The organism is Escherichia sp. MAL-1 (assembly GCF_052948035.1).
Map to the genome: position 1 here is coordinate 4,698,576 of NZ_CM129609.1, position 230,686 is coordinate 4,929,261.

The following is a 230,686-nucleotide window of genomic DNA, read 5'->3' on the forward strand; positions in this document are numbered from 1 at the left end:
CTGCACCGACCATCGCCACCAGCGCCAGCCCCTGACGCAGGCGCAGTTCGCCAGGTAATCCCGCTTCGTCGAGGATTTTCAGCGCACTGTCGGCCACTTCTGAGGTGTAGCAAAATTGCAGCAACTGGCGATCGTTATGTACGCCAACCGCCAGCGGGCGTACCTGCGCGCGTTTCAGGATTTGGTCGATCTCTTTATGCGCCAGTTTGAAATCCTGACTGGCGGGCACCTGAAACTCAATCAAACAGACATCATCGTGGCTGGTGACAATACGCGCACCAGTACCGGAGGCCAGCACGCGTTCAATGCGCGTGGAACCTTGATCCGGCGTGTAGCTACAGCGCAGTTGCAGGTCGATTTCGCTGCCAGAAACCGGCTGTAAAGTACGGGCGTGAAGAACGGGAGCCGCCAGGCGCGCCAGTTCGCTGGCCTCATCCAGACGCAGCAACGGCAGCAGGCAGGCATCTTTCACTTTACGCGGGTCGGCACTGTATACCCCGGCGACGTCGCTCCAGATGGTTACGCGAGAAACACCCGCCAGCGCACCGATTTGTGTCGCGGAATAGTCGGAACCGTTACGCCCCAGCAGCACCGTTTCACCGGCGTTGTTGCGGCTGATAAATCCGGTCACCACCAGACGTTTGCCCGGATGTTGCACCAGCAGCTGTTGCAGCAACGGGTAAGAAAGCCCTTCATCAACCTGCGGTTGTGCGGCGCGTTCAGCGCGTAAAAACTCGCGGGCATCAAGCCAGGCCGCTGGCAGCCCTTGTTGATTAAGTACCGCAGACATCAGGCGTGCCGACCATACTTCCCCGTGGCCCACCACTTCCGCATACACTGCGTCGTTAATACCGCTGTCGAGCAGCGCCGCCAGGCGCTCAAGGTCGCTGACAAAAGCGCTAATGAGGCTATCGGCTTCTTCAGCGGGTAGCAGACCGCTAATCAGATCACACTGATAGCGACGCAGCGTTTGTTGAACCTGATGCGCAGAGAGACGATCGGTCTGGCTTAGTTTCAACCAGTTAATCAACTGGTTAGTGGTGCTACCGGCAGCGGAAACCACCATCATATCGTCAGGCTGAGAGTACTCCGCCATAATGCCCGCGACACGCAAATAACACTTCACATCAGCCAGACTACTGCCACCAAATTTATGCAGCTGACGACCTTTCGCCCCTGCCTGCGCAATCACACTCATTTTTACCCCTTGTTTGCAGCCCGGAAGCCATTTTCCAGGTCGGCAATTAAATCTTCGCCATCTTCAATACCGGTGGAGATACGCAGCAGCGTCTCGGAGATCCCGGCGGCAGCACGCGCTTCTGGTGCCATGCCTGCATGTGTCATGGTTGCGGCGTGAGAGATTAAACTTTCCACTCCCCCTAATGATTCCGCCAGCGTAAACAACGACAGCCCGCCCAGGAAACGACGCAGCGTCTGCTCATCGCCATCCAGTTCAAAACTCAACATTGCGCCAAAGCCTTTTTGCTGGCGCGCGGCAATTTCATGCCCCTGATTTTCCGGCAGCGACGGGTGATACAGTTTTTTCACCAACGGCTGGGTTTGCAGATATTTCACAATCGCCTGCGCGTTGCGCTGGGCCAACTCCATGCGCGGCACCAGCGTTCGCAACCCGCGTAGCAGCAGATAGCTGTCAAACGCGCCGCCCGTCACGCCAATATTGTTTGCCCACCAGGCAAGTTCAGTGACAACGTCCGGGTCTTTAGCAATCACCACGCCAGCCACCACGTCAGAGTGACCGTTCAGATATTTCGTGCATGAATGCAACACCAGATCGGCACCTAATGCCAGCGGATTTTGTAATGCCGGGCTTAAGAAGGTGTTATCCACCACGCTCACCGCCCCGACTTCCCTAGCCAGATGGCAGATTTTCGCAATATCCACGACGCGTAACAATGGATTACTTGGGCTTTCTACCAGTACCAGTTTGGGTTTTTCTGCCAGCGCTGCCCGTAATGCCTGTTCATCGCCTTGATCAACAAACAACACGCGATAGCAACCGCGTTTCGCCAGGCTGTCGAACAGGCGATAGCTACCGCCGTAGCAGTCGTGCGGCGCAACCAGCAGATCGCCTGGTTTCAAAAAGACGGTCGTTACCAGGTGAATCGCGGACATGCCGGTATTAGTAAGTACTGCACCAGCACCGCCTTCCAGTTCTGCCAGCGCACGCTGAACCACATCGCGCGTTGGGTTGCCGCGACGCGAGTAATCATGCGCGCGCGGTTCATTAAATCCGGTAAAGTTATAGGTACTGGAAAGATGGATCGGTGGGACAACGCAACCATACTGTTCGTCGTCATTTAACCCGCTACGCACTGCGATGGTGGCCTGTTTACGCGTCATGTGATGAAGTTCCCTGGGCTTGGTCGGTGAAATGTCAGGCACCAGAGTAAACATTGTGTTAATGGACGTCAATACATCTGGACATCTAAACTTCTTTGCGTATAGATTGAGCAAATCCCAAATAGCCGTTAAAATTATATGCATTATCACGCCGACAGGTGCATTACACGATGTCACGGTAACGCCTGTACGGTAAACTATGCGGGTTTACGGTCAGTACCCACATAAATTGTGTGGTCTGGTCTCAATTTATTGACGAAGAGGATTAAGTATCTCATGGCTGAATGGAGCGGCGAATATATCAGCCCATACGCTGAGCACGGCAAGAAGAGTGAACAAGTCAAAAAGATTACGGTTTCCATTCCTCTTAAGGTGTTAAAAATCCTCACCGATGAACGCACGCGTCGTCAGGTGAACAACCTGCGTCACGCTACCAACAGCGAGCTGCTGTGCGAAGCGTTTCTGCATGCCTTTACCGGGCAACCTTTGCCGGATGATGCCGATCTGCGTAAAGAGCGCAGCGACGAAATCCCGGAAGCGGCAAAAGAGATCATGCGTGAGATGGGGATTAACCCGGAGACGTGGGAATACTAAAGCAAAAAAGAGCGGCGCGGAGTGGAATCGCCTGATGCGCTACGCTTATCAGGCCTACGTCATATTGCAATTTATTGAATTTGCACGAACTTGTAGGCCGGATAAGGCGTTCACGCCGCATCCGGCATAAACAACGAGCACGTTGTCTGCGACCCACCGCTTTTTATACATGGACGTTTAACTATGAAAAACAGGCTGCTGATCCTCAGCCTGCTGGTTTCTGTACCTGCCTTTGCCTGGCAGCCACAAACCGGCGACATCATCTTTCAGATCTCTCGCTCATCGCAAAGTAAAGCGATCCAACTGGCGACCCATTCCGATTATAGCCACACCGGTATGCTGGTGATACGCAACAAAAAGCCCTACGTTTTTGAAGCGGTCGGCCCGGTGAAATACACCCCGCTCAAGCAGTGGATCGCCCATGGTGAAAAGGGCAAATACGTTGTTCGCCGCGTTGAAGGCGGACTGAGTGTTGAACAACAGCAAAAACTGGCGCAAACGGCAAAACGTTATCTCGGTAAACCGTATGATTTCAGCTTCTCATGGAGCGACGATCGCCAGTACTGTTCGGAAGTGGTGTGGAAGGTTTACCAGAACGCGCTGGGAATGCGCGTGGGCGAGCAGCAGAAGTTGAAAGAGTTCGATCTCAGCAACCCGCTGGTCCAGGCTAAGCTCAAAGAACGCTACGGCAAAAATATTCCGCTTGAGGAAACGGTAGTTTCACCACAAGCCGTTTTCGACGCGCCACAACTCACCACAGTCGCCAAAGAGTGGCCGCTGTTTTCGTGGTAATGGATGATGAAAAAAATAATTCCCGCCGTAGTCTGTTTGTTGCTTTGTAGTTGCTCGACCTTTCCGCAAGCTGTCGCTCCGGTAAACAATGACTTTGCAGGTCAGCATAATATTTATATTGTCAGTCACGGCTGGCATACCGGAATTGTGGTGCCCGCCGCAATCGTTAATCGTGTTTTACCGCAACTCGACGCGAGATTTGCGCAACCAAAATGGTATGAAATCGGCTGGGGCGATAAAGGCTTTTATCAGGCACAGGAAATTACCAGTCGCCTGACATTGCAGGCGATGTTCTGGTCTACTGGCGCAGTAATGCATGTGGTGGCGTTCTCTGCCCCACCTGAACGCTATTTTCCTGGCAGTGAAGTTAAGCCACTGACAATTAACAACGGTCAACTTGCGACCTTAATGCTATTTATTGGCCGCAGTTTTTCCCGTAGCGAGGCGGGAAATGTTATTCCACTCAAAAAAGGCATTTATGGTGACAGCCAGTTTTATGCCGCCAATGGTCGCTATGGGATTTTAAATACCTGTAATAAATGGACGGCAAAAGGGTTACAAAGCGCGGGGATAGAGATTGAACCGGCTTTAAAATTGACGGCGGGGAGTGTGATAAGCGCAATGCCTTAACGATTGTCAGGCACAAAAAAAGCGCCGTGCGGCGCTTTTTTCGGAAATCCGGTCTTATTTGCTGCCCGGGATGTTGAAACGCTTGTTGAAGCGGTCAACACGGCCACCGGTAGCAACATCACGCTGTTTGCCAGTGAAGAATGGGTGGCACTTGCTGCACACGTCGAGGTTCAGGTCATGACCAACGGTGGAGCGGATTTTCATTACGTTACCGCAAGAGCAGCTAGCAGTAATTTCTTCGTATTTCGGGTGAATATCTTTTTTCATGGGAAAACCTCGGTTTAAGGCCGCGTCGCTCTTCCAGCCCTAACGCCAGACACCACGCGATGTTAAAAGTATAGCTTCAATACGATCATTTCGTACGAAGGCGCGAAATCATACAGAAATTAACCAGCGTATGCAAACTGATCCGCACTCTTCTACGGCAATGTGTATACTAACCCACCGAATTTCAAGTCAGGATGATGCTATGCCCGTTGCCCACGTTGCCTTGCCCGTTCCGCTTCCTCGTACCTTTGACTATCTGCTGCCAGAAGGCATGACGGTTAAAGCTGGGTGTCGCGTGCGCGTGCCGTTTGGCAAACAGCAGGAGCGCATCGGGATTGTGGTATCAGTTAGCGATGCCAGCGAACTGCCGCTCAATGAGCTAAAAGCGGTAGTCGAAGTGCTGGATAGTGAGCCGGTGTTTACTCACTCCGTCTGGCGATTGCTGCTATGGGCGGCAGATTACTATCATCATCCGATTGGCGATGTGCTGTTTCATGCCTTGCCGATTTTACTACGCCAGGGGCGGCCTGCGGCGAACGCGCCGATGTGGTACTGGTTTGCCACTGAACAAGGTCAGGCGGTGGATCTGAACAGCCTGAAACGCTCACCCAAGCAACAACAGGCGCTGGCAGCGTTACGGCAAGGCAAAATCTGGCGCGACCAGGTTGCCACGCTCGAATTTAATGATGCCGCGTTGCAGGCGCTGCGCAAAAAAGGTCTGTGTGATTTAGCAAGTGAAACACCAGAGTTTAGCGACTGGCGAACGAACTATGCCGTTTCTGGTGAGCGGTTGCGATTGAATACCGAACAGGCCACCGCCGTTGGCGCAATTCATAGTGCGGCGGATACCTTCTCTGCCTGGCTGCTGGCGGGCGTTACCGGTTCCGGTAAAACGGAGGTTTATCTCAGTGTACTGGAAAACGTGCTCGCTCAGGGCAAACAGGCGCTGGTGATGGTGCCGGAAATCGGCCTGACACCGCAAACTATCGCCCGTTTTCGTGAACGTTTTAATGCCCCCGTGGAAGTTCTGCATTCCGGCCTGAACGACAGCGAGCGTCTTTCGGCGTGGTTGAAAGCGAAAAATGGCGAGGCGGCGATTGTCATCGGCACCCGCTCCGCGCTGTTTACGCCGTTTAAAAATCTCGGGGTGATTGTCATTGATGAAGAGCACGACAGCTCCTACAAGCAGCAGGAAGGCTGGCGCTATCATGCCCGCGACCTGGCGGTTTATCGTGCGCACAGCGAGCAAATCCCGATTATTCTTGGCTCTGCAACACCCGCACTGGAAACGTTATGCAACGTCCAGCAGAAAAAATACCGCCTGCTGCGCCTGACGCGTCGGGCGGGGAATGCGCGTCCGGCAATTCAACACGTGCTGGATTTAAAAGGTCAGAAGGTGCAGGCGGGGCTGGCTCCGGCGTTAATCACCCGTATGCGCCAGCATTTACAGGCCGACAACCAGGTTATCCTCTTTCTTAACCGCCGTGGCTTTGCGCCTGCCTTGCTGTGCCACGACTGCGGCTGGATTGCCGAATGTCCACGTTGCGATCACTACTACACGCTGCATCAGGCGCAGCAACATCTGCGCTGCCACCACTGTGACAGTCAGCGTCCGGTGCCGCGCCAGTGCCCTTCCTGCGGTTCCACGCACCTGGTACCCGTAGGGCTGGGCACCGAACAGCTTGAGCAAACGCTCGCGCCGCTGTTCCCTGGTGTGCCCATTTCTCGTATCGACCGCGATACCACCAGCCGCAAAGGGGCGCTGGAACAGCAACTGGCGGAAGTGCATCGCGGCGGCGCGAGGATCTTGATTGGCACGCAAATGCTGGCGAAAGGTCACCACTTTCCGGATGTGACGCTGGTGGCGTTACTGGATGTGGACGGCGCGCTGTTTTCTGCCGATTTTCGCTCGGCAGAACGTTTCGCCCAGCTTTACACCCAGGTCGCCGGTCGTGCCGGGCGTGCGGGTAAACAGGGCGAAGTGGTGCTGCAAACGCACCATCCGGAACATCCTCTGTTGCAAACGTTGCTCTATAAAGGCTACGACGCCTTTGCCGAACAGGCGCTGGCTGAGCGACGCATGATGCAGCTGCCGCCGTGGACCAGCCATGTGATTGTGCGTGCGGAAGATCATAACAATCAGCACGCGCCGCTGTTCCTGCAACAACTGCGTAATCTGATCCTTTCCAGCCCGCTGGCAGACGACAAACTGTGGGTTCTCGGCCCGGTTCCGGCTCTGGCACCTAAGCGTGGTGGCCGCTGGCGCTGGCAGATCTTGTTGCAGCACCCTTCCCGCATGCGCTTGCAACACATCATTAGTGGTACGCTGGCGCTTATTAATACAATACCGGATTCCCGCAAGGTGAAATGGGTGTTGGATGTCGATCCCATCGAAGGCTAATGCGCAAACGTTGCGAGGCGGATCGAAAAATTCAATATTCATCACACTTTTCATGAAAATTCTGTAACCGTTTTCACGCGCTATCTGCTAAAAATGTTGCCGATGTGAAGTAAACATGGATGTAGTACGCCTGACGTGCCAGGCGAGGAGTGAGTGTGAAAGCGAAGAAGCAGGAAACTGCCGCGACCATGAAAGACGTTGCCCTCAAGGCAAAAGTCTCTACAGCGACTGTCTCCCGAGCATTAATGAATCCCGATAAAGTCTCCCAGGCCACCCGTAATCGGGTTGAAAAAGCGGCCCGGGAAGTGGGTTATTTACCGCAGCCTATGGGGCGCAACGTCAAGCGTAATGAATCCCGCACCATTCTGGTGATTGTCCCGGATATCTGCGATCCCTTCTTTAGCGAAATTATTCGCGGTATCGAAGTTACGGCGGCAAATCACGGATATCTGGTGCTGATTGGCGACTGTGCGCATCAAAATCAGCAGGAAAAAACCTTTATCGATTTGATCATCACCAAGCAAATTGATGGCATGTTGTTGCTGGGTTCAAGGCTGCCGTTTGATGCCAGCATTGAGGAACAGCGTAATCTGCCGCCGATGGTGATGGCGAACGAATTTGCACCGGAACTGGAGCTGCCTACCGTTCATATCGACAATCTGACCGCCGCATTTGATGCAGTAAATTATTTATATGAGCAAGGGCATAAACGGATTGGCTGTATAGCCGGTCCCGAAGAGATGCCGCTGTGTCACTACCGCCTGCAAGGTTACGTTCAGGCGCTGCGTCGCTGCGGCATTATGGTTGATCCGCAATACATCGCCCGTGGCGACTTCACCTTCGAAGCCGGAAGCAAAGCGATGCAGCAGCTGCTTGATCTTCCACAACCGCCTACTGCAGTCTTCTGCCATAGCGATGTGATGGCGCTCGGCGCACTTTCTCAGGCAAAACGTCAGGGGCTGAAAGTCCCGGAAGACCTTTCCATAATCGGTTTTGATAACATCGACCTGACGCAATTTTGTGATCCGCCGCTGACAACCATCGCGCAGCCGCGTTACGAAATCGGTCGGGAAGCTATGCTGTTATTGCTTGATCAAATGCAGGGGCAACACGTTGGCAGTGGCTCTCGTTTAATGGACTGCGAACTTATCATCCGGGGATCAACACGCGCGTTACCTTAAAGTAAACCTTTAAGACTGCCGTGACTGGTCAAAGGCCCGCCGCTTAAGTAACATGGCGGGCTGACGAACGAATAAATACAGCGAAACGATAGTGGCACAACGAGATTATGTACGCCGCAGCCAACCGGCACCTTCGCGGCGAAAAAAGAGCACCTCACGGAAAAAGCAACGAAATCTGCCTGCGGTTTCTCCCGCTATGGTCGCTATTGCTGCCGCCGTTCTTGTGACCTTTATCGGTGGTCTGTACTTCATTACGCATCACAAGAAAGAAGAGTCCGAGACGCTGCAAAGCCAGAAAGTGACCGGAAACGGACTACCACCAAAACCAGAAGAACGCTGGCGCTACATTAAAGAGCTGGAAAGTCGCCAGCCGGGAGTGCGTGCGCCCACAGAACCTTCTGCCGGTGGTGAAGTGAAAACGCCGGAGCAACTGACACCTGAACAACGTCAGCTTCTTGAACAAATGCAGGCTGATATGCGCCAGCAGCCAACGCAGCTGGTTGAAGTTCCTTGGAATGAACAGACGCCGGAACAGCGTCAGCAAACGCTACAGCGCCAACGTCAGGCGCAGCAATTAGCGGAACAGCAACGCCTGGCTCAGCAGTCGCGTACGGCTGAACAAAGCTGGCAGCAGCAGACGCGTACGTCGCAAGCCGCGCCGGTACAGGCGCAACCGCGCCAGTCTAAACCGGCTTCTACTCAGCAGCCGTACCAGGATCTGCTGCAAACTCCTGCGCACACGACTGCGCAGTCGAAGCCGCAGCAAGCTGCGCCAGTTGCTCGTGCCGCTGACGCGCCAAAACCGACGGCGGAGAAAAAAGACGAACGCCGCTGGATGGTGCAGTGCGGTTCGTTCAGAGGCGCGGAACAGGCAGAGACGGTACGTGCTCAGCTGGCGTTCGAAGGCTTTGACTCGAAAATCACCACCAACAATGGCTGGAATCGTGTGGTCATTGGCCCGGTGAAAGGCAAAGAGAACGCAGACAGCACCCTCAATCGGTTGAAGATGGCGGGTCATACAAACTGCATTCGGCTCGCCGCCGGGGGTTGAAACCCTCAAAATCCCCCCCATCTATAATTGCATTATGCCCCGTACTTTTGTACGGGGTTTGTACTCTGTATTCGTAACCAAGGGGTCAGCTCGTGACAACTATAGTAAGCGTACGCCGTAACGGCCATGTGGTCATCGCTGGTGATGGTCAGGCCACGTTGGGCAATACCGTAATGAAAGGCAACGTGAAAAAGGTCCGCCGTCTGTACAACGACAAAGTCATCGCGGGCTTTGCGGGCGGTACTGCGGATGCTTTTACGCTGTTCGAACTGTTTGAACGTAAACTGGAAATGCATCAGGGCCATCTGGTCAAAGCCGCCGTTGAGCTGGCAAAAGACTGGCGTACCGATCGCATGCTGCGCAAACTTGAAGCACTGCTGGCAGTCGCGGATGAAACTGCATCGCTTATCATCACCGGTAACGGTGACGTGGTGCAGCCAGAAAACGATCTTATTGCTATCGGCTCCGGCGGCCCTTACGCCCAGGCTGCGGCGCGCGCGCTGTTAGAAAACACTGAACTTAGCGCCCGTGAAATTGCTGAAAAGGCGTTGGATATTGCAGGCGACATTTGCATCTATACCAACCATTTCCACACCATCGAAGAATTAAGCTACAAAGCGTAAGGATCTCCCATGTCTGAAATGACCCCACGCGAAATCGTCAGCGAACTGGATAAGCACATCATCGGCCAGGACAACGCCAAGCGTTCTGTGGCGATTGCTCTGCGTAACCGCTGGCGTCGCATGCAGCTCAACGAAGAGCTGCGCCATGAAGTGACCCCGAAAAATATCCTGATGATCGGCCCGACCGGTGTCGGTAAAACTGAAATCGCCCGTCGTCTGGCTAAGCTGGCGAATGCGCCGTTCATCAAAGTTGAAGCGACCAAATTCACCGAAGTGGGCTACGTCGGTAAGGAAGTGGATTCTATTATTCGCGATCTGACCGATGCCGCCGTGAAAATGGTACGCGTCCAGGCTATCGAGAAAAACCGTTATCGCGCTGAAGAACTGGCAGAAGAACGTATTCTCGACGTGCTGATCCCACCTGCTAAAAACAACTGGGGACAGACCGAACAGCAGCAGGAACCGTCCGCTGCTCGTCAGGCATTCCGCAAAAAACTGCGTGAAGGCCAGCTTGATGACAAAGAAATCGAGATCGATCTTGCCGCAGCACCGATGGGCGTTGAAATTATGGCTCCTCCGGGCATGGAAGAGATGACCAGCCAGCTGCAGTCCATGTTCCAGAACCTGGGCGGCCAGAAGCAAAAAGCGCGTAAGCTGAAAATCAAAGACGCCATGAAGCTGCTGATTGAAGAAGAAGCGGCGAAACTGGTGAACCCGGAAGAGCTGAAGCAAGACGCTATCGACGCTGTTGAGCAGCACGGGATCGTGTTTATCGACGAAATCGACAAAATCTGTAAGCGCGGCGAGTCTTCCGGTCCGGATGTTTCTCGTGAAGGCGTTCAGCGTGACCTGCTGCCGCTGGTAGAAGGTTGCACCGTTTCCACCAAACACGGGATGGTCAAAACTGACCACATTCTGTTTATCGCTTCTGGCGCGTTCCAGATTGCGAAACCGTCTGACCTGATCCCGGAACTGCAAGGTCGTCTGCCAATCCGCGTTGAACTGCAGGCGCTGACCACCAGCGACTTCGAGCGTATTCTGACCGAGCCGAATGCCTCTATCACCGTGCAGTACAAAGCACTGATGGCGACTGAAGGCGTAAATATCGAGTTTACCGACTCCGGTATTAAACGCATCGCGGAAGCGGCATGGCAGGTGAACGAATCTACCGAAAACATCGGTGCTCGTCGTTTACACACTGTTCTGGAGCGTTTAATGGAAGAGATTTCCTACGACGCCAGCGATTTAAGCGGTCAAAATATCACTATTGACGCAGATTATGTGAGCAAACATCTGGATGCGTTGGTGGCAGATGAAGATCTGAGCCGTTTTATCCTATAATCGCGTTCAATCATTTTCATCATTGTTTGATGGGGCTGAAAGGCCCCATTTTTATTGGCGCGTATTATGACTGAACAACAAATTAGCCGAACTCAGGCGTGGCTGGAAAGTTTACGACCTAAAACCCTCCCCCTCGCCTTTGCTGCAATTATCGTCGGGACAGCGCTGGCATGGTGGCAAGGTCACTTCGATCCGCTGGTCGCCCTGCTGGCACTAATTACCGCCGGGCTATTACAGATCCTTTCTAACCTCGCCAATGATTACGGCGATGCGGTAAAAGGCAGCGATAAACCTGACCGCATTGGGCCGCTACGCGGCATGCAAAAAGGGGTCATTACCCAGCAAGAGATGAAACGGGCGCTCATTATTACCGTCGTGCTCATCTGTCTCTCCGGGCTGGCACTGGTTGCAGTGGCATGCCATACGCTGGCCGATTTTGTCGGTTTCCTGATTCTTGGCGGGTTGTCGATCATTGCCGCTATCACCTACACCGTGGGCAATCGTCCTTATGGTTATATCGGTCTGGGTGATATTTCCGTACTGGTTTTCTTTGGCTGGTTGAGTGTCATGGGGAGCTGGTATTTACAGGCTCATACATTGATTCCGGCACTGATCCTTCCGGCGACCGCATGCGGCCTGCTGGCAACGGCAGTACTGAATATTAATAACCTGCGTGATATCAATAGCGACCGCGAAAATGGCAAAAACACGCTGGTGGTGCGCTTAGGTGAAGTGAACGCGCGTCGTTATCATGCCTGCCTGCTGATGGGCTCGCTGGTGTGTCTGGCGCTGTTTAATCTCTTTTCGCTGCATAGCCTGTGGGGCTGGCTGTTCCTGCTGGCGGCACCATTACTGGTGAAGCAAGCCCGTTATGTGATGCGGGAAATGGACCCGGTGGCGATGCGACCAATGCTGGAACGTACTGTCAAGGGAGCGTTACTGACTAACCTGCTGTTTGTTTTAGGGATATTCCTAAGCCAGTGGGCAGCATAACTGACAAATATCAATTAACAATTGATGATTTTGCCAACAGCCCACATAGCGCGATATACTGAAAATTCTCGCAGCAACTGAATGTTAAGCCTATGAAATATGATACTTCCGAGCTTTGTGACATCTATCAAGAAGATGTTAACGTCGTGGAACCGCTGTTCTCCAACTTTGGCGGACGGGCGTCGTTTGGCGGACAAATAATCACGGTAAAATGTTTCGAGGACAACGGGTTGCTGTACGATCTGCTCGAACAGAATGGCCGTGGTCGTGTTCTTGTCGTCGATGGCGGTGGTTCTGTTCGTCGCGCACTGGTCGATGCTGAACTGGCGCGTCTGGCAGTACAAAATGAATGGGAAGGTCTGGTCATTTACGGCGCGGTGCGTCAGGTAGATGACCTGGAAGAGTTGGATATCGGCATCCAGGCGATGGCGGCAATTCCGGTTGGTGCCGCTGGCGAAGGCATTGGCGAAAGCGATGTCCGCGTCAATTTTGGCGGTGTCACCTTCTTCTCCGGCGACCATCTTTATGCCGACAATACCGGGATTATTCTTTCAGAAGATCCGCTGGATATTGAATGATAAGAAAGGCACCGCAAGGTGCCTTTTTTCTGCGTTACCTGTTGGCCTACACAGTAAAGAAATTACGCGGAAGATGAAGCGTAATCAGACCTCTTCCATGCGACCCAGCAGGGCCTGCAGACGTTCCTGCCAGCCGTTCTGCTGTTCTTTCAGATGGTTGTTCTCACGCTCCAGCTCTTCGCGCTGATGCTGGGCATTTTGAACTTCCTGCGACAGTGAGTTGTTTTTTTCTTTCAGCTCTTCGATTTCCATCTGCAACAGAGTGATGGTATCAATCGCCTGCTGTACTTTTGCTTCCAGTTTCTCAAACACTTCTAATGACATTGTCATACCTCTCCTGAATTGCAAGGCGTTGATGGATAAAAATCCTCGTCCCGATTACCGGTGACGCCTTAATAAATACGAGCGCACTTTAGTTAGCTCCGATTGTATGAAGCCGCGCCATCGCTGTCCAGCGGCACGCCTTGCAGATTACGGTTTGCCACACTTTTCATCCTTCTCCTGGTGACATAATCCACATCAATCGAAAATGTTAATAAATTTGTTGCGCGAATGATCTAACAAACATGCATCATGTACAATCAGATGGAATAAATGGCGCGATAACGCTCATTTTATGACGAGGCACACACATTTTAAGTTCGATATTTCTCGTTTTTGCTCGTTAACGATAAGTTTACAGCATGCCTACAAGCATCGTGGAGGTCCGTGACTTTCACGCATACAACAAACATTAACTCTTCAGGATCCGATTATGAGTCAAACATCAACCTTGAAAGGCCAGTGCATTGCTGAATTCCTCGGTACCGGGTTGTTGATTTTCTTCGGTGTGGGTTGCGTTGCAGCACTAAAAGTCGCTGGTGCGTCTTTTGGTCAGTGGGAAATCAGTGTCATTTGGGGACTGGGGGTGGCAATGGCCATCTACCTGACCGCAGGGGTTTCCGGCGCGCATCTTAATCCCGCTGTTACCATTGCATTGTGGCTGTTTGCCTGTTTCGACAAGCGCAAAGTTATTCCTTTTATCGTTTCACAAGTTGCCGGCGCTTTCTGTGCTGCGGCTTTAGTTTACGGGCTTTACTACAATTTATTTTTCGACTTCGAGCAGACTCATCACATTGTTCGCGGCAGCGTTGAAAGTGTTGATCTGGCTGGCACTTTCTCTACTTACCCTAATCCTCATATCAATTTTGTGCAGGCTTTCGCAGTTGAGATGGTGATTACCGCTATTCTGATGGGGTTGATCCTGGCGTTAACGGACGATGGCAACGGTGTACCACGCGGCCCTTTGGCTCCCTTGCTGATTGGTCTACTGATTGCGGTCATTGGCGCATCTATGGGCCCATTGACAGGTTTTGCCATGAACCCAGCGCGTGACTTCGGTCCGAAAGTCTTTGCCTGGCTGGCGGGCTGGGGCAATGTCGCCTTTACCGGCGGCAGAGACATTCCTTACTTCCTGGTGCCGCTTTTCGGCCCTATCGTTGGCGCGATTGTAGGTGCATTTGCCTACCGCAAACTGATTGGTCGCCATTTGCCTTGCGATATCTGTGTTGTGGAAGAAAAGGAAACCACAACTCCTTCAGAACAAAAAGCTTCGCTGTAATATGACTACGGGACAATTAAACATGACTGAAAAAAAATATATCGTTGCGCTCGACCAGGGCACCACCAGCTCCCGCGCGGTCGTAATGGATCACGATGCCAATATCATTAGCGTGTCGCAGCGCGAATTTGAGCAAATCTACCCAAAACCAGGTTGGGTAGAACACGACCCAATGGAAATCTGGGCCACCCAAAGCTCCACGCTGGTAGAAGTGCTGGCGAAAGCCGATATCAGTTCCGATCAAATTGCAGCTATCGGTATTACGAACCAGCGTGAAACCACTATTGTCTGGGAAAAAGAAACCGGCAAGCCTATCTATAACGCCATTGTCTGGCAGTGCCGTCGTACCGCAGAAATCTGCGAGCATTTAAAACGTGACGGTTTAGAAGATTATATCCGCAGCAATACCGGTCTGGTGATTGACCCGTACTTTTCTGGCACCAAAGTGAAGTGGATCCTCGACCATGTGGAAGGCTCTCGCGAGCGTGCACGTCGTGGTGAATTGCTGTTTGGTACGGTTGATACGTGGCTTATCTGGAAAATGACTCAGGGCCGTGTCCATGTGACCGATTACACCAACGCCTCTCGTACCATGTTGTTCAACATCCATACCCTGGACTGGGACAACAAAATGCTGGAAGTGCTGGATATTCCGCGCGAGATGCTGCCAGAAGTGCGTCGTTCTTCCGAAGTATACGGTCAGACTAACATTGGCGGCAAAGGCGGCACGCGTATTCCAATCTCCGGGATCGCCGGTGACCAGCAGGCCGCGCTGTTTGGTCAGTTGTGCGTGAAAGAAGGGATGGCGAAGAACACCTATGGCACTGGCTGCTTTATGCTGATGAACACTGGCGAGAAAGCGGTGAAATCAGAAAACGGCCTGCTGACCACCATCGCCTGCGGCCCGACTGGCGAAGTGAACTATGCGTTGGAAGGTGCGGTGTTTATGGCAGGCGCATCCATTCAGTGGCTGCGCGATGAAATGAAGTTGATTAACGACGCCTACGATTCCGAATATTTCGCCACCAAAGTGCAAAACACCAATGGTGTGTATGTGGTTCCGGCATTTACCGGGCTGGGTGCGCCGTACTGGGACCCGTATGCGCGCGGGGCGATTTTCGGTCTGACTCGTGGGGTGAACGCTAACCACATTATACGCGCGACGCTGGAGTCTATTGCTTATCAGACGCGTGACGTGCTGGAAGCGATGCAGGCCGACTCTGGTATCCGTCTGCACGCCCTGCGCGTGGATGGTGGCGCAGTAGCAAACAATTTCCTGATGCAGTTCCAGTCCGATATTCTCGGCACCCGCGTTGAGCGCCCGGAAGTGCGCGAAGTCACCGCATTGGGTGCGGCCTATCTCGCAGGCCTGGCGGTTGGCTTCTGGCAGAACCTCGACGAGCTGCAAGAGAAAGCGGTGATTGAGCGCGAGTTCCGTCCAGGCATCGAAACCACTGAGCGTAATTACCGTTACGCAGGCTGGAAAAAAGCGGTTAAACGCGCGATGGCGTGGGAAGAACACGACGAATAATGTAAATGCCGAATGAAGCGTTTATGCCGCATCCGGTAGTCCCGAAACGTGCGGGGGCAACCCCGCACACATCAATAATCCCTCCCTTCCCCTGTGCTACACTTCGCGCCATTCCTTACTGCTTAGAGTTTGCTATGAGACGAGAACTTGCCATCGAATTTTCCCGCGTCACCGAATCAGCGGCGCTGGCTGGCTACAAATGGTTAGGACGCGGCGATAAAAACACCGCGGACGGCGCGGCGGTAAACGCCATGCGTATTATGCTCAACCAGGTCAACATTGACGGCACCATCGTCATTGGTGAAGGTGAAATCGACGAAGCACCGATGCTCTACATTGGTGAAAAAGTCGGTACTGGTCGCGGCGACGCGGTAGATATTGCTGTTGATCCGATTGAAGGCACGCGCATGACGGCGATGGGCCAGGCTAACGCGCTGGCGGTGCTGGCAGTAGGCGATAAAGGCTGCTTCCTCAATGCGCCGGATATGTATATGGAGAAGCTGATTGTCGGGCCGGGAGCCAAAGGCACCATTGATCTGAACCTGCCGCTGGCGGATAACCTGCGCAATGTAGCGGCGGCGCTCGGCAAACCGTTGAGCGAACTGACGGTAACGATTCTGGCTAAACCACGCCACGATGCCGTTATCGCTGAAATGCAGCAACTCGGCGTACGCGTATTTGCTATTCCGGACGGCGACGTTGCGGCCTCAATTCTCACCTGTATGCCAGACAGCGAAGTTGACGTGCTGTACGGTATTGGTGGCGCGCCGGAAGGCGTAGTTTCTGCGGCGGTGATCCGCGCATTAGATGGCGACATGAACGGTCGTCTGCTGGCGCGTCATGACGTCAAAGGCGACAACGAAGAGAATCGTCGCATTGGCGAGCAGGAGCTGGCACGCTGCAAAGCGATGGGCATCGAAGCCGGTAAAGTATTGCGCCTGGGCGATATGGCGCGCAGCGATAACGTCATCTTCTCTGCCACCGGTATTACCAAAGGCGATCTGCTGGAAGGCATTAGCCGCAAAGGCAATATCGCGACTACCGAAACGCTGCTGATCCGCGGCAAGTCACGCACCATTCGCCGCATTCAGTCCATCCACTATCTGGATCGCAAAGACCCGGAAATGCAGGTGCACATCCTCTGATTGATTTGATCGATTGAGCCTTCCAGTCCTTCGGGACTGGAATTTTTTTGTTCGGAGAACGAAGATAAGGCAAGTCAATCAAAACAGGAGAAAAACATGGCTGATTGGGTAACAGGCAAAGTCACTAAAGTGCAGAACTGGACCGACGCCCTGTTTAGTCTCACCGTTCACGCCCCCGTGCTTCCGTTTACCGCCGGGCAATTTACCAAGCTTGGCCTTGAAATCGACGGCGAACGCGTCCAGCGCGCCTACTCCTATGTAAACTCGCCCGATAATCCCGATCTGGAGTTTTACCTGGTCACCGTCCCCGATGGCAAATTAAGCCCACGACTGGCGGCACTGAAACCAGGCGATGAAGTGCAGGTGGTTAGCGAAGCGGCAGGATTCTTTGTGCTCGATGAAGTGCCGCACTGCGAAACGCTATGGATGCTGGCAACCGGTACAGCGATTGGCCCTTATTTATCGATTCTGCAACTAGGTAAAGATTTAGATCGCTTCAAAAATCTGGTCCTGGTGCACGCCGCACGTTATGCCGCCGACTTAAGCTATTTGCCACTGATGCAGGAACTGGAAAAACGCTACGAAGGAAAACTGCGCATTCAGACGGTGGTCAGTCGGGAAACGGCAGCGGGGTCGCTCACCGGACGGATACCGGCATTAATTGAAAGTGGGGAACTGGAAAGCACGATTGGCCTGCCGATGAATAAAGAAACCAGCCATGTGATGCTGTGCGGCAATCCACAGATGGTGCGCGATACACAACAGTTGCTGAAAGAGACCCGGCAGATGACGAAACATTTACGTCGCCGACCGGGCCATATGACAGCGGAGCATTACTGGTAAGCGGTTACTTATCGATAAACGGCACGATGAGCAAATCCGCACTCATCTTATTGATCATCCCGCGATATGCCGGCATCAAACGGTTGATAAATGAGTGATGATGACCACAGACAAGGAGGTCGCACTGCTCTTTTTGCATAATTTCCAGCAGTGTTTCCGGCATTTCTCCGCGTTCAATACGCAGTTTTGTCTTCGGCCATTGAATATTTTTCGTCAGTTTATACAGCTTGTTATCCGACTTATTCTTCAACAATTGAAGAATATCTTCTGTTGCAGGGAAGTAGATACCCGGATACAACTCGCTTAAGCCATCATCAATATGAATTAACGTCAGGTGAGCGTCATTATGTCTGGCGAGCTCCAGGGCTTTATTCACCAGTAAGGCATCTTCTTCATTCCCGGAAATTGCCACGCCAATGTGTTTATAAGCCATGTTTAACTCCTTCTAAAGCAACTCCATCAAGCTAACGAACGCAGTGATAACTCAAAAATAATCATCTCGGCCTGGCATGAGAAAGTGAAGGCCGCATCAAGCTCAACTTGCCCCTCCAGATCCTTAATCTTATAGGCCACGCTGGCCCCTTCATCTGCAGAGGATGCAGCGGCGGCAAGCTCTTTCAGTTTGGTCATAAAAGACTCTGCTTCTTCGCGGGTGGCAAAAAAGCGCGAAAACTTACTGGTACAGTTGTCGTTATCAATCACCGTACCGATATCAATCGCACATCCTTTAGTACTGCATTTATCTACGACATCTTTCATAGGGCACCTCTGTATATTCGCCTCTCTGTCGATTACGACTTAAGAATAATGCGCCGTTAAGGGAAGAACAAACAAGTAATGATCTTATGGATTACCATTTTTTTTGATATTGCTTAAGGTGAAGAGTTCAGAAGGATTTTCCGGGTATTGTCATTTGCATCGTGGAAATAACAATCCCGGAAAAAAATAGCAGTAAGAGATATATTAAAGGTTAATTACTTGATTTATTGTCGGCTTTATACTTCACATCCTGGGTATCTTTACCATATTTATTTTCGCCTTGTGTGCCAACAAACGCACCAAGATCGATAAGCATCATCACCAAAATCAACGTCGGGACAAAACGCCCCACCGCCCATTGCCAGACACCCGGTAAAATCGCCCAGTTACCCGCCAGCAGCATCCACGCCACAATCATCAAAAATGCCCATGCGCCGGAACGCCCGCGATCATGCAAGCGCTTAACGGTTACTGCCGCTGTTGGCCAAAGCAAGCACACCAGGCAAAACGCCGCGGTCTGAATATCGAGTAAATTTTTACCCGCCAGTGAGAAAAGCACCAGCATGCCTGCTAACCACAGGCCTATCCAAATCCAGAAATCACGGCGTCCAATACGCCCTTTAAATGAGAATAACCATTGCTGTATGGTCATGTAAGTTCCTTGATGGTTGTCTTTTCCAGGATTCTACCCTTTTGACAAGGGCGACAGATATCGTTTTAATCGGAGCCAGTCATAACAAAAGGTACTGTCAATGAAGCCAGGGTGTACGCTGTTTTTTCTCTTATGTTCTGCATTAACCGTTACAACAACGGCGCATGCACAAACACCAGATACGGCAACGACCGCGCCTTATCTGCTGGCTGGAGCCCCTACTTTCGATCTCTCCATCAGCCAGTTTCGAGAAGACTTTAACAGCCAGAATCCCAGCCTGCCACTGAACGAATTTCGTGCCATCGACAGCAGTCCCGACAAAGCCAATCTCACTCGTGCTGCAAGTAAAATTAACGAGAACTTGTATGCTTCTACAGCGCTGGAGCGCGGTACCTTAAAAATCAAAAGCATTCAAATGACCTGGCTACCCATCCAGGGGCCAGAGCAAAAAGCAGCGAAAGCGAAAGCTCAGGAATACATGGCAGCAGTGATCCGCACACTCACCCCATTAATGACCAAAACACAAAGCCAGAAAAAACTGCAGTCGCTACTAACGGCGGGGAAAAACAAACGTTATTACACCGAGACAGAAGGTGCACTGCGTTATGTTGTCGCGGACAACGGCGAAAAGGGGCTGACCTTCGCTGTTGAACCGATTAAGCTGGCGCTATCTGAATCGCTTGAAGGTTTGAATAAATGACAAAAAGCAAAGCCTTTGTGCCGATGAATCTCTATACTGTTTCACAGACCTGCTGCCCTGCGGGGCGGCCATCTTCCTTTATTCGCTTATAAGCGTGGAGAATTAAAATGCGACATCCTTTAGTGATGGGTAACTGGAAACTGAACGGCAGCCGCCACATGGTTCACGAGCTGGTTTCTAACCTGCGTAAAGAGCTGGCAGGTGTTGCTGGCTGTGCGGTTGCAATCGCACCACCGGAAATGTACATCGATATGGCGAAGCGCGAAGCTGAAGGCAGCCACATCATGCTGGGTGCGCAAAACGTGGACCTGAACCTGTCCGGCGCATTCACCGGTGAAACTTCTGCCGCTATGCTGAAAGACATCGGCGCACAGTACATCATCATCGGTCACTCTGAACGTCGTACTTACCACAAAGAATCTGACGAACTGATCGCGAAAAAATTCGCGGTGCTGAAAGAGCAGGGCCTGACTCCGGTTCTGTGCATCGGTGAAACCGAAGCTGAAAACGAAGCGGGCAAAACTGAAGAAGTTTGCGCACGTCAGATCGACGCGGTACTGAAAACTCAGGGTGCTGCGGCATTCGAAGGTGCGGTTATCGCTTACGAACCCGTATGGGCAATCGGTACTGGCAAATCTGCAACTCCGGCTCAGGCACAGGCTGTTCACAAATTCATCCGTGACCACATCGCTAAAGTTGACGCTAACATCGCTGAACAAGTGATCATTCAGTACGGCGGCTCTGTAAACGCGTCTAACGCTGCAGAACTGTTTGCTCAGCCAGACATCGACGGCGCGCTGGTTGGCGGTGCGTCTCTGAAAGCTGACGCTTTCGCAGTAATCGTTAAAGCTGCAGAAGCGGCTAAACAGGCTTAAGTCTGACAGGTGCCGGATTTCATATCCGGCACTTACTTTCCTTAACTCTTCGCCTTAACGCAAAATCTCACACTGATGATCCTGAATTTCCTCGGCTGAAGCATGGTTAAGCGTCAGTAGATTTCGTTGTGTCGCCAGCAATACAAATGAGTTATCACTCTGCCGTACCATCGCCAGCCCGTAGCTTCCCATATGTTCCCGCGCCTCAGGCACTTCTTCCGCCAGCATCATAAATGGGCTGCGTTGTACCAGTTCGCTTTCCGTTACCCGACGCGCCAGGTATTCATGCCCGCGCAAACCACCTGGCAGTGGCAACCAGCGGCTGCTGATGTTCGCCAGATTGTTATCCAGCTGTTCGCGCACATCAGGACGAATACAAGAGATATGAATATGAAAATGGTTTTGCGTACGCCCGGTGCGGGAGTTGATCGCCAAAGAAACCGCGCGATCGGGAACCGGCTGGCCGTATTTTTTGCTCATAAAATCACGCGCCTGCCAAGCCAACCAAAAGAAGTTCGGCGTTGAAGGATCGGTCAACAAAGGACTTTCAGTACCGTTAATACGATACGTTGGCATCAACAGATATTGCAGTGGGCCATTAAGATCTTTTAAAACCACGTATCCGGCATTGGGTTTGACTTCCGCACATGGCGAAGGATTTTGATTTTGCTGCTGATTGGGCAAACATTCCTCAAGGACAATCTTACGTAATGTATCCGACTCTTCACCGGTTAATTTCCAGTAACCAATACCGGCAGCCACAACGGCGATAACTATCATCACCAAAAAAAGAAGACCCGCTTTTTTCATCTTTTTTTCCCTGTACCTCAAAGAGATGCAAGGGTAACGCAAAATCGTGACAAATAAAAAACCCGGTCGCGAGAAACCACCGGGTTTGATAATTATCCTGGGGAAATCAGCGTTTGCTGATCTGATCGAACGTACCGCCGTTAGCAAAATGCTCTTTTTGCGCTTTCGTCCAGCCGCCGAACTCTTCATCAATGGTGAATAACTTCAGCTTTGGAAACGCATTTTCGTACTTTTTCGCCACCTCAGCGTCGCGCGGACGGTAGTAGTTTTTCGCGGCAATTTCCTGACCTTCTGGCGAGTAGAGATATTTCAGGTAGGCTTCCGCCACCTCTTTAGTACCTTTTTTCTCGACCACTTTATCGACCACCGACACGGTTGGCTCTGCGAGGATAGACTCACTCGGCGTGACGATTTCGAATTTATCTTTCCCCAGTTCATTCGCTGCCAGCAGAGCTTCGTTTTCCCAGGCAATCAGTACATCGCCAATTCCGCGCTCGACAAAAGTGTTAGTGGAGCCACGCGCGCCAGAATCCAGAACTTCGACGTTTTTATACAGTGCCCGAACAAAATCCTGTGCTTTTGCCTGATCGTTGTTGTTGTGATGCAGCGCGTAGCCCCAGGCTGCCAGGTAGTTCCAGCGCGCGCCACCAGAGCTTTTCGGATTAGGCGTGATCACCGAAACACCCGGTTTAATCAGATCGTTCCAGTCATGGATCTGCTTCGGATTTCCCTTACGTACCAGGAAAACAATGGTGGAAGTGTACGGTGCGGAGTTATCCGGCAGACGTTTGATCCACTCTTTATCAATCCGCCCGCGTTCCGCAATTGCGTCTACGTCATAGGCCAGAGCCAGCGTGACAACATCAGCTTCAATACCGTTGATTACCGACGTCGCTTGTTTACCTGAGCCACCGTGTGACTGACGAATCACCACGTTATCACCAGTTTGCTGTTTCCAGTGGGCGCTGAATGCCTTGTTGTACTGTTCGTACAATTCGCGCGTTGGATCATATGAAACGTTAAGAAGCTGAATATCCTTTGCCATAACGCTGGTTGCCGCCAGCAAAAATGTTAACCCTACGCCCCACTTGTTCATCGCCCGACTCTCTTATGTTGTGTTGTGATGAGCAAAGCGTGCCAGAAGGTTAACCAAACATTAAAGAATAAAAAAAGACTGGCTATAACTTGCGGGTATATGTTGGGGGATTAAAAAGGCGGAAGAAATCCGCCTCATATTGCTGACAAAGTGCGCTTTGTCCATGCCGGATGCGGCGCGAACGCCTTATCCGGCCTACAAAAGTTTGCAAATTCAATAGATTACAGAATTCATGTAGACCTGATAAGCGAAGCGCATCAGGCCTTTTTGCTTCTGTCATCGGTTTCAGGCTAAAGGAATCTGCCTTTTTCCGAAATCATTAATACAGTTTTTTCGCGCAGTCCAGCCAGTCGCCTTTGAACGGACGCTTCATGTTTTCGATAGCGTCGATGATGTCGTGGTGAACCAACTGTTCGTTCTGGATACCTACGCAACGACCGCCGTAACCTGCCAGCAGCAGATCGATAGCGTAAGCGCCCATACGGGAAGCCAGAATACGGTCGTAAGGCACCGGAGAACCACCGCGCTGGATGTGGCCCAGCACAGTTGCGCGGGTTTCACGACCGGTTTCTTTCTCGATGAAATGCGCCAGTTCGTCAACATCACACATATGTTCGGTAATCGCCACGATCGCGTGTTTTTTACCTTTCGCGATACCCGCTTTGATTTCGTTTACCAGGTCTTCACGGCTGAATTCAACTTCCGGAACCACAACGAATTCACAGCCACCGGCAATGGCCGCAGCCAACGTCAGATCTCCACAATAACGGCCCATCACTTCCACCACGGAAATACGCTGGTGAGAAGAAGAGGTGTCACGCAGACGGTCGATCGCTTCTACAACGGTGCTCAGCGCAGTGAAGAAACCGATAGTGTAGTCAGTGCCTTTGATGTCGTTGTCGATAGTGCCCGGCAGACCGATGCACGGGAAGCCCATTTCGGTCAGACGCATTGCACCCATGTAGGAACCGTCACCGCCGATAACCACCAGCGCGTCGATACCACGTTTTTTCAGGTTTTCGATAGCCACGGCGCGGATGTTCTCGTCGCGGAATTCCGGGAAACGCGCAGAACCGAGGAACGTACCGCCACGGTTGATCATGTCAGACACGCTGTAACGGTCTAGCTGTACCATACGGTCTTCATACAGACCCAGATAGCCGTCATAAATACCCATTACTTCCAGACCTTCTGTCAGCGCAGAACGAACAACCCCGCGAATTGCGGCGTTCATGCCTGGCGCATCACCGCCGCTTGTCAACACACCGATTTTCTTAATCATGACTACCTCTGAACTTTGGAATGCAAAATGAAATCTGTTGCCGGAAGTCTTCTTGCACATCGAAGTGATCCAACGAATGTGCAAATAGTATAACAATCACTTCCTGCTGAATTGATTCAGGTCAGGCCAAATGGCGGTATTTTATACACAAAATGCGGGTCTGGCTCTCTTTTATACTGATTATGAAAGCATAGACCGTTTACCCTCCCTGGGTACGACGGAACAGGGGTCCTGATGGATAATTACATCCGATCCCGGAAAACGCCGTAAAATAGCCTGCTCTACCTGATCCGCCACCATATGTGCCTGAACCAAAGGCAGAGAGTCTTCCATTTCCAAATGAATCTGAATAAAGCGGGTCGGCCCTGACTGCCGCGTGCGAAGATCGTGAGCGCCGCTAACACCCGGCCAGGAAGTCACGATATCAATAATTTCTTGCCGTTCCTCATCAGGCAATGCGCGATCCAGTAATGACTGTACCGCCTCATATCCCATGCGTAACGCGCTATATAAAATATAGATGCCGATTCCCAATGCAAACAGAGCATCGGCGCGATGCCAGCCGTACCAGGACAACCCCAGCGCCAGCAGAATTGCGCCGTTCATCATAACATCAGACTGGTAATGTAGCATATCAGCCCGCACCGCCTGGCTTTGCGTCCGCCGCACCACCCAACGCTGAAACGAGACAAGGATAATCGTACAAATTAGCGCCACAATTGTCACGATAACCCCGACGCCTGGATCTGTCATCGGTGTTGGAGATATCAGATGTTGAATACCCGTCAAAAACAGGAATAGTGCCGAACCGGAGATAAACATACTTTGCGCCAGCGCCGCGAGGGACTCAGCTTTACCGTGACCAAACGAGTGATTATCGTCGGCAGGTTGCAGGGAATATCGCACCACCAATAAATTCGTCAACGACGCGCCGATATCCACCAGCGAATCCACCAGCGCGGCGAGAATACTCACCGACCCGGTATACCACCATGCAAAAATTTTAATCAGCAATAGCAGCGAAGCCATCGCCGTCGCAGCAATCGCCGCCCGACTGACCAGCCGTCCATAAGATTGATTCATAAATACTCCCGCTATCAACTGACGCTAGTATAATGGAAGCAAATCATCTGCAATGCATTAAGCAGCAGGCAAATTGAGGATAAAAAAAACCCCCACATCATGTGGGGGAAGACAGGGATGGTGTCTATGGCAAGGAAAACAGGGTTTACTACTGGGAACGTGAGTTGCTACTACTCAATAGCTTCAACGATGAACTTTTTTGCCATTGCGTCACGTCACGCAACTGCTCCATTCGTTGTTGATGTTTCTCGTTTAAAACCGCTTGCTGCTCCGGCGTTAACAGGCGATACATTTGGTTGCGGACTTTTGCCATCTCAACCTGACGAGCAATTTGCTCATTCGCCATTTTTTCTGCCTGTGCGCGCACAGCGTTTTCATCAAAATTTTCTGCGGTGACAAGGCGATGCATTGTCTCCAGTTCGCTAACATTAACAGGAGGCTGTTCGTGCCGGGCCTGTTGCATAAGATCTCGCATCTGCTGACGCTGATGTTCGGTTAAACTTATGCCGTCGAACATATGGCTCTGCGTACTGCGCTGCGTAAGTTCTTCACCCGGATGCCAGTTATCGCCTGAACCGACTTCAGCAGCGTGGCTTAATGAACTGACTGCCAGCGTTGAGGCCATGACGGCAGCGGTAACTATGCGCATCATTTGCTCCCAAAATCTTTCTGTCGCGATTCAACGATAGAGAGTTTACGATTCAGGCTGCAAACATGCGTCAGGGGGTGTAAAACAACGTAAAGTCATGGATTAGCGACGTCTGATGACGTAATTTCTGCCTCGGAGGTATTTAAACAATGAATAAAATCCTGTTAGTTGATGATGACCGAGAGCTGACTTCCCTATTAAAGGAGCTGCTCGAGATGGAAGGCTTCAACGTGATTGTTGCCCACGATGGGGAACAGGCGCTTGATCTTCTGGACGACAGCATTGATTTACTTTTGCTTGACGTAATGATGCCGAAGAAAAATGGTATCGACACATTAAAAGCACTTCGCCAGACACACCAGACGCCTGTCATTATGTTGACGGCGCGCGGCAGTGAACTTGATCGCGTTCTCGGCCTTGAGCTGGGCGCAGATGACTATCTCCCGAAACCGTTTAATGATCGTGAGCTGGTGGCACGTATTCGCGCGATCCTGCGCCGTTCGCACTGGAGCGAGCAACAGCAAAACAACGACAACGGTTCACCGACACTGGAAGTTGATGCCTTAGTGCTGAATCCAGGCCGTCAGGAAGCCAGCTTCGACGGGCAAACGCTGGAGTTAACCGGTACTGAGTTTACCCTGCTCTATTTGCTGGCACAGCATCTGGGTCAGGTGGTTTCCCGTGAACATTTAAGCCAGGAAGTGTTGGGCAAACGCCTGACGCCTTTCGACCGCGCTATTGATATGCACATTTCCAACCTGCGTCGTAAACTGCCGGATCGTAAAGATGGTCACCCGTGGTTTAAAACCTTGCGTGGTCGCGGCTATCTGATGGTTTCTGCTTCATGATAGGCAGCTTAACCGCGCGCATCTTCGCCATCTTCTGGCTGACGCTGGCGCTGGTGTTGATGTTGGTTTTGATGTTACCCAAGCTCGATTCACGCCAGATGACCGAGCTTCTGGATAGCGAACAGCGTCAGGGGCTGATGATTGAGCAGCATGTCGAAGCGGAGCTGGCGAACGATCCGCCCAACGATTTAATGTGGTGGCGGCGTCTGTTCCGGGCGATTGATAAGTGGGCACCGCCAGGACAGCGTTTGTTATTGGTGACCACCGAAGGCCGCGTGATCGGCGCTGAACGCAGCGAAATGCAGATCATTCGTAACTTTATTGGTCAGGCCGATAACGCCGATCATCCGCAGAAGAAAAAGTATGGCCGCGTGGAACTGGTCGGTCCGTTCTCCGTGCGTGATGGCGAAGATAATTACCAACTTTATCTGATTCGTCCGGCCAGCAGTTCTCAATCCGATTTCATTAACTTACTGTTTGACCGCCCGCTATTACTGCTGATTGTCACCATGTTGGTCAGTACGCCGCTGCTGTTGTGGTTGGCCTGGAGTCTGGCAAAACCGGCGCGTAAGCTGAAAAACGCTGCCGATGAAGTTGCCCAGGGAAACTTACGCCAGCACCCGGAACTGGAAGCGGGGCCACAGGAATTCCTTGCCGCAGGTGCCAGTTTTAACCAGATGGTCACCGCGCTGGAGCGCATGATGACCTCTCAGCAGCGTCTGCTTTCTGATATCTCTCACGAGCTGCGCACCCCGCTGACGCGTCTGCAACTGGGTACGGCGTTACTGCGCCGTCGTAGCGGTGAAAGCAAGGAACTGGAGCGTATTGAAACCGAAGCGCAACGTCTGGACAGCATGATCAACGATCTGTTGGTGATGTCACGTAATCAGCAAAAAAACGCGCTGGTTAGCGAAACCATCAAAGCCAACCAGTTGTGGAGTGAAGTGCTGGATAACGCGGCGTTCGAAGCCGAGCAAATGGGCAAGTCGTTGACAGTTAACTTCCCGCCTGGGCCGTGGCCGCTGTACGGCAATCCGAACGCCCTGGAAAGTGCGCTGGAAAACATTGTTCGTAATGCTCTGCGTTATTCCCATACGAAGATTGAAGTGGGCTTTGCGGTAGATAAAGACGGTATCACCATTACGGTGGACGACGATGGTCCTGGCGTTAGCCCGGAAGATCGCGAACAGATTTTCCGTCCGTTCTATCGGACCGATGAAGCACGCGATCGTGAATCTGGCGGTACAGGATTGGGGCTGGCGATTGTTGAAACCGCCATTCAGCAGCATCGTGGCTGGGTGAAGGCAGAAGACAGCCCGCTGGGCGGTTTACGGCTGGTGATTTGGTTGCCGCTGTATAAGCGGAGTTAAACTCCGCATTTGTAGGCAGGATAAGGCGTTTACGCCGCATCCGGCATTTGAGCAGGATGCCTGATGCGACGCTGATAGCGTCTTATCAGGCCTACACTCCGGGGGTTATTTTCCCCACAACCGCCGTGAAAAATCTTCGATCTTGCCGCTCAGTCGGCGCTTTTGCATCGTTCGCGTCCAGCTTTTCGATAACCCGGCGGCGGAGAGTAAACGGTGATACTGATCGTCATCAAACGGCATATGCCATGCGATGGCGGCAGCCTCCTGCACGGTCACATCGCTGACACGGGAAACCAACTCCAGCGTCGCGTCCGCAGACACTTTCCCTGGCGCTATCACGCTATACAACCACCCCACTTTACCCGTGTTTTGCATCAACTGCGCTATGTCACTGATATCAAAATGGTAATTGAGTTTATAGCAAGGCGAGCGCGGCTGGCTGACCTGAATTAATGCCTCTCCCCAGCGGAAAATATCGCCCATATAAACATTACTTTCCGTGAGACCGTCGGTTGAGAGGTTTTCACCAAACGCAGGCGCAACAAACAACTCCGCCTGTTCCGGGAATTCCCGCGCCCAGTAGAGATAATGCTCACGAGGATAATGACACAGCGCTCTGTCTGGCCCGCCGTGAACCTTTTTCTCCGCCTGCTCGTCACCTTCCAGCCCCAGCTCCGTCAGCATCAACTCACCATCAACCTGGATTTTGGCAATTGCGCTGGGTTTGCCTTCGGGATAAGCCTGAATCTTGCCTGTGTATACATCAACCGGATATCGCATCTGTTCCCTCTCCACGAGAAATTTCCCCATTAGACCATATTTATTTTATGTCAGGCGTGCTGTTTTCGCGGTAAGTATCCAGGCAGGAACTCAATAGCAAACCGGACGAACGTTAGTTCATCCGGCTGTGGGGATTAAGGAAGCAGGTTTATTTCACCGTACCTAAAATTTCGATTTTCGCTGCTCTGGCTTTGACTTTACGTGACCAGATAGAGGTAAGAATTGGCACCAGAATCGAAGTCACAATGACCGCCGTCGCTACCAGCGAAGTTGCTGCCGGAGCCATCGGTTTAAACGCAGGCACCATTTCTGCAATCAGCACAGGTGTCGCTACCGCGGCCCCTGCGGAACTGGAAGCGGCAATTCCGGCAGTGCCATCGCCACCGCCAATCAATTTATCGGCGATAATCAACGGAATACCGGTCACGATAATTACTGCCACACCCAACAGGATCCCCAGCAAACCTGTCTGGGCAATTACAGTCAAATCAATGGTATTGCCCAGCGCGAAGGCAAAAAATGGAATCAGCGTCTGCACCGCTTTGCTGAAAAATTCTCGTAATTCAGGGTCAAGGTTCCCAAGGGCAAAGCCCACCAGGAACGGTAATACTGCGCCGACGAAAACATGCGGTTCAAACGAGGCAATCCCGGCAGTGCCCAGAATAATCATCGTCATGAGCGGCCCGGACTCCAATGACATCAACACAAATGCCCCAGCTTCTTCTTTTGTGCCGTACTGCTGCATGATGGAAGCGTAAAGTCCGCCGTTGGTCATATCCATCGCCGCCACCAGCGCCAGCGTTGAAAGTCCGGCAAAGAATCCAACTTCAACACCATGTTCCGGAATAATGCGCGAGGCAATTGCCGCAACCACCCACGCGACGGCAATTTTTGTTACCACCAGCGTACCGGATTTACGCAGTACCGTTCCCGTCGCGCTTAATTTTATTGACGCCCCCATGCAAAAAAACCACACCGCCAGAATGGGCACCGTACCGGTAATCATCCCGTTGGTGAATGATCCAAAATATTTCCCCGCCCCCGGCGAGAAGGTGTGGCACAGTGCGCCAAGGAATAGCGGGACGAGCATCATCCCCCCCGGGATTTTCTCAATCGAGCGTTTTATCTGCATTTCCATCACCTGTCGGCATATTTTTAAGGGCTGATGCGTAATTCCTCAATGGAGCATCAGTGTTGATGGAAACGAAGATAGACATTCATTTAATCAATAAAAGTGATCAAAACCACATCAATTGAAACACTGTTTTATTTTTATCGGATCATTGTTTTTATTTTGAAATTGATCACAAAAAAACCACCGCCGTTGGCGATGGTTCATTTTTTAAGCTGATATGCGGCGTAAACGCCTCATTGCAGCAGGCGGCAAATGATTATTTTTTCGCCGCGAAACGTGCCGCTGCTTCATCCCAGTTCACCACGTTCCAGAACTCTTTGATGTAGTCCGGACGGCGGTTCTGGAATTTCAGGTAGTAAGCATGTTCCCACACATCCAGGCCCAGAATCGGGAAGCCGGATGCGCCAGAAATGGCTTCACCCATCAGCGGGGAGTCCTGGTTAGCAGTAGAAACCACCGCCAGTTTATCGCCTTTCAGCACCAGCCATGCCCAGCCGGAACCAAAGCGGGAAGCTGCCGCTTTCTCAAATTCTGCTTTGAAGTTATCAACGGAGCCGAAGTCACGTTCGATAGCCGCTTTCAGGTCACCCTGCAGGGTGGTGCCTTTTTTCAGACCTTTCCAGAACAGGCTGTGGTTAGCGTGACCGCCAGCGTTGTTGCGCAGTACGGTTTTCTTGTCTGCTGGCAGCTGGTCCAGTTTGGTGATCAGCTCTTCAACCGGCAGGTTGGCAAATTCTGGCAGGCTTTCCAGCGCCGCGTTGGCGTTGTTTACGTAGGTCTGATGGTGTTTGGTGTGGTGGATTTCCATGGTCTGCTTATCGAAGTGCGGTTCCAGGGCATCGTAAGCATACGGCAGGGATGGCAGGGTATAGCTCATATTCATCTCCAGTATTGTCGGGCGGCCGATTGTTAATGCCGCGTAAGCAGTTAGTTCATTATAGTTAATTAAATGATATTGAAAATGATTATCAATGCCGTACTTTTCGTAAGGGTATGGTTTTGCAGGAAAATGCCCGAGATGTGAAGCAAATCACCCACTTAATGCCGTGATTGCCAGTAAATCGACAACGGCGGCAACAGGCGAAAGGTTAATCGACAGCACGATTTTTACACTCATCTCGTCGGAGATGTGACGCGACGAAAAATGATGAGGATAAGAAGATGAGTAACGCGATTACGATGGGGATATTTTGGCATTTGATCGGCGCGGCCAGTGCAGCCTGTTTTTACGCTCCGTTCAAAAAAGTAAAAAAATGGTCATGGGAAACCATGTGGTCAGTCGGTGGGATTGTTTCGTGGATTATTCTGCCGTGGGCCATCAGCGCCCTGTTACTACCGAATTTCTGGGCGTATTACAGCTCGTTTAGTCTCTCTACGCTACTGCCTGTTTTTCTGTTCGGCGCTATGTGGGGGATCGGTAATATCAACTACGGCCTGACCATGCGTTATCTCGGCATGTCGATGGGAATTGGCATCGCCATTGGCATTACGTTGATTGTCGGTACGCTGATGACGCCAATTATCAACGGCAATTTCGATGTGTTGATTAGCACCGAAGGCGGACGCATGACGTTGCTCGGCGTTCTGGTGGCGCTGATTGGCGTAGGGATTGTAACTCGCGCCGGGCAGTTGAAAGAGCGCAAGATGGGCATTAAAGCCGAAGAGTTCAATCTGAAAAAAGGGCTGGTGCTGGCGGTGATGTGCGGCATTTTCTCTGCCGGGATGTCCTTTGCGATGAACGCCGCAAAACCGATGCATGAAGCCGCTGCCGCACTTGGCGTCGATCCACTGTATGTCGCTCTGCCAAGCTATGTTGTCATCATGGGCGGCGGCGCGATCATTAACCTCGGTTTCTGTTTTATTCGTCTGGCAAAAGTGAAGGATTTGTCGCTAAAAGCCGACTTCTCGCTGGCAAAATCGCTGATCATTCACAATGTGTTACTCTCGACACTGGGCGGGTTGATGTGGTATCTGCAATTCTTTTTCTATGCCTGGGGCCACGCCCGCATTCCGGCGCAGTATGACTACATCAGTTGGATGCTGCATATGAGTTTCTATGTATTGTGCGGCGGTATCGTCGGGCTGGTGCTGAAAGAGTGGAACAATGCAGGACGCCGTCCGGTAACGGTGTTGAGCCTCGGTTGTGTGGTGATTATTGTCGCCGCTAACATCGTCGGCATCGGCATGGCGAATTAATCTTTCTGCGAATTGAGATGACGCCACTGGCTGGGCGTCATCCCGGTTTCCCGGGTAAACACCACCGAAAAATAGTTACTATCTTCAAAGCCACATTCGGTCGAAATATCACTGATTAACAGGCGGCTATGCTGGAGAAGATATTGCGCATGACACACTCTGACCTGTCGCAGATATTGATTGATGGTCATTCCAGTCTGCTGGCGAAATTGCTGACGCAAAACGCGCTCACTGCACGATGCCTCATCACAAAATTTATCCAGCGCAAAGGGACTTTTCAGGCTGGCCGCCAGCCGGGTAATCAGCTTATCCAGCAACGTTTCGCTGGATGTTGGCGGCAACGAATCACTGGTGTAACGATGGCGATTCAGCAACATCACCAACTGCCCGAACAGCAACTCTGCCATTTCGTTAGCAAACGGCACATGCTGACTACTTTCATGCTCAAGCTGACCGATAACCTGCCGCGCCTGTGCCATCCCCATGCTACCTAAGCGCCAGTGTGGTTGCCCTGCGCTGGCGCTAAATCCCGGAATCGCCCCCTGCCAGTCAAGATTCAGCTTCAGCCGCTCCGGGCAATAAATAATATTCTGCAAAACCAGATCGTTAACGGAAGCGTAGGAGTGTTTATCGTCAGCATGAATGTAAAAGAGATCGCCACGGGTAATGCGATAAGGGCGATCGTTGAGTACATGCAGACCATTACCGCGCCAGACAATCACCAGCTCACAAAAATCATGTGTATGTTCAGCAAAGACATCTTGCGGATAACGGTCAGCCACAGCGACTGCCTGCTGGTCGCTGGCAAAAAAATCATCTTTGAGAAGTTTTAACTGATGCGCCACCGTGGCTACCTCGGCCAGAGAACGAAGTTGATTATTCGCAATATGGCGTACAAATACGTTGAGAAGATTCGCGTTATTGCAGAAAACCATCCCGTCCCTGACGAATATCACGCGGTGACCAGTTAAACTCTCGGCGAAAAAGCGTCGAAAAGTGGTTGCTGTCGCTGAATCCACAGCGATAGGCGATATCAGTAACGCTGGCCTCGCTGTGGCGTAGTAGATGTCGGGCTTTCATCAGTCGCAGGCGGTTCAGGTAACGCTGAGGCGTCAGTCCCGTTTGCTGCTTAAGCTGCCGATGTAGCGTACGCAGCGAAAGAGAAAATTGCTCCGCCACGGCATCCCAATTCACCTCATCGGCAAAATGGTCCTCCAGCCAGGCCAGAAGCAAGTTGAGACGTGATGCGCTGTTTTCCAGGTTCTCCTGCAAACTGCTTTTACGCAGCAAGAGCAGTAATTGCATAAACAAGATCTCGCGACTGGCGGTCGAGGGTAAATCATTTTCCCCTTCCTGCTGTTCCATCTGTGCAACCAGCTGTCGCACCTGCTGCAATACGCTGTGGTTAACGCGCCAGTGGGAAGGATACTGCCCATCCAGCTCTTGTGGCAGCAACTGATTCAGCCCGGCGAGAAACTGAAATCGATCCGGCGAGCGATACAGCACATTAGTCAGACACAGATTATCGGTATGTTCATACAGATGCCGATCATGGTCGCGCACAAAACAGACCGTGCCACCGGTGATGGTATAGGGCTGCCCATTAAACACATGAATACCCGTGCCATGTTCGACAATCACAATTTCATGAAAATCATGATGATGTTCAGGAAAATCCGCCTGCGGGAGCCGGGGTTCTATCGCCACGGACGCGTTACCAGACGGAAAAAAATCCACACTATGTAATACGGTCATACTGGCCTCCTGATGTCGTCAACACGGCGAAATAGTAATCACGAGGTCAGGTTCTTACCTTAAATTTTCGACGGAAAACCACGTAAAAAACGTCGATTTTTCAAGATACAGCGTGAATTTTCAGGAAATGCGGTGAGCATCACATCACCACAATTCAGCAAATTGTGAACATCATCACGTTCATCTTTCCCTGGTTGCCAATGGCCCATTTTCCTGTCAGTAACGAGAAGGTCGCGAATTCAGGCGCTTTTTAGACTGGTCGTAATGAAATTCAGCAGGATCACATTATGACCTTTCGCAATTGTGTCGCCGTCGATCTCGGCGCATCCAGTGGGCGCGTGATGCTGGCGCGTTACGAGCGTGAATGCCGCAGCCTGACGCTGCGCGAAATCCATCGTTTTAACAATGGGCTGCATAGTCAGAACGGCTATGTCACCTGGGATGTGGATAGCCTGGAAAGTGCCATTCGCCTTGGATTAAACAAGGTGTGCGAGGAAGGGATTCGTATCGATAGCATTGGGATTGATACCTGGGGCGTGGACTTTGTGCTGCTCGACCAACAGGGTCAGCGTGTGGGCCTGCCCGTTGCTTATCGCGATAGCCGCACCAATGGCCTAATGGCGCAGGCACAACAACAACTCGGCAAACGCGATATTTATCAACGTAGCGGCATCCAGTTTCTGCCCTTCAATACGCTTTATCAGTTGCGTGCGCTGACGGAGCAACAACCTGAACTTATTCCACACATTGCTCACGCTCTGCTGATGCCGGATTACTTCAGTTATCGCCTGACCGGCAAGATGAACTGGGAATATACCAACGCCACGACCACGCAACTGGTCAATATCAATAGCGACGACTGGGACGAGTCGCTACTGGCGTGGAGCGGGGCCAACAAAGCCTGGTTTGGTCGCCCGACGCATCCGGGTAATGTCATAGGTCACTGGATTTGCCCGCAGGGTAATGAGATTCCGGTGGTCGCCGTTGCCAGCCATGATACCGCCAGCGCGGTTATCGCCTCGCCGTTAAACGGTTCCCGCGCCGCTTATCTCTCCTCTGGCACCTGGTCATTGATGGGTTTTGAAAGCAAAACGCCATTTACCAATGACACGGCGCTGGCCACCAACATCACCAATGAAGGCGGGGCGGAAGGTCGCTATCGGGTGCTGAAAAATATTATGGGCTTATGGCTGCTTCAGCGAGTGCTTCAGGAGCGGCAAATCAACGATCTCCCGGCGCTTATCGCCGCGACACAGGCACTTCCGGCCTGCCGCTTCATCATCAATCCCAATGACGATCGCTTTATTAATCCTGACGAGATGTGCAGCGAAATTCAGGTTGCGTGTCGGGAAATGGCGCAACCGATCCCGGAAAGTGATGCTGAACTGGCGCGCTGCATTTTCGACAGTCTGGCGCTGCTGTATGCCGATGTGTTGCATGAGCTGGCGCAGCTGCGTGGTGAAGATTTCTCGCAACTGCATATTGTCGGCGGCGGCTGCCAGAACACGCTGCTCAACCAGCTGTGTGCCGATGCCTGCGGTATTCGGGTGATCGCCGGGCCTGTTGAAGCCTCGACGCTCGGCAATATCGGCATCCAGTTAATGACGCTGGATGAACTCAACAATGTGGATGATTTCCGTCAGGTCGTCAGCACCACCGCGAATCTGACCACCTTTACCCCTAATCCTGACAGTGAAATTGCCCACTATGTGGCGCAGCTTCACTCTACACGACAGACAAAGGAGCTTTGCGCATGACCACTCAACTGGAACAGGCCTGGGAGCTGGCGAAACAGCGTTTCGCAGCGGTGGGGATTGATGTCGAGGAGGCGCTGCGCCAACTTGATCGTTTACCCGTTTCAATGCACTGCTGGCAGGGCGATGATGTTTCCGGTTTTGAAAACCCGGAAGGCTCGCTGACCGGAGGGATTCAGGCCACAGGCAATTATCCGGGCAAAGCGCGTAATGCCAGTGAGCTACGTGCCGATCTGGAACAGGCTATGCGGCTGATTCCGGGGCCGAAACGGCTTAATTTACATGCCATCTATCTGGAATCAGACACGCCAGTCTCGCGCGACCAGATCAAACCAGAGCACTTCAAAAACTGGGTTGAATGGGCGAAAGCCAATCAGCTCGGTCTGGATTTTAACCCCTCCTGTTTTTCGCATCCGCTAAGCGCCGATGGCTTTACGCTTTCCCATGCCGACGACAGCATTCGCCAGTTCTGGATTGATCACTGCAAAGCCAGCCGTCGCGTTTCGGCCTATTTTGGCGAGCAACTCGGCACACCATCGGTGATGAACATCTGGATCCCGGATGGTATGAAAGATATCACCGTTGACCGTCTCGCCCCGCGTCAGCGTCTGCTGGCAGCACTGGATGAGGTGATCAGCGAGAAGCTAAACCCTGCGCACCATATCGACGCCGTTGAGAGCAAATTGTTTGGCATTGGCGCAGAGAGCTACACGGTTGGCTCCAATGAGTTTTACATGGGGTATGCCTCCAGCCGCCAGACTGCGCTGTGCCTGGACGCCGGGCACTTCCACCCGACTGAAGTGATTTCCGACAAGATTTCCGCCGCCATGCTGTATGTGCCGCAGTTGCTGCTGCACGTCAGCCGTCCGGTTCGCTGGGACAGCGATCACGTAGTGCTGCTGGATGATGAAACCCAGGCAATTGCCAGTGAGATTGTGCGTCACGATCTGTTTGACCGGGTGCATATCGGCCTTGACTTCTTCGATGCCTCTATCAACCGCATTGCCGCGTGGGTCATTGGTACACGCAATATGAAAAAAGCCCTGCTGCGTGCGTTGCTGGAACCTACCGCTGAGCTGCGCAAGCTGGAAGCGGCGGGCGATTACACTGCGCGTCTGGCACTGCTGGAAGAGCAGAAATCGTTGCCGTGGCAGGCGGTCTGGGAAATGTATTGCCAACGTCACGATACGCCAGCAGGTAGCGAATGGCTGGAGAGCGTGCGGGCTTATGAGAAAGAAATTTTGAGTCGCCGCGGGTAAACACTGCCGGATGCGGCGCGAGCGCCTTATCCGGCCTACGGGTCGGCAACAGTTGTAGGCCTGATAAGACGCGACAGCGTCGCATCAGGCATTGATTGCCGGATGCGGCACAAGTGCCTTATCCGGCCTACAGGTCGGCAATAGTTGTAGGCCTGATAAGACGCGACAGCGTCGCATCAGGCATTGATTGCCGGATGCGGCACAAGTGCCTTATCCGGCCTACAGGTCGGCAACAGTTGTAGGCCTGATAAGACGCGACAGCGTCGCATCAGGCATTGATTGCCGGATGCGGCACAAGTGCCTTATCAGGCCTACAGGTCGGCAATAGTTGTAGGCCTGATAAGACGCGACAGCGTCGCATCAGGCATTGATTGCCGGATGCGGCGCGAGCGCCTTATCCGGCCTACGGGTCGTGCATCCGACAACACCGAATTTACAGGAACACAGAACATGCAAAACATTACTCAGTCCTGGTTTGTCCAGGGAATGATCAAAGCCACCACCGACGCCTGGCTGAAAGGCTGGGATGAGCGCAACGGCGGCAACCTGACGCTACGCCTGGATGACGCCGATATCGCACCATATCACGACAATTTCCACCAACAACCGCGCTATATCCCGCTCAGCCAGCCCATGCCTTTACTGGCAAATACACCGTTTATTGTCACCGGCTCGGGCAAATTCTTCCGTAACGTCCAGCTTGATCCTGCGGCTAACTTAGGCATCGTAAAAGTCGACAGCGACGGCGCGGGCTACCACATTCTTTGGGGGTTAACCAACGAAGCCGTCCCCACTTCCGAACTTCCGGCTCACTTCCTTTCCCACTGCGAGCGCATTAAAGCCACCAACGGCAAAGATCGGGTGATCATGCACTGCCACGCCACCAACCTGATCGCCCTCACCTATGTACTTGAAAACGACACCGCGGTCTTCACTCGCCAACTGTGGGAAGGCAGCACCGAGTGTCTGGTGGTATTCCCGGATGGCGTTGGCATTTTGCCGTGGATGGTGCCCGGCACGGACGAAATCGGCCAGGCGACCGCACAAGAGATGCAAAAACATTCGCTGGTGTTGTGGCCCTTCCACGGCGTCTTCGGCAGCGGACCGACGCTGGATGAAACCTTCGGTTTAATCGACACCGCAGAAAAATCAGCACAAGTATTAGTGAAGGTTTATTCGATGGGCGGCATGAAACAGACCATCAGCCGTGAAGAGTTGATAGCGCTCGGCAAGCGTTTCGGCGTTACGCCACTCGCCAGTGCGCTGGCGCTGTAAGGAGCAAACATGATCCGCAAAGCCTTTGTCATGCAGGTAAACCCCGACGCCCACGAAGAGTATCAGCGTCGGCATAATCCCATCTGGCCAGAACTGGAAGCAGTGCTGAAATCTCACGGTGCGCATAACTACGCCATCTATCTCGACAAAGCGCGTAATCTGCTGTTTGCCATGGTAGAGATTGAATCTGAAGAACGCTGGAATGCGGTTGCCAGCACTGATGTTTGCCAACGTTGGTGGAAATATATGACCGATGTTATGCCCGCTAACCCGGATAACAGCCCGGTGAGTAGCGAGCTGCAAGAAGTGTTTTACCTGCCGTAATTGCCCAATGTGCCAGAGATGCCTCCGGCACAATATTTTAAATTTCGATTTGAAAAATTAAACATATTACATCTCCCGGTAAGTTATATTTCCCTGATACATTGTGAGTAAATCACAAAAATAATGAATAACCCATTAATGATTCATGTGGTTTATTTAAATAACCATTATGTGCATTACTCCGCAAATCTGACCTTTCACTCTGTCTCAAATTGTCATTGTTTACCGACATATCGCCTCTCATCACTTAATCGCTCCACCATTACAATTGATTAAAATATATTTTATGGAGTCCGATTAATGGCAGCTCTTACTGCAAGCTGTATTGACCTGAATATTCAGGGCAATGGCGCTTATTCCGTTCTGAAGCAGTTGGCGACAATAGCGTTACAAAACGGTTTTATCACCGACTCACACCAGTTCCTGCAAACCCTGCTGCTGCGCGAAAAAATGCACTCTACTGGATTTGGTTCCGGTGTCGCCGTGCCGCACGGTAAAAGCGCCTGCGTTAAACAACCGTTCGTATTATTCGCCCGCAAAGCGCAGGCTATTGACTGGAAAGCCAGCGATGGCGAAGACGTCAATTGCTGGATCTGCCTCGGCGTGCCGCAAAGCGGCGAAGAGGATCAGGTCAAAATCATCGGCACACTGTGTCGCAAAATTATTCACAAGGAATTTATTCATCAACTGCAACAGGGCGATACCGACCAGGTGCTTGCCTTGTTAAATCAAACCCTCAGCTCATAAGGAAGTGGCGATGGAGTCATCCTTACGTATTGTCGCGATCACCAACTGCCCCGCCGGGATCGCTCACACCTACATGGTGGCGGAAGCCCTGGAACAGAAAGCCCGTTCTCTCGGTCATACCATAAAAGTGGAAACTCAAGGGTCCAGTGGCGTTGAAAACCGCTTATCCAGCGAAGAGATTGCCGCTGCCGATTACGTCATTCTCGCTACCGGGCGTGGCCTGAGCGGTGATGATCGCGCGCGGTTTGCCGGGAAGAAAGTTTATGAGATTGCCATCTCCCAGGCGTTGAAAAATATCGACCAGATTTTCAGCGAATTACCGACAAACTCGCAGCTTTTTGCCGCAGATAGCGGCGTGAAGCTTGGCAAACAGGAAGTGCAAAGCGGTAGCGTGATGAGCCACCTGATGGCGGGCGTCTCTGCGGCGCTGCCGTTTGTCATCGGCGGTGGTATCCTGGTGGCGCTTGCCAACATGCTGGTGCAGTTCGGTTTGCCGTATACCGATATGTCGAAAGGCGCGCCGTCGTTTACCTGGGTAGTTGAATCCATCGGTTACCTTGGCTTCACCTTTATGATCCCCATCATGGGCGCTTATATTGCCTCGTCGATTGCCGATAAACCGGCTTTCGCTCCGGCGTTTCTGGTTTGCTATCTGGCGAACGACAAAGCGCTGCTCGGCACCCAGTCGGGTGCGGGATTCCTCGGCGCGGTGGTGCTGGGGCTGGCGATTGGCTATTTCGTCTTCTGGTTCCGCAAAGTGCGCCTTGGCAAAGCATTACAACCGCTGCTCGGTTCAATGCTGATCCCGTTCGTTACTCTGCTGGTTTTCGGCGTGCTCACTTACTACGTTATCGGGCCGGTGATGTCCGACCTCATGGGCGGGCTGCTCCACTTCCTGAATACCATTCCTCCATCAATGAAGTTTGCGGCAGCGTTTCTGGTCGGTGCGATGCTGGCGTTCGATATGGGCGGCCCCATCAATAAAACCGCCTGGTTCTTCTGCTTCTCACTGCTGGAAAAACACATTTATGACTGGTACGCCATCGTCGGCGTTGTCGCGCTGATGCCGCCCGTCGCGGCGGGTCTTGCGACGTTCATTGCGCCCAAACTGTTTACCCGACAGGAAAAAGAGGCTGCCAGTAGTGCCATTGTGGTCGGTGCCACAGTCGCAACCGAACCGGCTATTCCTTACGCTCTGGCAGCTCCGTTGCCGATGATTACCGCCAATACGCTGGCGGGCGGCATTACCGGCGTGCTGGTGATCGCTTTCGGAATCAAACGTCTGGCACCTGGTTTGGGTATCTTTGACCCGCTGATCGGCCTGATGTCGCCGGTGGGTTCGTTTTATCTGGTGCTGGCGATTGGCCTCGCGCTGAACATTTCATTCATTATCGTCCTGAAAGGATTGTGGTTACGCCGCAAAGCGAAAGCCGCGCAACAGGAGCTTGTCCATGAACATTGAGTTACTGCAACAGTTGTGCGAAGCCAGCGCCGTCAGCGGCGATGAACAGGAAGTTCGCGACATTCTGATAAACACGCTGGAACCTTGCGTGAATGAAATCACCTTCGATGGTCTGGGCAGCTTTGTTGCCCGTAAGGGGAATAAAGGTCCAAAAGTTGCCGTTGTCGGACATATGGATGAAGTCGGCTTTATGGTCACCCACATCGACGAGAGCGGTTTTCTGCGTTTTACCACCATTGGCGGCTGGTGGAATCAGTCGATGCTCAACCACCGGGTAACCATACGCACACACAAGGGAGTGAAAATCCCTGGTGTGATTGGTTCCGTCGCGCCTCATGCGTTAACGGAAAAGCAAAAGCAACAACCGCTGTCATTTGATGAGATGTTCATTGATATTGGCGCGAACAGTCGCGAAGAGGTGGAAAAGCGCGGCGTGGAAATTGGTAATTTTATTAGCCCGGAAGCCAATTTTGCCTGCTGGGGCGAAGATAAAGTGGTCGGCAAGGCGTTGGATAACCGCATCGGCTGCGCAATGATGGCTGAACTATTGCAGACGGTGAATAATCCCGAAATTACGCTGTATGGCGTTGGCAGTGTGGAAGAAGAAGTTGGGCTACGCGGGGCGCAAACCTCGGCGGAACACATTAAACCGGACGTCGTGATCGTGTTGGATACCGCCGTAGCGGGCGATGTTCCGGGCATTGATAACATTAAATACCCGCTGAAACTGGGCCAGGGGCCGGGGCTGATGCTGTTTGACAAGCGCTACTTCCCCAACCAGAAACTGGTAGCAGCGTTAAAAAGCTGTGCCGCACATAACGATTTACCGCTGCAATTTTCCACCATGAAAACCGGTGCGACGGATGGCGGGCGCTACAACGTGATGGGCGGCGGGCGTCCGGTTGTCGCGCTGTGTCTGCCAACTCGTTATCTGCACGCCAACAGCGGTATGATTTCAAAAGCCGATTACGAAGCTCTGCTCACGCTGATACGGGGTTTTCTGACGACCTTAACTGCGGAGAAAGTCAACGCGTTTAGCCAGTTCCGTCAGGTGGATTAATGCTAAACGAACGCCAGTTAAAGATTGTCGATCTGCTGGAGCAACAGCCGCGCACGCCTGGCGAGCTGGCACAACAGACTGGCGTTTCAGGCAGGACCATCCTGCGTGATATTGACTATCTCAACTTCACCCTTAACGGCAAAGCCCGCATTTTCGCCAGTGGCAGTGCGGGCTATCAGCTGGAAATCTTCGAGCGCCGCAGCTTTTTTCAGTTGCTGCAAAAGCACGATAACGACGATCGGCTGCTGGCGCTGTTATTACTGAATACTTTCACTCCCCGTGCGCAACTCGCCTCGGCGCTTAATTTGCCAGAAACGTGGGTAGCAGAGCGTCTGCCCCGGTTAAAACAGCGTTATGAACGCACTTGTTGCCTGGCCAGCCGCCCTGGTTTGGGCCATTTCATTGATGAGACAGAAGAGAAACGCGTTATCTTGCTGGCGAACTTGCTGCGCAAAGATCCGTTTTTAATTCCGCTGGCGGGCATAACACGAGACAACCTTCAGCATTTATCCACGGCCTGCGACAACCAACACCGCTGGCCGCTCATGCAGGGTGATTATCTCTCCAGCCTGATTCTGGCGATTTACGCCCTGCGTAATCAACTGACCGATGAGTGGCCGCAATATCCCGGTGACGAGATAAAACAAATCGTTGAACATAGCGGTCTGTTTCTTGGTGATAACGCTGTAAGAACCCTGACGGGTTTGATAGAGAAACAGCATCAGCAAGCGCAGGTAATTTCAGCCGATAATGTGCAGGGGTTGCTGCAAAGGGTGCCGGGCATCGCGTCATTGAATATTATTGATGCGCAGCTGGTTGAGAATATTACCGGGCATTTATTACGTTGCCTTGCCGCACCAGTGTGGATTGCTGAGCACCGCCAGAGCAGCATGAATAACCTGAAAGCCGCCTGGCCTGCGGCCTTTGATATGAGTCTGCACTTTATTACGCTACTGCGTGAACAGCTCGATATTCCCCTTTTCGACAGCGATCTGATCGGTTTGTATTTTGCCTGTGCGCTGGAGCGGCATCAAAACGAACGCCAGCCGATCATTTTGCTCTCGGACCAGAACGCGATTGCCACTATTAATCAGCTCGCCATTGAGCGCGATGTTTTAAATTGTCGGGTAATTATTGCCCGTAGCTTAAGCGAACTTGTTGCCATTCGCGAAGAGATTGAGCCGTTATTGATCATTAACAACAGCCATTATTTACTGGATGACGCGGTAAATAATTACATCACCGTAAAAAATATCATTACGGCTGCCGGTATCGAACAAATAAAACATTTTCTGGCGACGGCATTTATTCGCCAACAGCCGGAGCGTTTTTTCTCTGCCCCCGGAAGTTTTCATTATTCGAATGTACGCGGTGAAAGCTGGCAACATATTACCCGGCAAATTTGTGCGCAATTAGTCGCACAACACCATATTACCGCCGATGAAGCACAACGCATCATCGCCCGCGAAGGCGAAGGTGAAAACCTGATTGTTAATCGCCTCGCCATCCCACATTGCTGGAGCGAACAGGAGCGACGTTTTCGTGGATTTTTTATTACCCTCGCCCAACCAGTTGAGGTGAATAACGAAGTCATTAACCATGTCTTGATCGCCTGCGCCGCCGCCGATGCGCGTCATGAGCTAAAAATATTTAGCTATCTGGCAAGCATATTGTGTCAGCATCCGGCGGAGATTATTGCCGGGTTAACAGGATATGAGGCATTTATGGAGTTACTTCACAAGGGGTGAACTGTGTCGGATGCGCCGCATCCGACACTGCATTTATCATCAAAAACGTTTAACGCAGGCTATTATAGTCATCAACCATTTCGTTGTACTCGCGTAATGCTCTCGGGAAAGAGTCTTCGACCATCCAGCTTGAGTTTGCGTCCTGAAGTTGCTCTTTATCCCAGTCAGAGTACGGGACTTTATCTCTGATGCGGCGAACGTATTTTTTAGCCTCGAGTTGATACTGGCCTGCCGAATTAATAAACGAGAAATTCATGCCGCCTTTATCCGCTTCTTTGGCCTGCGCCACTAGCGTTTCCAGTTCAGACACTTTCTTCATTGCCGCTTCTGCATCAAACTTATCTTGCGATATCAGGTTATTAATTTGTTTCGCTGAAATCATGACTGCCAGAGAGTAGTAGTGGAATGTTTTCCCTTCTCTTTCTTCAATATTTTTCAGTTCCGCAAGCTGACGCTTATCATTAATTTCCTGAATCGCCGCATGATAAGATTCGGCTACAGGTTCAAAGGCTTCCAGATTTTTTAAGAATGTCTGGTGCAGCGTTTTCCCTTTCGCAAACGCATCGTCTTTATAATTTTCCTGGGTGTAATATTTATCCATTTCGTTAATGGTATTACCCAACGCCACGGCAGCATCGATATAACTCACCGCCACGCCATCAATTGGTTGCAGCGCAGGCGTTAACGCCACAGCACTTTTTACGCCTTTTTCACACTCAGCGAGGTTGGATTCACTAATGCCGTAGATGCCATAAACAGTACGCTCTTCACCGGTAGGCCCCTGTTTAAAATCTTTCAGCCAGTCAGCATAACGCGCCAGACTGCGCTGTACCGGGATCTGTAACTTGTTGTAGCACTTGATATAGACATCCATTTTTTCGTCGAAAACCGCTTGTTCATCGACCACCGGTTGCGCAGGTGTTTCAGGTTTAGCTTCTGCTTTTGCAACGGGAGCTTCAGTAGGTTTCGCTTCAGGAGCTGGTGCGGCAGGTTGACTATTGGCAGGCGGGAGCGTTTCTGTTTCGGCTTTTTTATCATCACAACCCGTCAGACCGAGGGACATGATGGCGACTATAATAGCGGAAGATAATAAATTCCTTTTCATTTAATTGCCTTATAAATATATAGATAAGAGAGTGAACATAATAAATGAAAAAAGAAAACGCCACTACACGCATTTTGTTTATAAATAAAATAATAAAATTCACGAAATGAATAAGTCCTGCAATTTAATATATTTCGCAGGACTTATTTTAATTAATTGCTCAAACGCTGCGGATGGGTATAAACCGTTGCCCGACCCGGTTTACAAAAACCTACCAGTGTCAGATTACAGCGCTCAGCCACTTCTACAGCAAGCGTGGTCGCGGCAGACACCGCAAACAAAATCTCTACGCCGCACATCGCCGACTTTTGCACCATTTCATAACTGGCACGACTGGAAACCAGTACCGCACCTTGCTGCCAGCTTTCCCCTTCTTGTGACCGGCGGCCTAACAGTTTGTCCAGCGCCACATGGCGACCCACGTCTTCATGCCCGCCGACCAGTTCGCCAGATGGCAACATCCAGGCAGCGGCGTGAGTACAACCAGTCAGTTGCCCCACTGGCTGAAAATCGTTGAGATGACGTAATGCATCATCCAGTTTGTTGAGATCAAACGTCTGGGTGAACGGTAGCGGCTGCACCGGTTTTCCGATGTCATTAAGTTGCTCCACGCCGCATACGCCACAGCCCGTACGTCCCGCCAGCGCCCGGCGGCGCTCCTTCAACCCCATAAAGCGGCGGCTGGAAAGCTCAATTTGTACTTCAAGACCATTACAGGAAGGAACGACATCCATGCCGAAGATATCGCGCGGACTTTCGATAATCCCCTCGGAAAGCGAAAAACCGAGCGCAAAGTACTCAAGGTCTTTGGGCGACGCCATCATCACCACATGCGAAATGCCGTTGTAGACCAGCGCAACGGGAACTTCTTCCGCGACCTCATCTAACCGTGGGTGTTGTAAATCATCACGCCGCCATAACTCAATTTGACGAACACCTGTGATATTTGTCACATTTTCGATTTCTTTTCGCTGTGTTTTTTTCACTTTCTCTTAACCAGATAAGAACACACACACCAACATTATGGTATTCTGTTACAAACCCTTCCTGGATGGAGGGAAATTGAGCCAATTCTGGACCTTTGCGGCCCCTTCCGCAAAGAAAAATAACTCCCACTCCCTGCACACGCAGCAAGCGAATGTAAATGGGACGTGACAATGTCGAAACAAGGAGCAATCCATGCAGGTCAGCAGAAGGCAGTTCTTTAAGATCTGCGCTGGCGGTATGGCAGGCACCACGGCAGCGGCACTGGGTTTTGCACCCAGCGTAGCACTCGCGGAAACCCGGCAGTATAAACTGCTGCGCACCCGCGAAACCCGTAATACCTGCACCTATTGTTCCGTAGGCTGTGGGCTGTTGATGTACAGCCTCGGTGACGGAGCAAAAAACGCCAAAGCATCTATCTTCCATATCGAAGGCGATCCGGATCACCCGGTCAACCGCGGTGCACTTTGTCCGAAAGGCGCTGGCCTGGTGGATTTCATCCACTCCGAAAGCCGTCTGAAGTTTCCGGAATACCGTGCGCCAGGTTCTGATAAATGGCAGCAAATCAGTTGGGAAGAGGCGTTTGATCGCATCGCCAAACTGATGAAAGAAGACCGCGATGCTAACTACATTGCGCAAAACGCCGAAGGCGTGACTGTTAACCGCTGGCTCTCCACCGGGATGCTGTGTGCTTCCGCGTCGAGTAACGAAACCGGCTATTTAACGCAAAAATTCTCCCGCGCGCTGGGTATGCTCGCGGTCGACAACCAGGCGCGTGTCTGACACGGACCAACGGTAGCAAGTCTTGCTCCAACATTTGGTCGCGGTGCGATGACCAACCACTGGGTCGACATCAAGAACGCCAACCTCGTCGTGGTGATGGGCGGTAACGCCGCTGAAGCTCACCCGGTCGGGTTCCGCTGGGCGATGGAAGCCAAAATTCACAACGGCGCGAAGCTGATTGTGATCGATCCTCGCTTTACGCGTACGGCGGCGGTAGCTGACTACTATGCCCCTATTCGTTCCGGTACTGACATTGCTTTCCTGTCAGGCGTATTGCTGTACCTGCTGAACAATGAAAAATTCAACCGCGAATACACCGAAGCCTATACCAACGCCAGCCTGATCGTGCGTGAGGATTACGGCTTTGAAGATGGCCTGTTCACCGGCTACGACGCGGAAAAACGCAAGTACGATAAATCCTCCTGGACTTATGAACTGGACGAAAACGGCTTCGCCAAACGCGATACCACGCTGCAACATCCGCGCTGCGTGTGGAACTTGCTGAAACAGCACGTTTCCCGCTACACGCCAGATGTGGTTGAAAACATCTGTGGTACGCCAAAAGACGCGTTCCTGAAAGTCTGCGAATACATCGCAGAAACCAGTGCTCACGATAAAACTGCCTCGTTCCTGTATGCCCTCGGCTGGACGCAACACTCCGTTGGTGCGCAAAACATTCGTACGATGGCGATGATCCAGCTGCTGCTCGGCAATATGGGGATGGCAGGCGGCGGCGTTAACGCCCTGCGCGGTCACTCCAATATTCAGGGGCTGACGGACCTGGGGCTGCTGTCGCAGAGCCTGCCAGGTTACATGACGCTGCCAAGCGAGAAGCAGACCGATCTGCAAACCTACCTTACCGCCAACACGCCAAAACCGCTGCTGGAAGGCCAGGTAAACTACTGGGGCAACTACCCGAAATTCTTCGTCTCTATGATGAAGGCCTTCTTTGGTGATAAAGCGACGGCGGAAAATAGCTGGGGCTTTGACTGGTTGCCGAAGTGGGATAAAGGCTACGACGTCCTGCAATACTTCGAGATGATGAAAGAGGGCAAGGTCAATGGCTATATCTGCCAGGGCTTTAACCCTGTTGCCTCATTCCCGAACAAAAACAAAGTGATCGGTTGTCTGTCGAAACTGAAGTTCCTCGTCACCATCGACCCACTGAACACTGAAACCTCTAACTTCTGGCAGAACCACGGTGAGCTGAACGAAGTTGACTCGTCGAAGATCCAGACCGAAGTGTTCCGTCTGCCATCGACCTGCTTCGCGGAAGAGAACGGTTCTATCGTTAACTCAGGTCGCTGGTTACAGTGGCACTGGAAAGGTGCGGACGCCCCGGGGATTGCGCTGACTGACGGCGAGATCCTCTCCGGTATCTTCCTGCGCTTGCGCAAGATGTATGCCGAACAGGGTGGCGCGAACCCGGACCAGGTGCTGAACATGACATGGAACTACGCCATTCCGCATGAGCCATCTTCAGAAGAAGTAGCGATGGAGAGCAACGGTAAGGCGCTGGCCGATATTACCGATCCGGCAACCGGTGCGGTTATCGTCAAGAAAGGCCAACAACTTAGTTCGTTCGCCCAATTGCGCGATGACGGTACAACCTCCTGTGGCTGCTGGATTTTCGCCGGTAGCTGGACGCCGGAAGGCAACCAGATGGCACGCCGTGATAACGCCGATCCGTCTGGCCTCGGTAACACGCTGGGCTGGGCATGGGCATGGCCGCTTAACCGCCGCATTCTGTATAACCGCGCCTCCGCAGATCCGCAGGGTAACCCGTGGGATCCGAAGCGTCAGTTGCTGAAATGGGACGGCACTAAGTGGACCGGCTGGGATATTCCGGACTACAGCGCAGCGCCTCCGGGTAGCGGCGTCGGGCCGTTTATCATGCAGCAGGAAGGCATGGGGCGTCTGTTTGCCCTCGATAAGATGGCGGAAGGTCCGTTCCCGGAACACTACGAGCCGTTTGAAACGCCGCTGGGAACTAACCCGCTGCATCCAAACGTTATCTCGAACCCGGCTGCACGTATCTTTAAAGACGACGCCGAAGCATTGGGTAAAGCCGATAAGTTCCCGTATGTCGGAACCACCTATCGTCTGACCGAGCACTTCCACTACTGGACCAAACACGCGCTGTTGAACGCGATTTTGCAGCCAGAGCAGTTTGTGGAAATCGGGGAGTCGCTGGCGAATAAACTTGGCATTGCCCAGGGCGATACCGTGAAAGTCTCCTCCAACCGTGGCTATATCAAAGCCAAAGCGGTGGTGACCAAACGTATTCGCACGCTGAAAGCGAACGGCAAAGATATCGATACCATCGGTATTCCGATTCACTGGGGCTATGAAGGCGTAGCTAAAAAAGGCTTTATTGCCAATACTTTAACGCCATTCGTTGGTGATGCGAACACGCAGACGCCGGAGTTTAAGTCCTTCCTTGTGAATGTGGAAAAGGTGTAACGGAGACGACATATGGCTTATCAATCTCAAGATATCATTCGTCGTTCCGCGACTAACGGTCTGACCCCCGCGCCTCAGGCGCGGGACTTCCAGGAAGAAGTGGCGAAACTCATCGATGTTACCACCTGTATCGGCTGTAAAGCCTGTCAGGTGGCGTGTTCAGAGTGGAACGACATTCGCGATACCGTCGGCAATAACATTGGGGTGTACGACAACCCCAATGATTTAAGCGCCAAATCGTGGACGGTAATGCGCTTCTCGGAAGTGGAGCAGAACGACAAACTGGAATGGCTGATCCGCAAAGACGGCTGTATGCACTGTTCCGATCCAGGCTGCCTGAAAGCGTGCCCGGCGGAAGGTGCAATTATTCAGTATGCCAACGGTATCGTCGACTTCCAGTCCGAGCAGTGCATTGGCTGCGGTTATTGCATTGCGGGCTGTCCGTTCGACATTCCGCGCCTCAACCCGGAAGACAACCGCGTCTACAAATGTACGCTGTGCGTTGACCGCGTGGTGGTTGGGCAAGAACCAGCCTGCGTGAAGACCTGCCCAACGGGCGCGATTCACTTCGGTACGAAAGAGTCGATGAAAACGCTGGCGAGCGAGCGCGTTGCTGAGCTGAAAACCCGCGGTTACGACAATGCGGGTCTGTACGATCCGGCAGGCGTCGGTGGTACACACGTCATGTACGTGCTGCACCATGCTGACAAGCCAAATCTGTATCATGGCTTGCCGGAGAACCCGGAAATCAGCGAAACCGTGAAATTCTGGAAAGGCATCTGGAAACCGCTCGCGGCTGTTGGCTTTGCGGCTACCTTTGCGGCCAGTATCTTCCACTACGTGGGTGTCGGTCCGAACCGTGCGGATGAGGAAGAGAATAATCTGCACGAAGAGAAAGACGAGGAGCGCAAATGAAACGACGTGACACCATCGTGCGCTACACCGCGCCGGAACGTATCAACCACTGGATCACCGCCTTCTGCTTCATCCTGGCGGCGGTGAGCGGGCTGGGCTTTTTGTTCCCGTCCTTCAACTGGTTGATGCAAATCATGGGCACACCGCAGCTGGCGCGAATTCTGCACCCGTTTGTCGGCGTGGTTATGTTTGCCTCGTTCATCATCATGTTTTTCCGTTACTGGCATCACAACCTAATCAATCGGGATGATATCTTTTGGGCGAAGAATATTCGTAAGATCGTCGTCAACGAGGAAGTAGGTGACACCGGGCGTTATAACTTCGGTCAGAAATGCGTTTTCTGGGCGGCGATTATTTTCCTGGTTCTGCTGCTGGTGAGCGGCGTGATTATCTGGCGTCCTTATTTTGCGCCTGCTTTCTCAATCCCGGTGATCCGATTCGCGTTAATGCTGCATTCATTTGCCGCAGTGGCGTTAATTGTGGTTATCATGGTGCATATCTACGCCGCCCTTTGGGTGAAAGGCACGATTACCGCCATGGTGGAAGGATGGGTTACCAGCGCCTGGGCGAAGAAACATCACCCGCGCTGGTACCGTGAGGTCCGCAAGACAACGGAAAAGAAAGCTGAATGAGTATTCGCATAATCCCGCAAGATGAGCTGGGTTCAAGCGAGAAACGTACGGCGGATATGATTCCGCCGTTATTGTTCCCTCGGCTCAAGAATTTATACAACCGCCGCGCCGAGCGTCTGCGCGAGCTGGCAGAAAATAATCCTCTGGGTGATTACCTGCGCTTTGCTGCGCTTATCGCCCACGCCCAGGAAGTGGTGCTGTACGACCATCCGCTGGAGATGGATCTGACTGCGCGCATTAAAGAAGCCAGCGCACAAGGCAAGCCCCCGCTGGATATTCACGTTCTGCCGCGTGATAAGCACTGGCAAAAGCTGCTGATGGCGCTGATTGCTGAGCTGAAACCTGAAATGAGCGGCCCGGCGCTGGCAGTGATTGAGAATCTGGAGAAGGCATCGACTCAGGAGCTGGAAGATATGGCCAGCGCGCTGTTTGCCTCTGATTTCTCGTCCGTCAGCAGCGATAAAGCGCCGTTTATCTGGGCTGCACTGTCGCTCTACTGGGCGCAGATGGCCAATCTGATCCCCGGCAAAGCCCGCGCTGAATACGGCGAGCAACGTCAATATTGCCCGGTTTGTGGTTCTATGCCGGTGTCCAGCATGGTGCAAATTGGCACCACTCAGGGGCTACGTTACCTGCACTGCAACCTGTGTGAAACTGAATGGCACGTAGTGCGCGTAAAATGCAGCAACTGCGAGCAGAGCGGCAAACTGCATTACTGGTCGCTGGATGACGAACAGGCCGCGATTAAAGCCGAAAGCTGCGATGACTGCGGCACTTACCTGAAAATTCTCTATCAGGAAAAAGATCCAAAAATCGAAGCCGTAGCAGATGACCTCGCCTCTCTGGTACTGGACGCACGAATGGAGCAAGAAGGCTATGCCCGCAGTTCCATCAACCCGTTCCTGTTTCCGGGTGAAGGAGAGTAATCTCTGACGTTTTCCGGGTGGCGCAGGTCGCCCGGATTACAGCTCATAGGGTGTGACGACACCATCTCTCGTATTCCGCGTTACCACCTCAAGCTATGCCGCCAGTGCCGGTTTGGCCTCAATTTACCCACCACCACATCAATAAGGTTATGGGCATGAGACTGATGACAAGCGTAAGATTGCCTGATGCGCTGCGCTTATCAGGCCTACCAATAAACTGCAATACATTGAATTTATACGACTTTGTAGGCCGGATAAGGCGTTCACGCCGCATCCGGCATGAACAACGCGCACGTTGTCAGCAATCTGATTGACATCATTTTTTCCCATTACCATTCCTCGCGCAGCTTACGCTGATATTCGACACCATCTTCCTCACACCCTTGCCAGATGCCAGGAACACTGGTTCTTGCTGTTTGCGATTGATTTATCAGGTATTGATCTACCGCTTCCCTTAATAGGTCCGCACGAGGAAGATTACGCTGCACCTCGAGATCATCAAGTTGCTTAATCACCTCATTCGATAAATCGAGTAAAATTCTGTCCATATCTATACCTGCCAGAGAGTTCATAAATATCTCGCCAATATCATTTTTGAATCTATGGAGAGAAAAGTACCCTTGCCGAATCTTTAAAGAAAGCTCATTTACGCATCATTTTTTATTTTTGCGAGGCGTTTTCCAGATATGATGTAACAGTTGCAGTTATTATAAGTTCAAGTAAAACAGCCTTGTATTAATACCAGAATAAGGGCATCTGTTTTTTATATTCAAGAATGAAAAATTTTTGTCATTCCTTATGCTCCTTACACTGATCATCAACACCAACTACCTCCCCCTTTTGCCTGCCTCCCTTTGCTTTACGCACCGGGAATTGCTGACGTTCCAGATATTGCTCTACCGCTTCGCGTAAAATTGCAGATCGTGAAACCTTACGCCAGCCCCGAAGCTTGTTCAGCCGTTTAATTGCCTCTTCTGATAAATGAAGAAAAACCGTATTCATCGCCATTACCACCACCTTACCTATATTACTCATTAATGTATGTGCGAAAATTACGCCGGAAAATCATTTAAAAAAAGCGGATTTTTGCATGTTGTTTTGTTTTTGCGAGGCGTTTTCCAGAAATAATAAGAGTGTTGCAGTTGTTTCATTTATTACTCAAAAATGGTTTAGTTATCGCCCAGGATGAATTATGGGTGCTATGAATATATTATATTCAGAGATATTTATTTGCATAATCTGAATGGTGTAGCCGAAAAACGTCAGCATCCTAACAGCACCAGGATTTAAGGTGAAATTAATCTTTCATCACAGACCGGTCAGTACTGCCACCAACCGGTCTTTACTTGCTCATCGTTATAATTTTGTTGGTAACAGTTCGGGAAAGTTGTTTTTCTAAATTAACAACAGAATAACTTTCTTATTTAATGAGATTAATATTGGCAACCATTATAGCCTCCTTCCCACGGTTTAAGAGCAAACATACAACATAATTATTCATAACATACAGAGCAGTAAATGAATGATACTGACAATGATGCTAGTCCATTATCTTTGCATAATATTTGTTAGCTATAGATTTTAAAAATATTTATGAGAAAAGTATGGCACCAGAGGGGGTTTTGACTATCAAAAATCGCTCAAACCTGAACTAAGATGATGAGTTAAGCATTATCTGCGATAATTGCCACTCAGCTCTACAAATAATATTTAAATGCTCCTGAACAGTGATGTAGCAAGACACGTATGGAGCCAACGAAGAATAAAAATTTATAGAGTTCTTATTCAATATAACCGGAATAGTCAGGGGCTGATGTAAATGACCGGAATGAGTAAGAGAGGCAGCACCGCCCCTCTCCATCAGCTACTCTTCTTCGTTCCCGCCCTCTTCATACGGGCCAAATGGCTTCGCGGGCAGAACGATATACGTGCCTTCAAACACTGCACCCGGCGTCTCGTCGCCAAAGATTTCGACCTGCATCTGCACCCGTGCTTTTCGTCCGCGCGCCAGACGGTCGAGATCGCCGCTTAAGGCACCAAGGTCGGCTACCGCATGGGGTTTACCGCTAATCGGTTTGCTGTAGCGGATATGCGCATCCGCCAGAATAATCGTTCCGCCGAGGTGGCGTTCACGCAGCATCAGCCAGATAAGCCCCCAACCGGTGAGCGTCGCCAGTGAGAATAAACTCCCGGCAAACAGCGTATGGTGCGGATTCTGATTGCCGGTTTCTGGCATGGTGGTGATAAATTTTTGCCCGGTATATTGCTGAATGCGCACGCCCATTTTTTCACTAAGCGGGATATGCTCGTACCACGCCTGTTGCAGCTGCGCGCACCAGTCGCCGCGATGCAAAATATCATCCAGAGTGGCAACGGGCTTAATCATCAAAAAATGGCGAATCGGCGTGGTGGTTGGGGTGGTGATCTCCCCCTGATTAATGAATCCCAGCTTGGCGAAAAACTCCACCGCGTCTTCACGGGCGCTACAGGTCACGCGCTTAACGCCTTCCTGACGCGCCACCGACTCCAGGGTCATAGCCATCAGCGTGCCTAACCCTTTGTCCTGCACGTCCGGGTGAACGGCCATAAAGCGAATGGACGCTTCATTGTCGGCATTAATATACAGTCGGCCTACCGCCACCAGATTACCCTGCTCATCGACGACCATCTGATGATGCGCCATCGCATCCCACGCGTCGCGTTCCGAACCTTTTGGTTGATGCAGGGGCTTACGCAACATTTCCCAGCGAAACTGATAGTAACGCTCTAATTCTTCTTCTGTTTGTGGAACCCGAAGGTGATACATAGCGATACTCTCTCTTGTTTCCCGTGACAACCCTGGAAGCTGGCTCATACCTGCAACCAGAATGTCACGGGGCCATCATTGACCAGCGATACCTGCATATCCGCAGCGAAGCGTCCTGTTTGCGTGTTCATCTCTTGTTGACGGCAGCGTTCGACGAAATAGTCATATAACGCCTCTGCGCGATCCGGTGATGCACCTTTGGAGAAACTTGGGCGCATCCCCCGTTCGGTATCTGCGGCGAGGGTAAACTGGGAAACCACCAGCACACTGCCGCCCGCCTGTTGCACGTTGAGATTCATCTTGCCTTCGGCATCGCTAAAGATGCGGTAGCCGAGCACACGCTCGCACAGACGGTTTGCTTTCTGTTCGTCGTCATCCTTTTCGACACCCAATAACACCAAAAGTCCCGCGCCAATTTCGCCCGTCACTTCTCCCTCCACGGTGACGCTGGCACGGGTTACGCGTTGAATTAATGCAATCATGGTTCGTCGTCTTCTTCTTGTTCAGCAGCTTGTTTTAGTTTGCGGTATTCCCCGAGAGTGACAGTAATTTCCGCGCCAAGCAAGACGATACACCATGTCCAGTAGACCCAGACAAAGAGAATGGGGATCACCGCCAGCACACCGTAAATGAGCTGATATGACGGGAACATGGTGATATAAAGCGCGAAACCTTTCTTTCCTGCTTCGAACAGGAGTGCAGCAACAAACGCGCCGACAATCGCGTCGCGGTTAGGTACGCGGATGGTAGGAACAATGCTGTACAGCAACCAGAAGGAGATCCACGACAACAGCAGCGGAAAAATACGCAGCACGTTGTCGATGACAGTATTGAGATCGCTCGCCCAGCGCAGGGAGAGCAAATAGGAACTGATCGCCAGACTAGCCCCTGCCAGCAGCGGCCCCAGCGTTAAAATCATCCAGTACACGGCAAACGAGTAAATTTTTGGTCGCGCTCGTTTACTGCGCCAGATGGTATTCAACGCGCTATCGATGGAGTACATCAACAATAACGCGGTGACGATCAGCCCGCACGCGCCAACGGCGGTCATCTTGTTGGAATTGGCAACAAATTGTTCGATATACCGCTGAATAACATCGCCAGTAGCAGGCAGAAAGTTGGCAAAAATAAAGTGACGCAACTGAATGCTGACGTCGGAAAACATGGGAAAAGCGGCGAAAAGCGTAAAAACAACGGCAACCAGCGGCACTAATGAGAGCAACGACACATAGGCAAGGTTACCTGCCAGGGTTGTCATGTTGTCCTCATCAATACGTTGCCAGAGTAGTTTTAGCCAGGCCCATAGTGGACGGGTACGGTGCCTGGCTTTGTCCTGAATGGTTTTTAGCATAACACCTTCGCGAAATAGTCCGGGATGGTGGTTTTATCTTTCACCAGAATACTGGTAATGCCTAGCTGATTAGCTCCTTCTATATTATCGGCGTTATCGTCGAAAAAGACCGTATCGCTGGGTGAAAAACCTTCCGCCTGCAAAACATGCTGGTAAATTCGAGCTTCAGGTTTGCGCATCCCCAGATCTTGCGACAGATAGATATGGTCAGCAGCATCACGAATTTCCGGGTATTCTTCCGGCCAGAAGGTGGTATGCAGGCGGTTGGTATTGGAAAGCACCACCACGCGATGCCCCTGCTCACGCAGTTTATGCATGATGGCGATCACTTCCGGGCGCAGCGCAACAAACACCGCCTGCCAGCCGTGAGAGAACTGCTCGTAGCTTAGCGGTAGAGCCATCTCATGACACAGCGCCTCTGCGAACGCTTCGTCGCTAATTTCCCCACGCTCATGCTGATGAAACGCCTCCCCCATATGAAAACTCTTCTTAAGCGATGCCAGCGGAATACGCGTTAAATCGCTCCAGGCTCCCAGCACACGGTTAAAGTCGATATCGACAATCACATTACCTAAATCAAAGATATAGAGCATTTTTGCCTCCTTTCGCGCCACAAGAAATTAACTGTAGCGGGAAAGGATGGGTTTGGCTATGTGGCAATAAGGGTAATCTTGTGATGCTGATTGCGAAAAAGCAGAGTAATTTCACTGGCTTTTTCGCAATAGATGAATGGTTAAGATTCAGGTGTAAATTGCCAACGAGTTTCGATGACCAGCGGCCTATCTGGTGTCACCAATTCCGGCGTTAGATTTATTGCGTTAGGTGCCTGAGTCAGCGGGTTAATACAGGTGGCATCGGGCTGTTTATCAAATACCACCAGACTGTTTGCAGAAGAGATCATGGTCATCGCGAGTTTACCAGGCCACAGTAACTTAACCTTCACCCCGTCATAAAAACCAAAACAGTCATCCCAGGGACCGGCTTGAGGAGAGATACGATTTCCAGTTGGCAGTTCATCACTACCCGCTTCTTCTTGCCAGTCCGCATCAAAAAGCACCTGCAACGATTCTGTATTTTGCGGAGTCAGCTTTTTCGCAAACCACGGATGCCAGCCTGCGGAGGCCGGGAATGTATCGGCATATGAATGGACTTCCAGTTGCAAAACCAGCGCATCGTTCTCCAGCAAAAAAGTCTGAATCACTTCCCCTTGCCAGGGCCACGGTGAAGCCAGGGGCATACGTAAAGTCAGGGAATCTGCTGTTTTGTCGATGATTTCCCACGTTGAGTAACAAGCCATACCATGCAACGCATGTGGTGGTTTATTGGCGGGTAAAGAATAACATTGCCCACCAGCATTCAGCGTCGCATTCCCCAGTCGCCCTGCCCACGGCACCATTGGGAAACAGCCATACTGAAAAGCTCTGCGCTGCGGCTGCCATTGGCGTAATACTTCAGAACCAAATGCCTTTAACGAGGTTATCCTGGCACCATCATGCGGATAAATCTGCAGGTGAATATTGCCTTTTTCCAGCGTCACTAACTCTCCTACAGGCCCAGGCCATGGCGCGTCAAACGCCTGTTGTAGCGCCAGGTAATGCTCGTTTTTTCGTTCAGTTTTCATGAGATTGTTCCCTGATGTAGCGGTAAGAAGCGGTTTCTTGTTCATCGGTCGGCTCAATCAGCCAGACGCAAACAAAGGAAAGAACTGAGACAGCAAATAAAAACAGAGCGACATACCACGGTTTTCCTCCCCCTAGCGCCAGCAAACTTGAGGCGATAAGGGGGCTTAGTCCGCCAAGAATCGCGGAAAATTGATAAGCAAAAGAAAGGCCGGTATATCGTACTTTGGTACCGAACATGCGGGTGAAAAGTGTTGGCTGCACGGCAAACATCATCGTCGGACCTAAGTTGTAGCCGAGGATCATACTGCACCAGATGATGAGCGTACTTTTGCTATCCAGTAATAAGAAGAAAGGAAACGCGAACAGGACACAAAATCCTGCTCCCGACAAATACAGACTTTTTTGACCTATACGATCTGATAACCATCCAACCAATGGACAACTGAAAATACCGATCGCCGAGGCAATCAACATACCCGTCAGGGGAATATCTCGCGACAATGCTAATTGGCTGGAAATATAGACAATACCAAAGGCGTGGTAATGACTCCAACTTATTGATAGTGTTTTATGTTCAGATAATGCCCGATGACTTTGTCATGCAGCTCCACCGATTTTGAGAACGACAGCGACTTCCGTCCCAGCCGTGCCAGGTGCTGCCTCAGATTCAGGTTATGCCGCTCAATTCGCTGCGTATATCGCTTGCTGATTACGTGCAGCTTTCCCTTCAGGCGGGATTCATACAGCGGCCAGCCATCCGTCATCCATATCACCACGTCAAAGGGTGACAGCAGGCTCATAAGACGCCCCAGCGTCGCCATAGTGCGTTCACCGAATACGTGCGCAACAACCGTCTTCCGGAGCCTGTCATACGCGTAAAACAGCCAGCGCTGGCGCGATTTAGCCCCGACATAGCCCCACTGTTCGTCCATTTCCGCGCAGACGATGACGTCACTGCCCGGCTGTATGCGCGAGGTTACCGACTGCGGCCTGAGTTTTTTAAGTGACGTAAAATCGTGTTGAGGCCAACGCCCATAATGCGGGCTGTTGCCCGGCATCCAACGCCATTCATGGCCATATCAATGATTTTCTGGTGCGTACCGGGTTGAGAAGCGGTGTAAGTGAACTGCAGTTGCCATGTTTTACGGCAGTGAGAGCAGAGATAGCGCTGATGTCCGGCGGTGCTTTTGCCGTTACGCACCACCCCGTCAGTAGCTGAACAGGAGGGACAGCTGATAGAAACAGAAGCCACTGGAGCACCTCAAAAACACCATCATACACTAAATCAGTAAGTTGGCAGCATCACCGTAAATCAGCAGGCAATACTCTTTCCAGCCGCATATTTAAATGAAAGGCATAGGCATGTAAATAAAGAGGAAGAGTATCGACACGTTGTAGAATCTTTCTTGCGTTATTTATTGTCACCATAAAACACCTACAGATTAATGATGAGGTCTACGGCCTCAAATCGCCAATATTCAATATCTATCTGGACAATATTGCCTTGCTGGTCGGCGCGATGCTTTTCAATTAAGATCGCTGGCATACCCGCAGAACCGCCAAGATACTTGCTGATATCGCCCGGCATTCTGACGGGTTTGAAAATCAATTTTTTTACTACCGTCTCTTTTTGGTAGCACTTTTCCCAGACTGCAGAAAATGAGTGGTTTTCAAGTTGTTCAATAAAACCCGGAGCAACTTCAGGATTAATATATGTTTCGTGATAGAAAACTTTATGTCCTTCCAACGCCCCCCAGCCGGTGATGCGATAGAGTTCAGTTGATGGCGTCACTGCAATCAGTGGCGCGAGCGTCTCGGGAATATCGCTGGTACGGCTTTTCTCGGTAAACCCCCAGGAAGGTTCCCGCCCTTGCTCAATTGCGGCCCGCTGAAAGCTCGCCGACAGCTCCGGGCTGTAATTAAATCGCGGCTGAGTCACGAACCACCCTTTACGATCCTTACGGAAGATTTTGGATTCTGCCTCGAGGTTCAGCAACGCCTGGCGCAGCGTCATACGTTTAATGCCCAGCAGCTCTCCCAGCTCTCTTTCTGAAGGGAGTTTTCCACCCGGCGTAGTGATGCCATCTTTTAACCACCGATCCAGTTTCTCTTTTGCATTTTCTACGGTGGATTGATTTCCCGTCATTGTTTAATCCTTTTGGTTTAAACCAGATGAGGCATCTTACGCTTACGCCAAAAAAGAAAGCAATTAACGGCGTATGACTTTGCAGATAATTGTGACAAAGCTCTCTATTGACGTAACCACAGACTTATAAGGGAGATACTCGCATTGCTGAGTGCTCACGACAGGCAAAAAAAAACCTGCCATCGCTGGCAGGTTTTTTATGACTAAAAAACGAAATTAATCGTCTTTCGGTGCGCGGTTGGCGCGACGACGATCGTTTTCCGTCAGGTGACGTTTACGAATACGGATAGAGGTCGGGGTCACTTCTACCAGTTCGTCATCATCGATGAACTCCAGAGCTTGTTCCAGAGTCATGCGGATAGGCGGAACCAGAACAACGGCTTCGTCAGTACCGGAAGCACGCATGTTGGTCAGTTTCTTACCGGTCAGGCAGTTTACAGTCAGGTCGTTAGAGCGGCTATGAATACCGATAATCTGACCTTCGTAAACTTCTGCACCGTGACCGAGGAACAGCTTACCGCGATCCTGCAGACCGAACAGCGCGAACGCGACCGCTTTACCCTGACCGTTAGAGATCAGTACGCCGTTCTGACGCTGACCCACTTCACCCGGACGTACGTCGTCGTAGTGGCTGAAGGTGGAGTACAGCAGACCAGTACCGGAAGTCATGGTCATGAACTCAGAACGGAAGCCAATCAGACCACGGCTTGGGATCACGTAGTCGAGACGTACGCGGCCTTTACCGTCTGGATTCATGTTTTTCAGGTCGCCTTTACGTTCGCCCAGCGCCTGCATTACAGAACCCTGATGCTGTTCTTCAACGTCCAGAGTCACGTTTTCATACGGCTCTTGTTTACGACCGTCGATTTCACGGAAGATAACTTTCGGACGGGATACCGCCAGTTCGAAACCTTCACGACGCATGTTTTCGATCAGAACAGACAGGTGCAGTTCGCCACGACCAGAAACGCGGAACGCATCGGCGTCTTCGGTTTCTTCTACGCGCAGCGCAACGTTGTGTACCAGTTCTTTGTTCAGACGATCCAGGATCTGACGAGACGTTACGAACTTACCTTCTTTACCGCAGAACGGCGAGGTGTTAACGCAGAAGAACATAGAAACGGTCGGCTCATCAACGGAGAGTGCCGGCAGCGCTTCAACGTTTTGCGTGTCGCAAACGGTGTCAGAAATGTTCAGTTCGCCAAGGCCCGTGATCGCAACGATATCGCCAGCTTCCGCCAGATCGGTTTCGATACGTTCCAGACCGAGGTGGCCCAGCACTTTACCGACTTTCGCGTTGCGGGTTTTGCCTTCGCTATCGATGATAGTGACCTGCTGGTTCGGCTTCACTTTACCGCGCTTGATGCGGCCAATGCCGATAACGCCAACATAGCTGTTGTAATCGAGCTGAGAAATCTGCATCTGGAACGGACCGTCAAGGTCAACGTCCGGCGCAGGAACGTGATCAACAATCGCCTGATACAGCGGGGTCATGTCTTCCGCCATATCTTCGTGGTCCAGACCCGCGATACCGTTCAGCGCAGAAGCGTAAACGATCGGGAAGTCCAGCTGCTCGTCGGTCGCGTCGAGGTTAACGAACAGATCGAATACCTGATCCACAACCCAATCAGGACGCGCGCCAGGGCGGTCAACTTTGTTGATAACAACAATCGGCTTCAGGCCGTAAGCAAACGCTTTTTTGGTTACGAAGCGCGTTTGCGGCATCGGGCCGTCAAATGCGTCAACCACCAGCAGCACTGAGTCTACCATGGACATTACACGTTCAACTTCACCACCGAAGTCGGCGTGCCCCGGGGTATCAACGATGTTGATACGGTAATCATTCCATTTGATAGCGGTGTTTTTCGCGAGGATGGTAATCCCACGCTCTTTCTCCAAATCGTTGGAGTCCATCACGCGCTCTTGGGTTTCGGCACGAGAGTCGAACGTACCGGATTGTTGGAGCAGCTTGTCTACCAGGGTGGTTTTACCATGGTCTACGTGCGCGATGATGGCGATATTACGCAATTTTTCGATCACAACTTTGCCTCAGGCATTAGAAATAGCGCGTTATTGTACACGGATTAATCGCACTACAAAACAGGATCACAAACATCCTCCGCAAACAAGTATTGCAGAGTCCCTTTGTGATCGCTTTCACGGAGCATAAAAAGGGTTATCCAAAGGTCATTGCACCAACATGGTGCTTAATGTTTCCATTGAAGCACTATATTGGTGCAACATTCACATCGTGGTGCAGCCCTTTTGCACGATGGTGCGCATGATAACGCCTTTTAGGGGCAATTTAAAAGTTGGCACAGATTTCGCTTTATCTTTTTTACGGCGACACGGCCAAAATAATTGCAGATTTCGTTACCACGACGACCATGACCAATCCAGGAGAGTTAAAGTATGTCCGCTGAACACGTACTGACGATGCTGAACGAGCACGAAGTGAAGTTTGTTGATTTGCGCTTCACCGATACTAAAGGTAAAGAACAGCACGTCACTATCCCTGCTCATCAGGTGAATGCTGAATTCTTCGAAGAAGGCAAAATGTTTGACGGCTCCTCGATTGGCGGCTGGAAAGGCATTAACGAGTCCGACATGGTGCTGATGCCAGACGCATCCACCGCAGTGATTGACCCGTTCTTCGCCGACTCCACCCTGATTATCCGTTGCGACATCCTTGAACCTGGCACCCTGCAAGGCTATGACCGTGACCCGCGCTCCATTGCGAAGCGCGCCGAAGATTACCTGCGTTCCACTGGCATTGCCGACACCGTACTGTTCGGGCCAGAACCTGAATTCTTCCTGTTCGATGACATCCGTTTCGGATCATCTATCTCCGGTTCTCACGTTGCTATCGACGATATCGAAGGCGCATGGAACTCCTCCACCCAATATGAAGGTGGTAACAAAGGTCACCGTCCGGCAGTGAAAGGCGGTTACTTCCCGGTTCCGCCGGTAGACTCTGCTCAGGATATTCGTTCTGAAATGTGTCTGGTGATGGAACAGATGGGCCTGGTGGTTGAAGCCCATCACCACGAAGTAGCGACTGCTGGTCAGAACGAAGTGGCTACCCGCTTCAATACCATGACCAAAAAAGCTGACGAAATTCAGATCTACAAATATGTTGTGCACAACGTAGCGCACCGCTTCGGTAAAACCGCGACCTTTATGCCAAAACCGATGTTCGGTGATAACGGCTCCGGTATGCACTGCCACATGTCTCTGTCTAAAAACGGCGTTAACCTGTTCGCAGGCGACAAATACGCAGGTCTGTCTGAGCAGGCGCTGTACTACATTGGCGGCGTAATCAAACACGCTAAAGCGATTAACGCCCTGGCAAACCCGACCACCAACTCTTATAAGCGTCTGGTCCCGGGCTATGAAGCACCGGTAATGCTGGCTTACTCTGCGCGTAACCGTTCTGCGTCTATCCGTATTCCGGTGGTTTCTTCTCCGAAAGCACGTCGTATCGAAGTACGTTTCCCGGATCCGGCAGCTAACCCGTACCTGTGCTTTGCTGCCCTGCTGATGGCCGGTCTTGATGGTATCAAGAACAAGATCCATCCGGGCGAAGCCATGGACAAAAACCTGTATGACCTGCCGCCAGAAGAAGCGAAAGAGATCCCACAGGTTGCAGGCTCTCTGGAAGAAGCACTGAACGAACTGGATCTGGACCGCGAGTTCCTGAAAGCCGGTGGCGTGTTCACTGACGAAGCAATTGATGCGTACATCGCACTGCGTCGCGAAGAAGATGACCGCGTGCGTATGACTCCGCATCCGGTAGAGTTTGAGCTGTACTACAGCGTCTAAGTGTTTTAGTTGCCGTGGAAACTTTTCGCCTGTCTCTGGCAGGCCTGGGATCGGTGGCAAGCACATCACGCCGGATGCGACGCAAATGCGTCTTATCCGGCCTACACGGTGATGATGTGGTAGGCCGGAGCAGGTGAGTCGCTCTCCAACGTGAAGTTTGTCAGCTATCTGTAGCCCATCTCTGCATGGGCTTTTTTCTCCGTCAATTCTCTGATGCTTCGCGCTTTTTATCCGTAAAAAGCTATAATGCACTAAAATGGTGCAACCTGTTCAGGAGACTGCTTTATGGCAACAGGCACGCAGCCCGATGCTGGGCAGATCCTCAACTCGCTGATTAACAGTATTTTGTTAATCGATGACAACCTGGCGATCCATTACGCCAACCCCGCCGCGCAACAACTGCTCGCCCAAAGCTCCCGCAAATTGTTTGGTACACCGTTACCGGAACTGTTGAGCTACTTCTCATTAAATATCGAGCTGATGCAAGAAAGTCTGGAGGCGGGGCAAGGTTTTACCGATAACGAAGTGACGCTGGTCATCGACGGGCGCTCGCATATCCTTTCTGTGACGGCCCAGCGTATGCCGGACGGCATGATCCTGCTGGAGATGGCTCCGATGGATAACCAGCGCCGCTTAAGTCAGGAACAGCTACAGCACGCCCAGCAGGTTGCTGCCCGTGATTTAGTGCGCGGCCTGGCACATGAGATTAAAAATCCGCTTGGCGGTTTACGTGGCGCGGCGCAGCTGCTCAGCAAAGCGTTACCTGACCCATCACTACTCGAATATACCAAAGTGATTATCGAACAGGCGGACCGGCTGCGAAATCTGGTCGACCGTCTGTTGGGGCCGCAGCTGCCCGGTACGCGCGTTACCGAAAGTATTCACAAAGTGGCTGAACGCGTGGTAACGCTGGTGTCGATGGAACTGCCGGACAACGTGCGGTTGATTCGTGATTACGATCCCAGCCTGCCGGAACTGGCGCACGACCCGGATCAAATTGAACAGGTCTTGCTGAATATTGTGCGCAATGCGCTACAGGCGCTGGGGCCGGAAGGCGGTGAAATCATTCTGCGTACCCGCACCGCGTTTCAACTGACCTTACACGGCGAGCGCTACCGGCTGGCGGCGCGGATTGATGTGGAAGATAACGGGCCGGGCATTCCGCCTCATTTGCAGGATACGCTGTTTTACCCGATGGTCAGCGGCCGCGAAGGTGGCACCGGGCTTGGCTTATCCATCGCTCGTAATTTGATTGATCAGCATTCAGGCAAAATTGAATTTACCAGTTGGCCAGGGCATACCGAGTTCTCGGTTTACCTGCCTATCAGGAAATAAAGGTGACGTTTATGCAACGAGGGATAGTCTGGGTAGTCGATGACGATAGTTCCATCCGTTGGGTGCTTGAACGTGCGCTCGCTGGAGCGGGTTTAACCTGTACGACATTTGAGAACGGCGCGGAAGTACTGGAGGCGCTGGCGAGCAAAACGCCGGATGTGCTGCTTTCAGATATCCGTATGCCGGGAATGGACGGGCTGGCGCTGCTCAAGCAGATTAAACAGCGCCATCCAATGCTTCCGGTCATCATTATGACCGCACATTCCGATCTGGATGCTGCCGTCAGCGCCTATCAACAAGGGGCGTTTGATTATCTGCCCAAACCGTTTGATATCGACGAAGCAGTGGCGCTGGTTGAGCGCGCTATCAGTCATTACCAGGAACAGCAGCAGCCGCGTAATATTCAGCTTAACGGCCCAACGACCGATATCATCGGCGAAGCGCCAGCCATGCAGGACGTGTTCCGTATTATCGGTCGGCTTTCGCGTTCTTCTATTAGCGTGCTGATTAACGGCGAATCCGGCACCGGTAAAGAACTGGTCGCTCATGCCCTGCATCGCCACAGTCCGCGCGCCAAAGCGCCGTTTATCGCGCTGAATATGGCAGCTATCCCAAAAGATTTGATCGAATCAGAACTGTTTGGCCACGAGAAAGGCGCGTTTACTGGCGCGAATACCATTCGTCAGGGGCGTTTTGAACAGGCCGATGGCGGTACATTATTCCTCGACGAAATTGGTGATATGCCGCTGGATGTGCAGACGCGTTTGCTGCGCGTGCTGGCAGACGGTCAGTTTTACCGCGTTGGCGGCTATGCGCCGGTGAAAGTGGATGTGCGGATTATCGCTGCCACTCACCAGAATCTCGAACAGCGAGTGCAGGAAGGTAAGTTCCGTGAGGATCTGTTCCACCGCCTGAACGTTATCCGCGTTCATCTGCCGCCGCTGCGCGAACGTCGGGAAGATATTCCCCGTCTGGCGCGCCATTTTTTACAGGTTGCCGCGCACGAACTGGGCGTAGAAGCGAAGTTACTGCATCCGGAAACCGAAGCTGCTCTGACGCGTCTGGCGTGGCCAGGCAACGTGCGCCAGCTGGAAAACACCTGCCGCTGGCTAACGGTGATGGCCGCCGGGCAGGAAGTGTTGATTCAGGATTTGCCCGGCGAACTGTTTGAATCAACGGTTGCGGAGAGTACTTCGCAAATGCAACCGGACAGTTGGGCGACGCTTCTTGCGCAGTGGGCAGACAGAGCGCTGCGTTCCGGTCATCAAAATCTGCTTTCCGAAGCGCAGCCAGAGCTGGAGCGGACGTTACTGACGACCGCGTTGCGACATACGCAGGGGCATAAACAGGAAGCGGCGCGGCTACTCGGCTGGGGCCGCAACACCCTGACGCGTAAGTTAAAAGAGCTGGGGATGGAGTGATTCACAGCTTGTGTGTAAAGATTGATTATTGAGCGCAAATTGCTGGTATTTTACGCTTTACTGTTCCGATAAGTTCAGTATGATCTTGCCCGGAAAACGGGGAGAGTCATTATGCTGGAATCAATAATTAATCTGGTATCGAGTGGCGCAGTTGACAGCCACACACCGCAAACTGCCGTTGCTGCCGTGCTGTGTGCCGCAATGATTGGGCTGTTTAGTTGAGTTTCAGATTGCTGATGAAGTGCTCTTTGTTCATGCCGGATGCGGCGTGAACGCCTTATCCGGCCTACAAAAGCAATATTTTCAACAGGTTTTGTAGGCCTGATAAGCGTAGCGCATCAGGCAATCTTGTTCTCAGCACATTGATGGCGCTTTCGTTTTCTACTTTGTAAACGAAGCGCCATTCACTATTTAAATCACCCGTGAGAACTGCTGCATCCGCGCTTTCTGGCGCAGATAGGTATCAAAGCACATGCAAATGTTGCGGATCAGCAAGCGACCTTTCGCCGTCACCTGTATTCCCTTCTCATCCACATCCACCAGCCCATCTTTTGCTAACGGGGCGAGCAGCTTGAGATCTTCCGCAAAGTAATCAGCGAAGTGCAAATCCCACTGTTTCTCAATAGGGGCGTAATCCAGACGGAAGTTGCAGATGAGCGACTTAATCACATCGCGGCGAATACAGTCATCACGCGTTAGCGCAATACCACGCCACAGCGCATTGCCTTGTTCATCCACTTGCTGATAGTACTGCTTCAACTCTTTCTGGTTCTGCGCGTAGCAGTCGCCAATCATGCTGATGGCGGAAACGCCCATCCCCAGCAGATCGGTATCGCCCTGAGTGGTGTAGCCCTGGAAGTTACGATGCAGCACGCCTTCACGCTGGGCCACCGCCAGCTCGTCATCCGGACGGGCAAAGTGATCCATACCGATAAACTGATAGCCCGATTGCGTCAGGAAGGCGATGGTTTCCTGCAGGATATCGAGTTTTTGCTGCGGACTCGGCAGGTCAGCATCTTTGATTTTGCGCTGAGCAGCAAAAATGGTCGGCAGATGCGCGTAGTTAAAGACACTCAGACGATCGGGGTTCAGCTCCGCCACACGTTTCAGGGTAAAGGCGAAACTCTCCGGCGTCTGTTTCGGCAGGCCGTAAATCAGGTCGATGTTGGTGGAGGTAAAACCAATCTCACGCGCATGGTTAAGCAGTGCAAAGATGAACTCTTCATCCTGCTCGCGGTTAACCAGACGTTGCACTTCTTTGTTGAAGTCCTGCACGCCCATGCTCAGGCGATTAAAGCCTTCGGCGCGTAAATGATCGAGTACATCCAGTTCGATTTCCCGCGGATCGACTTCGATCGAAATCTCCGCATCGGCATTGAACTGGAAGTTTTCGCGCAGCAGCTTCATCAGGCGGCTGATTTGCGCTTTATTCAGATACGTCGGCGTTCCGCCGCCCCAGTGCAATTGGCTGACGTGACGCCCGGCGAACAGCGGTGCACGATGGACGATTTCTTGCTCCAGCGCGTCCAGATACTGATCGGCCTTGTGCTGCTGGCGAGTAACAATCTTATTGCAACCGCAGAAGTAACAAAGTTTATGGCAGAACGGGATATGTACGTAGAGAGATAATGGACGCTCAGGATAGCGCGCCACGGCTTGTAAAAACGCCTGTTCGCCGAAGTCTTCTGAAAACTCCAGCGCGGTCGGGTACGAGGTGTATCGTGGCCCGGAATAGTTATATTTCTGGATCAGGGCCAGATCCCAGTCGATTTGCTGTACAGACATGCTCACTCCTTCCGATGGCGTCTCTGGCGGCTACGGCGTACCGGCGGATGCCCGTTTCGGGTCATCAGCCGGTTGCGCAGCCACTTTTGTCGCCGCGACAACCGCTGTAGTTTAACGAATAACCACACCAGATAACATATAACCGGAAGGGTTATCAGCAGAACGGGAAGGCCCATGGCGGCAATCCGTTAGTTGCCCCGCAGCAGACGCATCATGTCTTCTTGCTTCTCGTCTTCTTCCTCTTCTTCGTCATCGTCATAAGAGAGGCCGAGTTTCTGCATCAACTCATCAATACGATCCAGTTTAGCATCCACCCAGGATTGCTCTTCGGCACTCAGGGTTTCGCCTGCTTCCAGACGTTCCAGCAGCGCATCCAGACGCTCATCCGTTTCCAGTAATTCCAACTCCGCCTGCGGTGAAAGCATAGGTTTCTCACTCTTCGGTTTGTGCTGTTTGGTGACTTTTTCAGTCACGCCCAATGGAATAGGGGTTTTACTGCCAATACGTGGATCTTTTGGTGCGTTCTGGCCTTTGCTGCCTGACGTGGTGTTACCGCCCGCTGCGCGGCTGCCCGGCGCATGACCACGACGTTTTTTCTGACGCTTGCGGTCACGAGCTTCCTGATTCAGCTCTTCGCGCGTTTTGCGACGCGCTTTTGCATGACCTTTGCTGCGTGATGGTGAAGATGGTTTCATAATGGTTCGTCTTTTAGCCGTTTTATTCAGTATAGATTTGCGGCGGAATCTAACAGAAAGCAAGCAAAGAAAAAAGGCGACAGATTACTCTGTCGCCTTTTTTCCTGACTCATAACCCTTAACGGGTCTTACAATCCTTGCAGGCCGCCAACACACCCTGTTTTTCCATTAGCCAGAACAATCCGTGTTGATTCCATTTCCGTTTAATTACGTCTCCGGACGTTTGTCTTCCTGACAATCCTCTGTCTTCGCCTCCTGGCGCTCCTGACCCTCATCCTGAGTCATTGTTCCTGTTAGCGTCCTCGCTCTATGGGTGCTACTTTACGCCTTTGCTTTAAACAAACAATCAACCGCCATCAGTATTTGCACATTTTCAGAGTTTTATATAAAAGCAATTCACTGATTTATATAGCTTATTTGACATGCATCGCAGAATTTTCTCTGCTATTTCGCATAAAGACTATCGGCAATGTCTCACAAAGCGTATGGCTTTTACTTACAACGCTCACGCCGAAAAATCCGCCTTTTATTATGGTTCAGGTATAATCGCCACAAAGCTTTGACTGACGGAGACGACCGCTTTGACTAATTTGAATTATCAACAGACGCATTTTGTGATGAGTGCGCCTGATATTCGCCACCTACCTTCCGATACCGGAATTGAAGTGGCTTTTGCAGGCCGTTCCAACGCAGGTAAATCCAGCGCGCTGAACACGCTGACTAACCAGAAAAGCCTGGCTCGTACCTCAAAAACCCCAGGGCGCACCCAGCTTATCAACCTGTTTGAAGTGGCTGACGGCAAGCGTCTGGTTGACTTGCCTGGGTACGGTTATGCGGAAGTCCCGGAAGAGATGAAGCGCAAATGGCAGCGTGCGCTCGGCGAATACCTCGAAAAACGTCAGAGCCTGCAAGGTCTGGTGGTGCTAATGGATATTCGCCATCCGCTGAAAGATTTGGATCAGCAGATGATTGAGTGGGCGGTAGACAGCAATATCGCCGTTCTGGTGCTGCTGACCAAAGCGGACAAACTGGCAAGCGGCGCACGTAAAGCGCAATTGAATATGGTGCGTGAAGCTGTACTGGCGTTTAACGGTGATGTGCAGGTTGAAACGTTTTCTTCGTTGAAGAAACAAGGCGTGGACAAGCTGCGGCAGAAACTGGATACCTGGTTTAGCGAGATGCAGCCTGTAGAAGAAACGCAGGACGGCGAATAATTTTCTTGCCTTAATGCTTGTGCCGGATGTGGCGTATCCGGCCCGTAAATTCAATAGATTACAATTCTACCGTTGGCCTGATAAACATAGCGCATCAGGCATTACGGATCTTTTCTTTCGCCCAATAAAAAACGCCCCAGTCATTACTGACTGGGGCGGCTAAAATATTCAGCCAAATCCGATTACGTGAAGTAAAAGGTCTGAAAGATAGAACATCTTACCTCTGTACCCTACGCGACTAACTTTACTCTTTTTTGTTCAGTTCAGAAAGCACTTTTTGTAATTTTTTTTCAGTTGTTGCATAGGAATTTCTAATAGCCATCACAAAACGTGACAGCTTATGTTGCTTACTTACGAAAAAAGGGCATGTTCAGGCGAATCTTAGTGCGCCTGATCCCAGTTTTCGCCACTCCCCACTTCCACCAGCAACGGCACATCCAGACGGGTACAGTTTTCCATCAGTTGATGAATCTGCTTCGCGACGGCATCAACATCATCTTTATGAACTTCAAATACCAGTTCATCGTGTACCTGCATGATCATACGTACACGCGGTTGCTCAGCCTGTAACCACGCATCAACGGCAATCATCGCCCGTTTGATAATGTCGGCGGCGGTTCCCTGCATTGGCGCGTTAATGGCTGCACGTTCAGCCGCTGCACGACGAGCACCATTGCTGGATTTGATATCCGGCAGATACAGACGGCGTCCGTCCAGCGTTTCAACGTAGCCCTGCTCTTTCGCCTGAGCACGGGTGCGTTCCATATACTCCAGCACGCCAGGGTAGCGTTCGAAGTAAAGGTCCATGTACTTCTGCGCTTCTTTACGTGGAATGTTCAATTGCCGCGCCAGACCGAAAGCACTCATGCCATAAATCAGACCAAAGTTGATCGCTTTCGCGCTACGGCGTTGCTCGCTGGTGACGGTTTCCAGTGGCAAACCAAACACTTCTGCCGCCGTTGCCCGGTGGATATCTTTTCCTTCCGCGAATGCGGTCAGCAAGCCTTTGTCACGCGAAAGATGCGCCATAATGCGCAGTTCAATCTGCGAGTAGTCCGCTGAGACAATCACATAATCCTCTGGCGCAATAAACGCCTGGCGGATACGACGACCTTCTTCGTTACGCACCGGAATGTTTTGCAGGTTAGGATCGGTTGACGATAAACGTCCCGTTGCAGTTACTGCCTGGTGATAAGAGGTATGCACACGCCCGGTTTTCGGGTTGATCATCAGCGGCAGCTTGTCGGTGTAGGTCGATTTCAGCTTCGCCAGACCACGATACTCCAGAATCACTTTTGGCAACGGATAGTCCAGCGCCAGTTCTTCCAGTACCTCTTCCGACGTTGACGGCGCGCCACCCGGCGTTTTCTTCAGCGGTTTAATACCCTGTTTTTCAAAGAGAATGGTTTGTAACTGCTTGGTGGAAGAAAGGTTAAATTCCTCACCTGCAATTTCATGCGCTTTCTTTTCCAGCTCAGCCAGACGAAGGGTGAGCTCTTCAGAATGATTGTGCAGCACTTTCGGATCGATCTTCACACCGTTACGTTCAATGCGTGAAAGCACCGGCACCAGCGGCATTTCGATATTCTCGAAGACGTTCAACGGCCCTTTGTGTTTTTGCAGATCCGGCCACATTTTCAGATGCAACTGCAAGGTGACATCTGCATCTTCGGCGGCGTAACGTCCGGCTTCTTCGAGGGCAATCTGGTTAAAGGTCAGTTGATTTTTGCCTTTACCAGCAATCTCTTCAAAAGTGATGGTTTTGTGCTTCAACCAACGTTCCGCGAGGCTGTCCATATCGTGACGCCCGGCAACGCTATTGAGAATGTAGGACTCCAGCATGGTATCAAACGCAATCCCACGCAGTTCAATGCCGTAGTTCGCCAGAATACCGCGATCGTATTTCAGGTTTTGCCCGACCTTCAGCGCCTTTTCATCTTCCAGCAGCGGTTTTAGCAACTCGAGTGCACGCTCGCGAGAGATTTGATCGGGCGCATCAAGATAATCATGAGCAACCGGAATATATGCCGCTACGCCTGGCTCGATAGCAAAAGAAAGCCCGACCAGGTTAGCAGAGATGTTATCAAGGCTGTCGGTTTCGGTATCAAATGCAAATACCGGCGCTTTTTCCAGCTTCGCAATCCACGCTTTCAGTGTTTCTTCATCAAGGATGGTGACGTAGTTGTCATAAGAAATCACCGTTGCCGTCACTTCTGGTGCTTCGTCTGCAACACTGGTTTCCTGTGGCTTCGCGGCTGGTTTTGCCCCTTTGGCCTGTAACCATTTGCCCGCTTCGACATCAGCAGTCCAGCGTTTGAACTCATACTTTTTGAACAGCCCCAACAACTCTTCCGCTGCCGGTTGCTGCACTTCCAGTTGTTCACAGGTCAGCTCCAGTTCAACGTCGGTTTTAATCGTCGCCAGCTGGTATGAGAGATAAGCAACTTCTTTGTTTTGCTCGAGCTTCGCTGCCATTGTTTTCGCGCCACGGAAGCTCAACCCAGCAATTTTTTCTGGCTCGGCATACAGCGTATCCAGTCCGCCAAGACCTTGCAGCAATGCCTGCGCGGTTTTTTCACCGACGCCCGGTACGCCAGGAATGTTATCAGAGGAGTCACCCATCAGCGCCAGGAAATCGATGATCAGTTCTGGCGGCACGCCGTACTTATTCACCACCTCTTCCGGTCCGAGGATGGTATTCGTCATGGTATTGATAAGCGTAATATTTGGCGTCACCAGCTGCGCCATATCTTTATCGCCAGTGCTGATCAGCACCGGACGCCCGGCTTTTTCGGCTTCGCGCGCCAGAGTACCGATAACGTCGTCCGCTTCTACGCCAGAAACCGCCAGCAGCGGCAGTCCCATCGCTTTAACCATCGCGTGCAAGGGTTCGATTTGTGCACGCAGATCGTCCGGCATTGGCGGGCGATGTGATTTGTAATGTTCAAACAGTTCATCACGAAAGGTTTTTCCCTTGGCGTCAAAGACCACCGCTGCATGCGTCGGTTTATATTGCATGATCAGACTGCGCAGCATGTTGAGGACACCATACATCGCACCGGTCGGCTCGCCTGCGCTGTTAGTCAGCGGGGGAAACGCGTGATATGCGCGATAAAGATAAGATGAACCATCTACAAGGATAAGTGGATTTTGGGGGATCTGAACCATAATGTCCGTGCCTGTTTATCAGATTATGGGTAAAGGATGCCACAGACAGGATAAAAACATGAGTTTTTCACCGCTTTTCGTGAAAATCTTTTGTAGATCTTCTGGATCGCTCGCAAATCGTCATGTGGATAACTTTGTGCATAAATTATTTACATCGCTTTTAATTTATTATCATGCTTTTTACAGCATGATGTTTGTCTTTGTTTTTCATGCAGTTAAAAATAAAGCCATCCCTAATAATTGAGATAATGGGATTTTTTCTAATGTGGATAGATATGAATTATTTTTCTCCTTAAGGATCATCCGTTATTTGGGTCGTTTTCTGCTAAAATCTGCGCCTTGCGCTTCTTTAGCGCACTGTCTATGGCTAACCTTTTGAATAAATTCATTATGACGAGAATACTCGCTGCGATAACCCTTTTGCTGAGTATCGTATTGACCATTTTGGTCACTATTTTTTGCTCCGTCCCGATCATCATTGCCGGGATTGTAAAACTATTGCTACCTGTGCCAGTCATTTGGCGAAAGGTTTCGCGTTTTTGTGATTTTATGATGTATTGCTGGTGTGAAGGTCTGGCGGTATTACTGCATCTGAACCCACACCTGCAATGGGAAGTTCACGGGCTGGAAGGGTTAAGTAAGAAGAACTGGTATCTGCTTATTTGTAACCACCGTAGTTGGGCAGATATTGTCGTACTGTGCGTGCTGTTTCGTAAGCACATTCCGATGAATAAATATTTCCTCAAGCAACAGCTGGCCTGGGTGCCATTTCTTGGCCTGGCGTGCTGGGCGCTGGATATGCCGTTTATGAAGCGTTATTCCCGCGCTTATTTATTACGTCATCCGGAGCGACGTGGTAAAGATGTTGAAACCACTCGGCGTTCTTGTGAAAAGTTTCGCCTGCATCCCACCACCATTGTCAATTTCGTTGAAGGCTCCCGTTTCACGCAAGAAAAACATCAGCAAACCCACTCCACTTTTCAAAACTTGTTGCCACCAAAGGCGGCAGGCATTGCGATGGCGCTAAATGTACTGGGTAAACAATTCGATAAACTGCTTAATGTTACGCTGTGTTATCCGGACAATAACCGTCAGCCGTTCTTCGATATGTTAAGCGGTAAACTGACGCGGATTGTCGTACATGTGGATTTACAGCCTATTGCCGATGAGTTACATGGCGACTACATCAATGACAAAAGCTTTAAGCGCCATTTTCAGCAATGGCTGAACTCACTGTGGCAGGAAAAAGACCGACTTCTGACGTCGTTGATGTCATCACAGCGGCAGGACAAGTAAATTTTGCTCGCCTCTGAATGAGCAGAGGCGAGTGAGTATTTTAATGAACAAAACGTCCGGCACGAGACATAAATTCTTCTTCGCTCATCTCCTGTCCGTTAAAAACAACTTTACCCGGTGTATAACGCAGTTGCAGCGAGGCGGTATTGTTGTCAATCGTGATTAACTGAAACATCTGACCTAAGGTCATCATCCCGCTGATTTGTTTATCAGCCCGCTTTTGCGCTTTTTCCGCATCCATTCCTTCAGATAAATTAAGCTGTTTTGCGGTTTCTGTGGCGACATTAAGCGGTAACTTCACATCAAAATTGAGCGATTTAATATCTTTGTTTGTGGATGATGAAGATTTGGCTGGGTCGGCAATACTGATATCCAGATTGGCATTTAGTTCGCCGAGTGCGTTCTTCCATTTTACCGGTTGTTTAATGGTCGGCTCACTTTTTTGTAATAACGGTAAATACTCTTTGAACAATGCAGCATTCACTTCTTGCAGAGCAACTTCATCGTTTGCTAACTCAGGGTGTGCAGCAAGCTGCTTCTGCATTGCAATGTTATACTGGATGATAAATTGGCGCACCGCTGAGGGATCAATAGATTCAGCAATCAATGACCACTCACCACTACCGAGTTGCTGATTCCCTTTTGTTAACTTATCAAGTTCGTAGGTCAGATTGACATTGATATAATCTTTGTCTTTAACGCGATCCAGCATGGTTTTTGCAACGAAAGCATCGATTTGGGCAACGTCTTCCCCGTGATTGATAATGTTAATCTGATTAAATTTCGACTCGCTTTCACCAACCGGAAATTTCTTTTCTTCTAATCGCGCCAGAGAATCAATGGTAAAACTTTTTGCCGTTACTTTGTTCATTGGTGATAATTGCAGAACAATATCTTCGACTTTGCCTTCAATATCCAGGTTAGACAATGAACTACCATCACCATTAAAAGTAAACTGGCCCTCACCAAAAGAAAACTTTCCATACTCTGCAGGGGCAACATCTAATGTCGTAGAGAATGAGCCACCAAACGCGAATCGCAATGTCGCTTCCACGGGCGATTTATTTTTCGCGGCGATAAATAGCGGTTGTGTCAGTTCATTATTCACTAAGTTCACTTTTGCCGCTGCCAGTGCTGGGATGACATTACCATGCATTAACATTGTGATGGGCAACGGACCGTGCTCAACATCCACATCAAATACAACTTTCTGGCCTGGCTTGATATTGAGATCGGGTGCACCGTTATCGAATGTCATTTGCATTTGAAAACGGGAATTAAAAAAGCCTTTGTCAAAATTTTGATAACTTAACGTCATATCGTAGGCATGTTCACCTTTCTTTTTAGCATCGTTAAAATCTTTAATAAATTTTTCGACACCAGGCTGAATTTGCGTACCTGTGTACCATGTGCCACCACCCCAGATTACGGCTAACGCAACAATAACACCTGTAGCTGACTTACGTATCATATAAATATTCCCTGATAAAACAGCAAAACTTTGAATATCCACTTATGCTGAAATAATGTCCAGCGGCAGGATGCATTATCAGAATGTATTTATATTTATTAAATAATAAAAAAAGCCCGTGAATATTCACGGGCTTTATGTAATTTACATTGAATTATTTTTTCTCGGACAGATATTTCACTGTATCAGCATACTGCTGAACAAAAACATCCATATTGCTGGTATCCATACCCTGCGGATTCAGCTGATATTTACCGTTAACAAACATCGCCGGAACGCCACGCAATTGCACGTCAGCTGCAGCTTTTTCCTGCTGAGCGACCAGAGATTTCACCACGAAGCTGTTCCACGCCGCGTCGTACTCTTCACCTTTAATACCTGCGTTGATAAATACATCGCGGATATCAGAAGCAGAACGAATGGTCTGGGTTTTCTGTACGCCTTCAAACAGCGGAACAGTCACTTTGTCTTCCACGCCCAGCGCCATCGCCACAGCCCATGCCTGAGTCAGATCTTTGCCCAGGTCACCACCCATGAAGTTGACGTGGTATTTAGTCATCTTCACGCCTTCCGGCAGTTTTTTCTTCACATTATCAGAAATATGCAGAACTTCTTCAAACTGATAGCAGTGCGGGCAGAAGAAAGAGAAAAACTCCAGCACTTGCGGCGCGCCAGCTACCGGTTTTTCCAGGGTAGTGTACTGTTTACCATCTTCATACTGCGCCGCCGATGCGCTAAACGCTAAAACTAAACCAGCCAGCGCCAGCCAAATCTTTTTCATGATCTACTCTCTCCGATTAATACATAGGTGTTAATTGCAAAGGGGGTTCTTGTAGAACTTTTGCCTGTTCTATAAAAGTCGCCGTCTGTCGCAGCCAGTAATCTTCCCCGGTTAACCACGGGAAATTTTTCGGGAACGCGGGATCAGCCCAACGCCGCATTAGCCAGGCAAGATAATAAACCAAACGCATGGCGCGTAAAGGTTCAATCAGTCCGATTTCAGCGGTGTCGAACTCGCTAAATTCTTCATAAGCTTCAATAATAGTTTCCAGTTGCATCCGCTGCTCGGCTTTATCGCCATTGAGCAACATCCACAAATCCTGAACGGCTGGACCATTACGTGCATCATCCAGATCAACAAACATTGGACCATCGCGCCAGAGAATATTCCCGGCGTGGCAGTCTCCATGTAGCCGCAGAACGGTGAAATCTTCCCGCCAGTGTGCTGTAACGGCGGCAATCAGCTCATCTGTCGCTTTCAGGAATGCCGCTTTCAACCCGGAAGGTATCAGTGTAGCGTCCTCAAACAGCTTGCGTGGCTCAATGAGATATTCGTTCAAACCGATGGTCGGGCGATGGATAAAAAGCTGTTTGCGCCCCGTCTGGTGCATACGCCCTAAATAACGCCCAACCGCTTCCATCTGATCGATATTATCAGCTTCGAACTGGCGACCACCGACGCTTGGAAAAACAGCGAAATAAAATCCCTGATGATTCAATAAAGTCTGACCGTTAAAGGCCACAGGTGCTGCGACCGGAACTTCATCATTTACCAGCTGCAACGCAAATTGATGTTCTTCGAGGATTTGATCGGCTGTCCAACGTTCAGGGCGATAAAATTTGACGACAAAACGTCGACGATCTTCGTCCTGAAATTGATAGACACGGTTTTCATAGCTGTTAAGCGGGGTAAGACCGGAATCCACCCGGATCCCATGCTCAAACAGAGCGTCCATGATGGTATCCGGGTGTAGTGTCTGGAAAGTAAAAGCGCTGTTATTCATCCCATCATCCGGAAAACATTACGAATGACGAAGGATATCATTTCACGATGATTTTGGTGGCGCCGCTTACAAGCTTTTACTCTTTAATTACGCCGCGAGCGCGTAACAGCGCCGTTTTGAAGTCTTCTTCATAATCTTTCTGCAAACCCGGGATCACCGCATCTTTCGCGGAATCACGCATTTTCAGGTGATAGATCAGAATGTCATCCGTCAAATCCGCCAGTTCGCCGTCAAAACCTGACTCTTTCGCCAGTTTCTGCAAAAATTGCAACAGGTTAAGGTCTGGCTCTTTTTGCCAGGCTGGCTGGAGGAGTTCAATAACTTCATTCAGACGTTTACATTTCATAGTAATGCTCCTTACTCTTGAGACAGACACGTTAGCAGGGTCAATCCCACAATAAAAGAGGCGATATCGGTGAATCTGATGACGACGATAACAGGCGTTGTGCTGGCAGGCGGTAAAGCCAGACGAATGGGCGGCGTAGATAAAGGATTGCTTGAATTAAACGGCAAACCATTATGGCAACATGTCGCTGACGCGCTTATGACGCAGCTCTCTCACGTCGTGGTTAATGCTAATCGTCATCAGGAAATCTATCAGGCAGGCGGTCTGAAAGTGATTGAAGATTCACTGGCGGATTACCCAGGCCCTCTGGCAGGGATGCTTTCAGTAATGCAGCAGGAAGCTGGTGAGTGGTTTTTGTTTTGTCCGTGCGATACGCCTTACATTCCCCATGATTTAGCCGCCCGGCTTAATCATCAGCGCAAAGATGCGCCTGTCGTGTGGGTCCATGACGGTGAACGCGATCACCCGACTATTGCTCTGGTAAACCGCGCTATTGAGCCTTTATTACTAGAATATCTGCAAGCAGGAGAACGCCGGGTAATGGCATTTATGCGTCTGGCTGGCGGTCATGCGGTTGATTTCAGCGATCATAAAGATGCATTTGTTAACGTGAATACGCCAGAGGAGCTTGCCCGATGGCAGGAAAAACGATGATACCGTTACTCGCCTTTGCCGCGTGGAGTGGTACCGGAAAAACTACGCTTTTGAAACAACTGATCCCGGCATTATGCGCCAGAGGGATCCGTCCAGGGCTGATTAAGCATACGCACCATGATATGGATGTTGATAAGCCAGGCAAAGATAGCTATGAGCTGCGCAAGGCTGGCGCGGCACAAACCATCGTTGCCAGCCAGCAACGATGGGCCTTGATGACGGAAACACCAGACGAAGAAGAGCTGGATCTACATTTTCTCGCAAGTCGAATGGATACCTCAAAGCTGGATTTGATTCTGGTCGAAGGGTTTAAGCATGAAGAGATCGCAAAGATTGTGCTGTTTCGCGATAGAGCCGGACATCGACCGGAAGAATTAGTGATAGACAGACATGTTATTGCTGTAGCCAGTGATGTGCCGCTTAATCTTGATGTCGCATTACTGGATATTAATGATGTTGAGGGGCTGGCTGATTTTGTGGTGGAGTGGATGCAAAAGCAGGACGGATAAGCAAGAGCAGGCTGGATAAGACGCGCCAGCGTCGCATCCGGCATTTTTTTGCACCAACGCAAAAAGGCCATCCGTCAGGATGGCCTTTCGCTTTATTTGATGCCTGGCAGTTCCCTACTCTCGCATGGGGAGACCCCACACTACCATCGGCGCTACGGCGTTTCACTTCTGAGTTCGGCATGGGGTCAGGTGGGACCACCGCGCTACTGCCGCCAGGCAAATTCCTGTGCTCTGTCCTGTGTCTTTTGTGCTGATACTGCGTCGGCTGCATTCGCGAAAGTCAGTCACATACTTCAGTATGCTCCTTCCTTCGCTTCATTTGCCGCCTTGTCTCAGCGCAAAATCCTTCGGACTCTGAATCAAAGCTGAAATTCTCTCAATCCGCCAAAACATCTTCGGCGTTGTAAGGTTAAGCCTCACGGTTCATTAGTACCGGTTAGCTCAACGCATCGCTGCGCTTACACACCCGGCCTATCAACGTCGTCGTCTTCAACGTTCCTTCAGGACTCTCAAGGAGTCAGGGAGAACTCATCTCGGGGCAAGTTTCGTGCTTAGATGCTTTCAGCACTTATCTCTTCCGCATTTAGCTACCGGGCAGTGCCATTGGCATGACAACCCGAACACCAGTGATGCGTCCACTCCGGTCCTCTCGTACTAGGAGCAGCCCCCCTCAGTTCTCCAGCGCCCACGGCAGATAGGGACCGAACTGTCTCACGACGTTCTAAACCCAGCTCGCGTACCACTTTAAATGGCGAACAGCCATACCCTTGGGACCTACTTCAGCCCCAGGATGTGATGAGCCGACATCGAGGTGCCAAACACCGCCGTCGATATGAACTCTTGGGCGGTATCAGCCTGTTATCCCCGGAGTACCTTTTATCCGTTGAGCGATGGCCCTTCCATTCAGAACCACCGGATCACTATGACCTGCTTTCGCACCTGCTCGCGCCGTCACGCTCGCAGTCAAGCTGGCTTATGCCATTGCACTAACCTCCTGATGTCCGACCAGGATTAGCCAACCTTCGTGCTCCTCCGTTACTCTTTAGGAGGAGACCGCCCCAGTCAAACTACCCACCAGACACTGTCCGCAACCCGGATTACGGGTCAACGTTAGAACATCAAACATTAAAGGGTGGTATTTCAAGGTCGGCTCCATGCAGACTGGCGTCCACACTTCAAAGCCTCCCACCTATCCTACACATCAAGGCTCAATGTTCAGTGTCAAGCTATAGTAAAGGTTCACGGGGTCTTTCCGTCTTGCCGCGGGTACACTGCATCTTCACAGCGAGTTCAATTTCACTGAGTCTCGGGTGGAGACAGCCTGGCCATCATTACGCCATTCGTGCAGGTCGGAACTTACCCGACAAGGAATTTCGCTACCTTAGGACCGTTATAGTTACGGCCGCCGTTTACCGGGGCTTCGATCAAGAGCTTCGCTTGCGCTGACCCCATCAATTAACCTTCCGGCACCGGGCAGGCGTCACACCGTATACGTCCACTTTCGTGTTTGCACAGTGCTGTGTTTTTAATAAACAGTTGCAGCCAGCTGGTATCTTCGACTGATTTCAGCTCCACGAGCAAGTCGCTTCACCTACATATCAGCGTGCCTTCTCCCGAAGTTACGGCACCATTTTGCCTAGTTCCTTCACCCGAGTTCTCTCAAGCGCCTTGGTATTCTCTACCTGACCACCTGTGTCGGTTTGGGGTACGATTTGATGTTACCTGATGCTTAGAGGCTTTTCCTGGAAGCAGGGCATTTGTTGCTTCAGCACCGTAGTGCCTCGTCATCACGCCTCAGCCTTGATTTTCCGGATTTGCCTGGAAAACCAGCCTACACGCTTAAACCGGGACAACCGTCGCCCGGCCAACATAGCCTTCTCCGTCCCCCCTTCGCAGTAACACCAAGTACAGGAATATTAACCTGTTTCCCATCGACTACGCCTTTCGGCCTCGCCTTAGGGGTCGACTCACCCTGCCCCGATTAACGTTGGACAGGAACCCTTGGTCTTCCGGCGAGCGGGCTTTTCACCCGCTTTATCGTTACTTATGTCAGCATTCGCACTTCTGATACCTCCAGCATGCCTCACAGCACACCTTCACAGGCTTACAGAACGCTCCCCTACCCAACAACGCATAAGCGTCGCTGCCGCAGCTTCGGTGCATGGTTTAGCCCCGTTACATCTTCCGCGCAGGCCGACTCGACCAGTGAGCTATTACGCTTTCTTTAAATGATGGCTGCTTCTAAGCCAACATCCTGGCTGTCTGGGCCTTCCCACATCGTTTCCCACTTAACCATGACTTTGGGACCTTAGCTGGCGGTCTGGGTTGTTTCCCTCTTCACGACGGACGTTAGCACCCGCCGTGTGTCTCCCGTGATAACATTCTCCGGTATTCGCAGTTTGCATCGGGTTGGTAAGTCGGGATGACCCCCTTGCCGAAACAGTGCTCTACCCCCGGAGATGAGTTCACGAGGCGCTACCTAAATAGCTTTCGGGGAGAACCAGCTATCTCCCGGTTTGATTGGCCTTTCACCCCCAGCCACAAGTCATCCGCTAATTTTTCAACATTAGTCGGTTCGGTCCTCCAGTTAGTGTTACCCAACCTTCAACCTGCCCATGGCTAGATCACCGGGTTTCGGGTCTATACCCTGCAACTTAACGCCCAGTTAAGACTCGGTTTCCCTTCGGCTCCCCTATTCGGTTAACCTTGCTACAGAATATAAGTCGCTGACCCATTATACAAAAGGTACGCAGTCACACGCCTAAGCATGCTCCCACTGCTTGTACGTACACGGTTTCAGGTTCTTTTTCACTCCCCTCGCCGGGGTTCTTTTCGCCTTTCCCTCACGGTACTGGTTCACTATCGGTCAGTCAGGAGTATTTAGCCTTGGAGGATGGTCCCCCCATATTCAGACAGGATACCACGTGTCCCGCCCTACTCATCGAGCTCACAGCATGTGCATTTTTGTGTACGGGGCTGTCACCCTGTATCGCGCGCCTTTCCAGACGCTTCCACTAACACACACACTGATTCAGGCTCTGGGCTCCTCCCCGTTCGCTCGCCGCTACTGGGGGAATCTCGGTTGATTTCTTTTCCTCGGGGTACTTAGATGTTTCAGTTCCCCCGGTTCGCCTCATTAACCTATGGATTCAGTTAATGATAGTGTGTCGAAACACACTGGGTTTCCCCATTCGGAAATCGCCGGTTATAACGGTTCATATCACCTTACCGACGCTTATCGCAGATTAGCACGTCCTTCATCGCCTCTGACTGCCAGGGCATCCACCGTGTACGCTTAGTCGCTTAACCTCACAACCCGAAGATGTTTCTTTCGATTCATCATCGTGTTGCGAAAATTTGAGAGACTCACGAACAACTTTCGTTGTTCAGTGTTTCAATTTTCAGCTTGATCCAGATTTTTAAAGAGCAAAACTTCGCAGTGAACCTTTTCAGGTACACTCTGAAGTATTTTTTATTTAATCACTACAGAGATGGTGGAGCTATGCGGGATCGAACCGCAGACCTCCTGCGTGCAAAGCAGGCGCTCTCCCAGCTGAGCTATAGCCCCATAACATGTAGTTAAAACCTCTTCAAATTTGCGATGCAAATTTGGTAGGCCTGAGTGGACTTGAACCACCGACCTCACCCTTATCAGGGGTGCGCTCTAACCACCTGAGCTACAAGCCTGTAGAGGTTTTACTGCTCATTTTCATCAGACAATCTGTGTGAGCACTGCAAAGTACGCTTCTTTAAGGTAAGGAGGTGATCCAACCGCAGGTTCCCCTACGGTTACCTTGTTACGACTTCACCCCAGTCATGAATCACAAAGTGGTAAGCGCCCTCCCGAAGGTTAAGCTACCTACTTCTTTTGCAACCCACTCCCATGGTGTGACGGGCGGTGTGTACAAGGCCCGGGAACGTATTCACCGTGGCATTCTGATCCACGATTACTAGCGATTCCGACTTCATGGAGTCGAGTTGCAGACTCCAATCCGGACTACGACGCACTTTATGAGGTCCGCTTGCTCTCGCGAGGTCGCTTCTCTTTGTATGCGCCATTGTAGCACGTGTGTAGCCCTGGTCGTAAGGGCCATGATGACTTGACGTCATCCCCACCTTCCTCCAGTTTATCACTGGCAGTCTCCTTTGAGTTCCCGGCCGGACCGCTGGCAACAAAGGATAAGGGTTGCGCTCGTTGCGGGACTTAACCCAACATTTCACAACACGAGCTGACGACAGCCATGCAGCACCTGTCTCACGGTTCCCGAAGGCACATTCTCATCTCTGAAAACTTCCGTGGATGTCAAGACCAGGTAAGGTTCTTCGCGTTGCATCGAATTAAACCACATGCTCCACCGCTTGTGCGGGCCCCCGTCAATTCATTTGAGTTTTAACCTTGCGGCCGTACTCCCCAGGCGGTCGACTTAACGCGTTAGCTCCGGAAGCCACGCCTCAAGGGCACAACCTCCAAGTCGACATCGTTTACGGCGTGGACTACCAGGGTATCTAATCCTGTTTGCTCCCCACGCTTTCGCACCTGAGCGTCAGTCTTCGTCCAGGGGGCCGCCTTCGCCACCGGTATTCCTCCAGATCTCTACGCATTTCACCGCTACACCTGGAATTCTACCCCCCTCTACGAGACTCAAGCTTGCCAGTATCAGATGCAGTTCCCAGGTTGAGCCCGGGGATTTCACATCTGACTTAACAAACCGCCTGCGTGCGCTTTACGCCCAGTAATTCCGATTAACGCTTGCACCCTCCGTATTACCGCGGCTGCTGGCACGGAGTTAGCCGGTGCTTCTTCTGCGGGTAACGTCAATGAGCAAAGGTATTAACTTTACTCCCTTCCTCCCCGCTGAAAGTACTTTACAACCCGAAGGCCTTCTTCATACACGCGGCATGGCTGCATCAGGCTTGCGCCCATTGTGCAATATTCCCCACTGCTGCCTCCCGTAGGAGTCTGGACCGTGTCTCAGTTCCAGTGTGGCTGGTCATCCTCTCAGACCAGCTAGGGATCGTCGCCTAGGTGAGCCGTTACCCCACCTACTAGCTAATCCCATCTGGGCACATCCGATGGCAAGAGGCCCGAAGGTCCCCCTCTTTGGTCTTGCGACGTTATGCGGTATTAGCTACCGTTTCCAGTAGTTATCCCCCTCCATCAGGCAGTTTCCCAGACATTACTCACCCGTCCGCCACTCGTCAGCAAAGAAGCAAGCTTCTTCCTGTTACCGTTCGACTTGCATGTGTTAGGCCTGCCGCCAGCGTTCAATCTGAGCCATGATCAAACTCTTCAATTTAAAAGTTTGATGCTCAAAGAATTAAACTTCGTAATGAATTACGTGTTCACTCCTGAGACTTGGTATTCATTTTTCGTCTTGCGACGTTAAGAATCCGTATCTTCGAGTGCCCACACAGATTGTCTGATAAATTGTTAAAGAGCAGTGCCGCTTCGCTTTTTCTCATCGGCGCGGGGTGTGCATAATACACTTTCCCGCTACAGAGTCAAGCATTTATTTTTGCTTTCTCTGCCGGAGTTCTCAGGAGAACCCCGCTGACCCGGCGGCGTGTTTGCCGTTGTTCCGTGTCAGTGGTGGCGCATTATAGGGAGTTATTCCGGCCTGACAAGAGGAAATTTAAAATAATTTTCCGACCGCGCATTTTTTATTCTTTATGCTTATTTCAGCGTCGGTTTGTCGGTTAAATGGGCGATTTCTCGGGCGAAATTCGCCACCTGCTCCCAATCGGTATAGACAACTTCTTTGCGCGTATCCGTTTCACCGCCTGACATCTTCATAATTAGCTTGATCATAAAACGGTCGTACCAGCGATAACGTGGGTAACGCAGCGCCCCGGCAATGACCGCGCAGCGATCGGGACGCCATTGCGAGTTCATCAGAAACTTCCGCGCGTAGCTGTTGGTCTGTGGAGTGCGCTTCTCCGGTTTACGCGCCACCAGGTTTACGGAGTAAAAGGCGCTCGGCATCGAATTCAGCCGCGTCGCATGCTTTTTGACAAATTCCTGGAACGCAGAGTGGTAGTGACCATAGCGAATAGAAGCACCAATGACCACACGGTCGTAGTTTTCCCACTGTGGTTCTTCAATGCGGTGCACATTGGCGACATCCGCCTGGATCCCCAGTTCTTTCAGTTCCGAAGCCAAGTAGGAGGCAATCTCGCGCGTTTGTCCGTCCCTTGTTGAGAAAAGAATTAATGTTTTCACGTATTACTCCATCATTCACGCCAGAAAGTCGGGGTAAAGAGCACCAGCAATGTAAAGACCTCGAGACGACCAAACAGCATGTTGGCAATCAGGATCCATTTAGCCACCGGGTTCATACTGGTAAAGTTATCAGCAACCACGCCAAGCCCCGGCCCCAGGTTATTCAATGTCGCAACAACCGAGGCAAAAGCAGAAAAGTCATCCACGCCCGTGGCGATAATCGCCAGCATACTGACAATAAACACCAATGCATAGGCGGAGAAAAATCCCCAAACGGCTTCGAGGATACGTTCCGGCAGTGCGCGATTCCCCAGCTTAATGCTATAGACGGCGTTCGGATGCACCAGTCGTTTCAGCTCACGGTTCCCCTGCTTAAACAGCAGCAGGATGCGGATCACTTTCAGGCCACCGCCCGTTGACCCGGCACAACCGCCGATAAAAGCTGAACATAAAAGCAGTACCGGCAAAAAGAGCGGCCAGCGGGCAATGCTGTCAGTCGTAAACCCGGCGGTTGTCGCCATCGATACCACCTGGAAAAACGCCTGGTTAATTGTCATCAGCGCCGAACTGTAGACATTATGAAACCACAGTACGAGTGTACAAATAACCACCAGCGTAAACTGTACGCCGATAAACATGCGAAATTCCGGATCGCGCCAATAAACCTTCAGACTACGCCCACTTAACAGTGAAAAGTGCAGACCGTAGTTACAGCCGGAGATCAGCAGGAAGATAGCAATGATAGTGTTAATAGTCGGGCTGTCGAAATAACCGATACTGGCATCATGTGTCGAGAAGCCGCCAATAGCGATAGTCGCAAAGCTATGGCCGATGGCATCAAAGGCATCCATTCCGGCAAACCACAACGCCAGCGCACAGGCGACGGTCAGCAAGACATAAATCAACCACAGGGTTTTCGCCGTTTCCGCAATTCGCGGGCGCATTTTGTTATCTTTCAGCGGGCCGGGCATTTCTGCGCGATAGAGCTGCATCCCACCCACGCCGAGGATAGGCAGTATCGCAACCGCTAACACGATGATCCCCATCCCGCCAAACCATTGCAGCATCTGGCGATAAAAGAGGATGGCATGAGGGAGCGAATCCAGCCCCACCAGCGTAGTGGCCCCGGTGGTGGTCAGGCCAGAGAAAGATTCAAAAAACGCATCGGTAATCGTGAGGTTCGGGCTTTCCGAGAAGATAAAAGGGAGCGCACCGACACTACCCAGCACGGTCCAAAACAGCACCACTATCAGAAACCCCTCACGGGATTTCAGTTCGCCCTTCTCTTTGCGGTTCGGCCACCACAGCATAGAGCCAATGGCGAGGGCGACAAAAAAGGTCTGGGTAAAAGCGCGGCCCGCTCCATCCCGGTAGATGAGTGCTACCAGCCCAGGGATAATCATGGTCCCTGAAAATAAGATGACCAGTAGTCCAACGATTCGGGTAATGGCGCGAAAATGCATCTCTGCCGCTTCCTTAGTTCTGCAAAACGAAGTGGGGATTATTCTTCAATCGCTAACAATTGCAATGAACCACGGCTAAAATCCGCCAGCTTTGCGGAAAATTCAGCCACTTTCGCCGCCGGAAGCGCCACCCGCAGCAGAACGAATGCCTGATAATCACTGTTGATAATTTTGCCGTCACACTGCCCCAGCAACGCTTCAATGCCGGTTAACTGACTATATTCACATTGCAAAGTATATTCGGTTAATGGCGTCTTGCGTTGGGTCGTTAGCTGGCGCAGCGCCTGATTCACGCCGCCGCCATACGCTTTCACTAACCCACCGGTGCCAAGCAATATGCCACCGTAGTAGCGCACTACCACAGCGGTAATTTCCCCGACGCCGCTGCCCATTAGCTGGGCGAGCATCGGTTTACCTGCCGTTCCTGCCGGCTCCCCGTCGTCAGAGAAACCCAGCCGTTGAGAATCATCCGGCGCACCCGCCACCCACGCCACGCAATGGTGGCGGGCATCGGGGTGTTCTGCCCGCACCGATTCAACAAACGCTTTCGCCGCCTCAACGCCATCGGTATGCGCCAACAGTGTTATGAAGCGGCTCTTTTTGATCTCTTCAACGACCGTGACCGGTGCCGCAGGAATTAACCAGCTTTCCATCACGCCAGTTTCAGATCCCGGGTCATGTTTTCCACGTTGTTTTCGTGGATCACCACGTTGTCTTCGATACGAATGCCGCCGAACGGTTTCAGTGCTTCAATTTTCTGCCAGTTGAAGTGCTTGCTGAACTGCCCTTCACGCCACGGTGCCAGTAGCGATTCAATGAAGTAGATACCCGGTTCGATGGTTAACACCATGCCCGGCTGGAGAATACGGGTGCAGCGCAGGTACGGATATTTTGCCGGTGCCGCGAGGTGCGTACCGCTATCATCCTGCATAAAACCGGCGACGTCATGCACCTGCAGGCCCAGCGGATGGCCGATACCGTGCGGCATAAACGGTCCGGTGAGATCGTTTTCGACCATCGCTTCTTCACTCATATCGGTGATGATTTGATGTTTACGCAGCAGTTTGGCGATGCGCTGATGGAACTGGATGTGGTAATCCACATAGCTAACGCCAGCTTTCATGGTCGCGATCAGCGCCAGTTGTTCATCATTTACGTCTTTCACCAGCTGTGCGTAATCGTTGTCACTTTTTGCCGACCAGGTACGGGTCAGGTCAGCCGCATAGCCGTTATATTCGGCCCCGGCATCCAGCAGGAAGCTGCGCATCTCTTCCGGCGCCTGATGATCCAGTTTGGTGTAATGCAGCACCGCAGCGTGTTCGTTAAGCGCCACAATGTTGCTGTAAGGTACGTCGGTATCACGATGACCGGTCGCGGTCAGATAGGCAATGTTGATATCGAACTCGCTCATGCCAGAACGGAACGCTTCTTCTGCCGCACGATGACCGTTGACCGCCATTTTCTGCGCTTCACGCATACAGGCCAGTTCGTACTCGGTTTTGAAGGAGCGATAGTAATGCAGGTAGTCGATAACCCCTTTCGGGTTGATGTTGCTGGCCTCAATACCCAGTTGCAGCGCACGCTCCGGCACCGGACCGATATAACCGATATTGCCGCGCGCAGCGGGCAGCAGGCTACCAATGCCATCGGCTTTCGGCAGTGCGATCACTTCCACATCTTCAGTCCAGAAGGAGGTCGGCAGCGGTTCGACGTTGTGCCAGTAATCAACCGGCAGATAGAACCACAGTTTCGGCTTGTTCACGCCATCCACCAGCAACCAGCAGTTTGGCACCTGAGTTACCGGCACCCACGCTTTGAATTGCGGGTTCACTTTAAACGGATAGGGATGATCGTCGAGAAAAACATTGAACAGCTCGCCGGAGTGAATAAGTAACGCATCCAGCTTGAAGCGCGCCAGCGCATCGCGAGTCCGTTCCTGTAAGGTAGCTATATGATTTTTATAGAGCGAGGCCAGTGATTCCATTTTTTACCCTTCTGTTTTTTTGACCTTAAGTCTCCGCATCTTAGCACATCGTTCATCCAGAGCGTGATTTCTGCCGAGCGTGATCAGATCGGCATTTCTTTAATCTTTTGTTTGCATATTTTTAACACAAAATACACACTTCGACTCATCTGGTACGACCAGATCACCTTGCGGATTCAGGAGACTGACATGCTTTACAAAGGCGACACCCTGTACCTTGACTGGCTGGAAGATGGCATTGCCGAACTGGTATTTGATGCCCCAGGTTCAGTTAATAAACTCGACACTGCGACCGTCGCCAGCCTCGGCGAGGCCATCGGCGTGCTGGAACAGCAATCAGATCTAAAAGGGCTGCTGCTACGTTCGAACAAAGCAGCCTTTATCGTCGGTGCTGATATCACCGAATTTTTGTCCCTGTTCCTCGTTCCTGAAGAACAGTTAAGTCAGTGGCTGCACTTTGCCAATAGCGTGTTTAATCGCCTGGAAGATCTGCCGGTGCCGACCATTGCTGCCGTCAATGGCTATGCGCTGGGCGGTGGCTGCGAATGCGTGCTGGCGACCGATTATCGTCTGGCGACGCCGGATCTGCGCATCGGTCTGCCGGAAACCAAACTGGGCATCATGCCGGGCTTTGGCGGTTCTGTACGTATGCCACGTATGCTGGGCGCTGACAGTGCGCTGGAAATCATTGCCGCCGGTAAAGATGTCGGCGCGGATCAGGCGCTGAAAATCGGTCTGGTGGATGGCGTAGTCAAAGCAGAAAAACTGATTGAAGGGGCGATGGCGATTTTACGCCAGGCCATTAACGGCGACCTCGACTGGAAAGCGAAACGTCAGCCGAAGCTGGAACCGCTAAAACTGAGCAAGATTGAAGCCACCATGAGCTTCACCATCGCTAAAGGGATGGTCGCACAAACGGCGGGGAAACATTATCCGGCCCCCATCACCGCAGTAAAAACCATTGAAGCTGCGGCCCGTTTTGGTCGTGAAGAAGCCCTAAACCTGGAAAACAAAAGTTTTGTCCCGCTGGCGCATACCAACGAAGCTCGCGCACTGGTCGGCATATTCCTTAACGATCAATATGTAAAAGGCAAAGCGAAGAAACTCACCAAAGACGTTGAAACCCCGAAACAGGCCGCTGTGCTGGGCGCAGGCATTATGGGCGGCGGCATCGCTTACCAGTCTGCGTGGAAAGGCGTGCCGGTTGTCATGAAAGATATCAACGACAAGTCGTTAACCCTCGGCATGACCGAAGCCGCGAAACTGCTGAACAAGCAGCTTGAGCGCGGCAAGATCGATGGTCTGAAACTGGCTGGCGTGATCTCCACAATCCACCCAACGCTCGACTACGCCGGGTTTGACCGCGTGGATGTTGTGGTAGAAGCGGTTGTTGAAAACCCGAAAGTGAAAAAAGCCGTACTGGCAGAAACCGAACAAAAAGTACGCCAGGATACCGTGCTGGCGTCTAACACTTCAACCATTCCTATCAGCGAACTGGCCAACGCGCTGGAACGTCCGGAAAACTTCTGCGGGATGCACTTCTTTAACCCGGTGCACCGGATGCCGTTGGTAGAAATTATTCGCGGCGAGAAAAGCTCCGACGAAACCATCGCGAAAGTCGTCGCATGGGCGAGCAAGATGGGCAAGACGCCGATTGTGGTCAACGACTGCCCCGGCTTCTTCGTTAACCGTGTACTGTTCCCCTACTTCGCCGGATTCAGCCAGTTGCTGCGCGACGGCGCAGACTTCCGCAAGATCGACAAAGTGATGGAAAAACAGTTTGGCTGGCCGATGGGTCCGGCATACCTGCTGGACGTTGTGGGGATTGATACCGCGCATCACGCTCAGGCTGTCATGGCAGCAGGCTTCCCGCAGCGGATGCAGAAAGATTACCGCGATGCCATCGACGCGCTGTTTGATGCCAACCGCTTTGGTCAGAAGAACGGCCTCGGTTTCTGGCGTTATAAAGAAGACAGCAAAGGTAAGCCGAAGAAAGAAGAAGACGCCGCCGTTGAAGACCTGCTGGCAGAAGTGAGCCAGCCGAAGCGCGATTTCAGCGAAGAGGAGATTATCGCCCGCATGATGATCCCGATGGTCAACGAAGTGGTGCGCTGTCTGGAGGAAGGCATTATCACCACTCCGGCGGAAGCGGATATGGCGCTGGTCTACGGCCTGGGCTTCCCTCCGTTCCACGGCGGCGCGTTCCGCTGGCTGGACACCCTCGGTAGCGCAAAATACCTCGATATGGCACAGCAATATCAGCACCTCGGCCCGCTGTATGAAGTGCCGGAAGGTCTGCGTAATAAAGCGCGTCATAACGAACCGTACTATCCTCCGGTTGAGCCAGCCCGTCCGGTTGGCGACCTGAAAACGGCTTAAGGAGTCACAATGGAACAGGTTGTCATTGTCGATGCAATTCGCACCCCGATGGGCCGTTCGAAGGGCGGTGCTTTTCGTAACGTGCGTGCAGAAGATCTCTCCGCTCATTTAATGCGTAGCCTGCTGGCGCGTAACCCGGCGCTGGAAGCGGCGGCCCTCGACGATATTTACTGGGGTTGTGTGCAGCAGACGCTGGAGCAGGGTTTTAACATCGCCCGTAACGCGGCGCTGCTGGCAGAAGTACCACACTCTGTCCCGGCGGTTACCGTCAATCGCTTGTGTGGTTCATCCATGCAGGCACTGCATGACGCAGCACGGATGATTATGACCGGCGATGCGCAGGCATGTCTGGTTGGCGGCGTGGAGCATATGGGCCATGTGCCGATGAGTCACGGCGTCGATTTTCACCCCGGCCTGAGCCGCAATGTCGCCAAAGCGGCGGGCATGATGGGCTTAACAGCAGAAATGCTGGCGCGTATGCACGGTATCAGCCGTGAAATGCAGGATGCCTTTGCCGCGCGATCGCACGCTCGTGCCTGGGCCGCCACGCAGTCGGCCGCATTTAAAAATGAAATCATCCCGACCGGTGGTCACGATGCCGACGGCGTCCTGAAGCAGTTTAATTACGACGAAGTGATTCGCCCGGAAACCACCGTGGAAGCCCTCGCCACGCTGCGTCCGGCGTTTGATCCAGTAAACGGTACGGTAACGGCGGGCACATCTTCTGCACTTTCCGATGGCGCAGCTGCCATGCTGGTGATGAGTGAAAGCCGCGCCCATGAATTAGGTCTTAAGCCGCGCGCTCGTGTGCGTTCGATGGCGGTCGTTGGTTGTGACCCATCGATTATGGGTTACGGCCCGGTTCCGGCCTCAAAGCTGGCGCTGAAAAAAGCGGGGCTTTCTGCCAGCGATATCGGCGTGTTTGAGATGAACGAAGCCTTTGCCGCGCAGATCCTGCCGTGCATTAAAGATCTCGGGCTAATGGAGCAGATTGACGAGAAGATCAACCTCAATGGTGGCGCGATCGCGCTGGGTCATCCGCTGGGTTGTTCCGGTGCGCGTATCAGCACCACGCTGCTGAATCTGATGGAGCGCAAAGACGTTCAGTTTGGTCTGGCGACGATGTGTATCGGTCTGGGTCAGGGTATTGCGACGGTGTTTGAGCGGGTTTAACCACTTGCCGGATGCGGCGTGAACGCCTTATCCGGTCTACAGATCCGGCACCAATGTAGGCCTGATAAGACGCGCCAGCGTCGCATCAGGCATCGTGCACCAATTGCCGGATGCGGCGTAAACGCCTTATCCGGCCTACGGTTCGGACTATTTGTAGGCACGATAAGACGCGACAGCGTCGCATCGGGCATGGTTTGCCAGATACGTCATAGATCTAAATGCCACTGAATAAAGTTTTAGTTGCCGTTCTTCCCGCCTGTCAGGGGCGGGTTTTTTTATATCTCAGATAAATGCAAACGCATCGCCAAACAGGCGATCTTCCCGCGCATTACGCTCACTGCAAAACAGGTCACGGGCAATTTTCGCCATCTCAAAACGTCCGGCAATATAGATATCATGCTCTGCCAGCGTACCATGATCCTGCAATACCGCCGTTAACACGGTACCAGTACGCCCACGCCAGCCTGCTTCCGGTTGTTCAACCACCGGCACCACTTGCAGACCAGGGTGCTTTAACGAAAGCGCCTCAAGCTCGCAGAGATCATACAGATGCTGCTCTTCACGCCCGCCCCAGTAAATGGTGATATCACGGTTTGGGTTACGCGCCAACGCTGTCAGCAAAATCGAGCGGGCATAAGAGAACCCGGTGCCGCCCGCAATCAAAATCATCGGACGCTCTTCATCATCGCGCAGCCACGCTTCTCCGTGGGGAATATCGACCACGATTTGATGATCTTTGAGGATGCGGTCCATGACTGCTTTCGCGTAAAGGTTGATTTCAGAAGCGCCAATATGCAGCTCGATAAACCCTTTTTCATCCGGCGTCGAGGCCATTGAGAACGGACGTTTGTCGCGCTCATCCATCACTACCATCAAATACTGACCAGCACGAAAAGAAAAGGCCGCGTCTGGCACGATGCGGACACGATATACGGTATCCGTGATAGCTTCTACCGAGGTCACTTTACAGCTTAAGGTTGTCATGCGCTTTCTCTGTCGGATCGATAAATAGGGCAAAACAAACGCGCATCAGGCGCTTTTACCGTTGTTAAAAATAGCCAGTTCATCCCAGATGGCGTCAATATGCGCGACAACATCTGGATCTTTTTTGATGGGACGTCCCCATTCACGCTGGGTTTCCCCCGGCCATTTATTCGTGGCATCCAGCCCCATTTTTGAACCCAGCCCGGAGACAGGCGAGGCAAAATCCAGATAATCAATAGGCGTATTTTCTACCAGAACAGTATCCCGCGCCGGGTCCATACGGGTGGTAATCGCCCAAATCACATCGTTCCAGTCGCGTGCGTTGACGTCATCATCGCAAACGATCACAAATTTAGTGTACATAAACTGGCGTAAGAACGACCAGACGCCCATCATGACGCGCTTCGCGTGTCCGGCGTACTGTTTTTTGATCGTCACTACCGCCAGACGATAAGAACAGCCTTCCGGCGGCAGGTAAAAATCGACAATTTCCGGGAACTGTTTTTGCAGAATCGGTACAAACACTTCGTTCAACGCCACGCCCAGTACCGCGGGCTCATCTGGCGGACGCCCGGTATAGGTGGAATGGTAAATCGCATCTTCACGCTGGGTAATATGCGTCACGGTAAACACCGGGAAACTATCGACTTCATTATAGTAACCTGTGTGGTCACCATACGGCCCTTCCGGCGCCATCTCACCAGGATCGATATACCCTTCCAGGACGATTTCGGCACTGGCTGGCACTTCGAGGTCATTGGAAATACACTTTACTACTTCGGTTTTGGTGCCGCGTAGCAATCCGGCAAACGCATACTCTGAAAGCGTATCCGGAACGGGGGTGACTGCACCGAGAATCGTGGCAGGATCGGCACCCAGCGCCACAGAAACCGGGAAACGTTCGCCCGGATGCGCCGCACACCACTCCTGATAATCCAGCGCGCCGCCGCGATGCGACAGCCAGCGCATAATCAGTTTGTTTTTACCAATCAGCTGCTGGCGATAAATGCCCAGATTCTGCCGCTCTTTATGCGGGCCGCGCGTCACTGTCAGCCCCCAGGTAATCAGCGGTGCGGCATCTTCCGGCCAGCAGGTCATAATGGGAATGCGATTGAGATCGACGTCATCGCCAGAGACGATTTTTTGTTGGCAGGGCGCACCACGCAGCCGCTTTGTCGGCATGTTCAATACTTGCTTAAACTGCGGCAGTTTATCAAACAGGTCGCGGAAACCTTTTGGCGGCTCCGGCTCTTTCAGAAACGCCAATAATTTACCAACTTCACGCAGCGCCGAAACATCTTCCTGCCCCATGCCCATCGCCACGCGCTTTGGCGTACCGAACAGGTTGCACAGCACCGGCATTGAGTAGCCTTTAGGGTTTTCGAACAACAGCGCAGGCCCACCGGCACGCAAAGTGCGGTCAGCAATTTCAGTGATTTCCAGATGCGGATCCACCGGGAGCGTGATACGTTTTAGCTCACCCTGCTGTTCAAGCAGCGTCAGGAAGTCGCGTAAATCGTTATATTTCATGGCGTCCATTGTAGCCTCTTAATCTACGCCCATTATACGGCGTTCATCTTTGCGATGCTGTAAATTTGTTAAATTAGCGTGAACTCTGACGGTATAACGCAAACCGGGGAATATAATTAACTTAGCGTAAAGCTTTTGCTATCCTTGCGCCCCGATTAAACGGATAAGAGTCATTATGCAATCCTGGTATTTACTGTACTGCAAGCGCGGGCAACTTCAACGTGCCCAGGAACACCTCGAAAGACAGGCTGTGAATTGCCTGGCACCGATGATCACCCTGGAAAAAATCGTGCGTGGAAAACGTACTGCAGTCAGTGAGCCATTGTTCCCCAACTACCTGTTTGTGGAATTTGACCCAGAAGTGATTCATACCACGACTATCAACGCGACCCGCGGTGTCAGCCACTTCGTGCGCTTTGGCGCGTCGCCAGCGATAGTCCCATCGGCGGTTATTCATCAGCTATCGGTATATAAACCGAAAGACATTGTCGATCCGGCAACCCCTTATCCGGGTGATAAGGTGATTATTACCGAAGGCGCGTTCGAAGGCTTTCAGGCCATTTTCACCGAACCCGATGGTGAGGCTCGCTCCATGCTATTGCTTAATCTTATTAATAAAGAGATTAAGCACAGTGTGAAGAATACCGAGTTCCGCAAACTCTAAAACGCAATCCCAAACAGTGTTTTGACATTAGCATCCGTGGTGGCAGCCAGCCATGCGGCATCTTCTCCACGCCAGTGCGCAATACGTTGCAAAATATGGGGCAGATGGGCTGGCTCGTTGCGCCGGGATGATGGCTTTGGCGTGAGATCGCGAGGGAGCAGATACGGCGCATCAGTTTCGATCAGTAATTTTTCCGCCGGAATCAACGGCAAAAGTTCCCGCAGCTCCAGTCCGCGTCGTTCATCGCAAACCCAACCGGTAATGCCGATATAAATTCCATGCGCCACGCACGCCTGCATCTCTTCGCGTGTGCCGGTAAAGCAATGAAGAACCGCACCAGGCAGTTTATCCAGCCACGGCTCCAGCAATGTCATAAACCGCTCGTGGGCATCGCGACAGTGCATAAATACCGGCATGTTTAAATCTGCGGCAATGCGTAGCTGGGCAACAAAAGCGCGTTCCTGCTCTTCCGGCGTCGAAAAGTTGCGGTTAAAGTCGAGACCACATTCACCAATCGCCACCACTTCTGGCTGCGCGGCCAGCTCAATAATCGCTTCTTCAGTCGCAGCTTGCCACTGGCTGCTGTCGTGAGGATGTACGCCCGCCGTTGACCAACAGGACGAATACTGACGCGCCAGCTTTTGCGCCTGCTGGCTTTCACGCAGGTTAGTGCCGGTGATGAGTAGCCCATTAACTCCCGCGTCAAAAGCGCACGCTACAACATCATCACGGTCTTTCGCAAATTGCGAACTGGTCAAATTAACGCCGATATCAAACATCCTGTACTCCATATGACAACCGCCCTGACGGGCGGTTGAATTTATTCTTCAGTTTTTTCGCTTTCTGCTTCAGCGTCGTTTTCCTCTTCCCGATTTCGCCCTTTACCAACGTAAAAGCGTGAGAAGAAGACACCGATTTCAAACAGACAGTACATCGGGATCGCCAACAGCGTTTGCGAGAAGACATCCGGCGGCGTCAGCAACATCCCGACAACGAATGCACCAACCAGCACATACGGGCGTTTTTTGCGTAAGTCTTCTGGCGAGGTAATCCCCATCCAGCACAGCAGCACAATTGCTACCGGCACTTCAAAGGAGACACCAAACGCCATAAACAGCGCCATAACGAAGCTTAAATAGCTGGCGATGTCGGTGGATACCTGCACCCCTTCCGGCGCGGTATTGGCAAGGAAGCCAAATGCCAGCGGAAAGACCACAAAGTAGGCGAATGCCATGCCGATATAAAACAGCAGAGAGCTGGAAACCAGCAGCGGCACCACCAGGCGACGTTCATGCTTATACAGCGCTGGGGCGATAAATGCCCACACCTGATAGAGAATCACCGGCGCTGACAGAATCAGCGACACCATAAAGGTCAGCTTGATCGGCGTAAAGAACGGCGAGGCCACGTCGGTGGCGATCATCGTTGAACCTTGCGGCAACTGCTTGATCAATGGCGCGGATACCAGGTGATAGATGTCATTGGCGAAATAGACCAGACACAGGAATATCACGATCACCGCGATAATGCAGTTCAGCAGACGCTTACGCAGCTCAATCAGATGCGTGATAAGCGGTTGAGTATCTTCTACAGACATGTTTACGGTTTATCACTCGACGAAGGGGAAGGTGCAGCGGTTTTCGGTTCAGCGTCCGCAGCAGGTTTTACCACCGGCTCTGGCGTGGTTTCTGGCTTCTGTTCCGGCGAACTGGCCTGCGTTTGTGCAGCGGCAGGCGTTACGCCCTCATGCGCAGCTTCATTATCTTTCACCACCGGGTTATGGATGGTGTGCGCTTCATCGCTCGCCTTTTCAGGATCGTTTGCAACGTAGGAACGCTTCATCGACTCCGCGGCCTGGCGTAGTTCATCCATCGACGCTTTCAGTTCGGGCGTCAGGTTAGTGAGGCTCGCCTTTTCAACCTTTTTCAGACTGTCCTGAAACTCCTGGAGTTTTAACTCCTGGGTCAGTTCGTTCTGCACCGTTGTCGCCAGTGAACGCAACGCGCGAATCCAGCCCGCTACCGTTTTTACCGCCACAGGCAGTCGTTGCGGCCCCAGAACGACGAGGCCGATGATGAACACCAATAGCAGTTCGCTAAAACCGATATCAAACACGGATTACACCTGCTCTTTATCGTGGCGCTTCGCGTCTTCTGTTTTAGCCTGTTCCTGATTCGTATCCGCCTGCTTATCGGCGATAGTTTTCGCAGTAAAATCAGCATCCTGACTGGTTTTATCCTGCTTTGGTTCATCATCGCTCATTGCTTTTTTAAAGCCTTTGATCGACGCACCAAGATCGGAACCGATGGAGCCGAGCTTTTTGGTGCCAAAAAGCAGTACAACGATGACGGCAATAATCAATAACTGCCAAATACTGATACCACCCATACATGTTCCTCTGTGGTAGATGATGATTAAACAAAGCCGCATTATACGTTACACGGCCCGCCTTGAGCGATGAAAAAATCAGCGTGTTTTGCGCCAACCGACAAACCAGGCGATCAGACCACCTGCCATTAACCAGCCGGGCATCAGCCCCCATTCAGGTCGGCTGACCAACAAGAATGTGCCACTTAATACTAACGTAGCGCCAATTCCGAGAAAATAACGCGATTGTCCCTGACGTACATGATTTGACTGAAGCTCGCGGGCAATCTTATCAACACTGTGCTGTAAATACTTGCCCTGGCGCAAACTGTCGTAAACCAATTCAGGCAGTTCTGGCATTTTTTCGACCCAGAACGGCGCTTTTTCTTTAAATGCTCTCACCAGCGCAGGAATACCGACCTGATCTTTAATCCACGACTCCAGGAAAGGCTTCGCCGTTTTCCATAAATCGAGTTGCGGATAAAGCTGGCGTCCTACCCCTTCGACGTAGAGCAGGGTTTTCTGGAGTAACACCAGTTGCGGCTGCACTTCCATATTGAAGCGACGCGCCGTATTAAACAGATTTAACAGTACATGTCCAAACGAAATTTCGGCCAGCGGTTTCTCAAAGATAGGTTCACAGACCGTACGAATGGCAAATTCGAACTCTTCAACGTTGGTATCTGGTGGCACCCAGCCAGAATCGACGTGTAGCTCTGCCACTTTGCGATAGTCGCGATTAAAGAAGGCGATAAAGTTTTCTGCCAGATAGCGTTTATCTTCTTTGTTTAGCGAGCCAACAATCCCGCAATCAATGCCGATATATTTCGGGTTTTCCGGGTGTTCATAGCTTACGAAGATGTTGCCAGGGTGCATATCGGCATGGAAAAAGCTGTCGCGAAAGACCTGAGTGAAGAACACCTGCACGCCGCGTTCCGCCAGCAATTTCATGTTAGTGCCGTTTTTCTCCAGCGCCGCAACATCAGACACCGGAATGCCGTAAATGCGCTCCATCACCATCATCCCTTCACTACAATAGTCAGGGTAAACTTCCGGGATGTAGAGCATCGGGCTGTCTTCAAAATTGCGCCGAAGCTGAATGGCGTTGGCAGATTCCCGCAGCAAATTCAGTTCATCAATCAATGTCTTTTCGTACTCGCGCACCACTTCGGTTGGGCGCAGACGGCGACCATCCGGCAGCAAACGCGGCACCCAGCGAGCCAGACGGTAGATAAGTTTCAGATCCGCTTTAATAACCGGCAAAATATCCGGGCGGATGACTTTAATCACCACCTCTTTACCATTCGATTTCAATCGCGCGGTATGAACCTGGGCGATAGAAGCAGAAGCCAGCGGCTTGATTTCAAAATCGTCAAACCACGCTTCTACCGGCAAGCCGCCCATTGCAGCTTCAATCTGCTGCTTCGCCAGCTTGCCATCAAACGGAGCAACTTTGTCCTGCAATAACGCCAGCTGATCGGCAATATGCGGTGGAAAAAGATCGCGGCGGGTTGATAACATTTGCCCGAACTTGATCCAAACCGGCCCCAGTTCTTGCAGGGCCAGTCGTAGTCGCTCACCTAAAAGTTTGTCTTTATGCCGATTTGGCATCCAGAATAATGAGTATCGCCATAGCCGTAGCGGCAGGGTGATACGCATTTTGGGGATCAGTTCATCAAGTCCGTAGCTTAAAAAAGTGCGAATGATGAAATATAGGCGCCGTACTTCACCTGGCGTCATTTAGCCTCCAGTTTTTCCAGCCGTTTGGTCAGGGCATCAACAGCACGCTCGACGGCAGCCGTCTCTTCCGCAAACCAGGCCACTTCAAGCGGACCGGGTGCCATACGCCACTCTTCAGTAATGGCTTCCGCCACATAACGTTGCTGGCGCTTAATGCCGTGATGCAGGAACTTTGCGCCTCCGCGCATGGCTTTGCTGATTCCTTCAGCGGCGATATCACCGGTATAAGGGGCCAGCAGTTCCGCAGGGTCGAACTCTGCCAGATCTGCCAGCGCAACGAAGTTTTGCACCACCTGAATATCGCCCTGCACTTCCAGCTCACCACTGCGAATCAGTGCGGTAAGCTGCTGGCGATCGCGAAGTTTCGGCAACACACTGGCGTAGGCGATAACGGTGCAGTCAGCATCGCCTGCCCATTCGCCCAGTACATCAACCTGGCGTTCGCTGAACACCAGAATCAATGACGTCGAAAAGCCTTTTACCTCCACGCGCAATACTTTACCCAGCAGACGCGAGCGGGCCGTTTTCAGCGCGGGTGAGCGATACAGGAAGGTGTTGAGCAGACTTTCAATTCCTGCCGTCACTAAAGGTTTAAAAGGCATTTCCGGTCTCCTGTCAGAACTTATAACCACGATGCAGCGCCACAACCCCTGCCGTCAGATTGTAGTAGTCGACACTTTCGAATCCGGCATCCTGCATCATGGCTTTCAGGGTATCCTGATCGGGATGCATACGGATGGATTCTGCCAGATAACGGTAGCTGTCGGCGTCGTTCGCGACCAGTGAGCCAATACGCGGCAGCACATGGAAGGAGTATGCATCATAGGCTTTGCTCAGCGGCTCGATAATTGGCTTCGAGAACTCAAGCACCAGCAGGCGGCCGCCGGGTTTCAGCACGCGATACATTGAACGCAGTGCTTTATCTTTGTCGGTGACGTTACGCAGACCAAACGAAATGGTGATGCAATCAAAGGTGTTATCCGGGAACGGCAGCGCCTCAGCGTTCGCCTGAACATACTCAACGTTGCCAATCACACCGATATTACGCAGCTTCTCGCGGCCCATTTTGAGCATGGATTCATTGATATCAGCAAGGACCACTTTGCCAGTTTCTCCGACCAGGCGGGAGAATTTCGCTGTCAGGTCGCCGGTGCCACCAGCCAGATCCAGCACGGTCTGCCCACGGCGTACGCCGCTGCAATCAATCGTGAATCGCTTCCACAAACGATGAATACCAAATGACATCAAATCATTCATGACATCGTATTTTGATGCCACGGAATGGAAAACGTGGGCGACCATATCCGCTTTTTGTTCCTTCGCGACGGTCTGAAAACCAAAGTGCGTCGTTTCTTGTGACTTATCCACCATCTCAATGCCTGCTCATCAAAAAATTGTTCCAGAAGTGTAACAGATTGGGCGTCGATGCCCTAGATTTCTACCCGGCTTAACTACTCCCAATGGGCTAGCGCGACTGCTGATTATATTCATCATCGCGTTGATAAGCTTCATCATTCGGCTGCTCCGGAACCGACCGAAGTCGATACTCTTCATCCTGGCTCACCGCCTGTTCAGCCAAATCCGGATTAATCTCGCGTTTAATTTCTACTCCTAAACCGCGAAACGCTTCTGCCTGCGCCAGCACATTTCCGCGCCCTGAAGAGAGTTTTTTCATTGCCTGGCGATAGTTATCCTGCGCTTTGTCGAGACTTTGACCAATCGCTGACATGTCATCGACGAACAAACGCATCTTGTCGTACAGCTTGCTGGCACGATCGGCGATTTGCTGGGCGTTGCGGCTTTGATGCTCATAACGCCACAGGTTGGCGATAGTGCGCAGCGCCACCAGCAGCGTAGTCGGGCTAACCAGCATGATATTGTTTTTCAACGCTTCGGTGATCAGCTCCGGCTGGCGGTCAAGCGCCAGTAAAAAAGCGGGTTCAACGGGAATAAACATCAGCACGTAATCCAGGGTTCGCAGCCCCGGCAGCTGTTGATAATCTTTGCGTCCCAGCAAACGGATATGGTTACGCACCGACGCGATATGTTCCTGTAGCGCGCTTTCGCGGGTGTAGTCGTCTTCGGCGTTAAAATAGCGTTCATAGGCGACCAGCGTCATTTTGGCGTCGATCACCACATCTTTTCCCTGCGGCAGGCGCACGATGACATCCGGCTGCATCCGCGAGCGGGCGTCATTTTCGATGCTGACCTGGGTTTCATATTCATACCCTTCACGCAGACCGGAAGCCTCCAGCACCCGCGTCAATACTACCTCGCCCCAGTTGCCCTGGGTTTTATTGTCGCCTTTCAGCGCGCGCGTCAGGTTGATCGCTTCCTGGGCCATTTGCGCGTTGAGTTGCTGGAGATTGCGAATTTCGTGGGTCAGGGTATGGCGTTCTTGTGCTTCTTTACCGAAGCTGTCCTGAACCTGACGGCGGAAACCGTCCAGTTGTTCACGTAGCGGCGACAACAGGCTGTTCAGACTCTGACGGTTTTGCTCATCAACCCGGCGATTGCTGTGCTCAAAAATACGGTTGGCGAGGTTTTCAAACTGCTCACTGAGGCGCTGCTCGCTGTTAATCATCTGGCGAATTTTATCGTCAGCATGTTGCTGTGCGGCTTCCATCCGCGTGGTTACTTCACGCAGATCGGCCTCCAGAGAGGTGTTAATACTTTGCAGGCTGCGCACTTCGTTATTGAGTAACTCGCACTCTGCACGCCAGTGCTCGCTTTGGGTAATTTGTTGTTTTGCCGCGCTTAACTCCGCGACCATCTCTTCACGTTCAGCTAATTGCTCGGCTTTTTGCTGCGCATGTTGATAACTGGCAAACAGCCAGCCAATTGCCACACCCACCAACGCAATAACTGCGTAAACCATGATTGAGAAATCCACAACGCCTCCTGACGCAACAACTTACCCGCACAAAATAGAATTGTGCTGTACAAACGTCCAGTTGGAAAGGCATTTCCTGCGAGGCGCTACGCAAAAATACAAAAGGCCGAACGCGTCGGCCTTCAGACAGGAGAAGAGAATTACAGCAGACGACGCGCCGCTTCCACCACGATTTTCACCGCTTGGCTTTCAGTTTGTTTCATCGTCTCAGCATTCGGGATCTCTTGCTGGGTGCGGTTAACGATAACACCCGCTACCATACCGGCACGCAGGCCCTGACTTGCACACATGGTCAGCAGGGTTGCAGATTCCATTTCATAGTTCATTACGCCCATCGCCTGCCACTCTTCCATAGAACCTTTAAAGTGACGAACTACGCGACCAGAGTAAGTATCGTAACGTTCCTGACCTGGGTAGAAGGTATCAGAAGAAGCTGTCACGCCAACGTGAGTTGTCGCGCCAATGGATTTCGCAGCTTCAACCAGCGCAGTCGTACATTCGAAATCAGCGACAGCCGGGAATTCCAGCGGTGCGAAGTGCAGGCTCGCGCCATCCAGACGGACAGACGCCGTGGTAACCAGGACATCACCCACATTAATATGCGGCTGAATAGCGCCCGTTGTACCGATACGCAGGAAGGTGCGAATGCCCAGCTGTGCCAGCTCTTCAACAGCAATAGAGGTAGACGGGCCGCCGATACCGGTAGAGCAGACGATAACAGGTTTACCATCCAGCTCTGCACGCCAGGTGGTGAATTCGCGGTGAGATGCCAGCTTAACCGGCTTATCCATCAGCGCGGCGATCTTTTCCACACGATCCGGGTCGCCAGGGACGATGGCAAGCGTAGCCCCTTGTAAATCGTTTTTAGTGAGGCCGAGATGAAAAACATCAGACTTGGACATATACAACTCCTCTGTGAATCGGTTTAGTCAGAAGAAGCAAAAAGACACTTTACCGAAGGGTTTAACATTTTTTCGTGATACTCATCACCATGACGCAAATGCGTTGCATAAATTTACCCACCAAAAGTGATTCAAATCACATAAATCACTCTTCATTCTGCAGGACTGCATAAAAGATGAGCCGATTCAGGCAATGTGATTTGTTGCATGCTGACTATAGTTAACATTGCGCAACATTTTTATAAGGGTACGGAGAATACCATGGCAACAACACAACAATCTGGATTTGCACCTGCTGCATCGCCTCTCGCTTCGACCATCGTTCAGACCCCGGACGACGCGATTGTGGCGGGCTTCACCTCTATCCCTTCACAAGGGGATAACATGCCTGCTTACCATGCCAGACCAAAGCAAAGCGATGGCCCACTGCCAGTGGTCATTGTAGTGCAGGAAATTTTTGGCGTGCATGAACATATCCGCGACATTTGTCGCCGTCTGGCGCTGGAGGGGTATCTGGCTATCGCACCTGAACTTTACTTCCGCGAAGGCGATCCGAATGATTTTGCCGATATCCCCACGTTGCTTAGCGGTCTGGTAGCAAAAGTGCCTGACTCGCAGGTGCTGGCCGATCTCGATCATGTCGCCAGTTGGGCTTCCCGCAACGGCGGCGATGTTCATCGTTTAATGATCACCGGATTCTGCTGGGGTGGACGTATCACCTGGCTGTATGCCGCGCATAATCCACAGCTAAAAGCCGCAGTGGCGTGGTACGGCAAACTGACGGGCGACAAGTCGCTGAATTCACCGAAACAACCTGTTGATATCGCAACCGATCTTAACGCGCCGGTTCTCGGCTTATATGGCGGTCTGGATAACAGTATTCCGCAGGAGAGCGTTGAAACCATGCGCCAGGCGCTGCGGGCTGCTAATGCGAAAGCAGAGATTATCGTGTACCCGGATGCCGGGCATGCATTCAATGCTGATTATCGCCCGAGCTATCATGCCGAATCTGCGAAAGATGGCTGGCAGCGTATGCTGGAATGGTTTAAGCAGTATGGTGGGAAGAAGTCGCTGTAATGAGAAAAGACCGGGTGGTATTACCACCCGGTTTGGATTTTACCCCCGACGCAAATTCTGCGCCGCCTGCACCATGTTCGCCAGTGCCGCGCGGGTTTCTGGCCAGCCGCGCGTTTTCAGGCCACAGTCCGGGTTAACCCACAGGCGCTCTGCCGGAATGCGTTTTGCCGCTTTCTTCAGCAAGGCTTCAATCCATTCCACGCTCGGTACGTTTGGCGAGTGAATGTCATAGACGCCTGGACCGATTTCATTCGGATAATCAAACTCTTCGAACGACTCCAGCAACTCCATGTCAGAACGCGAGGTTTCGATGGTGATGACGTCTGCGTCCAGTGCCGCAATCGAATCCATGATGTCGTTGAACTCGCAATAACACATGTGAGTGTGGATTTGTGTGTCATCTTTCGCCACGGCGGCGTTGATACGGAAGGCCTCCACGCCCCACTGGAGATATGCATCCCAGTCGCTACGACGCAGCGGTAAACCTTCGCGCAGCGCCGGTTCGTCAATCTGGATGATGCCAATTCCAGCGGCTTCCAGATCGGCCACTTCATCACGCAGCGCCAGCGCAATCTGTTTGGCGATGGTTTCACGGCTGACATCTTCACGCGGGAACGACCAGCAGAGAATGGTCACCGGGCCAGTCAGCATCCCTTTTACCGGTTTATCAGTCAGCGATTGCGCATACTTCGCCCACTCCACGGTGATCGGTGCCGGGCGGCTAACGTCACCAATAACAATCGGTGGCTTCACGCAGCGTGAACCGTAGCTCTGTACCCAACCGTTTTGCGTAAAGACAAACCCGTCGAGGTGCTCGCCAAAGTATTCCACCATGTCATTACGCTCAGCCTCGCCATGTACCAGCACATCCAGTCCCAAACGTTCCTGCTCAACAATGGCCTGCCTGATATGTTCCGCAATGCCCGTGCGGTAGTTATTGGCGTCGAGATTACCCTTTTTGAAATCCAGACGCAGGGTACGAATTTCCGTGGTTTGCGGGAAAGAACCAATCGTGGTGGTCGGCCACGCTGGCAGTTTAAAACGCGCACGCTGGGCTTCGGCACGCACTTCATAGACATTCGCACGCTGGCTGTCCTGGGCGGTGATCGCCGCCAGACGCTTTTCTACCGCCGGATTATGTACACGAGTAGAGTTACGACGCGCCTGAATTGGGGCGCTCCACTCTGCCAGAGCTGCCGTGTCACCACTGTTCAGCGCATCGCGCAGCAGTGCCAGTTCATGGCATTTTTGTAGGGCGAAGGCAAACCAGCTTTTCACTTCTGCATCAAGACGCGTTTCCACGCTCAGGTCGATGGGGCTGTGCAGCAACGAGCAGGAAGATGCCACCCACAAATCACGTTTGCCGACAATGTCCTTAATTTGCGCATATTTCTCAGTAAGATCGGCGCGCCAGACGTTACGACCATTGATCAGACCCGCAGACAGCAGCCAGTCAGAAGGCAGGCGCTTGTGCAGTTCAACAACGTCATCTTTACCATGTACAAGGTCCACATGCAGCCCCTGAACAGGCAGCGCAGTAATCGTGTCGAGATTTGGCGTTACGCCTTCAAAATAGGTGGTCAGCAGCAGTTTCACCTGTCCCTGGAGCGCGTCGTAAGCGGGTTTGTATGCGTCCAGCCACGCCTGTGGTAGTTCCAGTACCAGCGCGGGTTCATCAATCTGTACCCACTCGATGCCGCGTTTCGCCAGTTCTGCCAGCACTTGCTGATAAACCGGCAGAATGTCGTTCAGCAGGCTAAGGCGGTCAAACTGTTCACCTTTCACTTTCCCCAGCCACAGGTAAGTAACCGGCCCCAGCAGCACAGGCTTAACGTTGTGGCCCAGCGCCAGCGCCTCGTCCACTTCCTCCAGCAGCTGCGTCCAGGTCAGTTTGAACTGTTGGCCTTTAACGAACTCCGGCACCATGTAGTGATAGTTGGTGTTAAACCATTTGGTCATTTCCGCTGCCGCCGCAGGTTCGCCAGTCGGCGCACGTCCACGACCAATACGGAACAGGGTGTCGATATCTACCGAACCGTCTTTGTTCTGATGACGTGGCGGAACATTACCCAGCAGCAAACTGGTGGTCAGTACATGATCGTACCAGGCAAAATCGCCCACCGGCAGCAGGTCGATACCCGCTTGCTTTTGTTGATCCCAGTGACGAGCACGCAGTTCACGCCCTACTGTCAGCAGTTCTTCACGCGTGGAGTTCCCCGCCCAATAACTTTCTTGCGCTTTTTTCAGCTCGCGACGCAGGCCAACGCGAGGGAAACCGAGGGTGTGATTAAGAATTGTCATTATATGCCCCTTATGGAATTTTTAGTATTTAGCCGTCCAGATGTTTACACATCCATAATTGGCGGTTACTGTATATTCCTCAAGCGCAAATTATTCATGCCGAAGTGAAGGACTTTCATGATCGAAGTAAAACACCTGAAAACGCTACAAGCGTTGCGGAACTGCGGCTCGCTCGCAGCCGCTGCGGCGACGTTGCATCAGACGCAATCCGCCCTGTCTCACCAGTTTAGCGATCTGGAACAACGCCTTGGCTTCCGGCTATTTGTGCGTAAGAGCCAGCCGCTACGCTTTACACCGCAGGGAGAAATCCTGTTGCAACTGGCAAACCAGGTACTGCCGCAAATTAGCCAGGCCCTGCAAGCCTGCAATGAACCGCAGCAGACGCGTCTGCGCATTGCCATTGAGTGCCATAGCTGTATTCAGTGGCTGACACCCGCGTTAGAAAATTTCCATAAGAACTGGCCGCAGGTAGAGATGGATTTTAAATCGGGCGTGACGTTTGACCCGCAGCCCGCCTTGCAACAGGGAGAGCTGGATCTGGTAATGACGTCCGATATTCTGCCGCGCAGTGGCCTGCATTATTCGCCGATGTTCGACTATGAAGTGCGTCTGGTGTTAGCACCTGACCATCCACTGGCGGCGAAAACGCGAATTACACCGGAAGATCTCGCCAGCGAGACGCTATTAATTTATCCGGTGCAGCGTAGTCGACTGGATGTCTGGCGGCATTTTCTTCAGCCGGCAGGCGTCAGCCCGTCACTGAAAAGCGTCGATAACACCTTATTGTTGATTCAGATGGTTGCCGCGCGGATGGGTATTGCCGCGCTACCGCATTGGGTAGTAGAGAGTTTTGAGCGCCAGGGTCTGGTGGTGACCAAAACCCTGGGCGAAGGCTTGTGGAGCCGACTGTACGCCGCCGTGCGCGATGGCGAGCAGCGTCAGCCAGTTACGGAAGCGTTTATTCGCTCAGCGCGCAATCACGCCTGCGATCATCTGCCGTTTGTGAAGAGCGCGGAGCGACCCACTTACGATGCACCCACAGTGAGGCCAGGATCACCAGCGCGCCTGTAATAAACGTTGGCCAGTGCGGCTGTTGGTGCCAGATAGCCAGGTTTACCAGCAGCCCTGCCGGAACGTGCATATTATTCATAATGCCCAGCGTTCCGGCGTCCACCTGCGTCGCGCCGTAGTTCCACATAAAGTAGCCAATCCCGGAAGCCACCACGCCAAGAAACACCAGAATGCCCCATTGCAGCGTGGTTTGCGGCATTTTCTGCGCATTTCCCAGCAAGAACCATGCAATCACTGCCACCAGAAACGCGCCAAGATAGAACCACGCAAAGGCGTTATGCTGTGGCATCGGGCGAGTTTCCATCAGGCGTTTGTAACCCACCATGCCAATGGCAAAAGTGATATTGGAGAGTTGCACCAGCAGCAAGCCAGTCCAGAAATGGTCGGTGACCTGATCATAGCGAATAATCCCGGCACCAATCACCGCCAGCAAGGCGCTAAAGGCATAGCCCCAGCGCAGACGGCGCTTACTCATGATGTCATAAATCAGCGTGATGTAGAGCGGCGTCAGCACGGTGAACAGCAGCAGCTCGGAAACCGTCAGGTAGAGATAAGCGCGGAAACTCAGCATATACATCACGCCAAGCTGCATCGCGCCCACCAGCATATACAGGCCGACCGTTTTCAGGCTATTGCCACGGGTACGCAGAAACGGCAGAAAAACGAGTGCCGCCAGGCCAACACGCACCAGCGCCGCAAAATAGCTATCGACGTGCCCCGCAAGGTACTCGCCATAAAAGCTAAAGGAGAAGGCCCACAGAATCGTGGTGATGATAAGTAGCGCCACAATGGAAAACTCTTTGATTAACGAGGATCCATTGTAGCGAAGTATCTGGTTGACAACTGACCAAATAAAGAACGATTACGATAAATAGAGTTTACGCAGATAATGCGGCACCGCGTCTTCGGCGTTAGTACCAATCACTTCCAGCTCCGGATGCAGATCTTTCAGCCGTTGATGCGCGCTGCCCATAATGCAGCCTTTCCCCGCCATCGACAGCATTTCGGCATCGTTCATCCCGTCACCAAACGCAATACAATCCTTCAGGCTGTAGCCCAGTTTCTTCGCCACCGCTTCCAGCGCATGGCCTTTTGAAACGCCGCCCGCCATCACTTCCAGACAGGTTAAGGTAGAGAAACTGACGTTGACGCGATCGCCCCAACGAGCGTTAATCGCCTGCTCCAGCGGCAGCAGTTGTTCATGGGAATCGCAGGTGAAGAACACTTTGCTGACGCCTTCCGGCTCCAGTAATCCAGGCTCATACAGCGCATATTTGAACACCGCTTCTTTAAAAAAGCGCATCTCTTCCGGGCGATGGCGATTCATAAACCATTCGTCGTCGCGATAAACGTTAGTAATGATGTCCGGATTGTCGTTGACTACGCCAAACAGATCGCTGGCAATGTCGCGATCCAGGTTATGAGCAAAAATCAGATTGCCATCCAGATCGTGAACGCGCGCGCCATTGGAGGTAATCATGTAAGACTTAATCTCCAGATTATCGCGAATTTGCCCCACATCAACGTGGTGACGACCGGTCGCAAACACAAAGTTGATGCCGCGCGCGGTGAGCAGCTTCAGAGTTTCTTTGGCGTAAGGGGATAACGTATGGTCGGGAGAAAGTAACGTGCCATCTAAATCAGACGCAACAACCTGGTACATAAGAAATTTAAACCTCTGTAGAGCGGTTTCCGCTGGGTGAGTTATGCCTGTTGAAAAAATCAACGATGGCGTGGAGCGCGACTGAGCGCATTGCGTCCTTTTCAAAAAGGATCTCATGGTACGCACCTTTAATTACCAACGGCCGTCCTCCTTCGACAGGATGGCCCGCGGCGGTGCGGAGTTCACAAAAACGGTCGTGCATGCGGTTATCCACCACGCGTTCCTCTTCAGCCTGCAAGAGAAGCGTTGGCGTGGCGTCATCACCCGCACCGGCTAACACCTGTTCGCCAGCCAGAATACTTTCGCGTACCCAATGGTAGGTCGGCCCACCGACGCGAATCGTTGGGTCATCAGCATAGAAGCGTAAGTTACGTCGATAGCGCTGTCTGCTGTGGGTCAGTACGTTGATAGCAAACGGCAACGCGCGCCAGCGCCCGGTGCCTATTGCATAGCCATCACGGAAACGTGGATGCGCTTCGGCCCAGTTGAGGATCTGCCGTGCCATAAATGACGGCATACGAATCACGATCCCAAACATTGGCGCAGTTAGCGCAATGGCGTCACATACACCTGGATGGCGTTGCAGAAATAATGTGGAGATCGCTCCGCCCATCGAATGTGCCAGTATATAGCGTTTACGCCACGGACCGGGCTGGACCTCCTGTTGCCAGAATGCCGCCAGATCATCAACATAATCATTAAAGCGATTAACATGCCCGAGATGCGGATCGGCTAACAGGCGACCGGAACGTCCCTGCCCGCGATGGTCGATGATTAAGACATCAAACCCCAAATGGAACAGGTCGTAGGCCAGTTCCGCATATTTTACGTAGCTCTCAATACGCCCCGGACAGATGACTACCACCCTGTCATGGTGCTGTGCGCGAAAACGGACAAAGCGCACCGGAATGTCATCCACACCAGTAAACTCTGCTTCATCACGCTGACGCCAGAAATCAGTCAGCGGTCCCATGGTAAAAGCAGCAAACGCGTTTTCTCTTGTTTCCCAGTCTTTTTGCTGCTGAAACATCGGGTAATCTGCCTCTTAAACCACGTAAAATCGTTTTTTTAAGCGTGCCTGACACAACGCTGCGACAGTAGCGTATTGTGGCACAAAAATAGACACACCGGGAGTTCATCATGACCTTAGAATGGTGGTTTGCCTACCTGCTGACATCGATCATTTTAAGCCTGTCGCCAGGCTCTGGTGCAATCAACACTATGACCACCTCGCTCAACCACGGTTATCGCGGCGCGGTGGCGTCTATTGCTGGGCTTCAGACCGGACTGGCGGTTCATATTGTGCTGGTTGGCGTGGGGTTGGGGACGCTATTTTCCCGCTCAGTGATTGCGTTTGAAGTGTTGAAGTGGGCAGGCGCGGCTTACTTGATTTGGCTGGGAATCCAGCAGTGGCGCGCCGCTGGTGCAATTGACCTTAAATCGCTGGCCTCTACTCAATCGCGTCGACATTTGTTCCAGCGCGCAGTTTTTGTGAATCTCACCAATCCCAAAAGTATTGTGTTTCTGGCGGCGCTATTTCCGCAATTCATCATGCCACAGCAGCCACAACTGATGCAGTATATCGTGCTCGGCGTCACCACTATTGTAGTCGATATTATTGTGATGATCGGTTACGCCACCCTTGCTCAACGGATTGCTCTATGGATTAAAGGACCAAAGCAGATGAAGGCGCTGAATAAGATTTTCGGCTCGTTGTTTATGCTGGTGGGAGCGCTGTTAGCATCGGCGAGGCATGCGTGAAAAATAATGTCGGATGCGGCGTAAACGCCTTATCCGACTTACTCTGATGACGCGTCTGGCATCAACGCGAAATAATCAAATGAATGCCAAATCCGGCAAATAACGCCCCGGCAAAACCATCAATCCACTTCGCCAGACGTTGATAACCACGGCGCATTTGCGGCAGGGCAAACAGGCTGGCAACGACGGTAAACCACGCCAGTGTTTCGACAATAATCAACGCGAAAATGCCCCAGCGCTCGGTAGTGCCAACGTTATCGCCGACAAACAATGAGAATACCGAACCAAAATAGATAATCGCTTTCGGATTGGCGAGATTGGTCAGTAAGCCTTTCAGGAAACTGCGCCCGCTTTTCGCCAGCTCAACCTGTGGTGCAGGCGCAGATACAGCCTCTTTTTTCAGTGCACCGCGTAGCATCTGGTAACCCATCCAGCAGAGATACAGGCCACCGCCAACCATAATCAGCGTATGCAGCCAGGCCATTTTTTCGATAATCAAATGCAGGCCAAGCAACGCAATCCCTGCCCAAACCATTACACCGCAGGTAATGCCCAGCACGCCCATCATCGCTTCTTTACGGGAACGACTGACAGCGGTCTGAGAGACAAAAAAGAAATCGGGACCGGGGCTCATAAGCGCCACAATATGCACCATGGCGACGGTGAGAAATAACATCAACATACATTTGACTCGCGGGGGAAACGTTTACGGAGTCTTCATCCTGGCACTTTTTTATGCCGCTGACTACTCTTCGTCGTCGCCGTCAACATGCGCGCGGATAAGCGCCATAAACGGTTTACCAAAGCGTTCCAGCTTGCGCATCCCAACGCCGTTAACGCTGAGCATTTCGCTGGCGGTGATCGGCATCTGTTCAGCCATCTCAATCAAGGTTGCGTCGTTAAACACCACGTACGGCGGGACATTGCTTTCATCGGCAATCGATTTACGCAGTTTGCGTAATTTGGCGAACAGTTTGCGATCATAGTTGCCGCCGAACGATTTCTGCATCGCTTTCGGTTTGAGCGCCACGATACGCGGCACGGCAAGTTGCAAAGAGGATTCGCCGCGCAGCACCGGGCGCGCGGCCTCTGTCAGTTGTAGGGCAGAATGCTGGGCAATATTTTGCGTCACCAGGCCGAGGTGAATCAGCTGGCGGATCACGCTCACCCAATGTTCATGGCTTTTATCACGGCCCATGCCATAGACTTTCAGTTTGTCATGACCATAGTCGCGGATACGCTGGTTATTAGCACCACGAATCACTTCCACCACATAACCCATCCCAAACCGCTGATTCACACGACCAATGGTGGAAAGGGCAATCTGAGCATCGGTTGAACCGTCGTACTGTTTCGGCGGATCGAGGCAGATATCGCAGTTCCCGCACGGCTCCTGACGCCCTTCGCCAAAATAGTTCAGCAATACCAGACGACGGCAAGTTTGCGCTTCGGCAAACGCGCCCATCGCATTGAGTTTGTGGCGCTCGATATCCTGCAACTGCCCCTGCGGCTTCTCTTCCAGACAACGGCGCAGCCACGCCATATCAGCCGGATCGTAAAACAGCATCGCTTCCGCAGGCAGGCCATCACGCCCGGCGCGACCGGTTTCCTGATAATAGGATTCGATATTGCGCGGAATATCAAAGTGGACCACGAAGCGAACGTTTGGTTTATTGATGCCCATGCCGAACGCCACCGTCGCCACCACAATTTGCAGGTCATCGCGCTGGAATTTCTCCTGCACGTCGGCGCGGACATTATTTTCCAGCCCGGCATGATAGGCCGCCGCGCTAATACCCTTGCTTTGCAGGCGCGCAGCGGTGTCTTCTACTTTCGCCCGGCTGTTGCAGTAGATAATGCCGGGCTTACCGCGCTGTTCCTGCACGTAGCGCATCAACTGATCGAGCGGTTTGAATTTCTCCATCAGCATGTAGCGAATATTCGGACGGTCAAAACTGCTGATTTGAATCAGCGGATCGTTCAGCCCCAGCAGGCGCACGATATCCTGGCGCGTGGTGTCGTCGGCTGTGGCGGTCAGCGCCATAAACGGCAGCGTCGGGAACCGCTGGCGCAACTGACCGAGCGCGGCATATTCCGGGCGGAAATCGTGGCCCCATTGGGAGATACAGTGCGCTTCATCAACGGCTAATAACACCGGATTCCAGTGCGCCAGATGCTCAAGAAAGTTATCCAGCATCAGGCGTTCCGGCGCGATATAAAGCAGGCGGATTTGCCCGGTGCGACAGCCTGTCATCACTTCAAGTTGCTGCTCGCGGGTTTGCGTCGAGTTAAGGCACGCCGCCGCCACGCCGTTGGCTTGCAGTTGATCCACCTGATCTTTCATCAACGAAATCAGCGGTGAAACAACCACGGTAAGGCCGTTTAGCAATAAGGCAGGAATTTGATAGCAAAGGGATTTTCCGCCACCGGTGGGCATGACGACCAGGCAATCGCGACCGGAAAGCACAGTGTCGATAATTTCTTCCTGGCCGGGGCGAAACTGTTGGTAGCCAAAGGTTTCTTGTAAAACCTGTTTAGCTCCGGACTCCAGATTCAACACTTCCGCCTGCGCCACATTCACCCCGATTGCCTGAAATAAAAACAGGCGCTATTTTCAGCGCCTGCGCGAGAAACTGCAATGCTTTTAGTCTCTGAGAGGGTAATCCTGGATGCTGGATTCCAGATTTGCCAACCACTCAACCGTTCATCAAAACAAATCGTTTAGCATAACCCCCACACCGACACGGGTCTGGTTGAAGTTATAGTCGATGAGCGATTCGCCATAGCCGCTGTAAACCTGAGTATAAAGGCGCACATGTTTGGTGATCGGGTAACTTAAGCCTAACTCCGCGCCGCCGTAGCCGGTGTTCCAGTTGTACTGTCCTTTCGCACTGAGCACCGCATCACCGAGGTGATAGCCGATTTTAAGCTGGTAGTAACCCATATATTTGGTGATATCCGGGTTATCGTCAGTATTACCCACCACATACCACGGCTTCACTTCTACCAGCCAGTTACCGTTTTCTGCCATCAGGCGAGTATAAAGGCGGTTCCAGCTGCGGGTGGTCGGGTCTGAACGCCCGTTAGAGTCGTGGTTATACCCCATCTCCACATCGCGCAGCGTCCAACCTGCAAAACGGTAATCGGTGGCAAAACCGAGGAACAATTGCGGTTCGTAGTTGGTTTCACGAAACGGTGAAGACTCTTCGCTATTGGACAGTTGCCACCAGGATTTTTGCGTATAAGACGCACCCAACACCGAGTTCGGGCCTAAAATCCCACGCCACAGTGGAAATGCCAGGCTCAACTGAAACTTTACTTCATCCTTACGCGCATTTTCCGCCCAGTCGTAACTGGCAATCGCTTCTTTGTTCAGATCGCTGGTTTGGGTGTAGATGAGGTAGTTGGTGTCATAAGGATAGAGCGTGAACGGATTGTCATGCTCCTGCAGCATATTGGCGATAATACTGCCACGCACCGCTGGCGCGTCATGCACCTCTTTCACCGTTGCCTCTTGTGCATATACTGCCATAGGCAACATAAACACCGGCAACAACCAGCCCTGCAGAGTCCGCATCGGTCGTGTTCTCCGTAACGAATTATTGATAAGGTGAATGTTTTTCTGCGGGCTATTTTACATACTTAACTCCATTGCCGTTAGTTATCCCTTCCTAAAGTAGAAACCAACAACAAAGAAGCATAAAATCAACATTTCATTAACCAATGAAGTGTAAGGATGATATGTCTGCCGTACTGACCGCTGAACAAGCCCTGAAATTAGTGGGTGAGATGTTTGTTTATCACATGCCATTTAACCGCGCATTGGGGATGGAACTGGAGCGTTACGAAAAAGAGTTCGCACAGCTGGCCTTTAAAAATCAGCCGATGATGGTGGGTAACTGGGCGCAAAGCATTTTGCACGGCGGGGTCATTGCGTCGGCGCTGGATGTCGCCGCAGGTCTGGTGTGCGTGGGAAGTACCTTAACCCGCCACGAAACCATCAGTGAAGATGAACTACGCCAGCGGCTATCACGGATGGGGACCATTGATCTTCGCGTTGATTATCTGCGCCCAGGCAGGGGCGAGCGTTTTACTGCAACCAGTAGCCTGTTGCGTGCAGGCAATAAAGTCGCCGTCGCCCGCGTTGAATTACACAATGAAGAACAGCTTTATATTGCCAGTGCCACCGCCACCTATATGGTAGGTTGAAGACATAAAAGCAGGTAAACTGCTGTTACCAATTAAAAATGAGTATTCCCGATGGATGCAAAACAAACGCGGCAGGGCGTATTACTCGCTCTTGCCGCTTATTTTATTTGGGGTATAGCGCCAGCGTACTTCAAGTTGATTTACTACGTGCCCGCCGATGAAATCCTGACGCATCGCGTGATCTGGTCGTTTTTCTTTATGGTGGTGCTGATGAGCATTTGCCGCCAGTGGTCCTATTTAAAAACGCTGATTCAGACGCCACAGAAAATTTTTATGCTGGCAGTCTCTGCCGTGCTGATTGGTGGCAACTGGCTACTGTTTATCTGGGCGGTGAACAATCACCATATGCTGGAAGCGAGCCTTGGTTACTTTATTAACCCGCTGGTGAACATTGTGCTGGGGATGATTTTCCTCGGCGAGCGATTCCGCCGGATGCAATGGCTGGCGGTGATTCTGGCGATATGTGGCGTGTTAGTCCAGCTGTGGACTTTTGGTTCTCTACCTATTATCGCGCTGGGACTGGCATTTAGTTTTGCCTTCTACGGTCTGGTACGCAAGAAGATTGCCGTTGAAGCGCAAACCGGCATGTTAATTGAAACCATGTGGCTGCTGCCCGTGGCGGCAATTTACCTGTTTGCTATTGCCGACAGCTCAACCAGCCATATGGGGCAAAACCCGATGTCGCTGAATTTACTACTGATCGCCGCCGGTATTGTCACTACCGTACCGCTGTTGTGTTTTACCGCCGCTGCCACGCGCTTGCGTCTCTCAACGTTAGGCTTTTTCCAGTACATTGGCCCGACGCTGATGTTCCTGCTGGCTGTGACGTTTTATGGTGAAAAACCGGGTGCCGATAAGATGGTGACTTTCGCCTTTATTTGGGTGGCGCTGGCAATTTTTGTGATGGATGCGATTTATACGCAGCGTAGAACGTCCAAATAAAAAATAAATATATTCTGAAAAAATATGCCGACTCTTGCATGAGAGTGGGCATATTGCCATGCTGACCGGAGACTCATACAAGGATGTAAAATTTATGTTACGTATATTTATCCCAACATCTAACGGTAAGATTTCCAGACGTCGTTATATATTTTCATTTATTTTAATAAATTTCATTTTTGCCTTTCTTATTATCTCTTTTAACGATGGAGAAGCAGGCTTTCTTGTTATAGTCTCTACCATCGTACTCCATTATCTCGTCATCAACATGAATTGCCAGCGACTCCGTGATAGTGGTTTCATCTATATAAAAACTTATGTTTTTGGTACATTAGCAGTATATATCATCTCTATCATCACAATGATAGCCGAAGATTTTGCCTGTTCAGGCAATGGTTCGATGATTTTTTTGATTTGTTATTTTTCCACTTTCAGTATGCTAATGCTTGCACCTACTGATTCATCAAAACAATAGTTATGGAGTATTTATGAGTAAGGAATATATGAACGATGGTTCATTAAGTGAAAAATGGAAATACCGATTTAATTTTTATGATCAACATGGTTTTCCTGGATTCTGGGGGGCAACACCAGAATATAAAGCAGCATTTAAAGCATTAAAAGTAAGACAACGCTTAACTATTCAAATGAATTTCATTGCTTTCTTCTGTTCCTGGATATATTTATTTGTCCTGGGGTTATGGAAAAAAGCAATTATAGTTCTATTACTTGGTATTCTATCTCTATTTGTTGGTGCACTAATTGGCGTTAACATTCTGGGCATTGCCGTAGCAGCCTATGTTGCTATTAACACGAACAAATGGTTTTATGAGAAAGAGGTAAAAGGGTTAAATACCTGGAGCCTTTGAATAACAGGTGGCTTAGCCAAGCTAAGCCACCGCCTTCTTTTTACAGCCAGTTCTTGCGCTTAAAGTACAGATACGGTGCCAGGCCCGCGAGGATCATAAAGATAATCGCGCCAGGGTAGCCGAAGCCCCACTTCAGTTCTGGCATAAACTCAAAGTTCATGCCATAGCTGGAGGCAATCCGCGTAGGAAAAAGTTTCCTAATCGGTAAATTCAACATTTTGTTATTAACAATGGGCAAAACCAATCAATAACGAGATTCCCTTCAGAATGTAATAAAAATGTGAAGTGTACTTCTTTTTTAAAATTTTTTTACCCTAGCATTTGTTCTCGAATTGATATTGAGCTTAAATATAACTAAGGAAAATGTAAATGAATAACACATTACTTCCATCAATTAATATTCCCTGTACACTTTTCGAAACTATTAGTTTATTTGATGATTATTCTGCTGATGATATGCAATATGGTGATATGGTAGAACAAGATTTTCTCTCACTCGGCCTAAGCGATATCTCAGCAAAAGTTGATCCTTACAGACTTATTAAATACCATTTCCCTGGCCCAGGTTCTATTAATGTTGCTTTTAGTGCCTCAAGTTCCGGAACAAAAATATCACAACGTGAATGCACTGATATTTTATTTGCAGAAATGAAATAACTAGCAAAAATGTTTTCCTTTTTTGGACAATATAAAACACTTATCGAAGATCTGATTGAACATTTTAGATATGGAAATGGCAGCAATTTACATAGCCAACAATTAAATTTATCTTTTCATGAAAAAACAAATAAATATAGTTATAATAGTCCAATACGAATAATCAAAGAATGTATCGAAAATGGAATTATTTCAACTCCCTCGACAGGATACCAACCTCTTATCCTGCAAAGCATTAAAACCAAATTACTTTCATCAAGACTAAATAAATTTAATGACTTCGAGGACAGTTTTAATGGCTTAGGAATCAGTGTTCATGATATTTCAGCTCAAAAAATATCTCTTTTAAGCTTTCAAAAATACGCTATAGGATGGAGTGCGACAATTCATTTTGTAGCACAGGACCACTTCGGTCTTGATGTAACTGATATCAAAAACAAGACTTACAGCAAATATAGATTTTTCGCATATGGTTCTTTTTACAACGGCATAAAGACTTTGCTTTCAAACCTTTTTTCACCAATTTTAACACTATCGAAAGAATCGAAAATTATCTATGAAAAGCAAACTCCAGAAAATTATATTATGTTTATTTATTCTATGCTGCATCTATAATTTATGGACATTGCGTCCTGTACAGGTTTTGTATACATACTCTGATGCTGGCAATTCAGTCTTTCTGGTCGTTGATCATCTGCCATGGACTGACAGCGATAAAATAAATTGGTACCTGAAGCATCAGAATGAAATTAAAAATCAACATCCCCTACCAGAAGGTAATTTGCATACCTGGTATGTCATTGATATCGGTAATGGCTTCACTGACTATAAAAAATATATCGAAGGGCCGTATGAAGATCTTTACTGTTTCCCGACGATTAAGAGCAATGATAATTGCATCGTGAAAAATTACTTAATGGTTATTAATGAATATCCTTATCGTAACACTCATATTGGTATTAACGATTTTACTGAGTATCAATTAACACAAGAAAATAAAATAGAGAGAGTTTTCAATCCGCATGACTTTAAAAAAGACAATTTTTAGAAATAAGCCGGATAAAAAAATAGCTTTATCCGGCACTCATATTACAACCAGTTCTTCCGCTTAAAGTACAGATACGGTGCCAGGCCCGCGAGGATCATAAAGATAATCGCGGCAGGGTAGCCGAAGCTCCACTTCAGTTCTGGCATAAACTCAAAGTTCATGCCATAGCTGGAAGCAACGAGCGTCGGCGGCAGGAATACCACGGATACCACCGAGAAGATTTTGATGATGCGGTTCTGCTCGATGTTGATAAAACCCATTGCCGCCTGCATCAGGAAGTTCACCTTCTGGAACAGGGATTCGTTATGCGGCAGCAGGGATTCGATATCTCGCAGGATTTCACGCGCCTGCTCCAGTTGCCCACCCGGTAAACGCGCTTTACGCACCAGGAAGTTGAGCGCGCGCTGGGTATCCATCAGACACAGGCGAACTTTCCAGCCGATATCTTCCAGTTCCGCCAGAGTGGAGAGCGCCTCGTCGTACTCATCGCCCTGATGCCCTTCCATAATCACCCGGCTCAACTGCTCCAGGTCGCTATAGATATTTTCAATTTCATCTGCCAACTGTTCGATTTTGGTTTCGAACAGATCCAGCAGCAACTCGTAGGCGTTACCGTCTACCATCGACTGGCTACGGGCACGCATACGATACAGACGAAAAGCGGGCAGTTCACGCTCACGCAGAGTAAACAGACGACCATCACGGATGGTAAATGCCACAGTGGAGTTACCGGCGTGATCTTCCGCATCTTCAAAGAAGAAGAAGGAGTGAATATGCAGGCCGTCGTCGTCTTCAAAGAAACGTGCCGATGCTTCGATGTCTTCCAGTTCCGGGCGGGTTGCCAGGCTCTGGCCAAGTTCAGATTGTACGCGCAGTCGCTCGTCGTCGTCCGGTTCGACAAGATCAATCCATACTGCATTTACAAGGGGTTGTGACTCTTCGACTTCCAGCCGGGTCAGTCGGTTATTTTCCAGTTGAAATGCGCTCAGCATGACCGGGACTCCCAATGCTTAAAATATCGGACAGTTCGGTGGGCACACAGAAACAAATTGGGTTTCAGACCATTAAACAGCCTGACTCAGCGCGACGGGAAAAATTGAGGTCGCTGACAACCGCTAAGGCTATCAGCAAAAAGGGATAGCCTTAGGAGTTGATCCTGGATGACAGGATAGTGAGCCAGTATCTACTGGGTGTGTCCAAGGCGAATGTCCTCTTAGAGTGATCGTGCGCGCATGTTACGCCAGCAAAATTTTGCCGTCAACACGCAACAGAACACCACAGAACAATAGTTGAACTTCGCGCTTTTTGGTACTCGTCAAGGTCGCTAACAGGATAAAAAAATCCCACATCCAGGACCTATAATGGCGCATCAGCTACTCATTGGTAAAGGAATGATCACCTTGAATCTCAAACGGATTTTTCTCGCCCTCACCTTACTTCCCTTGTTTGCTGTTGCCGCTGATGATTGCGCACTCTCAGATCCGACGCTGACCGTACAGGCGTATACCGTTAATCCTCAAACAGAGCGGGTGAAAATGTACTGGCAAAAAGCCAATGGCGAAGCGTGGGGAACGTTACATGCTCTGCTGGCGGATATTAATAGTCAGGGTCAGGTGCAGATGGCGATGAACGGCGGCATCTATGATGAAAGCTATGCGCCGCTCGGTTTGTACATCGAAAACGGTCAGCAGAAGGTGGCGTTAAATCTCGCTTCAGGTGAAGGGAATTTCTTTATCCGTCCTGGCGGCGTGTTTTATGTCGCGGGAGATAAAGTCGGCATCGTTCGTCTAGATGCTTTTAAAGCCAGTAAAGATATTCAGTTTGCGGTGCAGTCAGGGCCAATGTTGATGGAAAACGGTGTAATTAATCCGCGTATTCATCCCAACGTCGCCTCACGTAAAATTCGTAACGGTGTTGGGATTAATAAACATGGGAATGCCGTGTTTTTGTTGAGCCAGCAGGCGACAAATTTTTATGATTTTGCCTGTTATGCCAAAGCGAAACTGAACGTTGAGCAGCTGCTTTATCTTGATGGTACGATTTCACATATGTATATGAAAGGCGGGGCAATCCCGTGGCAACGCTATCCTTTTGTCACCATGATTTCCGTCGAGCGGAAAGGTTAAAACGATAGTTTTGTGTCAGATACTGAAGATGGCGCAGATGCCGGATGCGGCGTAAACGCCCTATCCGGCATACATGACGTTGCAATTTATTGAATATGAATGATTTTTTAGGCCAAATAAGGTGCGCAGCACCGCATCCGGCAACGTTACACCGACTCCAGCCGGGCGTATGCCGCCACCAGCCATTTAATACCCTGGCCCTGAAATGCCACCTGCAAACGGCTATGCTCACCGCTGCCTTCCATATTGACAATGGTGCCTTCACCAAACTTAGCGTGGCGTACGCGCTGGCCGAGCTTGTAGCCGCTGTCGTTCTCGACCATCGGCGTACCCATCCGCTGATGGCTGACCGGGCGGCTTACCGTGGCGCGCAGGCGCACCTCTTCCACACACTCTTCCGGCAGCTCGCCGATAAAGCGCGACGGGCGATGGTAAACCTCTTTACCATACAGACGGCGGGTTTCCGCGTAGGTCAGCGTCAGTTTCTGCATCGCGCGGGTTACGCCAACGTAGGCCAGACGGCGTTCTTCTTCCAGACGCCCGCCTTCATCCAGCGACATCTGGCTTGGGAACATGCCCTCTTCCATACCAACGATAAACACCTGCGGGAACTCCAGGCCTTTCGCCGAGTGTAGCGTCATCAACTGCACCGCATCCTGCCAGGTATCCGCCTGCCCTTCACCTGCTTCCAGTGCCGCATGGGAGAGGAACGCCTGCAGCGGCATTAAATCTTCGTCTTCTTCGTTGTAGCTGAACTGGCGCGTTGCCGTCACCAGTTCCTCTAAGTTTTCGATACGCGTCTGACCTTTTTCGCCCTTCTCCTGCTCATACATGGTACGCAGGCCGGAGTCTTTAATTACCCGGTCAGTCTGTACATGCAGCGGCATATCGGCAGTTTCCTGCGCTAAGGCGTCGATTAATTCCATAAATCGCTGCAAGGCGCTGGCAGCTCGCCCGGCGAGGGCTTTTTCCTGCAACAGCTCACGACATGCCTGCCAGAGTGTTAACTGGCGATCGCGCGATGTCTGACGTACCACGTCCAGCGTCCGGTCACCAATACCCCGCGTTGGCGTATTCACCACACGCTCAAAGGCCGCGTCGTCGTTGCGGTTGGCAATCAGGCGCAGATACGAGAGCGCATCTTTGATTTCCTGGCGTTCGAAGAAGCGCATCCCGCCGTAAATACGGTACGGCATACTGGCCTGCAATAACGCCTCTTCGAGCACCCGCGACTGGGCGTTGCTGCGGTAGAGAATGGCGCACTCGGCAAGCGCTCCGCCGTTGTCCTGCCAGGTTTTGATGCGGTTAACCACAAAACGCGCTTCATCGAGTTCGTTAAAAGCGCAATAGAGGGAAATAGGCTCACCGTCCGCGCCATCGGTCCACAGTTTTTTACCCAGACGCCCGTTATTGTTTTCAATCAGGGCGTTAGCGGCGCTCAGAATATTGCTGGTAGAGCGGTAGTTTTGCTCCAGACGAATAGTTTCGGCACCGGGGAAATCATTAAGGAAACGCTGAATATTCTCCACCTGCGCCCCGCGCCAGCCGTAGATTGACTGGTCGTCATCACCGACGATCATCACTTTGCCGGTGTCGCCCGCCAGCAGGCGGATCCACGCGTACTGAATGTTGTTGGTATCCTGGAATTCGTCCACCAGGATATTGGTAAAACGTTCGCGGTAGTGTTGCAGGATATGCGGCTTGTTAAGCCACAACTCGTGAGCGCGCAGCAGCAGCTCGGCGAAGTCCACCAGACCCGCACGATCGCACGCTTCCTGATACGCCTGATACACCTTCTGCCAGGTCTGCTCCACCGGATTACCGTAGCTTTGAATATGATGCGGACGCAGGCCTTCATCTTTCTGGCTGTTGATGTACCACATTGCCTGGCGCGGCGGCCACTGCTTCTCGTCGAGGTTCATCGCCTTGATCAAACGCTTAAGCAGGCGTAGCTGGTCTTCACTGTCGAGGATCTGGAAATCCTGCGGCAGATTGGCGTCCATATGGTGCGCACGCAGCAGGCGGTGCGCCAGCCCGTGGAAGGTGCCGACCCACATACCGCCCTGGCTGGTGCCCATCAGTTGCCCGATACGATGACGCATCTCCGCCGCCGCTTTGTTGGTAAACGTCACCGCCATAATCGAGTATGGCGAGCAGTTTTCCACGCTCATCAGCCAGGCGATACGATGCACCAGTACGCGCGTCTTACCACTGCCCGCGCCCGCCAGCACCAGAAGGTTGCTGCGTGGCGCGGCCACCGCTTCGCGCTGTTTGTCATTAAGGCTGTCGAGCAGGTAAGAAACGTCCATTGGCACCGCCGCGTAAAAATAGGTTGGGCGGAGAAGCGCAACGCCCTCCGCCAAAAAGCTGGGTATATATACAGATTTGCTGATTATATCAGCGAGGTCAGAGATGCCAACCGGGAAATTTCCAGATGTGGCAGTAAACGGCTGTCCCAGGTTTGCATCAGATCGCCATTTTCCGGTCTGATCCAACAAGCCTGCATTCCGCTGCGAATTGCCCCACCCACGTCAGTGGTGAGATCGTCCCCAACATGTAAGATCTCGCCGATCGGCACGTTGAGTTTTTCCGCCGCCAGAAAGTACATATCGCTGAACGGTTTTGAGCGCCCGTGCGGGCCAGCGCGCAGCACAAACTCAAAATAATCCCCCAAACCAAACAGCTCCGGCTGGGCGTTACCGTTGGTGATCGCCACCAGCGGCCATTTCTTCGCCAGCTGTTTTAAGGTGTCGTGGGTTTGCTGCGGGACGTCGATCCGGCTGCGCCATTTGGCAAAGTTGATCATTGCTGCGTGTGCGCCGGCACTGGCTTCTTCGGCACTCAGCCCGGCGTCGAGCATCGCTTGTTCAATCGAACGAAAACGCCAGCGCGTCACGTCGTGATAAATCTCGGGTTCCGCTTCCCGTACCGCCTGGCGCAGGCGTTGCAGATCTTCATTCTGGAAGCTGCGCAGCGCCGGATGATAATTTTGCACAAAGGTAAGCGCCTCTCGCTCGGTGCGCAAAATCACCGGACGGTTATCGTAAAGGGTATCATCCAGGTCAAAGGTGAGCGCCGAGATGCGCCCCAAAGGCCGGTAAAAACGCATTATTTCCCCCGTTTGGCGCGTGGATGCGCCGCATCGTACACCGAGGCAAGGTGTTGAAAATCAAGATGAGTATAGATTTGCGTGGTGGAGAGGTTGGCATGACCCAGCAGCTCCTGCACACCACGAAGATCGCCGCTCGACTCCAGCATATGCGTAGCGAACGAGTGACGTAATTTATGCGGGTGAACGTGATTATTCAGCCCTTGTTTTATGCCCCATTCGGCAAAGCGTTTCTGCACATTACGCGCGGAGATACGCTTGCCCAGTTTCGACAGAAAAAGCGCGTCGTCTTCGCTACCAAACAGGTCGCGCAAATCAAGCCAGTGCTCAATCCACGCCACAGCGTTGCGACCAATCGGCAGGCGGCGCTCTTTGCTGCCTTTCCCCATCACCCACACTTCGCCGGACTCCAGGTCGAGGTGTTTGATATCCAGCCCCACCAGTTCGGAAAGACGCAGGCCCGCGCCGTACATCACTTCCAGCATTGCCCGGTCGCGCACGGCGAGGGGATCGTTGATATCAATATCCAGCAGCCGATTCATATCGTCGACGTCGATATTTTTCGGCAGATGACGCGGCGCTTTCGGTGCCGAAACACCTTTCGCCGGGTTAGCTTTGAGTTCGTTCTGGCTGACCAGCCAGTCAAAAAAGCTACGTAGCGCAGAAAGCCGTAACGCCAGACTTGCTGCTCCCAGCCCTTTACGGCGACTGCGTACAGCAAAATTGCGTACCATCGCTGCATCGCATTGTTGCCAGCTTTGCAGGCCGTTTTCGCTGGCAAAATTGATGATCGCCTCAAGCTGACGCTGGTAGTTAAGCAGGGTTATCGGGCTAAGCTGGCGCTCCACGCTCAGATAACGTAGGTAGCGTTCTACATCGGTGTGTAAATCGGTCATACGCGTTCAATCCAACGCTCCAGAAGCTCCGGCAACATCAGCGCAATTTCATGAAGTAACTGCGTTCCCTGCCCTTGTTGATAGTGACTGACATCGCGACTGGTAAACAGCACGACACCCAAATCAGCATCGCTTCCCAGCATCGACATAGCCACCGATCCCACCGCTTTCGCTTCCGGTAGCACCACCAGCAGCTCTGGTCCGTTAAGCGGCCCAAGATAGTGCTGTTCCTGCCCCAAACGCTGAATACGCAGCGGTTCGAAAGACTGACGGCTTAATGCCAGATGAGTGTGGTTCGACGGCGCACCTAAGCGCCAGCGATCCGGAAACAGGCGCAGACTCGCACCTGCCAGGCCGAGATCGCGCGCCCAGCGGTGAAAGCGCATCAGCATATCGTCGAGACTGCTGGCGGCGGTGAGACTGCGCTGCAGGTAGAGTAGGCGATAAAACAGGCCTTCGTTGGCGATAGCCTGTTCCATCAACAGCGCCATGTTCTCTTCCAGAACATGAATATGATTACGTGCGCGGGCCATGTGCCACTCGACCAACGAAACGGTGCCGCGTACCGGATGCGGCACACGTATCGCTTCTACTGCGCGCGCATTACGGATAAAAAACTCAGGATTTTTAATCAGATAATCGACAACCGCCCGGTCATCAAGCTCCGTGAGTGTTTCCTGCAGTTCTTCCCCTGGTTGCTTCATAGATGAATAAATCCGTCGTAGACATGTACCGCCGGGCCAGTCATATATAACGGGTGACCCGGACCTTTCCAGGCGATATCAAGACGACCGCCGGGGAGTTCCACGCGTACTTCTTCGGCCAGCAAACCTTGCTGAATCCCTACTGCAACCGCCGCACACGCGCCGCTGCCGCAGGCCTGGGTTTCTCCTGCCCCACGCTCATAAACGCGTAAACGAATATGCTCGCGCTTAACCACTTGCATAAAACCGATATTGGCGCGCTCCGGAAAACGCTCGTGGCTTTCCAGAACAGGACCAAGCGTTTCTACCGCCGCGGTATCGACATCATCGACCTGAATCACGCAATGTGGATTTCCCATCGACACTACGCCGCATAAGATTGTCTGCTCGGCGGCGCGCATAATATAGGTCTTTTCCGCTTTGTTAGCGCGAAATGGCACCGCGGAAGGTTCGAAGTTGGGTTCGCCCATATTTACGCGGACCAGATCATCATCGGTGACGGTAAGAACCATCCGCCCGTTGGCGGTGCTGACGCGGATATCACGCTTATTGGTCAGTCCTTTCAGACGCACAAAACGGGCAAAGCAGCGCGCACCGTTGCCGCACTGCGCCACTTCACTGCCATCAGCATTGAAAATGCGATAGTGAAAATCCAGTTCAGGATCATACGGCGGCTCAACCACCAGCAGTTGGTCAAACCCTACCCCCAGGTGCCGATCAGCCAGGCGACGAATCAGCTCCGGTGAAAAAAAGACATTCTGCGTTACCGCGTCGACGACCATAAAATCGTTGCCAAGGCCATGCATTTTCGAGAACTGCATCATTTACTCCAATCACGCGGGTACAGAAACTGACTTTTAGTAATTCACCTGGGATGGACCATCGCCAGTGGCGCGATCGTTTTTATCCGGCACCGTGGATTGCGTTTGCGTCTCTACCGGTTTGGTCGGCGGCGGTGCGTTTTTATCTGCTGGCGGGAAATAGAGCGGACCTTTCAGACCGCAGCCCGTCAGGCTGAAGAGAGTAAGTAATACAGTGAGTGCCTTAAACACGTTTTTCATTATGGATTGCCTGTAAAGTTCATCGCTTTCTGCTTTCTATCATCGCAGGAGAAGGCGTAAAAGCAAGCGTTTAGCGACTCTTTATGAAGTCTGAAAAGTGAGGAAATGCTGCGAGTATAACGCTTACTCGTGAGGATTTATGTTCTGCTGGCAGTTTCGTGATCAACACCTCGCGCCAGGATGGCTTTATGCACTATCGCAATGTGGTTTGTTTGTTGGCTTGTTCGTTGTTCTTATCGTCGGCATGGAGCTTTTAAAAGAGTGGCGCACCATGCAATTTTGTTGTCTGACCTTAGTCGCCAGTGACATACAACTTTGCCAACCTGGTGATAAGAGGGAATAAAATCTGATGGGGCTATTTACCCAACTGGAAAAATTTGACCAAAAGCTTACGCGCGGTTATGCCCGGTGGGGGCGCTGGGTATGGCGGACGTTAATTGTCGTTCCGGTACTGGTCGTGTTGTGGAATATAGGACAGGCAGTATGGGGAGGACCAAGAGGTGGAGTGATTCTGGAAATCCACAGTGAAATTGACCGCCCGATACTGGGATTCAGTGTTAACGGCGTGGCGGGCGCGAATGCTTTTGCAAATGGTGGCGGTTCAACAACCTGTTGTGGTGATGTTAGTGGGGATACGGCAGAGGTTATCTGGACATTAAGTACTACTCGTACACAGTATAATGCTGGAATGCGTCTGGAGAAACGGAATATGACGTTACCTCTCCCCAAAAGAGAATGGGGAGAAGATTTTCTGCATGTGCATTTTATGCCTGGCGATAAAGTGCTGCTGGGGTGGAGTAAAGATTCTTTTTCTCCGTATGAAGATCTTCACAATGGGGGGTACAAGACCCGCGTTCGGCAGGATGTGAAAGATAAACTTTATGCCACAGGAAAAATGAATTGATAGATTTCTATAAAAATCACGTTCGGCAGAAAGCGTAATAATGTGGGGAATGTTAGATACCGATGGTGGGACCTGGGTACAACTCGCGAAAGACAATAAAGTAGGCAACGGGGGCAGAGCCGCATGTTGAAACCCTTCCCGGCGTCAATCCGGAATATTTTAACGTGATCAGTCACACCATGGCGCAGTACCTCGTATTTATATCGCGAATGGAAACATCACGTTTACCCAGCAACTATCAGAAAATAGCAATGACCTTTATGGATTCTGAAAAGTGACGATTTGCCGCAAAAGTTACGCTTACGTGCGGGGAATTATGTTCTGCTGGTAGTTTCGTGATCGGCACCTCGCGCCAGGATGGCTTTATGCACTATCGCAATGTGGTTTGTTTGTTGTCTTGTTCATTGTTCTTATCATCGGCATGGGGATGTCGGCTTGATGAGCCGGAACATAATATTTACCAGAAACAAGGAAAAGGCGTGGTGTACCTGCGCCCTTATGAAAAGACCAATCTTTCGCTACCGCAGATTAACTACAAGCGTCTGCGTCTGTTACCGAATTTGTTAATTGACCCAACAAAACTGAAGGATTGGGAAACGGTGCCCCCGGCTACTGATCTCACGACAGACGTTGTCTACAGCGGCGCAAACGCAACTCTTCCCCATTACTCTTACTATAGCGATGGTCGCGCTATTCTCTACGCTGGCGAGATTGTGCAAAACCCTCCAGGCACACCGCCAGTCGATATCTCGTCATTTCAGGCATGGGGTGATTTTGCCGCAGATAAGTACAGCCTCTATTACGAAGGCAAACGCACCGATAGCAACCAGCAACTAAACCGCCGAACGTTGCGTCAGGTAGAATTTAACCCGCAATGGAAACCAGACTGGCTAGGTTTGATTCTCCGTGACAAGCATTATCTTTACGCAAATGGTCAGCGCCTTGATGATCCTGACACCTTTACGGTACTGGCACAAAAATCATGGGATCAGCGCGGTAAATTCTCTACAGCATTCAATCCCTGCCTTCCTGCCCCATTTGGCCCCTGGGATACCCTGGCTCGTACACGGACCAAAATCCTGATCAACAGCGAACAGCTTGATGCCGACCCGAACACCTTTTCCGTCGTACGCTGGATGCCCGGCTCACTCTTGACCTGGCGTGATAAAAACGGGCTACAGCGTAAAGTCCTCGACAAGGAAAATCTGGCGTGGGATGAAGATTTAACAAAGCACTGTCTGGATTTTTCTCTGCTGGAAAAGAAAGTGTTCTGGCGTAAAGGGCCTGCTTGTAAACAGGAAGAATTACCCGGACTCGATCCGGAACAGTTTCACCCCATCAGTGATGCTGTCGCCCAGTATCAGGACTCGCTTTATACCATCATCGAAACAGAGTCTGGTGACCGCAAGCTGGAGATCGTGAAACTTGATGATCCCAATCTTATTATCAACAAACGTTTCAACGCCGGGAAACGCCACGGCTATTTACTTACGCGTGCCGAAGGGTGGCCATACCATTCCGGTTTACACGTGTTTGAATCTGACGGACCGCTGATCTTACTGGATAACCACTCTCCGGATGAACGCGAAGCCCATCTTAATGACCATCCCTTTTTGCGCAGATGGTATGCCCGCGATAACCGCTACGTTTACAGCTTTGATGGCGCGCAGCTCTGGCGATACCGCACCGCTGATCCGAAACAAGTTCGCTTAATCTGGAAGGAACAACATTCGGGATATGGCTATGGCGTAAATTACAAAACGGGATATCTGGACGGAAAAATTACTGATGACGGCGAATTTATTCCTGCCCCGCGCAATGAGGCGACAAAATGAATGGTCAAATAATCACAGTTGCACTCATCCTGTTGGGGCACATATTTCTGACGCCTGCTGTACAGGCCATAGGGTTCGACTATTACAATGATCACGGTGTTATGTCTTACGGTAAAGGTTATGGGGAGGATGAGAAAATCATTGCCCAATTTCCGAAGATGAACAGAGCCGATTTGCGCCTTGTGACAAATATATCCGGGGAGCGGGAGTTGGTGGAAGGCTATATACCCACCGATGAAATAAGCATAAAAAATGAGGAATACCACTGGGTGACAGACGGCCGCGTTATTCTCTGGCGTGGCAAAATCGTTAGCAATCCACCGGGAACCCCCACTGTCGATATTGCCAGCTTTCAGGCTATGGGCCGCTTCGCGGTCGATAAATATAGCCTCTATTTTGACGGACAGCGCACCGAAAGTAATAGCGGCGCGTCACGTGTTGATCTGGCGACACTAAAAGCTATCGAAGGTAACTCTACCACGCTGATGGATAGTAAAAATCTCTACTTGTCCGGTCGACGTCAGGGGAGCAGCAGTGATGTTACTGTATTAGAAAAAAGATGGTGGGGTATTAATCCACGTCTTATGAGTGTAAACAGAAATTCGTATTCCAATGATCTGCTTATCCGCAGTGGGCAGAATATTTATTTAAATGGCGTTCACCTTACGGCGAATGCAGACTCATTTGAGATAATTCGCTGGATACCTCATTCACTGCTGGTTTTTCGCGACAATAAGGGTCTGCATCGTTATCCCTTTGGTCAATTATCAGGCAAAGCGATACCCGTAGATGATGACGTCTCTTTTGAAGTAGGGGAAAGTCGCGTTCGCTGGCGTAAACAGCTCACGCCCGACCGTCAGTGGAGCAAGTGGATAGACCTACCAGGTATTGAACCTGAACAATTTCATCTGATTACTGGCAATATTGCGCAATATAAAGATCGGCTGTATGTAACAAAATTATCGACATTTGGTGAAGACCAGCTTGAGATAATCCCGCTGGATACGCCAGACCTGGTCATTGATCGCTCATTTAATAGCGGCAAACAGCATGCTTACTTTATCCGCCAATTACGGTCAAAGAGCTTGCAAATTATTCCAGTTAACGGTCCGCTAACTAAAAACGATCGCTTCGCTTATGACGATCGCAATGTTTATACATGGACCGATACAGAGGTAAGGATTACGCCCTCCCCCTGCCCGGCGAAAACTCGTGTCAGAGAGGAGAACGTACGTGAAGTTCAAAACAGAGACATCATTATTCCGGTGACGGATGAATCATGCCGGAACGCAGCAGCAGAGGTGCAAACTTTGAAGCCCTGACCCCATACCGCTATACTGCCGCCATCACTTAAAAACAGGATACAACAATGAACGACAGTGAATTTCATCGCCTGGCTGATCAACTCTGGCTGACCATTGAAGAACGCCTGGACTACTGGGATGGCGACAGCGATATCGACTGCGAAATCAACGGCGGCGTACTGACCATTACCTTTGAAAATGGCAGCAAAATCATTATCAACCGCCAGGAACCGCTGCACCAGGTATGGCTGGCAACCAAACAAGGCGGCTACCATTTTGATCTGAAAGGCGATGAGTGGATTTGCGATCGCAGCGGCGAAACCTTCTGGGATTTGCTGGAACAGGCGGCGACGCAGCAGGCGGGTGAAACAGTCAGTTTCCGCTAAGATTGCATGCCGGATAAGCCTCGCTTTCCGGCACGTTCATCACGAAAAATATTGCTGTAATAGCGGCGTATCGTGATCCTGATTGGCAGGCGGCATGTTACCGATAGATTTTGTGCGGAACGGAATCACCTGTTCACGACCATCAACCTTCACAATCTGATAGAACTGCGGCAGGTTGAAGTTGATGAAGCTTGAGCCGTAGGTAAAACGGTCATGCGATGACGAGTAGAAGCGACTGACGTCACGTACCAGCTCCTCTTTGCTGCCTTCGCAGTGGTGATATACCTCAACCCGGTTGCTTTCGTCGAGAATGTAGATATTAAAGCCATTCTCGTCTTGCGTTTCTTCGAAAAAGAACTGGATGATCCCTTCGCTGGCAAAGCCGTCCACCACCGCCGGTAATTTGACGTGATTGGTTTCAACCTGCACTGACAGGCCGTGCAGTTTGTTATGCGAAATCGCGCCATAAAACTCGATGGCGTTTTCCAGTTTCTGTACCGATACATTCAGGCGTTCGAAGAACAACCCCCAGGTTTGACCAGAAACGCGCAGCGCCTTGAAACGCCCGGTTTCCTGGCGGGTGCTGGAAAGGCGCAGTTCAATACACTCAGAAACCAGTTGCTGCACGCGAGTACGGATTAAGCCGCGCAGATGCTGGCTATAACAGAAGACTTCCACGCTATCTGGCGGTGCGGCGTCCTGATGCATTTTGCCGAGAATAGTTTTCAGGGCTTCGATCATCGATTGCTCGCCGTTGAAGTGCAGCGTACGCACTTCGTTCCACGAGTTGCGGTACAGCAGGTCAACGCTACCTACCAGGCAATTTTGATTCTCGCCAAAGCTGAAGACATCCAGCTTACGGAAATCAAAATGCACCACCTGATTGCGGAACGCCGCTGTCGGGTCATATTCCAGGTTAACGATAATCGCCAGATGGCGGATCTCACACGGGCTGTAGAGCGCCTTCGGTGTCGGTGCAGGTAAGCGCAGCGGGAAATGGTGCGACACGTCGGCGACCATCTCCTGCAACTTAGGCAAATCGACAATGCCGTTACCTTTAATATACAAACGGGTGCGCGAGGTCAGCAGGCCGTTAAACCATGCCCACGCCACCAGTTTATTCAGGTAACGGTTATATTCCAGCGGCTGATGGCTGATGATCGACTCAATATTTGGCGCGCGGTTATACAGATACCAACCTGAACGGTTAGCCCGGCCCGGCGGCACATAAATAAAGGTCAGATTCGGTTCCGAGAGATCGGGTGAAATCTGCGGGTTTACCAGCGTCACTTTACCTGGTAATGCTTCAAACGCGGCATACAGCTTACGCGTCAGCACGCCGATATCCTGCGGACTGGCGGAGACGCTAAGGTTATTGCGACGCGCAAAGCGGATCAGATTACGGTAGCTCTGCATCATCGCGTCGAGCAACTCGTTGTGCGCCTCACGCACCTGATCAATCTTCCAGTTAGCGCGGTTATCGAGCATTGCCAGACGAGCTTCGTCCCAACCCCACTCGCTCACTAACTGGCTCAACACTGCGCGACGCCAGCCTACGCAGGCGCGTTCACGGCTGAGCTTTTCGCACACTTTTAAATAGAAGCAGCGACGTACTAAATCCAGACGGGTAAAATCTTCAATCGCCGTCAGGTATTCAGTAACACGCTCCAGCATCATGCAGTATGGATCGAGACCAAACGATACAATCTCGCCGTCGTGCAAACGCTGTTTGATATCTTTCGCCAGCAGACGTGGGTTCGGGTATTCCCAGGAATAGGCTTCCAGCAGCAGTGTTTTCAGTACCGCTTTGTATGGGGAATCGATACTCTTGTAGAGCTGCCAAAGGCTGGCACCAAAGTACTCTTCAGCAGAAAGCGAGCTTAAGCCACCGAGATCCAGCCATTCATTTGGCGTCAGCACGCCCTGCGCGTAAAGCGTCATCACATAGTCGTCGTAATGCTCTTCTTCGTCGCACGGCACCATATTCCACAGAATACGCTTACCGGCGAGACGCACGGCGGTACGATAAAATTCGTCAAGCAGCAGTATATGCTGGGTGGAGCCACAATCTTCGCCCCCCAGGCTGCCGCTTTCATTATGACGGAAGCGGTTTTCATCAATCAGGAAGAAGCTGACTTCCACACCCAGCGAGGCGGCCCAGTTTTCCAGCAGGCTACATTTACGTTGTAGCAATTGGCGCTCTTCGCTATCGAGCCAGGATTGATGACAGACCCAGATATCCAGGTCAGAGGAACAACTTTGCCCTACGGACGAGGTGCTGCCCATGGTGTATACACCAGTAATTGGAAGCTCACCTTTCGGCGGATCCTGTACTGACATTCCACGATACAGTTCAAGCTCGTTCAGATAGTGGCGTTGAGTTTCATCAGGCGTGTAAAGGCAAATGCCTTTGGGAACGTTACCATCAAGGTAACCCGGCATTAGCGGATGGTGATAGTGCAACAATGTCGGCAGTAGACTGTAGACCTGTTGGAATGCAGGCCCCATAGCAGCAAGCGCGCGATCCACACGCAATTGATTTATGGCATCCAGTCTCTGTTTCAGAGTCTCAATATAGAGGTACAAGACGTATCGCCTGATTTGCTACCCGTCATGACTGTGATTCCGCCAACATCAACGGTAACACGCGGCATTCGGGATATTTCGTATGTCAAAGGTAACCGTTACCACTTTTCGCGCCTGGTTTTTTTAGTTTCACGACGAAAAAATGGTCTAAAACGTGATCAATTTAACACCTTGCTGATTGACCGTAAAGAAAGATGCGCTACATACAAGTGTAGCACCGTTTATTCTCTGTAAATTCCTTATTACAACGGCGTGAAACGCCTGTCAGGATCCACTGCCAGACCTCATTTTACGGTTTGCGCAGGCGTCTACGTTTCACCACAACACTGACATCACTCTGGCAAGGATGTTAGGATGGACCACGGATGATAATGACGGTAACAAGCATGTTAGACAATGTTTTAAGAATTGCCACACGCCAAAGCCCACTTGCACTCTGGCAGGCACACTATGTCAAAGACAAGTTGATGGCGAGCCATCCGGGCCTGGTCGTTGAACTGGTACCGATGGTGACGCGCGGCGATGTGATTCTTGATACGCCGCTGGCGAAAGTAGGCGGAAAAGGCTTATTTGTAAAAGAGCTGGAAGTCGCGCTCCTCGAAAATCGCGCCGATATCGCCGTACACTCAATGAAAGATGTGCCGGTTGAATTCCCGCAAGGTCTGGGACTGGTCACTATTTGTGAGCGTGAAGATCCTCGCGATGCCTTTGTGTCCAATAACTATGACAGTCTGGATGCGTTACCGGCAGGCAGTATCGTCGGGACGTCCAGTTTACGTCGCCAGTGCCAACTGGCTGAACGCCGTCCGGATCTGATTATCCGCTCCCTGCGCGGCAACGTCGGCACTCGCCTGAGCAAACTGGATAACGGCGAATACGATGCCATCATTCTTGCCGTAGCCGGACTAAAACGTTTAGGTCTGGAGTCACGTATTCGCGCCGCGTTGCCACCCGAGATTTCTCTTCCGGCGGTAGGACAAGGTGCGGTGGGTATTGAATGCCGCCTTGATGATTCACGCACTCGCGAGCTGCTTGCCGCGCTGAATCACCACGAAACTGCACTGCGCGTTACCGCAGAACGCGCCATGAATACCCGTCTCGAAGGCGGATGTCAGGTGCCAATTGGTAGCTACGCCGAGCTTATTGATGGCGAAATCTGGCTGCGTGCGCTGGTCGGCGCGCCGGACGGTTCGCAGATTATTCGCGGTGAACGCCGCGGTGCGCCGCAAGATGCCGAACAAATGGGGATTTCGCTGGCAGAAGAGCTACTGAATAACGGCGCGCGCGAGATCCTCGCTGAAGTCTATAACGGAGACGCCCCGGCATGAGTATCCTGGTCACCCGCCCGTCTCCCGCTGGAGAAGAGTTAGTGAGCCGTCTGCGCACACTGGGGCAGGTGGCCTGGCATTTTCCGCTGATTGAGTTTTCTCCGGGTCAACAATTACCGCAACTTGCTGATCAACTGGCGGCGCTGGGGGAGAGCGATCTGTTGTTTGCCCTCTCGCAACACGCGGTTGCTTTTGCCCAATCACAGCTGCATCAGCAAGATCGTAAATGGCCCCGACTACCTGATTATTTCGCCATTGGACGCACCACCGCACTGGCGCTACATACCGTAAGCGGACAGAAGATTCTCTACCCGCAGGATCGGGAAATCAGCGAAGTCTTGCTACAATTACCTGAATTACAAAATATTGCGGGCAAACGTGCGCTGATATTACGTGGCAATGGCGGTCGTGAGCTAATTGGGGATACCCTGACAGCGCGCGGTGCTGAGGTCACTTTTTGTGAATGTTATCAACGATGCGCAATCCATTACGATGGTGCAGAAGAAGCGATGCGCTGGCAATCCCGCGAGGTGACGATGGTCGTTGTTACCAGCGGTGAAATGTTGCAGCAACTCTGGTCGCTGATCCCACAATGGTATCGTGAGCACTGGTTACTACACTGTCGACTATTGGTCGTCAGTGAGCGTTTGGCGAAACTCGCCCGGGAACTGGGCTGGCAAGACATTAAGGTCGCCGATAACGCTGACAACGATGCGCTTTTACGGGCATTACAATAACTCTCATAACAGGAAGCCATAATGACGGAACAAGAAAAAACCTCCGCCGTGGTTGAAGAGACCAGGGAGGCCGTGGACACCACGTCACAACCTGTCGCAACAGAAAAAAAGAGTAAGAACAATACCGCATTGATTCTCAGCGCGGTGGCTATCGCTATTGCTCTGGCGGCGGGCGTCGGTTTGTATGGCTGGGGTAAACAACAGGCCGTCAATCAGACCGCCACCAGCGATGCCCTGGCTAACCAACTGACGGCATTGCAAAAAGCCCAGGAGAGCCAAAAAGCCGAGCTGGAAGGCATTATTAAGCAACAAGCTGCACAACTTAAGCAGGCGAATCGTCAGCAAGAAACGCTGGCAAAACAGTTGGATGAAGTCCAACAAAAGGTCGCCACCATTTCCGGCAGCGATGCTAAAACCTGGCTGCTGGCTCAGGCCGATTTTCTGGTGAAACTCGCCGGACGGAAGCTGTGGAGCGATCAGGACGTCACGACCGCTGCAGCGTTGCTGAAAAGTGCAGACGCCAGCCTGGCGGATATGAATGACCCGAGTCTGATTACCGTTCGTCGGGCAATTACCGATGATATCGCCAGCCTTTCTGCAGTATCGCAGGTGGATTATGACGGCATCATCCTTAAGCTTAATCAGCTTTCAAATCAGGTAGATAACCTGCGTCTGGCCGATAATGACAGCGATGGTTCGCCGATGGATTCAGACGGTGAAGAGCTTTCCAGTTCCATCAGCGAATGGCGTATCAATCTGCAAAAAAGCTGGCAGAACTTTATGGACAACTTCATTACGATTCGCCGTCGTGATGACACCGCCGTACCGCTGTTAGCGCCAAATCAGGATATCTATCTGCGCGAAAATATTCGCTCTCGCCTGCTGGTCGCAGCACAAGCTGTACCGCGTCACCAGGAAGAGACTTATCGCCAGGCGCTGGAGAACGTCTCCACCTGGGTACGTGCTTACTACGATACTGATGATGCCACCACCAAAGCGTTCCTCGACGAGGTGGACCAGTTAAGCCAGCAAAATATCTCGATGGATCTTCCGGAAACCCTGCAAAGCCAGGCGATGCTGGAAAAACTGATGCAGACTCGCGTGCGTAACCTGCTGGCACAACCGGCAGCAGGGACAACGGAAGCTAAACCTGCACCTGCACCTGCACCTGCACCTGCACCTGCACCTGCACCTGCACCTGCACCGCAAGGTGATACTCCGGCAGCCGCGCCGCAAGGAGAATAACCATGCTAAAAGTGTTATTACTCTTTGTGTTGCTGATTGCGGGGATAGTGGTTGGCCCGATGATTGCCGGTCATCAGGGTTATGTGCTGATCCAGACCGACAACTACAATATCGAAACCAGCGTCACGGGCCTGGCGATCATATTGATTCTGGCGATGGTAGTGCTGTTTGCCATTGAGTGGCTACTGCGGCGGATCTTCCGCACTGGCGCGCACACCCGTGGGTGGTTTGTCGGGCGTAAGCGTCGCCGTGCACGTAAGCAGACCGAACAGGCGCTGCTGAAACTGGCGGAAGGCGATTATCAGCAAGTTGAAAAGCTGATGGCGAAAAATGCCGATCACGCTGAACAACCGGTGGTGAACTATCTACTGGCTGCCGAAGCCGCGCAACAACGTGGTGATGAAGCGCGCGCCAACCAACATCTGGAACGCGCAGCGGAGCTGGCCGGCAATGACACCATTCCGGTAGAAATCACCCGTGTACGTCTGCAACTGGCCCGTAATGAAAACCATGCTGCACGCCACGGCGTGGATAAGCTGCTGGAAGTTACGCCACGCCATCCGGAAGTATTACGTCTGGCGGAACAGGCGTATATCCGCACAGGTGCATGGAGTTCTCTGCTGGATATCATCCCATCAATGGCGAAAGCCCATGTTGGTGATGAAGAACATCGTGCAATGCTGGAACAACAGGCATGGATTGGCCTGATAGATCAGGCGCGTGCCGATAACGGTAGTGAAGGTTTGCGTAACTGGTGGAAAAACCAAAGCCGGAAAACGCGTCATCAGGTAGCGTTGCAGGTGGCAATGGCGGAACATCTTATTGAATGTGACGATCATGATACTGCCCAGCAAATTATCATCGATGGCCTGAAACGCCAGTACGACGATCGCCTACTGCTGCCGATTCCTCGACTGAAAACCAACAATCCGGAACAGCTGGAAAAAGTGCTGCGCCAGCAGATCAAAAACGTCGGCGATCGCCCGCTGTTGTGGAGCACACTGGGCCAGTCACTGATGAAGCACGGAGAATGGCAGGAAGCATCGCTCGCCTTCCGCGCAGCGCTGAAACAACGTCCGGACGCCTACGATTACGCATGGCTTGCTGACGCGCTGGACAGACTGCACAAGCCGGAAGAAGCTGCAGCGATGCGTCACGACGGTTTGATGTTAACGTTGCAGAACAACCCACCACAGTAGTTCCTTCTCACCCGGGGGCAAGCACCTCCGGGGCCTTCCTGACACATAAAAAAACGCCTGCTCTTATTACGGAGCAGGCGTTAAAACAGGTCTGTATGACAACAAGTGGGTGCTTCACTCAACGTTGTGTCCATGGTGTCTGATGAGGCATAAGCGACATCTGTCAGTGGACGATAAGCACCGTAAACGGCTCTGCGTCATTCCGGAGTTTATGAGGCACTAAGGCGAACATAAGAGATGGAATGAGCATCTACTCGTTTATTATGCCACAGAGAATCGGGAAATAACATCCCTTAACACTTGTTATGAGATAATTCTGTAATCCTCTTTGCTTCCTGAGTAATAACTTCCTGAGTGAATATTTAACCTGAGCTTGATCCTACACATACTTATTATGAATGATAAAATTCATTCAATTAATAACACATATATTAATTGCCGTTAAAACTAAAAACAGCATCAATAATCAACGTGATATAATAAACCTGCCTTACATATCAACTGCGCCAGAGGTAGGATTGAAAACGCTCTCCTGATTTTCCAATTCATTTTCTGGATAAATAAATAATTTATTTTTGTCACTATTATTTATGTAATCATCCTGTCAGGGAGAGGGATCTCAATTATCAATGCTTAATTACGTCATCATTTTGATGACATGAAACCGGAGCATTTTGCATGGAAATTTCGTTTTCACCCAAACGTCTTGTTGTTGCTGTCGCCGCCGCTCTTCCTCTCATGGCCAGCGCAGCAGATACCCCGTCAACTGCCACCGCACGCAAAGGCTTTGCCGGATACGATCACCCAAACCAGTATCCACAGAACGCTGCAATTTATTGAATTTGCACGATCATGTAGGCCGGATAAGGCGTTTACGCCGCATCCGGCAATCAACCGCAGGCGGCCACAAAATGGCCGCTTTTTTACTTACTCACCACCAGCAAATGCGCATGCATAATGTCACTGGCCGGGCGACCGTGCGCCAGCAAATCAGCCATTGCTTTAAGATATGGCGGTAGATGGCGGAAATAACGCTGATACCCGGCACACAAATAATTCAGCCCCGGTTTGCCGCTGGCATCGAGCATGAAGCGGTGTTTCGGGCAGCCTCCCCAGCACGCTTTTAACACGTTACAACTGCGACACTGCGCCGGTAATTGCTTAAATTTATCTTCACCAAACGCCTGCTGTTGCGGGGAATCGATCATTTCTGCAATTGTTTGCTGGTGCATATTCCCCAGCCGATATTGTGGATAAACATAGTGATCGCAGGCGTAAACGTCGCCGTTGTGCTCAACAATCACCGAGCGCCCACAGGTTGGCTGATGATGGCAAACCGCACCCGGCGCACCGACAAAATTGGCAAACGCCCATTCGATATTCATCACGAAAATCTTGCCGACGTCGCGTTTAATCCAGTGGTCGAATATCGCCACCAGAAATTCACCGAACTCCTCGGGGCGCACCGACCATTCCGTTAGCTCACCCTGAATATCACCAGGCGCATGCAATTTCAGTCCTTCGCGGGCAGCCGTTTCATCAGCCAGGCGCTCGACCACCGGAATAAACTGGATGAATTCCACTCCCGCATCGCACAAAAAATCATATACCTGCAACGGTTGCTGCGCGCTGGTGCGATTAACGCAGACCAGCACGTTATAGTCGACATGATGTTTTTGCAGCAGCGTCAGGGCACGCATCACCAGCTTATGCGTGGGTCTGCCACCTTTAGTCACGCGATATTGATTGTGGATCTCAGGCGGACCATCCAGCGATAAACCAACAAGAAAATGATGCTCCGCGAGAAACGCGCACCATTCGTCATCCAGCAGCACGCCGTTAGTCTGGAAGCTGTTACTTATCTTCCTGCCAGCACCATATTTCGCCTGTAGCGCTACGGCACGGCGGTAAAACTCCAGCCCGAGTAGCGTTGGTTCGCCGCCCTGCCAGGTAAAAGCCACTTCGTTTTGCAGTTCGCTGGCGGCGATATAGTGACGGATATACGCTTCCAGCGTGTCATCGTCCATATGCGTGACTGGCTTTTCGCGGTAAAGGGATTGTTTTTCGAGATAAAAACAGTAGTCACAGTTCAGATTACAATCGGAACCACTCGGTTTCGCCATCACATGAAAAGCACGCGTTGGAACCTGTTGCAGCATGGTCACTCCTTGCCTGAAGTCATCCTTCAATACGTTAAGGGCGAAATCATACCGTGGGGCAATGAGTTATTACGGGCGTTTATTGCGAAGGGAGGGTGACGAAATGCACAGAAAACAAAAAACCCCGCCGAAGCGGGGTTCAAAATTGGTCGGCGAGAGAGGATTCGAACCTCCGACCCACTGGTCCCAAACCAGTTGCGCTACCAAGCTGCGCTACTCGCCGAAATACTGCTTTTTGAATTTTTAGTTCAATTCTTTAAAGTCGTGGTGCGAGGGGGGGGACTTGAACCCCCACGTCCGTAAGGACACTAACACCTGAAGCTAGCGCGTCTACCAATTCCGCCACCTTCGCATTGTCACAACTTCTAATAATGGGGTGGCTAATGGGATTCGAACCCACGACAACTGGAATCACAATCCAGGGCTCTACCAACTGAGCTATAGCCACCACTACAAATCTTGTTACGCGGTATTACTACCACCGCAGCTCAAGCGCCGGGACTAAATGGCGCGCCCGACAGGATTCGAACCTGAGACCTCTGCCTCCGGAGGGCAGCGCTCTATCCAGCTGAGCTACGGGCGCTTAGCGCCGTTGCGGGGGTGGATAATACGGACTTCCCACCCCTCTGTCTAGTCCCTTTTTAAATAAATTGCGCGTTTGGTTACGGTTTGTGCGTTTTGCTGCTTATTCCTCCAGTTTATGCGCTTTCCCGTGGCGATTAAGGCCAAAAACTTTATAAATCGCCGTCACCGCCAGCATAAAGATGATGCCAACAAACAGCGACATACGCGTATCTTCATTAAAGTACATGCCGATCAAAACGCAAATCAGGAATGCCATTGTTACGTAGTTGGCCCACGGGAACAGGATTGAGCGGAACGGATGGCTGGCAATCGCCGCTTTATGTGCACGCCGAAAACGCAGCTGGCTTATCAATATCACAAACCATGGCACCATCCCCGGAAGCACGCTGGCACTGTAGACGTAGACAAACACACGCTGCGGATTGGGAATGATGTAGTTCAGGCATGAGCCAATTAGCAGAATAGCAATAGATACTGCCACACCCGCAACCGGTACGCCGTGACGGGAAACTTTCGCCATCGCCGCCGGTAACTGACGGTTTTTCGCCAGTGCGTAGAGCATACGTCCGCAACTGTACATGCCGCTGTTACAGCCAGAGAGCGCAGCCGTCAGCACCACAAAGTTGATAATGCCCGCCGCTGCGGTAATACCGATTTTGGCAAAAGTCAGTACGAACGGGCTGCCGTTGCTGCCAATTTCATTCCACGGGAAGATGGTGACGATAACGAAAATCGCGCCTACGTAGAAAATCAGGATCCGCCACAGCACCTTGCCTACGGCACTGCGCAGTGTCACCTGCGGATTCTTCGCTTCACCGGCAGTAATGCCAATCAGCTCCACGCCCTGGTAGGACGCCACCACAATACACAGCGCGGTCAGGAACCCTTTCCAGCCACCCGCAAAGAAACCGCCATGCTCTGTGAGATTGCTAAAACCAATCGACTGCCCACCATTGCCAAAGCCAAAGAAAATCACGCCCAGGCCAATGACAATCATCACGATAATCGTGGTGACTTTGATCATCGCGAACCAGAACTCGATTTCGCCGTACAACCGCACCGCCGCCAGATTCGCCAACGCCACCAGCGCCACTGCGATCAATGCGGGTATCCACTGCGCCATCTCCGGGAACCAGAACTGGACATAAACGCCAATGGCGGTGATTTCTGAGATCCCCACGGCCATCCACATAAACCAGTAAGACCAGGCGGTGAGATAACCAAAAAACGGGCTCATATAACGATGCGCATAAACGGCGAACGAACCGGTAACCGGTTCGAGGAACAACATTTCGCCCATTGAACGCATGATGAAAAAGACGAACAGCCCGGCGATGATATAGGCCAACAATACGGATGGCCCGGCCCATTTCAGGGTACTGGCGGCCCCCATAAACAGGCCGACGCCAATGGTGCCCCCCAGGGCGATGAGTTCGATATGTCGAGCTTCCAGCCCACGCTGTAGCTCTGGTTTGTTATCTGCCATAAATCCTCGTGTTGTGTTTGCATGCTTTCCGGTGTTACCGGTTATCGTTATGGGTACATCGAGTGTTGCGAATGTTTTCGTAATTCAGGAGAAATGGCAAATAAAGCATTAAAAATTTGAATGCTTTGTGTAATAAAAAAGCAGACAGGCGACGAAGTGACCACTCCGTCGCTTTACAAAGAGAGGAAAATCAGAGGTTGCCGGTGTAATGCCAGCGTAAATAACGCAGCAAACGAAGCTGACGCTTAATGCGGCTCGGCTGCGAAAGCAGGCGGTAGAGCCACTCCAGTCCCAGCGTTTGCCAGATTTTCGGTGCGCGTTTTACGTGACCGGTGAAAACATCGTAAGTCCCGCCAACGCCCATATACAGCGCATCTGGATGCACCAGACGGCAGTCGCGCATGAAGATCTCCTGCTTTGGCGATCCCATCGCAACGGTGACGATTTGCGCTCCGCTGGCATGAATGCGTTCAAACAGCGCCTGACGCTGCTCGGGTTTAAAATAACCATCCTGACTGCCAACGATATTCACATTCCATTGGTTGCGCAGTTTAGCTTCAGTTTGCGCCAGCACTTCAGGTTTACCGCCCACAAGAAATACCGGCGTCCCTTCTTTGCCTGCGCGCGCCATCAGCTCTTCCCAGAGATCGGCACCGGCAACGCGGGAAACCTGCGCCTGCGGGTACTTTTTACGTACTGAACGTACAACGCTGATGCCATCCGCATATTTAAATTCGGCAGCGTTAATTAACTCCCTGACCTCGGCGTTATCTTCAATGGTCAGCATTTTTTCGGCATTAATGGCAACCAGCGTTCCCTGCTTAAGCTGCCCGTCAGCAAACAGATAATCGAGGGCATGCTGCATATCACGCCAACCAATCAACTGTAAGCCACGCAGCGTATAGGTCGGTGCCGTGGTGTTGTTATTCATTGTTATCCTTCAACCTGCGTCCGGAGCGATGATTTTGTACGTTTATGAATGAGTCCGGCGCTTTCAAAAAGCCAGTACAACAGTTTTGCGATCATCAGACATGCGCCGAAGACCACGATAAAAAAGACTACGCGTGAGACAAACGAATCCAGCCCTTCACGTGCCAGCACGATCATATTGAAGATCGCCCCAAAGCAGAAACTGTGCAATATCGCAGCCTTATAGCGATTAGTCTCGCGGTTGCCCAGCTCATACAGCCAGTCGAACCATTTGATGATCAGTCCAACCACAATCGCCCCGAGTGGGATGAACAACGCGCCGCCCATCACCACCAGTGAGCCTATAAGCGTAGGCGAGATCGCCAGTCCGGAGTGGTTATTCAGCACTTCCCAGGTAAAGTAGTTGGCTGAGTTCAGCACCATACTCGGGCGCCCCGGCCACAGCCAGGAAGGGATAAAGACATAGAAATCGCGGACAATTGGAGCCAGGCCCTGGAAGTCGATGTTGTCGTAGTTCTGCAACAGCAACGCCAGATTCTCCCACGGCGAGAAGGTGTCGCGAGTGAGATAGAGAAACGTATAGAACGCTTCATCGCCGCTCACATTCATTCCATAGCGTTTTAACGCCAGCCAGAACATGCCAACAATCCCCAGCACGCCCGCCGCCGCCAGCATCCACAACGAAATCCAGCCGCGAATAATGCCAATAAACAGGAAGATAGCGAATGCGATGATGATATTGGCGCGAGTGCCGCCGACAATCATATAAGTCAGCAAGCCAAAAGCGACCGTGCTGACGAGGAAAAACAGCCACGCTTTGCTGTCCTGGCGCAGAAAGTAGACCACCAGCATCGCCGGGATGAAAAAGTAAAAGAAGCGTTTTAACGCCACGCCGGAGACTTCACTGGAAAAGATCTGACTGTAGGAGTTAAGCCGGAACAGCAAAAAGCCGTTGTGCATGAAGAAGATGCCGACGCTTACCAGCGCGATGCCCATCAGGATCACCCACGTAAGATTGGTCTCCACGCGGTTCATGGTAAACAGCGGACGGCGCGGTACATCAGCAACGCGTTTGCGTAGGCGGGTTTTGTAGGTGACATAGTAAACCGCGTAGAAGCAGCCCGCAGAAAGCAACGCCTGCAACAAGATTTCTGGCGGCGCGACACCAACATCAAAGCGAAATACCAGCACGCTGGTCAGCGGGAAGCCGAAGAAAAAGGTGAGCAAAAACAGCAATGAAAAGAAGACATTGAAGTTAAAGCGCACACGGCGAAACTCAAACCAGGTCAGCGTGGCAATAAACAGCGTGCAGAGCAGCCAGACAACAAACAGGCCACTGAATTGCAGCAGACTCATGCGACCTCCCCGGCGGCAATCGCCAACGCCCGCTGCCAGCCTTGTAGATAGTTAGGGCTAAAGAAGGCAATGGTGTTTTTATCCACCGACGCCAACTGGCGCTGCGCTTCACGCACAATATCCTCGTTGAGATCGTCGGTAGTAAACAGCACCGGCAAATGTTGTTCCGTCATATCCTGCCAGAACGGATTTTCCCGGTTAAGCACACAAGGAATGCCCGCCTGAATCAGTAAGCACAGCGTACCAATGCCCTGCTGGCGGGCAAAAATAAAGTAACCAAGATCGCACTGACGAAGTAGCGCCAGATAGGCGTCAAATTCCAGTTTTTCGCTCAGAATTTGTAGATTCTCTTCGCTGAATAACTCCAGCCCCGCCTGACGAACTTCCTCAATGTACGCTTCGTTATTAGGCGGATATCCCATCGGCACCACCACTTTTACCGTATCGCCAAATTGCTGATGAACGGCGCGCAAGGCAGCAATATGCTCATTGCTGCGGTCGCCGGAGTTCCCCACCAGAATGGTCATTTTCCCTTCACGTTGCCGATCGTTCGCCATCGTATTGAGCGAAGGGTCCATCCGCGTCGGGAAGTACAGCAGTTCGCCCCGCACCTTTGGGTGCGTTTTGACAAAAAAGCTCAAATCGCCGCGGGTGGCAAATACACAGCCGACTCGCTTTTGCGCCAGGCGACGTAGTGGGTAAAAAAGCTTATATCTCAAGCCACTGGAAAGCTCATACAGGTCTGCCCCCCAGATATGCCAGAAAAACTGGCTGGGCTTAATGCCACCACTCAGCAGAGCCAGCCACAGTGTGGGATTGAACTGACCGTGGAAGAAAAAACGCTGCTGACGGTTAGCTTTTGCTTTCGCGATGACCGCTTCCGCCAGCGATTTTTTCCCAGGGAAAAATTGCACAGAAAGCGCCGGACAGCTATCACTTAAGCCGTCGTCCTTGCCAACAACCATAAACTCGCGCGCGTGCTCGCTCGTCGCGGCCAGCGCGTCATTGAAAAACCGCAAAACGGTTCGGTTATGGTGAGGGATATCCGATCCCAGTACGTGAATCAGTACAGTCATGCCCGCCTATGCCAGAGTAAAAACACGCCACAACAAAGAGAAAAATAGACGATATAAGTTGCCATATATGCCTGCGCCGCGCCCAGTGCACCATGCGCAGGGATTAGCCAGTGGGCAAATACCATCAATAAAGTGAACTGGCTGACTTCCGCCAGAATATAAAACCGCAGTGACGCTTTGGCGATCACCAGATAACCAAAGACATAAGCGCCCACTTTTAACACATCACCCACTAACTGCCAGGCAAAGAGATCGCGCATAGCGGTAAATTTATTCGACAACAGCAGCCAGATAGCAAAATCACGCAGCAGCCAGACGGTAAAACTCGCCGCCGCCACTGCCGGTAAGACGAATTTCAGCGATTTAACCACTTCCCGGGTGATATCGCGCTTTTCCGTTAGCCGCGACAACGTGGGCAGCAAATATACGCTGAACGATGCCGTAATAAATTGCAGGTAGGCATCGGAAATACTGCTCACCCCTTGCCAGATCCCCACCTCATCCCAGCTATACTGCGCCGCCAGCAGTTTACGCATCATGATGTAAGCAACAGGCAAGGTCACCGACGTAATCAACGCCATGAGCGTAAATTTGCTCAACTGCCCTGCCAGACCGTTATCCCAGCTGGGTTTCAGATAGCTTAACGGGATGACACCACGTTTGATCAACATGATGGCGGCAGGAATTACCACCAGCGCGGGAATCAGCGCCAGACCCAGCAACGCCCCTTCATAACCGCCCAAACGGTAACTGACGTAGTACGCGAGAACGCCAATCAAGCTGCCGACAATCAGCGATAACGCATTACCTGCGGCATCGCGAAAGCCTTTCATCAGCGCCAGTAACAGGTTGCCCCAGGCGATCCCCATTTGCACCAGCGCCACTAAACGCACCAGCCCCTGATAGTCGGTATTACCAAACAATCCCTGGCTGATTGGCGCAGCTGCCAGCACAAAAACCAGCGCCATCAGCGTAGAGAAACCAAGTACCATCGCTGATGAAGTGCCGACCACGCGGCGCAGCTGTTGCGGATTATCATGGTACTGGGCAACGTATTTGGTTACACCGTTAAAGATGCCAGCCCCGGCAAGCACGCCGAGCACGGTAATCAACTGGCGGAAATTTGCCGCCAGCCCAAGCCCCGCCGGACCAAATGACACCGCCAGCAACTTACCGACCAGTAACCCGGCACCAATCTTGACCAGTGTACTGGCCGCCGTCCACAAGGACGCTTTTGCCAACGACATATCAGGAAAAGTAGTTCAACAAAGTCGCAATTACCGTACGCTGATTGACGGGCGACAGGTTGTAGAACAGCGGCAGGCGCAGCAGGCGCTCGCTCTCTTTGGTGGTGTAGCGATCTTCACCGTGGAACTCACCAAAGTGTTCCCCCGCAGGGCAACCGTGCAGCGGAATGTAATGAAACACCGCCATGATTTCCGCTTCTTTCAGAAAGTTAATCAACGCGCTCCGGTCATCAATATCCCGCAGTTTAATGTAGAACATATGCGCGTTCTGCACGCAGCCATCGGGAATCGACGGCAGCTCGATACGCCCGGCTTTCGCCAGAGGCGCTAACGCATCGTAGTAGTTTTGCCACAGCGCCAGACGTTGCTGGTTGATACGATCCGCTGCTTCCAGTTGCGCCCACAGGTATGCAGCTTGCAGATCGGACATCAAATAGCTGGAGCCAATATCGCGCCAGGTATATTTATCGACCTGACCACGGAAGAACTGGCTGCGGTTAGTGCCCTTTTCACGGATGATCTCGGCTCGTTCGATTAACGCTTTATCGTTAATCAGCGTCGCGCCGCCTTCACCGCCCGCCGTGTAGTTTTTGGTTTCATGGAAGCTAAAGCAGCCAATATGACCAATGGTTCCCAGTGCACGCCCTTTGTAAGTGGACATCACGCCCTGAGCGGCATCTTCTACCACAAACAAATTATGCTTTTTCGCCAACGCCATAATGGTGTCCATTTCGCAGGCCACACCCGCGTAATGGACCGGCACGATAACGCGCGTTTTGTCGGTGATCGCCGCTTCAATCAGCGTTTCGTCGATGTTCATGGTGTCCGGGCGAACATCCACAAAAACGATTTTTGCGCCACGCAGCACAAAGGCATTGGCGGTGGAGACAAAGGTGTAGCTCGGCATGATCACTTCATCGCCAGGCTGGATATCGAGCAGCAGCGCCGCCATCTCCAGCGAAGCGGTGCAGGACGGCGTCAGTAACACTTTGGCGCTGCCAAAACGTTGCTCCAGCCACTGCTGGCAGCGACGGGTAAAACCGCCATCGCCACACAGTTTGCCGCTACCCATTGCCGACTGCATATAGTCGAGTTCGGTTCCCACCACCGGCGGTGCGTTAAATGGAATCATGTGATCACCTGTATAACCAGTACGCGGTGCTTTCTACATTCGCACCACTTTGTATGTATCGTTTAAGCGCGGCGGTGTTGCCCATTTGGGTCGCCACCCGCAAAGTTGTTTTACCGCGAGCATACGCCCAGTTTAGCGCCGTTTGCATCAGCTCAGCACCTGCACCGCGTCCAGCCAGCAGGCCAATTCGCGCATCTGTCGCATTGAGTTCCCGTAAAGAGACATAGCCGCGAATATCGCCGGACGCCGCACGTAAAATCAGACATTGATGATCAAAGGTGCCGCGCACGGCATTTTCAATCCACTGTGCATAAAAGCGACTGCTGGCGTCAGGCGCATACCACGGCGCACGAAAACGGCTTTGCGCAAATGCGGCGCTGGCTAACTGACGTAATGCGGGAATATCGGTCTCTTGTGCCACTACAGAACCGCTATCACTGGCATTGTTCACGGGTAGCGCCAAATCAACTTCACCTTCTACCAGGGAGAATCCCAGCTGTTGCAGGGCATCCAGTTCACCCGTATTTGATGCCGCAATTTTGGCCTGCACCCGTGACCACGGCGCTAACGCGTCTGGCGTCAGGAGCGGTGCTTCAGACGTAATGCGCACGATGGCGCTGTTAACACCAAAGAAGGCGTTTTCCCAGGTTAGTGGCTCAATACTGGCGCGGACGGGCACGAAGTAACTCCAGCAGATATTGGCCGTAGCCAGTTTTCGCTAATGAACTGGCAGCACGCTTCACACCCTCGTCATCGAGCCAGCCGTTACGCCAGGCAATCTCTTCCAGGCAGGCAATCTTAAAGCCCTGGCGTTTTTCCACCGTCTGTACAAAGGTGCTGGCTTCAATCAGGCTGTCGTGAGTGCCGGTATCCAGCCAGGCAAATCCGCGCCCGAGCAGTTCAACGGTCAGGTTGCCCGCCTCGAGGTACATCTGGTTGATGGAGGTAATCTCCAGTTCACCACGCTCCGACGGCTTCACCTGCTTTGCGTACTCCACGACTTTACTGTCGTAGAAATAAAGCCCGGTCACCGCCCAGTTTGACTTCGGCTGTTTTGGCTTTTCTTCCAGCGAGATAGCGCGGAAATTGTCGTCAAACTCCACCACGCCAAAGCGTTCCGGGTCCATCACCTGATAGCCAAAAACCGTCGCCCCTTCGGTGCGCGCCGCAACATGACGCAGCTTCGGACTGAAGCCCTGACCGAAGAAGATGTTATCGCCCAGCACCAGACAAGAAGGTTCACCATTAAGGAAGGTTTCACCGATGATAAAGGCCTGCGCCAGACCGTCCGGGCTGGGCTGTTCGGCATATTCCAGCTGGATACCGAACTCACTACCATCGCCCAGCAGGCGCTGGAAATAACCTTTATCTTCCGGCGTAGTGATGATGAGAATTTCGCGGATACCGGCCAGCATCAGCACCGACAGCGGATAGTAAATCATTGGCTTATCGTAAATCGGCAACAGTTGCTTCGATACGCCGCGCGTAATCGGATGCAATCGGGTGCCGGAACCGCCCGCCAGGATAATACCTTTCATGTTTGCCTCCGCTGAAAATTAGCCTTTCAGACCTAAACGCTCGCCCTGATAGCTGCCGTCCTGCACCTGCTTCCACCAGCTTTCATTAGCCAGATACCACTGCACCGTTTTACGCATTCCACTTTCAAAGGTTTCCTGTGGCAGCCAACCAAGTTCACGGGCAATTTTCGAAGCATCAATGGCATAACGCAGATCATGCCCCGGACGGTCAGCGACAAAGGTGATCAAGTCACGATAGTGCACCACGCCGTGCGGCTTGTTCGGAGCCAGTTCTTCCAGCAGCTCGCAAATGGTTTCCACAACATCGAGATTCTTACGCTCGTTGTGACCACCAATATTATAGGTTTCACCGACTTTCCCGGTGGTCGCCACGCAATACAGCGCGCGGGCGTGATCTTCCACATACAGCCAGTCACGGATTTGCTGCCCGTTGCCATATACCGGCAGCGGTTTACCCGCCAGCGCGTTGAGGATCATCAGCGGGATCAGTTTTTCCGGAAAGTGGTAAGGACCGTAGTTATTCGAGCAGTTGGTGATCAGCGTCGGCAGACCGTAGGTCCGCAGCCAGGCGCGCACCAGATGGTCGCTGCTGGCTTTTGACGCGGAATAAGGGCTGCTCGGCGCATACGGCGTGGTTTCGGTGAAGAAATCATCCGTCGAGTGCAGGTCACCATATACTTCGTCGGTGGAGATATGATGAAAACGGAACGCTGATTTTTTATCTTCCGTCAGCGTATTCCAGTAAGCCCGCGCCGCTTCAAGCAATGTATAAGTCCCGACAATGTTGGTTTCAATAAACGCTGCCGGGCCGTCAATAGAACGGTCAACATGGCTTTCGGCTGCCAGATGCATGACACAGTCTGGCTGATGCTCAGTGAATACGCGTGCCAGTTCTGCCCGATCGCAGATATCAACTTTCTCAAAGGCAAAGTGCTCGCTTTGCGCGACCGGTGCCAGCGACATCAGGTTTCCGGCGTAGGTCAGCTTATCGACCACTACCACCGCATCGCTCGTTTCGTTGATGATATAACGCACCAGCGCCGAGCCAATAAACCCGGCACCACCTGTTATCAGAATTTTTCTCATCAGCGCCAGACTCCTTTGGCATCGACGACATACTGCTGATGGACATTGTCGCCATTGATAACTTTGAACTGACTATGATCGACCAGCATCACCAGCACGTCTGCCGTTGCCAGCGCCTCGTCAAGCTGCGCCAGAGTACAAAGCCCGGTCAGTTTTTTCGGCAACTGGTGGATGTTAGGCTCAACAACCAGCGTTTCGCCGCTGTGCCACTGGGCGATCAGTTCAGCGATTTCCATCGCCGGGCTTTCGCGCAGGTCATCAATATTCGGTTTAAACGCCAGACCAAAGCAGGCGATTTTCAGTTCACTGGCGCGTTTATCGGTAGCAGCAAGGCAGTCGGCAACCGCCGCTTTCACCTGATCGATAACCCAGAACGGTTTGTGATCGTTAACTTCGCGCGCGGTACGGATAAGCCGCGCCTGCTGGGGGTTCTGTGCCACGATAAACCACGGATCAACAGCAATGCAGTGACCGCCCACGCCAGGGCCAGGCTGAAGAATATTAACGCGAGGGTGACGATTCGCCAGGCGAATCAGTTCCCAGACGTTAATCCCCTGATCGGCACAAATCAGCGACAATTCATTAGCAAAAGCGATATTCACATCGCGGAAGCTGTTTTCGGTGAGCTTACACATTTCCGCCGTCCGCGAGTTAGTGACGACACACTCACCTTCGAGGAAAATTTTGTACAGTTCGCTGGCGCGGGCCGAACAAACCGGCGTCATACCACCAATCACGCGATCGTTTTTAATCAGCTCGACCATTACCTGTCCTGGTAACACGCGTTCCGGGCAGTAAGCAATGTTGACGTCCGCCTGCTCGCCCACCTGCTGCGGGAAAGTGAGATCCGGACGCATCTCTGCTAACCATTCTGCCATCTTCTCGGTTGACCCCACCGGCGAGGTGGATTCAAGGATCACCAGCGCGCCTTTTTTCAGCACTGGCGCAATGGAGCGAGCAGCCGATTCAACGTAGGTCATATCTGGCTCATGATCGCCCTTAAACGGCGTGGGTACAGCAATCAGCCAGGCATCCGCTTCAACTGGCGTCGTGCTCGCTCGTAAAAAACCGCCTTCTACGGCAGTTTTTACTACACTCGCCAAATCAGGTTCGACGATATGGATTTCGCCACGATTGATGGTATCAACCGCATGTTGGTTGATATCGACACCAATTACCTGTTTTTGCCGTGAGGCAAACGCTGCTGCCGTTGGCAGCCCGATATAACCCAGTCCGATAACAGAAATGGTCGCAAAACTCATAGTGATATCCGATTATTTTTTAACGCTTCCAGAATGCGAGAGCATGCCTGACCATCACCATACGGGTTATGGGCGCGGCTCATAGCTTGATATTCGTTTTCGTCTTTTAAAAGACGCGTCACTTCCTCGACAATTCGCTGCTTATCCGTGCCTATCAGACGCACCGTACCCGCCGTCACCGCTTCCGGACGCTCAGTGGTATCGCGCATCACCAGCACAGGTTTCCCCAGCGAAGGCGCTTCTTCCTGAATGCCGCCTGAGTCGGTCAAAATCAGCCAGGCGTGGTTCATCAGCCAGACAAACGGTAAATACTCCTGGGGATCGATCAGAATGACATTTTTCACATGCCCCAGAATGCGATTGACCGGCTCTCTGACGTTCGGGTTGAGATGCACCGGATAGACAATCTGGATGTCCTGGTGCGTGGTGGCGATGTCTGCCAGCGCGTGGCAGATTTCTTCAAAGCCACGACCGAAACTCTCACGCCTGTGACCGGTCACCAGAATCATCTTTTTATCGGGGTCGATAAACGGGTAATTTGCCGCCAGTTCTGAACGCAGCGTGTCGCTGCTCATCACCTGGTCACGCACCCATAACAGTGCATCAATGACTGTATTACCGGTAATGAAGATTCGGCTATCCGCAACGTTTTCACGCAGCAAGTTTTGCCGGGAAGTTTCGGTTGGAGAGAAGTGATACATCGCCAGATGCCCGGTCAATGTACGGTTAGCCTCTTCCGGCCACGGCGAATAGAGATCGCCCGTGCGCAGACCAGCCTCAACGTGACCAACAGGAATACGCTGATAAAACGCCGCCAGGCTGGTTGCCAGCGTCGTCGTCGTATCGCCGTGAACCAGCACGACGTCTGGTTTGAACTCGGCAAGAATAGGTTTTAGCCCTTCCAGAATCCGACAGGTTATCTCTGTCAGGCCCTGTCCTGGCTGCATTATGTTGAGATCGTAGTCAGGTACAATGGAAAAGAGTTTCAGCACCTGATCGAGCATCTCCCGATGCTGCGCAGTGACGCAAACTTTAGCCTCAAAAAAAGGATCTTTTGCCAACGCATGCACCAACGGCGCCATCTTGATGGCTTCCGGGCGCGTACCAAATACAGTCAGTACTTTCACATCGATTCTCTTCGAATAAGCGGCGAGCGCCTTTGCGCTCACCGCAGCAGTGTTGCTATTTCGAGCAACGGCGGGTTAATGCGACACCAGCCCCGATCAGCCCCCCGACAATGCCCCACATAATCATCAGGAAGGCACGACGTGGGCTATCGCGTTTTACCGGTTCTTCCGGCGTACGCAAATAGCGATAGGTCTGAAAACGCGGATCCAGGGTTGGACCAACATTCAGGGTGTTTAACATGGCCCGATTCTGATCATAGTCGAGATCAAAGGCCGGACCGACGGCCTGTAAATTTTCCAGTCGAGCCTGAAGCATTGGACGCCCAAGCAGGAACATTTCTGAATCAGGTAATTCCTCGGCAGGTACATCTGTCGCACTGCGCGAAATATTATGCTGCTCAGCAATTTTCAGCGCCTGCTCAATGCTGTTCATCCGGCGGTCGTAGATGGCTTTCGCCACCTCTTCCTGACGCTTCACCTGAGCTTTCATCTGGATGGTACGCGCCGCCCATGCGCCTTTCAGCTCATCATTCAGATGGCTGGCTGCACGCTGGCTGGCAAAAGCAACATACTGACGTAACAGGTTATTAGCGTCAGGCGCGGTTTCGGCAATAAGCTTCACGCTGTCATTGACCGCGCGGGTAAAGTCTCCGGGGATAAACTGGATGTTGTTAATCATTTCATCCAGCAACGCCGCATCGGCTTTGCTGTTGCCCACCATCCGCTGTTTGTAATAGTCGGTTTGCAGCCAGAACTCTCTGCGGGTATCCCACGAGGCCAGTTGCATAACAAACTCTTTATAGGCTTCGTCCATGACCGATGGTTGGTCGGCAGAAGCCATGTTTGAACGGACATCCAGGTTACGCAAAAATTGCTGCTGCGAGTAATATCCCCCCAGCATATTCACCGTTGGACGATCGGTAATCGCCGTCGAGCTCCACTCCTGACGAGCAAAAAACGTATACGCCAGCGCGATTAACGCAAACGCCAGCCCCATGCCAATAATCCATAGCTTCCCAGCCCACAAGGTACGAAACAACCCACGAATATCCAGTTCATTTTCAGCGTCTTCGGCCGGTTTCCCAGGCATTGGTTGTGTCATCACATCCTCATTTATTTGGTTAAATTGGGGCTGCCACCACGATTTCTACGCAGTCTGCGTTTTACGCGCTTAATAAAGCGAGCAACTTTCCAGGCACGCTTAATGCAATATCCATAGAGGAAGAATGCTAGCAAAAAGAGCACCAGCATGACCCACTCCGGGACAAAATGAGAATATTCTGCCAGCACGCCAATGGAAGCGAGCAGTGCTGCGGCAAGGGTAATCAGCACAAACGCCTGACGGGAAGTAAACCCGGCACGCATGATCAAATGGTGAATATGCTGACGGTCAGGAGAGAATGGGCTCATGCCTTTACGCAGGCGACGGTACATAATCGCCACCATATCCATTAGCGGAATGGCGATTATCCACAAAGCGGTAACCGGGCTGATGGGATGGGTTTTGCCCTGGGTCGTTTCGAGCAGGATCCAGATAACGGTAAAACCAATCAGCGTACTGCCCGCATCACCCATAAAGACTTTGTAGCGGCGACCCAGGATACCAAGGTTAAGCATGATGTATGGCAGGATGGCGGCGATCATCGCAAAGCACCAGATTGCGAGGCTGGTTTGCCCGTCGAACCACAAAATCATACCGATTGCTGCAAACGAGACGCAGGACAACCCGCCCAGCAAGCCATCAATGCCATCAACCATGTTGAACGCATTAATGGCCGCCCAGACGGCAAATAGCGTCAGGAAGTAACCAAACGGTCCGAGCACCATCTCCCAGGAGCCAAAGATATAACCCAGGCTACTGAGATAAAGCTTGCCGAACACCATCATAACAATGCCAACAGCGGCCTGTATGGTGGCACGGATTTTTACGCTGATATCAAAACGGTCATCCAGCGCGCCAATGAAAACAAGCACACCGGCACAAGCGAGATAGAGAGATGCATGCGGAATATAGTAATCGACAATTCCGAACGTGAAGCAAATCCCTGCGTAAACCGAAATCCCCCCAACGAGAGGTATCAATCCCTGGTGACGTTTGCGGAAGTTTGGTTTATCCACTAAACCGACTTTTTTTGCCACCTTACGGGCAAAAAACAGAAACAGTGTCGTGAATAAAAAAATACTGATGAGATCAGTACTCACTGTCAGTAAATTCACAATGCATGCTCTCAGAGAAAATTATTAGCAGAAGTATAACCACGAAGACCTTTATTCAGAAGGGAAAGTCCGTTCCGAACCCACCAGTCCTGTGCAAAAATTAACCATTTGATATGCAAATTGCATAACACGCCAGCAAATTCCAGGAATTTTCCTAACATCGCCAGCGCGGCATTAAGATTACAGATATAAAAGCAAAACGCCACGTAAACACGTGGCGTTTTTGGCATAAGACAAATTTATGAGCGTTTCATCATTTCGAAGAAATCGTCATTGGTCTTGGTCATGGCCAGTTTATTAATGAGGAATTCCATTGCATCGATTTCGCCCATCGGGTGAATGATTTTGCGCAGGATCCACATTTTCTGCAGTTCTTCCTGAGTCGTGAGCAGCTCTTCTTTACGGGTACCGGAACGGTTGTAGTCGATAGCCGGGAAGACGCGTTTTTCAGCGATCTTACGAGAGAGGTGCAGTTCCATGTTGCCTGTACCTTTAAACTCTTCGTAAATAACTTCGTCCATTTTAGAACCGGTATCGATAAGCGCCGTCGCGATAATGGTCAGGCTGCCGCCCTCTTCCACGTTACGCGCCGCACCGAAGAAGCGTTTCGGACGATGAAGGGCATTGGCGTCCACACCACCGGTCAACACTTTACCTGACGCCGGAACAACAGTGTTGTAAGCGCGCGCCAGACGAGTGATGGAGTCGAGCAGAATGATAACGTCTTTCTTGTGCTCAACCAGGCGTTTGGCCTTCTCGATCACCATTTCCGCAACCTGAACGTGGCGAGATGCGGGTTCGTCAAAGGTAGAAGCAACAACTTCACCTTTTACCAGACGCTGCATCTCGGTTACTTCTTCCGGACGTTCGTCGATCAGCAGAACCATCAGCACACAATCCGGGTGGTTGTAAGCAATGCTCTGAGCAATGTTCTGCAGCAGCATAGTTTTACCGGCTTTCGGCGGTGCCACAATCAGACCACGCTGACCACGACCGATAGGTGATGCTAGATCCAGTACGCGAGCGGTTAAATCTTCCGTAGAACCGTTACCACGTTCCATACGCAGACGAGAGTTTGCGTGCAGCGGGGTTAAGTTCTCAAAGAGGATTTTGTTGCGGGCGTTTTCAGGTTTGTCGAAGTTAACTTCGTTAACTTTCAGCAGCGCAAAATAGCGTTCACCTTCTTTCGGCGGGCGAATCTTACCAGAGATGGTATCACCAGTGCGGAGGTTGAAACGGCGGATTTGGCTAGGGGAAACGTAGATGTCATCAGGACCGGCGAGGTAGGAGCTGTCTGCGGAACGGAGGAAACCAAATCCATCCTGCAATATCTCCAGTACGCCATCACCAAAGATATCTTCGCCACTCTTTGCGTGCTGCTTCAGGATGGCAAAAATAATGTCCTGCTTACGCATACGAGCCAGGTTTTCCAGCCCCATATTTTCGCCGAGAGTGATCAGCTCAGAAACCGGCGTATTCTTTAATTCGGTAAGATTCATAGTGGTGTGAGTTCTTAAACTTGGGGTAAATCTCGAACTTAATGTTGTGAATGGTATGGCAGGATCATCCATGCCTGTTTACGGTCATCGACTCATGTCTTTTCGCTGCCTGGTCACAGGAGAGTACGCAGAACTGAAACGACAAGACGGATTGAGTGACGAGCCAGAAATCTGTTCACTTCGCATTTAAGATAAAACGGGAAGCGTTGGAAATTACAAGATTCAAACTTAATAAGGTATGTTTAATACGAAGTCAACACTAAGTTAGCATGACTCACGCCGGGCGTCCAGTTTTTAGCGACGGGGCACCCGAACATGAAATTCCCTTACGCCAGGTTAGCGTCGAGGAACTCTTTCAACTGACCTTTAGACAGTGCACCCACTTTGGTTGCCGCCACTTCACCGTTTTTGAACAGCAGCAGAGTCGGGATACCACGGATGCCATATTTCGGCGCAGTGCCAGGGTTTTGATCGATGTTCAGTTTTGCAACGGTCAGTTTGCCCTGATATTCGTCAGCGATTTCATCCAGAATCGGGGCGATCATTTTGCACGGACCGCACCACTCTGCCCAGAAATCGACGAGGATCGCCCCGTCCGCTTTGAGTACATCCGTGTCAAAACTGTCGTCAGTCAGGTGAATAATTTTATCGCTCATATATAACTCCACAGGAATAAGCCTGGCGTGTTGGTTTCGTTGTTGGTGTAACATTAACCAACTAAAGGTTGACTTTATTTCACCGGATACGCTTTCGTAAAGCAATAGTAAGCTGATATTCTACCACACTATGAGCAAAACACATTTAACAGAACAGAAGTTTTCCGACTTCGCCCTGCATCCGAAGGTTGTAGAAGCCCTTGAAAAAAAAGGGTTTCATAACTGTACGCCCATTCAGGCACTGGCCCTTCCGCTGACGCTGGCGGGTCGTGACGTAGCCGGGCAGGCGCAAACCGGTACCGGGAAAACGATGGCGTTTCTTACGTCAACGTTTCATTATCTTCTCTCTCATCCTGCGATTGCCGATCGCAAGGTGAATCAGCCGCGTGCCTTAATTATGGCACCGACGCGTGAACTTGCCGTGCAGATCCATGCCGACGCAGAACCGCTGGCGGAAGCTACTGGCCTGAAGCTGGGTCTGGCTTACGGTGGTGATGGCTACGACAAACAGCTGAAAGTGCTGGAAAGCGGCGTTGACATTCTGATTGGCACCACGGGGCGTTTAATTGACTACGCCAAGCAGAACCACATTAACCTCGGTGCCATTCAGGTGGTGGTACTGGACGAAGCCGATCGCATGTACGATCTGGGCTTTATTAAAGATATCCGCTGGCTGTTCCGCCGTATGCCGCCTGCAAACCAGCGCCTCAACATGCTGTTCTCTGCCACGCTTTCGTACCGGGTACGTGAACTGGCGTTTGAGCAGATGAACAATGCCGAATATATTGAAGTGGAACCGGAACAGAAAACGGGCCACCGTATTAAAGAAGAGCTTTTCTACCCTTCTAACGAAGAAAAAATGCGTTTGCTGCAAACGCTGATCGAAGAAGAGTGGCCAGACAGAGCGATTATTTTCGCCAATACCAAACACCGTTGTGAAGAGATCTGGGGCCACCTGGCGGCAGATGGTCATCGTGTCGGTTTGTTGACAGGCGATGTCGCGCAGAAAAAACGTCTGCGTATTCTTGATGAATTTACCCGTGGCGATCTGGATATTCTGGTTGCCACCGACGTTGCCGCGCGTGGTTTGCATATTCCGGCAGTGACGCACGTCTTTAACTACGATTTACCCGATGACTGTGAAGATTACGTTCACCGTATTGGTCGTACAGGTCGCGCAGGCGCAAGCGGTCACTCTATCAGCCTGGCGTGTGAAGAGTATGCATTGAATTTGCCTGCTATTGAGACCTATATTGGTCACTCAATTCCGGTAAGCAAATACAATCCGGACGCATTGATGACCGATCTGCCAAAACCGCTGCGCCTCACGCGCCCACGTACAGGCAATGGTCCGCGTCGTACTGGCGCTCCGCGTAATCGTCGTCGTTCAGGTTAAATAAAATGTCATACTCAAAATCATTCAAACTGTATCAAGATGGCAAGAGAATGAATCCCGATGAGCATACTGTAGTAAGTGATTCAGGTGAAAGAATGCAGCCAACACAGAGACAGATTGAAGGATGAAGAGTATGGGTTCCACCTCGTCGCTGTATGCAGCCATTGATCTCGGTTCGAATAGTTTTCATATGCTGGTTGTGCGCGAGGTGGCTGGAAGCATCCAGACGCTGACGCGAATAAAACGCAAAGTGCGTCTGGCTGCTGGCCTGAATAGCGAAAATGCCCTGTCTAATGAAGCAATGGAGCGCGGTTGGCAATGTCTGCGCCTGTTTGCTGAACGTCTGCAAGATATCCCTCCCTCGCAAATTCGCGTTGTCGCTACGGCGACATTACGTCTTGCCGTCAATGCGGGTGATTTTATTGCCAAAGCGCAGGAAATCCTCGGTTGTCCGGTACAGGTGATCAGCGGTGAAGAGGAAGCACGTCTGATTTATCAGGGCGTTGCTCACACAACTGGCGGTGCCGATCAGCGCCTGGTGGTGGATATAGGCGGTGCCAGTACTGAACTGGTAACCGGCACGGGTGCACAAACCACCTCGTTGTTCAGCCTGTCGATGGGCTGCGTTACCTGGCTGGAACGCTATTTTGCCGATCGTAATCTGGGGCAGGAAAATTTTGATGCTGCAGAAAAAGCGGCACGCGAAGTGTTACGTCCGGTTGCCGATGAATTACGGTATCACGGCTGGAAAGTGTGCGTTGGTGCTTCCGGCACCGTGCAGGCGTTACAGGAAATCATGATGGCACAGGGGATGGATGAACGCATTACCCTGGAAAAGTTGCAGCAATTGAAACAGCGAGCCATTCATTGCGGTCGGCTGGAGGAACTGGAGATTGACGGGCTGACGCTGGAACGTGCGTTAGTGTTCCCGAGTGGTCTGGCGATCCTGATTGCCATTTTTACCGAACTGAATATTCAGTGTATGACCCTGGCGGGCGGTGCGCTGCGTGAAGGTCTGGTCTACGGTATGTTGCATCTTACCGTCGAGCAGGATATTCGCAGCCGTACGCTGCGTAATATTCAGCGCCGCTTTATGATCGATATTGATCAGGCGCAGCGCGTAGCCAAAGTTGCGGCTAACTTCTTCGATCAGGTGGAAAAGGAATGGCATCTTGAAGCAATAAGCCGCGATTTGCTCATCAGCGCCTGTCAGCTTCATGAAATCGGCCTGAGCGTTGACTTCAAACAAGCGCCGCAACACGCTGCTTATCTGGTGCGTAATCTGGATCTTCCCGGTTTTACCCCCGCACAGAAAAAATTGCTGGCGACGCTACTGCTCAACCAGACTAATCCGGTCGATCTCTCATCGCTGCATCAGCAAAATGCCGTACCGCCGCGCGTCGCAGAACAACTCTGCCGTTTACTCCGCCTGGCCATCATTTTTGCCAGCCGTCGCCGTGACGATCTCGTGCCAGAGATGACATTACAGGCTAACCATGAACTGTTGACCTTGACGCTTCCGCAAGGTTGGCTAACCCAACATCCGCTGGGTAAAGAGATTATTGCTCAGGAAAGCCAGTGGCAGAGCTATGTCCACTGGTCGCTAGAAGTGCATTAATGAGTAAGTGCCGGATGCGATGCTGACGCATCTTCTCCGGCCTTGATTATTTCCCTCGTTTTGCCGCCATCATCGCTTTCAGATTCGCCAGATGGCTTTGCCCTTTCTGCATCCGTTCTTCGGCGCTGACCACTTTGCGCTCCTGTTCCCAAATCAGATCATCCTGCGGCAGCTCCAGCAAAAAGCGGCTCGGCTCCGGGCGCACCAGCTCGCCGTACTGACGGCGTTCTTTACACAGCGTAAAGGTCAATTCCTTCTGGGCGCGGGTAATGCCGACATAGGCCAGCCGCCGCTCCTCATCGATATTATCTTCATCGATGCTGCTCTGGTGCGGCAAAAACCCTTCTTCCATACCGACCATGTAGACATAAGGAAACTCCAGCCCTTTTGACGCGTGCAGAGTCATCAGTTGCACCTGATCCAGCTCTTCTTCACTCTCACCACGCTCCATCATGTCGCGCAAAGTAAAGCGCGTCACCACCTGGGTGAGCGTCATCGGCTCATCCAGTTCGCTGCCTTCCAGCATCTCCGTCATCCAGCTAAACAGTTGGTTGACGTTCTTCATGCGCATTTCGGCAGCTTTCGGGCTGGGCGATGTTTCGTACAGCCAGGATTCATAATCCATGCCGTGGATCAGATCGCGCACCGCGGCAATCGGCTCCCGCTCCGCCAGACGCTGAATTTCTGCCAACCAGTGAGTGAAGCGGGTCAATGCTTCATAACCACGTCCGCTAAGCGTCTGACTCAGGCCCATATCAAAGCTGGCGGTAAACATGCTTTTATTGCGCGTCATCGCCCACTCACCCAGCTTTTTCAGCGTAGCCGGGCCAATCTCTCGCTTCGGCGTGTTAACGATACGCAGAAATGCGCTGTCATCGTCCGGGTTAGTCAGCACGCGCAGATAAGCCAGCAAGTCCTTGATTTCAGGACGAGAGAAAAACGACGTACCACCAGAAATTTTGTACGGGATGCGGTTTTGCATCAGGAATTTTTCAAACACCCGCGACTGATGGTTACCGCGATAAAGAATGGCGTAATCTTTGTACTGCGTTTTATTGACGAAGTGATGGGCGATCAGCTCGCCAGTAACGCGCTCGGCTTCATGTTCCTCGTTATTCGCGCTTAAAACTTTTAGCTCTGTGCCGTAACCCAGTTCGGAGAACAGACGCTTTTCAAAGACGTGCGGATTATTGGCGATCAGGATGTTCGCCGCTTTCAAAATACGTCCGGAAGAGCGGTAGTTCTGCTCAAGCTTAATCACCTTCAGCGCCGGAAAATCCTGACTCAGCAGCACCAGGTTTTGTGGACGTGCACCGCGCCAGGAGTAGATCGACTGGTCGTCATCGCCCACCACGGTAAAGCGCGCGCGGCTGCCCACCAGCAGTTTCACCAGTTCATACTGGCTGGTGTTGGTGTCCTGATACTCATCCACCAGCAGGTAGCGAATTTTGTTCTGCCAGCGCTCGCGGACTTCTTCATTGCGTTGCAGCAGCAACGTCGGCAATAAAATCAGATCATCGAAGTCGAGAACGTTACAGGCTTTCAGGTGTGCATCATACAGCCCATAACAATGGGCAAAAATACGGTCCCGCTCGCCAATCGCACTGGCTGCCGCCTGGGACGGTGTTTTGAGATCGTTCTTCCAGTTAGAGATGGTCGAAATCAACTGTTGCAGGAGAACTTTGTCATCTTCAATCAGCCCTTCGGTCAACTCTTTGAGCAACGCCAGCTGATCGGTATCGTCAAACAGCGAAAAGTTCGCCTTCATCCCAAGCGCCGCATACTCGCGTTTGATGATATCCAGCCCCAACGTATGGAAAGTGGAGATCATCAGCCCACGCGCCTCTTTGCGCCCCAGCGTCTGCCCTACACGCTCTTTCATCTCGCGCGCTGCTTTATTAGTAAAGGTCACCGCCGCAATGTGCCGCGCCTGATAACCGCAACCGCGGATCAGATGGGCGATTTTATTGGTGATAACACGAGTTTTACCGGAACCCGCGCCCGCCAGCACCAGGCAGGGGCCGGTAACGAATTCGACAGCTTGTTGTTGGCCGGGGTTTAGACGCATAGGTGTATTGCTCAATCTTCGAACGGGGGGAGGATTGTAGCAGAATCGCATTTGAATGTGACCGCGTGTAAGCCGCTAACCGGTTGGCTGCGGATGTTTAAATCAGAGAGAGAAGACCGAAATCGGAGTTCATCGTGAATCCATTAGACTTAGAAAATATCGGGTCGTAACGTTGTGTTATTACTTTTTCAGAGTTTACTAAGGAGAGGTTTACTCGTGGCGATTAATTTCAGCCCTAAGGTTGGTGAAATACTGGAATGCAACTTTGGTAACTATCCTGTTAGCCAAAATGGACCGTTCAGCACGACGTATTACGATGGCCGCATTCCTCCTGAAATGATAAAAAACCGGTTAGTTGTCGTGCTCAACGGAAAAATTAATGGCAACGCATGCATCGTCGTTCCATTATCAACCACTCGCGACCAGACAAGTTAAAACGTGGAATGCATGTTGAAATAGCCAGTAATGTTATCAATGACCTGCAATTCTTTGATCAGCAGATTCGTTGGGCCAAAGCCGACCTGGTACAACAAGTCAGTCGAAACAGATTAAACAGAGCAAGGACTTACAGAGGGTATCTTAATCAATGTTTGCCACATGAGTTGGTTGCAGACATACAGAGGGCGGTCATCAAGTCAATCAATGCCATATCGCTCATAAATTGACAATAAAATAACCATCCCCGATAATGACTTTGTAGCCCATAGAGGCCCTAAGTTTTCTCCCCTTGAGGGACCTGCGAAGCCCGGATTTTCCGGGCTTTTGCCATATATGTACCAGCCACTCCCTGACTGACAATTACGTTAGCATCTGCGGATCATGCTAAAATCGCCGCCTGACAATTATTCACTCAAGGCACGATCATGGCAAAAACAGCAGCAGCACTGCATATCCTTGTAAAAGAAGAGAAACTGGCTCTGGATCTTCTCGAGCAGATTAAGAACGGGGCCGATTTCGGCAAGCTGGCGAAGAAACACTCCATTTGCCCATCAGGCAAACGCGGCGGTGATTTAGGTGAATTCCGCCAGGGTCAGATGGTTCCGGCGTTCGATAAAGTGGTTTTCTCTTGTCCGGTACTGGAGCCGACCGGCCCGCTGCACACCCAGTTCGGATATCACATCATTAAGGTGCTGTACCGCAACTAATAGCAAGGCCTTCTCCAGGAGAAGGCCTTGAGTGTTTTCTCCCTCTCCCTGTGGGAGAGGGTCGGGGTGAGGGCATCAGCGCGCACTTAACCCGCAACAGCAATACGTTTCATATCTGTCATATAGCCGCGCAGTTTCTTACCTACCTGCTCAATCGCATGGCTGCGAATCGCTTCGTTCACATCACGCAGTTGCCCGTTATCTACCGCGCCTTCCGGAATAGCTTTACCTAGGTCGCCCGGTTGCAGCTCTGCCATAAACGGTTTCAGCAACGGCACACAAGCGTAAGAGAACAGATAGTTACCGTACTCAGCGGTATCAGAGATAACCACGTTCATTTCGTACAGACGCTTACGGGCGATGGTGTTGGCAATCAGCGGCAGCTCGTGCAGTGATTCATAATATGCAGACTCTTCAATGATGCCGGAATCGACCATGGTTTCGAACGCCAGTTCAACGCCCGCTTTCACCATCGCGATCATCAGTACGCCTTTATCGAAGTACTCCTGCTCGCCGATTTTGCCTTCATACTGCGGCGCGGTTTCAAACGCGGTTTTGCCGGTCTCTTCACGCCAGGTCAGCAGTTTCTTATCATCGTTGGCCCAGTCCGCCATCATACCGGAAGAGAATTCGCCGGAGATGATGTCGTCCATATGTTTCTGGAACAGGGGTGCCATGATCTCTTTCAGCTGTTCAGAAAGCGCATAAGCACGCAGTTTCGCCGGGTTAGAGAGACGGTCCATCATCAGGGTGATGCCGCCCTGTTTCAGTGCTTCGGTGATGGTTTCCCAACCGAACTGAATCAGTTTTTCTGCGTATGCTGGATCGGTACCTTCTTCCACCAGCTTGTCGAAGCACAGCAGAGAGCCAGCCTGCAACATACCGCACAGGATGGTTTGCTCGCCCATCAGGTCAGATTTCACTTCCGCAACGAAGGACGATTCCAGCACACCCGCACGGTGACCACCGGTTGCAGCCGCCCAGGCTTTGGCAATCGCCATGCCTTCGCCTTTCGGATCGTTTTCCGGGTGAACGGCAATCAGCGTCGGTACGCCGAACCCACGTTTGTACTCTTCACGCACTTCGGTGCCTGGGCATTTCGGCGCAACCATCACTACGGTGATATCTTTACGGATCTGCTCGCCCACTTCGACGATGTTGAAACCGTGCGAGTAGCCCAGCGCCGCGCCGTCTTTCATCAGTGGCTGTACGGTGCGCACTACATCAGAGTGCTGCTTGTCCGGCGTCAGGTTAATCACCAGATCCGCCTGTGGGATCAGTTCTTCGTAAGTACCCACTTTAAAACCATTTTCGGTCGCTTTACGCCAGGACGCGCGCTTCTCGGCAATCGCTTCTTTACGCAGAGCGTAGGAGATATCGAGACCAGAATCACGCATGTTCAGGCCCTGGTTCAGACCCTGTGCGCCACAGCCGACGATGACTACTTTTTTACCCTGAAGGTAGCTCGCGCCATCGGCGAATTCATCGCGGCCCATAAAGCGACATTTGCCCAGCTGTGCCAGCTGCTGGCGCAGATTCAGTGTATTGAAGTAGTTAGCCATGGTGATTCCTCGTGATGTTGTGCTTCTTATTGTTCGGTTCGCGTTTGCGAGATTGAATTCACTATATGACAGGAAATTTATTGCGGAAATTGATATATTCACAACGTCACATTGCAATTTTTGCAACGTCAACATCGAGGGCTGTCCCTGTGGATTTACGCGATCTGAAAACCTTCCTGCATCTGGCGGAAAGCCGCCATTTTGGCCGCAGCGCGCGGGCGATGCACGTTAGCCCATCCACGCTCTCACGGCAGATTCAGCGCCTGGAAGAAGATCTCGGTCAGCCGCTGTTTGTGCGCGATAACCGCACGGTGACGCTGACTGAAGCGGGCGAAGAGCTGCGCGTTTTCGCCCAGCAAACGCTGTTGCAGTATCAGCAGTTGCGCCACACCATCGATCAGCAAGGGCCGTCGCTCTCTGGCGAATTACATATCTTCTGCTCGGTGACCGCTGCCTACAGCCATCTGCCGCCGATTCTGGATCGCTTCCGCGCGGAACACCCATCGGTGGAGATTAAACTTACTACTGGTGATGCGGCAGATGCGATGGAAAAGGTGGTCACTGGTGAAGCGGATCTGGCGATTGCGGGTAAACCGGAAACCTTGCCCGGCGCAGTGGCGTTTTCGATGCTGGAGAATCTGGCAGTAGTGTTGATTGCCCCCGCGCTGCCCTGCCCGGTGCGTAATCAGGTGTCGGTAGAGAAGCCGGACTGGTCAACGGTGCCGTTTATTATGGCCGATCAGGGGCCGGTACGCCGCCGCATTGAACTGTGGTTTCGACGCAATAAAATCAGTAACCCGATGATTTACGCCACGGTTGGCGGGCATGAAGCGATGGTATCGATGGTGGCACTCGGCTGTGGCGTGGCATTGTTGCCGGAAGTGGTGCTGGAAAACAGCCCCGAACCGGTGCGTAACCGCGTGATGATTTTAGAGCGCAGCGATGAGAAAACGCCGTTTGAGCTGGGCGTGTGTGCGCAGAAAAAGCGGCTACATGAGCCGCTAATTGAGGCATTCTGGAAGATTTTGCCGAACCACAAATGACGTTGTCGCGCGGGTAGGCCTGATAAGCGAAGCGCTATCAGGCATTTTTCCCTAACCCGCCAAAAAGAACCTGAACGCCGGGTTATTGGTTTCGTCGTGGCAATCGTAGCCCAGCTCATTCAGCCGGGTTTCGAAATCCGGTTCATGGTCGCCAAGTTCGAACGCCGCCAGTACGCGCCCGTAGTCGGTGCCATGGCTGCGATAGTGGAACAAAGAAATGTTCCAGTACGTACCCAGCGTGTTGAGGAAGCGCAGCAGCGCGCCCGGTGATTCCGGGAATTCGAAGCTGTAGAGGCGTTCCTGCAACGGATGCGATGGACGTCCGCCGACCATATAGCGCACGTGTAGCTTCGCCATTTCGTCGTCGGAGAGATCAACCACGCTGTAGCCGCCGTCGTTGAGCATCTGCAAAATTTCTTTGCGCTCTTCGAGGCCGCGGCTCAGGCGCACACCGACAAAGATGCAGGCGTTTTTGGCATCGGCAAAACGGTAGTTGAACTCGGTGACCGAACGCCCGCCAAGCAGTTGGCAGAATTTGAGGAAGCTGCCTTTTTCTTCCGGAATGGTCACCGCCAACAACGCTTCACGCTGTTCGCCCAGTTCGCAGCGTTCTGAGACGTAGCGCAGGCCGTGGAAGTTCACGTTGGCACCGGAAAGAATATGCGCCAGCCGTTCGCCGCGAATGTTGTGCAGGGCGATATATTTTTTCATTCCCGCCAGCGCCAGCGCGCCAGAGGGTTCCGCCACCGCGCGCACATCTTCGAATAAATCCTTCATCGCCGCACAGATCGCATCGCTATCGACGGTGATGATGTCGTCGAGATACTCCTGGCATAAACGGAAGGTTTCGTCACCGATGCGTTTTACCGCTACGCCTTCAGCAAATAGCCCTACGCGCGGCAGATCAACCGGATGACCCGCATCCAGCGCTGCTTTCAGGCAGGCGGAGTCTTCCGCTTCTACGGCGATCACTTTGATTTGCGGCATCAGTTGTTTGATCAGCACCGCCACGCCAGCAGCCAGACCGCCGCCGCCGACTGGCACAAATACGCGGTCGAGATGGGCGTCCTGCTGGAGCAGTTCCAGCGCCAGCGTGCCTTGCCCGGCAATCACCATCGGATGGTCGAACGGCGGCACCCAGGTGAACCCCTGCTGCTGTGACAGTTCGATCGCTTTGGCTTTCGCTTCATCAAAGTTCGCACCGTGGAGCAGCACTTCGCCGCCGAAGCCGCGCACCGCATCAACTTTGATATCGGCGGTGGCGGTTGGCATGACGATCAGTGCCTTCACGCCTAACCGTGCGGAAGAAAACGCGACGCCCTGCGCGTGGTTACCCGCAGAAGCGGTGATCACGCCGTGCGCTTTTTGTTCTTCCGTCAGGCCCGCCATCATGGCGTATGCACCGCGCAGCTTAAAGCTGTGCACCGGCTGGCGATCTTCGCGCTTCACCAGAATCACGTTATCAAGACGCGACGACAGTTTTTCCATTTTCTGTAGCGGCGTAACCTGCGCCGCTTCATAGACCGGCGCGCGTAGCACCGCTCTTAAATATTCGGCACCTTCCGGGGTGCCGGACAGGGGTTGCGAGTCAGCCATCATTAACCCCCCAGTTTCGATTTATCGCGCACCGCACCTTTGTCGGCGCTGGTCGCCAGGCTGGCGTAGGCACGCAGCGCAAAGGAAACCTGACGTTCACGGTTTTTCGGCGTCCAGGCTTTGTCACCCCGGGCTTCCTGCGCTTCACGACGCGCCGCCAGTTCGGCATCGCTTACCTGTAACTGAATACCACGGTTCGGAATGTCGATAGCGATAAGATCGCCGTCTTCAATCAGGCCAATGCTGCCGCCGCTTGCCGCTTCCGGTGAGACGTGCCCGATAGAAAGGCCAGAGGTGCCGCCAGAGAAACGACCGTCGGTGATCAGCGCACAGGCTTTACCGAGCCCCATTGATTTCAGGAAGCTGGTTGGGTAGAGCATTTCCTGCATCCCCGGACCGCCTTTCGGGCCTTCATAGCGAATTACTACCACATCTCCGGCGACAACTTTACCGCCGAGAATCGCTTCTACCGCGTCGTCCTGGCTTTCGTACACTTTCGCCGGGCCGGTGAATTTGAGGATGCTGTCATCGACGCCCGCGGTTTTAACGATGCAGCCGTTTTCTGCGAAATTACCGTAGAGCACCGCCAGGCCGCCGTCTTTGCTGTAGGCGTGTTCCAGCGAGCGGATACAGCCGTTTGCGCGATCGTCATCGAGAGAATCCCAACGGCAATCCTGCGAGAATGCCTGTGTAGTCCGAATGCCCGCCGGGCCTGCGCGGAACATATTTTTTACCGCGTCATCCTGGGTCAGCATAACGTCGTATTGTTCCAGCGTTTGCGGCAACGTCAGGCCAAGTACGTTTTTCACATCACGGTTCAGTAACCCCGCACGATCCAGTTCGCCGAGAATACCGATAACACCACCAGCACGATGAACATCTTCCATATGGTATTTCTGGGTGCTCGGCGCAACTTTACACAGCTGCGGAACCTTGCGGGAGAGCTTATCGATATCACTCATGGTGAAGTCGATTTCCGCTTCCTGCGCCGCCGCCAGCAGGTGAAGTACGGTGTTAGTCGATCCACCCATCGCGATATCCAGCGTCATGGCGTTTTCAAACGCCGCCTTACTGGCGATATTACGCGGCAGTGCACTTTCGTCGTTTTGCTCGTAATAACGTTTGGTCAATTCAACAATGCGTTTACCAGCATTAAGGAACAGCTGCTTACGGTCCGCGTGGGTTGCCAGCAGCGAGCCGTTGCCTGGCTGCGACAAACCCAGCGCTTCGGTCAGGCAGTTCATTGAGTTAGCGGTAAACATCCCGGAGCAGGAACCGCAGGTTGGGCAGGCGGAACGTTCAACCTGATCGCTCTGGGAGTCAGAGACTTTCGGGTCTGCGCCCTGGATCATCGCATCAACCAGATCGAGCTTGATTATCCGATCGGACAGCTTGGTTTTCCCGGCTTCCATCGGGCCGCCGGAAACAAAGATCACCGGAATATTTAATCGCAGGGAAGCCATCAACATCCCAGGGGTGATTTTGTCGCAGTTGGAGATACAGACCATGGCATCGGCGCAGTGGGCGTTGACCATATACTCAACGGAATCAGCGATCAGTTCGCGAGATGGCAGTGAATAAAGCATCCCCCCGTGGCCCATGGCAATCCCATCATCCACCGCAATGGTGTTGAACTCTTTGGCAACGCCGCCAGCCGCTTCAATTTGTTCGGCGACCAGTTTACCGAGATCGCGCAGATGGACGTGACCCGGTACAAATTGGGTGAACGAGTTCACAACCGCGATAATCGGCTTACCGAAATCGGCGTCGGTCATCCCGGTGGCGCGCCACAGTGCGCGGGCCCCCGCCATATTACGGCCATGGGTGGTGGTAGCGGAACGATACTTAGGCATGCTTTATTTACTCCCAGTGTCTGTCTCGTAAATGGGACGGTGCGTGCCGTCCCATTTTTTGTATTTATTGATTAACTTGATCTAACCAGCCCCATTTATCTTCGGTTTCGCCAGTGAAGAGGCCGAAGAAGGCTTGCTGGATGCGTTTGGTAACCGGGCCGCAACGGCCTTCACCAACCTGAATACCATCTACGCTGCGCACTGGCGTGATTTCTGCCGCAGTACCGGACATAAACACTTCATCCGCCAGGTACAGGGATTCGCGCGACAGCACCTGCTCACGGACTTCAATTCCCAGCTCTTTTGCCAGTTTGATGATGGCATCACGGGTAATACCCGGCAGCGCGGAGGAGGTGAACGGTGGGGTGAACAGTACGCCGTCTTTCACTTCAAACAGGTTTTCGCCTGCACCTTCAGAGATGTAACCATTCACATCCAGCGCGATACCTTCCTGATAACCGTGGCGGCGTGCTTCACTACCCACCAGCAGGGAAGAGAGGTAGTTACCACCGGCTTTTGCCGCGGTTGGGATGGTGTTTGGTGCTGCGCGGTTCCAGGAGGAAACCATCGCATCGATCCCCTGCTCCAGCGCTTCTGCGCCCAGATACGCTCCCCACGGGAAAGCGGCGATAATCACATCGGTTGAGTATCCCGCTGGCGGGTTAACGCCCATGCCAACATCACCGACGAAGATCAGCGGACGGATATAGGCGCTGGTGAGATTGTTTTTGCGGATCACGTCACGACAAGCTTCCATCAGCTCATCAATGCTCTGCGAAACCGGAAAGCGATAGATTTTGGCGGAGTCATGCAGACGCTGCATATGCTCACGATGGCGGAATACAACCGGTCCTTTGTGCGAGTCGTAGCAACGGATGCCTTCAAAAACCGAGGTGCCATAGTGCAGCGCGTGCGACATCACATGCACCTTCGCGTCTTCCCAGCGAACCATCTCCCCATTGAACCAAATGTAATCAGCTTTCTTCGTGGTCATTTTTATATTCCTTTTGCGCTCAGGCGCGGATTTGTTGTGATGTGGTTGTGCTCTGGCAGATGGCAACGTGTGCGACGTCCACCAGTTTATTTAACTGACTAAACAGTAAGTCGACCGACCGTGGGCTGGCAACGGTCAATTCGATATTTATATTTTGTGCATCGCTGGCGGCGGCCATATTCATTGAGCAGACGTGGAAACCACGATGACGCACCACGCGTAAAACACGTTCTAAGGTTTCTGGATTGAAGCGAGCCGATACATTGACCTGATGTTGCATCATGATAATTTCTCCAACATTTCTGAATTACTGGCACCTGGCGGCACCAGCGGCCAGACGTTCTCAAGTTCGTCGATTGAGACATGAAGCAGGTATGGCCCATCACTGTTCAGCATGGTGTTGAGTGCCGCTTCAACCTGGTCTTTACGGGTGATGTGTTGGCCAGGGATGCCGAAGGCGCTGGCTAACATGAGGAAATCGGGGTTATCAGTAAGGGTGGTTTCGCTGTATCGTTCCTGAAAAAACAGTTGCTGCCATTGTCGAACCATCCCTAACCGTTGGTTATCGAGTAAGACGATTTTCAACGGTAACTGCTTGCGTTTTACGGTGCCCAGCTCTTGCACATTCATCATGAAAGAGCCGTCACCGGAGATACAGACAACGGTATCGTTCGGTCGCGCGACTTGTGCGCCAACCGCCGCCGGTAAACCAAAACCCATGGTACCTAAGCCGCTGGAGGTGATGAAATTTTCCGGGCGAGTGTGGGCGATGTGCTGCGCAGCCCACATCTGGTGCTGCCCCACATCTGTGGTCACGACGCAATCCGCAGGTTTACGATCCGACAGTTGTTTTAACAACAACGGCGCGTAGATAGCGTCACCGGGATGGTCGTAACGCCAGGCATGTTCATCACGCAGCTGCGCGCAGTGTTGCTGCCAGTCATTGATATTTAACGGCTGCTGTAATGCTGGTAACAGAGCATTTAAATCACCTTGTAATGCCACATGTGCCTGACGCAGCTTGTTCATTTCTGCCGGGTCGATATCCATATGGATAACACTGGCGTGTGGTGCGAAGGTGTTCAGTTTGCCGGTCACCCGGTCATCAAAACGTGCACCCACGGCGATCAGCAAGTCGCACTCCTGCACCGCGAAGTTCGCCGCTTTGGTGCCATGCATTCCCAGCATGCCCAGATAGTACGGATAATCTGCTTCAACTGCGCCCAGCCCTTTCAGCGTGCAGGTGGCAGGCATTTTTGTGGTAGCGAGAAATTCTCGTAAAGCAGGAACTGCCTGCGCCATACCCACGCCACCACCAACGTACAGCATCGGTTTTTGCGCTTTTGCCAGCATCTGGCGCGCTTGCTCGACTTCGGCATGTGGGAAAGTCACTTCGTTTTCAACGGTGGTGAACCACGGTTCCAGGTCGCCGCTGGCTAATTGGATATCTTTTGGGATATCGACCAGAACCGGACCAGGACGACCTGAGCTGGCAACGTCGAATGCTTCAGCCATGATGCGCGGCAACTCTTCCAGCGACTGCACCAGGAAGCTGTGCTTGGTACAGGCTAGCGACAATCCCAGGACATCCACTTCCTGAAATGCGTCCGTGCCGATAAACGGTGCGGACACTTGACCGGTGATGGCAACAACGGGGATGGAATCTAACAGTGCGTCCGCAAGCCCGGTTATCAGGTTGGTTGCGCCCGGACCAGACGTGGCGATACATACGCCAGTTTTGCCAGTAGCACGGGCATAACCGATAGCCGCCATTGCCGCACCCTGTTCATGTCGGCACAGCAAGTGCTCCACGCCGCCGTCATACAATGCATCGTAAACCGGCATAATTGCGCCACCCGGATAACCGAAAACGGTATTCACACCCTGTGCCCGCAACGCATGTACCACCCACTGTGCGCCATTCATAGTTAGTTCCCCGTCCTGAATCTTGAGAAACAGAATTTTGTGCTGTTATTCATTGTCTGCTCCTCGGTTATGTTTTTAAGGTCAAAAAAAACCCCCGGACCTTTCGGTGCGGGGGTCTTAGTTCGTTAAGGCTTGATTTCTAAGCCTTTCCTCGTCCAAGTGCAGCCCCGCACGGTGGGATAATAATCACCACCACGCTAATCACGACCAGGCTAATCACTCGTAGAAGGGCTGTCATTTTGTCTTTTCTTGCATCTTGTTCGAAGGAATGCTTAAAGAGTTACCATAGGTTTTGTAAATAGTACAAGATATTTTTTGGCCGATTTTTATGATGCGTTTAATAATTTCAATAGAAATTGTTGTTTTTTAAAAAGAAAATAGTGAGTGAAAAAAATTCAATTTCGGTCTGAATGTTGTTCCCTTCCTCTTAGTTCATCCTTTGTCCGCTGTATTTTTGCGAGCATCATTCCACCGCCAGAACAACTCAACTTCACTTGCACAAATAAACAGGAATCAGCCACTAAAATTCACGAATTAGCGGGCTACAGCAGCGATATCTTATGCACATAATGGTGACTCAAGGAGGGCTTATGTCACTGTCAATTGTTCATACCCGCGCAGCCCTGGGAGTAAATGCGCCCCCAATCACTGTTGAGGTACATATCAGTAAAGGTCTACCCGGCTTAACGATGGTGGGCTTACCAGAAACAACGGTGAAAGAAGCTCGCGATCGCGTGCGCAGCGCCATTATCAATAGCGGATATGAATATCCGGCGAAAAAAATCACCATCAACCTTGCTCCAGCCGATCTACCAAAAGAAGGGGGACGATATGATTTACCTATCGCCATTGCGTTGCTGGCGGCCTCAGAACAGCTTACAGCCAATAAGTTAGATGAATATGAATTAGTCGGAGAACTGGCGCTTACAGGCGCTCTGCGTGGCGTTCCCGGCGCAATCTCCAGTGCAACTGAAGCTATTAAGTCGGGCAGAAAAATTATCGTCGCGAAAGATAACGAAGATGAAGTGGGGCTAATTAACGGTGAAGGATGCCTGATAGCCGATCATCTGCAAGCTGTCTGTGCGTTTCTGGAAGGTAAGCACGCTCTCGAACGCCCGAAACCAACTGATGCAGTATCCCGGGCGCTACAACATGATCTCAGTGATGTTGTCGGTCAGGAACATGGAAAGCGAGGACTGGAAATTACCGCCGCTGGCGGGCACAACCTTTTACTGATTGGGCCTCCGGGAACAGGTAAAACAATGCTCGCCAGCCGTATTAATGGCCTGTTGCCAGATTTAAGCAATGAAGAGGCACTGGAGAGTGCTGCGATATTAAGTCTGGTAAATGCTGAATCAGTACAAAAACAATGGCGGCAGCGCCCGTTCCGCTCACCTCATCACAGTGCATCGTTAACTGCGATGGTAGGCGGTGGCGCAATTCCAGGGCCCGGTGAAATTTCGCTGGCGCATAACGGCGTGCTTTTTCTTGATGAGTTACCTGAATTTGAAAGGCGTACACTGGATGCCTTGCGAGAGCCGATTGAATCCGGGCAGATCCATCTTTCACGCACGCGAGCAAAAATAACCTATCCAGCCCGTTTCCAGCTTGTCGCGGCGATGAATCCCAGCCCTACCGGACATTATCAGGGAAACCATAACCGCTGCACACCAGAGCAAACGCTGCGTTATCTCAACCGACTCTCTGGTCCCTTTCTCGACCGCTTCGATCTCTCACTGGAGATCCCATTACCGCCTCCCGGTATTTTGAGTAAAACGGTAGTGCCGGGAGAAAGCAGCGCCACCGTTAAACAACGCGTAATGGCCGCCAGAGAGCGCCAATTTAAGCGGCAGAATAAACTGAACGCCTGGCTGGATAGTCCGGAAATACGCCAATTCTGCAAACTTGAGAGCGAAGATGCGATGTGGCTGGAAGAAACGCTGATCCATCTGGGGTTATCGATTCGTGCCTGGCAGCGGTTATTGAAAGTTGCACGAACCATTGCTGATATTGATCAGTCTGACATTATCACACGTCAACATTTGCAGGAGGCAGTTAGCTATCGAGCGATTGACCGTTTGCTCATCCATCTGCAGAAACTACTGACATAAAAAAAGGGCATTTCGCCCTTTTTATTAATCGTCAGAATCGGTGTAGTCTTCAGCACCTTCAACCTGCGGTTTACCGCCGGAAAGGGTGTGAAAACGTTTTGGACGCTTAATACGCGTCATATACTTGGACCACACGCGTTCTGCTTCTGTCACTGGCTCACGTTCGCCACGGCATACTGCTACGAAGAGTTTCTCTTCCTCGGTAACCGGCTCGCGTTTGCCAAGATCCAACTCATTGAAGGCATAACCATGACGCTCAAGCAGTTGTGCCTCTTTGATGGTGAAATCACCATGACGAGAGAATCCACGTGGATAATGTTTATTGTCGAAATATCGATTAGTCGTCGTAAAGCTTTCCGCCATCCTGCACGCTCCTAATTCTTTGACCGAGCTAGTTATGGCGCGGAGTATTAGTTACGCTTGACAGAGTGTAAAACAAAACATTTAAATCATAACGACAAATAATTTTGCGGAGAGCACTGTGGATACGGAATTGTTAAAAACTTTCCTGGAAGTTAGCCGAACGCGTCACTTTGGTCGAGCGGCTGAATCGCTCTATCTGACCCAGTCAGCAGTGAGCTTTCGAATCAGACAACTGGAAAATCAACTGGGTGTGAACCTTTTCACCCGCCACAGAAACAATATCCGTTTAACCGCTGCCGGTGAAAAACTACTGCCTTATGCAGAAACGCTCATGAGCACCTGGCAGGCCGCCCGCAAGGAGGTGGCGCATACCTCACGACATAACGAGTTTTCTATCGGTGCCAGCGCCTCATTGTGGGAATGTATGCTTAATCAGTGGCTGGGACGTTTGTATCAAAATCAGGATGCCCATACAGGCTTACAGTTCGAAGCGCGAATTGCCCAACGGCAGTCTCTGGTAAAACAGCTGCATGAACGCCAGCTTGATCTTCTTATTACCACTGAAGCGCCCAAAATGGACGAATTTAGTAGTCAGTTGCTGGGATATTTCACTTTAGCGCTTTATACCAGTGCCCCTTCAAAACTAAAGGGAGATCTTAATTATCTGCGACTTGAGTGGGGGCCAGATTTTCAACAGCATGAGGCAGGTTTGATCGGTGCTGACGAAGTGCCCATTCTGACAACCAGTTCTGCTGAACTGGCACAGCAACAGATTGCGATGCTTAATGGTTGCACCTGGCTACCCGTCAGCTGGGCGCGTAAAAAAGGCGGCCTGCATACCGTTGTCGATAGCACAACACTTTCACGGCCGCTTTATGCCATATGGCTGCAAAATAGCGATAAAAATGCGTTGATTCGCGATCTTTTAAAAATTAACGTGCTGGATGAAGTGTATTAATATGAATGGCTGGCAAGGATGCCGGTAGAAGGATTTACTTCGGAGAGGGTTATTTCAGATAAAAAAAATCCTTAGCTTTCGCTAAGGATGATTTCTGGCAGGGGCGGAGAGACTCGAACTCCCAACACCCGGTTTTGGAGACCGGTGCTCTACCAATTGAACTACGCCCCTAATTAGGGTGGCGGAACGGACGGGACTCGAACCCGCGACCCCCTGCGTGACAGGCAGGTATTCTAACCGACTGAACTACCGCTCCACCGAATTCTTTTACAACCACCGGTTTTATGACCGGCTTACTGCTTAATTTGATGCCTGGCAGTTCCCTACTCTCGCATGGGGAGACCCCACACTACCATCGGCGCTACGGCGTTTCACTTCTGAGTTCGGCATGGGGTCAGGTGGGACCACCGCGCTACTGCCGCCAGGCAAATTCCTGTGCTCTGTCCTGTGTCTTTTGTGCTGATACTGCGTCGGCTGCATTCGCGAAAGTCAGTCACATACTTCAGTATGCTCCTTCCTTCGCTTCATTTGCCGCCTTGTCTCAGCGCAAAATCCTTCGGACTCTGAATCAAAGCTGAAATTCTCTCAATCCGCCAAAACATCTTCGGCGTTGTAAGGTTAAGCCTCACGGTTCATTAGTACCGGTTAGCTCAACGCATCGCTGCGCTTACACACCCGGCCTATCAACGTCGTCGTCTTCAACGTTCCTTCAGGACCCTTAAAGGGTCAGGGAGAACTCATCTCGGGGCAAGTTTCGTGCTTAGATGCTTTCAGCACTTATCTCTTCCGCATTTAGCTACCGGGCAGTGCCATTGGCATGACAACCCGAACACCAGTGATGCGTCCACTCCGGTCCTCTCGTACTAGGAGCAGCCCCCCTCAGTTCTCCAGCGCCCACGGCAGATAGGGACCGAACTGTCTCACGACGTTCTAAACCCAGCTCGCGTACCACTTTAAATGGCGAACAGCCATACCCTTGGGACCTACTTCAGCCCCAGGATGTGATGAGCCGACATCGAGGTGCCAAACACCGCCGTCGATATGAACTCTTGGGCGGTATCAGCCTGTTATCCCCGGAGTACCTTTTATCCGTTGAGCGATGGCCCTTCCATTCAGAACCACCGGATCACTATGACCTGCTTTCGCACCTGCTCGCGCCGTCACGCTCGCAGTCAAGCTGGCTTATGCCATTGCACTAACCTCCTGATGTCCGACCAGGATTAGCCAACCTTCGTGCTCCTCCGTTACTCTTTAGGAGGAGACCGCCCCAGTCAAACTACCCACCAGACACTGTCCGCAACCCGGATTACGGGTCAACGTTAGAACATCAAACATTAAAGGGTGGTATTTCAAGGTCGGCTCCATGCAGACTGGCGTCCACACTTCAAAGCCTCCCACCTATCCTACACATCAAGGCTCAATGTTCAGTGTCAAGCTATAGTAAAGGTTCACGGGGTCTTTCCGTCTTGCCGCGGGTACACTGCATCTTCACAGCGAGTTCAATTTCACTGAGTCTCGGGTGGAGACAGCCTGGCCATCATTACGCCATTCGTGCAGGTCGGAACTTACCCGACAAGGAATTTCGCTACCTTAGGACCGTTATAGTTACGGCCGCCGTTTACCGGGGCTTCGATCAAGAGCTTCGCTTGCGCTAACCCCATCAATTAACCTTCCGGCACCGGGCAGGCGTCACACCGTATACGTCCACTTTCGTGTTTGCACAGTGCTGTGTTTTTAATAAACAGTTGCAGCCAGCTGGTATCTTCGACTGATTTCAGCTCCACGAGCAAGTCGCTTCACCTACATATCAGCGTGCCTTCTCCCGAAGTTACGGCACCATTTTGCCTAGTTCCTTCACCCGAGTTCTCTCAAGCGCCTTGGTATTCTCTACCTGACCACCTGTGTCGGTTTGGGGTACGATTTGATGTTACCTGATGCTTAGAGGCTTTTCCTGGAAGCAGGGCATTTGTTGCTTCAGCACCGTAGTGCCTCGTCATCACGCCTCAGCCTTGATTTTCCGGATTTGCCTGGAAAACCAGCCTACACGCTTAAACCGGGACAACCGTCGCCCGGCCAACATAGCCTTCTCCGTCCCCCCTTCGCAGTAACACCAAGTACAGGAATATTAACCTGTTTCCCATCGACTACGCCTTTCGGCCTCGCCTTAGGGGTCGACTCACCCTGCCCCGATTAACGTTGGACAGGAACCCTTGGTCTTCCGGCGAGCGGGCTTTTCACCCGCTTTATCGTTACTTATGTCAGCATTCGCACTTCTGATACCTCCAGCATACCTCACAGTACACCTTCACAGGCTTACAGAACGCTCCCCTACCCAACAACGCATAAGCGTCGCTGCCGCAGCTTCGGTGCATGGTTTAGCCCCGTTACATCTTCCGCGCAGGCCGACTCGACCAGTGAGCTATTACGCTTTCTTTAAATGATGGCTGCTTCTAAGCCAACATCCTGGCTGTCTGGGCCTTCCCACATCGTTTCCCACTTAACCATGACTTTGGGACCTTAGCTGGCGGTCTGGGTTGTTTCCCTCTTCACGACGGACGTTAGCACCCGCCGTGTGTCTCCCGTGATAACATTCTCCGGTATTCGCAGTTTGCATCGGGTTGGTAAGTCGGGATGACCCCCTTGCCGAAACAGTGCTCTACCCCCGGAGATGAATTCACGAGGCGCTACCTAAATAGCTTTCGGGGAGAACCAGCTATCTCCCGGTTTGATTGGCCTTTCACCCCCAGCCACAAGTCATCCGCTAATTTTTCAACATTAGTCGGTTCGGTCCTCCAGTTAGTGTTACCCAACCTTCAACCTGCCCATGGCTAGATCACCGGGTTTCGGGTCTATACCCTGCAACTTAACGCCCAGTTAAGACTCGGTTTCCCTTCGGCTCCCCTATTCGGTTAACCTTGCTACAGAATATAAGTCGCTGACCCATTATACAAAAGGTACGCAGTCACACGCCTAAGCATGCTCCCACTGCTTGTACGTACACGGTTTCAGGTTCTTTTTCACTCCCCTCGCCGGGGTTCTTTTCGCCTTTCCCTCACGGTACTGGTTCACTATCGGTCAGTCAGGAGTATTTAGCCTTGGAGGATGGTCCCCCCATATTCAGACAGGATACCACGTGTCCCGCCCTACTCATCGAGCTCACAATATGTGCATTTTTGTGTACGGGGCTGTCACCCTGTATCGCGCGCCTTTCCAGACGCTTCCACTAACACACACACTGATTCAGGCTCTGGGCTCCTCCCCGTTCGCTCGCCGCTACTGGGGGAATCTCGGTTGATTTCTTTTCCTCGGGGTACTTAGATGTTTCAGTTCCCCCGGTTCGCCTCATTAACCTATGGATTCAGTTAATGATAGTGTGACGAATCACACTGGGTTTCCCCATTCGGAAATCGCCGGTTATAACGGTTCATATCACCTTACCGACGCTTATCGCAGATTAGCACGTCCTTCATCGCCTCTGACTGCCAGGGCATCCACCGTGTACGCTTAGTCGCTTAACCTCACAACCCGAAGATGTTTCTTTCGATTCATCATCGTGTTGCGAAAATTTGAGAGACTCACGAACAACTTTCGTTGTTCAGTGTTTCAATTTTCAGCTTGATCCAGATTTTTAAAGAGCAAATATCTCAAACATCACCCGAAGATGAGTTTTGAGATATTAAGGCAGGTGACTTTCACTCACAAACCAGCAAGTGGCGTCCCCTAGGGGATTCGAACCCCTGTTACCGCCGTGAAAGGGCGGTGTCCTGGGCCTCTAGACGAAGGGGACGTATCAGTCTGCTTCGCAAGACGCCTTGCTTTTCACTTTCTATCAGACAATCTGTGTGAGCACTGCAAAGAACGCTTCTTTAAGGTAAGGAGGTGATCCAACCGCAGGTTCCCCTACGGTTACCTTGTTACGACTTCACCCCAGTCATGAATCACAAAGTGGTAAGCGCCCTCCCGAAGGTTAAGCTACCTACTTCTTTTGCAACCCACTCCCATGGTGTGACGGGCGGTGTGTACAAGGCCCGGGAACGTATTCACCGTGGCATTCTGATCCACGATTACTAGCGATTCCGACTTCATGGAGTCGAGTTGCAGACTCCAATCCGGACTACGACGCACTTTATGAGGTCCGCTTGCTCTCGCGAGGTCGCTTCTCTTTGTATGCGCCATTGTAGCACGTGTGTAGCCCTGGTCGTAAGGGCCATGATGACTTGACGTCATCCCCACCTTCCTCCAGTTTATCACTGGCAGTCTCCTTTGAGTTCCCGGCCGGACCGCTGGCAACAAAGGATAAGGGTTGCGCTCGTTGCGGGACTTAACCCAACATTTCACAACACGAGCTGACGACAGCCATGCAGCACCTGTCTCACAGTTCCCGAAGGCACCAATCCATCTCTGGAAAGTTCTGTGGATGTCAAGACCAGGTAAGGTTCTTCGCGTTGCATCGAATTAAACCACATGCTCCACCGCTTGTGCGGGCCCCCGTCAATTCATTTGAGTTTTAACCTTGCGGCCGTACTCCCCAGGCGGTCGACTTAACGCGTTAGCTCCGGAAGCCACGCCTCAAGGGCACAACCTCCAAGTCGACATCGTTTACGGCGTGGACTACCAGGGTATCTAATCCTGTTTGCTCCCCACGCTTTCGCACCTGAGCGTCAGTCTTCGTCCAGGGGGCCGCCTTCGCCACCGGTATTCCTCCAGATCTCTACGCATTTCACCGCTACACCTGGAATTCTACCCCCCTCTACGAGACTCAAGCTTGCCAGTATCAGATGCAGTTCCCAGGTTGAGCCCGGGGATTTCACATCTGACTTAACAAACCGCCTGCGTGCGCTTTACGCCCAGTAATTCCGATTAACGCTTGCACCCTCCGTATTACCGCGGCTGCTGGCACGGAGTTAGCCGGTGCTTCTTCTGCGGGTAACGTCAATGAGCAAAGGTATTAACTTTACTCCCTTCCTCCCCGCTGAAAGTACTTTACAACCCGAAGGCCTTCTTCATACACGCGGCATGGCTGCATCAGGCTTGCGCCCATTGTGCAATATTCCCCACTGCTGCCTCCCGTAGGAGTCTGGACCGTGTCTCAGTTCCAGTGTGGCTGGTCATCCTCTCAGACCAGCTAGGGATCGTCGCCTAGGTGAGCCGTTACCCCACCTACTAGCTAATCCCATCTGGGCACATCCGATGGCAAGAGGCCCGAAGGTCCCCCTCTTTGGTCTTGCGACGTTATGCGGTATTAGCTACCGTTTCCAGTAGTTATCCCCCTCCATCAGGCAGTTTCCCAGACATTACTCACCCGTCCGCCACTCGTCAGCAAAGCAGCAAGCTGCTTCCTGTTACCGTTCGACTTGCATGTGTTAGGCCTGCCGCCAGCGTTCAATCTGAGCCATGATCAAACTCTTCAATTTAAAAGTTTGATGCTCAAAGAATTAAACTTCGTAATGAATTACGTGTTCACTCTTGAGACTTGGTATTCATTTTTCGTCTTGCGACGTTAAGAATCCGTATCTTCGAGTGCCCACACAGATTGTCTGATAAATTGTTAAAGAGCAGTGCCGCTTCGCTTTTTCTCAGCGGCGCGGGGTGTGCATAATACGCTTTCCCGCTACAGAGTCAAGCATTTATTTTTGCTTTCTCTGCCGAAGTTCTCAGGAGAACTTCTCTGACCCGGCGGCGTGTTTGCCGTTGTTCCGTGTCAGTGGTGGCGCATTATAGGGAGTTATTCCGGCCTGACAAGAGGAAATTTAAAATAATTTTCTGACCGCGCATTTTTTCAGCAAAAGCCCCGTTAATGTGCCATAAAACAAGCAATTTGCCGTTTTTGCAACCGTAATCACACTTCCTGGTGGCATACTAAGGAGGAATAAAAAGAAAAAGGAAGATTAGTAATGCCTTTAAGCGCACAACAGTTAGCTGCACAGAAAAACCTTTCGTATGTTCTGGCTGAGAAGCTGGCGCAACGCATCTTAAAAGGTGAATATGAACCCGGCACCATTTTGCCTGGTGAGATTGAGCTGGGCGAGCAATTTGGAGTGAGTCGTACAGCGGTACGCGAAGCGGTCAAAACGTTAACGGCAAAAGGGATGGTTTTACCGCGACCGCGAATTGGTACCCGGGTCATGCCACAATCAAACTGGAATTTTCTTGATCAGGAATTGCTTACCTGGTGGATGACAGAAGAGAACTTTCATCAGGTCATCGATCACTTTCTGGTTATGCGTATCTGTCTGGAGCCGCAAGCTTGCCTACTGGCTGCAACGGTTGGCACCGCGGAACAGAAGGCGCATCTCAATACGTTAATGGCCGAAATGGCGGCATTAAAAGAGAACTTTCGCCGTGAACGCTGGATCGAAGTAGATATGGCCTGGCATGAGCATATCTATGAAATGAGCGCCAATCCGTTTTTGACCTCATTCGCCTCGCTATTCCATTCGGTTTATCACACTTACTTCACGTCAATTACCAGCGACACAGTGATAAAGCTGGATCTGCACCAGGCGATTGTCGATGCGATTGTCCAAAGCGATGGCGACGCGGCATTTAAAGCTTGTCAGGCGCTGCTACGCTCACCTGATACGTGACAACCCGATAACAGGACATTGAATGAGCGATAAAAAGAAGCGCAGTATGGCGGGTTTGCCGTGGATCGCGGCGATGGCCTTCTTCATGCAGGCACTTGATGCCACTATTCTGAATACCGCCTTACCCGCAATCGCTCATAGCCTTAATCGTTCTCCTCTCGCGATGCAATCAGCCATCATCAGTTATACGCTGACGGTGGCGATGCTTATTCCGGTAAGCGGATGGCTAGCCGATCGCTTCGGTACGCGTCGCATTTTTACCCTTGCCGTGAGTCTGTTCACATTGGGTTCTCTGGCCTGCGCACTTTCTAATTCGCTACCACAGCTGGTTGTCTTCCGGGTTATTCAGGGGATAGGCGGCGCAATGATGATGCCTGTTGCTCGGCTGGCCTTACTGCGCGCTTATCCTCGTAATGAACTTCTTCCAGTATTGAATTTTGTCGCCATGCCGGGTCTGGTGGGGCCAATTTTAGGCCCCGTTCTTGGCGGCGTGCTGGTCACCTGGGCAACCTGGCACTGGATATTTTTAATCAATATCCCCATAGGTATTGCAGGCCTTCTTTACGCGCGCAAACATATGCCCAATTTCACCACCGCACGACGCAGATTCGATATCACTGGCTTTTTGTTGTTTGGCCTCAGCCTTGTTCTCTTCTCAAGCGGAATAGAGCTATTCGGGGAAAAGATTGTCGCCAGCTGGATTGCCTTGACGGTAATTGTCACCAGCATCGGGTTACTGCTTCTCTATATTCTCCATGCACGACGCACGCCAAACCCATTAATTTCATTAGATTTATTTAAAACCCGCACTTTCTCGATCGGTATCGTAGGCAATATTGCAACCCGTCTGGGGACCGGCTGTGTACCGTTCCTTATGCCATTGATGTTACAGGTAGGATTTGGTTATCAGGCGTTTATTGCCGGCTGTATGATGGCGCCGACAGCGTTAGGTTCCATTATTGCAAAATCGATGGTTACCCAAGTCTTACGTCGTCTGGGCTATCGCCATACATTAGTGGGGATCACGGTGATTATTGGGCTAATGATCGCTCAGTTCTCTTTGCAATCACCGGCAATGGCGATATGGATGCTGATCTTGCCGTTGTTTATATTAGGGATGGCTATGTCGACGCAGTTTACCGCGATGAATACCATCACACTTGCCGATCTGACCGATGACAACGCCAGCAGCGGTAACAGTGTTCTGGCGGTCACGCAGCAACTGTCTATCAGTTTAGGCGTTGCTGTAAGTGCGGCCGTCCTTCGCGTTTATGAAGGAATGGAAGGCACAACGACTGTCGAACAATTCCACTATACGTTTATCACAATGGGCATTATTACTGTTGCTTCAGCAGCAATGTTCATGCTTCTGAAAACAACCGATGGTAATAATTTGATCAAAAGACAGCGTAAATCTAAGCCGAACCGCGTTCCATCAGAATCGGAGTAAGTTGTAATCGTTGTTGCTGAAGAGTTGGCTGGGTTATCCGATGGATGAGTACATCAATCGCCAGCTCCCCCAGTTCATCTTTCGGTTGGTGGATAGTGGTTAATGGTGGCGTCATAAAGCTTGCCAGTTCGATATCGTCATAGCCAATCACCGCGATATCCTGCGGAACCTGTAACTCTGCCTGATATAACGCCTGGTAAACGCCAACAGCCATAGCGTCATTTCCGGTAAAGACGGCCTGAGGACGCAGCGGATGTGATAGCAGTTGGCGCATAGCGTCAAACCCGCCGTTAAATTCAAAATCACCAGTGACTTCATAGCCATCAGGAATGTTGAGACCCGCACGTTTCATCGCCGCCCGATAACCTTCCAACCGCAGGCGCGCCGGAGTTTTATCCAGCGGGCCGGTAATACAGGCGATACGGGTATGACCTTTATCGATCAGATATTGCGTTGCTAAGTCTCCGCCCAGCAACGAGTTATCCTGAATAAGATCGCTGTCGCCATCGAACGGAGCCCAGTCCATCATCACGGTAGGCACTGTCGGATAACGTTGCATGATTTCACGCGAAGGCTGATGCGTTTCGGTGCACAGTAACAGCAAGCCATCAACGCGTTTTTGCATCAGCGTTTCCAGATTGCGATTCATCCGCTGTTCATCGCCTTCGGTATTGCAAAGGACAAGACTATAACCGCGTTCGAAGCAGCTGCGTTCAACGCCACGCACCAGTTCTGAATAGAAAGGATTGGTACTGGCAGTGATCAACATGCCAATGGTATGTGTTTGATTGAGTTTGAGGCTACGCGCCAGAGCTGATGGCGCGTAATTGAGTTCTTTAATCGCCGCTTCAACTTTGGCGGTAATCGCTTCACTGACGAAGCGATCTTTATTGATAACGTGAGAAACTGTTGAGGTAGAAACGCCCGCCAGGCGGGCAACATCTTTCATTGTAGCCAAGCGTCACCTCTGCCTGTCTAAAAATGCGTCGATCTCTTCACGCCACGGTACGGAAGGTTGTGCGCCTTTACGTGTTACGGCAATCGCAGCGGCAGCATGGGCAAAACGAATCGCCTCTGGCAATGGTTTTTCTTCCAGCAATGCCGTGATTAACGCACCGTTAAAGGTATCTCCGGCAGCAATGGTATCGACAGCCTGCACCCGGAATCCAGGAACGCGCTGACCTTCACCATTCACGCTAGCCCATACACCACGACTTCCTAAAGTAATCAGTACAGTACGGATACCTTTTTCATGCAGTACCTGCGCCGCCTTCGCTGCATCTTCATCATTTTCAACACGAATACCGGTGAGCTTTTCTGCTTCCGTTTCGTTTGGCGTAATAATGTCCACCAGCGCCAGCAGTTCGTCAGGAAGTTCGCGAGCCGGAGCCGGGTTAAGCGCAACGATAGTCTTATTTTGATGGGCGATTTTCGCCGCTGCCATCACACTTTCGAGTGGTGATTCCAGCTGCATTAATAATGCTGATGCGTTGGCAATACGCTCACGTTGCGCTTCCACCAGCGCCGGGGAAAGGGCAGCATTAGCGCCGGCATGAATACCAATGACATTCTCACCTTCGCCATTAACAAAAATCAGCGCCACACCTGTTGATTCGCCTTTGATCACGCTGACGGGAGAAATATCGATGTTATCAGTGGCGAGCTGCTGGCGAACGCTCTCGCCAATGCTGTCATCGCCAGTGCAGGCAATAAACGCGATATTCGCACCGCTACGCCCAGCAGCCACCGCCTGATTCGCGCCTTTGCCGCCAAATGCAACCTGATAGTGGTTACCGGTTACGGTTTCGCCTGGGGAAGGAAAAGATTGAAGATTAAGAATGTGGTCAGCATTAATGCTGCCAAGAACAACGAGGCTGCCTGCGTTTTGCATATTCGGGATGTCCATAAAATGCGCCACCGTGTTAGGGTGGCGCGTGCCCTGCTTTTCTTTATATTACACGTTCATCTGTCGATGACGTATTTATGTCACCATCAGGTCATACAACCTGATTAAAACTACTGCTTAACAACCAGTTTCAGATCAACCGGATACTTAGCCTGAACTTTCTCGCCTTTCAGCACTTTATCTGCGGTTTCGACGCCTTTCGCGCCAATCTGATCGGGTAGCTGAGCGATAGTCGCTGCTAGTTTGCCATCATTCACCGCTTTTTCGCCATCCGGTGTACCGTCAAATCCGACGACCATCACATCCGATTTACCGGCAGTTTGCAGTGCGCGCAGCGCGCCCAGCGCCATTTCATCATTCTGCGCAAATACAGCCTGAACATCCGGATGAGCGGTCAACAGGTTCTGCATTACGTTCAAACCTTTGGTGCGATCAAAATCTGCTGGCTGGCTGGCAAGAACATTAAACTTGTGAGCAGCTACGGCCTGCTGGAAGCCTTCGCCACGTTCACGGGCTGCGGATGTACCAGCAATGCCTTGCAGCTCGATAACTTTGGCACCTTCGCCAGCTTTCTTCGCGATGTAATCACCGGCGATTTTGCCGCCCAGTACGTTATCAGATGCAATGTGGCTCACCACTTCACCTTTCGTTGCCTGGCGGTCAAGAGTGATAACCGGAATGTTCGCCTGGTTAGCCATCTTCACAGCATTACCCACTGCGTCGGAGTCGGTCGGGTTAATCAGCAGAATTTTGGTGCCGCGAACGGTTAAGTCCTGCACGTTCGCCAGCTCTTTCGCCGGGTTGTTCTGGGAGTCCAGCACCACCAGGTTATAGCCAAGTTTATCCGCCTCTTTCTGCGCGCCATCTTTCAGCGATACAAAGAACGGGTTGTTAAGCGTGGAGACCACCAGCGCGATGGTGTCTTTTGCCATCGCATTCGCACTGACGGTGGCGCTTAGCGCAACAGCGGAAACCAGGGTAGCCAGTTTTTTCATGTTCATATTCAAGATGTCCTGTAGTCGTTATTACTGCTTTTTGTTGTCTACCAGCACCGCCAGCAAAATCACCACCGCTTTGACGATCATCTGGTAATAGGAGGAAACACCTAACAAATTCAATCCATTATTAAGGAAGCCAAGAATTAATGCGCCGATCAACGTCCCAACAATGCGACCTTTTCCGCCCGCCAGACTCGTACCGCCCAGAACCACCGCAGCAATAGCATCCAGCTCATAGCCAGTCCCCGCCGTGGGTTGTGCAGAGGAGAGACGCGCCACTTCAATGATCCCGGCCAGCGATGCCAGCAGACCACAAAGAGAATAGACGATGATTTTGATTTTATTGACGTTGATACCAGAAAGACGCGTTGCCGCTTCGTTGCCGCCCAGCGCGTAGATGTAACGCCCCAGACGCGTGTGATGCAGCATGTACCAGGCCGCGAGGAAGACAATCCCCATGATCCAGACTGGCGTCGGTACGCCCAGCGGACGACCAATACCAAACCAGCCAAACAGATCGGCGTTCTCAGTAAAGCCGGTATTCACTGGGCTACCGTTGGTATAAACCATGGTCACGCCGCGCAGTAAAAGCATCATAACCAGCGTAGCGATAAAGGCCTGGACGCGACCTTTCGCTACAATCACCCCGGTTACCGCACCAATTGCGGCACCTAACGCGAGAGCGGCAGCGACAGCCACCAGCGCATTGACTTCAATGCCGACGATAGATGCAGCAACTGCGCCGGTCAGCGCCAACAGAGAACCTACCGATAAGTCGATGCCCGACGTCAGGATCACCAGCGTCATCCCGACCGCCATAATGGCGTTCACTGAGGTTTGCTGGAGAATATTGAATAAGTTATTGATGGTGAAAAAGTTCGGACTTAACGTCGAGACAATCGCGATCAGCACCAGCAGAGCGATAAGCGATTTCTGCTCCATCAGCCACGCTTTCGTGAAATAACGGCGACCAGAGACAGTCTGGGTTGTCATTTTTTTACTCCTGATTCACGCGATTAAGCTTGCCCACAGCGGCAGCCATTAACACTTCCTGGGTGGCCTGCTCACGAGTAAATTCCCCGCTGAGATGCCCTTCATGCATGACGATGATGCGATCGCTCATGCCTAATACTTCTGGCATCTCCGATGACACCAGAATGATGCTCAAGCCATCGGCTTTGAACTGGTTAATCAGTTGATAGATCTCTTTTTTCGCGCCGACATCTACGCCACGGGTAGGTTCATCAAGGATCAACACTTTGGGGCGTGTCATCAGACCGCGGGCAATCGCCACTTTTTGCTGATTGCCACCGGAAAGCAGACCAATTGCCTGTTCCATCGACGGAGTTTTCACATTAAACAGACGAATGAAATCACTCACAGCCTGCTGTTCATCGGCATGCTTCAAACTGCCGCCAGCGCGGCTGAAGTAGCGCAGCGCTGTCAGCGACATGTTCTCTTTTACTGACATGCCCAACACTAAACCGTCACGTTTACGGTCTTCGGAGATATACACAATGCCGTTTGCCAAGCCATCCTGCGGTGAACGGGTAACGACTTCATGCCCATCCAGGGTGACGTAACCGCTGGTGCGCGGTAGTGCGCCGTAGAGCACTTTCATCAGTTCGGTACGACCTGCGCCCATCAAACCAGAGACGCCAAGAATTTCGCCTTTGCGTAAAGTAAAAGAGACATCGTTAACGCCAGGTCCGCAGAGATTATCGACTTTCAGGCGGATATCTCCCGGCGCTTTGTCCAGGTGCGGATATTGATCTTCCAGCTTGCGACCCACCATCATCTCAATCAGCGAATCTTCGGTCAGTGATGCCACTTCGCGCTCAGCAATAAATTGCCCATCACGAAAAACGGTAACGTCATCGCAAATCTCGAAGATTTCTTTCATGCGGTGGGAGATATAGACAATACCGCGGCCTTGCGATTTCAGCTCGCGGATGACGCGGAACAGGGATTCGGTTTCGGTATCGGTCAGCGCATCGGTCGGTTCATCCATAATGATGACTTTCGACTCAAAGCTCAGCACTTTGGCGATTTCAACCATTTGCTGGTCACCGATGGAAAGATCGCCCACCAGCTTGTCGCTTTTAAAGCGCAGGTTAAGTTTAGCCAGCAATTTATCCGCTTCGGCATACATGGTTTTCCAGTCAATTTTGCCAAAGCGATTAACAAACTCACGACCGAGGAAAATGTTTTCGGCAATGGTCAACTGCGGGATCAGGTTCAGTTCCTGATGGATAATCCCAATCCCGGCTTCCTGGGAAGATTTTGGCCCGGTAAATGTCGTTTCTTTCCCCAGCCATAAAAGCGTACCGGCATCGCGAGTATAGATGCCAGTAAGCACTTTCATCATGGTGGATTTACCCGCGCCGTTTTCGCCCACCAGCGCCATCACGCGGCCCGGATAGACATTTAACGCTGCGCCCGAGAGGGCTTTTACGCCCGGGAAGGCTTTATCGATGCCTTTAAGCTGAAGTAATGCTTCCATGACGGCCTCAGAACGTCACGCCAGCACAGAGAATGATATTCGCATACGGAGAACATTCTCCGCTGCGAATTACCGCCTGACTTTCTGCGGTTTGTTGTTTGAATTGTTCATGCGTGGTGTAACGAATTTCAATGGTATTTCCCTGGTGTTTTTGCAGCTGCTCAAGGTGAGTGAGCAACGTTTCGTGGAGTTGCGGATTATGGTGTTTGATCTCTTCCGCGATAATGGCCGCCTCGACCTGCATTTCATTTGTGACGACGCCCAGCACCTGCATAAAAGAAGGTACACCCTGGGTTAATGCCATATCGATACGCGTTGTACTTTTGGGGATGGGTAAACCAGCATCACACACCACCAGCGTATCGGTATGTCCCAGACGGGAGATCACCGATGAAATATCAGAATTAAGAACGGTGCCTTTTTTCATTTTTTTCTCCATCAGCGAAACGTTTCGCTGACCCACAGTTTAATCCTGACTGAGTTGGGAAAACCATCGTGACGTTACGGAAATGTGATCAACCTCGAAACGTTTTACATGGTGATTAACCATGAAAACAAAAACGCCCCCTTATGAAGAAAGGAGGCGTCTGGCGTTAGATTTCGACCTGAGTACCCAGTTCGATAACCCTGTTTGGCGGGATTTCAAATTGATCTGGTGCACGCAGCGCATTACGTTGCAGCAGCAAGTACAGCTTGCCGCGCAGACGCAAATACCACGGGCGTTTGCCGAGGATCAACGACTCATGCGACATAAAGAAGGAGGTTTCCATCATCCGGCAACTTAATCCTTCCAGACCGCAGCGGTGGAAAACTTCTTCTACGTTTGGCGTTTCTCGCCAACCATAACTTGCCACCACGCGCCAGAAAGTGGGCGACAGTTGTTCAATCTGTACCCGACGGACGTTATGGACATATGGAGCGTCTTCGGTGCGCAGAGTTAACAGAATCACCCGCTCATGCAATACCTTGTTATGTTTAAGGTTATGCATCAGCGCAAAGGGAATGACGTTGATTGCACGCGACATATACACCGCGGTCCCGGGCACGCGAACAGGCGGTGATTTCTCCAGCGAAGCAATCATCGCTTCCAGAGAGTTACCATGTTCATGCATCCGCCGCAGCAAGCGGAAACGCTCGCTCTTCCAGGTGGTCATCACGATAAACATCACAGTACCGAGGCTCAATGGCAACCAGCCGCCGGAGAGCAGTTTATCGAGGTTAGCGGTGAACAATGGAATATCGACACAAAGGAAAGCAATCAGGATCAGCGCAACAAAATACTTATTCCAGTGCCAGTTCTGACGTGCCACGGTAGTCGAGAGAATAGACGTCAGCACCATGGTTCCGGTCACCGCAATCCCGTACGCCGCCGCCAGGTTGCTGGAGTGCTCAAAGCTGACAATCACAATCACGACCGCGACATAGAGCATCCAGTTCACAAACGGAATATAGATTTGCCCTGACTCCATTTCGGAGGTGTGAATAATGCGCATCGGCGACAAATATCCCAGACGTACCGCCTGACGCGTCAATGAAAAGACGCCAGAGATAACCGCCTGCGAGGCGATTACCGTCGCCAGTGCGGCGATGATCAGCAGCGGGATCAGCGCCCAGTCCGGTGCCAAAAGGAAGAACGGGTTCTTAATCGCTTCCGGGTTCTTTAACAACAGCGCTCCCTGGCCGAAGTAATTAAGAGTTAAGGAAGGTAATACGACAGTGAACCACGCCAGACGAATAGGGAACTTACCAAAGTGTCCCATATCAGCATACAGCGCCTCGACCCCCGTAATCGACAGCACCACTGCCCCTAATGCAATAAAAGAAACCGTTTTGTATTCAAGGAAGAAATGCACGGCCCACATCGGATTCAGCGCATGCAGCACTTCCGGGTTAGCAATAATGCTACGTAACCCCAGTCCTGCCAGAATCAAAAACCAGGTCAGCATGATCGGCGCAAACAGCTTACCGACCATAGCCGTGCCATGCTTTTGAATCATAAATAATAAAGTGAGAACGATAATTGAGAGGGGAACTATCCAGGTATCCAGCTGCGGGGCGACGATTTCCAGACCTTCAATGGCTGACATCACCGAAATAGCGGGTGTTATGACGACTTCACCATAGAAAAAGCTGCCGCCGATTAGCCCCATAATCACCAGCATTGATGTGGTTCGCGCCGACGTATTACGCCCGGCAAGCGACATCAACGTCAGGATCCCCCCCTCACCGGCGTTATCTGCCCGCATCACGAAGGTGAGATATTTAATGGAAACCACAAAGATTAGCAGCCAGAAGATCAGCGATAAAAAGCCAAACACGGCATCGCGTTCAACGCCAAAACCAAACTGGCCGGACAAACATTCACGAAGTGTATATAACGGGCTGGTACCAATATCGCCGTAGACAACTCCAATCGCCGCGAGGGTAATCGCGGGCAATGATTGCTTATTATCAGTGCTCATAGACTAGTCTTTCGTTGAAATATGAAATGTGTGCTTAGTCCCTTGGCCCACAAAAAAGCGCACAGTATGCACGATTAACGGCAAAATCGTACTCCTAAATGCGGCCACATTAACCTGGCTCAAAGAAAAATACCCCCCCTTTGAGACTATTTTAGCCACCAGCAAGAAACGTCTATACTCGCAATTTACGCAGAACTTTTGACGAAAGGACGCCACTTCATTATGGCTCACCCTCATTTATTAGCGGAAAGAATTTCCCGCCTGAGCAGTTCGTTGGAAAAGGGGCTTTATGAACGTAGCCACGCCATCCGCTTGTGTTTATTAGCGGCATTAAGTGGTGAAAGTGTGTTCCTCCTTGGCCCGCCAGGTATTGCCAAAAGTTTGATCGCCCGGCGCTTAAAATTCGCCTTTCAGAATGCCCGCGCGTTTGAATATCTGATGACCCGCTTCTCCACGCCGGAAGAAGTTTTTGGTCCCCTTTCTATTCAGGCGCTAAAAGATGAAGGGCGCTATGAACGTTTAACCAGCGGTTACCTGCCGGAAGCAGAAATTGTCTTTCTGGATGAGATCTGGAAAGCGGGCCCGGCAATTCTTAATACCTTGCTCACCGCCATTAACGAGCGCCAGTTCCGCAACGGTGCACACGTAGAAAAAATCCCGATGCGCCTGCTGGTGGCGGCCTCCAACGAGCTGCCGGAAGCAGACAGCAGTCTGGAAGCGTTATATGACCGCATGCTGATTCGTCTGTGGTTAGATAAAGTGCAGGATAAAGCGAATTTCCGCTCCATGCTGACCAGTCAACAGGATGAAAACGACAATCCGGTTCCTGATGCCTTGCAGGTCACAGATGAAGAATATGAACGCTGGCAGAAAGAGATTGGTGAAATTACGCTGCCCGATCATGTATTTGAGCTGATTTTTATGCTGCGCCAGCAACTGGATAAATTACCGGATGCGCCTTATGTCTCGGATCGTCGCTGGAAAAAAGCGATCCGATTATTACAGGCCAGCGCCTTTTTTAGCGGTCGCAGTGCTGTTGCCCCGGTAGATCTCATTTTGCTGAAAGATTGCCTGTGGTATGACGCGCAAAGCCTGAATTTGATACAACAACAAATTGATGTATTGATGACCGGTCACGCCTGGCAACAGCAAGGGATGTTGACTCGCCTTGGCGCGATTGTGCAACGTCACCTGCAACTCCAGCAGCAACAAAGCGATAAAACAGCCTTAACGGTAATTCGTCTGGGCGGCATTTTCAGCCGTCGTCAGCAGTATCAACTTCCTGTTAACGTTACTGCTTCCACTCTGACTCTGCTGCTGCAAAAACCGTTAAAATTGCATGATATGGAAGTGGTTCATATCTCCTTTGAGCGTAACGCGCTGGAACAGTGGCTGAGTAAAGGTGGTGAAATTCGCGGCAAACTGAACGGTATCGGCTTTGCCCAGAAATTGAATCTGGAAGTGGATAGCGCCCAACATCTTGTTGTACGCGATGTAAGTTTACAAGGCAGTACGCTGGCACTTCCCGGTTCATCGGCTGAAGGTCTGCCAGGTGAAATAAAACAACAACTGGAAGAGCTTGAAAGCGACTGGCGTAAGCAACACGCTTTATTCAGCGAACAGCAAAAATGTCTGTTTATCCCTGGCGACTGGTTAGGTCGCATTGAAGCCAGCCTACAGGATGTCAGTGCACAGATTCGCCAGGCACAACAATGCTAACGCTGGATACGCTTAATGTGATGCTGGCCGTCAGCGAAGAGGGATTGATCGAAGAGATGATCATCGCGCTGCTGGCCTCACCGCAGCTGGCAGTCTTCTTTGAAAAATTCCCACGCCTGAAGGCAGCAATCACTGATGATGTTCCCCGCTGGCGTGAGGCGCTGCGCAGTCGGCTGAAAGATGCCCGAGTCCCGCCAGAACTCACCGAAGAGGTGATGTGCTATCAGCAAAGCCAGCTCCTCTCCACGCCGCAGTTTATTGTGCAGCTACCACAGATCCTGGACTTACTGCATCGTCTGAATTCCCCATGGGCAGAACAAGCCCGACAGTTGGTTGATGCTAACAGCGCGATCACTTCAGCGTTACACACACTTTTTCTCCAGCGTTGGCGTTTAAGTCTGATCGTGCAAGCAACGACGTTAAATCAACAGCTATTAGAAGAAGAACGCGAACAACTGTTAAGTGAAGTTCAGGAACGCATGACGCTGAGCGGACAACTTGAACCGATTCTCGCAGATAACAATACCGCAGCTGGTCGTCTGTGGGATATGAGCGCCGGCCAGCTTAAACGTGGCGACTATCAGTTGATTGTGAAATACGGTGAATTTCTTAACGAACAGCCGGAACTGAAACGCCTGGCAGAGCAGCTGGGGCGTTCTCGGGAAGCCAAATCAATACCGCGCAACGATGCGCAGATGGAAACCTTCCGCACCATGGTGCGCGAACCGGCGACGGTTCCTGAGCAGGTTGATGGTCTGCAACAAAGCGATGATATTTTACGTCTCCTGCCGCCAGAACTGGCGACACTAGGGATAACGGAACTGGAGTATGAGTTTTACCGTCGGCTGGTGGAAAAACAGTTGCTCACCTATCGCCTGCACGGTGAGTCGTGGCGTGAAAAAGTGATCGAACGTCCGGTGGTACATAAAGATTACGATGAACAGCCGCGCGGGCCGTTTATTGTCTGTGTGGATACTTCCGGCTCAATGGGCGGCTTTAATGAACAGTGTGCGAAAGCGTTCTGCCTGGCCTTGATGCGCATTGCTCTCGCTGAAAACCGGCGCTGCTATATTATGCTATTTTCCACCGAGATCGTCCGTTATGAGCTTTCAGGCCCACAAGGCATCGAACAAGCAATCCGTTTTTTAAGCCAGCAGTTTCGTGGCGGCACCGATCTTGCCAGTTGTTTTCGCGCCATTATGGAACGCTTGCAAAGCAGGGAATGGTTTGATGCCGATGCGGTGGTGATTTCTGATTTTATCGCTCAGCGGTTGCCTGACGACGTGACGAGTAAAGTGAAAGAGCTGCAGCGGGTACATCAGCATCGCTTTCATGCCGTGGCGATGTCGGCACACGGCAAACCCGGCATCATGCGCATTTTCGATCATATCTGGCGCTTTGATACCGGGATGCGAAGCCGCCTGCTCAGACGCTGGCGGCGATAAATTATTACAGCAGAGAAGGGACGTTCTCGCGAACAGCAGCTGGCCATACACCACACTGAACCTGGCCGATATGCGGCAGTTGCAGCAGCAGCATGGTCAAACGAGACTGGCCGATACCGCCGCCGATGGTCTGCGGCATTTCACCGCGCAGCAGCGCCTGATGCCATTCCAGCTGCAGACGATCTTCATCACCGGTCAGCGCCAACTGATGCTTCAACGTGTCGGCATCCACGCGGATCCCCATGGAAGAAAGCTCAAACGCATCTTCCAGTACAGGGTTCCACACCAGAATATCGCCGTTCAGCCCCGCATGACCCAGCTCTGACGGGGTGCTCCAGTCATCATAATCCGGTGCGCGCACGTCGTGGCGATGACCATCGCTCAGCTTGCCGCCAATCCCGACAAGGAATACCGCGCCAAGATCTTTCGCTATCGCCCGCTCACGCCCTTTGGCATCGAGATCCGGATAACGAGACAGTAACTCCTGGCTGTGTACGAAGTGGATCTGATCCGGCAGGAACGGTGCCAGGCCAAACTCTTCGCTAACCGCAGCTTCGGTTGCTTTAATTCCCGCCCAGATCGCCTCTACCGTGCTTTTCAGAGTCGAGAATTGACGCTCACCGTCGCCCATTACGCGTTCCCAGTCCCACTGGTCAACATAGACCGAGTGCAACGGAGAAAGACGGTCTTCATCGGGGCGAAGGGCTTTCATGTGCGTGTACAGCCCTTCGCCCGCGCTGAAGTCGTGTTGCCCTAAGGTCTGACGTTTCCACTTCGCCAGTGAATGAACCACTTCGAACTGGGCATCAGGCAGAGCTTTCACTTTTACCTGCACCGCTTTTTCACAGCCCGACAAGTTATCCTGCGTGCCATCCCCCACACGGCTAAGAATCGGCGCCTGGACTTCGATCAGCCCCAGACGTTCTTCCAGTTGGCGAGAAAAGTGAGATTTCACGAAGCTAATTTGGCGTTGTTTGGCAATGTAAGCGGTTTTCATTTTTTATACTCCTGCGTCCTGTTGCTTATGATTAAGCAACAAAAACCGACACACATGCAATAATCATTCAATAAAAAGCCTAACACACTTTTTATTCATTAAAAAAGAAGGCTAAAATAGAATGAATCATCAATCTGCATAAGAAAATCCTATGGAAAATTATCTGATCGACAATCTGGACCGTGGCATCCTGGAAGCATTAATGGGCAATGCGCGCACCGCTTACGCCGAACTGGCGAAACAATTTGGCGTCAGTCCGGGGACGATTCACGTTCGAGTAGAGAAAATGAAGCAGGCGGGGATCATTACCGGGGCGCGTATTGATGTCAGCCCGAAGCAGCTCGGTTATGACGTAGGCTGCTTTATCGGCATTATATTAAAGAGCGCCAAAGACTACCCTTCCGCGCTGGCAAAGCTGGAAAGCCTTGATGAAGTCACTGAAGCCTATTACACAACCGGCCACTACAGCATCTTTATAAAAGTGATGTGCCGTTCGATCGACGCTCTCCAGCATGTACTTATCAACAAGATCCAAACAATTGATGAAATTCAGTCCACCGAGACATTGATCGTCCTGCAAAACCCGATCATGCGTACCATCAAGCCATAATCGGCTTTTTTAATCCCATACTTTTCCACAGGTAGATCCCAACGCGTTCACAGCGTACAATACGCCACTCTTAATAAAGGTGGCGGTTTATGGCAGATATCACTCTTATCAGCGGCAGCACCCTCGGCGGTGCCGAATATGTAGCAGAACACCTGGCTGAAAAGCTGGAAGAGGCGGGTTTTACCACCGAAACGCTGCACGGTCCGCTGTTGGAAGATTTATCTGTCTCGGGGATCTGGCTGGTTATCAGCTCCACCCACGGTGCCGGAGATATTCCGGACAACCTTTCTCCTTTCTATGAAACATTGCAGGAACAGAAGCCCGATCTTTCTGCGGTCCACTTTGGCGCAATCGGTATTGGTAGTCGTGAATATGACACCTTTTGTGGGGCTATTGATAAACTCGAGGCTGAACTCAAAAATTCCGGTGCAAAACAGACGGGCGAAACACTGAAGATCAACATTCTTGATCACGACATTCCGGAAGATCCGGCAGAAGAATGGCTGGGATCGTGGGTTAATTTACTCAAATGAGTATACAGATCGTGCGATCTACTGTGGATAACTCTGTCAGGAAGCTTGGATCAACCGGTAGTTATCCAAGGAACAACGGTTGTTCAGTTTTTGAGTTGTGTATAACCCCTCATTCTGATCCCAGCTTATACGGTCCAGGATCACCGATCATTCACAGTTAATGATCCTTTCCAGGTTGTTGATCTTAAAAGTCGGATCCTTGTTATCCACAGGGCAGTGCGATCCTAATAAGAGATCACAATAGAACAGATCTCTAAATAAATAGATCTTCTTTTTAATACCCAGGATCCCAGGTCTTTCTCAAGCCGACAAAGTTGAGTAGAATCCACGGCCCGGGCTTCAATCCATTTTCATACCGCGTTATGCGAGGCAATCACCATGTTTTATCCGGATCCTTTTGACGTCATCATCATTGGCGGGGGTCATGCAGGCACCGAGGCCGCGATGGCTGCGGCGCGTATGGGTCAACAGACTCTGCTTTTGACACACAATATCGACACTCTGGGGCAGATGAGCTGCAACCCGGCGATCGGCGGTATTGGGAAGGGACATCTGGTAAAAGAAGTGGATGCACTCGGCGGTCTGATGGCGAAAGCGATCGATCAAGCGGGTATCCAGTTTAGGATACTAAACGCAAGCAAAGGACCGGCGGTTCGCGCTACCCGAGCTCAGGCGGATCGTGTGCTCTACCGTCAGGCGGTACGTACGGCGCTGGAGAACCAACCGAACCTGATGATCTTCCAGCAGGCGGTTGAAGATCTTATTGTCGAAAACGATCGCGTGGTCGGTGCTGTTACCCAAATGGGACTGAAGTTCCGTGCCAAAGCTGTGGTGCTCACCGTTGGGACGTTCCTCGACGGCAAAATTCATATCGGTCTGGATAATTACAGCGGTGGCCGTGCTGGTGATCCGCCATCCATTCCGCTCTCTCGCCGTTTGCGTGAACTGCCGCTGCGCGTTGGTCGTCTGAAAACCGGTACTCCGCCGCGTATTGATGCTCGAACCATCGACTTTAGCGTGCTGGCGCAACAGCATGGCGATAACCCAATGCCGATATTCTCGTTTATGGGCAATGCGTCCCAGCATCCCCAGCAGGTGCCGTGTTATATCACTCATACCAACGAGAAAACCCATGATGTGATCCGCAGTAACCTCGATCGTAGCCCAATGTATGCAGGGGTGATCGAAGGTGTCGGCCCACGCTACTGCCCGTCGATCGAAGACAAAGTCATGCGCTTCGCCGACAGAAATCAGCATCAGATCTTCCTTGAACCGGAAGGACTGACCTCTAACGAAATTTATCCGAACGGTATCTCCACCAGCCTGCCGTTCGATGTGCAGATGCAAATCGTCCGCTCTATGCAGGGGATGGAAAACGCGAAGATCGTGCGTCCGGGTTATGCCATTGAGTATGACTTCTTCGATCCTCGCGACCTGAAACCGACGCTGGAGAGCAAGTTTATCCAGGGGCTGTTCTTTGCTGGTCAGATTAACGGCACTACCGGTTACGAAGAAGCCGCTGCGCAAGGTTTACTGGCCGGTCTTAACGCTGCCCGTCTGTCTGCTGACAAAGAAGGTTGGGCTCCGGCGCGTTCTCAGGCGTATCTCGGCGTACTGGTTGATGACCTGTGCACTTTAGGAACCAAAGAACCGTATCGTATGTTTACCTCGCGCGCAGAATATCGTCTGATGCTGCGCGAAGATAATGCGGATCTGCGTTTGACTGAAATCGGTCGTGAACTGGGCCTGGTGGATGACGAACGTTGGGCGCGCTTTAACGAGAAACTTGAGAATATCGAGCGTGAGCGTCAGCGTCTGAAATCGACCTGGGTAACCCCGTCGGCGGAAGCTGCAGCCGAAGTGAATGCTCACCTGACTGCGCCGCTTTCCCGTGAAGCCAGTGGTGAAGATCTGCTGCGTCGTCCGGAAATGACTTATGAAAAATTAACCACGCTGACGCCGTTTGCCCCTGCGTTGACAGACGAACAGGCGGCGGAACAGGTTGAGATTCAGGTTAAATACGAAGGTTATATCGCGCGCCAGCAAGATGAGATCGAAAAGCAGCTGCGTAACGAGAACACCCTGCTACCCGCGACACTGGATTACCGCCAGGTATCCGGTCTTTCTAACGAAGTGATCGCCAAACTTAACGATCACAAACCGGCCTCTATCGGCCAGGCTTCACGTATTTCTGGCGTCACGCCTGCGGCCATCTCCATTCTGCTGGTGTGGCTGAAAAAACAGGGTATGCTGCGTCGTAGCGCATAACACATTAAAAATGCCTGGTAAGCACCCGCTTACCAGGCAACGCATCAAGAACAGGTAATCACCGTGCTCAACAAACTCTCCTTACTGCTGAAAGACGCAGGTATTTCGCTTACCGATCACCAGAAAAACCAGCTTATTGCCTACGTGAATATGCTGCATAAATGGAACAAAGCGTACAACCTGACTTCGGTCCGCGATCCTAATGAGATGCTGGTACGCCATATTCTCGATAGCATTGTGGTGGCACCGTATCTGCAAGGTGAACGGTTTATCGATGTCGGCACCGGACCAGGACTGCCAGGCATTCCACTCTCTATCGTGCGTCCTGAAGCCCATTTCACTCTGTTGGATAGTCTTGGTAAACGCGTGCGTTTCCTTCGTCAGGTGCAACATGAGCTTAAACTGGAGAATATTGAACCAGTACAGAGCAGGGTAGAAGAGTTTCCTTCAGAGCCGCCATTTGATGGCGTAATTAGCCGCGCTTTTGCCTCTCTGAACGATATGGTGAGCTGGTGCCACCATCTTCCTGGTGAGCAAGGCCGTTTCTACGCGCTGAAAGGGCAAATGCCGGAAGATGAAATCGCTTTGTTGCCCGAAGAATATCAGGTCGAATCAGTGGTTAAACTTCAGGTTCCAGCCCTGGATGGCGAACGTCATCTGGTGGTGATTAAAGCAAATAAAATTTAATTTTTATCAAAAAAATCATAAAAAATTGACCGGTTAGACTGTTAACAACAACCAGGTTTTCTACTGATATAACTGGTTACATTTAACGCCACGTTCACTCTTTTGCATCAACAAGATAACGTGGCTTTTTTTGGTAAGCAGAAAATAAGTCATTAGTGAAAATATCAGTCTGCTAAAAATCGGCGCTAAGAACCATCATTGGCTGTTAAAACATTATTAAAAATGTCAATGGGTGGTTTTTGTTGTGTAAATGTCATTTATTAAAACAGTATCTGTTTTTAGACTGAAATATCATAAACTTGCAAAGGCATCATTTGCCAAGTAAATAAATATGCTGTGCGCGAACATGCGCAATATGTGATCTGAAGCACGCTTTATCACCAGTGTTTACGCGTTATTTACAGTTTTTCATGATCGAACAGGGTTAGCAGAAAAGTCGCAATTGTATGCACTGGAAAAATATTTAAACATTTATTCACCTTTTGGCTACTTATTGTTTGAAATCACGGGGGCGCACCGTATAATTTGACCGCTTTTTGATGCTTGACTCTAAGCCTTAAAGAAAGTTTTATACGACACGCGGCATACCTCGAAGGGAGCAGGAGTGAAAAACGTGATGTCTGTGTCGCTCGTGAGTCGAAACGTTGCTCGGAAGCTTCTGCTCGTTCAGTTACTGGTGGTGATAGCAAGTGGATTGCTGTTCAGCCTCAAAGACCCCTTCTGGGGCGTCTCTGCAATAAGCGGGGGCCTGGCAGTCTTTCTGCCTAACGTTTTGTTTATGATATTTGCCTGGCGTCACCAGGCGCATACACCAGCGAAAGGCCGGGTGGCCTGGACATTCGCATTTGGCGAAGCTTTCAAAGTTCTGGCGATGTTGGTGTTACTGGTGGTGGCGTTGGCGGTTTTAAAGGCGGTATTCTTGCCGCTGATCGTTACGTGGGTTTTGGTGCTGGTGGTTCAGATACTGGCACCGGCTGTAATTAACAACAAAGGGTAAAAGGCATCATGGCTTCAGAAAATATGACGCCGCAGGATTACATAGGACACCACCTGAATAACCTTCAGCTGGACCTGCGTACATTCTCGCTGGTGGATCCACAAAACCCCCCAGCCACCTTCTGGACAATCAATATTGACTCCATGTTCTTCTCGGTGGTGCTGGGTCTGTTGTTCCTGGTTTTATTCCGTAGCGTAGCCAAAAAGGCGACCAGCGGTGTGCCAGGTAAGTTTCAGACCGCGATTGAGCTGGTGATCGGCTTTGTTAATGGTAGCGTGAAAGACATGTACCATGGCAAAAGCAAGCTGATTGCTCCGCTGGCCCTGACGATCTTCGTCTGGGTATTCCTGATGAACCTGATGGATTTACTGCCTATCGACCTGCTGCCGTACATTGCTGAACATGTACTGGGTCTGCCTGCACTGCGTGTGGTTCCGTCTGCGGACGTGAACGTAACGCTGTCTATGGCACTGGGCGTATTTATCCTGATTCTGTTCTACAGCATCAAAATGAAAGGCATCGGCGGCTTCACGAAAGAGTTGACGCTGCAGCCGTTCAATCACTGGGCGTTCATTCCTGTCAACTTAATCCTTGAAGGGGTAAGCCTGCTGTCCAAACCAGTTTCACTCGGTTTGCGACTGTTCGGTAACATGTATGCCGGTGAGCTGATTTTCATTCTGATTGCTGGTCTGTTGCCGTGGTGGTCACAGTGGATCCTGAATGTGCCGTGGGCCATTTTCCACATCCTGATCATTACGCTGCAAGCCTTCATCTTCATGGTTCTGACGATCGTCTATCTGTCGATGGCGTCTGAAGAACATTAATTTACCAACACTACTACGTTTTAACTGAAACAAACTGGAGACTGTCATGGAAAACCTGAATATGGATCTGCTGTACATGGCTGCCGCTGTGATGATGGGTCTGGCGGCAATCGGTGCTGCGATCGGTATCGGCATCCTCGGGGGTAAATTCCTGGAAGGCGCAGCGCGTCAACCTGATCTGATTCCTCTGCTGCGTACTCAGTTCTTTATCGTTATGGGTCTGGTGGATGCTATCCCGATGATCGCTGTAGGTCTGGGTCTGTACGTGATGTTCGCTGTCGCGTAGTAAGCGTTGCTTTTATTTAAAGAGCAATATCAGAACGTTAACTAAATAGAGGCATTGTGCTGTGAATCTTAACGCAACAATCCTCGGCCAGGCCATCGCGTTTGTCCTGTTCGTTCTGTTCTGCATGAAGTACGTATGGCCGCCATTAATGGCAGCCATCGAAAAACGTCAAAAAGAAATTGCTGACGGCCTTGCTTCCGCAGAACGAGCACATAAGGACCTTGACCTTGCAAAGGCCAGCGCGACCGACCAGCTGAAAAAAGCGAAAGCGGAAGCCCAGGTAATCATCGAGCAGGCGAACAAACGCCGCTCGCAGATTCTGGACGAAGCGAAAGCTGAGGCAGAACAGGAACGTACTAAAATCGTGGCCCAGGCGCAGGCGGAAATTGAAGCCGAGCGTAAACGTGCCCGTGAAGAGCTGCGTAAGCAAGTTGCTATCCTGGCTGTTGCTGGCGCCGAGAAGATCATCGAACGTTCCGTGGATGAAGCTGCTAACAGCGACATCGTGGATAAACTTGTCGCTGAACTGTAAGGAGGGAGGGGCTGATGTCTGAATTTATTACGGTAGCTCGCCCCTACGCCAAAGCAGCTTTTGACTTTGCCGTCGAACACCAAAGTGTAGAACGCTGGCAGGACATGCTGGCGTTTGCCGCCGAGGTAACCAAAAACGAACAAATGGCAGAGCTTCTCTCTGGCGCGCTTGCGCCAGAAACGCTCGCCGAGTCGTTTATCGCAGTTTGTGGTGAGCAACTGGACGAAAACGGTCAGAACCTGATTCGGGTTATGGCTGAAAATGGTCGTCTTAACGCGCTCCCGGATGTTCTGGAGCAGTTTATTCACCTGCGTGCCGTGAGTGAGGCTACCGCTGAGGTAGACGTCATTTCCGCTGCCGCACTGAGTGAACAACAGCTCGCGAAAATTTCTGCTGCGATGGAAAAACGTCTGTCACGCAAAGTTAAGCTGAATTGCAAAATCGATAAGTCTGTAATGGCAGGCGTTATCATCCGAGCGGGTGATATGGTCATTGATGGCAGCGTACGCGGTCGTCTTGAGCGCCTTGCAGACGTCTTGCAGTCTTAAGGGGACTGGAGCATGCAACTGAATTCCACCGAAATCAGCGAACTGATCAAGCAGCGCATTGCTCAGTTCAATGTTGTGAGTGAAGCTCACAACGAAGGTACTATTGTTTCTGTAAGTGACGGTGTTATCCGCATTCACGGCCTGGCCGATTGTATGCAGGGTGAAATGATCTCCCTGCCGGGTAACCGTTACGCTATCGCACTGAACCTCGAGCGCGACTCTGTAGGTGCGGTTGTTATGGGTCCGTACGCTGACCTTGCCGAAGGCATGAAAGTTAAGTGTACTGGCCGTATCCTGGAAGTTCCGGTTGGCCGTGGCCTGCTGGGCCGTGTGGTTAACACTCTGGGTGCACCAATCGACGGTAAAGGTCCGCTGGATCACGACGGCTTCTCTGCTGTAGAAGCAATCGCTCCGGGCGTTATCGAACGTCAGTCCGTAGATCAGCCGGTACAGACCGGTTATAAAGCCGTTGACTCCATGATCCCAATCGGTCGTGGTCAGCGTGAATTGATCATCGGTGACCGTCAGACAGGTAAAACCGCACTGGCTATCGATGCCATCATCAACCAGCGCGATTCCGGTATCAAATGTATCTATGTCGCTATCGGCCAGAAAGCGTCCACCATTTCTAACGTGGTACGTAAACTGGAAGAGCACGGCGCACTGGCTAACACCATCGTTGTGGTAGCAACCGCGTCTGAATCCGCTGCACTGCAATACCTGGCACCGTATGCCGGTTGCGCAATGGGCGAATACTTCCGTGACCGCGGTGAAGATGCGCTGATCATTTACGATGACCTGTCTAAACAGGCTGTTGCTTACCGTCAGATCTCCCTGCTGCTCCGTCGTCCGCCAGGACGTGAAGCATTCCCGGGCGACGTTTTCTACCTCCACTCTCGTCTGCTGGAGCGTGCTGCACGTGTTAACGCCGAATACGTTGAAGCCTTCACCAAAGGTGAAGTGAAAGGGAAAACCGGTTCTCTGACCGCACTGCCGATTATCGAAACTCAGGCGGGTGACGTTTCTGCGTTCGTTCCGACCAACGTAATCTCCATTACCGATGGTCAGATCTTCCTGGAAACCAACCTGTTCAACGCCGGTATTCGTCCTGCGGTTAACCCGGGTATTTCCGTATCCCGTGTTGGTGGTGCAGCACAGACCAAGATCATGAAAAAACTGTCCGGTGGTATCCGTACCGCTCTGGCACAGTATCGTGAACTGGCAGCGTTCTCTCAGTTTGCATCCGACCTTGACGATGCAACACGTAAGCAGCTTGACCACGGTCAGAAAGTGACCGAACTGCTGAAACAGAAACAGTATGCGCCGATGTCCGTTGCGCAGCAGTCTCTGGTTCTGTTCGCAGCAGAACGTGGTTACCTGGCGGATGTTGAACTGTCGAAAATTGGCAGCTTCGAAGCCGCTCTGCTGGCTTACGTCGACCGTGATCACGCTCCGTTGATGCAAGAGATCAACCAGACCGGTGGCTACAACGACGAAATCGAAGGCAAGCTGAAAGGCATCCTCGATTCCTTCAAAGCAACCCAATCCTGGTAACGTCTGGCGGCTTGCCTTAGGGCAGGCCGCAAGGCATTGAGGAGAAGCTCATGGCCGGCGCAAAAGAGATACGTAGTAAGATCGCAAGCGTCCAGAACACGCAAAAGATCACTAAAGCGATGGAGATGGTCGCCGCTTCCAAAATGCGTAAATCGCAGGATCGCATGGCGGCCAGCCGTCCTTATGCAGAAACCATGCGCAAAGTGATTGGTCACCTTGCACACGGTAATCTGGAATATAAGCACCCTTACCTGGAAGACCGCGACGTTAAACGCGTGGGCTACCTGGTGGTGTCGACCGACCGTGGTTTGTGCGGTGGTTTGAACATTAACCTGTTCAAAAAACTGCTGGCGGAAATGAAGACCTGGACCGACAAAGGCGTTCAATGCGACCTCGCAATGATCGGCTCGAAAGGCGTGTCGTTCTTCAACTCCGTGGGCGGCAATGTTGTTGCCCAGGTCACCGGCATGGGGGATAACCCTTCCCTGTCCGAACTGATCGGTCCGGTAAAAGTGATGTTGCAGGCCTACGACGAAGGCCGTCTGGACAAGCTTTACATTGTCAGCAACAAATTTATTAACACCATGTCTCAGGTTCCGACCATCAGCCAGCTGCTGCCGTTACCGGCATCAGATGATGATGATCTGAAACATAAATCCTGGGATTACCTGTACGAACCCGATCCGAAGGCGTTGCTGGATACCCTGCTGCGTCGTTATGTCGAATCTCAGGTTTATCAGGGCGTGGTTGAAAACCTGGCCAGCGAGCAGGCCGCCCGTATGGTGGCGATGAAAGCCGCGACCGACAATGGCGGCAGCCTGATTAAAGAGCTGCAGTTGGTATACAACAAAGCTCGTCAGGCCAGCATTACTCAGGAACTCACCGAGATCGTCTCGGGGGCCGCCGCGGTTTAAACAGGTTATTTCGTAGAGGATTTAAGATGGCTACTGGAAAGATTGTCCAGGTAATCGGCGCCGTAGTTGACGTCGAATTCCCTCAGGATGCCGTACCGCGCGTGTACGATGCTCTTGAGGTGCAAAATGGTAATGAGCGTCTGGTGCTGGAAGTTCAGCAGCAGCTCGGCGGCGGTATCGTACGTACCATCGCAATGGGTTCCTCCGACGGTCTGCGTCGCGGTCTGGATGTAAAAGACCTCGAACACCCGATTGAAGTCCCGGTAGGTAAAGCGACTCTGGGCCGTATCATGAACGTACTGGGTGAACCGGTCGACATGAAAGGCGAGATCGGTGAAGAAGAGCGTTGGGCGATTCACCGCGCAGCACCTTCCTACGAAGAGCTGTCAAACTCTCAGGAACTGCTGGAAACCGGTATCAAAGTTATCGACCTGATGTGTCCGTTCGCTAAGGGCGGTAAAGTTGGTCTGTTCGGTGGTGCGGGTGTAGGTAAAACCGTAAACATGATGGAGCTCATTCGTAACATCGCGATCGAGCACTCCGGTTACTCTGTGTTTGCGGGCGTAGGTGAACGTACTCGTGAGGGTAACGACTTCTACCACGAAATGACCGACTCCAACGTTATCGACAAAGTATCCCTGGTGTATGGCCAGATGAACGAGCCGCCGGGAAACCGTCTGCGCGTTGCTCTGACCGGTCTGACCATGGCTGAGAAATTCCGTGACGAAGGTCGTGACGTTCTGCTGTTCGTTGACAACATCTATCGTTACACCCTGGCCGGTACGGAAGTATCCGCACTACTGGGCCGTATGCCTTCAGCGGTAGGTTATCAGCCGACCCTGGCGGAAGAGATGGGCGTTCTGCAGGAACGTATCACCTCCACCAAAACTGGTTCTATCACCTCCGTACAGGCAGTATACGTACCTGCGGATGACTTGACTGACCCGTCTCCGGCAACCACCTTTGCGCACCTTGACGCAACCGTGGTACTGAGCCGTCAGATCGCGTCTCTGGGTATCTACCCGGCCGTTGACCCGCTGGACTCCACCAGCCGTCAGCTGGACCCGCTGGTGGTTGGTCAGGAACACTACGACACCGCGCGTGGCGTTCAGTCCATCCTGCAACGTTATCAGGAACTGAAAGACATCATCGCCATCCTGGGTATGGATGAACTGTCTGAAGAAGACAAACTGGTGGTAGCGCGTGCTCGTAAGATCCAGCGCTTCCTGTCCCAGCCGTTCTTCGTGGCAGAAGTATTCACCGGTTCTCCGGGTAAATACGTCTCCCTGAAAGACACCATCCGTGGCTTTAAAGGCATCATGGAAGGCGAATACGATCACCTGCCGGAGCAGGCGTTCTACATGGTCGGTTCCATCGAAGAAGCTGTGGAAAAAGCCAAAAAACTTTAACGCCTTAATCGGAGGGTGATATGGCAATGACTTACCACCTGGACGTCGTCAGCGCAGAGCAACAAATGTTCTCTGGTCTGGTCGAGAAAATCCAGGTAACGGGTAGCGAAGGTGAACTGGGGATCTACCCTGGCCACGCACCGCTGCTCACCGCCATTAAGCCTGGTATGATTCGCATCGTGAAACAGCACGGTCACGAAGAGTTTATCTATCTGTCTGGCGGCATTCTTGAAGTGCAGCCTGGCAACGTGACCGTTCTGGCCGACACCGCAATTCGCGGCCAGGATCTCGACGAAGCGCGAGCCATGGAAGCGAAACGTAAGGCTGAAGAGCACATTAGCAGCTCTCACGGCGACGTAGATTACGCTCAGGCGTCTGCGGAACTGGCCAAAGCGATCGCGCAGCTGCGCGTTATCGAGTTGACCAAAAAAGCGATGTAACACCGGCTTGAAAAGCACAAAAGCCAGTCTGGAAACAGGCTGGCTTTTTTTTGCGCGTGTGACCCGTCCTGAATAGCGTTCACATAGATCCTGCTGATATAAAACCCCCCTGTTTTCCTGTTTATTCATTGATCGAAATAAGAGCAAAAACATCCACCTGACGCTTAAATTAAGGTACTGCCTTAATTTTCTGCAGACAAAAGGCGTGACGATGGTCGAAAATGGCGCTTTCGTCAGCGGGGATAATCCGTTATTGAACAATTTATCCTCTGTCCATTTCACGATGAAAAAAATGTAGTTTTTTCAAGGTGAAGCGGTTTAAATTCGTTCTTAAATTACAGTCAGGACGCGTATGTTGAATAATGCTATGAGCGTAGTGATCCTTGCCGCAGGCAAAGGCACGCGCATGTATTCCGATCTTCCGAAAGTGCTGCATACCCTTGCCGGGAAAGCGATGGTTCAGCATGTCATTGATGCTGCGAATGAATTAGGCGCAGCGCACGTTCACCTGGTGTACGGTCACGGCGGCGATCTGCTAAAACAGGCGCTGAAAGACGACAACCTTAACTGGGTGCTTCAGGCAGAGCAGCTGGGTACGGGTCATGCAATGCAGCAGGCCGCACCTTTCTTTGCCGATGATGAAGACATTTTAATGCTCTACGGCGACGTGCCGCTGATCTCTGTCGAAACACTCCAGCGTCTGCGTGATGCTAAACCGCAGGGTGGCATTGGTCTGCTGACGGTGAAACTGGATGATCCGACCGGTTATGGACGTATCACCCGTGAAAACGGCAAAGTTACCGGCATTGTTGAGCACAAAGATGCCACCGACGAGCAGCGTCAGATTCAGGAGATCAACACCGGCATTCTGATTGCCAACGGCGCAGATATGAAACGCTGGCTGGCGAAGCTGACCAACAATAATGCTCAGGGCGAATACTACATCACCGACATTATTGCGCTGGCGTATCAGGAAGGGCGTGAAATCGTCGCCGTTCATCCGCAACGTTTAAGCGAAGTAGAAGGCGTGAATAACCGCCTGCAACTCTCCCGTCTGGAGCGTGTTTATCAGTCCGAACAGGCTGAAAAACTGCTGTTAGCAGGCGTTATGCTGCGCGATCCAGCGCGTTTTGATCTGCGTGGTACGCTAACTCACGGGCGCGATGTTGAAATTGATACTAACGTTATCATCGAGGGCAACGTGACTCTCGGTCATCGCGTGAAAATTGGCACCGGTTGCGTGATTAAAAACAGCGTGATTGGCGATGATTGCGAAATCAGTCCGTATACCGTTGTGGAAGATGCGAATCTGGCAGCGGCCTGTACCATTGGCCCGTTTGCCCGTTTGCGTCCTGGTGCTGAGTTGCTGGAAGGTGCTCACGTCGGTAACTTCGTTGAGATGAAAAAAGCGCGTCTGGGTAAAGGCTCGAAAGCTGGTCATCTGACTTACCTGGGCGATGCGGAAATTGGCGATAACGTTAACATCGGCGCGGGAACCATTACCTGCAACTACGATGGTGCGAATAAATTTAAGACCATTATCGGCGACGATGTGTTTGTTGGTTCCGACACTCAGCTGGTGGCCCCGGTAACAGTAGGCAAAGGCGCGACCATTGCTGCGGGTACAACTGTGACGCGTAATGTCGGCGAAAATGCATTAGCTATCAGCCGTGTGCCGCAGACTCAGAAAGAAGGCTGGCGTCGTCCGGTAAAGAAAAAGTGATTCTGGCCGGCTAACCCGGTCACATGGGATGAGGAGATAACATAATCTCCCTCCCACAAGCAGTAACTATAAAAATAACCCCACTCTCTACAAGGCTCGGGGCGCCCGAAAAAACGGGCATACAGGTTGACCGACAACGATATAAATCGGAATCAAAAACTATGTGTGGAATTGTTGGCGCGATCGCGCAACGTGATGTAGCAGAAATCCTTCTTGAAGGTTTACGTCGTCTGGAATACCGCGGATATGACTCTGCCGGTCTGGCCGTTGTTGATGCAGAAGGTCATATGACCCGCCTGCGTCGCCTCGGTAAAGTCCAGATGCTGGCACAGGCAGCGGAAGAACATCCTCTGCATGGCGGCACTGGTATTGCTCACACTCGCTGGGCGACCCACGGTGAACCTTCAGAAGTGAATGCGCATCCGCATGTTTCTGAACACATTGTGGTGGTGCATAACGGCATCATCGAAAACCATGAACCGCTGCGTGAAGAGCTAAAAGCGCGTGGCTATACCTTCGTTTCTGAAACCGACACCGAAGTGATTGCCCATCTGGTGAACTGGGAGCTGAAACAAGGCGGGACTCTGCGTGAGGCCGTTCTGCGTGCTATCCCGCAGCTGCGTGGTGCGTACGGTACAGTGATCATGGACTCCCGTCACCCGGATACCCTGCTGGCGGCACGTTCTGGTAGTCCGCTGGTGATTGGCCTGGGGATGGGCGAAAACTTTATCGCTTCTGACCAGCTGGCGCTGTTGCCGGTGACCCGTCGCTTTATCTTCCTTGAAGAGGGCGATATTGCGGAAATCACTCGCCGTTCGGTAAACATCTTCGATAAAACTGGCGCGGAAGTAAAACGTCAGGATATCGAATCCAATCTGCAATATGACGCGGGCGATAAAGGCATTTACCGTCACTACATGCAGAAAGAGATCTACGAACAGCCGAACGCGATCAAAAACACCCTTACCGGACGCATCAGCCACGGTCAGGTTGATTTAAGCGAGCTGGGACCGAACGCCGACGAACTGCTGTCGAAGGTTGAGCATATTCAGATCCTCGCCTGTGGTACTTCTTATAACTCCGGTATGGTTTCCCGCTACTGGTTTGAATCGCTAGCAGGTATTCCGTGCGACGTCGAAATCGCCTCTGAATTCCGCTATCGCAAATCTGCCGTGCGTCGTAACAGCCTGATGATCACCTTGTCACAGTCTGGCGAAACCGCGGATACCCTGGCTGGCCTGCGTCTGTCGAAAGAGCTGGGTTACCTTGGTTCACTGGCAATCTGTAACGTTCCGGGTTCTTCTCTGGTGCGCGAATCCGATCTGGCGCTAATGACCAACGCGGGTACAGAAATCGGCGTGGCATCCACTAAAGCATTCACCACTCAGTTAACTGTGCTGTTGATGCTGGTGGCGAAGCTGTCTCGCCTGAAAGGTCTGGATGCCTCCATTGAACATGACATTGTGCATGGTCTGCAGGCGTTGCCGAGCCGTATTGAGCAGATGCTGTCTCAGGACAAACGCATTGAAGCTCTGGCAGAAGATTTCTCTGACAAACATCACGCGCTGTTCCTGGGCCGTGGCGATCAGTACCCAATCGCGCTGGAAGGCGCATTGAAGCTGAAAGAGATCTCTTACATTCACGCTGAAGCCTACGCTGCAGGTGAACTGAAACACGGTCCGCTGGCGCTGATTGATGCCGATATGCCGGTTATCGTCGTTGCACCGAACAACGAATTGCTGGAAAAACTAAAATCCAATATTGAAGAAGTTCGCGCGCGTGGCGGTCAGTTGTATGTCTTCGCCGATCAGGATGCGGGTTTTGTAAGTAGCGATAACATGCACATCATCGAGATGCCGCATGTGGAAGAGGTGATTGCACCAATCTTCTACACCGTTCCGCTGCAGCTACTGGCTTATCACGTCGCGCTGATCAAAGGTACCGACGTTGACCAGCCGCGTAACCTGGCAAAATCGGTTACGGTTGAGTAATAAATGGATGCCCTGCGTAAGCGGGGCATTTTTCTTCCTGTTATGTTTTTAATCAAACATCCTGCCAACTCCATGTGACAAACCGTCATCTTCGGCTACTTTTTCTCTGTCACAGAATGAAAATTTTTCTGTCATCTCTTCGTTATTAATGTTTGTAATTGACTGAATATCAACGCTTATTTAAATCAGACTGAAGACTTTATCTCTCTGTCATAAAACTGTCATATTCCTTACATATAACTGTCACCTGTTTGTCCTATTTTGCTTCTCGTAGCCAACAAACAATGCTTTATGAATCCTCCCAGGAGACATTATGAAAGTTATGCGTACCACCGTCGCAACTGTTGTCGCCGCGACCTTATCGATGAGCGCTTTCTCTGTGTTTGCAGAAGCAAGCCTGACAGGTGCAGGTGCAACCTTCCCTGCGCCGGTGTATGCCAAATGGGCTGACACTTACCAGAAAGAAACCGGTAATAAAGTTAACTACCAGGGTATAGGTTCTTCCGGTGGCGTAAAACAGATTATCGCTAATACCGTTGATTTTGGTGCCTCTGACGCGCCGCTGTCTGATGAAAAATTGGCTCAGGAAGGCCTGTTCCAGTTCCCGACCGTGATTGGCGGCGTGGTGCTGGCTGTTAACATTCCAGGGCTGAAGTCTGGCGAACTGGTGCTGGATGGTAAAACCCTCGGCGACATCTACCTGGGCAAAATCAAGAAGTGGGATGATGAAGCCATCGCCAAACTGAATCCTGGTCTGAAACTGCCTTCACAGAACATTGCTGTAGTACGCCGCGCAGATGGCTCCGGGACTTCCTTCGTCTTCACCAGCTACCTGGCGAAAGTGAACGAAGAGTGGAAAAACAACGTTGGTACTGGCTCTACCGTAAAATGGCCGATCGGTCTGGGCGGTAAAGGTAATGACGGTATCGCCGCGTTCGTTCAGCGTCTGCCGGGTGCAATTGGTTACGTTGAATATGCTTACGCTAAGCAGAACAACCTGGCGTACACCAAACTGATCTCCGCTGATGGTAAACCGGTTAGTCCGACCGAAGAAAACTTCGCTAATGCAGCAAAAGGTGCAGACTGGAGCAAAACCTTCGCTCAGGATCTGACCAACCAGAAAGGCGAAGATGCATGGCCTATTACCTCTACCACGTTCATTCTGATCCACAAAGATCAGAAGAAACCAGAACAAGGCACAGAAGTGCTGAAGTTCTTCGACTGGGCGTACAAAACCGGGGCTAAACAGGCGAACGACCTGGATTATGCCAGCCTGCCGGATAGCGTCGTTGAACAGGTTCGCGCTGCGTGGAAGACCAATATTAAAGACAGTAGCGGTAAGCCGCTGTACTAATAAAACTCCAGGCCGGATAAGGCATTAACGGCTTATCCGGCATTACAAAATGACTTTGTAAACGCGTTTAACTGAAGAGTAACTTATGGCTGCAACCAAGCCTGCTTTTAACCCACCGGGTAAAAAGGGCGACATAATTTTCAGCGTGCTGGTAAAACTGGCGGCGCTGATTGTGCTATTGATGTTGGGTGGCATTATTGTCTCTCTGATCATCTCCTCCTGGCCGAGCATTCAGAAATTTGGTCTGGCTTTCCTGTGGACCAAAGAGTGGGATGCACCGAACGATATCTACGGGGCGTTGGTGCCGATCTACGGTACGCTGGTGACTTCGTTTATCGCGCTGCTGATCGCCGTCCCGGTGAGTTTCGGTATCGCCCTGTTCCTGACTGAGCTTGCGCCCGGCTGGCTGAAACGCCCGCTGGGTATCGCCATTGAGCTGCTGGCAGCCATTCCAAGTATCGTTTACGGCATGTGGGGCCTGTTTATCTTTGCGCCGCTGTTCGCCGTTTACTTCCAGGAGCCGGTCGGCAATATCATGTCGAATATTCCGATTGTTGGCGCGCTGTTCTCTGGCCCTGCATTTGGTATCGGTATCCTCGCGGCAGGCGTGATCCTCGCCATCATGATTATTCCGTACATTGCGGCGGTAATGCGCGATGTGTTCGAACAAACCCCGGTGATGATGAAAGAGTCGGCCTACGGTATTGGCTGCACCACCTGGGAAGTTATCTGGCGTATCGTTCTTCCGTTCACCAAAAATGGTGTTATCGGCGGCATCATGCTGGGGCTGGGCCGCGCGCTCGGTGAAACCATGGCGGTGACCTTTATCATCGGTAACACCTACCAGCTCGACAGCGCCTCGCTGTATATGCCGGGCAACAGTATCACCTCTGCACTGGCGAACGAATTTGCGGAAGCGGAATCCGGTCTGCACGTTGCCGCACTGATGGAACTGGGCCTGATCCTGTTTGTGATTACCTTCATCGTCCTCGCCGCATCGAAGTTTATGATTATGCGCCTGGCTAAGTATGAGGGGGCACGCTAATGGCTATGGTTGAAATGCAAACCAATGCGGCGCTGGCTGAATCCCGCCGCAAAATGCAGGCGCGTCGCCGCCTCAAGAACCGTATTGCACTGACGCTCTCAATGGCGACGATGGCCTTCGGTCTGTTCTGGCTGATCTGGATTTTAATGTCCACCATCACCCGCGGTATCGACGGTATGTCGCTGGCGCTGTTCACTGAAATGACGCCGCCGCCCAATACGGAAGGTGGTGGTCTGGCGAACGCCCTGGCAGGTAGCGGCCTGTTAATTTTGTGGGCCACGGTATTCGGTACGCCGCTGGGCATTATGGCGGGGATTTATCTGGCTGAATATGGTCGTAAATCCTGGCTGGCAGAAGTGATTCGCTTCATTAACGACATTCTGCTCTCTGCGCCATCGATTGTGGTTGGTCTGTTTGTTTACACCATTGTGGTGGCGCAGATGGAGCACTTCTCCGGCTGGGCGGGCGTGATTGCGCTGGCGCTGTTGCAGGTGCCGATTGTTATCCGCACCACCGAGAACATGCTGAAACTGGTGCCGGACAGCCTGCGTGAAGCGGCTTATGCGCTGGGTACACCGAAGTGGAAGATGATCTCCGCGATCACGCTGAAAGCGTCGGTGTCCGGGATCATGACCGGTATCCTGCTGGCGATTGCCCGTATTGCTGGTGAAACCGCGCCGCTGCTGTTTACCGCGCTCTCCAACCAGTTCTGGAGCACGGACATGATGCAGCCGATCGCCAACCTGCCGGTGACGATCTTTAAGTTTGCGATGAGCCCGTTTGCGGAATGGCAGCAGCTGGCCTGGGCCGGGGTATTGATCATTACCCTGTGCGTACTGCTGCTGAACATTCTGGCGCGCGTTGTTTTCGCGAAGAATAAACACGGTTGATATTGCTGACACGGTTTTCCCCTCACCCTAACCCTCTCCCCAGAGGGGCGAGGGGACCGACCGAGCGCCTTTTTGACTCTGTACACGGTTAACACTTTGCCGGATGCGGCGTGAACGCCTGATCCGGCCTACGGTAAGCCTGATTCGCGAAGTGCATCAGGCACGATGAGGAAAAGATTGCAATGAGTATGGTTGAAACTGCCCCGAGTAAAATTCAGGTTCGTAATTTGAACTTCTACTACGGCAAATTCCATGCCCTGAAAAACATCAACCTGGATATCGCTAAAAACCAGGTAACGGCGTTTATCGGGCCGTCCGGCTGCGGTAAATCGACGCTGCTGCGTACCTTCAACAAAATGTTTGAACTGTACCCGGAGCAGCGTGCGGAAGGTGAAATTCTGCTTGATGGCGACAACATCCTGACCAACTCTCAGGATATCGCCCTGCTGCGTGCGAAAGTGGGCATGGTGTTCCAGAAACCGACGCCGTTTCCGATGTCCATCTACGACAACATCGCTTTTGGCGTTCGTCTGTTTGAGAAGCTCTCCCGTGCCGACATGGACGAGCGCGTGCAGTGGGCATTGACCAAAGCCGCATTGTGGAACGAAACCAAAGATAAATTGCACCAGAGCGGTTACTCTCTCTCTGGTGGTCAGCAACAGCGTCTGTGCATTGCGCGTGGTATCGCCATTCGCCCGGAAGTGCTGCTGCTCGACGAACCGTGTTCGGCGCTCGACCCCATCTCTACCGGGCGTATTGAAGAGCTGATCACCGAACTGAAGCAGGATTACACCGTGGTGATCGTCACCCACAACATGCAGCAGGCTGCGCGTTGTTCCGACCACACGGCGTTTATGTACCTGGGCGAATTGATTGAGTTCAGCAACACGGACGATCTGTTCACCAAGCCAGCGAAGAAACAAACAGAAGACTACATCACCGGTCGTTACGGTTGATTCAGGAGTGCGTTATGGACAGTCTCAATCTTAATAAACATATTTCCGGCCAGTTCAACGCCGAACTGGAAAGTATCCGCACGCAGGTGATGACCATGGGCGGCATGGTGGAGCAGCAGCTTTCTGATGCAATCACCGCGATGCATAACCAGGACAGCGATCTGGCGAAGCGCGTGATCGAAGGCGACAAGAACGTCAACATGATGGAAGTGGCGATCGATGAAGCCTGCGTGCGCATTATCGCCAAACGTCAGCCGACGGCGAGCGACCTGCGACTGGTTATGGTGATCAGTAAAACCATTGCCGAGCTGGAGCGTATTGGCGACGTGGCGGACAAAATCTGCCGTACTGCGCTGGAGAAATTCTCCCAGCAGCATCAGCCGTTGCTGGTAAGTCTGGAGTCGCTGGGCCGTCATACCATCCAGATGCTGCACGACGTGCTGGACGCGTTCGCGCGGATGGACATTGACGAAGCGGTACGTATTTATCGTGAAGATAAAAAAGTCGATCAGGAATACGAAGGTATTGTTCGTCAACTGATGACCTACATGATGGAAGATTCGCGCACTATTCCGAGCGTACTTACCGCGCTGTTCTGTGCGCGTTCAATCGAACGTATCGGCGACCGCTGCCAGAATATTTGTGAGTTTATCTTCTACTACGTGAAGGGTCAGGATTTCCGTCATGTAGGCGGTGATGAGCTGGATAAACTGCTGGCGGGAAAAGATAGCGACAAATAATTCACCAGACAAATCCCAATAACTTAATTATTGGGATTTGTGGTGATGCTGCCAACTTACTGATTTAGTGTATGATGGTGTTTTTGAGGTGCTCCAGTGGCTTCTGTTTCTATCAGCTGTCCCTCCTGTTCAGCTACTGACGGGGTGGTGCGTAACGGCAAAAGCACCGCCGGACATCAGCGCTATCTCTGCTCTCACTGCCGTAAAACATGGCAACTGCAGTTCACTTACACCGCTTCTCAACCCGGTACGCACCAGAAAATCATTGATATGGCCATGAATGGCGTTGGATGCCGGGCAACAGCCCGCATTATGGGCGTTGGCCTCAACACGATTTTACGTCACTTAAAAAACTCAGGCCGCAGTCGGTAACCTCGCGCATACAGCCGGGCAGTGACGTCATCGTCTGCGCGGAAATGGACGAACAGTGGGGCTATGTCGGGGCTAAATCGCGCCAGCGCTGGCTGTTTTACGCGTATGACAGGCTCCGGAAGACGGTTGTTGCGCACGTATTCGGTGAACGCACTATGGCGACGCTGGGGCGTCTTATGAGCCTGCTGTCACCCTTTGACGTGGTGATATGGATGACGGATGGCTGGCCGCTGTATGAATCCCGCCTGAAGGGAAAGCTACACGTAATCAGCAAGCGATATACGCAGCGAATTGAGCGGCATAACCTGAATCTGAGGCAGCACCTGGCACGGCTGGGACGGAAGTCGCTGTCGTTCTCAAAATCGGTGGAGCTGCATGACAAAGTCATCGGGCATTATCTGAACATAAAACACTATCAATAAGTTGGAGTCATTACCGGTCGTTATTATGGTGATCACACCGGCGGAACAGCAGTTCGTCTGACCTCGCAGGGCGAAGCCTATATCGGTGATCATTTTATTGTGGCTAACGCGATTGTTTACTCCTTCGGTAACGATATTTATAGCTACGAAACAGGCGCACACTCTGATTTCGAATCTATTCGTGCGGTTGTTCGCCCGGCCTATATTTGGGACCAATATAACCAGACAGGTGTTGAACTGGGCTATTTCACCCAGCAAAACAAAGATGCGAATAGTAATAAATTTAATGAGTCTGGTTATAAAACCACGCTCTTCCATACCTTTAAAGTCAATACCAGTATGTTGACCTCGCGTCCGGAAATTCGTTTCTACGCCACGTATATCAAAGCCCTGGAAAACGAACTGGATGGCTTCACCTTCGAAGACAATAAAGACGACCAGTTTGCTGTCGGTGCCCAGGCTGAAATCTGGTGGTAATGGAACTTAATGAAAGGAATATTACGATGAATATAAAAATTGCTGCTTTAACGCTGGCTATTGCCAGCGGTATTTCTGCTCAGTGGGCCATAGCAGCGGATATGCCAGCCAGCCCGGCACCCACTATCCCGGTGAAACAGTATGTGACTCAGGTCAATGCCGATAACAGCGTGACCTTTCGCTACTTTGCCCCTGGGGCAAAAAATGTCTCTGTAGTGGTGGGTGTTCCGGTTCCGGACAATATTCACCCGATGACCAAAGACGAAGCAGGAGTCTGGTCGTGGCGCACACCTATCCTGAAAGGCAACCTGTACGAGTATTTTTTCAATGTTGATGGTGTACGCAGCATTGATACAGGCACCGCAATGACTAAGCCTCAGCGCCAGGTTAACTCCAGTATGATTCTGGTGCCAGGCAGTTATCTGGATACGCGTTCTGTTGCGCATGGTGATTTGATCGCCATAACTTACCACTCCAACGCATTGCAATCTGAACGTCAGATGTATGTCTGGACCCCGCCAGGATACACCGGCATGGGCGAGCCTTTGCCAGTGCTCTATTTCTATCACGGTTTTGGTGATACCGGACGTTCCGCTATCGATCAGGGGCGTATCCCGCAAATCATGGATAACCTGCTGGCTGAAGGGAAAATTAAACCGATGCTGGTGGTGATCCCGGATACCGAAACCGATGCGAAGGGCATTATTCCCGAAGATTTCGTGCCTCAGAAAAGACGTAAAGTCTTTTATCCGCTGAATGCTAAAGCGGCAGATCGCGAACTGATGAACGATATTATCCCGCTGATTAGCAAGCGTTTTAATGTCCGTAAAGATGCCGATGGTCGCGCGCTGGCAGGGCTTTCACAAGGCGGGTACCAGGCGCTGGTTTCCGGAATGAATCATCTGGAAAGCTTTGGCTGGCTGGCCACATTCAGTGGTGTTACCACGACAACCGTACCGGATGAAGGTGTCGCGGCCCGGCTGAACGATCCGGCAGCTATTAACCAGCAACTACGTAATTTTACTGTGGTCGTTGGTGATAAAGATGTCGTAACCGGCAAGGATATCGCCGGGCTGAAAACTGAGCTTGAGCAGAAAAAAATTAAGTTTGATTACCAGGAATATCCCGGCCTGAACCATGAAATGGATGTCTGGCGGCCTGCCTATGCAGCCTTCGTACAGAAATTATTTAAATAAAATAAGGCATTAAGATGAAATTAATCATTACCGAAGATTACCAGGAAATGAGCCGTGTCGCGGCACACCATCTGCTTGGTTATATGTCGAAGACGCGTCGTGTTAACCTGGCAATTACCGCCGGTAGCACGCCCAAAGGCATGTATGAATACCTCACCACCCTGGTTAAAGGTAAGCCCTGGTACGATAACTGCTATTTCTATAATTTCGATGAAATTCCCTTTCGCGGCAAAGAGGGAGAAGGCGTAACGATTACCAATCTGCGTAATCTGTTTTTCACCCCTGCGGGGATCAAAGAAGAGAATATCCAGAAGCTCACTATTGATAACTACCGCGAGCATGATCAGAAACTGGCGCGTGAAGGCGGCCTGGATTTGGTGGTGCTGGGATTAGGTGCAGATGGTCATTTTTGTGGCAATTTGCCGAATACGACCCATTTCCATGAGCAAACCGTGGAGTTCCCGATCCAGGGAGAGATGGTTGATATTGTGGCGCATGGTGAGTTGGGCGGCGACTTTTCGTTAGTGCCTGACAGCTACGTGACGATGGGGCCGAAAAGCATCATGGCGGCGAAAAACTTGCTGATAATTGTCAGTGGCGCAAGTAAAGCGCAGGCACTGAAAAATGTGCTGCAAGGTCCGGTTACCGAAGATGTTCCAGCTTCCGTGTTGCAGCTGCATCCTTCGCTGATGGTAATCGCTGATAAAGCCGCTGCCGCAGAATTAGCGCTCGGTTAAGCTGAAGAAATAAGGCCGGATGTATGAATTACGCTCCGGCCTGTTCTCATTATTTAAATAACTACGAAAAATCACCCCACAGTCTCAGCTTGCCGCAGTGGAGACAGCGGAAGAGATAACCCTGACAATCACCACCCTTTTGCAGGCATTTAGCTAGATCAGAATTTCTAATACCGAAATTCTCACAATCTTCTTCAAGGTTGGCAAATTCATCGAGGCGATCTTTTATATCATTCCAGCCCACATAGCCGATAAAAGCACAGAAATCGCCACAATGCGCAAGCCAGAATTCCTGTTGCCATCCATGATAACCTGGCGTGCGTTCAACCAACTCTTTCAGCATTTCATCAGGATATGTGTTCTTAATACCGGCAAATTCGTCCTCTTCATCATACTCAAATTCAACACCTTCTATGCTGGCATCATCCTGAAAACTACCTGCAAACTTTTCAGCAGCAGAACCGTCCGCAATACATCACGGACAGAGATGTTCAACTTCATCAACGCAATAAAAGGGACCCGAGTAATAAACTGACGTCTGTTGTTCACAGCAATCGCACTCTACGGTTTTATCCTGTTCAAATGCGCCTGTTTCCAGTGGCTTGGGATGATATTTGAATTGGGGTAACGGCCTGATATTTTGAGTCATAGTAACATCCTGTCTGCTTTTGAGTAGCCCAAAGATAAAGTATCCCGCTTAACTTAAAGAGTCTGTTTCAGGACATGAAATATCCAATCCGGGCAGACGGGTAATGATTCTGCTCATCACCACACCTGCCAGCAATGCAGGAATGATGCGGACAACGAGACTGTCACCAGAAAGAATGTTTTCAAACAACTCCGAGGAAGCCATGCCCTTAATATGTACAATAACTGCACAATAGATCTCGGTGATAACGACGCCACCTATGCCACCAGCCAGACAACGATAATTTTTCTGTGACCCGATCTTTTCCGGCAGACAGGCGACCATCACGCCGGTTAACAATGCAGGAATAGCTCCCGTAGTAATCGACAATAAGAGAAACAATGGAAGTACCTGTATTATTACCAAAAGAACCAGCGGTTCTTTTGGTAATAATATGTAGAGGACAAGAAACAGAACACCAATTAACGGTCCTAAAACCGCAAAATAAAGTCCGTGATGTATTACCCGACGTGAAACAGACATATCAAACACCCTTAACTTACCTTTGAGCGCCAATTTAAGCGGGGTAAGTGAAGGGAGTGTGAAGAACTATGCCGTAATATCCCAACCACGCGCTTTCCACAGTTCCGGTAACTGCGAAAGATGGGTAAAGGTGGTGACTTTCGGGTGAACGATCGGCTTATTGTGCGGGTCGGCGCAGAAGTAGAACACTTCCATACCTGCGTCGATACCAGATTGCGCACCGGCAACTGAGTCATCAACCAGAATGCAGTTTTCTACATTTACATTCATCGCTTTTGCCGCATGGAACATTAACGCCGGGTCTGGCTTCCAGCGCTGAATATCGTAGCCGCTGAACAGTTTATCCGGGAAGTAGTGCAACATATTCAGCTTGCCCATAGAATGCTGCATTTTGTTATTTGGGCCGTTAGATACCACACACATTGGCGCAGTGATCGCTGACAGGAGCGCTCCAGCCCCTTCGATGGCTTCCAGTTCTGAATCGAACAGCCGAGCGACTTCTGCACGGTAAACGTGTTCAGCTTCTGTTTTCGCTAACGTAACACCATGTTCAAGGGAAACAATATCGATAATTTCGTACAGTTTTACACCCTTGAAACGTTTGAATACCTCTTCAGGATCGAGCGTAATACCAAATTCCTGAAACATCGTTACATATGCGCGAGAGCAAATGACCTCGCTATCGACCAGCGTACCGTCGCAGTCGAAAAATACCGCTTCTATCTGGGACATGTCTTTCCTTTATCGTTAGTTTAACGTTTTCGTCATGCCAATTCGCATGACGCAATCGTTGCCGTATAAGCAAATACAATGAAAAAAAGTTATCTTCAGCCGTCCATATTGTCTCATTTTGGTATACGATAGCGACGGATTTTCCCTCCTTGTTCGGAAATAGATAATGAGTCAACAACACACAACCCAGGCTTCTGGCCAGGGGATGCTGGAACGCGTGTTTAAACTGCGCGAACATGGCACGACGGCACGGACCGAAGTGATCGCCGGTTTTACCACCTTCCTGACGATGGTTTACATCGTTTTTGTTAACCCGCAAATTCTTGGCGTTGCTGGCATGGATACCAGCGCCGTCTTCGTTACTACCTGTCTGATTGCTGCATTCGGCAGTATTATGATGGGACTGTTTGCTAACCTGCCAGTTGCACTGGCACCCGCTATGGGCCTGAATGCGTTCTTCGCTTTTGTGGTTGTGCAGGCGATGGGCTTGCCGTGGCAAGTCGGGATGGGCGCAATCTTCTGGGGGGCGATTGGTCTGCTGTTACTGACGATTTTCCGCGTTCGCTACTGGATGATTGCCAACATTCCGGTAAGTCTGCGTGTGGGCATCACCAGCGGTATCGGTCTGTTCATTGGTATGATGGGACTGAAGAATGCAGGTGTGATTGTCGCTAACCCGGAAACGCTGGTGAGCATCGGTAACCTGACTTCTCACAGCGTGCTGCTGGGGATCCTCGGCTTCTTCATCATCGCTATTCTGGCCTCGCGCAACATTCACGCGGCGGTGCTGGTTTCCATCGTGGTGACAACGCTGCTGGGCTGGATGCTGGGTGATGTCCACTACAATGGCATCGTTTCTGCGCCGCCGAGCGTAATGACTGTCGTGGGCCATGTAGATTTAGCCGAGTCGTTTAACCTCGGGCTGGCAGGGGTGATTTTCTCTTTCATGCTGGTCAACCTGTTTGACTCCTCCGGTACGCTGATTGGCGTGACCGATAAAGCAGGCCTAGCGGATGAGAAGGGTAAATTCCCGCGCATGAAGCAGGCGCTGTATGTCGACAGTATCTCTTCCGTGACCGGTTCGTTTATCGGTACTTCTTCCGTTACGGCTTATATTGAGTCCTCTTCCGGCGTATCGGTTGGCGGTCGTACCGGTCTGACGGCAGTGGTTGTTGGTCTGCTGTTCCTGCTGGTTATCTTTCTGTCGCCGCTGGCGGGGATGGTGCCAGGCTACGCTGCAGCTGGTGCGCTGATTTACGTTGGCGTGCTGATGACTTCCAGTCTGGCACGCGTGAACTGGCAGGATCTTACTGAATCTGTTCCGGCGTTTATTACCGCCGTGATGATGCCGTTCAGCTTCTCGATTACCGAAGGTATCGCGCTGGGCTTTATCTCCTACTGCGTGATGAAAATCGGTACCGGACGTCTGCGTGATCTAAGCCCGTGCGTAATCATCGTTGCGCTGCTGTTTATCCTGAAGATTGTCTTTATCGACGCTCACTAAAATCGATAGCGCGTTAAAAACCCGCCATGCATGATTACTGGCGGGTTTTTTATTTAGATCTTAACTCGCTGAATAAACTCACCAAATGCGGTCAATTGCCCGGTCAGGTGGTCCAGCGTACCCTGATCAATCACTTCTCCGGTTTGCGGATCAACTTTGTTCTGAATCACGCCGCCCATAAATTCCGGCTTGTTCATCACCATTGCATCGAGGAAAACCAGAATCTGGCGCAGGTGATACTGACAGCGCGCGCCGCCAATCACGCCCATTGAGCTGGTCTGAATCAACACCGGTTTACCCGCCAGCGGTTGATCCGGCAGGCGGGAAAGCCAGTCGATGGCATTTTTCAGCCCACCCGGTACCGAGTAGTTATATTCCGGCGTGACGATCACCACACCGTCAGCCTGACGGATCTGTTCCGCCAGAGCTTCAACCGTTGCTGGAAAACCTTCTTCCTGCTGTACGTCAGCGTCATACAGGGGAATGTCGGCAATGGAAGGTAACGCATTGACTTCCATGCTCGCCGGAGCAATTTTCGGCAGGGTACGTGCAACCATGCCATTAAATGAGCCTTTGCGCAGGCTCCCCAGTAACGTAACCACCTGCAATTTTTCAGACATAATGACTCCTGTGGTTGTCTATCAATTTGGCGAAAAAGACTTCACGGTAGAGAGCTGGGCAAAACGCATCATCCGGCTGGTAGGATTGTTGGCGCGGCTGTGAATATCCGGCAGGCTTTTCCAGCTGTGTTTGCCATCTAACTCCCAGACACTGAGCTTTTCAATCGCGGGCGTGACCGCCACGGACCACACTAGCACGTCCTCCGCGTCGCATAACGCTTCTACATGATTTACATGAGCACATTTCAGGCGTCCGGCAATGGGCTGCAGCTGCAGATCGCGCGGATCGTCATTCAAAACATCACCGGTTAGTTTTAGCACGCTTCGGCGCAGCGTGATGAGCTGCGCCCGCGCTTCGTTAGGATCGTTTTGTTTACTGATCCATAGCGATTCATTGCTGGAAAAGGTGTGGTTATCGGGCGCGTGTGGGCTATGAAACCCGCGCGTCGCACGCTGTAGTTCCATATCGAGGCCACATTCACCTTCGGTTGTTAACGCCACGCCAACCATATTCCCGGCATAGGAAATAGAAAACGAAGGCAAATTTTTATCACTGAAAACCGGTTTACCTTTCGGCAGGGTGACGATTTCCGGCAATTCGCCAATGCCATACAGCATGAACATCAGTTCTGCGAGTAAACCTCTGGACGCCAGAAAACGGCTTTGACGATGAGGGGGAATGTTTCGGGCTTCTTGATGACACTGGGAGGGGAGACGAACAGAAATCAGATGTCCTTCCGTTAAAATCCCTCGGGCAAAGTGAGTCGCCATTTTTCGCTCCATGCTTAATGGTCCATTATGAATATAAGAGTAATCATTTACTGGAATGATGGACAGACTAAAGCGGCTAAAAGTTCGATTCAGACAAGCTTATTACAACTTTTTTACATTTTATTGTGAAATTGGGTCGCGTTTCATACGATTCGGTTATGCCATCGACGCGTAAAGGTTTTTAATGGTTTCCCGTAACCAGACGATCTTCGGATTATGGCTGTTCCGTTTATGCCACAGCAGGGTAAAAGGAACTTCCAGCTTTTTTTGCTGGCTTTCGTCAAACGGGAGAGGAAGAGCAACCAACGGCAGTTGATGGAGTTGATTGTAGTACTGACAGTAGCGCGGCGCGGTCGCCAGTAGCAGATTGTCGGGTTGCGCTGCCATAAACAGTGACTGCTCAAATTCCGGCAGGCTCATAGCAATCGTGCGTTCGCGTCCCAGCTCCTGTAACACATTGTCCAGCGCCCAGGTATCGCTCTGTTCCCAGCAAATGCTGATATGCGGATAACGTAAGAAGGTGTCCAGATTCCACGTTTGATGCAGTGCCGGATGATCTTTGCGTAACCAGACGCAGGGCACATCACTAAACAGCACTTCATAATCAATGGCTAACGGTAGCGAGCTTAACAGCTCCCGCGAGCGAGGATGGCTTTCGCGACCGGAAAAACCGATATCCACTTCACCACGAGTAATGGCATCTAAGGAATCGTAATCCCAGTTACGTAATTTGATGGTCGCCTGCGGGTAACGTTGGTAGATCTGTTTCGACAGCGCATTAAGCATGATCATCATCAGCGGTGATTCCGCCGCCAGCTCAAACTTCAGGCCGCGCGGTGTCTGGTGGTGCGGTTTATCCAGCAGCAGGTTGCTCATTTGCATCCACTCCGCCAGATTTTGCTCCATGCTGACCATCAGCGGTGTGGGCGACAGACCCAGCGGTGAGTTCACAAAGAGCGGGTCGTCAAACCACGCTCTTAACTTTGCCAGCGACTTACTCACCGCCGAAGGTGTCACGTTTATCCGCTTCGCCGCTTTGGTTACGCTGCGCTCCTGCATCAGCAGTTGCAGACAAAGCAGCAGATTGAGATCAAGCGTGGTGATGGATTTCTTCATGAGCGGCAACGGGGCATCCAGGCGCGACGAACATAATCAGCAACAGGCTCACTATGCTACAGGCAATCAGAATCCCGATCAGCATATTCCATGCGCCGATACCAACCACCGCTGCCAGCCAAATCCACAGTGACGAACCGCAAACCTGCGCAATACCTAAGGTCGAGCTGGCTACGCCCGCGCGTAATGAAAACGGCCCTAACGCCTGACTCATCGCCACACCAAAACCTACCGAGAAACCGGCGCAAATCAGCGTGATACCAAACAGAGAAACCGCATGGGAAGGTGAAACGGCAAGAGTGATCCCCGCCGCCAGGAATAACACCTGCGAGGTGATCATCAACGTACGTGGCTTAAAAATTCCCAGCGCAAATGGCGTGGAGAATGAAACGGTCATGCTGACGCCAGCGGTCAGCGCCATAATGGTGGCGTATTCACCGCGCTCAAACCCCATGATTTCCATCAGCAATACCGGTGACGTGTTGACGAAAGTGAGGATCACCGAAACGCTGAGGGTGGTGATAACAACACGGCTGAGGAAAAAACGGTTAAGCAGCGACTCGCTATTTTCTCGTGGTTTATCCGAAGCTGCGGGGGCCGCTGGGCGCGTTTCTTTTAAAATAAACAAAGACAACATCAGTACCGCGATGCCCATCATTGCCATCGCCCAGAACAGACTCTGCCACGGGAATTTAAGCATAATCAGATGTCCGAGCACTGGCGCTAACACCGGAATGATGCAGGTAATACCGTTGAGTAATGACAGCACTTTAGCCCGACGTCGATCATCCAGCGTGTCGCGCAAAATAGCGAACGCCACTACGTAACAACAGCCTGCGCCCAACCCCTGTAGAAATCGGCCTGCAAGAAATAACGTGCTGGTTTCAGCCAGTGAACAGAACACCGAGGCAATAATAAATAGCGCCGCGCCGGGTATGGCGACCGGCTTTCTCCCTGAACGATCGGCCACTTTACCGGCAAATAACATCGCAGCTGCCATCCCCGCCAGATATACGGAGAACGCAATATGCAACTGCGCTTCGCTGGCATTGAGATCGGCGGCGATGCGCGGTAAACCAACGAGGTACATATCAATCCCGGCGGGATAAAGTAAAACCAGGGCAAAACTACAAATCAAAAAGCGGGACATGGGCTAAAGCGTCCTGATAGTAAGGTGACGCAAAGCATACGTGGTGAAGGAGGATCAGGCGAGTTGCCATTTGGACATAAGTGATTTCCTGAGAGGCAAGAAGCCAGCGAATGGCTGGCTTCTTGAAGGATTTAGCCAAATTTAGGTAACACGTTAAAGACGTTGCCGAACCAGCACAAAATCACGGTTATACCAAAGAGAATGACAATCGCCGGAATAAGATTGCCGCCCCAGACCGTGAACATCTGATTGGGAAACTTCTTGCGAGCTTTGATTGCAAGCACTGCGGGAATAATGACCGCCCAGATGGTGGCGCACAGCCCGGCACCGCCGATCCCGTAAATAAAGCCGTTCGGGAAGATCAGATACAACAACGCAGGTGGCAGGAAGGTTAACAGCACGGTTTTGAAACGCCCGCCGTGGGAGTTATCAATCTTAAACAGGTCCGCCAGATAATCGAACAACCCCAGCGTGACACCAAAGAACGAACTGGCAACAGCTAAGTTAGAGAACACCAGCAGGCAAAACTCGATAATGCCGTGCTGTTTGGTGCCGAGGAACGATTTCACCAGCGAATCAACGTTGCCGCCTGAGGAGATAATCGCCTTAAAGCTTTCTCGCGGAATATTCCCCATGGTGCAATAGAGCCAGAAGAGATAAATCACCAGCGCCAGCAGCGAACCAAATACCACGCTTTTGATTAACTTATCTTTGCGTTTTCCATAGCAAATAATCAGGCTGGGAATATTGCCGTGGAAACCAAATGACGCCAGACACACCGGCAAAGCCATAAAGATATACGGGAAGTAAGACGTTCCCGCAGTGGAGCTGGTGGCGTCGCGCAGAATGGAGTAATCGACCTGGAAGAAAAAAGAACCAAACACGATCACAAAGGAGATAATCTTCAGCCCGAGGAACAATGAGGTAATACGACTGGCGGCTAACGAACTTAACCACAATACGCTGGCAACGAAAATGGCTGTGCAGATCCCGACAATACGTGGATTAGCGTGATAACCCAAATTCATTGATATCGTTTCACTAATGATCGCACCATTAGCAGAGATATAGGCATAAGTGAGGATATAGAGAACGAAGGCAACGGTAATACCGCTGATAATGTTCCAGGTGTTACCGATTAAATCTTTGGTGATGGTGTTAAAACTGGAGCCGACGGGATAATTTAAATTTGCTTCTAATAACAATAACCCGGAATGAAGCATTGAAAACCAGGCAATGATAAGGATAAAGGCACCCCAGAAAAACCAGGCACCGGCAAGATCAACAGGTAAAGCAAACATACCTCCACCAATTACTGTACCTGCTATAACCATAACACCCCAAAATGCAGAGTGCTTTTTTTCAGCTTGATCAGTCATGATGCCACCTTTAGAGGAAGGCTATTTTTGTTATTGAGGATGTAGGGTAAGAGAGTGGCTAACATCCTTATAGCCACTCTGTAGTATTAATTAAACTTCTTTAAGTTTTGCGGTGAAGTGACGCAATACTTTCGGTTCGTACGTAAAGGTTAATCCTTTAATATTCGCCGCGTTCTCTTTCACATGTTTAAAGGCTTCAATAATGAAGTCCATATGTGTTTGAGTATATGTTGCGCGCGGAATGGTTAAACGCAGCAGTTCAGCCGGGCATGGCAGTTGTTTACCGGTTTTCGGATCGCGGCCTAACAGGAAAGAGCCAATTTCTACCGCACGGATACCGGCGACTTTATACAGCTCGCAGGCCAGCGCCTGTGCCGGGAACTGGTCTGCCGGGATATGCGGCAACAGTTTACCGGCATCAACGAATGCCGCGTGACCGCCCGCCTGCTGGCAGACAACGCCAATCTCTTCCAGACCATCGACCAGATACTGTACCTGCGCGATACGATAAGCCAGCCAGTCGAGATTCATGCCGTCATACAGACCTACCGCCAGACGCTCCATCGCGCCGCCTTCCAGGCCGCCATATGTCGGGAAGCCTTCCTGCACCACGCAAAGGGTTCTGCACTCGGTGTACACATCAAAGAAGCTGTCGTCTTTCATGCACAGCAGGCCGCCCATCGGCACCATCGCATCTTTCTTGGCGGACATCGCCAGCATATCGGCATATTTGTAGGTTTCGCGGGTGATCTGCTCGATGGTCCAGTCTTTGTATTCTGCTTCACGCTGCTTGATGAAATAGGCGTTTTCAGCAAAGCGCGCGGAGTCCATTACCACCGGAATATCGTATTTCTTCGCGATGCTGTACATCGCTTTTAAGTTTGCCAGTGAAACCGGCTGACCACCTGCAGAGTTACTGGTGATGGTTGCAACGATATACGGCACGTTATTCGGACCAACTTCTTCAATACCGCGTTCTAATCCCTCAAGGTCAAAGTTGCCTTTAAAGTCGTAACGCACGCCCGTATCGAAGGCTTCTTTGATATAGACGTTACGCACGGTACAGCCGTTGATCTGGCTATGGCCCTGCGTGGTATCAAAGAAATAGTTAGAGAACGCCACCATTTTGCTGCGATCCAGGCCTTTTTCCTGCTCGCGTTTTTTAATCAGTACCGGAATATAGATTTGCTCTGCGCCACGGCCCTGGTGAGTCGGAATGGTGTATTGATAACCAAAGATATTTTTCACTGACTCGGCTAACGCATAGTAGCTACGACTGCCGCTGTAGGCTTCGTCGCCGCGCATCATCGCAGCCTGCATGCTCTGCGTCACCGCCCCGGTGCCGCTGTCGGTCAGTAAATCGATAAACACATCTTCGCTATCCAGCAGGAACGGGTTCATACCGGATTTAATAATTGCCTCTTCACGATAAGCGCGAGTGGTACGTTTTACTGGCTCAATAACACGAATGCGGAACGGTTCAGGGAGATGTTTAAAGTTTTCCATTACATAATCCTTCATTTATTTTAATTACAGTGATCCCTGTGAATATTACATCTGCTATACCGATTAATTCGCCAGATATATATGCAAGCACCATCATTTACTAAAACAAGTAAATAAACGAGAGATGACCTTTGCAAAAGGCAAAATTAAGATATAGCAAACAAATAGATCACATTGAATCTAATCGGTTTGGCTCTGGTGATGGCTACAGAAGGGCAAATCAAGGGCGGTGATCGACAATTTTGTTGTCAATATTGAACCATTTTGAGGTCACACATATATGTAAGATATTCATAATGCACTTATCCTCGCAAGACACGAGGCTACATTATTACACTCAGAGTTTTTGTCTATTCTGAAATTGTTTAAATGTGAATCGAATCACAATCGTTCGGGGAGCAATATTAAATGCTTTTTTTAAAGATTATAAATTACGTAAGAATTTTAATGTTTAAAAAAAGGGTTGAGGAATAACAGGAGTGGTAACAATGAAGCGAAGCCGCATCTGACAGTCAGAATGCGGCTTCGTAAGCGCGGTTACTTACCAATACAGAAGCTGGAGAAAATCCGCCCCAGCAGGTCGTCTGAAGTAAATTCCCCGGTGATTTCGCTTAAGTTCTGCTGTGCCAGACGCAACTCTTCCGCCAGCAGTTCACCTGCCCAGGCTCCCAACAGTTGCGCTTTGCCCTGTTGTAGATGTTCCGCTGCCTGTTCCAGCGCCTGTAGGTGGCGACGACGCGCCAGGAAGCCGCCTTCCATGTTGGTGTCAAAGCCCATGCTCTGTTTGAGATGGTTACGCAGCACGTCCACGCCTTCACCAGTCCTTGCCGAGAGACGAATTAACGCGTGACCGTTCACTTCACTCATTCCCAGCGTTTCGCCGGTGATATCGGCTTTATTGCGCACCACGGTGATCGGCAGTTTCGCTGGCAGACGGGCAATAAATTCCGGCCAGATCTCTGCCGGATCCACGGCGTCTGTTGTGGTGCCATCGACCATAAACAGCACGCGGTCGGCCTGTTCAATTTCCTGCCACGCGCGCTCGATACCAATACGTTCTACTTCGTCACTGGCTT

The 230,686-nt window shown here is 51.5% G+C and carries 206 protein-coding genes, 9 tRNA genes, 6 rRNA genes and 10 pseudogenes (2 of these 231 only partly in view); 97 read left to right on the top strand and 134 right to left on the bottom strand.

What is annotated here, in order from left to right:
* Together metL and metB are read right to left on the bottom strand one after the other, a co-directional pair.
* Nucleotides 1-1,198, bottom strand: partial view of a bifunctional aspartate kinase/homoserine dehydrogenase II gene (metL, locus tag ACU8XX_RS23385; protein WP_000110772.1) — the 5' portion only. Its footprint begins 1,235 nt before the window's first position; only the first 1,198 of its 2,433 coding nucleotides appear in the window; it begins with the start codon at nt 1,196-1,198; its stop codon lies beyond the left edge, outside the window.
* Between the two features lie 2 nt (nt 1,199-1,200).
* Nucleotides 1,201-2,361: a cystathionine gamma-synthase gene (gene metB, locus ACU8XX_RS23390; protein ID WP_001295694.1), complete on the bottom strand. Its 1,161-nt coding sequence runs from the start codon at nt 2,359-2,361 to the stop codon at nt 1,201-1,203.
* 276 nt (nt 2,362-2,637) lie between these two features.
* Between metB and metJ the strand changes: the two genes are divergently transcribed.
* The 3 genes from metJ to ACU8XX_RS23405 all read left to right on the top strand — a co-directional run bounded on the left by metJ (nt 2,638) and on the right by ACU8XX_RS23405 (nt 4,377).
* The gene (metJ, locus tag ACU8XX_RS23395; protein WP_000852812.1) at nt 2,638-2,955 is read left to right on the top strand and encodes a met regulon transcriptional regulator MetJ; all 318 of its coding nucleotides are present in this window, start codon (nt 2,638-2,640) and stop codon (nt 2,953-2,955) included.
* Nucleotides 2,956-3,138: 183 nt separating this feature from the next.
* Nucleotides 3,139-3,747: a YiiX family permuted papain-like enzyme gene (locus ACU8XX_RS23400; RefSeq protein WP_000797341.1), complete on the top strand. Its 609-nt coding sequence runs from the start codon at nt 3,139-3,141 to the stop codon at nt 3,745-3,747.
* A gap of 6 nt (nt 3,748-3,753) precedes the next feature.
* Nucleotides 3,754-4,377: a TIGR02117 family protein gene (locus tag ACU8XX_RS23405; RefSeq protein WP_000720774.1), complete on the top strand. Its 624-nt coding sequence runs from the start codon at nt 3,754-3,756 to the stop codon at nt 4,375-4,377.
* A gap of 54 nt (nt 4,378-4,431) precedes the next feature.
* Here ACU8XX_RS23405 and rpmE read toward each other — a convergent pair whose 3' ends face one another.
* Nucleotides 4,432-4,644: a 50S ribosomal protein L31 gene (gene rpmE / locus ACU8XX_RS23410; RefSeq protein WP_000710769.1), complete on the bottom strand. Its 213-nt coding sequence runs from the start codon at nt 4,642-4,644 to the stop codon at nt 4,432-4,434.
* A gap of 202 nt (nt 4,645-4,846) precedes the next feature.
* Here rpmE and priA point away from each other — a divergent pair, with 202 nt between their 5' ends.
* The 7 genes from priA to rraA all read left to right on the top strand — a co-directional run bounded on the left by priA (nt 4,847) and on the right by rraA (nt 12,812).
* On the top strand, nt 4,847-7,045 hold the full coding sequence (priA, locus tag ACU8XX_RS23415; protein ID WP_240765315.1) for a primosomal protein N': 2,199 nt from the start codon (nt 4,847-4,849) through the stop codon (nt 7,043-7,045).
* 155 nt (nt 7,046-7,200) lie between these two features.
* Nucleotides 7,201-8,226: a DNA-binding transcriptional regulator CytR gene (gene cytR, locus ACU8XX_RS23420; protein WP_000644904.1), complete on the top strand. Its 1,026-nt coding sequence runs from the start codon at nt 7,201-7,203 to the stop codon at nt 8,224-8,226.
* Nucleotides 8,227-8,317: 91 nt separating this feature from the next.
* Nucleotides 8,318-9,277 (top strand): cell division protein FtsN, encoded by a 960-nt coding sequence (gene ftsN / locus ACU8XX_RS23425; RefSeq protein ID WP_071598226.1) that lies wholly within the window; start codon nt 8,318-8,320, stop codon nt 9,275-9,277.
* A gap of 92 nt (nt 9,278-9,369) precedes the next feature.
* Complete coding sequence (hslV, locus tag ACU8XX_RS23430; protein ID WP_000208242.1) at nt 9,370-9,900, top strand: ATP-dependent protease subunit HslV; 531 nt, start codon at nt 9,370-9,372, stop codon at nt 9,898-9,900.
* A gap of 9 nt (nt 9,901-9,909) precedes the next feature.
* Nucleotides 9,910-11,241 (top strand): HslU--HslV peptidase ATPase subunit, encoded by a 1,332-nt coding sequence (gene hslU / locus ACU8XX_RS23435; RefSeq protein WP_001293341.1) that lies wholly within the window; start codon nt 9,910-9,912, stop codon nt 11,239-11,241.
* Nucleotides 11,242-11,307: 66 nt separating this feature from the next.
* Nucleotides 11,308-12,234, top strand: coding sequence for a 1,4-dihydroxy-2-naphthoate polyprenyltransferase (gene menA, locus ACU8XX_RS23440; protein ID WP_000139496.1), 927 nt, complete (start codon nt 11,308-11,310; stop codon nt 12,232-12,234).
* Between the two features lie 92 nt (nt 12,235-12,326).
* Nucleotides 12,327-12,812, top strand: a complete 486-nt coding sequence (rraA, locus tag ACU8XX_RS23445; protein WP_000872908.1) for a ribonuclease E activity regulator RraA — start codon at nt 12,327-12,329, stop codon at nt 12,810-12,812.
* A gap of 84 nt (nt 12,813-12,896) precedes the next feature.
* Here the strand turns inward: rraA and zapB are convergent, their stop codons facing one another.
* A complete protein-coding gene (gene zapB, locus ACU8XX_RS23450; protein WP_001296623.1) occupies nt 12,897-13,142 on the bottom strand; it encodes a septal ring assembly protein ZapB in 246 nt (81 codons plus the stop codon).
* 424 nt (nt 13,143-13,566) lie between these two features.
* Here zapB and glpF point away from each other — a divergent pair, with 424 nt between their 5' ends.
* The 4 genes from glpF (at nt 13,567) to fpr (ending at nt 17,931) form a co-directional block, all read left to right on the top strand.
* Entirely contained in the window at nt 13,567-14,412 is an 846-nt protein-coding gene (glpF, locus tag ACU8XX_RS23455; protein ID WP_000084268.1) for a glycerol uptake facilitator protein GlpF, read from the top strand.
* A 22-nt stretch (nt 14,413-14,434) separates the two neighbouring features.
* Nucleotides 14,435-15,943 carry a glycerol kinase GlpK gene (glpK, locus tag ACU8XX_RS23460; RefSeq protein ID WP_004019375.1) on the top strand — a complete coding sequence of 503 codons (1,509 nt, stop codon included), beginning with the start codon at nt 14,435-14,437 and terminating at the stop codon, nt 15,941-15,943.
* Between the two features lie 134 nt (nt 15,944-16,077).
* A complete protein-coding gene (gene glpX / locus ACU8XX_RS23465; protein ID WP_001250644.1) occupies nt 16,078-17,088 on the top strand; it encodes a class II fructose-bisphosphatase in 1,011 nt (336 codons plus the stop codon).
* Nucleotides 17,089-17,184: 96 nt separating this feature from the next.
* Nucleotides 17,185-17,931 (top strand): ferredoxin--NADP(+) reductase, encoded by a 747-nt coding sequence (gene fpr / locus ACU8XX_RS23470; RefSeq protein ID WP_000796332.1) that lies wholly within the window; start codon nt 17,185-17,187, stop codon nt 17,929-17,931.
* A 4-nt stretch (nt 17,932-17,935) separates the two neighbouring features.
* Here fpr and uspD read toward each other — a convergent pair whose 3' ends face one another.
* From uspD to ACU8XX_RS23485, 3 genes are all read right to left on the bottom strand, one after another.
* On the bottom strand, nt 17,936-18,364 hold the full coding sequence (uspD, locus tag ACU8XX_RS23475) for a universal stress protein UspD (protein WP_000323556.1): 429 nt from the start codon (nt 18,362-18,364) through the stop codon (nt 17,936-17,938).
* A 26-nt stretch (nt 18,365-18,390) separates the two neighbouring features.
* Nucleotides 18,391-18,690, bottom strand: coding sequence for a DUF406 domain-containing protein (locus ACU8XX_RS23480; protein WP_000655986.1), 300 nt, complete (start codon nt 18,688-18,690; stop codon nt 18,391-18,393).
* Nucleotides 18,691-18,901: 211 nt separating this feature from the next.
* Nucleotides 18,902-19,342: a DUF805 domain-containing protein gene (locus tag ACU8XX_RS23485; protein WP_000155273.1), complete on the bottom strand. Its 441-nt coding sequence runs from the start codon at nt 19,340-19,342 to the stop codon at nt 18,902-18,904.
* A gap of 100 nt (nt 19,343-19,442) precedes the next feature.
* Here ACU8XX_RS23485 and ACU8XX_RS23490 point away from each other — a divergent pair, with 100 nt between their 5' ends.
* Nucleotides 19,443-20,042 (top strand): YiiQ family protein, encoded by a 600-nt coding sequence (locus ACU8XX_RS23490; protein WP_000802226.1) that lies wholly within the window; start codon nt 19,443-19,445, stop codon nt 20,040-20,042.
* 107 nt (nt 20,043-20,149) lie between these two features.
* Nucleotides 20,150-20,917 carry a triose-phosphate isomerase gene (gene tpiA / locus ACU8XX_RS23495; protein WP_001216325.1) on the top strand — a complete coding sequence of 256 codons (768 nt, stop codon included), beginning with the start codon at nt 20,150-20,152 and terminating at the stop codon, nt 20,915-20,917.
* 54 nt (nt 20,918-20,971) lie between these two features.
* Here the strand turns inward: tpiA and cdh are convergent, their stop codons facing one another.
* The 5 genes from cdh to cpxP form a co-directional block, all read right to left on the bottom strand.
* Nucleotides 20,972-21,727 carry a CDP-diacylglycerol diphosphatase gene (cdh, locus tag ACU8XX_RS23500; protein ID WP_240765317.1) on the bottom strand — a complete coding sequence of 252 codons (756 nt, stop codon included), beginning with the start codon at nt 21,725-21,727 and terminating at the stop codon, nt 20,972-20,974.
* A 106-nt stretch (nt 21,728-21,833) separates the two neighbouring features.
* Nucleotides 21,834-22,823: a sulfate/thiosulfate ABC transporter substrate-binding protein Sbp gene (sbp, locus tag ACU8XX_RS23505; protein WP_001045689.1), complete on the bottom strand. Its 990-nt coding sequence runs from the start codon at nt 22,821-22,823 to the stop codon at nt 21,834-21,836.
* A gap of 319 nt (nt 22,824-23,142) precedes the next feature.
* Nucleotides 23,143-24,105, bottom strand: a complete 963-nt coding sequence (pfkA, locus tag ACU8XX_RS23510; protein ID WP_000591795.1) for a 6-phosphofructokinase — start codon at nt 24,103-24,105, stop codon at nt 23,143-23,145.
* 180 nt (nt 24,106-24,285) lie between these two features.
* Nucleotides 24,286-25,188 carry a CDF family cation-efflux transporter FieF gene (gene fieF / locus ACU8XX_RS23515; RefSeq protein WP_001076742.1) on the bottom strand — a complete coding sequence of 301 codons (903 nt, stop codon included), beginning with the start codon at nt 25,186-25,188 and terminating at the stop codon, nt 24,286-24,288.
* 148 nt (nt 25,189-25,336) lie between these two features.
* Nucleotides 25,337-25,837, bottom strand: a complete 501-nt coding sequence (cpxP, locus tag ACU8XX_RS23520) for a cell-envelope stress modulator CpxP (protein WP_001223800.1) — start codon at nt 25,835-25,837, stop codon at nt 25,337-25,339.
* 149 nt (nt 25,838-25,986) lie between these two features.
* On the opposite strand from cpxP, the gene cpxR reads away from it, so the two are divergent.
* Nucleotides 25,987-26,685: an envelope stress response regulator transcription factor CpxR gene (cpxR, locus tag ACU8XX_RS23525; protein WP_001033722.1), complete on the top strand. Its 699-nt coding sequence runs from the start codon at nt 25,987-25,989 to the stop codon at nt 26,683-26,685.
* Nucleotides 26,682-28,055, top strand: coding sequence for an envelope stress sensor histidine kinase CpxA (gene cpxA / locus ACU8XX_RS23530; RefSeq protein WP_000580417.1), 1,374 nt, complete (start codon nt 26,682-26,684; stop codon nt 28,053-28,055). The genes cpxR and cpxA overlap by 4 nt, the downstream gene beginning before the upstream one ends.
* A gap of 105 nt (nt 28,056-28,160) precedes the next feature.
* Here cpxA and yiiM read toward each other — a convergent pair whose 3' ends face one another.
* From yiiM to sodA, 3 genes are all read right to left on the bottom strand, one after another.
* Entirely contained in the window at nt 28,161-28,835 is a 675-nt protein-coding gene (gene yiiM, locus ACU8XX_RS23535) for a 6-hydroxyaminopurine reductase (protein WP_001270263.1), read from the bottom strand.
* Nucleotides 28,836-28,983: 148 nt separating this feature from the next.
* Nucleotides 28,984-29,967, bottom strand: coding sequence for a 2-keto-3-deoxygluconate transporter (gene kdgT / locus ACU8XX_RS23540; protein WP_001166063.1), 984 nt, complete (start codon nt 29,965-29,967; stop codon nt 28,984-28,986).
* A gap of 259 nt (nt 29,968-30,226) precedes the next feature.
* A complete protein-coding gene (gene sodA / locus ACU8XX_RS23545; RefSeq protein ID WP_001297064.1) occupies nt 30,227-30,847 on the bottom strand; it encodes a superoxide dismutase [Mn] in 621 nt (206 codons plus the stop codon).
* A 284-nt stretch (nt 30,848-31,131) separates the two neighbouring features.
* Between sodA and rhaT the strand changes: the two genes are divergently transcribed.
* Nucleotides 31,132-32,166, top strand: coding sequence for an L-rhamnose/proton symporter RhaT (rhaT, locus tag ACU8XX_RS23550; protein WP_000063517.1), 1,035 nt, complete (start codon nt 31,132-31,134; stop codon nt 32,164-32,166).
* On the opposite strand, the gene rhaR is transcribed toward rhaT, so the two are convergent.
* On the bottom strand, nt 32,163-33,011 hold the full coding sequence (rhaR, locus tag ACU8XX_RS23555) for an HTH-type transcriptional activator RhaR (RefSeq protein ID WP_001302243.1): 849 nt from the start codon (nt 33,009-33,011) through the stop codon (nt 32,163-32,165). The two genes, rhaT and rhaR, sit on opposite strands and share 4 nt — an antisense overlap.
* Nucleotides 33,012-33,084: 73 nt before the next feature.
* Nucleotides 33,085-33,921 (bottom strand): HTH-type transcriptional activator RhaS, encoded by an 837-nt coding sequence (gene rhaS, locus ACU8XX_RS23560; protein ID WP_000217139.1) that lies wholly within the window; start codon nt 33,919-33,921, stop codon nt 33,085-33,087.
* A gap of 287 nt (nt 33,922-34,208) precedes the next feature.
* On the opposite strand from rhaS, the gene rhaB reads away from it, so the two are divergent.
* The 8 genes from rhaB to ACU8XX_RS23600 all read left to right on the top strand — a co-directional run bounded on the left by rhaB (nt 34,209) and on the right by ACU8XX_RS23600 (nt 43,550).
* Complete coding sequence (gene rhaB / locus ACU8XX_RS23565) at nt 34,209-35,678, top strand: rhamnulokinase (RefSeq protein ID WP_016241738.1); 1,470 nt, start codon at nt 34,209-34,211, stop codon at nt 35,676-35,678.
* Nucleotides 35,675-36,934, top strand: coding sequence for an L-rhamnose isomerase (rhaA, locus tag ACU8XX_RS23570; protein ID WP_004019365.1), 1,260 nt, complete (start codon nt 35,675-35,677; stop codon nt 36,932-36,934). The genes rhaB and rhaA overlap by 4 nt, the downstream gene beginning before the upstream one ends.
* 450 nt (nt 36,935-37,384) lie before the next feature.
* Entirely contained in the window at nt 37,385-38,209 is an 825-nt protein-coding gene (gene rhaD, locus ACU8XX_RS23575; protein WP_001179745.1) for a rhamnulose-1-phosphate aldolase, read from the top strand.
* A gap of 9 nt (nt 38,210-38,218) precedes the next feature.
* Complete coding sequence (gene rhaM, locus ACU8XX_RS23580; RefSeq protein WP_000619493.1) at nt 38,219-38,533, top strand: L-rhamnose mutarotase; 315 nt, start codon at nt 38,219-38,221, stop codon at nt 38,531-38,533.
* A 300-nt stretch (nt 38,534-38,833) separates the two neighbouring features.
* Nucleotides 38,834-39,280, top strand: coding sequence for a PTS fructose transporter subunit IIA (locus ACU8XX_RS23585; protein ID WP_000729595.1), 447 nt, complete (start codon nt 38,834-38,836; stop codon nt 39,278-39,280).
* A gap of 10 nt (nt 39,281-39,290) precedes the next feature.
* Nucleotides 39,291-40,742, top strand: coding sequence for a PTS fructose-like transporter subunit IIBC (locus tag ACU8XX_RS23590; RefSeq protein ID WP_000446023.1), 1,452 nt, complete (start codon nt 39,291-39,293; stop codon nt 40,740-40,742).
* The gene (locus ACU8XX_RS23595; RefSeq protein ID WP_001019484.1) at nt 40,732-41,802 is read left to right on the top strand and encodes an aminopeptidase; all 1,071 of its coding nucleotides are present in this window, start codon (nt 40,732-40,734) and stop codon (nt 41,800-41,802) included. The genes ACU8XX_RS23590 and ACU8XX_RS23595 overlap by 11 nt, the downstream gene beginning before the upstream one ends.
* Nucleotides 41,802-43,550, top strand: a complete 1,749-nt coding sequence (locus ACU8XX_RS23600) for a putative frv operon regulatory protein (protein WP_000931299.1) — start codon at nt 41,802-41,804, stop codon at nt 43,548-43,550. Before ACU8XX_RS23595 ends, ACU8XX_RS23600 begins: the two co-directional genes overlap by 1 nt.
* A 49-nt stretch (nt 43,551-43,599) precedes the next feature.
* Here ACU8XX_RS23600 and ACU8XX_RS23605 read toward each other — a convergent pair whose 3' ends face one another.
* Entirely contained in the window at nt 43,600-44,655 is a 1,056-nt protein-coding gene (locus ACU8XX_RS23605) for a YiiG family protein (RefSeq protein ID WP_001295677.1), read from the bottom strand.
* A 152-nt stretch (nt 44,656-44,807) separates the two neighbouring features.
* Complete coding sequence (gene fdhD / locus ACU8XX_RS23610; RefSeq protein WP_000753617.1) at nt 44,808-45,641, bottom strand: formate dehydrogenase accessory sulfurtransferase FdhD; 834 nt, start codon at nt 45,639-45,641, stop codon at nt 44,808-44,810.
* Between the two features lie 193 nt (nt 45,642-45,834).
* Here fdhD and fdnG point away from each other — a divergent pair, with 193 nt between their 5' ends.
* The 4 genes from fdnG to fdhE are packed head-to-tail and all read left to right on the top strand — an operon-like array spanning nt 45,835 to nt 51,358.
* Nucleotides 45,835-48,885 carry a formate dehydrogenase-N subunit alpha gene (gene fdnG / locus ACU8XX_RS23615; protein WP_010723259.1) on the top strand — a complete coding sequence of 1,017 codons (3,051 nt, stop codon included), beginning with the start codon at nt 45,835-45,837 and terminating at the stop codon, nt 48,883-48,885.
* 12 nt (nt 48,886-48,897) lie between these two features.
* A complete protein-coding gene (gene fdoH / locus ACU8XX_RS23620) occupies nt 48,898-49,800 on the top strand; it encodes a formate dehydrogenase O subunit beta (protein ID WP_000331377.1) in 903 nt (300 codons plus the stop codon).
* Entirely contained in the window at nt 49,797-50,432 is a 636-nt protein-coding gene (gene fdoI, locus ACU8XX_RS23625; protein WP_000829013.1) for a formate dehydrogenase cytochrome b556 subunit, read from the top strand. Before fdoH ends, fdoI begins: the two co-directional genes overlap by 4 nt.
* Nucleotides 50,429-51,358, top strand: a complete 930-nt coding sequence (gene fdhE / locus ACU8XX_RS23630) for a formate dehydrogenase accessory protein FdhE (protein WP_000027705.1) — start codon at nt 50,429-50,431, stop codon at nt 51,356-51,358. Before fdoI ends, fdhE begins: the two co-directional genes overlap by 4 nt.
* A 329-nt stretch (nt 51,359-51,687) precedes the next feature.
* Here fdhE and yiiF read toward each other — a convergent pair whose 3' ends face one another.
* The 13 genes and pseudogenes from yiiF to typA form a co-directional block, all read right to left on the bottom strand.
* The gene (gene yiiF / locus ACU8XX_RS23635) at nt 51,688-51,930 is read right to left on the bottom strand and encodes a protein YiiF (protein ID WP_072972312.1); all 243 of its coding nucleotides are present in this window, start codon (nt 51,928-51,930) and stop codon (nt 51,688-51,690) included.
* A gap of 217 nt (nt 51,931-52,147) precedes the next feature.
* Nucleotides 52,148-52,366: a ribbon-helix-helix domain-containing protein gene (locus ACU8XX_RS23640; RefSeq protein ID WP_001295676.1), complete on the bottom strand. Its 219-nt coding sequence runs from the start codon at nt 52,364-52,366 to the stop codon at nt 52,148-52,150.
* Nucleotides 52,367-52,742: 376 nt separating this feature from the next.
* Nucleotides 52,743-52,808, bottom strand: a pseudogene (locus tag ACU8XX_RS23645) (hypothetical protein); the annotation flags it as partial.
* Nucleotides 52,809-53,222: 414 nt separating this feature from the next.
* Nucleotides 53,223-54,164 carry a fatty acid biosynthesis protein FabY gene (fabY, locus tag ACU8XX_RS23650; protein WP_001343389.1) on the bottom strand — a complete coding sequence of 314 codons (942 nt, stop codon included), beginning with the start codon at nt 54,162-54,164 and terminating at the stop codon, nt 53,223-53,225.
* Between the two features lie 44 nt (nt 54,165-54,208).
* Nucleotides 54,209-54,646 carry a D-aminoacyl-tRNA deacylase gene (dtd, locus tag ACU8XX_RS23655; RefSeq protein WP_000560983.1) on the bottom strand — a complete coding sequence of 146 codons (438 nt, stop codon included), beginning with the start codon at nt 54,644-54,646 and terminating at the stop codon, nt 54,209-54,211.
* The gene (locus ACU8XX_RS23660; RefSeq protein ID WP_032170270.1) at nt 54,643-55,515 is read right to left on the bottom strand and encodes a virulence factor BrkB family protein; all 873 of its coding nucleotides are present in this window, start codon (nt 55,513-55,515) and stop codon (nt 54,643-54,645) included. The genes dtd and ACU8XX_RS23660 overlap by 4 nt, the downstream gene beginning before the upstream one ends.
* Nucleotides 55,509-56,108: a glucose-1-phosphatase gene (gene yihX / locus ACU8XX_RS23665; RefSeq protein ID WP_001295269.1), complete on the bottom strand. Its 600-nt coding sequence runs from the start codon at nt 56,106-56,108 to the stop codon at nt 55,509-55,511. The genes ACU8XX_RS23660 and yihX overlap by 7 nt, the downstream gene beginning before the upstream one ends.
* Before the next feature lie 140 nt (nt 56,109-56,248).
* Nucleotides 56,249-57,136: an aldose 1-epimerase gene (locus ACU8XX_RS23670; RefSeq protein ID WP_000846261.1), complete on the bottom strand. Its 888-nt coding sequence runs from the start codon at nt 57,134-57,136 to the stop codon at nt 56,249-56,251.
* A pseudogene (locus ACU8XX_RS23675) lies at nt 57,126-57,677 on the bottom strand (MFS transporter); the annotation flags it as partial. The gene ACU8XX_RS23670 and the pseudogene ACU8XX_RS23675, both read right to left, overlap by 11 nt.
* A gap of 14 nt (nt 57,678-57,691) precedes the next feature.
* Nucleotides 57,692-58,389, bottom strand: a protein-coding gene (locus ACU8XX_RS23680; RefSeq protein WP_103215986.1) for an IS1-like element IS1A family transposase whose coding sequence is annotated in 2 segments (ribosomal slippage) — nt 57,692-58,140 and nt 58,140-58,389 — 699 coding nt in all. Because the reading frame shifts where the segments join, the coding sequence is not laid out codon by codon here.
* A gap of 56 nt (nt 58,390-58,445) precedes the next feature.
* A pseudogene (locus ACU8XX_RS23685) lies at nt 58,446-58,565 on the bottom strand (hypothetical protein); the annotation flags it as partial.
* Nucleotides 58,566-58,572: 7 nt separating this feature from the next.
* On the bottom strand, nt 58,573-59,283 hold the full coding sequence (locus ACU8XX_RS23690; protein ID WP_000147429.1) for a GntR family transcriptional regulator: 711 nt from the start codon (nt 59,281-59,283) through the stop codon (nt 58,573-58,575).
* A gap of 216 nt (nt 59,284-59,499) precedes the next feature.
* Nucleotides 59,500-61,323: a ribosome-dependent GTPase TypA gene (gene typA / locus ACU8XX_RS23695; RefSeq protein ID WP_000570668.1), complete on the bottom strand. Its 1,824-nt coding sequence runs from the start codon at nt 61,321-61,323 to the stop codon at nt 59,500-59,502.
* A 372-nt stretch (nt 61,324-61,695) separates the two neighbouring features.
* Here typA and glnA point away from each other — a divergent pair, with 372 nt between their 5' ends.
* The 4 genes from glnA (at nt 61,696) to ACU8XX_RS23715 (ending at nt 66,083) form a co-directional block, all read left to right on the top strand.
* Nucleotides 61,696-63,105, top strand: a complete 1,410-nt coding sequence (glnA, locus tag ACU8XX_RS23700) for a glutamate--ammonia ligase (RefSeq protein ID WP_001271717.1) — start codon at nt 61,696-61,698, stop codon at nt 63,103-63,105.
* 285 nt (nt 63,106-63,390) lie between these two features.
* A complete protein-coding gene (gene glnL / locus ACU8XX_RS23705) occupies nt 63,391-64,440 on the top strand; it encodes a nitrogen regulation protein NR(II) (protein ID WP_000190577.1) in 1,050 nt (349 codons plus the stop codon).
* Nucleotides 64,441-64,451: 11 nt separating this feature from the next.
* Nucleotides 64,452-65,861 (top strand): nitrogen regulation protein NR(I), encoded by a 1,410-nt coding sequence (glnG, locus tag ACU8XX_RS23710; RefSeq protein ID WP_001188775.1) that lies wholly within the window; start codon nt 64,452-64,454, stop codon nt 65,859-65,861.
* Nucleotides 65,862-65,972: 111 nt separating this feature from the next.
* Nucleotides 65,973-66,083, top strand: a complete 111-nt coding sequence (locus tag ACU8XX_RS23715; protein WP_000893994.1) for a YshB family small membrane protein — start codon at nt 65,973-65,975, stop codon at nt 66,081-66,083.
* Nucleotides 66,084-66,272: 189 nt separating this feature from the next.
* On the opposite strand, the gene hemN is transcribed toward ACU8XX_RS23715, so the two are convergent.
* The 3 genes and pseudogenes from hemN to ACU8XX_RS23730 all read right to left on the bottom strand — a co-directional run bounded on the left by hemN (nt 66,273) and on the right by ACU8XX_RS23730 (nt 68,626).
* On the bottom strand, nt 66,273-67,646 hold the full coding sequence (hemN, locus tag ACU8XX_RS23720; RefSeq protein ID WP_000116090.1) for an oxygen-independent coproporphyrinogen III oxidase: 1,374 nt from the start codon (nt 67,644-67,646) through the stop codon (nt 66,273-66,275).
* 188 nt (nt 67,647-67,834) lie between these two features.
* A complete protein-coding gene (gene yihI / locus ACU8XX_RS23725) occupies nt 67,835-68,341 on the bottom strand; it encodes a Der GTPase-activating protein YihI (RefSeq protein ID WP_001300530.1) in 507 nt (168 codons plus the stop codon).
* A 118-nt stretch (nt 68,342-68,459) separates the two neighbouring features.
* Nucleotides 68,460-68,626, bottom strand: a pseudogene (locus ACU8XX_RS23730) (hypothetical protein).
* A gap of 296 nt (nt 68,627-68,922) precedes the next feature.
* Here ACU8XX_RS23730 and yihA point away from each other — a divergent pair.
* Nucleotides 68,923-69,555, top strand: coding sequence for a ribosome biogenesis GTP-binding protein YihA/YsxC (gene yihA / locus ACU8XX_RS23735; RefSeq protein WP_000183349.1), 633 nt, complete (start codon nt 68,923-68,925; stop codon nt 69,553-69,555).
* A 168-nt stretch (nt 69,556-69,723) separates the two neighbouring features.
* Here the strand turns inward: yihA and ACU8XX_RS23740 are convergent, their stop codons facing one another.
* Both ACU8XX_RS23740 and polA read right to left on the bottom strand, forming a co-directional pair.
* Nucleotides 69,724-69,771 carry a spot 42 RNA, inhibition of DNA synthesis gene (locus tag ACU8XX_RS23740; protein WP_071892919.1) on the bottom strand — a complete coding sequence of 16 codons (48 nt, stop codon included), beginning with the start codon at nt 69,769-69,771 and terminating at the stop codon, nt 69,724-69,726.
* 165 nt (nt 69,772-69,936) lie between these two features.
* The gene (gene polA / locus ACU8XX_RS23745; protein WP_000250006.1) at nt 69,937-72,723 is read right to left on the bottom strand and encodes a DNA polymerase I; all 2,787 of its coding nucleotides are present in this window, start codon (nt 72,721-72,723) and stop codon (nt 69,937-69,939) included.
* Nucleotides 72,724-73,086: 363 nt separating this feature from the next.
* On the opposite strand from polA, the gene ACU8XX_RS23750 reads away from it, so the two are divergent.
* Nucleotides 73,087-74,019 (top strand): acyltransferase, encoded by a 933-nt coding sequence (locus ACU8XX_RS23750; protein WP_001303740.1) that lies wholly within the window; start codon nt 73,087-73,089, stop codon nt 74,017-74,019.
* Between the two features lie 40 nt (nt 74,020-74,059).
* Here ACU8XX_RS23750 and ACU8XX_RS23755 read toward each other — a convergent pair whose 3' ends face one another.
* From ACU8XX_RS23755 to ACU8XX_RS23770, 4 genes are all read right to left on the bottom strand, one after another.
* Nucleotides 74,060-75,490 carry a YdgA family protein gene (locus ACU8XX_RS23755; RefSeq protein WP_001338628.1) on the bottom strand — a complete coding sequence of 477 codons (1,431 nt, stop codon included), beginning with the start codon at nt 75,488-75,490 and terminating at the stop codon, nt 74,060-74,062.
* A 154-nt stretch (nt 75,491-75,644) separates the two neighbouring features.
* A complete protein-coding gene (gene dsbA, locus ACU8XX_RS23760) occupies nt 75,645-76,271 on the bottom strand; it encodes a thiol:disulfide interchange protein DsbA (protein WP_000725337.1) in 627 nt (208 codons plus the stop codon).
* A gap of 16 nt (nt 76,272-76,287) precedes the next feature.
* Nucleotides 76,288-77,274, bottom strand: a complete 987-nt coding sequence (srkA, locus tag ACU8XX_RS23765; RefSeq protein WP_001065497.1) for a stress response kinase SrkA — start codon at nt 77,272-77,274, stop codon at nt 76,288-76,290.
* A gap of 76 nt (nt 77,275-77,350) precedes the next feature.
* Nucleotides 77,351-77,620, bottom strand: coding sequence for a YihD family protein (locus tag ACU8XX_RS23770; RefSeq protein ID WP_001295263.1), 270 nt, complete (start codon nt 77,618-77,620; stop codon nt 77,351-77,353).
* A 69-nt stretch (nt 77,621-77,689) separates the two neighbouring features.
* On the opposite strand from ACU8XX_RS23770, the gene mobA reads away from it, so the two are divergent.
* The gene (gene mobA / locus ACU8XX_RS23775; protein ID WP_001052168.1) at nt 77,690-78,274 is read left to right on the top strand and encodes a molybdenum cofactor guanylyltransferase MobA; all 585 of its coding nucleotides are present in this window, start codon (nt 77,690-77,692) and stop codon (nt 78,272-78,274) included.
* A complete protein-coding gene (gene mobB / locus ACU8XX_RS23780) occupies nt 78,256-78,783 on the top strand; it encodes a molybdopterin-guanine dinucleotide biosynthesis protein MobB (protein WP_000907640.1) in 528 nt (175 codons plus the stop codon). Before mobA ends, mobB begins: the two co-directional genes overlap by 19 nt.
* Before the next feature lie 101 nt (nt 78,784-78,884).
* On the opposite strand, the gene rrf (ACU8XX_RS23785) is transcribed toward mobB, so the two are convergent.
* From rrf (ACU8XX_RS23785) to pepQ, 9 genes are all read right to left on the bottom strand, one after another.
* Nucleotides 78,885-79,000 (bottom strand): 5S ribosomal RNA (gene rrf, locus ACU8XX_RS23785).
* 188 nt (nt 79,001-79,188) lie between these two features.
* Nucleotides 79,189-82,092: ribosomal RNA gene (locus tag ACU8XX_RS23790) — 23S ribosomal RNA — on the bottom strand.
* 183 nt (nt 82,093-82,275) lie between these two features.
* Nucleotides 82,276-82,351, bottom strand: a tRNA-Ala gene (locus tag ACU8XX_RS23795).
* Between the two features lie 42 nt (nt 82,352-82,393).
* Nucleotides 82,394-82,470 (bottom strand) — tRNA-Ile (locus ACU8XX_RS23800).
* A gap of 68 nt (nt 82,471-82,538) precedes the next feature.
* A 16S ribosomal RNA gene (locus ACU8XX_RS23805) occupies nt 82,539-84,080 on the bottom strand.
* The 16S, 23S and 5S rRNA genes sit together here with 2 tRNA genes alongside, the layout of an rRNA operon.
* Before the next feature lie 377 nt (nt 84,081-84,457).
* Entirely contained in the window at nt 84,458-85,003 is a 546-nt protein-coding gene (hemG, locus tag ACU8XX_RS23810) for a menaquinone-dependent protoporphyrinogen IX dehydrogenase (protein ID WP_000853959.1), read from the bottom strand.
* Nucleotides 85,004-85,014: 11 nt separating this feature from the next.
* On the bottom strand, nt 85,015-86,466 hold the full coding sequence (trkH, locus tag ACU8XX_RS23815) for a Trk system potassium transporter TrkH (protein WP_000545677.1): 1,452 nt from the start codon (nt 86,464-86,466) through the stop codon (nt 85,015-85,017).
* A gap of 38 nt (nt 86,467-86,504) precedes the next feature.
* Nucleotides 86,505-87,119: an IMPACT family protein gene (locus tag ACU8XX_RS23820; RefSeq protein ID WP_032174413.1), complete on the bottom strand. Its 615-nt coding sequence runs from the start codon at nt 87,117-87,119 to the stop codon at nt 86,505-86,507.
* Entirely contained in the window at nt 87,119-88,450 is a 1,332-nt protein-coding gene (pepQ, locus tag ACU8XX_RS23825) for a Xaa-Pro dipeptidase (protein ID WP_000444561.1), read from the bottom strand. Before pepQ ends, ACU8XX_RS23820 begins: the two co-directional genes overlap by 1 nt.
* A 189-nt stretch (nt 88,451-88,639) precedes the next feature.
* Between pepQ and fadB the strand changes: the two genes are divergently transcribed.
* Nucleotides 88,640-90,829, top strand: coding sequence for a fatty acid oxidation complex subunit alpha FadB (gene fadB, locus ACU8XX_RS23830; RefSeq protein WP_240765319.1), 2,190 nt, complete (start codon nt 88,640-88,642; stop codon nt 90,827-90,829).
* Nucleotides 90,830-90,838: 9 nt separating this feature from the next.
* Entirely contained in the window at nt 90,839-92,002 is a 1,164-nt protein-coding gene (gene fadA, locus ACU8XX_RS23835) for an acetyl-CoA C-acyltransferase FadA (RefSeq protein WP_000438729.1), read from the top strand.
* 282 nt (nt 92,003-92,284) lie between these two features.
* Here fadA and fre read toward each other — a convergent pair whose 3' ends face one another.
* Together fre and ubiD are read right to left on the bottom strand one after the other, a co-directional pair.
* Entirely contained in the window at nt 92,285-92,986 is a 702-nt protein-coding gene (fre, locus tag ACU8XX_RS23840) for an NAD(P)H-flavin reductase (protein WP_000209826.1), read from the bottom strand.
* Between the two features lie 45 nt (nt 92,987-93,031).
* On the bottom strand, nt 93,032-94,525 hold the full coding sequence (ubiD, locus tag ACU8XX_RS23845) for a 4-hydroxy-3-polyprenylbenzoate decarboxylase (RefSeq protein WP_000339796.1): 1,494 nt from the start codon (nt 94,523-94,525) through the stop codon (nt 93,032-93,034).
* A gap of 166 nt (nt 94,526-94,691) precedes the next feature.
* On the opposite strand from ubiD, the gene rfaH reads away from it, so the two are divergent.
* Nucleotides 94,692-95,180 (top strand): transcription/translation regulatory transformer protein RfaH, encoded by a 489-nt coding sequence (rfaH, locus tag ACU8XX_RS23850; RefSeq protein WP_001192396.1) that lies wholly within the window; start codon nt 94,692-94,694, stop codon nt 95,178-95,180.
* On the opposite strand, the gene tatD is transcribed toward rfaH, so the two are convergent.
* The 9 genes from tatD to udp all read right to left on the bottom strand — a co-directional run bounded on the left by tatD (nt 95,177) and on the right by udp (nt 103,082).
* Complete coding sequence (tatD, locus tag ACU8XX_RS23855) at nt 95,177-95,959, bottom strand: 3'-5' ssDNA/RNA exonuclease TatD (protein ID WP_000459630.1); 783 nt, start codon at nt 95,957-95,959, stop codon at nt 95,177-95,179. The genes rfaH and tatD overlap by 4 nt on opposite strands.
* A 41-nt stretch (nt 95,960-96,000) precedes the next feature.
* A complete protein-coding gene (gene tatC / locus ACU8XX_RS23860; RefSeq protein WP_000109943.1) occupies nt 96,001-96,777 on the bottom strand; it encodes a Sec-independent protein translocase subunit TatC in 777 nt (258 codons plus the stop codon).
* A 2-nt stretch (nt 96,778-96,779) separates the two neighbouring features.
* Complete coding sequence (gene tatB, locus ACU8XX_RS23865) at nt 96,780-97,295, bottom strand: Sec-independent protein translocase protein TatB (protein WP_000459594.1); 516 nt, start codon at nt 97,293-97,295, stop codon at nt 96,780-96,782.
* A gap of 3 nt (nt 97,296-97,298) precedes the next feature.
* The gene (tatA, locus tag ACU8XX_RS23870; RefSeq protein ID WP_001295260.1) at nt 97,299-97,568 is read right to left on the bottom strand and encodes a Sec-independent protein translocase subunit TatA; all 270 of its coding nucleotides are present in this window, start codon (nt 97,566-97,568) and stop codon (nt 97,299-97,301) included.
* A 78-nt stretch (nt 97,569-97,646) separates the two neighbouring features.
* Nucleotides 97,647-99,287, bottom strand: a complete 1,641-nt coding sequence (gene ubiB / locus ACU8XX_RS23875) for a ubiquinone biosynthesis regulatory protein kinase UbiB (RefSeq protein ID WP_000187530.1) — start codon at nt 99,285-99,287, stop codon at nt 97,647-97,649.
* Nucleotides 99,284-99,889, bottom strand: a complete 606-nt coding sequence (gene ubiJ, locus ACU8XX_RS23880; protein ID WP_001295259.1) for a ubiquinone biosynthesis protein UbiJ — start codon at nt 99,887-99,889, stop codon at nt 99,284-99,286. Before ubiJ ends, ubiB begins: the two co-directional genes overlap by 4 nt.
* A 13-nt stretch (nt 99,890-99,902) precedes the next feature.
* Entirely contained in the window at nt 99,903-100,658 is a 756-nt protein-coding gene (gene ubiE / locus ACU8XX_RS23885; RefSeq protein WP_000227958.1) for a bifunctional demethylmenaquinone methyltransferase/2-methoxy-6-polyprenyl-1,4-benzoquinol methylase UbiE, read from the bottom strand.
* A 94-nt stretch (nt 100,659-100,752) separates the two neighbouring features.
* Complete coding sequence (rmuC, locus tag ACU8XX_RS23890) at nt 100,753-102,180, bottom strand: DNA recombination protein RmuC (protein ID WP_000347717.1); 1,428 nt, start codon at nt 102,178-102,180, stop codon at nt 100,753-100,755.
* Between the two features lie 140 nt (nt 102,181-102,320).
* A complete protein-coding gene (gene udp / locus ACU8XX_RS23895) occupies nt 102,321-103,082 on the bottom strand; it encodes a uridine phosphorylase (protein ID WP_000045180.1) in 762 nt (253 codons plus the stop codon).
* 261 nt (nt 103,083-103,343) lie between these two features.
* Between udp and ACU8XX_RS23900 the strand changes: the two genes are divergently transcribed.
* Nucleotides 103,344-104,159 (top strand): dienelactone hydrolase family protein, encoded by an 816-nt coding sequence (locus ACU8XX_RS23900; RefSeq protein ID WP_012304928.1) that lies wholly within the window; start codon nt 103,344-103,346, stop codon nt 104,157-104,159.
* Nucleotides 104,160-104,198: 39 nt separating this feature from the next.
* Here the strand turns inward: ACU8XX_RS23900 and metE are convergent, their stop codons facing one another.
* Complete coding sequence (gene metE, locus ACU8XX_RS23905; RefSeq protein ID WP_000153983.1) at nt 104,199-106,460, bottom strand: 5-methyltetrahydropteroyltriglutamate--homocysteine S-methyltransferase; 2,262 nt, start codon at nt 106,458-106,460, stop codon at nt 104,199-104,201.
* A 117-nt stretch (nt 106,461-106,577) separates the two neighbouring features.
* Between metE and metR the strand changes: the two genes are divergently transcribed.
* Complete coding sequence (gene metR, locus ACU8XX_RS23910; RefSeq protein WP_000573621.1) at nt 106,578-107,531, top strand: HTH-type transcriptional regulator MetR; 954 nt, start codon at nt 106,578-106,580, stop codon at nt 107,529-107,531.
* Here the strand turns inward: metR and bioP are convergent.
* The 3 genes from bioP to pldB all read right to left on the bottom strand — a co-directional run bounded on the left by bioP (nt 107,419) and on the right by pldB (nt 110,224).
* Nucleotides 107,419-108,318, bottom strand: a complete 900-nt coding sequence (gene bioP, locus ACU8XX_RS23915; protein WP_032174410.1) for a biotin transporter — start codon at nt 108,316-108,318, stop codon at nt 107,419-107,421. The two genes, metR and bioP, sit on opposite strands and share 113 nt — an antisense overlap.
* A gap of 75 nt (nt 108,319-108,393) precedes the next feature.
* Nucleotides 108,394-109,194: a sugar/pyridoxal phosphate phosphatase YigL gene (gene yigL / locus ACU8XX_RS23920; RefSeq protein WP_000285353.1), complete on the bottom strand. Its 801-nt coding sequence runs from the start codon at nt 109,192-109,194 to the stop codon at nt 108,394-108,396.
* 7 nt (nt 109,195-109,201) lie between these two features.
* On the bottom strand, nt 109,202-110,224 hold the full coding sequence (pldB, locus tag ACU8XX_RS23925) for a lysophospholipase L2 (protein WP_000487654.1): 1,023 nt from the start codon (nt 110,222-110,224) through the stop codon (nt 109,202-109,204).
* Nucleotides 110,225-110,334: 110 nt separating this feature from the next.
* On the opposite strand from pldB, the gene rhtB reads away from it, so the two are divergent.
* On the top strand, nt 110,335-110,955 hold the full coding sequence (rhtB, locus tag ACU8XX_RS23930; protein WP_000171719.1) for a homoserine/homoserine lactone efflux protein: 621 nt from the start codon (nt 110,335-110,337) through the stop codon (nt 110,953-110,955).
* A gap of 61 nt (nt 110,956-111,016) precedes the next feature.
* Here rhtB and rhtC read toward each other — a convergent pair whose 3' ends face one another.
* From rhtC to pldA, 3 genes are all read right to left on the bottom strand, one after another.
* Nucleotides 111,017-111,637: a threonine export protein RhtC gene (rhtC, locus tag ACU8XX_RS23935; RefSeq protein WP_000928829.1), complete on the bottom strand. Its 621-nt coding sequence runs from the start codon at nt 111,635-111,637 to the stop codon at nt 111,017-111,019.
* Between the two features lie 63 nt (nt 111,638-111,700).
* Nucleotides 111,701-113,530, bottom strand: coding sequence for an ATP-dependent DNA helicase RecQ (gene recQ, locus ACU8XX_RS23940; RefSeq protein WP_001395096.1), 1,830 nt, complete (start codon nt 113,528-113,530; stop codon nt 111,701-111,703).
* 132 nt (nt 113,531-113,662) lie between these two features.
* Nucleotides 113,663-114,532, bottom strand: coding sequence for a phospholipase A (gene pldA, locus ACU8XX_RS23945; protein WP_240765321.1), 870 nt, complete (start codon nt 114,530-114,532; stop codon nt 113,663-113,665).
* 164 nt (nt 114,533-114,696) lie between these two features.
* On the opposite strand from pldA, the gene yigI reads away from it, so the two are divergent.
* The 4 genes from yigI to ACU8XX_RS23965 all read left to right on the top strand — a co-directional run bounded on the left by yigI (nt 114,697) and on the right by ACU8XX_RS23965 (nt 116,975).
* Nucleotides 114,697-115,164, top strand: a complete 468-nt coding sequence (gene yigI / locus ACU8XX_RS23950) for an acyl-CoA thioesterase YigI (RefSeq protein WP_001277142.1) — start codon at nt 114,697-114,699, stop codon at nt 115,162-115,164.
* A gap of 51 nt (nt 115,165-115,215) precedes the next feature.
* Complete coding sequence (gene rarD, locus ACU8XX_RS23955; RefSeq protein WP_000339104.1) at nt 115,216-116,106, top strand: EamA family transporter RarD; 891 nt, start codon at nt 115,216-115,218, stop codon at nt 116,104-116,106.
* Between the two features lie 94 nt (nt 116,107-116,200).
* Nucleotides 116,201-116,581 (top strand): protein YigG, encoded by a 381-nt coding sequence (yigG, locus tag ACU8XX_RS23960; protein ID WP_032174409.1) that lies wholly within the window; start codon nt 116,201-116,203, stop codon nt 116,579-116,581.
* A gap of 13 nt (nt 116,582-116,594) precedes the next feature.
* Nucleotides 116,595-116,975 (top strand): DUF2628 domain-containing protein, encoded by a 381-nt coding sequence (locus ACU8XX_RS23965; protein WP_089640271.1) that lies wholly within the window; start codon nt 116,595-116,597, stop codon nt 116,973-116,975.
* A gap of 40 nt (nt 116,976-117,015) precedes the next feature.
* On the opposite strand, the pseudogene ACU8XX_RS23970 reads toward ACU8XX_RS23965, so the two are convergent.
* Nucleotides 117,016-117,162: pseudogene (locus tag ACU8XX_RS23970) on the bottom strand (CorA family divalent cation transporter); the annotation flags it as partial.
* A 182-nt stretch (nt 117,163-117,344) separates the two neighbouring features.
* Between ACU8XX_RS23970 and ACU8XX_RS23975 the strand changes: the two are divergent.
* Both ACU8XX_RS23975 and ACU8XX_RS23980 read left to right on the top strand, forming a co-directional pair.
* A pseudogene (locus ACU8XX_RS23975) lies at nt 117,345-118,192 on the top strand (YPO3983 family protein).
* Nucleotides 118,189-118,680 (top strand): DUF943 family protein, encoded by a 492-nt coding sequence (locus ACU8XX_RS23980; RefSeq protein ID WP_016246436.1) that lies wholly within the window; start codon nt 118,189-118,191, stop codon nt 118,678-118,680. Before ACU8XX_RS23975 ends, ACU8XX_RS23980 begins: the two are co-directional and overlap by 4 nt.
* Nucleotides 118,681-118,721: 41 nt before the next feature.
* On the opposite strand, the gene corA is transcribed toward ACU8XX_RS23980, so the two are convergent.
* Together corA and ysgD are read right to left on the bottom strand one after the other, a co-directional pair.
* On the bottom strand, nt 118,722-119,672 hold the full coding sequence (gene corA / locus ACU8XX_RS23985) for a magnesium/cobalt transporter CorA (protein WP_000947155.1): 951 nt from the start codon (nt 119,670-119,672) through the stop codon (nt 118,722-118,724).
* Nucleotides 119,673-119,823: 151 nt separating this feature from the next.
* Nucleotides 119,824-119,880: a protein YsgD gene (gene ysgD, locus ACU8XX_RS23990; RefSeq protein WP_211180520.1), complete on the bottom strand. Its 57-nt coding sequence runs from the start codon at nt 119,878-119,880 to the stop codon at nt 119,824-119,826.
* Nucleotides 119,881-120,041: 161 nt separating this feature from the next.
* On the opposite strand from ysgD, the gene ACU8XX_RS23995 reads away from it, so the two are divergent.
* Nucleotides 120,042-120,806 (top strand): phosphodiester glycosidase family protein, encoded by a 765-nt coding sequence (locus ACU8XX_RS23995; RefSeq protein ID WP_000951131.1) that lies wholly within the window; start codon nt 120,042-120,044, stop codon nt 120,804-120,806.
* A 146-nt stretch (nt 120,807-120,952) separates the two neighbouring features.
* Here ACU8XX_RS23995 and uvrD read toward each other — a convergent pair whose 3' ends face one another.
* From uvrD to lptM, 6 genes are all read right to left on the bottom strand, one after another.
* A complete protein-coding gene (gene uvrD / locus ACU8XX_RS24000) occupies nt 120,953-123,115 on the bottom strand; it encodes a DNA helicase II (protein WP_000383406.1) in 2,163 nt (720 codons plus the stop codon).
* A gap of 83 nt (nt 123,116-123,198) precedes the next feature.
* Nucleotides 123,199-123,915 carry a 5-amino-6-(5-phospho-D-ribitylamino)uracil phosphatase YigB gene (gene yigB / locus ACU8XX_RS24005; protein WP_001213584.1) on the bottom strand — a complete coding sequence of 239 codons (717 nt, stop codon included), beginning with the start codon at nt 123,913-123,915 and terminating at the stop codon, nt 123,199-123,201.
* On the bottom strand, nt 123,915-124,811 hold the full coding sequence (xerC, locus tag ACU8XX_RS24010; RefSeq protein ID WP_000130686.1) for a tyrosine recombinase XerC: 897 nt from the start codon (nt 124,809-124,811) through the stop codon (nt 123,915-123,917). Before xerC ends, yigB begins: the two co-directional genes overlap by 1 nt.
* Entirely contained in the window at nt 124,808-125,515 is a 708-nt protein-coding gene (locus tag ACU8XX_RS24015; protein WP_016241731.1) for a DUF484 domain-containing protein, read from the bottom strand. The genes xerC and ACU8XX_RS24015 overlap by 4 nt, the downstream gene beginning before the upstream one ends.
* The gene (gene dapF, locus ACU8XX_RS24020; protein WP_001160654.1) at nt 125,512-126,336 is read right to left on the bottom strand and encodes a diaminopimelate epimerase; all 825 of its coding nucleotides are present in this window, start codon (nt 126,334-126,336) and stop codon (nt 125,512-125,514) included. The genes ACU8XX_RS24015 and dapF overlap by 4 nt, the downstream gene beginning before the upstream one ends.
* A gap of 36 nt (nt 126,337-126,372) precedes the next feature.
* Nucleotides 126,373-126,576: an LPS translocon maturation chaperone LptM gene (gene lptM, locus ACU8XX_RS24025; protein ID WP_000799889.1), complete on the bottom strand. Its 204-nt coding sequence runs from the start codon at nt 126,574-126,576 to the stop codon at nt 126,373-126,375.
* Nucleotides 126,577-126,925: 349 nt separating this feature from the next.
* Here lptM and ACU8XX_RS24030 point away from each other — a divergent pair, with 349 nt between their 5' ends.
* The 4 genes from ACU8XX_RS24030 to cyaY all read left to right on the top strand — a co-directional run bounded on the left by ACU8XX_RS24030 (nt 126,926) and on the right by cyaY (nt 131,005).
* On the top strand, nt 126,926-127,480 hold the full coding sequence (locus ACU8XX_RS24030; protein ID WP_000522558.1) for a DUF3304 domain-containing protein: 555 nt from the start codon (nt 126,926-126,928) through the stop codon (nt 127,478-127,480).
* A 365-nt stretch (nt 127,481-127,845) separates the two neighbouring features.
* Nucleotides 127,846-129,315: a hypothetical protein gene (locus ACU8XX_RS24035; protein WP_012136583.1), complete on the top strand. Its 1,470-nt coding sequence runs from the start codon at nt 127,846-127,848 to the stop codon at nt 129,313-129,315.
* Complete coding sequence (locus ACU8XX_RS24040; RefSeq protein ID WP_001014267.1) at nt 129,312-130,637, top strand: hypothetical protein; 1,326 nt, start codon at nt 129,312-129,314, stop codon at nt 130,635-130,637. The genes ACU8XX_RS24035 and ACU8XX_RS24040 overlap by 4 nt, the downstream gene beginning before the upstream one ends.
* A 47-nt stretch (nt 130,638-130,684) precedes the next feature.
* Nucleotides 130,685-131,005 carry an iron donor protein CyaY gene (cyaY, locus tag ACU8XX_RS24045; RefSeq protein ID WP_000999956.1) on the top strand — a complete coding sequence of 107 codons (321 nt, stop codon included), beginning with the start codon at nt 130,685-130,687 and terminating at the stop codon, nt 131,003-131,005.
* A gap of 39 nt (nt 131,006-131,044) precedes the next feature.
* Here the strand turns inward: cyaY and cyaA are convergent, their stop codons facing one another.
* Nucleotides 131,045-133,591 carry a class I adenylate cyclase gene (cyaA, locus tag ACU8XX_RS24050; protein ID WP_000281668.1) on the bottom strand — a complete coding sequence of 849 codons (2,547 nt, stop codon included), beginning with the start codon at nt 133,589-133,591 and terminating at the stop codon, nt 131,045-131,047.
* Nucleotides 133,592-133,977: 386 nt separating this feature from the next.
* Here cyaA and hemC point away from each other — a divergent pair, with 386 nt between their 5' ends.
* The 5 genes and pseudogenes from hemC to ACU8XX_RS24075 form a co-directional block, all read left to right on the top strand.
* Entirely contained in the window at nt 133,978-134,919 is a 942-nt protein-coding gene (gene hemC / locus ACU8XX_RS24055; RefSeq protein WP_001338644.1) for a hydroxymethylbilane synthase, read from the top strand.
* Nucleotides 134,916-135,656 (top strand): uroporphyrinogen-III synthase, encoded by a 741-nt coding sequence (hemD, locus tag ACU8XX_RS24060; RefSeq protein ID WP_000026047.1) that lies wholly within the window; start codon nt 134,916-134,918, stop codon nt 135,654-135,656. Before hemC ends, hemD begins: the two co-directional genes overlap by 4 nt.
* A 21-nt stretch (nt 135,657-135,677) precedes the next feature.
* Nucleotides 135,678-136,901 carry a uroporphyrinogen-III C-methyltransferase gene (gene hemX, locus ACU8XX_RS24065; RefSeq protein WP_000139042.1) on the top strand — a complete coding sequence of 408 codons (1,224 nt, stop codon included), beginning with the start codon at nt 135,678-135,680 and terminating at the stop codon, nt 136,899-136,901.
* 2 nt (nt 136,902-136,903) lie between these two features.
* Nucleotides 136,904-138,100, top strand: a complete 1,197-nt coding sequence (hemY, locus tag ACU8XX_RS24070) for a protoheme IX biogenesis protein HemY (protein ID WP_016241729.1) — start codon at nt 136,904-136,906, stop codon at nt 138,098-138,100.
* A 678-nt stretch (nt 138,101-138,778) separates the two neighbouring features.
* Nucleotides 138,779-138,916, top strand: a pseudogene (locus ACU8XX_RS24075) (hypothetical protein); the annotation flags it as partial.
* Between the two features lie 107 nt (nt 138,917-139,023).
* On the opposite strand, the gene ACU8XX_RS24080 reads toward ACU8XX_RS24075, so the two are convergent.
* The 21 genes from ACU8XX_RS24080 to trxA form a co-directional block, all read right to left on the bottom strand.
* A complete protein-coding gene (locus ACU8XX_RS24080; protein ID WP_000941509.1) occupies nt 139,024-140,259 on the bottom strand; it encodes an anaerobic sulfatase maturase in 1,236 nt (411 codons plus the stop codon).
* Nucleotides 140,260-140,405: 146 nt separating this feature from the next.
* Nucleotides 140,406-140,482 (bottom strand) — tRNA-Pro (locus tag ACU8XX_RS24085).
* Nucleotides 140,483-140,524: 42 nt separating this feature from the next.
* Nucleotides 140,525-140,611: transfer RNA gene (locus ACU8XX_RS24090), tRNA-Leu, on the bottom strand.
* A gap of 20 nt (nt 140,612-140,631) precedes the next feature.
* A tRNA-His gene (locus ACU8XX_RS24095) sits at nt 140,632-140,707 on the bottom strand.
* Between the two features lie 58 nt (nt 140,708-140,765).
* Nucleotides 140,766-140,842, bottom strand: a tRNA-Arg gene (locus tag ACU8XX_RS24100).
* A 102-nt stretch (nt 140,843-140,944) separates the two neighbouring features.
* Entirely contained in the window at nt 140,945-142,330 is a 1,386-nt protein-coding gene (gene thrP / locus ACU8XX_RS24105) for a bifunctional threonine/serine APC transporter ThrP (RefSeq protein ID WP_000774731.1), read from the bottom strand.
* Between the two features lie 190 nt (nt 142,331-142,520).
* On the bottom strand, nt 142,521-143,261 hold the full coding sequence (gene wecG / locus ACU8XX_RS24110; protein WP_001064038.1) for a lipopolysaccharide N-acetylmannosaminouronosyltransferase: 741 nt from the start codon (nt 143,259-143,261) through the stop codon (nt 142,521-142,523).
* Nucleotides 143,262-143,263: 2 nt separating this feature from the next.
* Nucleotides 143,264-144,616 carry an ECA oligosaccharide polymerase gene (gene wzyE / locus ACU8XX_RS24115; RefSeq protein WP_000055132.1) on the bottom strand — a complete coding sequence of 451 codons (1,353 nt, stop codon included), beginning with the start codon at nt 144,614-144,616 and terminating at the stop codon, nt 143,264-143,266.
* Nucleotides 144,613-145,692: a TDP-N-acetylfucosamine:lipid II N-acetylfucosaminyltransferase gene (gene rffT, locus ACU8XX_RS24120; protein ID WP_112034072.1), complete on the bottom strand. Its 1,080-nt coding sequence runs from the start codon at nt 145,690-145,692 to the stop codon at nt 144,613-144,615. The genes wzyE and rffT overlap by 4 nt, the downstream gene beginning before the upstream one ends.
* On the bottom strand, nt 145,689-146,939 hold the full coding sequence (gene wzxE / locus ACU8XX_RS24125; RefSeq protein WP_028132315.1) for a lipid III flippase WzxE: 1,251 nt from the start codon (nt 146,937-146,939) through the stop codon (nt 145,689-145,691). The genes rffT and wzxE overlap by 4 nt, the downstream gene beginning before the upstream one ends.
* A 1-nt stretch (nt 146,940) precedes the next feature.
* Nucleotides 146,941-148,071 (bottom strand): dTDP-4-amino-4,6-dideoxygalactose transaminase, encoded by a 1,131-nt coding sequence (rffA, locus tag ACU8XX_RS24130; RefSeq protein ID WP_000612043.1) that lies wholly within the window; start codon nt 148,069-148,071, stop codon nt 146,941-146,943.
* Between the two features lie 4 nt (nt 148,072-148,075).
* Nucleotides 148,076-148,750, bottom strand: a complete 675-nt coding sequence (gene rffC / locus ACU8XX_RS24135; protein WP_097466615.1) for a dTDP-4-amino-4,6-dideoxy-D-galactose acyltransferase — start codon at nt 148,748-148,750, stop codon at nt 148,076-148,078.
* Complete coding sequence (gene rfbA, locus ACU8XX_RS24140; RefSeq protein ID WP_000676056.1) at nt 148,728-149,609, bottom strand: glucose-1-phosphate thymidylyltransferase RfbA; 882 nt, start codon at nt 149,607-149,609, stop codon at nt 148,728-148,730. Before rfbA ends, rffC begins: the two co-directional genes overlap by 23 nt.
* 18 nt (nt 149,610-149,627) lie before the next feature.
* Nucleotides 149,628-150,695, bottom strand: a complete 1,068-nt coding sequence (gene rffG / locus ACU8XX_RS24145) for a dTDP-glucose 4,6-dehydratase (protein WP_001226588.1) — start codon at nt 150,693-150,695, stop codon at nt 149,628-149,630.
* Nucleotides 150,695-151,957, bottom strand: a complete 1,263-nt coding sequence (wecC, locus tag ACU8XX_RS24150) for a UDP-N-acetyl-D-mannosamine dehydrogenase (RefSeq protein WP_000006621.1) — start codon at nt 151,955-151,957, stop codon at nt 150,695-150,697. The genes rffG and wecC overlap by 1 nt, the downstream gene beginning before the upstream one ends.
* Nucleotides 151,954-153,084, bottom strand: a complete 1,131-nt coding sequence (wecB, locus tag ACU8XX_RS24155; RefSeq protein WP_016241727.1) for a non-hydrolyzing UDP-N-acetylglucosamine 2-epimerase — start codon at nt 153,082-153,084, stop codon at nt 151,954-151,956. Before wecB ends, wecC begins: the two co-directional genes overlap by 4 nt.
* A 55-nt stretch (nt 153,085-153,139) precedes the next feature.
* A complete protein-coding gene (gene wzzE / locus ACU8XX_RS24160) occupies nt 153,140-154,186 on the bottom strand; it encodes an ECA polysaccharide chain length modulation protein (RefSeq protein ID WP_001295256.1) in 1,047 nt (348 codons plus the stop codon).
* An 11-nt stretch (nt 154,187-154,197) separates the two neighbouring features.
* Nucleotides 154,198-155,301 (bottom strand): UDP-N-acetylglucosamine--undecaprenyl-phosphate N-acetylglucosaminephosphotransferase, encoded by a 1,104-nt coding sequence (gene wecA, locus ACU8XX_RS24165; protein WP_001050960.1) that lies wholly within the window; start codon nt 155,299-155,301, stop codon nt 154,198-154,200.
* A gap of 239 nt (nt 155,302-155,540) precedes the next feature.
* Entirely contained in the window at nt 155,541-156,800 is a 1,260-nt protein-coding gene (gene rho, locus ACU8XX_RS24170; protein ID WP_001054527.1) for a transcription termination factor Rho, read from the bottom strand.
* 84 nt (nt 156,801-156,884) lie between these two features.
* On the bottom strand, nt 156,885-156,986 hold the full coding sequence (rhoL, locus tag ACU8XX_RS24175) for a rho operon leader peptide RhoL (protein ID WP_001295255.1): 102 nt from the start codon (nt 156,984-156,986) through the stop codon (nt 156,885-156,887).
* 140 nt (nt 156,987-157,126) lie between these two features.
* Nucleotides 157,127-157,456 carry a thioredoxin TrxA gene (gene trxA / locus ACU8XX_RS24180; protein WP_001280776.1) on the bottom strand — a complete coding sequence of 110 codons (330 nt, stop codon included), beginning with the start codon at nt 157,454-157,456 and terminating at the stop codon, nt 157,127-157,129.
* A 130-nt stretch (nt 157,457-157,586) separates the two neighbouring features.
* Here trxA and rhlB point away from each other — a divergent pair, with 130 nt between their 5' ends.
* The gene (rhlB, locus tag ACU8XX_RS24185; protein ID WP_000047499.1) at nt 157,587-158,852 is read left to right on the top strand and encodes an ATP-dependent RNA helicase RhlB; all 1,266 of its coding nucleotides are present in this window, start codon (nt 157,587-157,589) and stop codon (nt 158,850-158,852) included.
* A gap of 133 nt (nt 158,853-158,985) precedes the next feature.
* On the top strand, nt 158,986-160,470 hold the full coding sequence (gene gppA / locus ACU8XX_RS24190) for a guanosine-5'-triphosphate,3'-diphosphate diphosphatase (protein ID WP_000535976.1): 1,485 nt from the start codon (nt 158,986-158,988) through the stop codon (nt 160,468-160,470).
* A gap of 46 nt (nt 160,471-160,516) precedes the next feature.
* Here gppA and rep read toward each other — a convergent pair whose 3' ends face one another.
* Nucleotides 160,517-162,538 (bottom strand): DNA helicase Rep, encoded by a 2,022-nt coding sequence (gene rep, locus ACU8XX_RS24195; protein WP_001238890.1) that lies wholly within the window; start codon nt 162,536-162,538, stop codon nt 160,517-160,519.
* A 216-nt stretch (nt 162,539-162,754) separates the two neighbouring features.
* Between rep and ACU8XX_RS24200 the strand changes: the two are divergent.
* Both ACU8XX_RS24200 and ppiC read left to right on the top strand, forming a co-directional pair.
* Nucleotides 162,755-163,203, top strand: a pseudogene (locus tag ACU8XX_RS24200) (type II toxin-antitoxin system PemK/MazF family toxin).
* 198 nt (nt 163,204-163,401) lie between these two features.
* A complete protein-coding gene (gene ppiC, locus ACU8XX_RS24205; protein ID WP_001140251.1) occupies nt 163,402-163,683 on the top strand; it encodes a peptidylprolyl isomerase PpiC in 282 nt (93 codons plus the stop codon).
* An 86-nt stretch (nt 163,684-163,769) separates the two neighbouring features.
* On the opposite strand, the gene ilvC is transcribed toward ppiC, so the two are convergent.
* Nucleotides 163,770-165,245 (bottom strand): ketol-acid reductoisomerase, encoded by a 1,476-nt coding sequence (ilvC, locus tag ACU8XX_RS24210; RefSeq protein WP_000024939.1) that lies wholly within the window; start codon nt 165,243-165,245, stop codon nt 163,770-163,772.
* Between the two features lie 149 nt (nt 165,246-165,394).
* On the opposite strand from ilvC, the gene ilvY reads away from it, so the two are divergent.
* The gene (gene ilvY, locus ACU8XX_RS24215) at nt 165,395-166,288 is read left to right on the top strand and encodes an HTH-type transcriptional activator IlvY (protein ID WP_000365791.1); all 894 of its coding nucleotides are present in this window, start codon (nt 165,395-165,397) and stop codon (nt 166,286-166,288) included.
* Nucleotides 166,289-166,339: 51 nt separating this feature from the next.
* On the opposite strand, the gene ilvA is transcribed toward ilvY, so the two are convergent.
* From ilvA to ilvL, 7 genes are all read right to left on the bottom strand, one after another.
* Entirely contained in the window at nt 166,340-167,884 is a 1,545-nt protein-coding gene (gene ilvA / locus ACU8XX_RS24220; protein ID WP_001338652.1) for a threonine ammonia-lyase, biosynthetic, read from the bottom strand.
* Between the two features lie 2 nt (nt 167,885-167,886).
* Nucleotides 167,887-169,737 (bottom strand): dihydroxy-acid dehydratase, encoded by a 1,851-nt coding sequence (ilvD, locus tag ACU8XX_RS24225; protein WP_001127419.1) that lies wholly within the window; start codon nt 169,735-169,737, stop codon nt 167,887-167,889.
* A gap of 64 nt (nt 169,738-169,801) precedes the next feature.
* Nucleotides 169,802-170,731 (bottom strand): branched-chain-amino-acid transaminase, encoded by a 930-nt coding sequence (gene ilvE, locus ACU8XX_RS24230; protein ID WP_000208520.1) that lies wholly within the window; start codon nt 170,729-170,731, stop codon nt 169,802-169,804.
* Between the two features lie 19 nt (nt 170,732-170,750).
* The gene (ilvM, locus tag ACU8XX_RS24235; RefSeq protein WP_000983255.1) at nt 170,751-171,014 is read right to left on the bottom strand and encodes an acetolactate synthase 2 small subunit; all 264 of its coding nucleotides are present in this window, start codon (nt 171,012-171,014) and stop codon (nt 170,751-170,753) included.
* Nucleotides 171,011-172,657 (bottom strand): acetolactate synthase 2 catalytic subunit, encoded by a 1,647-nt coding sequence (ilvG, locus tag ACU8XX_RS24240; protein WP_001012620.1) that lies wholly within the window; start codon nt 172,655-172,657, stop codon nt 171,011-171,013. Before ilvG ends, ilvM begins: the two co-directional genes overlap by 4 nt.
* A gap of 2 nt (nt 172,658-172,659) precedes the next feature.
* A complete protein-coding gene (ilvX, locus tag ACU8XX_RS24245; protein WP_001387183.1) occupies nt 172,660-172,710 on the bottom strand; it encodes a peptide IlvX in 51 nt (16 codons plus the stop codon).
* A gap of 86 nt (nt 172,711-172,796) precedes the next feature.
* Nucleotides 172,797-172,895, bottom strand: coding sequence for an ilv operon leader peptide (gene ilvL, locus ACU8XX_RS24250; RefSeq protein ID WP_001311244.1), 99 nt, complete (start codon nt 172,893-172,895; stop codon nt 172,797-172,799).
* A gap of 352 nt (nt 172,896-173,247) precedes the next feature.
* Between ilvL and ACU8XX_RS24255 the strand changes: the two genes are divergently transcribed.
* Nucleotides 173,248-174,768 carry a YifB family Mg chelatase-like AAA ATPase gene (locus ACU8XX_RS24255; protein WP_000058966.1) on the top strand — a complete coding sequence of 507 codons (1,521 nt, stop codon included), beginning with the start codon at nt 173,248-173,250 and terminating at the stop codon, nt 174,766-174,768.
* 24 nt (nt 174,769-174,792) lie between these two features.
* Here the strand turns inward: ACU8XX_RS24255 and maoP are convergent, their stop codons facing one another.
* Nucleotides 174,793-175,131, bottom strand: a complete 339-nt coding sequence (maoP, locus tag ACU8XX_RS24260) for a macrodomain Ori organization protein MaoP (RefSeq protein ID WP_000841001.1) — start codon at nt 175,129-175,131, stop codon at nt 174,793-174,795.
* Nucleotides 175,132-175,249: 118 nt separating this feature from the next.
* On the opposite strand from maoP, the gene hdfR reads away from it, so the two are divergent.
* A complete protein-coding gene (gene hdfR, locus ACU8XX_RS24265; RefSeq protein WP_000379245.1) occupies nt 175,250-176,089 on the top strand; it encodes an HTH-type transcriptional regulator HdfR in 840 nt (279 codons plus the stop codon).
* A gap of 95 nt (nt 176,090-176,184) precedes the next feature.
* On the opposite strand, the gene ACU8XX_RS24270 is transcribed toward hdfR, so the two are convergent.
* The 6 genes from ACU8XX_RS24270 to ACU8XX_RS24295 form a co-directional block, all read right to left on the bottom strand.
* Nucleotides 176,185-176,260: transfer RNA gene (locus ACU8XX_RS24270), tRNA-Trp, on the bottom strand.
* A gap of 8 nt (nt 176,261-176,268) precedes the next feature.
* Nucleotides 176,269-176,345 (bottom strand) — tRNA-Asp (locus tag ACU8XX_RS24275).
* Nucleotides 176,346-176,399: 54 nt separating this feature from the next.
* Nucleotides 176,400-176,515, bottom strand: a 5S ribosomal RNA gene (gene rrf, locus ACU8XX_RS24280).
* 188 nt (nt 176,516-176,703) lie between these two features.
* Nucleotides 176,704-179,607: ribosomal RNA gene (locus ACU8XX_RS24285) — 23S ribosomal RNA — on the bottom strand.
* A 193-nt stretch (nt 179,608-179,800) separates the two neighbouring features.
* A tRNA-Glu gene (locus ACU8XX_RS24290) sits at nt 179,801-179,876 on the bottom strand.
* Nucleotides 179,877-179,961: 85 nt separating this feature from the next.
* Nucleotides 179,962-181,503, bottom strand: a 16S ribosomal RNA gene (locus tag ACU8XX_RS24295).
* A gap of 480 nt (nt 181,504-181,983) precedes the next feature.
* On the opposite strand from ACU8XX_RS24295, the gene ACU8XX_RS24300 reads away from it, so the two are divergent.
* Together ACU8XX_RS24300 and mdtD are read left to right on the top strand one after the other, a co-directional pair.
* Complete coding sequence (locus ACU8XX_RS24300; protein ID WP_001131170.1) at nt 181,984-182,676, top strand: FadR/GntR family transcriptional regulator; 693 nt, start codon at nt 181,984-181,986, stop codon at nt 182,674-182,676.
* 22 nt (nt 182,677-182,698) lie between these two features.
* Nucleotides 182,699-184,126, top strand: coding sequence for a multidrug transporter subunit MdtD (mdtD, locus tag ACU8XX_RS24305; RefSeq protein ID WP_001280852.1), 1,428 nt, complete (start codon nt 182,699-182,701; stop codon nt 184,124-184,126).
* On the opposite strand, the gene rbsR is transcribed toward mdtD, so the two are convergent.
* The 7 genes from rbsR to kup all read right to left on the bottom strand — a co-directional run bounded on the left by rbsR (nt 184,092) and on the right by kup (nt 191,995).
* Nucleotides 184,092-185,084, bottom strand: a complete 993-nt coding sequence (gene rbsR, locus ACU8XX_RS24310; RefSeq protein ID WP_000224470.1) for a ribose operon transcriptional repressor RbsR — start codon at nt 185,082-185,084, stop codon at nt 184,092-184,094. The two genes, mdtD and rbsR, sit on opposite strands and share 35 nt — an antisense overlap.
* 3 nt (nt 185,085-185,087) lie before the next feature.
* Complete coding sequence (gene rbsK / locus ACU8XX_RS24315; RefSeq protein WP_012767772.1) at nt 185,088-186,017, bottom strand: ribokinase; 930 nt, start codon at nt 186,015-186,017, stop codon at nt 185,088-185,090.
* Between the two features lie 125 nt (nt 186,018-186,142).
* Entirely contained in the window at nt 186,143-187,033 is an 891-nt protein-coding gene (gene rbsB, locus ACU8XX_RS24320; RefSeq protein WP_001056273.1) for a ribose ABC transporter substrate-binding protein RbsB, read from the bottom strand.
* 24 nt (nt 187,034-187,057) lie between these two features.
* The gene (rbsC, locus tag ACU8XX_RS24325; protein ID WP_000211858.1) at nt 187,058-188,023 is read right to left on the bottom strand and encodes a ribose ABC transporter permease; all 966 of its coding nucleotides are present in this window, start codon (nt 188,021-188,023) and stop codon (nt 187,058-187,060) included.
* Nucleotides 188,024-188,027: 4 nt separating this feature from the next.
* Nucleotides 188,028-189,533 carry a ribose ABC transporter ATP-binding protein RbsA gene (gene rbsA, locus ACU8XX_RS24330; protein WP_000387770.1) on the bottom strand — a complete coding sequence of 502 codons (1,506 nt, stop codon included), beginning with the start codon at nt 189,531-189,533 and terminating at the stop codon, nt 188,028-188,030.
* 7 nt (nt 189,534-189,540) lie between these two features.
* Nucleotides 189,541-189,960: a D-ribose pyranase gene (gene rbsD, locus ACU8XX_RS24335; RefSeq protein ID WP_001301979.1), complete on the bottom strand. Its 420-nt coding sequence runs from the start codon at nt 189,958-189,960 to the stop codon at nt 189,541-189,543.
* A gap of 166 nt (nt 189,961-190,126) precedes the next feature.
* Nucleotides 190,127-191,995: a low affinity potassium transporter Kup gene (gene kup, locus ACU8XX_RS24340; protein WP_000102319.1), complete on the bottom strand. Its 1,869-nt coding sequence runs from the start codon at nt 191,993-191,995 to the stop codon at nt 190,127-190,129.
* Between the two features lie 222 nt (nt 191,996-192,217).
* Between kup and ravA the strand changes: the two genes are divergently transcribed.
* Nucleotides 192,218-193,714: an ATPase RavA gene (ravA, locus tag ACU8XX_RS24345; protein ID WP_001300947.1), complete on the top strand. Its 1,497-nt coding sequence runs from the start codon at nt 192,218-192,220 to the stop codon at nt 193,712-193,714.
* On the top strand, nt 193,708-195,159 hold the full coding sequence (gene viaA, locus ACU8XX_RS24350; RefSeq protein ID WP_000956615.1) for an ATPase RavA stimulator ViaA: 1,452 nt from the start codon (nt 193,708-193,710) through the stop codon (nt 195,157-195,159). Before ravA ends, viaA begins: the two co-directional genes overlap by 7 nt.
* 4 nt (nt 195,160-195,163) lie before the next feature.
* Here the strand turns inward: viaA and asnA are convergent, their stop codons facing one another.
* A complete protein-coding gene (gene asnA, locus ACU8XX_RS24355) occupies nt 195,164-196,156 on the bottom strand; it encodes an aspartate--ammonia ligase (RefSeq protein ID WP_000845106.1) in 993 nt (330 codons plus the stop codon).
* Nucleotides 196,157-196,307: 151 nt separating this feature from the next.
* Between asnA and asnC the strand changes: the two genes are divergently transcribed.
* From asnC to ACU8XX_RS24475, 24 genes and pseudogenes are all read left to right on the top strand, one after another.
* Complete coding sequence (asnC, locus tag ACU8XX_RS24360) at nt 196,308-196,766, top strand: transcriptional regulator AsnC (protein WP_000432970.1); 459 nt, start codon at nt 196,308-196,310, stop codon at nt 196,764-196,766.
* Between the two features lie 89 nt (nt 196,767-196,855).
* Nucleotides 196,856-197,299 (top strand): FMN-binding protein MioC, encoded by a 444-nt coding sequence (mioC, locus tag ACU8XX_RS24365; RefSeq protein ID WP_112034121.1) that lies wholly within the window; start codon nt 196,856-196,858, stop codon nt 197,297-197,299.
* 378 nt (nt 197,300-197,677) lie between these two features.
* Nucleotides 197,678-199,567, top strand: coding sequence for a tRNA uridine-5-carboxymethylaminomethyl(34) synthesis enzyme MnmG (gene mnmG, locus ACU8XX_RS24370; protein ID WP_016241724.1), 1,890 nt, complete (start codon nt 197,678-197,680; stop codon nt 199,565-199,567).
* Between the two features lie 63 nt (nt 199,568-199,630).
* Nucleotides 199,631-200,254: a 16S rRNA (guanine(527)-N(7))-methyltransferase RsmG gene (gene rsmG, locus ACU8XX_RS24375; RefSeq protein ID WP_000932839.1), complete on the top strand. Its 624-nt coding sequence runs from the start codon at nt 199,631-199,633 to the stop codon at nt 200,252-200,254.
* 616 nt (nt 200,255-200,870) lie between these two features.
* Nucleotides 200,871-201,251, top strand: coding sequence for a F0F1 ATP synthase subunit I (atpI, locus tag ACU8XX_RS24380; RefSeq protein WP_000116695.1), 381 nt, complete (start codon nt 200,871-200,873; stop codon nt 201,249-201,251).
* 8 nt (nt 201,252-201,259) lie between these two features.
* The gene (gene atpB / locus ACU8XX_RS24385) at nt 201,260-202,075 is read left to right on the top strand and encodes a F0F1 ATP synthase subunit A (protein WP_000135625.1); all 816 of its coding nucleotides are present in this window, start codon (nt 201,260-201,262) and stop codon (nt 202,073-202,075) included.
* A 46-nt stretch (nt 202,076-202,121) separates the two neighbouring features.
* Nucleotides 202,122-202,361, top strand: coding sequence for a F0F1 ATP synthase subunit C (gene atpE / locus ACU8XX_RS24390; protein WP_000429386.1), 240 nt, complete (start codon nt 202,122-202,124; stop codon nt 202,359-202,361).
* Nucleotides 202,362-202,422: 61 nt separating this feature from the next.
* Nucleotides 202,423-202,893 (top strand): F0F1 ATP synthase subunit B, encoded by a 471-nt coding sequence (gene atpF, locus ACU8XX_RS24395; RefSeq protein ID WP_001052219.1) that lies wholly within the window; start codon nt 202,423-202,425, stop codon nt 202,891-202,893.
* Between the two features lie 14 nt (nt 202,894-202,907).
* The gene (atpH, locus tag ACU8XX_RS24400) at nt 202,908-203,441 is read left to right on the top strand and encodes a F0F1 ATP synthase subunit delta (protein WP_001288587.1); all 534 of its coding nucleotides are present in this window, start codon (nt 202,908-202,910) and stop codon (nt 203,439-203,441) included.
* A gap of 12 nt (nt 203,442-203,453) precedes the next feature.
* Entirely contained in the window at nt 203,454-204,995 is a 1,542-nt protein-coding gene (gene atpA, locus ACU8XX_RS24405) for a F0F1 ATP synthase subunit alpha (RefSeq protein WP_001176745.1), read from the top strand.
* A gap of 50 nt (nt 204,996-205,045) precedes the next feature.
* The gene (atpG, locus tag ACU8XX_RS24410) at nt 205,046-205,909 is read left to right on the top strand and encodes a F0F1 ATP synthase subunit gamma (protein WP_000896498.1); all 864 of its coding nucleotides are present in this window, start codon (nt 205,046-205,048) and stop codon (nt 205,907-205,909) included.
* 26 nt (nt 205,910-205,935) lie between these two features.
* Nucleotides 205,936-207,318 carry a F0F1 ATP synthase subunit beta gene (atpD, locus tag ACU8XX_RS24415; protein WP_000190506.1) on the top strand — a complete coding sequence of 461 codons (1,383 nt, stop codon included), beginning with the start codon at nt 205,936-205,938 and terminating at the stop codon, nt 207,316-207,318.
* Nucleotides 207,319-207,338: 20 nt separating this feature from the next.
* Nucleotides 207,339-207,758 carry a F0F1 ATP synthase subunit epsilon gene (locus tag ACU8XX_RS24420; RefSeq protein WP_001251965.1) on the top strand — a complete coding sequence of 140 codons (420 nt, stop codon included), beginning with the start codon at nt 207,339-207,341 and terminating at the stop codon, nt 207,756-207,758.
* Nucleotides 207,759-208,110: 352 nt separating this feature from the next.
* Complete coding sequence (gene glmU, locus ACU8XX_RS24425; RefSeq protein WP_000933736.1) at nt 208,111-209,481, top strand: bifunctional UDP-N-acetylglucosamine diphosphorylase/glucosamine-1-phosphate N-acetyltransferase GlmU; 1,371 nt, start codon at nt 208,111-208,113, stop codon at nt 209,479-209,481.
* Between the two features lie 161 nt (nt 209,482-209,642).
* Nucleotides 209,643-211,472 carry a glutamine--fructose-6-phosphate transaminase (isomerizing) gene (gene glmS, locus ACU8XX_RS24430; protein ID WP_000334099.1) on the top strand — a complete coding sequence of 610 codons (1,830 nt, stop codon included), beginning with the start codon at nt 209,643-209,645 and terminating at the stop codon, nt 211,470-211,472.
* 313 nt (nt 211,473-211,785) lie between these two features.
* Complete coding sequence (gene pstS / locus ACU8XX_RS24435; RefSeq protein ID WP_000867146.1) at nt 211,786-212,826, top strand: phosphate ABC transporter substrate-binding protein PstS; 1,041 nt, start codon at nt 211,786-211,788, stop codon at nt 212,824-212,826.
* Nucleotides 212,827-212,911: 85 nt separating this feature from the next.
* The gene (pstC, locus tag ACU8XX_RS24440; protein WP_016241723.1) at nt 212,912-213,871 is read left to right on the top strand and encodes a phosphate ABC transporter permease PstC; all 960 of its coding nucleotides are present in this window, start codon (nt 212,912-212,914) and stop codon (nt 213,869-213,871) included.
* Nucleotides 213,871-214,761, top strand: coding sequence for a phosphate ABC transporter permease PstA (gene pstA, locus ACU8XX_RS24445; protein WP_001251978.1), 891 nt, complete (start codon nt 213,871-213,873; stop codon nt 214,759-214,761). The genes pstC and pstA overlap by 1 nt, the downstream gene beginning before the upstream one ends.
* Nucleotides 214,762-214,943: 182 nt before the next feature.
* The gene (pstB, locus tag ACU8XX_RS24450; RefSeq protein WP_000063125.1) at nt 214,944-215,717 is read left to right on the top strand and encodes a phosphate ABC transporter ATP-binding protein PstB; all 774 of its coding nucleotides are present in this window, start codon (nt 214,944-214,946) and stop codon (nt 215,715-215,717) included.
* Between the two features lie 14 nt (nt 215,718-215,731).
* Entirely contained in the window at nt 215,732-216,457 is a 726-nt protein-coding gene (phoU, locus tag ACU8XX_RS24455; RefSeq protein WP_000377786.1) for a phosphate signaling complex protein PhoU, read from the top strand.
* A gap of 96 nt (nt 216,458-216,553) precedes the next feature.
* A protein-coding gene (locus ACU8XX_RS24460; RefSeq protein WP_103215986.1) for an IS1-like element IS1A family transposase occupies nt 216,554-217,251 on the top strand; the annotation gives its coding sequence in 2 pieces (ribosomal slippage) (nt 216,554-216,803 and nt 216,803-217,251; 699 coding nt in all).
* A gap of 15 nt (nt 217,252-217,266) precedes the next feature.
* A pseudogene (gene bglH, locus ACU8XX_RS24465) lies at nt 217,267-217,728 on the top strand (carbohydrate-specific porin BglH); the annotation flags it as partial.
* A 26-nt stretch (nt 217,729-217,754) separates the two neighbouring features.
* Nucleotides 217,755-218,924 (top strand): esterase, encoded by a 1,170-nt coding sequence (locus ACU8XX_RS24470; protein WP_240765324.1) that lies wholly within the window; start codon nt 217,755-217,757, stop codon nt 218,922-218,924.
* Between the two features lie 14 nt (nt 218,925-218,938).
* Nucleotides 218,939-219,661: a glucosamine-6-phosphate deaminase gene (locus ACU8XX_RS24475; RefSeq protein WP_000766901.1), complete on the top strand. Its 723-nt coding sequence runs from the start codon at nt 218,939-218,941 to the stop codon at nt 219,659-219,661.
* Between the two features lie 61 nt (nt 219,662-219,722).
* Here the strand turns inward: ACU8XX_RS24475 and cbrC are convergent.
* The 3 genes and pseudogenes from cbrC to yieH form a co-directional block, all read right to left on the bottom strand.
* A pseudogene (gene cbrC, locus ACU8XX_RS24480) lies at nt 219,723-220,310 on the bottom strand (PF03691 family colicin E2 tolerance protein CbrC).
* Between the two features lie 48 nt (nt 220,311-220,358).
* The gene (locus ACU8XX_RS24485; protein WP_112033968.1) at nt 220,359-220,832 is read right to left on the bottom strand and encodes a hypothetical protein; all 474 of its coding nucleotides are present in this window, start codon (nt 220,830-220,832) and stop codon (nt 220,359-220,361) included.
* A gap of 66 nt (nt 220,833-220,898) precedes the next feature.
* Nucleotides 220,899-221,564, bottom strand: a complete 666-nt coding sequence (gene yieH / locus ACU8XX_RS24490) for a 6-phosphogluconate phosphatase (protein ID WP_000078043.1) — start codon at nt 221,562-221,564, stop codon at nt 220,899-220,901.
* A gap of 166 nt (nt 221,565-221,730) precedes the next feature.
* Between yieH and adeP the strand changes: the two genes are divergently transcribed.
* Nucleotides 221,731-223,068, top strand: a complete 1,338-nt coding sequence (gene adeP, locus ACU8XX_RS24495; protein ID WP_001544201.1) for an adenine permease AdeP — start codon at nt 221,731-221,733, stop codon at nt 223,066-223,068.
* A 53-nt stretch (nt 223,069-223,121) separates the two neighbouring features.
* Here adeP and yieF read toward each other — a convergent pair whose 3' ends face one another.
* From yieF to mnmE, 8 genes are all read right to left on the bottom strand, one after another.
* The gene (yieF, locus tag ACU8XX_RS24500) at nt 223,122-223,688 is read right to left on the bottom strand and encodes a class I chromate reductase YieF (protein ID WP_001291268.1); all 567 of its coding nucleotides are present in this window, start codon (nt 223,686-223,688) and stop codon (nt 223,122-223,124) included.
* 21 nt (nt 223,689-223,709) lie between these two features.
* Nucleotides 223,710-224,459, bottom strand: coding sequence for a 4'-phosphopantetheinyl transferase family protein (locus ACU8XX_RS24505; protein ID WP_001544200.1), 750 nt, complete (start codon nt 224,457-224,459; stop codon nt 223,710-223,712).
* A gap of 156 nt (nt 224,460-224,615) precedes the next feature.
* Nucleotides 224,616-225,575 carry an HTH-type transcriptional regulator YidZ gene (gene yidZ / locus ACU8XX_RS24510; RefSeq protein ID WP_001311238.1) on the bottom strand — a complete coding sequence of 320 codons (960 nt, stop codon included), beginning with the start codon at nt 225,573-225,575 and terminating at the stop codon, nt 224,616-224,618.
* Nucleotides 225,550-226,725: a multidrug efflux MFS transporter MdtL gene (gene mdtL / locus ACU8XX_RS24515; protein ID WP_000085981.1), complete on the bottom strand. Its 1,176-nt coding sequence runs from the start codon at nt 226,723-226,725 to the stop codon at nt 225,550-225,552. Before mdtL ends, yidZ begins: the two co-directional genes overlap by 26 nt.
* A gap of 131 nt (nt 226,726-226,856) precedes the next feature.
* Entirely contained in the window at nt 226,857-228,104 is a 1,248-nt protein-coding gene (gene tnaB / locus ACU8XX_RS24520) for a low affinity tryptophan permease TnaB (protein ID WP_000131925.1), read from the bottom strand.
* A 90-nt stretch (nt 228,105-228,194) separates the two neighbouring features.
* Nucleotides 228,195-229,610 (bottom strand): tryptophanase, encoded by a 1,416-nt coding sequence (gene tnaA / locus ACU8XX_RS24525; RefSeq protein ID WP_001295247.1) that lies wholly within the window; start codon nt 229,608-229,610, stop codon nt 228,195-228,197.
* Nucleotides 229,611-229,830: 220 nt separating this feature from the next.
* Nucleotides 229,831-229,905, bottom strand: coding sequence for a tryptophanase leader peptide (gene tnaC, locus ACU8XX_RS24530; RefSeq protein WP_001364348.1), 75 nt, complete (start codon nt 229,903-229,905; stop codon nt 229,831-229,833).
* Nucleotides 229,906-230,147: 242 nt separating this feature from the next.
* Nucleotides 230,148-230,686, bottom strand: the 3' portion of a protein-coding gene (mnmE, locus tag ACU8XX_RS24535; RefSeq protein ID WP_001282346.1) for a tRNA uridine-5-carboxymethylaminomethyl(34) synthesis GTPase MnmE. 826 nt of this gene lie beyond the right edge of the window; only the last 539 of its 1,365 coding nucleotides appear in the window; its start codon lies off the right edge, out of view — the gene reads right to left on this strand; its stop codon occupies nt 230,148-230,150.

Bases quoted from the DNA above. Each gene is read 5' to 3' on its own strand.
- metB (WP_001295694.1), bottom strand. From the start codon at position 2,361: ATGACGCGTAAACAGGCCACCATCGCAGTGCGTAGCGGGTTAAATGAC.
- metJ (WP_000852812.1), top strand. From the start codon at position 2,638: ATGGCTGAATGGAGCGGCGAATATATCAGCCCATACGCTGAGCACGGC.
- ACU8XX_RS23400 (WP_000797341.1), top strand. From the start codon at position 3,139: ATGAAAAACAGGCTGCTGATCCTCAGCCTGCTGGTTTCTGTACCTGCC.
- ACU8XX_RS23405 (WP_000720774.1), top strand. From the start codon at position 3,754: ATGAAAAAAATAATTCCCGCCGTAGTCTGTTTGTTGCTTTGTAGTTGC.
- rpmE (WP_000710769.1), bottom strand. From the start codon at position 4,644: ATGAAAAAAGATATTCACCCGAAATACGAAGAAATTACTGCTAGCTGC.
- priA (WP_240765315.1), top strand. From the start codon at position 4,847: ATGCCCGTTGCCCACGTTGCCTTGCCCGTTCCGCTTCCTCGTACCTTT.
- hslU (WP_001293341.1), top strand. From the start codon at position 9,910: ATGTCTGAAATGACCCCACGCGAAATCGTCAGCGAACTGGATAAGCAC.
- menA (WP_000139496.1), top strand. From the start codon at position 11,308: ATGACTGAACAACAAATTAGCCGAACTCAGGCGTGGCTGGAAAGTTTA.
- rraA (WP_000872908.1), top strand. From the start codon at position 12,327: ATGAAATATGATACTTCCGAGCTTTGTGACATCTATCAAGAAGATGTT.
- zapB (WP_001296623.1), bottom strand. From the start codon at position 13,142: ATGACAATGTCATTAGAAGTGTTTGAGAAACTGGAAGCAAAAGTACAG.
- glpF (WP_000084268.1), top strand. From the start codon at position 13,567: ATGAGTCAAACATCAACCTTGAAAGGCCAGTGCATTGCTGAATTCCTC.
- glpK (WP_004019375.1), top strand. From the start codon at position 14,435: ATGACTGAAAAAAAATATATCGTTGCGCTCGACCAGGGCACCACCAGC.
- glpX (WP_001250644.1), top strand. From the start codon at position 16,078: ATGAGACGAGAACTTGCCATCGAATTTTCCCGCGTCACCGAATCAGCG.
- fpr (WP_000796332.1), top strand. From the start codon at position 17,185: ATGGCTGATTGGGTAACAGGCAAAGTCACTAAAGTGCAGAACTGGACC.
- uspD (WP_000323556.1), bottom strand. From the start codon at position 18,364: ATGGCTTATAAACACATTGGCGTGGCAATTTCCGGGAATGAAGAAGAT.
- ACU8XX_RS23480 (WP_000655986.1), bottom strand. From the start codon at position 18,690: ATGAAAGATGTCGTAGATAAATGCAGTACTAAAGGATGTGCGATTGAT.
- ACU8XX_RS23485 (WP_000155273.1), bottom strand. From the start codon at position 19,342: ATGACCATACAGCAATGGTTATTCTCATTTAAAGGGCGTATTGGACGC.
- ACU8XX_RS23490 (WP_000802226.1), top strand. From the start codon at position 19,443: ATGAAGCCAGGGTGTACGCTGTTTTTTCTCTTATGTTCTGCATTAACC.
- tpiA (WP_001216325.1), top strand. From the start codon at position 20,150: ATGCGACATCCTTTAGTGATGGGTAACTGGAAACTGAACGGCAGCCGC.
- cdh (WP_240765317.1), bottom strand. From the start codon at position 21,727: ATGAAAAAAGCGGGTCTTCTTTTTTTGGTGATGATAGTTATCGCCGTT.
- sbp (WP_001045689.1), bottom strand. From the start codon at position 22,823: ATGAACAAGTGGGGCGTAGGGTTAACATTTTTGCTGGCGGCAACCAGC.
- pfkA (WP_000591795.1), bottom strand. From the start codon at position 24,105: ATGATTAAGAAAATCGGTGTGTTGACAAGCGGCGGTGATGCGCCAGGC.
- fieF (WP_001076742.1), bottom strand. From the start codon at position 25,188: ATGAATCAATCTTATGGACGGCTGGTCAGTCGGGCGGCGATTGCTGCG.
- cpxP (WP_001223800.1), bottom strand. From the start codon at position 25,837: ATGCGCATAGTTACCGCTGCCGTCATGGCCTCAACGCTGGCAGTCAGT.
- cpxR (WP_001033722.1), top strand. From the start codon at position 25,987: ATGAATAAAATCCTGTTAGTTGATGATGACCGAGAGCTGACTTCCCTA.
- cpxA (WP_000580417.1), top strand. From the start codon at position 26,682: ATGATAGGCAGCTTAACCGCGCGCATCTTCGCCATCTTCTGGCTGACG.
- yiiM (WP_001270263.1), bottom strand. From the start codon at position 28,835: ATGCGATATCCGGTTGATGTATACACAGGCAAGATTCAGGCTTATCCC.
- kdgT (WP_001166063.1), bottom strand. From the start codon at position 29,967: ATGCAGATAAAACGCTCGATTGAGAAAATCCCGGGGGGGATGATGCTC.
- sodA (WP_001297064.1), bottom strand. From the start codon at position 30,847: ATGAGCTATACCCTGCCATCCCTGCCGTATGCTTACGATGCCCTGGAA.
- rhaT (WP_000063517.1), top strand. From the start codon at position 31,132: ATGAGTAACGCGATTACGATGGGGATATTTTGGCATTTGATCGGCGCG.
- rhaS (WP_000217139.1), bottom strand. From the start codon at position 33,921: ATGACCGTATTACATAGTGTGGATTTTTTTCCGTCTGGTAACGCGTCC.
- rhaB (WP_016241738.1), top strand. From the start codon at position 34,209: ATGACCTTTCGCAATTGTGTCGCCGTCGATCTCGGCGCATCCAGTGGG.
- rhaA (WP_004019365.1), top strand. From the start codon at position 35,675: ATGACCACTCAACTGGAACAGGCCTGGGAGCTGGCGAAACAGCGTTTC.
- rhaD (WP_001179745.1), top strand. From the start codon at position 37,385: ATGCAAAACATTACTCAGTCCTGGTTTGTCCAGGGAATGATCAAAGCC.
- rhaM (WP_000619493.1), top strand. From the start codon at position 38,219: ATGATCCGCAAAGCCTTTGTCATGCAGGTAAACCCCGACGCCCACGAA.
- ACU8XX_RS23585 (WP_000729595.1), top strand. From the start codon at position 38,834: ATGGCAGCTCTTACTGCAAGCTGTATTGACCTGAATATTCAGGGCAAT.
- ACU8XX_RS23590 (WP_000446023.1), top strand. From the start codon at position 39,291: ATGGAGTCATCCTTACGTATTGTCGCGATCACCAACTGCCCCGCCGGG.
- ACU8XX_RS23595 (WP_001019484.1), top strand. From the start codon at position 40,732: ATGAACATTGAGTTACTGCAACAGTTGTGCGAAGCCAGCGCCGTCAGC.
- ACU8XX_RS23600 (WP_000931299.1), top strand. From the start codon at position 41,802: ATGCTAAACGAACGCCAGTTAAAGATTGTCGATCTGCTGGAGCAACAG.
- ACU8XX_RS23605 (WP_001295677.1), bottom strand. From the start codon at position 44,655: ATGAAAAGGAATTTATTATCTTCCGCTATTATAGTCGCCATCATGTCC.
- fdoH (WP_000331377.1), top strand. From the start codon at position 48,898: ATGGCTTATCAATCTCAAGATATCATTCGTCGTTCCGCGACTAACGGT.
- fdoI (WP_000829013.1), top strand. From the start codon at position 49,797: ATGAAACGACGTGACACCATCGTGCGCTACACCGCGCCGGAACGTATC.
- fdhE (WP_000027705.1), top strand. From the start codon at position 50,429: ATGAGTATTCGCATAATCCCGCAAGATGAGCTGGGTTCAAGCGAGAAA.
- yiiF (WP_072972312.1), bottom strand. From the start codon at position 51,930: ATGAACTCTCTGGCAGGTATAGATATGGACAGAATTTTACTCGATTTA.
- ACU8XX_RS23640 (WP_001295676.1), bottom strand. From the start codon at position 52,366: ATGGCGATGAATACGGTTTTTCTTCATTTATCAGAAGAGGCAATTAAA.
- fabY (WP_001343389.1), bottom strand. From the start codon at position 54,164: ATGTATCACCTTCGGGTTCCACAAACAGAAGAAGAATTAGAGCGTTAC.
- dtd (WP_000560983.1), bottom strand. From the start codon at position 54,646: ATGATTGCATTAATTCAACGCGTAACCCGTGCCAGCGTCACCGTGGAG.
- ACU8XX_RS23660 (WP_032170270.1), bottom strand. From the start codon at position 55,515: ATGCTAAAAACCATTCAGGACAAAGCCAGGCACCGTACCCGTCCACTA.
- yihX (WP_001295269.1), bottom strand. From the start codon at position 56,108: ATGCTCTATATCTTTGATTTAGGTAATGTGATTGTCGATATCGACTTT.
- ACU8XX_RS23670 (WP_000846261.1), bottom strand. From the start codon at position 57,136: ATGAAAACTGAACGAAAAAACGAGCATTACCTGGCGCTACAACAGGCG.
- ACU8XX_RS23690 (WP_000147429.1), bottom strand. From the start codon at position 59,283: ATGACGGGAAATCAATCCACCGTAGAAAATGCAAAAGAGAAACTGGAT.
- glnA (WP_001271717.1), top strand. From the start codon at position 61,696: ATGTCCGCTGAACACGTACTGACGATGCTGAACGAGCACGAAGTGAAG.
- glnL (WP_000190577.1), top strand. From the start codon at position 63,391: ATGGCAACAGGCACGCAGCCCGATGCTGGGCAGATCCTCAACTCGCTG.
- glnG (WP_001188775.1), top strand. From the start codon at position 64,452: ATGCAACGAGGGATAGTCTGGGTAGTCGATGACGATAGTTCCATCCGT.
- ACU8XX_RS23715 (WP_000893994.1), top strand. From the start codon at position 65,973: ATGCTGGAATCAATAATTAATCTGGTATCGAGTGGCGCAGTTGACAGC.
- hemN (WP_000116090.1), bottom strand. From the start codon at position 67,646: ATGTCTGTACAGCAAATCGACTGGGATCTGGCCCTGATCCAGAAATAT.
- yihI (WP_001300530.1), bottom strand. From the start codon at position 68,341: ATGAAACCATCTTCACCATCACGCAGCAAAGGTCATGCAAAAGCGCGT.
- polA (WP_000250006.1), bottom strand. From the start codon at position 72,723: ATGGTTCAGATCCCCCAAAATCCACTTATCCTTGTAGATGGTTCATCT.
- ACU8XX_RS23750 (WP_001303740.1), top strand. From the start codon at position 73,087: ATGGCTAACCTTTTGAATAAATTCATTATGACGAGAATACTCGCTGCG.
- ACU8XX_RS23755 (WP_001338628.1), bottom strand. From the start codon at position 75,490: ATGATACGTAAGTCAGCTACAGGTGTTATTGTTGCGTTAGCCGTAATC.
- dsbA (WP_000725337.1), bottom strand. From the start codon at position 76,271: ATGAAAAAGATTTGGCTGGCGCTGGCTGGTTTAGTTTTAGCGTTTAGC.
- srkA (WP_001065497.1), bottom strand. From the start codon at position 77,274: ATGAATAACAGCGCTTTTACTTTCCAGACACTACACCCGGATACCATC.
- ACU8XX_RS23770 (WP_001295263.1), bottom strand. From the start codon at position 77,620: ATGAAATGTAAACGTCTGAATGAAGTTATTGAACTCCTCCAGCCAGCC.
- mobB (WP_000907640.1), top strand. From the start codon at position 78,256: ATGGCAGGAAAAACGATGATACCGTTACTCGCCTTTGCCGCGTGGAGT.
- trkH (WP_000545677.1), bottom strand. From the start codon at position 86,466: ATGCATTTTCGCGCCATTACCCGAATCGTTGGACTACTGGTCATCTTA.
- ACU8XX_RS23820 (WP_032174413.1), bottom strand. From the start codon at position 87,119: ATGGAAAGCTGGTTAATTCCTGCGGCACCGGTCACGGTCGTTGAAGAG.
- pepQ (WP_000444561.1), bottom strand. From the start codon at position 88,450: ATGGAATCACTGGCCTCGCTCTATAAAAATCATATAGCTACCTTACAG.
- fadB (WP_240765319.1), top strand. From the start codon at position 88,640: ATGCTTTACAAAGGCGACACCCTGTACCTTGACTGGCTGGAAGATGGC.
- fadA (WP_000438729.1), top strand. From the start codon at position 90,839: ATGGAACAGGTTGTCATTGTCGATGCAATTCGCACCCCGATGGGCCGT.
- fre (WP_000209826.1), bottom strand. From the start codon at position 92,986: ATGACAACCTTAAGCTGTAAAGTGACCTCGGTAGAAGCTATCACGGAT.
- ubiD (WP_000339796.1), bottom strand. From the start codon at position 94,525: ATGGACGCCATGAAATATAACGATTTACGCGACTTCCTGACGCTGCTT.
- rfaH (WP_001192396.1), top strand. From the start codon at position 94,692: ATGCAATCCTGGTATTTACTGTACTGCAAGCGCGGGCAACTTCAACGT.
- tatD (WP_000459630.1), bottom strand. From the start codon at position 95,959: ATGTTTGATATCGGCGTTAATTTGACCAGTTCGCAATTTGCGAAAGAC.
- tatC (WP_000109943.1), bottom strand. From the start codon at position 96,777: ATGTCTGTAGAAGATACTCAACCGCTTATCACGCATCTGATTGAGCTG.
- tatA (WP_001295260.1), bottom strand. From the start codon at position 97,568: ATGGGTGGTATCAGTATTTGGCAGTTATTGATTATTGCCGTCATCGTT.
- ubiB (WP_000187530.1), bottom strand. From the start codon at position 99,287: ATGACGCCAGGTGAAGTACGGCGCCTATATTTCATCATTCGCACTTTT.
- ubiJ (WP_001295259.1), bottom strand. From the start codon at position 99,889: ATGCCTTTTAAACCTTTAGTGACGGCAGGAATTGAAAGTCTGCTCAAC.
- ubiE (WP_000227958.1), bottom strand. From the start codon at position 100,658: ATGGTGGATAAGTCACAAGAAACGACGCACTTTGGTTTTCAGACCGTC.
- udp (WP_000045180.1), bottom strand. From the start codon at position 103,082: ATGTCCAAGTCTGATGTTTTTCATCTCGGCCTCACTAAAAACGATTTA.
- ACU8XX_RS23900 (WP_012304928.1), top strand. From the start codon at position 103,344: ATGGCAACAACACAACAATCTGGATTTGCACCTGCTGCATCGCCTCTC.
- metE (WP_000153983.1), bottom strand. From the start codon at position 106,460: ATGACAATTCTTAATCACACCCTCGGTTTCCCTCGCGTTGGCCTGCGT.
- metR (WP_000573621.1), top strand. From the start codon at position 106,578: ATGATCGAAGTAAAACACCTGAAAACGCTACAAGCGTTGCGGAACTGC.
- yigL (WP_000285353.1), bottom strand. From the start codon at position 109,194: ATGTACCAGGTTGTTGCGTCTGATTTAGATGGCACGTTACTTTCTCCC.
- pldB (WP_000487654.1), bottom strand. From the start codon at position 110,224: ATGTTTCAGCAGCAAAAAGACTGGGAAACAAGAGAAAACGCGTTTGCT.
- rhtB (WP_000171719.1), top strand. From the start codon at position 110,335: ATGACCTTAGAATGGTGGTTTGCCTACCTGCTGACATCGATCATTTTA.
- rhtC (WP_000928829.1), bottom strand. From the start codon at position 111,637: ATGTTGATGTTATTTCTCACCGTCGCCATGGTGCATATTGTGGCGCTT.
- pldA (WP_240765321.1), bottom strand. From the start codon at position 114,532: ATGCGGACTCTGCAGGGCTGGTTGTTGCCGGTGTTTATGTTGCCTATG.
- yigI (WP_001277142.1), top strand. From the start codon at position 114,697: ATGTCTGCCGTACTGACCGCTGAACAAGCCCTGAAATTAGTGGGTGAG.
- rarD (WP_000339104.1), top strand. From the start codon at position 115,216: ATGGATGCAAAACAAACGCGGCAGGGCGTATTACTCGCTCTTGCCGCT.
- yigG (WP_032174409.1), top strand. From the start codon at position 116,201: ATGTTACGTATATTTATCCCAACATCTAACGGTAAGATTTCCAGACGT.
- ACU8XX_RS23965 (WP_089640271.1), top strand. From the start codon at position 116,595: ATGAGTAAGGAATATATGAACGATGGTTCATTAAGTGAAAAATGGAAA.
- ACU8XX_RS23980 (WP_016246436.1), top strand. From the start codon at position 118,189: ATGAAAAGCAAACTCCAGAAAATTATATTATGTTTATTTATTCTATGC.
- corA (WP_000947155.1), bottom strand. From the start codon at position 119,672: ATGCTGAGCGCATTTCAACTGGAAAATAACCGACTGACCCGGCTGGAA.
- ACU8XX_RS23995 (WP_000951131.1), top strand. From the start codon at position 120,042: ATGGCGCATCAGCTACTCATTGGTAAAGGAATGATCACCTTGAATCTC.
- uvrD (WP_000383406.1), bottom strand. From the start codon at position 123,115: ATGGACGTTTCTTACCTGCTCGACAGCCTTAATGACAAACAGCGCGAA.
- yigB (WP_001213584.1), bottom strand. From the start codon at position 123,915: ATGCGTTTTTACCGGCCTTTGGGGCGCATCTCGGCGCTCACCTTTGAC.
- xerC (WP_000130686.1), bottom strand. From the start codon at position 124,811: ATGACCGATTTACACACCGATGTAGAACGCTACCTACGTTATCTGAGC.
- ACU8XX_RS24015 (WP_016241731.1), bottom strand. From the start codon at position 125,515: ATGAAGCAACCAGGGGAAGAACTGCAGGAAACACTCACGGAGCTTGAT.
- dapF (WP_001160654.1), bottom strand. From the start codon at position 126,336: ATGCAGTTCTCGAAAATGCATGGCCTTGGCAACGATTTTATGGTCGTC.
- lptM (WP_000799889.1), bottom strand. From the start codon at position 126,576: ATGAAAAACGTGTTTAAGGCACTCACTGTATTACTTACTCTCTTCAGC.
- ACU8XX_RS24030 (WP_000522558.1), top strand. From the start codon at position 126,926: ATGGGGCTATTTACCCAACTGGAAAAATTTGACCAAAAGCTTACGCGC.
- ACU8XX_RS24035 (WP_012136583.1), top strand. From the start codon at position 127,846: ATGCACTATCGCAATGTGGTTTGTTTGTTGTCTTGTTCATTGTTCTTA.
- ACU8XX_RS24040 (WP_001014267.1), top strand. From the start codon at position 129,312: ATGAATGGTCAAATAATCACAGTTGCACTCATCCTGTTGGGGCACATA.
- cyaY (WP_000999956.1), top strand. From the start codon at position 130,685: ATGAACGACAGTGAATTTCATCGCCTGGCTGATCAACTCTGGCTGACC.
- hemC (WP_001338644.1), top strand. From the start codon at position 133,978: ATGTTAGACAATGTTTTAAGAATTGCCACACGCCAAAGCCCACTTGCA.
- hemD (WP_000026047.1), top strand. From the start codon at position 134,916: ATGAGTATCCTGGTCACCCGCCCGTCTCCCGCTGGAGAAGAGTTAGTG.
- hemX (WP_000139042.1), top strand. From the start codon at position 135,678: ATGACGGAACAAGAAAAAACCTCCGCCGTGGTTGAAGAGACCAGGGAG.
- hemY (WP_016241729.1), top strand. From the start codon at position 136,904: ATGCTAAAAGTGTTATTACTCTTTGTGTTGCTGATTGCGGGGATAGTG.
- ACU8XX_RS24080 (WP_000941509.1), bottom strand. From the start codon at position 140,259: ATGCTGCAACAGGTTCCAACGCGTGCTTTTCATGTGATGGCGAAACCG.
- thrP (WP_000774731.1), bottom strand. From the start codon at position 142,330: ATGGCAGATAACAAACCAGAGCTACAGCGTGGGCTGGAAGCTCGACAT.
- wecG (WP_001064038.1), bottom strand. From the start codon at position 143,261: ATGAATAACAACACCACGGCACCGACCTATACGCTGCGTGGCTTACAG.
- wzyE (WP_000055132.1), bottom strand. From the start codon at position 144,616: ATGAGTCTGCTGCAATTCAGTGGCCTGTTTGTTGTCTGGCTGCTCTGC.
- rffT (WP_112034072.1), bottom strand. From the start codon at position 145,692: ATGACTGTACTGATTCACGTACTGGGATCGGATATCCCTCACCATAAC.
- wzxE (WP_028132315.1), bottom strand. From the start codon at position 146,939: ATGTCGTTGGCAAAAGCGTCCTTGTGGACGGCGGCCAGTACACTGGTC.
- rffA (WP_000612043.1), bottom strand. From the start codon at position 148,071: ATGATTCCATTTAACGCACCGCCGGTGGTGGGAACCGAACTCGACTAT.
- rfbA (WP_000676056.1), bottom strand. From the start codon at position 149,609: ATGAAAGGTATTATCCTGGCGGGCGGTTCCGGCACCCGATTGCATCCG.
- rffG (WP_001226588.1), bottom strand. From the start codon at position 150,695: ATGAGAAAAATTCTGATAACAGGTGGTGCCGGGTTTATTGGCTCGGCG.
- wecC (WP_000006621.1), bottom strand. From the start codon at position 151,957: ATGAGTTTTGCGACCATTTCTGTTATCGGACTGGGTTATATCGGGCTG.
- wzzE (WP_001295256.1), bottom strand. From the start codon at position 154,186: ATGACACAACCAATGCCTGGGAAACCGGCCGAAGACGCTGAAAATGAA.
- rho (WP_001054527.1), bottom strand. From the start codon at position 156,800: ATGAATCTTACCGAATTAAAGAATACGCCGGTTTCTGAGCTGATCACT.
- rhoL (WP_001295255.1), bottom strand. From the start codon at position 156,986: ATGCGAAGTGAACAGATTTCTGGCTCGTCACTCAATCCGTCTTGTCGT.
- trxA (WP_001280776.1), bottom strand. From the start codon at position 157,456: ATGAGCGATAAAATTATTCACCTGACTGACGACAGTTTTGACACGGAT.
- rhlB (WP_000047499.1), top strand. From the start codon at position 157,587: ATGAGCAAAACACATTTAACAGAACAGAAGTTTTCCGACTTCGCCCTG.
- gppA (WP_000535976.1), top strand. From the start codon at position 158,986: ATGGGTTCCACCTCGTCGCTGTATGCAGCCATTGATCTCGGTTCGAAT.
- rep (WP_001238890.1), bottom strand. From the start codon at position 162,538: ATGCGTCTAAACCCCGGCCAACAACAAGCTGTCGAATTCGTTACCGGC.
- ppiC (WP_001140251.1), top strand. From the start codon at position 163,402: ATGGCAAAAACAGCAGCAGCACTGCATATCCTTGTAAAAGAAGAGAAA.
- ilvC (WP_000024939.1), bottom strand. From the start codon at position 165,245: ATGGCTAACTACTTCAATACACTGAATCTGCGCCAGCAGCTGGCACAG.
- ilvA (WP_001338652.1), bottom strand. From the start codon at position 167,884: ATGGCTGACTCGCAACCCCTGTCCGGCACCCCGGAAGGTGCCGAATAT.
- ilvD (WP_001127419.1), bottom strand. From the start codon at position 169,737: ATGCCTAAGTATCGTTCCGCTACCACCACCCATGGCCGTAATATGGCG.
- ilvE (WP_000208520.1), bottom strand. From the start codon at position 170,731: ATGACCACGAAGAAAGCTGATTACATTTGGTTCAATGGGGAGATGGTT.
- ilvM (WP_000983255.1), bottom strand. From the start codon at position 171,014: ATGATGCAACATCAGGTCAATGTATCGGCTCGCTTCAATCCAGAAACC.
- ilvG (WP_001012620.1), bottom strand. From the start codon at position 172,657: ATGAATGGCGCACAGTGGGTGGTACATGCGTTGCGGGCACAGGGTGTG.
- ilvL (WP_001311244.1), bottom strand. From the start codon at position 172,895: ATGACAGCCCTTCTACGAGTGATTAGCCTGGTCGTGATTAGCGTGGTG.
- ACU8XX_RS24255 (WP_000058966.1), top strand. From the start codon at position 173,248: ATGTCACTGTCAATTGTTCATACCCGCGCAGCCCTGGGAGTAAATGCG.
- maoP (WP_000841001.1), bottom strand. From the start codon at position 175,131: ATGGCGGAAAGCTTTACGACGACTAATCGATATTTCGACAATAAACAT.
- ACU8XX_RS24300 (WP_001131170.1), top strand. From the start codon at position 181,984: ATGCCTTTAAGCGCACAACAGTTAGCTGCACAGAAAAACCTTTCGTAT.
- mdtD (WP_001280852.1), top strand. From the start codon at position 182,699: ATGAGCGATAAAAAGAAGCGCAGTATGGCGGGTTTGCCGTGGATCGCG.
- rbsK (WP_012767772.1), bottom strand. From the start codon at position 186,017: ATGCAAAACGCAGGCAGCCTCGTTGTTCTTGGCAGCATTAATGCTGAC.
- rbsB (WP_001056273.1), bottom strand. From the start codon at position 187,033: ATGAACATGAAAAAACTGGCTACCCTGGTTTCCGCTGTTGCGCTAAGC.
- rbsC (WP_000211858.1), bottom strand. From the start codon at position 188,023: ATGACAACCCAGACTGTCTCTGGTCGCCGTTATTTCACGAAAGCGTGG.
- rbsA (WP_000387770.1), bottom strand. From the start codon at position 189,533: ATGGAAGCATTACTTCAGCTTAAAGGCATCGATAAAGCCTTCCCGGGC.
- rbsD (WP_001301979.1), bottom strand. From the start codon at position 189,960: ATGAAAAAAGGCACCGTTCTTAATTCTGATATTTCATCGGTGATCTCC.
- kup (WP_000102319.1), bottom strand. From the start codon at position 191,995: ATGAGCACTGATAATAAGCAATCATTGCCCGCGATTACCCTCGCGGCG.
- ravA (WP_001300947.1), top strand. From the start codon at position 192,218: ATGGCTCACCCTCATTTATTAGCGGAAAGAATTTCCCGCCTGAGCAGT.
- viaA (WP_000956615.1), top strand. From the start codon at position 193,708: ATGCTAACGCTGGATACGCTTAATGTGATGCTGGCCGTCAGCGAAGAG.
- asnA (WP_000845106.1), bottom strand. From the start codon at position 196,156: ATGAAAACCGCTTACATTGCCAAACAACGCCAAATTAGCTTCGTGAAA.
- asnC (WP_000432970.1), top strand. From the start codon at position 196,308: ATGGAAAATTATCTGATCGACAATCTGGACCGTGGCATCCTGGAAGCA.
- mioC (WP_112034121.1), top strand. From the start codon at position 196,856: ATGGCAGATATCACTCTTATCAGCGGCAGCACCCTCGGCGGTGCCGAA.
- mnmG (WP_016241724.1), top strand. From the start codon at position 197,678: ATGTTTTATCCGGATCCTTTTGACGTCATCATCATTGGCGGGGGTCAT.
- atpI (WP_000116695.1), top strand. From the start codon at position 200,871: ATGTCTGTGTCGCTCGTGAGTCGAAACGTTGCTCGGAAGCTTCTGCTC.
- atpB (WP_000135625.1), top strand. From the start codon at position 201,260: ATGGCTTCAGAAAATATGACGCCGCAGGATTACATAGGACACCACCTG.
- atpE (WP_000429386.1), top strand. From the start codon at position 202,122: ATGGAAAACCTGAATATGGATCTGCTGTACATGGCTGCCGCTGTGATG.
- atpH (WP_001288587.1), top strand. From the start codon at position 202,908: ATGTCTGAATTTATTACGGTAGCTCGCCCCTACGCCAAAGCAGCTTTT.
- atpA (WP_001176745.1), top strand. From the start codon at position 203,454: ATGCAACTGAATTCCACCGAAATCAGCGAACTGATCAAGCAGCGCATT.
- atpG (WP_000896498.1), top strand. From the start codon at position 205,046: ATGGCCGGCGCAAAAGAGATACGTAGTAAGATCGCAAGCGTCCAGAAC.
- atpD (WP_000190506.1), top strand. From the start codon at position 205,936: ATGGCTACTGGAAAGATTGTCCAGGTAATCGGCGCCGTAGTTGACGTC.
- ACU8XX_RS24420 (WP_001251965.1), top strand. From the start codon at position 207,339: ATGGCAATGACTTACCACCTGGACGTCGTCAGCGCAGAGCAACAAATG.
- glmU (WP_000933736.1), top strand. From the start codon at position 208,111: ATGTTGAATAATGCTATGAGCGTAGTGATCCTTGCCGCAGGCAAAGGC.
- glmS (WP_000334099.1), top strand. From the start codon at position 209,643: ATGTGTGGAATTGTTGGCGCGATCGCGCAACGTGATGTAGCAGAAATC.
- pstS (WP_000867146.1), top strand. From the start codon at position 211,786: ATGAAAGTTATGCGTACCACCGTCGCAACTGTTGTCGCCGCGACCTTA.
- pstC (WP_016241723.1), top strand. From the start codon at position 212,912: ATGGCTGCAACCAAGCCTGCTTTTAACCCACCGGGTAAAAAGGGCGAC.
- pstA (WP_001251978.1), top strand. From the start codon at position 213,871: ATGGCTATGGTTGAAATGCAAACCAATGCGGCGCTGGCTGAATCCCGC.
- pstB (WP_000063125.1), top strand. From the start codon at position 214,944: ATGAGTATGGTTGAAACTGCCCCGAGTAAAATTCAGGTTCGTAATTTG.
- phoU (WP_000377786.1), top strand. From the start codon at position 215,732: ATGGACAGTCTCAATCTTAATAAACATATTTCCGGCCAGTTCAACGCC.
- ACU8XX_RS24470 (WP_240765324.1), top strand. From the start codon at position 217,755: ATGAATATAAAAATTGCTGCTTTAACGCTGGCTATTGCCAGCGGTATT.
- ACU8XX_RS24475 (WP_000766901.1), top strand. From the start codon at position 218,939: ATGAAATTAATCATTACCGAAGATTACCAGGAAATGAGCCGTGTCGCG.
- ACU8XX_RS24485 (WP_112033968.1), bottom strand. From the start codon at position 220,832: ATGTCTGTTTCACGTCGGGTAATACATCACGGACTTTATTTTGCGGTT.
- yieH (WP_000078043.1), bottom strand. From the start codon at position 221,564: ATGTCCCAGATAGAAGCGGTATTTTTCGACTGCGACGGTACGCTGGTC.
- adeP (WP_001544201.1), top strand. From the start codon at position 221,731: ATGAGTCAACAACACACAACCCAGGCTTCTGGCCAGGGGATGCTGGAA.
- yieF (WP_001291268.1), bottom strand. From the start codon at position 223,688: ATGTCTGAAAAATTGCAGGTGGTTACGTTACTGGGGAGCCTGCGCAAA.
- ACU8XX_RS24505 (WP_001544200.1), bottom strand. From the start codon at position 224,459: ATGGCGACTCACTTTGCCCGAGGGATTTTAACGGAAGGACATCTGATT.
- yidZ (WP_001311238.1), bottom strand. From the start codon at position 225,575: ATGAAGAAATCCATCACCACGCTTGATCTCAATCTGCTGCTTTGTCTG.
- mdtL (WP_000085981.1), bottom strand. From the start codon at position 226,725: ATGTCCCGCTTTTTGATTTGTAGTTTTGCCCTGGTTTTACTTTATCCC.
- tnaB (WP_000131925.1), bottom strand. From the start codon at position 228,104: ATGACTGATCAAGCTGAAAAAAAGCACTCTGCATTTTGGGGTGTTATG.
- tnaA (WP_001295247.1), bottom strand. From the start codon at position 229,610: ATGGAAAACTTTAAACATCTCCCTGAACCGTTCCGCATTCGTGTTATT.